The following is a 225251-nucleotide window of genomic DNA, read 5'->3' as shown; positions in this document are numbered from 1 at the left end:
ACCTGCGCATCCATGATGCGGCTCTGCGTCTGCTGGAGCAGGGCGAGCGACAGGTTCTGCGACGAGAGGTTCGCGACGCGGTTCATGGCTCAGATCCTCAACGCAGGTTGTTCAGGAGATCGAGCATCTCCGAGACGACGCTGATGACGCGGGCGGATGCGGCATAGGCGTTCTGGGCGGCGACGAGGTTCGCCATCTCCTCGTCGACACTCACGCCGCTGACGCTCGCCGCCCGGTTCGAGAGGTCGGCCTGCACCGCCAGCTGATAGTCCATGCGGTTCGAGGCGCCTGCGGCCTGCTGGGCGTTCGCCGAGATGATCTGGGTCGCATACTCCGCGACGGTGCCGGAGAAGGCGGGCAGGCCGCCGATGGATCCGAACGCCACCTTCGTGTCGAGCGCCGCCGCGATCCCGGCCAGCGTGTCGGTGGCTCCCGTCGTGAGGCCGACCGTCACGCCGGCCTGCGGCGCCGGGGTCACGCCGGTCTCGAGCCGGCCGCGGGCGACTGCGGAGGGATTCTCGACGATGTCCTCGCGGACGGCGATCATGCCGGACAGTCCGGTGCGCGGGTCGCTGGGCGACCGGCCGGGCGTCACGAACATGTCGTTCAGCCCGAGGAAGTTCGACAGGCCGCGATACTCGCGCGTCGCGCCGTCGACGGTGTGCGTCACCGTCGCGTCGGTCGCGGTGCCGGCGAGATCGACCACCGATACGCCGAGGCCGCTGGCGGCCGTCAGCGAGAAGCCACCGCCATCGACGGCGGTCGCGGTGACCGAGCCCCCGAACTGGCCGTTCACCGCGTCGCGCAGCTGGGCGATCGTGTAGCTGCCTGCGGGCAGGTCGGTATAGGCCTGGATCACGCCCGCTTCGTCGACGGCGGCGATGCGCACCGGCGAGGAGATCGTGATCTGCTCGGCATCCACGTCGGCGAAAGTGCGGGTGCCCTCGAGTTCGGCGGGCGCGGGGATGGCGGTGCCGCGGTTGTGGGCGAGGTTGACCTGGTCGCGGACCTTCTCGGCCAGCGCATCCATCTGCGACTGCAGCCCGGGCAGCGTCTTGTCGCGCAGTTCGACCAGCGCGGTCAGCTTACCAGACTGCAGCGAGGCGCCGACCGGCTTGCCGTCGAGCATGATGGCGTCGAAGGTCGTGTCGACCCCCACGGCGCTCGCCGGGGCGTAGGAGAGCAGGTGAGCGGAGCCGTCGACCAGAGGCTTGCCGCTCTTGGTGTAGAGGACGACTTCGCCGCTCTCGCGGGTGAAGGATTGCACGTCGACATATTCGGCGGCGGCGGCAAGGGCCGCATCGCGCTTGTCGAGAAGTTCGTTCGGGCTCTCGCCGAGCGCCTGGCGATGGACGATCTGCTTGTTGAGGTCGGCGATCATCTGCAGCTGCTCGTTGACCGCCTTTACGCCCTGGTCGATGTCGCGTTCGACATCCTGGCGCATCGACTGGATCGAACCGCTGGCGTCGGTCATGGCCAGGGCGAAGCTCTGTGCCGCCTGGACCAGGTTCAGCCGCTGCGCCGCACTCTCGGGTTCGTTGGCCAGCGCCCCGATGCTGGTCGCGAGTTCGGTCAGGCGCGACGTCAGCGAGGTGTCGTTCGCCAGCGACCCGAACATGTCCTGGGTGCGTGACAGATAGTCGCTGCGCACCGTCTCGGCGCCGACCGCCGCGTTCTGGGTCCGAATCTCACGAACGAGGAAATCGTCGACCGTCCGGCTGATCGCCGCCGTCCCGACGCCGCTGCCGACGCCGCCGGTCGTCAGGGCCTCGCGCTGCACGACCTGACGCGAATACCCCACCGTGCTCGCGTTCGCGACGTTCTGCGACGCGACCTCGATCGCCTTCTGATTGACGCGAAGGCCGGTCAGTGCGGTACCGAGCGTGACGTTGAGGGACATGGGAGCGTTTCCGCGGTCGGTCGGCGGTCAGGACGGGATCAGAGACGCTGATCGACGGCGATCGACACCGCCTCGCGGCGCGCCAGCGTCGCCGGGCGGAGCGTCTCGGCATAGCCGCGGGTGCGCGCCTTCTCGGCGGTCGCGGCCCTCACGACCGTCTCCATCAGGCGGTTGTTGACGTCGCGCGCGGCGGCGATGGCTATGGCGTTCTGGCCGGCTGCCCGCTGCAGACGCTTCGTCGCCTCGACCAGTTCCTCGCGCAGTGCCGGGACGACGCTGGCATAGAGGGCCGGCTGGCGCCGGAGGTCGGCCATGGTGGACGCATAGGCGTCGACCAGTTGACCCTTCTCGGTCTGCAGTGCCGCCACACCCAGGATGCGGCCCTGCTTCAGCATCTCCGCCTCGCGACCCATCAGGTCGACCAGACGGCTGGTCACGACGATCAGTTCGCCGACGATGCCCTTGTTGCTCATGTGCTGCTTCCTTCCTGCATCTTGAGGATCTGCTGCATGACCTGACTGGCCACGCCGATGCCGCCGCTCTTGGCGATGGCGCGGCCGTATTCTTCGTTGAGCATCGAGCGGTACATGTCGCCCGCCTGCCCGCCGCCGAACATCGCGTCTTCCTTGATGCCGGCGAACATGTGCGAAACCATCTGGCTGACGAAGACGGCCTCGAAGTCTTCCGCCGACTTGCGGGCCGCCTCGGGGCCCGCGTTGGCGGCGGTCCCGGGCATCTTCGGCTGCGAGAGGCGGAGCGAGGCGATGTCGCCGGCGAAGGTCGCGTCCATCAGATCACCTCGATCTCGGCCTGCAGCGCGCCGGCGGCCTTGATGGTCTGGAGGATCGTGATCATGTCGCGCGGCCCGATGCCGAGGGCGTTGAGGCCGTCCACCAGTTCCTGCAGGCTGACGCCCTCGTTCAGGACGGTGAGCTTGCGGTCCGCGTCCTCGTCGACCTGGACGTCTGTGCGCGGCACGATGGCCGTCTGACCCTGCCCGAAGGGCTGAGGCTGCGAAACCTGCGGCGTCTCTGTGATGCGGATCGTCAGGTTGCCCTGGGCGATGGCGACGGTGCTGATCCGCACGTTTTCGCCCATGACGATGATTCCCGAGCGCTCGTCGATCACCACCTTGGCCACCTGGTCCGGCGTCACGCGGAGCTGCTCGACCATCGTCAGCATCTCGACGTTGCGACCGCGGTACTGGGGCGGAATGGTGAGCTGCACCGTGCCCGGGTCGAGCGGCAGGGCGATGTCGCCGCCGAAGGCCGCGTTGATCGCCTGGCCGATGCGCTGGGCCGTGGTGAAGTCGGGGTTGCGCAGCGCCAGCTTCAGCGATGTCAGTTCTTGGAGGTCGAAGTCGAGCTCACGCTCGATGATCGCGCCGTTTGAGATGCGTCCGCTGGTCGGAACGCCCTTGCTGACCGAGCCCGCGGCGCCCTTGGCCTCGAAGCCGCTCACGGCCACCTGGCCCTGGGCGACGGCATAGACCTCGCTGTCCGCGCCGAGCAGGGGTGTGACCAGAAGCGTGCCGCCGAGGAGGCTGGACGCGTCGCCGAGGGCGCTGACGTTGACGTCGATGCGGCTGCCCTGGCGGGAGAAGGGGGGCAGCACGGCGGTGACCATCACCGCGGCGATGTTCTTGGCGTCGAGCGAGTTGTCGCGGGTATTGACGCCGAGACGCGCCAGCATGCCGATCAGCGTCTCCTTGGTGAACACCGCATTCTTCAGACGGTCCCCCGACCCCTTGAGGCCGACCACCAGGCCGTAGCCGACGAGCATGTTGTCCCGCACGCCCTCGACATCGGCGATGTCCTTGATGCGCGACTGCGCCGTCGCTGGGGACAGCGGGGCCACCAGCACGGCGAACGCCAGCGCCAGCCGCAGCACCGCACCGAGGACGGTGCGGGTGGAGGATGGGTGGGTCATGTTCGACGAGGGGGCCATTCGGCAATCCTGGACGCATCGGGTCATGTGACGACGACCCGAGTGCGATTGCCGTGCCAGCGGAAAAACGGCTGAATTCCGCCACTCCTAGCGGCGGCGAACATGCCGCCCGGCAGAAACTACCTGCCCACTCGGAACATGCTGCCGTGCTTAACCCGAGATTAACCGCGGGGGCGCAACTTGACGGCATGGCGAACCCGATCCACGCTCAGCGCTCATGAAGATCGAGTCCAGCGCTCCGACGACCGCGGTCCACAACAGGGCCGGCCGCCCCGGCGAGCAACGTTCGTCGGGCAGCTTCGCGACGCATCTCGGCACCTCTGCGCCACGCAGTGCGGCCGGTGCGTCGCCGGTCAGCCCGCTGGGAGCGCTGCTCGCGCTTCAGGAAGTCGACGACCCGCTCACGGGGAAGCGCCGCGCCCGCGAGCGCGGCCGTCGCCTGCTCGACACCCTCGACGAGGTTCGCGTCGGGCTTCTGACGGGAACCCTGCCGAAGGCGGTGCTGGGTGAACTCGCCCGCCTGGTGGCCGAGGCACGCGAGTCGATCGACGATCCCGGCCTGCAGAGCGTCCTCGACGACATCGACCTTCGGGCACAGGTGGAACTCGCGAAGCTGCAGATGCAGGCATAAAGGCTTAATCGGGCAGCGTTTTTCTGCTTCTTTATCGTCGTTGACCGGACCACCGCCGTCCCTATACTCCCGGCCGAAAAAGCCACTGCCGGATCGGTAGGGAGTCGGAGATGCGGGTAACCCTTCCCCACGACTACAAACCTTCGGATGCGGAGCCGTTCATGAACGCGCTCCAGCAGGAATATTTCAGGCAGAAGCTACTGCGTTGGCGCGATCAGCTCGTTCGCGAATCGACCGAGACCCTCAGCCATCTGCAGCAGGAGAGCCTGAACGAGCCCGATATAACCGACCGCGCTTCCCTGGAGACGGACAGGGCGCTGGAACTCAGGACGAGAGACCGGGCGCGCAAGCTGATCTCCAAGATCGACGAGGCACTGAAGCGAATCGAGGACGGTTCCTACGGCTTCTGCGAGGAGACCGCCCAGCCGATCGGGCTGAAGCGGCTCGAAGCGCGGCCGATCGCCACGCTCAGCATCGAGGCGCAGGAACGCCACGAGCGCCAGGAGCGGCAGTACCGCGACGATTGAGGACGGAGAGGGTCGGCAGCGCCGGCCCTTTTTTCGTCAGCCTTGGATCGAGAAGCCGCCGTCGACCGGAATCGCCGTGCCGGTGACGAAGTCCGATGCCGGCGACGCCAGGAACACCGCGATGCCGGCATGGTCCTCCGGCAGGCCCCAGCGGCCGGCCGGCGTGCGGTCGAGCACCCGCTGGTGCAGGCCGTCGACGTCTTCGCGCGCCCGGCGCGTGAGGGCGGTGTCGATCCACCCGGGCAGGACCGAGTTCACCTGGATGTTGTCCTTGGCCCATGCGGCGGCCAGCGCCTTGGTGAGTTGGACGATGCCGCCCTTGCTGGATGCGTAGGGCGCGGCGAAGGATGCGCCGAAGATCGACATCATCGACCCGATGTTGATGATCTTGCCGCCGCCGGCCGCGAGCATGGCCGGGTAGGCCGCCTGGGCGCAGACGAAGGCGCTGGTGAGGTTCGTCTGCAGGACGGTGTGCCACTCCTCCAGCGAATATTCCTGCGGCTGCTTGCGGATGTTGGTGCCGGCATTGTTCACGAGGATATCGAGGCGGCCGAAGCGCTCGGTCGCGGCGTCGATCATCGCCCGGCAGGATTCAGGCTTCAGCACGTCGACCTCGACGGCGACGGCCTTGCCGCCAGCCTGCTCGATCTCGCGCACCGCCCCGGCGCTCTTCTCGCGATCGCGGCCGGCGACGAGGATGATGGCCCCGGCGTCGGCCATGCCGCGCGCCATCCCGAGGCCGATGCCGCCGTTTCCGCCCGTGACGATCGCCACGCGCCCGGTGAGGTCGAAGAGTTTCATGTGGGCGTCTCCCGGTTGATCGACCGCCGCGGCCGTTGCAGGCTCGACTGTGCCGGCATCGCAGCCGGCAGGCAACGCCCCTGCTCGGCAGGCGGGCGTGCAGGAGAGGAAGGGCATCTTGGACAGACCGCCGCCACCCGCACCGCCGGCAGAGTTCCGCGCCGCGTTCGACGCGTTCCGGGCCGGCCGGTTCGAACAAGCCGAACGGCTCTGCCGCGCAATGCTCCCGACATGGCCGCGCGAGGCCGCCGTCCGGCGTCTGCTGGCGATGGCGTGTCAGGCGGGCGGTAATGCGAAGGATGCGCTTCGCGAATTCGCCACTGCGACAGAACTGGCGCCGGGGGACGCCGACGCCTGGGCCGACTTCGGACAGTGCCTGTTGCAGGGCGGTGAGATCGATGCGGCCGTGACGAGCCTGCGCCGCGCACTCGACCTGATGCCGCAGCACGTGGTGGCACGGCACAGTCTGGGCTTGGCACTGGCGTCTCGCGGCGACCTCGCAGAGGCGGAGGTATCGTTTCGGCAGGCGGTCGACGCGGAGCCCGGGCTCGGCGGAGCGTGGCATCATCTGGCGCAGATCGTCTTCGAGACCGATCCGGCCGCCGCGGAGAAGTTGATGGACCGGGCCGTGCGGCTGATGCCCGGCTACGGGCCCTCGGGCATGCATCATGCGGCCCTTTTGACGGAACTGGGCCGGGTGGACGAGGCGCGGCGCGTGTCGGCGGCGACGCTGGCGCGGGATCCGCGGCAGGCCGGCACGGTCGAGAGCCACGCCTACCTCCGAGAGAAGGCCGCGGACGCGCCGCGCTTCGGCAGCAGGTTCTCGCTGCTGGACCATGCCCTGGCACAGGCGCCGGCGGGCGGCGCGTTTCTGGAGTTCGGCATCCGCTGGGGGGTGTCCGCGCGTTATCTGGCGCATCGGGTCGATCATCTGCACGGCTTCGATTCCTTGCAGGGGCTTCCCGAGGAATGGGTCGCCGGCGAAGGGGCCGGCGCCTACAGCACCGCCGGGACCACACCGCCTTTGCCGGCCAACGTCACGCTGCATCCAGGCTGGTTCGAGGAGACGCTGCCGCGGTTCCTGGCGGAGGTCACCGGACCCGTCTCCTTCATTCACGTCGACTGCGACATCTACAGTTCGACGCGCACCGTCCTGGAAGGACTCGCGGGCCGGCTGCTGCCCGGCGCCGTGATCGTCTTCGACGAGTATCACTCCTATCCGGGATGGCGCGACCACGAGTACCGCGCCTTTCAGGAGTTCGTGGCCGACCGGGCCGTGACCTATCGATATCTCGGCTGGACGCTGTTCGGCCGGCAGGCGGCGGTCCGACTGGACGGGTAGATTCCGAGGGCGCATTGCAGTTTGCAACGCACTTCGCGGGGCCGGGCGGGCCGGAGGCCGTGCGGGATTGGCTAAATTTCTTCGGAAATGGCGGATTTCTGCGGCTTACGCTGCCGGCGGCCGCCCGAGCGCTTTGGTATTAAGGCATGGCACGCCGGTTGCGTTCTGGGGGTACGAGCCCACCGAACGCAAGTAGCGAGGGATATCATGCCTGCAGCCGTCCATCAGACCATCCGCCCGGTGGCCCACATGCCCGTTCCGATGCGGGCGCAGGCGGAAGAGCGCGTGGCGATCGCCCTGGTCGGCGGCGACATGCTGTTCCGCGAGGGCCTGAAGCGGCTGTTCGCCGACACCAGCGTCGAGGTGGTCGCCGACGCGGCGGCACCGGTCGAGACCCTGGGTCGGATGGGGCGGGCGCCGCAGGTCATCGTTCTGCTCGACGCGCCGGGTACCGGCATGCGCGCCTGGGCATGGATGGAAGAAGTGGCCCGCCGCTGGCCGGACGTCTCCGCCGTCGTCCTGTCGAGCCGCGCCGAACCAGGCGACATGATCCAGGCGCTGGAGAGCGGCATCGGTGGCTACCTGCTGACCGACATGTCGCCGGCGGCGCTGGCCCAGGCCATCGGCCTGGTCGCGCTCGGCGAGAACGTATTTCCGACGCGCCTCTCCGCCAGCCTGTCGATCGGCGGCCGCATGGGGGCGTCGACACCGCGCAAGGCGACCCTGACGCCGCGCGAGGTCGACATCCTGCACGGCCTGCTCGAAGGCAAGTCGAACAAGCTGATCGCGCGCTCGCTCGGCACGACCGACGCGACGGTCAAGGCACAGCTCCGCCACCTGCTGCGCAAGATCGGCGTCGAGAACAGGACCCAGGCGGCACTCTGGGCACGCGAGCACGGACTGGTCGAGCAGGCCCACTGAAACGACCCACTGAAACGCGGCGTCCGCAGAAGCTAACCGGCCGGGGCTCGCCCCGGCCGGCCGCCGATGTTGAAACACCGTCCGCCCGGCACTATGACTCCGTCGAGAGGCGTGGTTCAGCGCCGTACCCGACGGGAAGGCAGGCCGACATGAAGGGCGACGCCCAGGTCATCAAGCACCTGAATACGATCCTCACCAACGAACTGACCGCGATCAACCAGTATTTCCTGCATGCGCGCATGCTGAAGAACTGGGGCTTCGAGAAGCTCGGCGAGAAGACTTACGAAGAGTCGATCGACGAGATGAAGCACGCCGACAAGCTGATCGAGCGTATCCTTTTCCTCGAAGGGCTGCCGAACCTGCAGGAGCTGAACAAGCTCATGATCGGCGAGGATGTCCGCGAGGTCCTGGAGTGCGACCTGAAGGTCGAGCAGAAGGCCATTCCGGACCTTCGCGCGGCGATCGCCCACTGCGAGACGGTGGCCGACTACGTGACGCGGGACCTGTTCAAGGAAATCCTCGCGGACGAGGAGCATCACGTCGACTTCCTCGAGACCCAGCTCGATCTGATCAAGCGGATCGGCTACGAGAACTACCAGCAGTTGCAGGTCTGATGGGCTTCGGCGGCCGTCGATCCGGTCGCCGGCGCAGGCGTGCGACCGGATCGCATCTTGCGGCGGGCGCCCGGGCGGCCTAGACCGACGCCATGAGCGACGGACGGCGCATACGCATCCAGTGGCGGCGTGACGGATTTGGCCTGCGAGCGGCCGTGTTCGGTCTTGCCGCGCTGTTTTCGATTCCCATCGTCGCGGTGTTGGCGAACCTGTTCCTCCCGGGGAAGGGGACATGGGCGCATCTCGCCGACACGGTCCTGGCCGAGTATGTGCGCAACACCGCCATCCTGGCCGTCGGCGCCGGCACCGGCGTCGCCGTCGTCGGCACGGGGGCGGCCTGGCTGGTGACGATGTACCGGTTCCCGGGACGCCGCGTCCTCGAATGGGCGCTGATCCTGCCGCTCGCGGTGCCCGCCTACGTCCTCGCCTATGTCTACACCGACTTCCTCCAGGCGGCGGGACCGCTGCAGTCGCTGATCCGCGACGTGACCGGCTTGCGAACCCGCGACTACTGGTTCCCGGAGGTGCGGTCGCTGGGCGGCGCCGTCACGATGCTCGTGCTGGTCTACTATCCCTATGTCTACCTGATCGCGCGTGCGGCCTTCCTTGAGCAGTGCGTCTGCGTGCTGGAGGTCAGCCGGACGCTGGGCTGCACCGGCTGGGAGAGCCTGCGCCGGGTGGCGCTGCCGCTGGCGCGGCCGGCCATCGCCGCCGGCTCGGCATTGGCGCTCATGGAGACGCTCGCCGATTTCGGCACCGTCTCCTATTTCGGCGTGAACACCTTTACCACCGGCATCTACCGGACTTGGTACTCGCTCGGCGACCCGGTCGCCGCGGCGCAGTTGTCGGCGGCGCTGCTGGGGTTCGTCGCGCTGGTGTTGCTGTTCGAGCGGGTGAACCGCGGCCAGGCGCGTTTCCACCAGACGAGCATCCGCTATCGGCCGCTGCCGGCGAACGTGCTCACCGGCGCCCGTGCCTGGACCGCGACTCTGGTCTGCGCACTGCCCGTGCTGCTCGGTTTCGTGGTGCCGGGCATCCTGCTGCTGCACCTGTCGCTCATCGACGGCGATGCGCAGTTCGGTCCGCGCTACCTGGCGCTGGTGGGCAACAGCGTGACGCTGGCCACCGTTACGGCCTGTCTCGCCGTGCCGCTGTCGCTGCTGCTGGCCTACGGCGTGCGGCGCTACCGTTCCGCCTCGGTGACGACGGCGGTGCGGGTGGCGGGCCTGGGCTATGCCGTGCCGGGCTCGGTCATCGCCGTCGGCACGCTCATTCCGTTCGCGATGTTCGACAACACGGTCGACGCCTGGATGCGATCCACGTTCGGCATTTCCACGGGGCTGCTGCTTACCGGGACGATCGCCGGCGTCGTCTTCGCCTGTCTGGTGCGGTTCCTGGCGGTGTCGCTCCAGACCGTGGAGGCGAGCCTGACCAAGATCTCGCCGTCGATCGACGCCGCCGCCCGGTCGCTCGGCTCCGGCACGCTGCGCACCGCCCTGACGGTCCACGCGCCGATCATGGGCGGCAGCCTTCTCACGGCGTGGCTGATCGTCTTCGTCGACACGATGAAGGAACTGCCGGCGACGCTGCTGCTGCGGCCCTTCAACTTCGACACGCTCGCCGTGCAGGCCTATCACCTCGCCAAGGACGAGCGGCTCGCCGAGGCGTCGACGGCCGCCCTGGCCATCGTCGCGGTCGGCCTGATTCCCGTTCTCCTGCTGTCCCGCTCCGTCGCCCGCGCCCGCCCTGGCCTGGGCAGCGAGGGGGCGGAGGACGACGCGGTCGAGATCATCGAGGGCGTCGCCAGCCAGCGGCCCTGATCCGGCCGTTCTGAGACGAGCCTGTCTTCCGATCGTCACGCGCCTGTCAGGCGGCACGGCTAACGTGCCCGCGCCGTCGGGCTGCGCCCGGCTCATCCTTCCGACGATGGGAGCCGCGAATGTCGATCACACTGACCCACACCGGACGCTACGCCACCGGGATATTCGACGAGAGCGCAGCCGAGATCGTGGCGCACGACCCGGTCACGCAACGCCTCTTCGTCGTCAACGGTTCGGCACGGACGATCGACGTCCTGCAGATGAACGGCGCCGGCGACCCCGTCCTGCTGACGCAGATCGAGGTCGGTCACGTGAACAGCGTGGCCGTCTCCAACGGCGTGGTCGCCGCGGCGGTGCAGAGCGAGGAGGACGACGGCCGCGGGCGGGTGGTGCTGATGGACACCGACGGCGCGCTGCTGGGCGAGGTCGAGGTGGGCGTCCTGCCGGATGCGCTGACCTTCTCGCCGGACGGCATGAAGATCGTGGTCTCCAACGAAGGCGAATTCACGGACGAGGTCGACCCGCAGGGCTCGATCAGCATCGTCGACCTGTCGGCCGGCCCCGACAGCGCCACCGTCGTCGAGGTGGACTTCTCCGTCTTCGACGGCCAGGAGGACGCCCTGCGCGAGAAGGGCGTGCGCCTGTTCCCCGGCAAGACGGCCTCGCAGAGCCTCGAGCCCGAATATGCGGCGATCAGCGCCGACGGCACGCGGGCCATGGTGACGCTGCAGGAGAACAACGCGGTCGCGATCATCGACCTGGAGACGGCGGAGATCGTCGACATCGTCGGCCTTGGCCTCAAGGACCACAGCCTGGAGGGGCAGGGACTCGACCCGAGCGACCGCGACGGCGGCGTGAACATCGCCCAGGTCCCCGTCTTCGGCATGTATATGCCGGACGGCATCGCCTCGTTCGAGAGCGGCGGGCAGACCTACTTCGTCATCGCCAACGAGGGCGATGCGCGCGGCGAGGAGGTCCGGATCGAGGACTTGGATCTCGATCCGACCGTGTATCCGAATGCCGAGGCGCTGCAGCAGGACGAGACGCTGGGCCGGCTCGAAGCCTCGTCGACCGACGGCGATATCGACGATGACGGCGACATCGACCAGATCCACGTCTATGGCGGCCGGTCCTTCTCGATCCTGAACGGCGACGGCATGGTCGTCTTCGACTCCGGCGACGATTTCGAGCAGATCCTGGCGGCGCAACTGCCGGAGGCGTTCAACGCCAACAACGACGACAACGACTCGATCGACAGCCGCAGCGATGCCAAGGGGCCGGAGCCCGAGGGCGTCACCATCGGCGTGATCGGTCCGGAGACCTACGCCTTCATCGGGCTCGAGCGCGCCGGCGGCGTGATGGTCTACAGGATCTCCGATCCCACGGCCCCCGAATTCGTCCAGTACATCAACAACCGCGACTTCACCGTCGACGCCGAGAGTGCGGCGGCGGGCGACCTCGGTCCCGAGGGACTGGCGTTCATTTCGGCCGACGACAGTCCGACCGGAAAGCCGATGCTGGTGACCGGCAACGAGGTGAGCGGCACGACGTCGGTCTTCGAGATCGACGTCACGCCGACGATCTCCGAGATCCAGGGGGCCGGCCATCAGTCCGGCTATGCCGGTATGACGGTCACGACCGGCGGCATCGTGACGGCGCTGGAGAGCAACGGCTTCTATCTGCAGGATCCGACCGGCGACGGCGACGTCGCCACCTCCGACGCGGTCTTCGTCTTCACCGGCAGCGGCAATGTGACCACCGCGGTCGGCGATGCGGTGACCCTGACCGGAACCGTGCAGGAGTATTTCCCGGGGGGTGCCGCGACGGGCAACCTGTCGACCACCCAGATCGGGGCGTTGACGGACCTTTCCATCGATTCGCGCGGCAACGCCCTGCCGGAGGCCGCCATCATCGGCGACGGCGGACGGGTGCCGCCGACGGAGGTCATCGACGACGACGGGCTGGCCGTCTTCGACCCCGGGAACGACGGCATCGACTTCTACGAGTCGCTGGAGGGGATGCGCGTCACGGTGAATGACGCGGTCGCCGTCTCGGCGACCAACCGCTTCGGCGAGATCTTCGCCTTGGCCGACGAGGGTGAGGGTGCCACCGGGCGGAACGACCGCGGCGGGATCACCCTGGCGCCCGACGACGCGAACCCCGAGCGGATCCAGATCCAGTTCGACGACGACGTGCTGCGCAACTTCGACCAGACCGTCGATGTCGGCGCGCGCCTCGGCGACGTCACCGGCGTCGTCGACTACAACTTCGGCAACTTTGAAGTGAAAGTCACCCAGGCCTTCCCGATCCTGGCGCCCAGCGCGCTGGAGCGCGAGACGACGGCGCTCACGCCGACCGAGAACGGCCTGACGATCGCCACCTACAACGTCCTGAACCTGTCGCCGCAGGACACGGCGCAGCTCGCGGCGCTGGGCGCGCAGATCGCGACGAACCTCGGTGGCCCCGACATCATCGGCCTGCAGGAGATCCAGGACGCCAGCGGCGAAGTCGACGACGGCACGGTCTCAGGCGCGGCGACGCTGCAGGCGCTCGCCGACGCGATCGCCGCGGCCGGCGGCCCGACCTACGCCTTCGCCGAGGTGGCGCCCGCCGACGGCGCGAGCGGCGGCGTTCCCGGCGGCAACATCCGCAACGCGTTCCTCTACAACGCCGACCGCGTCGATCTGGTCGAGGGGTCGGTGACTGCGCTGGGCACGGGCGAAGCCGCCTTCGCGGACACCCGGCAGCCGTTGCAGGCGCAGTTCCTGTTCAACGGCGAGACGGTCACGGTCATCAACAACCACTTCCCGTCCAAGTCCGGCAGCACGCCGCTGTTCGGCACGGAGCAGCCGCCGGTCGACGCCGGAGCCGACCAGCGGCTCGCCCAGGCGGAGTTCCTCAAGGCGCACGTTTCCGCCCTGGAAGCCGCCGACACGGACGCCAAGGTCGTGTTACTCGGCGACCTGAACGACTTCCAGTTCTCCCAGGCCGTCCAGACCCTGCAGGGCGAAGGCGCGGATCAGGTCCTGTTCGACCGGCTCGACACGCTCGAAGGCGACGCGACCTACACCTACAACTTCGAGGGCAATTCCCAGGTCCTCGACCACATGCTGTTCAACGAGGCGCTGCGCGACCGGGCGGAAGTCGACATCGTTCACGCCAACGTGGACTTCGCCGACCAGGCCAGCGACCACGAGGCGATCGTGGCGCGCGTCGAAATCGAGCCTGCCGCGTCGACCGAATACCAGCTGCAGATCCTGCACGCTTCGGACCTGGAGGGTGGGGTCGACGCGATCGGCCGCGCGGCCAACTTCGCCGCGCTCGCCGACCTGTTCGAGGACGAGTACGCCAACTCGGTGACGATCTCCGCCGGGGACAACTACATACCGGGTCCGTTCTTCGTCGCTGCCGCCGATCCGAGCGTCCAGAGCGTTCTGAACGAGGTCTACAACGACCTCTACGACACCGACATCTTCACCGGCCTGGGCGTCGGCAGCGGCCGCGTCGACGTCTCGATCATGAACGTGATCGGTTTCGACGCCTCGGCCTTCGGCAACCATGAGTTCGACGCGGGCACGGGTGCTGTCGCCGACATCATCGGCGCGTCCGGCAGCCCGGATGCGATCTCCTGGCTCGGCGCCCAATTCCCGTATCTCTCGGCGAACCTGGACTTCTCGGGCAGCAACCTCGCCGGGCTTCTGACCGACGACATCCTCTCCTCGGAGGCCTTCAGGGCGGACCCGACCGACATCCCGGGCAGTTTCGTCACGCCGAAGATCGCGCCGGCGACGATCATCGAGGAGAACGGCGAGATGATCGGCGTCGTCGGCGCGACGACGCCGCTGCTGGAGAGCATCTCGTCGCCGGGCGCCGTCACGGTGCGCGAGCCGGGTGCGGGGACGAACGACATGGCGGCACTCGCCGCCATCCTGCAGCCGACGATCGACGCGCTCCGCGACCAGGGCGTCGACAAGATCGTCCTGACCAGCCACCTGCAGCAGATCGCGCTGGAGCAGGAACTGGCCGGGCTGCTGCACGGCGTCGACATCATCCTGGCCGGCGGCTCCGACACGCTGCTGGCCGACGAGACGGACGTGCTGCGCGAGGGCGATACGGCGGACGGCGACTATCCGCTGGTCACGACCGACGCGGACGGCAACACGACGCTGATCGTCTCTACCGACGGCGAATACTCCTATCTCGGCCGCCTCGTCGTGACCTTCGACGCCGAGGGCAACGTCCTGGCGGACAGCCTGGACGAGACGGTCAACGGTGCCTATGCCAGCACCGAAGCGGTGGTCGCCGCGGCTTGGGGCGAGGCCGATCCGTTCGCCGAGAACTCCAAGGGAGAACTGGTGCAGCGGCTGGTCGATGCCGTCGACGAGGTCGTGACGGTGAAGGACGGCAACGTCCTCGGGTTGACCGACGTCTATCTCGACGGCCGACGTGAATCGGTCCGTACCGAGGAAACGAACCTCGGCAACCTCTCGGCCGATGCGAACCTCGCCGAGGCGCGCAAGGTCGACGCCGAGGTCATGGTGTCGATCAAGAACGGCGGCGGCATCCGCGCCGGAATCGGCGAAGTCGACAGCGAAACGGGTGAACTGGTCGCGCCGGCCGACGGCGAGGTCTCGCAACTCGACATCGAGAACGCGCTGCGGTTCAACAACAGCCTCTCGATCGTCACCATAACGGCCGCGACCCTGCTTGCGGTCATGGAGCATGCCTTTGCCGGCGTCGCACCGGGTTCCACTCCCGGTGCCTTCCCGCAGATCGGCGGCATGGAGGTGAGCTTCGATCCTTCGGCTGCGGTGGGCGATCGTATCCGGTCGCTGGCCGTCGTCGACGAGGACGGTTTGCCGGTCGACGTCATCGTCGAGAATGGCGAGGTGGTCGGCGACGCGTCGCGGGAGATCAAGGTTGTCACCCTCGGCTTCCTCGCCGACGGCGGCGACGGCTATCCGTTCCCCGACGGGACGCTGGACCGGATCGACCTGGGCGCGGACAACCTCGCGGAGGGCGAGGCCGACTTCGCGACGGCGGGGACGGAGCAGGACGCACTCGCGGAGTATATGCTGGCCAATCATGCCGAAGTGCCCTACGCCGCCGAAGAGACATCGCCCGAGCAGGACGAGCGGATCCAGAATCTCGCCGTGCGCGAGGATACGGTGCTGGAGGGCGGCGATTCCGATCCGGATCCCGACATGGTCCTGGTCGGCGGCTGGGCGGACGACACGTTGGTCGGCGGCTCCGGCAACGACCGCATCTCCGGCGGCTTCGGTGACGACAATCTCGACGGGGGCGCCGGTGACGACGTGGTCGATGGCGGCTTCGGCGACGATGTCATGCTGGGCGGTCTCGGCAACGACCGGATGAAGGGCAGCTTCGGCAACGACGATGTCGACGGCGGCGGCGGCGACGACGTGATCCACGGCGAGTTCGGCGACGACGTCCTTTCGGGCGGTGCCGGTCGTGACATGATCGACGGCGGCTTCGGCGACGACCGGATCGTGGGTGGCGGGGGGCGCGACACGCTGCTCGGCGACTTCGGGCGCGATGTCGTCTCCGGTGGTGGCGGCGATGATAGGATCCAGGGCGGTTTCGGCGACGACCGTCTTGCGGGCAATGCCGGCGACGACGAGATCGATGGCGGCTTCGGCAACGACCGGCTGGCCGGCGGCGAAGGCGACGACGTCCTCGAAGGCGGTTTCGGCAACGACACCTTCGTTTTCGAAACGAGCTTCGGCCTCGACCGGGTCATGGATTTCGGCCGCGGCCGCGACACGATCCGGTTCGAGGACGGCTTATTCGGCGACTTCGCCGCGGTGACCGCGTCGGGCAGTCAGGTCGGCAGCGACGTTCTGCTGTCGTTCGATGCGGACAACGTCATTACGCTGGTCGGTGTCGATCTCGCCAGCCTGCGCAGCGACGATTTCAGCTTCGCCTGATCGGAGAGGGGCGCCGTTCGTCGCGGCGCCCCGTTCCGCAAAGGCGTTGCGGATCCACGTGTCGCTTGCGAGTGATAACGATTCTCATTAATGTGGGCTCGTTCGTACCGGAGATGCCCGCATGATCGAACAGTGCCGCTTTGTCGAGTCCCCCGGCGACCCCGCAAGGCGGCGGATCGCCGAATTGACCGATGCCGAACAGCTGATGGTCTGGGCATTCCGAAGCTGGGCCTTCGCGCACCATGCTTCGCGCAGCGTGGAACGCGACATCCAGCGCGGCTGCGGCCGCGAGGAGGGCGAGCGCGTGACGGTTGCCATCCGCTCGATCCTGGTGCTGATCGCGCTCTACGGCCGCCGGCCCCTGCGGCTTGGGCCGCCCGGCTGGCCCGGCGTGACCACCGACGAAATCCGTCTGCTGCAGCTCTATGCGGCCGGTCAGCGCGGTTCGGCCGATGCGGTTCGGGCGCACCTCGCCTGGATGCTACGCCCGGTCCACACCGCGCACCCGGAGATCGCCGTCGCCCACGCGGCGGCCATCCTGGGACGCTCCGGCTTCCACCTGCCGTGGCGCTGCGAAGAGGCGGAGCCGATCGCGCGGCGCGCCGCGTCCCGGCAGCCTGCCACTTACGGCGAGCGACTGCGCCTCTGCGACTGAGGGCCGTAGCGCGCGCGGAGCAGGGCGCGGAAGGCGGCCGCTGCCGGGGAATCGGAGCGGCCGCGCAGGGACACGATGCCAATCTCGCGCGTCACGGCATTGCCGGCGATCGGCAGGACGGCGCAGCCCGAGGTGTCGAGCTTCCCTTCGAGCACACGTGGCACGAAGGTGACGCCGAATCCCGCTTCCGCCATCGCGACGAGGGTGGAGAAGGTGTTGGCCTCGTGGCCCACCGACAGCGTCAGCCCCTGCGCGTCGAAGGCTGCCTCCACCGTGTCGCGCAGGCCGGCGCCGCGCGGCGAGCAGACGACGGACCATTGCGCGAGGTCCTCCAGTAAGACCGCGGAGCGCCCGGCCAGCGGATGGTTCCGCGCCACGACGGCCACGCAGGGATCCTCGAACAGCGGTTCGAAGTCGAAGGGATCCCGCGGCATCGGCCCCGACATCAGGCCGATCGCGGCGCTGCCCTGTTCCACCGCCTCGAAGGTTCGGCGGGTCAGCACCTCGACCATTTCGACGGCGACGCCGGGGTAGGCATCGCGGAAGGCGGCCATCGTCGACGGCAGGATCGTCCCGGCGATCGACGGAATGGCGGCGACGGCGATCCGGCCCCGCGCCAGTCCCGCTTCCTCGCGCAGCTCGTCCGCCAGATGTTCCAGCTCTCCCAGGGCGCGCGCCGCCGCATGGAGCAGGCGCTCACCGGCGGGCGTCAGCGACACCGACCGCGTGGTACGGTTGAACAGGTCGACGCGCAGATGCTCCTCCAGCTGGCGAACGCGCGCGCTGACCGCCGGCTGCGACAGATTCAGGCGTTCCGCCGCGGCCCGGAAGCTGCGGGATTCGGCGACCGCGATGAAGGCGGCGACCTGGGGCAGGCTGAAATTGATCACCGTACTCGATCAATCGTTTCGATATTTCGAATTGTGTTACGGATGCCGTCCTGGTGCAATTGTCCGCACATCCGCCGGGGTCTAGAGTGACCGGCCAGCGGTATCGGACAACTGCACAGGCGACGCCCCATGAAGTTCGGCATCTTCTATGAGCATCAGCTCCCCCGGCCGTGGGAGGCGCGTAGCGAATATCAGCTGTTCCAGGATTCGCTCGCCCAGATCGAACTCGCCGACAAGCTCGGCTATGACTATGCTTGGGAGGTCGAGCATCACTTCCTCGAGGAGTATTCGCACTCCTCGGCGCCGGAAGTGTTCCTGGGCGCCGCCAGCCAGCGGACCAAGAACATCCGGCTCGGCCACGGCATCATCCAGCTGACGACGAACCAGCCGCATCGGGTGGCGGAGCGCGTTTCGACGCTCGACCTGCTGTCGGGCGGGCGTGTCGAGTTCGGCATGGGCGAGGGCGCCGGGCCGGCCGAGCTCCACCCCTTCAACATCCGCGTGCGCGACAAGCGCGATCGCTGGGAGGAGGCGGTGAAGGCCATCATCCCGATGTTCACGAAGGACAGCTGGGAGTTCCACGGCCAGTATTACGATTTCCCGGCCCGCAACGTCGTGCCGAAGCCGTTCCAGAAGCCGCACCCGCCGCTGTGGGTCGCCTGCTCGAACATCCAGACCATCACGCAGGCCGGCGCCTGGGGCATGGGCGCGCTGGGCTTCAGCTTCGTCTCGCCGGACGCGGCCAAGGCCTGGGTGCACCGCTACTACAACACGCTCCTGCACCGCCAGAACCGGCTGGCCGACTACCAGGCCAATCCGAACATCGCCATCGTCAACGGGTTCATGTGCGCCGAGACGGACCAGGAGGCGCTGGAGAAGGCGTCGGGCTGGACCTTCTTCATCTTCGCGCTGTCGCGTTACGGCCGGAAGGGCATCGACGCACCGGGCGAGAGCGACCTGTGGGCCGAGTACCAGGAGTGGCGCCACACCGAGAAGGCGCAGCAGGCGCTGCGCAACGGCCTGATCGGATCGCCGGAGACGATCCGCAAGCGGCTGCGGATGTTCGCCGACGCGCATGTGGACCAGGTCATCCTGCTGAACCAGGCGGGGAAGACCAGCCACAAGGACATCTGCGACAGCCTGACGATGTTCGCCGAGGAGGTGATGCCCGAGTTCCACGCCATGGAGCCGGCGCATCAGGCCTGGAAGCAGGAGGTCCTGGCGGAGCGGCTCAAGCTCGAGGAACTCTCGACCGAGGGCTACGACCTCTATGCGCACCAGAACGAGGACATCGTCCGCATGACGCCGGAGCAGCTGAAGGCGATGATGGCGGAGAAGGAGCGGGCGAAGGTCGCCGCCGGCGGGGACTGACCCCGGGGACGAAGGTCGCCGGGACGGCCGCGTGGCCGTCCCGGCCTGTCGTTACCAGTTACTTCCAGCCGGCCTGGTCGAGCAGCTTCTGCGCCTGGGCCTGGTTGCGGCCATAGGCGCTGACGTTCACCGGGTCCTGCTTGAAGTCGTGGCCCAGGTCGGCGACCACCTCGGCCGGCTTCACCGTTTCGACCACCGGATACTCGTAGTTGCCGACGGCGAAGTATTGCTGGGCCTTGTCACTGGCCAGATACTCCAGGAACTTGACGGCATTCTCCTTGTTCGGCGCGTGCTTCAGCACGCCGGCGCCGGAGATGTTGACGTGGGTGCCGCGGTCGTCCTGGTTCGGGAAGACGACGCCCATGGCCTTGACCACGTCCTGGTCGGCCGACTTGTCCGACGTCATCAGCCGGATGAAATAATAGTGGTTGGCGACCGCGATGCCGCACTCGCCCGCGGCGGCGGCCCTGATCTGGTCGGTGTCGCCGCCCTTCGGTGCGCGCGCCATGTTGGCGACGACCCCCTTGGCCCACTCCAGCGCCTTCTCCTCGCCGTGCGCCTCGATCATCGAGGCCATCAGCGACAGGTTGTACATGTTGGAGCTGGAGCGGATGCAGATCTCGCCCTTGTACTTCGGATCGGCGAGCGCCTCGTAGGTCTTCGGCGGATCCTTCATCTCCGCCTTGTTGAAGAAGATCAGCCGGGCGCGCTTCGAGAAGCCGAAATATTCGCCGTCGGGATGGCGCAGCGACGACGGGATCCGCTTCGTCAGCGTTTCCGAGGAGGTGTCGGCGAAGATGCCCTTCTCCTCGGCACGCCAGAGCCGTCCGGCGTCGACGGTGACGAGGATGTCGGCCGGGCTGTTGCGCCCCTCGGCCTCGATCCGCGAGATCAGCTTGTCGCTGTCGTCCTCGATCCGGTTGATCTTGATGCCGGTGGCTTCGGTGAAGCCGTTATAGAGCTGCTCGTCGGTCTGGTAATGCCGTGCCGAGTAGATGTTGACCTCGGCGGCGGAAGCGATGGCCGTCGTACCGGCGAGCAGCGTCGCGGCGAGCGTGATCGTCGTGGAGCGTTTCAGGGTCTTCATGGCCCATCCTCTGCGGCGGTAGTGCGAATGAGAAAGCGTCGCAGTGGCAACATAACGGACCCGGGCTCCTACGCAAGACCACGGTTTTCTGATCACCGGATCCGGTGCCGGTCGACCGCATCCATGTCGAACGTGAAGCCGAGGCCCGGCCGGTCCGGCACGGCGATGTGGCCGTCCTCGACCGCGATCCGCTCGCGATAGAGACGCGCCGTCCAGGGCATGAACTCCAGCCACGTGGCGTTGCCGAACGCACCCATCAGGCAAAGGCTCTGCTCGGTGAACAGATGGTTGGAAATCGCGATGTCGTGCGCGGCGGCGAGGTGGGCCACCTTCACGAACTCGGTGACCCCGCCGACGCGGCCGAGGTCGGCCATCCAGATGTCGGCGGCGCCGGCCTCCAGCATGCTGCGGAAGCCGTAGCGCGTCGCCTCTGTCTCGCCGCTGGCGATGGGGGTGTCGAGCGCGGCCGCCACGCGGGCGGAGCCGTGATAGTCGTACGGCGCCACCGGCTCCTCGAACCAGGTGAGGTCGAAGTCTTCCAGCCTGCGGCCGAGGCGAATCGCATGGTCGGCGGTGAAGCCGCGGCTGGCGTCGCACATCAGCGAGACGTCCGGGCCGATCGCCCGTCGCACGGCGGCGACCCGCTCGACATCCTCCTCGACGTGCGTCTTGCCGACGCGCATTTTCACGCCCCGGAAACCCTCGGCGACGTAGCCGGCCGCCTCGGCGGCGAGTTCGTCCGGCGTGGCGGAGAGCCAAAGGCCGGCGCTGCAATAGACCGGCACGCGGTCGCGGGCGGCGCCGAGCAGGTGGGCGACGGACTGGCCGAGGGCCTTGCCCTTGGCGTCCCAGAGGGCGGTGTCGATCGCGGCGAGGCCGAAGACGGTCACGCCCTTGTGGCCGAGGAAGTAGAGTTCCTTCCACAGCCGCTCCCAGATCCGCTCGGCGTAGCGCACGTCCTCGCCGACGATCGCCGGCTTCAGGCTCCGCACCATCGTCTCCAGCACCTCGATCCGCCGGCCGCCGAGGGTGAAGAGGAAGCTCTCGCCGGTCACGCCGGCATCGGTGTCGACGAACACCAGGACGCAGCCGACGCGGTCGTTGCTGACCCCGCTGGAATTGCGCGTCGGCCGGGGCAGGGGGACCTCGACGACGATCGTGCGCAGGTCGGTGACGCGCATCTTCTTCTTCCTCTCACGCGGATGGGTAACGCGATGCTAGCCGGCAGCGCGGTGCGGCGAAACGGGAGGGCCTTGCCTGATACGGGCGGCTGCCGCCATGTTGCGGCAAAGAGGACGCCGCCCGGCAGGAGAGACGCATGGCCGAAGACCACGCCAAGGATTGCGACTGGAACGCGATGAGCGACGAGGACTTCCGCATGGAGGTCCGGCGCTGGATCGAGGCCGAGTATCCGCAGGCGAAGCGGTTCCCGAAGCACCGCATGACCTATCCGGAGATCAAGGACTGGTTCGACAAGCTGTCGGCCAAGGGCTGGATCGCGCCCGGCTGGCCGCGCGAATACGGCGGCATGGGCCTCGATCCGTCGAAGCTGATCATCTATGTCGAGGAGTACGAGCGCCACGGCTGCGCCCGTATCCCGGACCATGCGCTGCAGATGTGCGGGCCGCTGCTGATCCGCTACGGCACCGAGGAGCAGAAGCGCTACTTCCTGCCGAAGATCCTGAGCGGCGAACACATCTGGTGCCAGGGCTACTCCGAGCCGAATGCCGGGTCGGACCTCGCCAGCCTGCGGACCGAAGCGGTCGCCGACGGCGACGACTATGTCGTCAACGGCCAGAAGATCTGGACGACGCTGGCGCATTCGGCGAACTGGACCTTCTGCCTCGTGCGGACCGACAAGACGGCGCGCAAGCCGCAGGAGGGCATCAGCTTCCTGCTGATCGACATGTCGACGCCGGGCGTCACGGTCCGGCCGATCCCGAACATCAAGGGCGACGTCGAATTCTGCGAGATGTTCTTCGACGACGTGCGGGTGCCGAAGAAGAACCTGGTCGGCGAGCCGAACAAGGGCTGGACCATGGCCAAGGCGCTGCTCGGGTTCGAGCGGCTGTTCCTGGGCAACCCGCGCATGCCGGAATATGCGCTGAACCGCCTGCGCGACCTGGGCGAAAAGACGGGACGGTTCGAGGATGCCGCCTTCGTCGACCGCTTCACGCAGTTCCGGCTGGACGTCTACGACCTGAACTCGGCGTTCGAGCGTTTCGCGGGCATCCTGCGCGCGGGCGGCGAACTGGGGGCCGACGTATCGGTGCTGAAGCTCTGGGCCACCGAGACCTACCAGCGCATCACCGAATACATGGTGGAAGTCGCCGGGGACCACGGCATCCAGCGCGAGGACGTGGTGATCGGCAACACCAGCGTCGACGTGATGGCGCAGTTCATCGAGTCGCGCCCGGCGACGATCTATGGCGGATCGAATGAGATCCAGCGCAACATCATCGCCAAGCAGGTGCTCCGGCTTCCCGGCTGAGCCGGGCTTACGCCCGTCTTTACCGGCCGTAGAGGGCGCCGGCCTACTGTCGCGCGATAAAAACCAACAGGGGTGGACGGTGCGATCCGAGGTGGAAGCGCAGTCGGTGGCGGCGGCCCGGTCGCCGGACTGGCTGGATCCGGACCTTCGTTGGGCGGAGACGCTCTGGCACGCCCGCAAGGGCGTTGCGGATTTGCCGACGAAGTCGCAGATCGATCCGCTCGACGTTCCGCCGCGCTGCCTCGACCTGGCGTTCCTGTTCGAACTGCGCGACGACGCGTGGTACGCGAGGCTGATCGGCACCGGCTATTTCGCGCTCTACGGCTATGACGTGACTGGCATGCGGGTGTCGGACTTCATCCGCGCCACGGGCACAGGCCCGCGCGTGCTGGCCGACTATGAACGGGCCCGCTCCAGCAGGCTGCCCGTGTTCTCGCAGTCGGTCCTGAACTGGCGGCCCACAGGGGCGCAACTGCCCTATCACCGGGTCGTGCTGCCCTTCACCGGAAACCCTCCCGACGATGGGACGGTGCGGTATCTCTTCGGGTTCACCAAGCTGCTCGGCAACCGTTTCTGAGGCGGCCGAGGCCGCTCAGCGGACGCCGCCCGCCGCGCGCAGGGCAGCGATGCGGGCGTCGTCGCAGCCGAGCACCTCGCGCAGGACCTCGTCCGTATGCTCGCCGAGCAGCGGCGCGGGCCCCGCACGCCGCACCGGCGTCCCGGACAGCTTCATCGGCGAGGCGACCGTGCGGAAGCTGCCGGCCGGATGCTCGACCTCCTGAATCATGTCGCGCGCCGCCGGCTCCGGAGCGGCGAGCGCCTCCGTCAGGGTGCGGACGCTGCCGGCGGGGACGCCCGATGCGCGGCAGCGCTCGATCCAGTGGTCGCGCGGCCGGCGCGAGAACAGATCCTTCAGCACCTCGTCCAGCTCCGCCTTGTGCGCCCGGCGGTCCTTGTTGGTGCGGAAGCGTGCATCCTCGGCCATGTCGGGCCGTTCCAGCACGTCGGTGCAGAGGCGCCGGAACTGCCGGTCGTTGCCGACCAGCAGGTTCAGCAGGCCGTCGGCACAGGGATAGACGCCGGTCGGGATGACCAGGAAAGAGCTGTTGCCGCTGCGCGGCGGGTTCTCGCCCGTCAGGAGGGCGCCCTGCGAGAGGAAGCCGCTGACGGCGACGACGGTGTCGAGCAGCGCCATGTCCACATGCTGGCCGCGGCCGGTCACCTCCCGGGCGCGCAGCGCGGCCAGGACGGCCATCCCGGCGTGAAGGCCCGTCAGCGTGTCGGCCAGCGAGGCGCCGGTGCGGACGGGGTCGGCCTCGGGCTGCCCGGTCAGGTACATGAGGCCGCCTTCGCCCTGGGCGATCTGGTCGTAGCCGACGTTCATGCGATAGGGCGTGTCGTGGCCGTAGCCGGAGATCGAGCAGTAGATCAGGCGCGGATTGGCCCCCGACAGGGCGGCGTAGTCCAGGCCGTGCCGCTCCATGACGTCGACGCGGAAATTCTGGACCAGGATGTCGCACTTTGCCGCGAGTTCGCGGCAGAGGTCGCGCCCGGCCTCGGTGCCGAGGTCGACCGTGACGCTCTTCTTGTGGCGGTTGATCGCGAGGAAGTAGGCGCTCTCGCTGCCAAGGCCGGGCGGGTTCCAGGCGCGGCTGTCGTCGCCGCCGTCGGGGTTCTCGACCTTGATCACCTCTGCGCCCAGGTCGGCCAGCATCATGGTGAGGTAGGGGCCGGCGAGCACGCGGGTGAAGTCGAGCACGCGGATGCCCGTCAGCGGATGCGGCAGGGTCGCCGCGGCCTCGTCGGTCATTTCACGATTCCCTGTGCCTTGAGGCCGTCGACCCGTGCCGCGTCGTAGCCGAGCCAGTCGCCGAGCGCCGCGGCGGTATGCTGGCCGAGCGTCGGCGCCGCCATCGGATCGCGTACCGGCGTTCCGTCCATGCGGATCGGGCTGCGCAGGCAGGGCACCGTCCCGGCGGTCGGATGCGGGATCGAGACGTAACGCTCGCGCTCCTTGACCTCGGGCGACTCGCAGGCTTCCGCGATGGTGCGGATCGGGCCCGCGGGGGCGCCGGCGGCGCGCATCCGCGCCACCCAGTTGTCGCGGGTGTCGGTGGCGAAGATCTCGTTCAAGGTGCGGTCGACCAGATCGCGGTTGGCGACGCGCGCGCTGTTGGTGAGGAAGTGCGGGTCGGCGGCGATGTCGGGCCGGTTCACCACGTCGACGATGAACTTCTTCCAGACCCGTTCGCCTGCGAGCGTCATCTGGAACGGCCCGTCGGAGGCTTCGTAGACCCCGACGGGGTTGGCGGCGGGGCTGCCGTTGCCCCAGCGCATCGGCGTCTTGCCGTCGATGAGGTACGCCATGCCGAAGTGGAAGCTCATGGCGCAGGCCGTGTCGAACAGCGCCACGTCGACATACTGGCCCTCGCCGGTGCGGCTGCGGTGGAAGAGGGCCGCCAGGGTCGCCTGGGCGGCGCCGAGGCCGGTGGTGACGTCGATCATCGGGATGCCGGTGCGGGTGGGCTCGCCGTCGGGGCGGCCGGTGATCGACATGAAGCCGCTCTCGGCCTGCGCGACAGGGTCGTAGCCGGCGCGCTTGGCGAAGTCGCCGTCGCGGCCGTAGCCCGACATGGCGCAGTAGACCAGCGACGGGTTGACCGACTTGAGGCTCTCATAGTCGAGGCCGAACTTCTTCATGACGCCGGCGGAGAAATTCTCCAGCACGACATCCGCCTCCGCGGCGAGGTCGCGTGCGAGCGCCTGACCCTCGGGCTTCGACAGGTCGAGCGCGAGGCTACGCTTGTTGCGGTTGTAGGCGAGATAGAAGGCGCCCTCGCCGCCGACGCGCGGACCGGCATAGCCGCGGGCGTCGTCGCCGGTCTCCGGATGCTCGATCTTCAGCACGTCGGCGCCCAGGTCGCCCAGCGTCATGGCGCAGTGCGGGCCGGCGATGACGCGGGTGAAGTCGAGGACCTTGAGGCCGGAGAGCGGGTGCGGGATGTCGCGAACGGATGTCGCCGCAGGTGCCGCAGGGACGGGCGAGGCCAGCCATTCCTTCTCGATCGCCGCGCCGTGCTGGTTCAGCTCGGGTGCGCCGACGGCGTCACGCAGCGGCGTGCCGTAGAGGCGCAGCGGGCTGCGCACGTCGGGCACGTCGCCCAGCGTCTCGTGCGGGATTCGGCCGACGATGCCACGCGTCTCCGCCTCGGCGGAGGTGTAGGCCTCGGGGATGGTGCGGATAGCACCGACCGGCACGCCGGCGGCGCGCATCTGCTCGATCCAGTGCTGGCGCGGCTGCGTCGCGAAGATCGCGTTGAGAAGAGCGCAGAGTTCGGTGTTGTTGGCGACGCGCGCCGCGTTCGTGGCGAAGCGCGGATCGTTGAGCAGATCGGGACGGTTCAGCAGTTCGCCCGCCAGCCGGCGCCAGGGCCGCTCGCCGCCGATCGTCAGGAAGAAGGGCCCGTCGGCGCCTTGGAACACGCCGATCGGCGAGGCGAGGATGCTGCCGTTGCCGGCGCGCTGCGGACATTCGCCGTCGAGCAGGTAGCTCTGCGATGCGTGCAGCGTCATGGCGAAGCCGGTGTCGAACAGCGGCACCTCGACATACTGGCCGCGGCCGGTGGTCTCGCGCGCGATCAGGGCGGCGATGGCCGCCTGGACGGCAGTCATGCCGGTGGTCACGTCGATCATCGGCACGCCAGTGCGCAGCGGCGGCAGGTCGGGGTCGCCCGTCATCGACATGAAGCCGCTCTCGGCCTGGACGACGGGATCGTAGCCGGCGCGCGCCTTGAACGGCCCGGTCCGGCCGTAGGCGGAGACCGAGAGATAGACGAGGCGCGGGTTGGACGGCGCGAGATCGGCGTAGCCCAGGCCGTACTTCTCCATCAGGCCGGTGCGGAAATTCTCGATCACCAGGTCGGCGCGCTCGGTCAGCGCCTTCGCCTTGGCGAGGTCCTCGGCCTTGTTGAGGTCGAGGGCGATGCTGCGCTTGTTCCGGTTGTAGCAGAGGAAGGCCGGCGACAGGCCCTTATACTCCGGCGGCCGGTAGCCGCGGGTGTCGTCGCCGCCGTCCGGATTCTCGATCTTCACCACGTCGGCGCCCAGGTCGGCGAGGGTCATCGCGCAGAGCGGGCCGGCGATGACGCGCGAGAAGTCGGCGACGCGGATGCCGTGGAGAGGGGGGAGGGGACGGTCCTGGGGCATGGGGCTGGCTCTACTTCTTGTCGCCGATATAGCGGAAGTGGGGATGGCGGGCCGCAGCCCGGTCGAAGGTCGCCGTTTCCGAGCAGCCGAAATCGATGTTCGTTTCGGCAATCAGGCGGTCGGCGAAGTCGGCGCGATCATTTCGATAGGCGTTGAGCGCTGCCCATACGGCGTCCTCATGTTCGACGAGAAGTCCGTCGGAGCGCAGCAGCAGTTCCAGTGCGGATGCGATTTCATGGCGACCGTATTTGTAGGTCCGGCCGAGGACCCACACGATCTCGGTGAGGACGATCCGATTGACGAGGCAGGGGGTTTCCTGCCGGCATTCGGCATCGAGAAACGCGTCGGCGATCGCCGTCTGCGCCTCGTCGTCCCTGACCAGGTAGCGAAGCAGAACGTTCGTATCGAGACCCTTCAACGCAGCCCGCGCTCCACCCGCTCGACTGCAGCCTCCACAACGGCTTCGTTCATCTCCTCCACCGTGACGGTGCGCTCCGGCCGGGGCAGGCACCCCTTCAGGGCGGACAGCGGCACGTTCTTCGGCACGACCACCAGCGTCCCGTTTCTCTGAAGCAGGAACTCCAGTCGATCGCCGGGCTTCAGCCGCAGCTTGTCGCGAACGGCCTTTGGGATCGTCGTCTGGCCCTTGCTCGTCATGACCGCGCTGACCATCGTCCTTACCTCCGGGAGGATTCCTTACGAACTGAAATAGTCCTTACCGATCGAGTGGGCAACGCCGTTACCCGACGATGCCCGTCTCCCGGAGTGCCGCGATCTCCCCGGCGTCGTACCCTGCCGCGGAGAGCACCTCGTCCGTGTGCTGGCCGAGAAGGGGCGGGGCCTGGAGGTCGGCGGTGGGGGTGCCGGAGAGCTTGAGCGGGGAGGCGAGCATCGAGATCGTGCCGGCGGTCGGATGCTCGACCTCGCGGACCATGCCGCGATAGCGGATCTCCGGCGCCTCCAGCGCCTCGCCGACGGCGCGCACCGAACCGGCCGGCACGCCGGCGGCGCGCATCCTGGCGATCCAGTTCTCGCGCGTGTCGGTCAGGAACGTCACCGTCAGCAGGTCGCGCACCGCCTGACGGTTCTGCAGGCGGCCGGGGTTGGTGGCGAAGCGCGGATCCTCGAGCAGGTCGGGCCGGTCGAGCACGTCCTTGCAGAAGCGTTCCCACTGGCGGGCGTTGCCGATGACGATGTTGATCAGGCCGTCGGCACACTGGAAGGTTCCGAAGGGCTCGAGGAAGGGATGGCGGTTGCCGAGGCGCTGCGGCTGCTGGCCGGTGACCAGGTAGTTCTGCGCGAGGTTGGCCGTGACCGCGACGGCACTGTCGACGAGGGCGAGATCGATATGCTGGCCCAGACCGTCACGCTCGCGCGCGAACAGGGCGCCCATGATCGCCTGGGTCGCGAACATGCCGGTGAAGATGTCCGCATAGGAGGCGCCGCTGCGCATCGGCTCGCCGTCGGGCTCGCCGGTGATCGACATCATGCCGCTCTCGGCCTGGGCGACGGGGTCGTAGCCGGCGACCATCTTCAGCGGGCTGTCGTGGCCGTAGCCGGAGATCGAGCAGTAGATCAGGCGCGGGTTTACCTTTGACAGCGACGCGTAGTCGATGCCCTGCCGCTCCATCACGTCGGGACGATAGTTCTCGATGACCACGTCCACCTGTGCCGCGAGCCGCCGGACGATCGCCTGCCCCTCGGGCTTGGTGATGTCGAGGGCCAGGCTCTTCTTGTTGCGGTTGACGAAGAGGAAGTAGGAGGCCTCGCCGCCGACCTCCGGCGGCTTGTACTGCCGGGTGTCGTCGCCGCCCTTCGGGTTCTCGACCTTGATGACCTCGGCGCCTAGGTCGGCGAGGTTCAGCGTCGACCACGGACCCGCCAGGACGCGGGTGAAGTCGAGCACGCGGACGCCGGCGAGCGGCGGCGGCCGGCGGCCGGAAGAGGTCTGATCGGTCATGTCGCTGCTGCTGCCGGGGATGGGGCGGGGCGAAGGGCGGTGCCGGAAATGTCCGGATAATGACCGCTGCCGCCGCCCTTGGAAAGATCCCCGCTATTCGCCGGGGGCCACGGCCGGCCGCCGTGCGCGGGCGGCGCTCCAACGGTCGCCGACTAGCGCCATGACCACGGTGACCGTCATGAAACAGACCGCGGCGCCGAACAGCCAGCGCGGCTCGCCCTGGTCGAGGATCCAGCCGAACAGCATCGGCCCGATGGCGCCGCCGACGTTGAAGCCGGTCGACACGATGCCGAAGGTCCGGCCGGCCGCACCGGGCGGTGCGGCGGCGCGCACCAGCATGTCGCGCGACGGCGCGATCAGGCCGGAGAAGAAGCCGGCGAGGCCCATGACGGGGATCAGCACGAAGGCCGGCAGGTCCAGGGTCGCGACCATCAGAATCAGCAGCGCGGCGACGCTGAAGCTGCCGGCGGCGACATCGCCGTGCCGGCGCGTGCGGTCGGCCAGCCAGCCGCCGGCGAGAACGCCGAAGGCGCTCGACGCGAGAAAGGCGGTGAGCGCGACGTTGGCGGTGGTGAAGGCGATGCCGTAGCCGTCGACCAGGGCGGAGACGGAAAAGTTGTTGATGCCGCCGTTCGACAGGCTGAGCAGCATGAAGAAGCCGGTCAGCATCAGCACGGTGGGCGTGAACACCGAGACGCCGGCGCCCTTCGTGCCATCGGCAGCCGCGTTCTTCGCCGGGGCGGCCGCGGGCGCGGCCTTCGGCGGCGAGGCCAGGGCCAGCGCACCCGCCGCGGCCAGTCCGACGGCGCCGGCGAAGATCAGCGCGGCCGACAGGCCGGCGGTCGCGGCGATCACGAGCAGGACGGGCGGTGCGATTGCGCCGCCGACGAAACCCGAGAAGGTGTGGATCGAGAAGGCACGGCCGACCCGCGACGAACCGATTCCGGCCGACAGGATGGCGTAGTCGCAGGGGTGATAGACGCTGTTCGCCAGCCCCGCGATGGCCGCCGCCACCAGCAGCCAAGCATAGACCGGAAACAGGCCGAGCGAGACGAAGGCGAGGCTGCCGAGGCAGAGACCGGCGATCAGCACCCGGCGCGGGCCGATCCTGTCGACCAGGAACCCCATCGGCGCCTGCGTCAGCCCAGAGATCACGTTGAAGATCGTCAGCGCCAGCCCGAGTTCGACGAAGCCGACGCCCATCGTGTCGCGCAGCAGGGGGAAGAGCGGCGGCAGGACCAAAATATGGAAATGGCTGATCAGATGGGCCGTCGAGATCAGGCCGAGCGTGCGGCGCTCGGCGGATCGCACGGCCGCGTCTGTCCTTCCATCGGCGGAGGCCGCGATTGTCATGCTCGCGCTCGTCCTCTTCGGGCGTTCCCGGGAAGCTAGCCCATTACCCGAGCATCCGCCACGCTGTGGCTGAAACCTTCCAACCTCGTCAGGAACCTGGATTGCCTTTGCGGTCCTAGCTGAATAGCGTCGGGGGGCTACCACCTTCTACGCGAGGCACCAGCAATGATCGGGAGAGAGCCGCCTGCCGCCGAATCGGAACGGCCCGGCGACGCCTCGTTGAAAACCTGGACGACCCCGGAAATCACCTGCCTTGCCGCTCAAGACGCGGACGTTGCGCCCGCGTCCAGTGAAGACGGCGGCGCTTTAGTCAGCTAGCGCCGTCGTTGCACCTCCCTGTCTCGCTTACGGGTTCCGCCGGCGCCCCTTTGACAGCGGCGCGCCGGTCCCGGACAGTATGTCCGTACCAACGAACCAAGTGAGGACTCGAGACATGGGCATGCTGGACGGTCGCGTGGCGATCTGCACGGGCGCCGGGCGCGGCGTCGGCGCCGAGGTCGCCAAGATGATGGCGGCGAACGGCGCCAAGGTGCTGGTCAACGATCCCGGTGTCAGCGGCGAAGGCGAGGGCGCCGACAACACGCCGGCGCAGCAGATCGTCGATCAGATCAAGGCGGCCGGCGGCGAGGCGGTGGCGAACTTCGGATCGGTCACCAGCTACGAGGACTGCCTCGGCATGGTCGAGCAGGCCCGCGACGAACTCGGCGGTGCCCACATCCTGTTCAATCCGGCCGGCATCCTGCGCGACCGCATGTTCCACAAGATGTCGCCCGACGACTGGCAGGCCGTCATCGACGTCCATCTGACCGGACACTTCAACGTGTGCCGCGCGGCGATCAACCTGTTCCGCGATCAGGAATACGGCCGCATCGTCATGGTGTCGTCGACGTCCGGCCTGCTCGGCAACATCGGCCAGGCGAACTACGGCGCCGCGAAGATGGGCATCGTGGCGCTCGCGCGGATCCTGGCGATGGAGAACGGCTCGAAGAACATCACGGCCAACGTCATCGCGCCGTCCGCCGACACGCGCATGACCCGCTCGGTACCGACGCCGAAGGATCCGCAGGCCGCCGCGATCCGCGAGGAGCGTCTGCGCCGCAGCCGCGCCGACGCTATCGCCCCGCTGTGCACGTTCCTGGCGTCGGAGCAGGCCGGCTACGTCAACGGCCAAGTCTTCCACCAGCGGGCGGCCGAACTGTCGCTCTACAGCCTGCCGCGGCCGATCCGCATGGTCCACCACAACGGCGGCTGGACTCCGGAATTGATCGCCGAGGTGGCGATGCCGTCGCTCTCGACCTCCTTCATGGATGTCGGCGACTCGCGGAAGATGCACCCCGGGATGCCGATGGACTGATCGACGACGGCAACAGAGAGGGGGTGCCGTGGGGTGCTCCCCATCCTTGGGAGGAAGGCCGATGATCTACGAATTGCGGGTCTACGAGTGCGTCCCCGGCCGGCTGCCGGCCCTGCTGAAGCGTTTCGAGACGATCACGCTGAAGATCTGGGAGCGGCACGGCATCAGACAGGCCGGCTTCTGGACGGTGCTGGTCGGCGAATCGAACCAGACCCTCTATTATCTGCTGGCGTGGGATTCGCTGGCGGATCGCGAGACGAAGTGGAACGCCTTCGCGGCCGATCCGGAGTGGCTGAAGAAGCGGGCCGAGACTGAAGCCGACGGCGCCATCGTCGCCAAGGTCAGCAACCAGTTCCTGCAGCCGACCGCTTTCTCGTCGGTGAAGTAGACCGAGAGGCCATCCGGCCGCAGCGACGCGGCCGGAGGTTTCAGCCCAGTAGCCAGACCGCGACGGTGATGCCCACGACGATGGCGAGGACGAAGGCCGCGGTCATGAACCGGCGTTCCGGCGGCTGCAGTTCCTCTTCCCGCTCGATGGCGGCCTCGGCGCTGTCGGCGTCGACATGGCGCTCCGTCATTCGGGCCCGCTTACGGTCCTCGATCTGGTCGTGCATCGGTTACCCCGCCGGCGCAGCGGCGCCGTCCATCGCGACACCGTCAGACAAACGCCCCAGCGGGCTCCGGGTTCGCGTCGCCCGCGCAGGGCGTCAGTCGACCCAGGTCACGACCTCGTCGACGGCGGCGCGCGTGGTGCGGTAGCCGTTGACCGGATGGCTGGTGTCGGGAAAGCCGAAGGAGATGCCGCAAACCATCAGCCGGTCGTCGGGAATGCCGAAATGGGCGCGCACGAACGGCGAGAAGCGGGCGAGCGAACCCTGTGCGATCGTCCCAACGCCCATGGCCTGCGCGGCCAGCATGAAGCTCGCGACATAGCCGCCGCAGTCGACGGCGCCGTAGACGTCCAGCAACGCATCCGTGGTGACGATGGCGACGTGCGGCGCGCCGAACAGCCGGAAATTCTCCATCGCCTGCCGATCGGAGCCCTCGCGGTCGCCCTTCATGATACCGAGCTGGCGGTAGAGGGCGAGGCCGCTCTCCTTGCGCCGCGTCGCATAGACGCCGCGATACTCGCGCGGGCGCGGCAGGTCGGACTGGTCTGGCGCATCGCTGGCGGCGTGCGCGTACATCGCCTCGCGAAAGCGCTCGGTCCCCTCGCCGCTGGTGATCACCACCTGCCACGGCTGACCGTTCCGCCACGAGGCGGTGCGCTGGGCGATTTCCATGATGCGCGTGATCGTCTCGCGCGGCACCGGCTGGGGCAGGAACGCGCGGCAGCTGTGGCGCGCGGTCATCAGGCGTTCGAGGGCCACGACATCGGCCTCGGTCGCCGCGAACGGCTCGACGGTTCGGGGATCGGTCATCGCATCCTGCTGATCGTTGGTGCCGTCGCCGGCATCCGCCGCCGCGACTGGGTCCGCGATGCGGACGCGCGACCATCTCCGATGCGCAGGCGATGCGAAATGCTTGGTGACCCCGACGGGACTCGAACCCGTGTTACCGACGTGAGAGGCCGGTGTCCTGGACCGCTAGACGACGGGGCCATAAGCGGCGCGCACATTGGCAGAAACGTCCGTGACGATCAAGCTTTCGCCGACGGCCGGACGATTTTGCTGCTGCTTGCCGGCTGCTTTGTGGGCAGCGGTCGCCTATCTGGGGGCTGCAGGGGCAATTGCAATCGCACCCGCAGATTTTCCCGAGGATAAGTCGAAGAGTTCGATTCGCGTGGTTCCGTCGGGCATTTCGACGGTGACCGCGAGCATGCCGTCGCCCGGGGTCGCGCCGATTATGCGTCCGCCGGCGGGCAGCGTCAGGGTTCGCTCGCTGATGCGGGCGGTCGTCGCGCCGCCCAGCCTCTGCGCGATAACCATCGCGAGCGTGATGACGCCGACCACGATCAGCAAACCCATCACCACCACGAGAACCTTCAGTGCACGCACGCCGTCATCCTATGGCTGGCGATCCGCATCCGGACGATCAATCGAGACGATCAACTACCATGTATCCTCACCGCATGGGACCGGGGACGGAGACGAGACGATGACGACGGCGGAGGTGACGGTGGGCTCCGCGGCCGAACGACTGGACCGGGCGCTGGTCGAGGCGATGCCCGGACTGTCGCGAAGTCGCCTCCAGGTCCTCCTGCGGAGCGGTTCGGTCCAGGGCGAAGCCGGTATCGAGACGGATCCCAGCCGCCGTGTCCGGGCGGGCGAGCGGTTCGTGGTGACGATCCCGCCGCCCGAGCCCGCCGATCCGCAGGGACAGGACATTCCCCTCGATGTCGTCTTCGAGGACGACGACCTGATCGTCATCGACAAGCCTGCGGGCATGGTGGTCCACCCCGCGCCCGGGAGCCGCGATGAAACGCTGGTGAACGCCCTCATCGCGCGGTGCGGCGAGAGCCTCTCCGGTATCGGCGGCGTGCGCCGCCCGGGCATCGTCCATCGCCTCGACAAGGACACGAGCGGCCTGCTTGTGGTGGCGAAGAACGACCTGGCGCATGCGGCGCTGTCGGCGCAGTTCGCTGCGCGGACCGTCCGGCGCGTCTATCGGGCGGCGGTCTGGGGCCTGCCCGAGCCAGCGAACGGCCGGATCGAAGGAAACATCGGTCGCAGCACGCGCGACCGCAAGAAGATGGCGGTCCTGCGCACCGGCGGCCGCCCCGCAGCCACCCGCTACAGGGTGTTGCGCAGCTTCGGGCGGCTGGCGGCCGAGATCGAATGCCGGCTCGAGACGGGGCGGACGCACCAGATCCGCGTACACCTCACGAGCCGTGGACACCCACTGATCGGCGATCCCGTCTACGGGGGCGGCGGGCGGGGCGGCCAGGATCCGCGGGCCGTCGCGGCCCGTGCTTTCCCGCGTCAGGCGCTGCATGCTGCGACCCTCGGATTCGCCCATCCGCGCACGGGGGAACCGCTCGACTTCCGGTCGCCCGTGCCGGCCGATCTGGCGGGGTTGCTGGCGGTGCTGGCGGCGGATGACGCCGAGGATTGAGCCGGCGCGAGGAAACAAAGTAACGTTCCGTGGGTTTCTTTCGGGCACACGCCATCTATGCGGAGGCGTGCCCGGAGCCGCCGCCCGTCCGTCGATCGGAATCGTGCCATGGCCAACACTTCGCCCGTTCCCGCCAACCTTCCCGCCGTCGGAAGCGAAGGCAACCTCTCGCGCTACCTCCAGGAAATCCGGAAGTTTCCGATGCTGGAGCCGGAGGAGGAGTACATGCTGGCCAAGCGCTGGCGCGAGCACGGCGACAGCGAGGCCGCCCATCGGCTCGTGACCAGCCATCTGCGACTCGTCGCGAAGATCGCGATGGGCTACCGCGGTTACGGCCTGCCGCTCTCGGAACTGATCTCCGAGGGCAATGTCGGGATGATGCAGGCGGTGAAGCGCTTCGAACCCGAGCGCGGCTTCCGTCTCGCCACCTATGCGATGTGGTGGATCCGCGCCGCCATCCAGGAATACATCCTGCATTCGTGGTCGCTGGTGAAGATGGGTACCACCGCGGCGCAGAAGAAGCTCTTCTTCAACCTGCGGAAGCTCAAGGGACAGCTCAAGGCGGTGGAGGAAGGCGACCTCACGCCGGAGAACGTCCGCAAGATCTCCGAGACACTGAGCGTGCCGGAGGACGACGTCGTCCAGATGAACCGACGCATGTCGAGTCCGGACCATTCGCTGAACGCACCGTTGCGCGCCGACAGCGAGGGCGAGTGGCAGGACTGGCTCGTCGACGAGAGCGAGAGCCAGGAGACGCGGCTGGGGGAGAGCCAGGAACTGTCGCGCCGGCGCGAGATGCTGAAAGGTGCGATGGAGCAGCTCAACGAGCGCGAGCGCTTCATCCTGAACGAGCGCAGGCTGAAGGATTCGCCGTCGACGCTGGAGGATCTGAGCCAGCATTACGGCATCTCCCGCGAACGCGTCCGCCAGATCGAGGTCCGGGCCTTCGAGAAGCTGCAGAAGGCGATCAAGAACGCGGCATTGCGGGAGAAGATGGACGCCGTCGCCGCGCGGCCGGGGAAGACCGCTTAGAGTACCGTGTCGGAAGTCTCGGGCGACACATGGCGCGGGCCGGAAATCTCGTGTCCCCACTCGTCCGTCAGCTTGCGACGGAAGCGCCGCAATTCCGCCACGCGTTGGCGGCGCCGAAACCGGTCGGCGGCCTGGATGACGGGCGGGATCGTCAGGAACAGTCCCCAGCCGATGGCCGCCGAGCCATACATCCCCACCCATACCGACGGCTGGGACAGATAGCGGGGCAGGCGCGCGGTTTCGGCGCCGCCAAGGGTGAAGAAGTAGACGGCAAGTCCGACCCCCGCGAGGTTGAGCGCCCCAACCGCCGTCGCAATGCCGCGGCGCTCGGGTGCTTCGGCGATCCACGCGAGGATCGTCGGCATGACGCCGATGAAGATGAGAAGCGCCGCCGGCGGCATGAGAACGGTGAGAAGCAGGAAGCCCCCCGCCAGCACCGTCATGCCCGCGGTCTTCAGGCGACCGCGGTAGCCTCCCGCCGGGGGGCGTGAAGCCGCCCCACGCGGTAGGGCCGCGCGCTGCACGGCCGGTCGTTGGGCCGGTGTGCGCCGGGACGCCGGCGAGGTCCTGGGAGCTGAAGCGGCCATGCCTAAAGCGCCTGGAGTGCGAGTACGAGCACGACGACGGAGAAGCCGGCGAAGCTCGATACTGCGACGGCGATCTCGCGGCCCCGGTTGGCGGCCCGGCGTTCCATCACGTCGGCCTCGGCGCGGAGCCGCGCCATCTCGGCGCCTGCAGCGGCGAACAGATGCCGCGCGCGGTCGAAGCCCTGCCTGTCTTCGTCCCAGGTGCTCTGGGCGTCGAGCGGGGCTAAGAGCTCGATCAACTGTCCAGACTCGCGCGCGGCTGCCAGGCGTCCCGCGATCTGCTTGCGAAGCGCGCGATTGTGCAGACGGGCCGGCAGGGGCGCGATGCGGGCCGCCATCCAGTTCGAGAGCAGAGGAAGCGGCTCCCGGCCGGCCATGATCTGTGCGGCGGCGAGCAGGCGCAGTTCGAGAACGGCGCGTTCCCCGGCGAGAGGCTGCCGGCTGCCGAGATTGGCGATCCGCTGCCGGCCGAGCGACATGCGGTGCGCGATGAATGCGGCGCCGTGCGCATCGAGCGGCGAGTTTCGGAAATCGGCTGTTCGCGCGAGATGCTCCAGCTGACGCAGGAACATCGGTAGGTCGAGGACGTAGGCCGACCGCATCGCTGGCGAGAGACAGGGAAGGTCGGGAACCAGTTCGTAGGCGCAGCGCTCCAGCCCCGCACCGAAGCCGGCCTGTGTCGCGAATTGAAGGGCGTCGCCCCGGCTGCTGCCGGCGGATGCCCATGCCACACCGTAGGCGTCGGAGAGCAGGCCGGACCGAATGATCCCGATCAGATCCGTGCGGTTCCGGTCGTCGATGAGGATCGACGCCAGGAACGTGCCGAACCCGTCCGGCATGACCGTGACACTGCCATAGCGCAGAGGGCCGTCTGGATCGATCACCTTGGCGACGCGCGCCGCCATGATCGCATCACTGTCGGGGCCCGTCGCGGCGAAGCGCTGCGCGGATCGCACGAGGGTATCGACGGCTTGGGCAGCGCCGGCGTCGCGCAGGCCGTTGCGCAGCCAGTCGGCAAGCGCGCCGGAGCGTACGATGGCCAAGCCGGCGCGGGGGTTCCCGACGATCGCCGCCGCCGCCGACGGTCGGGTGCGATAATGCTCCTGCCCGACGCGCAGGCTTTTTCCCTGTGTGCCGGCACCGGCGGCGGCATGATGCGGTATGCGCTCCTGGCGCAACCAGGTTTCTATCTCGTCCAGGCCCCAACGCTGCTCCTCGTCGTCGTTGAGGAGGCCGCGCAGCATCGGCATCAGCTCCGGCGGCGGGGCCTCGGCACTCAGCACCGCGCTCGCCGATCCGAAATCCAGCCTCCGCTGCGTCAGCACCTTGCCCGGAACGTCCTTCCAGGCGGATCCGCGGCAGGTCAGCTCCAGGACCGTGATGCCCAACGCATAGAGGTCTTCGCTCGCGGAGCCCTCGGCGCGCCCCATCGGATCGGCGGCACCGTTCGGCCGAGTCTCGTGCGCGACCGACTGGTCGGATCCCGGCGGAGCCGAGAAGCACTCGCCCAGGATCACCGAACTGCGACGCGCGTCCGCCCAGAACAGATTGTCCGCGCGGATCGAACGGTGCGCGATTCCCAGCGATGCGAGGTGGCGGAGGGCGCGAGTAACCGGCCAGATGACGCGTTGCACCGTCTCCTGGACGGAAAGGCGCTCGTCGCCGAGGGCAACCCGACCACCTTCGGGCACCTCACAGACAGCCACGATCGCCCGTCGACCGAGCGGCGGCCAATCGACCACGCTGCAATCGAGGACACGCAGGACCCCATGCGGCTGGTTCACCGCCAGCGAACGGAGCACCCTGATTCGGGGCAACAGGGATTCGAAGACCAAGGCGAACAGCTGTCCCTCGGATGCGCCATCCTGACGGACCGCGAACGCCTGGGCCGTCGGCGACGCCAGCGCGGGCAGCAGTTCGCCGGGAAGCAGCGCATAGCCGGAGCGTGTGACGACGGGCGCCGCCGTCTTGTCCGGCTTCGCGTCGTTCTCGGCCGCCGTGTGTTCGCGGGACTCACCCGCCATCTCCGCCTCGCTGGGCATCGCCGTGCACCCGACAGGATCGGCATGTTTGCGTAAGATCCTGTTAACGGGGCGGAACTTGTTCGCACTGGCCGTGTGCTCCATAGTGCGGGAGCCGCCAAACGAGACTTGCCAGCCCTTGCCTGCCGCCCCCCAATGTCAGTGCCGGATCGGCGGATGAGGTTCGCAGCCTGCAGTCCGGCCGCGGTGATGTTCTTCGGCATTGCGCTGGGGCTGGCCCCGGTGCCCGCGGCTACGGCAGCGCCGTGGATCGATCCGGGGGACCGAAACCTGCGCAGCGACATCGAGCTGCTGGAGGCGTGGCGGGTGGTTCCCGGGCCGGTTACGACGTGGCCCATTCCGTGGGCGCAGTTCGCCGGCGCCATGACTCGTCCAGTTCGTAGCGGCCTGCCACCCCACGTCGCCGCGGCGCTCGAGCGGGTGCGCGAGCGCTATCTCGCCGAGACCGAAACCGAACGGTGGCGCGCGACGGTCAGCGTCTCCGCCTCGAACGCGCCGGCGCTGGTGCGCGGCTTCGAACAGCGGGCGCGCGACGAATGGGATGCGACGGCGCAGGCCGAATATATGTGGCCGTCGACGGCGGTGCGGCTCAGCATCGGCGGACAGTCGGAGGCGGATTTCAGCGACGATGAACTGCGTCTGGACGGAAGCTATGTCGCACACGAGACCCACGACTGGCTGCTCTATGGCGGGCTGACGGATCAGTGGTGGGGGCCGGGCTGGAACAGCAGCCTGATCCTGTCGAACAGCGCCCGGCCGTTTCCGCGCGTAGGCGTCATGCGAAACGACCCGAAAGGCTCCGAGCTACCGGTGCTGCGCTGGCTCGGGCCGTGGCAGGCCAACGTCTTCGTCGGCGTCCTTGAGGAGCGGGATCGAGCGGTGAAGGATCCGCTGATCGCGGGGATGCGGCTTTCCGTCAATCCGCTGCCCGGACTCGAACTCGCGGCGTCGCGAACCTTCCAGATCTGCGGCGAAGACCGATCCTGCAGTGCCGGCACCTGGTTCGATGCCGTCACCGGACGGGACAACACCGGCGACGCGAGCGACCCGTCGAACCAACTCGCGGGCTTCGACGCCCGCTATGCCGGCCATATCGGAAGCTTGGCATATGCCGGCTATGCGCAGTATATCGGAGACGACGAAGCCGGGGGTTTCCCTAGCCGCGCCACCGGATTGGTCGGGATGTCGCTCGCCGGTGCGGCCGGCGCGGGCGGGGCTCACTGGCGCTTCGTCACGGAATATTCCGATACGGCCGCCAGCGTGCTCAATTCGGACAAGAGATACGACCTGACCTACAACCACTTCATCTACAGGACCGGCTATCGCTATCGCGGGCGGCCGATCGCCCATGCGTTGGACAACGACACGCGTCTGCTTTCGGCGATCGGAATTCTCACCGACGATCGCGGCTGGATCTATCGCGGCGCCTACCATCATGCAGACGTGAATCGCGATGGCAGCCCCGGCGGCAACGCGGTGAGTGCCACCTCCGAGGACATCGACGTGTTCGAACTCGGCCTTGAGGTGCCGCTCGACCGGTCGTCGCTGGCGTTCGGCCTTCGCTACCAGACGGATCAACCCGATACTCCGGGCGACCGTGACCCGCTCTTCGCCGTCGACGCCCGATGGCTCTACCGACCCTGACGCAAAAGCCGGGACCCAGCATGCGCATCATCAGAAATCTCGCCGCGCTCGCCGCCATCGCATCCCTCGGCGGCTGCGCGACGGGTCAGGGCCTCATGACGGACCTCGGCTTCGGCGGCGCCGCCGCGGAAAGCCGCGGTTCCAGCAACGTGCAGGCGGTATGGCGGGACGAAGTGAGGGTGACAGTGGAGGGGCAAGTCACTCTGGTGGCGGCGGATCCCAACCAATGCCATCTGCTCACCGTGCCCGGCGAGGACCCTTATGCCCTGGTGGGGACTTTGGGCGGGGTGATGGAAGGTGAGCGCGTCGAGGTTACCGGCCAACTCGCCGCATGGTCGACCTGCGACACCTATCGCACGCTCCGGATCAACCGCATCCGTCGCCTGCAACCGGTATCCTGATATCGCAGTTGTGTACGCGAAGGGGCCGTTGAGCGCGTAACTTCAGCGGCCGCATCGGTCGGACCCACACCGGCACCGGCGCTGGCGGCGACAGCGGGATTCTGAATACGATACAAAGCACTGGGGGCAAGTAGACAGCGCGGTTACGGTGCAGTGCTCGGAGCAGGGTTGTGCCGCTCGCGGTGATGTCGAACCGCCGACGTCTTCGCTCCAGAAACACCGATGCCCGGCGCGGTAGCCCGCGTCGGGCGTCGTGCATGCCAGTCTCCTAGTTGCGGCTGATGACCGCGATCGAGGCGGCGCTCACCGCCAGCTGGCTGAATATCTGTGTTACGGTGGTCGCGAACTCGCGCATCCGGAACGGCGCAATGTCGCGCGGCACCACGATCCACGACCCAGGCAGGATCTCGTCGTTCGACGAGCCCCAGACCGAAAAGTTGATGCGCATGGCGGACCCGTTGGGACGGATGATGAAGGCGTTCGAGAGGTCAGCGTCGTCCGTCACACCGCCCGCCGCCTCCAGGTATTCGCTGATGCTGGTCGTCGTGGAGAACTGCTGTGCACCCGGATTGAAAACTTCTCCCGAGATGAACACGGACAGAGGCCGCCGCGGGATCGTGATCTGATCGCCCCCCTCAAGGGTGACATCGAATTCCGGTCGCTGCTGAAGCACGATCGGATTCAACTCGACGACCATTCGGCCAAGAGCGTCGGTGCTTTGAAGCTTGCCGAGCAGATCGGTAATCACGTCGATCTGCTGAGGCGTCAGCTGCTCGTTGGTCTTGCTGGCTGGTTCCGACATGCGTCCGATCAGTGCGCGGTGAAACTCGCTTACGGCTCGGCTGCGAGCCTGCGCCTCGGACTGCCGGACGGCTGCGCGCGTAAATACCGCGCCGGTAGGGTAGGCCAGCGGCTGCAGACCTCCGGCACGCTGAATCAATGAGCTGAGCTTTTCACCGCGCACAATTCCGTAGCGCCCTGGACGCTTCACCTCGCCACGGATCTCTACTAGCCCAATTTCCTGTTGCGAGATGAGCGGGTTGATGAGAACGACCGTGCCCGCGCTCACGCTGATCGCAGTCGGTGCGATCAGGCGAAGGTCATGAAGCTGCCGCTCCACTTCCATTTCGTTCCGATCAGGGGCGAGGACGAAGCGGGTAATCTCGACGGCACCCATGTCGGCGCGTGCGGCGACGCCGCCGGCTGCCGAAAGGACTTTGTCGAGGGACAGTTCGCCGACGATCGGATAGCGGCCGGGCACGACGACCTGTCCCAGCAGTTCGACCGATGCGTCGGCGAGCAGGCGCCCCAAAGTCTCGGGCGCCAACGTGCCGGGTTCGCTCGGCTGCTCCGCCGCCTGATCACCGGAGGGTACGGCCCCCGCCGATGACGTGTCGATCGTTCCTAAGCGGCTGAGTGCCGCGCCGGACGGGCCTGTCATCACGGCTGATTGGCCGGATTGTCCAGAAGACTGGCCAAATTGGCCCGGTACCGAGCCGGGGCCCTGACCGGGGCCGCCTGGCGAGCCGATTGCGCCTCCGGCCTGCTGCTGTGCCTGCGACGGCGCCGGGCCGCCCTGACCGAGGGGGCCCGTCTGCCCGCCTGGCACGATTGGCCCGGCGGTACCCGCTGGTCCAGTCGGGCTGCCGGCTCCGGTCCCCGCCTGTCCCTGAGCCGGGGATGCATCTCCTGCCGACGCAGGCGGCGCCTGACCGCCGCCCTGGACGAGCCGCTGTATTTCCTGGAAGCCGAAAATCCGGACCACGTCACGGCTCGCGAGTGGGATGGGATCGCCGCCCGACATGGCGCTCGCAGGCGAGAAGGGGATGACTTCCCGCATGAAAGTGTCAGGGTTCCGCCGCAGGATGAGGCCGTAGAGGAGATACGGGTCCAGCTTGAACTGAGTCTGATCGCCGATCAGGTCTTTAACGGTGGGAGCGGAAGCCAGACTTCTGGTTCCCGGAAACCGCACGTGTCCAACCAACTGGACGCGGTCCTCGTCAATCTCGACCACGTCGGCCACGGCGGCACTCCGCCTCACCGTGGGACGCTCGGCTGGCCGCCTCACGCCAGACGCCCTCTCCGCCGCCAACCGGTTCAGTTCAGCCGTGGCGCCGACCGCCTGGACGGAACTTTGGCGTCCGCCGGAAAGGGCTCTCGCCAAGGCCATCACTTGGTCGATGCCATCAGGTGCCGCGACCGGATAGGCCCCAGGGTTAAGGACGTTTCCAAGTACGACAATGGAGTTCTGCAGGGCGAATGTCAGCAGCCGCGGGTTCTGGTCGAAGACCGCGGGGCACGTCTTGCCCGTCTTGTTCTGGTCGACGGCAGCGAGCCGAGGTCCCACCAGTCTCTGCAAGGCGGTCGAGAATTGACCGGAAGCCAGATCTGAATTGGGGTTCGCCAGGACCCAGCGGGTCAGGAAGTCAATTCCCGCGCAACTACCTTGAGAGGGCTGCCCTGCCAATGCCGCCGCAACCTCTGTCGACGCTAAGAACCTGATCTCCTCCAAGCCGAACAGGAAGACTTTGTCGCCGCTGGAGAGCGGAATGTCACGTCGGCCGGAAAGAGCGGCACCGAGGTCGAATTTGTCGAAGCGGCTGGCGCGTGTCTGCGGGTCGGCCGTCTCTACGACTGCGAACGGCAGATAAGGATCCGGCAGCAGACCCTCATAACCGCGGACCAGCGCCCTTACCGATCGTGCGCTGGACAGCGGGTACGGACCGGGGAGCCTCGCATGACCGGCGAGCGACACCGTCCCGACCGTGACGTCGGTCGCCGTCTCCACAAAGAGGATTTCGCCGCTGCCGATTGGCTGACCTGACGGTCGGTCGAGGCTGACCAAGCGTTCGGTGCCATCCGGCAAGACACGCAGCACTGCATACCGGTAACGTCCACGGACTCCAACGCCACCGCCCATTTCGACGAGCCCGCTGGTCGTGATGGACTCTGAGCCAGGCGCCAACTCGTAGATTCCCGGCCGCTTCGCCTGTCCTGACAATCCGACCGTGGTGCCGATCACCGGCACATAGATGCGGTCGCCGTTCGTCAGGGAGAGGGTGCCTGTGTCGGAGCGGCCGAATACGAAGTCGTAGAGATCGACAGGAATGTTCGTGCCTTCCCGGATGATCCTCACGCCGCGCAGGCTGCCGGTCTTCTTCATGCCCCCCGCTAGGCGCAGCGCGTCGATCAATGAAGCCTGGCTACTGAGCGTGAGAACGCCCGGATTGGTGACCTCGCCGGTCATCGTAACGCTGATTTCGCGCACCTGGCCCAGCGACACGAAGACTTCTGTGCCGAGCATGCGTTGGGCGGCTTCACGTTTGAGCACCGCCTTGAATTCACCGAACGAGATGCCCGCGACCGGTATCGGCGGAAACTCGGGGAGCACAACCGCCCCTTCCCGGTCGACCTGTACCATGTCGGTCCGGTTGGTCCGGCCCCGCATATGCACCACGATCTGGTCGCCGACGCCGAGAATGTAACCGTCCTGTACGGCTCCGACCTCTCGGAACGTCACGCCGGCGTTGGGTCCGAAGACCTCGTAGCCGATCTGCTCCATGGGGCGGCCGGCACGCCGACTATACTGCTCCTCAAGAAGCGAAGGTTGGGCGGCGGCTGCCGGACTGGCGCCGACCGAGCGCGGCTCCCGCTCCTCTGGCGCCAGCGTCGGCGGCGGCGCCGTGCCGGAGCCCGACCGAAGCTGTTGCTGGATGTCGGGGGGAAGGTCGTTGATGCTGAAGCCACCGGGAAGCGACGGAATGTCGCTCTGAGTCTGAGCCAGGGCGGGCGCCGCGGCCCCCATCATCAGGATGAAGGCGACGCTGCGCGCGAAAGTGACGGGGCGCTTGGCCAGCTGCATAAAGGGTTCCTGTCGCTCGCGATGTGTCTTCGAGGCCGGGGCCAGCGACGGTTTTACGCGAACGCCGCCATGTTCGCCACCGCCGCGAGCGCAGGAGCATGGCCATTGCCGCGGGATGTGACACGTGCAACGCACGGCCTTCCCACCGGGCGGCAAACCGCCGAATATCTGGAGAAGCTATCGAGGAGGGGAACGTCAGTGCTGATCGACGCCAAGAGACTGGAACGGCTGGTCGCGGACATTTTCGCGCGCGCGGGCTGTTCCGCCGCCGAGGCCGAACGGATCGGCCGTTACCTCGTCTCCGCGAACCTGGTCGGGCACGACAGTCACGGTGTGGTGCGGGTCCCGCGCTACGTGCAGCAATTGCGCGCCGGTGCCGTGGTCGCCGACCGCACCGTGAAGGTCGTGAAGGATTCGCCGGTGATGGCGGTGCTCGACGGCCAATACGGCTTCGGCCAGACGGTGGCGCCCCAGGCGGTGCGGATCGGCATCGAGAAGGCGGCGGCCAGCGGGCTGTCGATCGTCTCGCTGCGCCATGCCGGGCATGTCGGCCGGGTCGGCGACTGGGCCGAGATGGCGGCCGAGGCGGGGCAGGTCTCGGTGCATTTCGTCAATGCCGCGGGAAGCGTGCTGGTGGCGCCCTTCGGGGGCGTCGACAAGCGCTTCTCGACCGCGCCCTTCTGCGTCGGCGTGCCGCGCAAGGGGGACACGCCGCTGATCCTCGACTTCGCGACCTCGGTGGTGGCCGAGGGCAAGGTGCTGGTGGCTGCGAAGGGAGGCAAGCCGGTGCCGCCGGGCGCGCTGATCGAGCCGGACGGGCGGCTCACGAACGACCCGGCGACGCTCTACGGCGACGCCGGGCCGGACGCGCCACCCGACAAGCGCGAGAACCGCGGCGCCATCCGCGCGATGGGCGAGCACAAGGGGTCCGGGCTGGCGCTGATGTGCGAGCTGCTGGGCGGGGCGTTCACCGGCAACGGCACGGCCGGCCCATCGCCGCGGCAGTTCTCGAACGGCATGCTGTCGATCTACATGACGGTCGAGTTCTTTGACACCGACGGCTTCTTTGGGGAGGAGATGCGGACCTATCTCGAATTCGTGCAGGGCGCCCGGCCGGCGGAGCCGGGCGGCGAGGTGCTGCTGCCGGGCGAGACGGAGGACCGCTACCGCCGCACGCGGCTGGCGGAAGGCGTGCCGCTTCCGGACGATGCATGGCGCGGCATCGCCGCGACGGCGCGCGAACTCGGCGTGCCGCAGGCGGACATCGACGGCGCCGCCGTCTGACCGGACCCGCGACCGGGCTGGCGGATCCGGCCGGCATGCGTTTCACTGTGCGGCAGGTCCCGTGGGAGGCGTCTCGTGCCGCTCCTTTGCCGCCTCGTCGTCGTCTCGCTGCTCGCGACCTTCCTCGCGGCCGCCGCCGGCCCGGCGTCTGCGAGCGACCTGCCGGTCGACATCGAGCTCGTCCTCGCGGTGGACGTGTCGGGCAGCATCGATCCGGAGGAGGCTGCGCTGCAGCGGCGCGGCTATGTCGAGGCGCTGACGCATGCCGATGTCGTGAAGGCCGTCCGTGGCGGCCCCTTCGGCCGGATCGCGGTGACCTACATGGAATGGGCCGGCGAGCATCATCAGCGGATCGTCGTCGCGTGGCGGCTGATCGAAGACGGCGGCTCGGCGGCCGACTTCGCGGTGGAACTCCAGGCACAGCCGCAACACGCCGAGCGGTGGACGTCCATTTCGGCGGCGATCGACCTATCCTCCGACCTGTTTGAGGGCAACGGCTTCGAAGGCCTGCGACGGGTGATCGACGTGTCCGGCGACGGCTACAACAACAGTGGCCGCCCCGTCGGCGCGGCCCGCGACGAGGCGGTGGCGCGCGGCATAACGATCAACGGGCTGCCGATCCTGAACGGCCGCCCGGGTCCCGGGGGCTGGCCCGGCGCTACCGACCGCGACGCCTATTACGAGGCGAACGTCATCGGTGGCGCCGGCGCCTTCATCGTACCGGCCGCGGATTTCGACGCCTTCGCCACGGCCATTCGCACCAAGCTGGTGCGTGAGATCGCAGACCTGCCCGGTGCGGGCGCGGCCGAGGGCGAGATGCTCCGCTAGGCGCGCGAGCGCGCGGCGCGGAGGAAGGTGCGCAGCGCGCGGTGGAAGGGCTCGGGCGTCTCCAGCTGCGGCATGTGGCCCGCCTGCTCGACGATCTCCGTGACCGTGCCGCGGACGATCATGTCGAGCAAAGTCCCGGCCTCGGGCGGCGCGATCGGGTCGAGATCGCCGTAGAGCAGCAGCAGTGGCGCATGGACGGACTTGAGCTGTTCGGCCAGGTTTGCGCCGGCCAGCATCTGGCATGCGCGCCCGAAGCCGATCGGCGCCATACTGGCGGCCATGGCCGCGACATGCGCTCGTACCGGCGGTTCGCAACCGCGTGGCAGCGCCGTGTCGGCGTAGGTGAGGCCGAAGGCGGCGGGATCGCGTACAAGATCCTGGAGCCAACCCAGCATGCGCGCCGCCTCGGCGCCGCCGATCTTCGCCTGCGCGCCGACCAGCGCCAGCGCACCCACGGCGGTCCCGCGCTTCGCGGCGAAACTCGTGGCGACCACCGCCCCGAGACCGGCGCCGACCACGGCCGCCCGATCGATCTTGAGGTGGGCCAGCAGCGCGCCGAGGGCGTCGGCATAGTCGGCTGCGGCCGGTTCGCGCTGAGGCAGCAGCGCCGATCCGCCGAAGCCGGGGCAGTCCCAGGCGACGACGCGATAATCCTTGGCCAAGCCGCCGAACTGCGGTGCCCAAGCCGTCGAGTCTGCGCAGATGTCGTGCAGCAGGACGATCGCCGGCCCGCGGCCCGCCTCGCGCCAAGCGAGCGAACGTCCGTCGACGACCGTGGTCGATAGCTCAGGTGACGTCATGACCACACGTTCAGCGCCGCGACAGGAAATCCGATACCGCGTCGTTATAGGATGCAACCGCCTCTGCATAGGGGGCGTGGCCGGCGCCTGCGATCGTCACGCGACGGGCACCCGGAATCAGCGCCGCCAGCCGATCGGCCTCGGCGACGGGAGCGATCCTGTCCTCTGCACCAGCTATGACCAGTACCGGCAGGGAGAGGTCCCGCAGCAGGTGGCGATTGTCCGATCGGCCCAGCATCCGCGCCGCCGCCGCGAACCCCGGCAGGCGCGCGGTGGCCGCGACGGCGGCAAGGCGGTCGCGCACGGGCTGCGGCGTGCCCGCCGCGGCCATGCCGCCCGCCCGCAGCCGACCGAACTCGGCGGCGGGCATCGTTTGCAGGTCTTCGACCCGTGCAGCGAAGCCGGGGCCGGAGGGGCTGAAATCGGCGGAGGTGCAGGAAAGGACGAGACTGTGGACCCGCGCGGGTCGTGACGCCGCGAAGCGGGCCGCGACGATGCCGCCCATGGAGTGACCGACCAGGTCGCAGGCTTCGATCCGCAGGGCGTCCATGAAGGCGCAGAGCGATTCCGCATAGTCGTCGGGCGAGGGGTCGTCCGTGGGGAGATCGTTCGACGCGCCGTAGCCCGGCGCATCCCAGGCCACGACGGTCCTTCCGTCGGCCAGTCCCGCCAGTTGCGCTTCCCACGACAGGGAATTGCCGCCGAGGCCGTGCAGCAGCAGGAGGGTGTCGGGGCCGCTCCCGGCCTTGCGATAGCCGATTCGGCCGCGGGTCGTTTCGACGGTCCGCAGAGAAGTCGTCATGTGCCGTGTCACCGCTCCGCTTGGGGCCTGCGCCGCGCCATGGTCTCGCGGTGCAGGGTGTAGAGGCCGCTGGCGGCGATCAGCACCGAGCCGCCGATCGCCCAGGCATCGGGTAGGTCGCCCCATAATAGTGCGCCCAGCACCGCGGCATAGACCAGAGCCAGATAGCGCAGGGGGGCCACCGTCGCGGCCTCCGCGAGGAGAAAGGCCTGGATGATGAAGGAATGGGCGATGCCGACGAGGATGCCGGCGACGGCGAACAGTGCCCAGTCCGCTGCGGACGGCCAGCCGCTGAAGGCGATCAGGAGCGTCGGTGCCGTCCCCGCCACGGCGACCAGCTGCGTATAGAAGATGATGGTCGTCGCGGAATCGTGGCCGCCCAGTTTTCGGGTGGCGATGTCGCGCAGGGCGGAGCAGAGGGCCGCGCCCAGCGGGATCAGCACCACGAGTTCGACCCCCGCGGTCGAGGGGCGGGTCAGCAGCATCACGCCGAGAAAGCCGACCGCGACGCTGGCCCAGCGGCGCCAGCCGACCCGCTCGCCCAGCATCGGCCCGGAGAGGGCGGCGAGGATGAGCGGACTGGCGAAGACGATCGCCAGGGCTTCCGCCAGCGGCAGCACGCTGAAGGCCCAGACGATCAGGGCCGAGGTCGCCAGCGCGAAGAGCCCGCGCACGAGGTTGGCCCCCAGGCGGTTCGCCCGCAGTGCCGTAAAGCCGTCCGTGCGCGCCGCCAGGATCGCGATGGGTATGAAGGAGAAGATGCCGCGATAGAAGGTGATCTCGCCCGGGTGATACCCGTCCGTCAGCCACTTGGTGATGGCGTCCTGGGTGGTCAGGACGAAGACGCCGGCGATCATGCAGAGGATGCCGCGCGCCGATTGCGACATCGGCACGATGGTGGCGGGGGCGTTTCCGGGAGGCATGTTCTTCCTGTTCTCGTTGCCGGCTACACTAGCGGCACACCGACCGGAGGCACAGGCATGAGCGCAACGGACATGAGCGCGGCGAAAGATGCGGGAGAACGCGGCTATGCGCGCCCGGATCTGCTGATCGGGACGGCGGAACTGGAGGCGGCGCTCGGCGATCCGCGGCTTCGCGTGCTGGACTGCACCGTTTTCCTGCGTCCACTGCCCGACTGGAGCGAGTATCGTGCCGAGAGCGGCCGTACCCAGTATCAGCAGGGCCATATTCCGGGGGCGGCCTTCGCCGATCTGATCGGCGATCTGTCGGATCCCGACAGCTGGCTGCGGTTCACCGTGCCGCCGGCGGATCGCTTCGCCGCGGCGATGGGGCGATTCGGCGTGGGCGAGGGAACCCGCGCCGTCCTCTATTCGACCGACTCGCCGCAATGGGCGACCCGGCTCTGGTGGATGCTGCGGTCCTTCGGCTTCGACGACGCACGCGTCCTCGACGGCGGCTTCGCCAAGTGGCGGCGCGAGGGGCGGCCGATCTCGACGGCACCGGCGGCCTATCCGGCCGCCGAATTCGTGGCGGTGCCGCGGCCGGGGCTGTTCGTCGGCAAGGACGAGGTCGCCGCCGCGACCGGCGACGCGGGGACCTGCATCGTCAACGCCCTGAGCCCCGAACAGCATCGCGGCGAGGGCGGGATCACCTACGGCCGGGCCGGGCGGATCCCGAACAGCGTCAATGTCCCGGCGCGCAGCCTGTTCGACCCGGCGGGGACGTTCCTGCCCGCCGACAGGCTTCGCGCGGCGTTCGATGCGGCCGGCGTGGCGCCGGATCGGAAGGTCATCGCCTATTGCGGCGGCGGCATCGCGGCGACCGGCGACGCTTTCGCCCTGACGCTGCTGGGTCGCGACGACGTCGCGGTCTACGACGCCTCGATGCAGGAGTGGGCGAAGGATCCGGCGGCGCCAGTGGAAAAGGGCTGACCGGATCGCTCCGGCCAGCCCTTCTCGTGTCGTTCGGCAGAGCCTCGGCTCAGCCCACCAGCTTCCTGACGAAGTTGGGAAGTGCGAAGGCGCCCCGGTGCAGTTCGGGCGAATAGTAGCGGGTCTCGATGCCCGACGCCTCGTAGCGGCGGCGCAGGGTCGCCTCGTCGACGGTCCGCTTGGCGGGATCGAGCGAGGCCCAGCCCATCGCCATGAAGCCGCCGACATAGGTGGGCACCACGGCGAGATAGCAGTTGCCGTCCGGGAAGAGCGCCCGGAAATGGCCGACCGAACTCACCAGCTCGTCGGCCTGCAGGGCAGGCACGCCGTTCTGGGTGACCAGGATGCCGCCGGGGTTCATGCACCGCTTGCAGTCGGCGTAGAATTCCCGGCTGAACAGCACGGCGCCCGGGCCGATCGGATCGGTCGAATCGACGATGATCACGTCGAATTTCTCGTCCGTCTCGGCCATGAACTTGGCGCCGTCGCCGACGATCAGGCGCGTGCGCGGATCGTCGTAGGCACCGTCGCTGATCGAGGGCAGCCACTGGATCGAGGCGTCGACGACGCCCTTGTCCAGTTCCACCTCGACGGCCGCCTCGACGGGATGCTTCAGCACCTCGCGCAGGACGCCGCCGTCGCCGCCCCCGATCACGAGGACGCGCTTGGCGTCCCCGTGGGCGAACAGCGGCACGTGCGACATCATCTCGTGATAGACGAACTCGTCGCCCTCGGTCGTCTGCGTGACGCCGTCGAGCGCCATGATCCGGCCGAAGGTCGGGTTCGTGTAGATCACGAGATCCTGGAAGTCGGTTCGGCCCCTGTGCAGGACCTCACCGACCTCGTAGGTCATGGCGATGTGCTTGTGGAGTTCCTCGCGGAACCACGAGCCGCCGCTCAAAGCACCAGGCCTCGCTTGTGCTCGATCACGTTGATGTTGTCCGGGCCGAACGCCTCTCGCAGGACCGGGATGCCCTTGTAGGGATTGCAGTCGCCGCACATGAACACGTCGAGCGCCGCGAAATTGCGCTCCGGCCACGTGTGGATGCTGATGTGCGACTCTGCCAGCACGACGACGCCGGAGATGCCGCCGTTCGGCTCGAAATGATGCAGATCGACATTCAGGATCGTAGCGCCCGACACGATCGCCGCATCACGCAGTGCCTGTTCGACAACCTCCAGGTTGTCGAGACGGCTCGCGCCCCATAGATCGATGATCAGATGCGTACCCGCGAACTTCAAACCGTCGCGTTCAACGAAATAATCCTTCTGCTCCGGTTCGACGGGAGTGGAAGGGACGACGGTGAGCGTGGTGTGGGTTGCGCTGAACGGCTTCTTTGCGGACGCCGGATCCTTCGATCCATTGTACCCCGCGACAAACGCCAGCTCCCCAAGAGGGTTGGTCATTAGGCAACTCCCAGAGGCCAGTGGTGGGGGTGGAAAACGAGGCGCGTGTTTTGTGCGAATTACCTCGTCGATGCAAGGCCCCAAAAGCTGGGGGACCCCCCCTGCGAATCAAGAGATAATTCCAGGCCGGGCCTAGGGTTTTTCGCTTGTGTGGAGCGAAGTGGCGGAACCCCGCGCTATACGGGCCTGTCGGCGCGGGCGAGCCTGCTTTCGCGATAGGCGATGTAGGTGGCGCTGGAGAAGATGACGGTACCGCCGATCCACGCCCATACGTCCGGCAGTTCGGAAAAGACGACCCAGCCGGCGAGCGTCGCCCAGAGCAGGCGCAGGAAGTCGAGCGGCAGAACCGCCGTCGCGTCGGCCAGCCGGAACGCCTGGGCGAAGCAGAGGTGACCGAGGGTCCCGGCGGCGCCGATCAGGACGAACCAGCCATAGTGCTCCAGGGTGGGCCACTCCCAGACGAACAGGGCGGGGACGAGCGTGATCGGCGTCATGAAGAGGCCCATGTAGGCGGTCTGGGTGGCGCTGGAATCCGTCCGCGACAGGATCTTGATCAGGACCATCGTGCTGCCCCAGCTGATCGTCGAGGCCAGGATCAGCAGGGCGCCGGGGCTGATCTCGGTCAGGCCGGGCCGCAGGACCACGAGCACGCCGGCGAAGCCGACGATCATCGCGGTGATGCGGCGCGCCCGGACCATCTCACCCAGGACGAGGACGGCGAGCAGGCTCCCGACCAGCGGCGCGGTGAAGCTCAGCGCCGTCACGGTGCTGAGCGGGATCAGCGTCACGCCGGTGAAGAAGCACAGCATGCCGACGCTCTGGAGGGCGCCGCGAAAGGCGTGGAGACCGATGCGGTCGGTGCGCAGGGGTTCGAGACCGTGGCGGAGGAACAGCGGCGTGAGCGCGACGAGGCCGAACAGGTTGCGGAAGAAGGCGACCTCGAACGGCGGCAGTTCCTTGCCCACATGCTTCGCCATGCTCTGCATGACGACGAAGCAGAGCGTGGCCACCGCCATCAGCATCATCCCCTGGGCCGTTCGGGAACTTCCTCGAATGCGGCCCGTTAGGCCCGTTCCAGTGTCCGGCAATGCGGCTCGCCTGTTGGTTTCGGTGGGGTGGCTCGACGGGACCGTGTGACGGTTGATCCCGGGACGGTGTGGTCTACTGTTCCGTCCGGACGCGGCATACGCAAGAAACAAAGGGAGCATCTCATGGCTGCCGTCGTCGATCCGATCCGGTCCGTCGGGGCTGGAGACCAGTGGAACGACCTATCCGCACGCTTCACGGCGGTTCGTGATCTGACCGAGCGACTGTCGGCGCCGCTGTCGCCGGAGGACCAGACCGTCCAGTCGATGCCCGATACCAGCCCAACGAAGTGGCACCGGGCGCACACGACCTGGTTCTTCGAGACCTTCGTGCTGATGCCGCACCTGGAAGGCTACCGGCCGCTCGATTCCGCCTATGCCTACCTCTTCAATTCCTATTACGAGCAGGCGGGAGCCCGTTATCCGCGCCCGCAGCGTGGGCTCGTGACGCGGCCGGGCGTGGCGGAGGTCGGCGACTACCGGCGGCATGTCGACGAGGCGATGCGTCGGCTCCTGGCGCAGGAACCGGGGCGCGAGGTCGCGGAACTCGTGGACCTGGGCCTGCATCATGAGCAGCAGCACCAGGAACTGCTGCTCATGGACATCAAGCACGTGCTGTCCTTCAACCCGCTGCGGCCGGCTTATGCCCCGCCCCCGACGCGGCAGCCGGGAAGCATCCCCGCCGAGTCGTGGGTCTCGTTCGAGGGCGGCCTCGTCGAGATCGGCCATCGGGGCGAGGGCTTTGCGTACGACAACGAGACGCCGCGACACAGGACCTACGTGCCGCCGTTCCGGTTGGCGGGGCGGCCGGTGACCTGCGGCGCCTGGCTGGATTTCATCCGCGACGGCGGCTACCGAACGCCGACCCTGTGGCTGTCCGACGGGTGGGCGGCGGTGAAGTCGGAAGCTTGGGAGGCCCCGCTCTACTGGAACCGCGACGGCGAGGACTGGTCGCTGTTCACGCTGGGCGGGCAGCGCGAGATCGACCCGCGCGAACCGGTCTGCCACGTCAGCTACTACGAGGCGGACGCCTTCGCCCGGTGGGCGGGCGCCCGGCTGCCGACCGAGGCGGAGTGGGAAGTGGCGGCCGGCTCGGTGCCGGTCGCCGGCAACTTCGTCGCCAACGGCGCCCATCACCCGCTGCCGGTGCGCGATGCGCCGGGCCTGCAGCAGATGTTCGGCGACGTCTGGGAATGGACCATGAGTGCATATGCGCCATATCCCGGCTATCGCCCTCCGCCGGGCGCCGTCGGCGAATACAACGGGAAATTCATGATCAATCAGATGGTGCTTCGCGGAGGTTGCTGCGTGACCTCCGAGGATCATGTCCGGCCCACCTACCGGAACTTCTTCTATCCGCACCAGCGCTGGCCGTTTTCGGGCGTCCGCTTGGCCACGGAGGCCGCGTGAACGCCGGGGCGGCGGCCCTGCAGACGCTCGACCTTGCGCCCGGACGGGGGCCATTCCTCAGCGACGTGCTGGATGGGCTGTCCCATCCGCAGAAGCGCTTGGCGGCCAAGTATTTCTACGACACCCGCGGCTCCGAGATATTCGAGGAGATCACGGAGCTCGAAGAATATTATCCGACCCGCACCGAGATCGGCATCCTGGAAGCCCGGGCGACGTCGATCGCGGCACTGGCGGGGCCGGGCGTCGTGCTGATCGAGCCGGGGGCGGGGGCGACGCGCAAGGTGCGTATCCTGCTCGACGCCCTCGAAGCACCGGCGGCCTTCATGCCCGCCGACATTTCCGGGGAGCATCTGGTGGCGGCCGCCGGGCAGCTGGCCCTCGACTATCCGCACATCCCGATCATCCCGGTGATCGCCGACTACACGCGCGGCTTCGACCTGCCGCTACCGGCGGGGGCAGAGACCGCGAAGCGCGTGGTGTTCTTCCCGGGGTCGACGATCGGCAACTTCGACCGCAGCGAAGCGGCGGTGTTCCTGCGGCGGATGGCCGATCTGGTCGGATCGGGCGGCGGCGTCATCGTCGGTGCCGACCTGAAGAAGGATCCCGCCGTGCTCGTCGCCGCCTACGACGACGCGAAGGGCGTGACAGCCGCGTTCAACAAGAACCTGCTGGTGCGGATGAACGCCGAACTGGCGGCGGACTTCGACCTCGATGCCTTCCGCCACCGGGCGATCTGGAACGAGGCGAAGGGCCGGATCGAAATGCACCTGGAGAGCCTGCGGGCGCAGGACGTGACGATCGACGGCCGGCGCTTCGCCTTCGACGTGGGCGAAACGATCCATACCGAGAACTCCCACAAGTTCACGATTGCCGAGTTCCAGGCGATGGCGAAGACCAGCGGCCTGTCGCCGCGGGCGGCCTGGACCGATCCCCGGGAGCGGTTCAGCGTGCACTATCTGGAAGCGATCTAAACGCGCACAGCCGCGCATGCGGGCAGGCCGTCCTTGCCAAGACGGCCCTCGCTGCACTATCTAGCGCCAACTTCGCACGCGGGAACGCGGGCGGCGCCGTGCGTCGCTCGCTCCGGTGCCCGTGTCCGGCTCGTCCGGACGGGTCACATCCCGCGGAGGCACAACCGGAAAAGAGAACGACACATGGCTATTCCGACATTCACGATGCGCCAGCTGCTGGAAGCCGGCGTCCATTTCGGCCATCACACCCGGCGCTGGAACCCGAAGATGAAGCCGTTCATCTTCGGCGAGCGTAACGGTATCCACGTCATCGACCTGCAGCAGAGCGTGCCGATGCTCTATCGCGCGCTCGAGGTCGTTCGCGACGTCGCCGCCGGCGGCGGGCGCATCCTATTCGTCGGCACCAAGCGCCAGGCGCAGGACGCCATCGCCGCCGAGGCGCAGCGCTGCGGCCAGTACTATGTCAACCACCGCTGGCTCGGCGGCATGCTGACGAACTGGAAGACGATGTCGCACTCCATCCGCAGGCTGAAGGAGCTCGAGGCGATGCTCCAGCAGGGCACGACCGGCCTGACGAAGAAGGAGACGCTGAACCTGACGCGCGAGCGCGACAAGCTCGAGCAGACGCTCGGCGGCATTAAGGACATGGCGGACCTGCCCGACCTGATCTTCATCGTCGACACGAACAAGGAGCACATCGCCGTCGAGGAGGCGAACACGCTGCGCATCCCGGTGGTGGCGATCCTCGACAGCAACTCGGATCCGCGCGGAATCACCTATCCGGTGCCGGGCAACGACGACGCGATCCGCGCCGTCAGCCTGTATCTGGAACTCGCCGCGGGCGCCGTGCTGGACGGCCTCGAGCGCGAGATGGTGACCTCCGGCGTCGACATCGGCGAGCAGGATCAGCCGATGACCGAGGTTCCCGCCGAGGCGACCGAAGAGGAGAGCGCGCCGGCCGCGACGGCCTGAGCGCGACATCCGCTAACTGCGGCCGGCGGTAGCCGGCCGAAACCGAGGACGGAAGAGCAATGGCTGCAATCTCCGCCGCGCAGGTCAAGGAACTGCGCGAGACGACCGGCGCCGGCATGATGGACTGCAAACAGGCGCTGAATCAGACCGACGGCGACATGGAAGCGGCGGTCGATTGGCTGCGCAAGAAGGGCCTCGCCGCTGCGGCGAAGAAGGCGGGTCGCGTCGCCGCCGAGGGTCTCGTCGGCGTTGCCGTGAAGGGCACGACGGGCGCCGTCGTCGAGGTCAACGCCGAGACCGACTTCGTCGCGCGCAACCCCGACTTCCAGACTTTCGTCAGCACCGTCGCCGAGGTGGCGCTGGGCGTCGAGGGCGATGTCGAGGCACTCAAGGCCGCCGCTTATCCGGGTGGTGGAACGGTTGCCGAGGAACTCACAAACCTGATCGCGCGGATCGGCGAGAACATGACGCTGCGCCGGTTCGCCCGCCTGTCGACCTCGCAGGGTCTCATCGGCAGCTACGTGCATGCCGCGACGGCCCCGGGTCTCGGGAAGATCGGCGTGCTGGTCGCGCTCGAGACCAGCGGCGACGTCGGCAAGATCGAGGAACTCGGCCGGCAGATCTCGATGCACGTCGCTGCGGCCAACCCGCAGTGGGCGAGCACCGACGAGGTCGACACGACGGCGCTCGACCGCGAGCGCGCGGTGCTGAGCGAACAGGCCCGGGCATCCGGCAAACCCGAGAACATCGTCGAGAAGATGGTCGAGGGCCGCCTGCGCAAGTATTACGAGGAAGTCGTCCTCGTGGAGCAGGTCTGGGTGCTCGACCCCGACCAGAAGGTGAAGGCGGTTCTGGCGGAGGCGGGCAAGACGGCTGGTGCGCCGGTCAGCGTGCCCGGCTATGTTCGCATGGCCCTCGGCGAGGGTGTCGAGAAGGCCGAGCAGGACTTCGCAGCCGAAGTCGCAGCGACGCTCAATCGCTGACCAGCCGGTGCGGCGGGATCCCGGTCCCGCCGCCAGCCATCGGAGGATCCGCCGCACATGACCGTCCAGCCGCGCTATCGTCGCGTACTCCTCAAGATTTCGGGCGAGGCGCTGCTGGGGGATCAGGAGTTCGGCATCGACGCGAAAACCGTGAACCGAATCGCGGCCGACGTGGCCGAGGTCCGCGCCATGGGGGTCGAGGTTTGCCTGGTCGTCGGCGGCGGCAACATCTTCCGCGGGATCTCCGGCGCCGGCTGGGGCATCGACCGCGGAACGGCCGACCATATGGGCATGCTCGCGACCGTGATTAACGCCCTGGCGATGCAGAGCGCGCTGGAGCGCATCGATGTCCCGACCCGTGTCCAGTCGGCGATCCCGATGTCGTCGGTGTGCGAGCCGTACATTCGCCGGCGGGCTCAGCGGCACATGGAAAAGCAGCGCGTCGTGATCTTCGCGGCGGGGACCGGCAATCCCTTCTTTACGACCGACACCGCGGCGGCGTTGCGCGCGTCCGAAATGGCGTGCGACGCCCTTCTCAAGGGAACGCAGGTCGACGGCGTCTACAGTGCCGATCCGAAGAAGGATCCGAAGGCCGTCCGCTACGACCGCCTGACCTACATGGAAGTGCTGACGCGGCAGCTCGGTGTGATGGACGCCTCCGCAATTGCCTTGTCGCGGGACAACGGCATTCCGATTCTTGTATTCTCGATCCACAATGATGGCGCGTTTGCCGAGGTCGTTTCGGGCCGCGGCAAGTCGACCATCGTTTGCGATGCGAACGGGTGATCTCGTGGCCGATCCCGACATAGACGACGTTCAGAAGCGGATGGATGGGGCGCTCGAGGCGCTCCGCCGGGAATTCCAGGGCCTGCGTACCGGGCGTGCCTCGGTCAGCCTGCTGGAGCCGATCACGGTCGAGGCCTATGGCGCGAAGATGCCGATCGCCCAGGTGGGCACGCTCGGCGTGCCGGAGCCGCGGATGATCACGGTCCAGGTCTGGGACAAAGCGGTCGTGGCGGCCACCGAGCGGGCGATCCGCGAGGCCAATCTCGGCCTCAACCCCATGCGCGACGGGCAGCTGCTGCGGATACCTATTCCCGAACTGAGCGAGGATCGCCGGCGCGAACTGTCGAAGATCGCGGCGCGCTACGGCGAGCAGGCGCGCGTGGCCATCCGCAACGTCCGGCGCGACGGCATGGACATGCTGAAGCGGATGGAAAGGGAAGGCGAACTGTCCCAGGACGAGCAGAAGGTCTGGGCGGAGGAGATCCAGGAACTGACCGACCAGCACATCAAGGCGGTCGACGATGCCCTGGCGGCCAAAGAAAAGGAAATTATGCAGGTCTGAGGCATGGTTAGCGCCGTCCAGAGTAGCGAGGGGTCGTCGCCGCCCGCGCACGTGGCCATCATCATGGACGGCAACGGCCGCTGGGCGAAGAGCCGCGGGCTGCCGCGCATTTTCGGTCACAGACGCGGCGCCGAGGTGGCGCGCCAGGTTCTGCGCCGCGCCGACGAACTCGGCGTGTCGTACCTGACGCTCTACAGCTTTTCGTCGGAGAACTGGCGCCGGCCGCCGCCGGAAGTCGAAGACCTGATGGGCCTGCTGCGCGTCTATCTGCGCAGCGAGGTCGCCGACCTCCACCGCACCGGCGTGCGGGTGCGCATGATCGGCGATCGAACGCGGATGCCCGGCGACATCATCGACCTCGTCGAGCACGCCGAAGAACTGACGGCCGCGAATACCGGCATCACCATGGTGCTCGCGCTGAGCTATGGCAGCCGCGACGAGCTGGCGAAGGCGGTCAGGCAGATCGCCAGGGAAGCGGCGGACGGCGGCATTCGGCCGGACGAGATCGACGAGGACACCATCGCCCAACGGCTCTACACCCGGGACATTCCCGATCCAGACCTCGTGATCCGCACCGGGCGCGAGAAGCGCCTGAGCAACTTCCTGTTGTGGCAGGCGGCATATGCCGAACTGATCTTCACCGACGTTCTCTGGCCGGACTTCACGGCACGAGATCTGGAGGATGCCATCGGCGAGTTTCACAAGCGGGAGCGTCGCTTTGGCGCGACCAGCGCCTGATGGCCGCGGCGGGGAGTTGCAGCGGCGCATCCTCTCAGCCGCCATCCTCGCGCCGGTCGCTCTCCTCGCCGTCCATCTCGGCGGCATCGCCCTTGCCGTGCTGATGGTCGCGGCCGCCGGCGCACTCGGTTGGGAATGGTCGCGGCTGTGCGGTTTCGCCCCGCCACGTCCCCTTGGGGTGAGCCTGATCGTGCTGCTCGTCGCAATGGTGATCGCGGCGCAGGTGGGCGAGGCGTACGACGCGTCGGCAGCGGTGCTTGCGATCGTAGCCGCCGGCATGGCCACCGCTTCGATGGTAGGGGCGACGGCGTCCTTGCGCTGGAGCGCCGTCGGTCTCCTCTATCTGGGGCTGCCCTGCGTGGCGCTCCTTTGGCTGCGTGCGGCCGGTGCAGATCACGTGTTCTGGGTCCTGTGCGTGACATGGGCAGCAGATATCGGCGCCTACTTCACCGGCCGTGCGATCGGCGGTCCGCGCCTGGCACCCGCGATCAGCCCGAACAAGACATGGTCGGGCTTCTTCGGCGGCATGGCTGCGGCTGCGGCGGTCGGCGGGATGTTCGGGTTCTCGCTCGGGTCGAAGGGCTGGGCCGCTGCGGCCGCGGCGGCTTTGATGGTGGCACTGGCCGCCGTCGTCGGCGACCTGGCCGAGTCTGGACTCAAGCGGCGCTTCGGGGCGAAGGACGCGGGCAACCTGATTCCCGGGCATGGCGGCGTGCTCGATCGCCTCGACAGTCTTCTGCTCGCCGCGCCGATGGCGGCGTTGCTGCTCGCTGCCGGCTGGCGGTGGCTGTGACGACCGACCCGCGCAGCATCACCATCCTGGGGTCGACGGGGTCCGTCGGCTGCAGCACCCTGTCGCTGGTGGCAGAGGCCCCGGAACGGTTCGTGGTCGAGGCGCTGACGGCCAAGGGCAGCAGGATCGACCGGCTCGCCGAGCAGGCACGCCGGTTCCGTCCCCGCTTCGTCGCCGTATCGGATCCGCACGCGTGGCGGCCTCTGAAGGCGGCCCTCGGCGGGACGGGCATCGAGATCGCGGCCGGCGCCGAGGCGGTCGTCGAGGCCGCCGGCAGACCGGCGGAACTGGTCATGGCTGCGGTGGTCGGGGCCGCGGGCCTGCGACCGACGCTCGCGGCGATCGACCGCGGCGCCACGGTGGCGCTGGCGAACAAGGAGTGCCTCGTCTGCGCCGGCGATATCGTCATGGAGCGGGCGCGGCGCAGCGGCGCGATCATCCTGCCGGTCGATTCCGAGCACAGCGCGATCTTCCAGGTGTTCGACGGCGCCCGCCCGGAGGGCGTCGAGCGGATCATCCTCACCGCCTCCGGCGGCCCATTCCGGGCGATGCCTTTCGAGCAGATGCGCCGGGTTTCGCCGGCCCAGGCGCTCGCCCATCCGAACTGGGAGATGGGGGACAAGATCACGATCGACTCGGCCACCATGATGAACAAGGGCCTGGAACTGATCGAGGCTGCCCACCTGTTCCCCGTGCCCGCCGTGCGGATCGAGATCCTGGTCCACCCGGAATCGGTCGTGCACAGCATGGTTGCCTACCGCGACGGCTCCGTCCTAGCCCAACTCGGGCTTCCCGACATGCGCACGCCGATCGCGGTGGCGCTCGCCTGGCCGGAACGCATGCCCGTATCCGGGGCGCGCCTGGACTTCGCGTCGCTTGGCCGGCTGACGTTCGAGGCCCCGGATCCCGTCCGCTTTCCCGCCCTGCGGCTCGCCCGGGAGGCGCTGGTCGCCGGGCGCTGCAGGCCGGCCGTCCTCAATGCCGCCAACGAGGTGGCGGTGGCCGCCTTCCTGGCCGAACGGATCGGTTTCCTCGACATCATAGCGGTGGTCGAATCGACCCTCGCGGCGGCTCCGGTGCGATCCCTGACGGGGCTGGCGGACGTCGTAGAGGCGGACATGGCCGCGCGGGAGATCGCTCGCGGCTTAATCGGACGGATCGCGGTTGCCCCGACCGGCACCGCTCACTAACGTGACCCCATGTCGCTCATCCTAGGCTACATTCTCCCATTCCTGGCGATCCTGACCGTGCTCGTGTTCGTGCACGAAATGGGGCATTTCTGGGTGGCGCGACGCTGCGGTGTGAAGGTGGAGGTCTTCTCCATCGGCTTTGGACCGGAGCTGTTCGGCTGGAACGACCGGCACGGTACGCGCTGGCGCTTCAGCGCAATCCCGCTGGGTGGCTATGTCCGCATGTTCGGCGATGCCGGCGCGGCCAGCAACCCCGGCCGCGACCTGGATGCGATGTCGCCCGAGGACCGGGCGCGCTCTTTCCATCACAAGGGCCTGGCGCAACGGGCAGCGGTGGTCGCTGCCGGGCCGGCCGCCAACTTCCTCCTGGCGATCATTCTCGGTGCCGGGCTGTTCATGACCGCGGGGCGGCCGTTCACGCCGCCCGAGGTCGGCATGGTGATGCCCGACAGTCCGGCCGAGGCCGCCGGTCTTCGTCCGGGAGACGTGATCGTCAAGCTCGACGGTGCTTCGATCGACCGGTTCGAGGACATCCAGCGCATCGTCCAGTTGAACCCGCAGGTGCCCCTCCAGATCCTCGTCGACCGCGACGGCAGCCCCGTGTCGATGACGGTGACGCCGGCCATGCAGGAGCAGGTCGACCGGTTCGGCAACACGCATCGTTTCGGACAGCTCGGCATCGCGCGCGGCGGCCTCGAAGTCGTCCGTCTCGGTCCGTTGGAGGCGGTCGGCGCAGCCGTCGAGAACACGATCACGATGTCCGCCACGATCCTGAAGGTCGTGTGGCAGATGATCGTCGGGGCGCGATCCGCGGACGAGTTGGGAGGAGTGGCACGGATTGCTCACCTCTCCGGCGAAGTGACGCAGGTCGGTATCGTCGCCGTGGTCAACTTCATGATGCTGCTGTCGATCAATCTCGGCCTGATCAACCTCTTTCCGGTACCGATGCTCGACGGCGGCCATCTTATGTTCTATGCGGTGGAGGCAATTCGTGGCCGGCCCATGGGCGAGCGTGCACAGGAATACGGCTTTCGGATCGGCTTCGGCCTCGTTCTCGCGTTGATGCTGTTCGCAACGTGGAACGATCTCGTCTATTTTCGCGTCGTCGATTTCGTCAGGCAGATCGCCAGCTAACTGATGCAAAATTCCGTCCGACGCGGTCTCCGCGTAACTCTCGCCGCGTGCCTCGCGCTGCTGCCCCTGCTTGGGCCGTCGCCGGGTACGGCGGAGGCCCGATCGTGGACCCAGCTGGCGCAGCTGGCACCTGGAGGGGGGACTGCGGCCCCCGCACAGGGATCGGGGATCGTGCGCAGCATCCGGATCGAGGGCACGCAGCGCGTCGATCCGCAGACCGTGCGCTCCTACCTCACGATTCGCGAAGGCGACCGGCTGAGCCCGGCGCAGCTCGACGACTCGCTGAAGGCGCTGTTCGCCACCGGATACTTTGCGGATGTGGCGCTGAACTCCGAGGGTGACGTGCTGGTCGTGCGGGTCACCGAGAATCCGGTGATCAACCGGGTGGCGTTCGAAGGCAACAGCAAGATCGAAGACGAGGCACTGAGCAGCGAGGTGCAGTCCCGCGCGCGCATCGTCTACACCCGCACGCGGGTGCAGAACGACGTGAAGCGAATCCTCGAGCTGTACCGACGCAGCGGCCGTTTCGCTGCGCGCGTCGAGCCGAAGATCATCCAGCTCGAGCAGAACCGGGTCGACCTCGTGTTCGAGATCGAGGAGGGTGACCGGACAACGGTCGAGCGCATCAACTTCGTCGGCAACCAGAAGTTCGACAATGGCGATCTCCGGTCGGTGATCCGCACCGAGGAAAGCCGGTGGTGGAAGTTCCTGACGTCCGACGACGTCTATGACCCCGATCGCCTGGCCTTCGACCGTGAGCTGCTTCGGAAATTCTACCTCTCCGAGGGCTATGCCGACTTCCGCGTCGTGTCGGCCGTCGCCGAACTGACCCCCGATCGCAGCGCCTTCGTGATCACCTTCACGATCGAGGAGGGCGAGCGCTACCGTTTCGGCGATCTCGACGTCACCAGCCGGCTGCCCGACCTGAGTGCAGAGAAGGTGAGGCCGCTCGTCACGATCAAGGAGGGCAGCTGGTACAACGCGACGCAGGTCGAGCAGACCGTCGAGAAGCTGAACCAGGAGATCGGGAAGTTCGGCTACGCCTTCGTCGACGTCCGGCCGCGGGTTCAGCGGCGGCGGGACGAGCGGCTGATCGACGTCGTCTTCGAAATCGGCGAAGGGCCGCGCGTCTATGTCGACCGCATCGAGATCGAGGGCAACGTCCGCACCCTCGACAAGGTGATCCGACGGGAATTCCGCCTTCTCGAGGGAGACGCGTTCAACACGCAGAAGATGCGGCTTTCGCGGCAGCGGATCGCGAATCTCGGGTTCTTCGAGAAGGTCGACGTGACCAACGTGCCGAGCAGCCAGCCCGATCGCACGACCGTAAAGGTCAACATCACCGAGCGGTCGACCGGCGAGATCTCGCTTGGTGCGGGCTTCTCCTCGACCCAGGGCGCGCTCGCTGACATCGCGCTGCGTGAGCGCAATCTCCTCGGCCGAGGCCAGGACCTGCGCCTCGGTTTCCAGGTCTCCCAGGAACAGCAGCAGATCGACCTCAGCTTCACCGAGCCCTACTTCCTCGACCGGCCCCTGCTGGCCGGCGTGGATGTGTTCCGGATCATCCGGGACAACACCGACGAGAGCTCGTTCGATCTCGACACGGCGGGCGTCAGCCTGCGGATGGGCTACCGCATCACCGAGCCCCTGTCGCAGCGCTGGAAGTACACGTTCCGGCGAGACGACATCGACCCGGAGAGCGACGCCTCGCGCTTCATCCGCAAGGAGGAGGGCGTCAGCTACACCTCGTCGATCGGCCAGGATCTGATCTACGATACGCGCGACAACCGCTTCGAACCGACGGAGGGATATACCCTCAGCCTCAGCAACGAGATCGCGGGCCTCGGCGGTTCGGTGCACTATCTCCGGACCGAGGTCGGCGCGTCCTGGTACTATTCCCTGCTCGACGAGGTCGTTCTGGGTCTGGGCGGCAAGGCGGGCTACGTCGTCGGCCTCGGAGAGGATGTCGGGCTGAATGACCGCTTCTTCAAAGGCGGCGAGTCGCTGCGCGGCTTCGCGGTCAGCGGCATCGGTCCCCGCGACAGCCTTACCGACGACGCGCTCGGCGGCAACCGCTACACCACCGCCTCCGCAGAGGTGACGTTCCCCCTCGGTCTGCCCCAGGAACTCGGCCTCAGGGGGCGGGTCTTCACGGATGTGGGCACGCTCGGCGGAATCGACGACAACGACTCGCTCATTCAGGAGAGCGAGTCGCTGAGGGCCTCCGTCGGCGTCGGCCTGACCTGGCGGTCGCCCTTCGGCCCGATCCGGCTCGACTTCGCGGAGCCGATCCTCAAGGAGGACTTCGACGAGGTCGACCGCTTCCTGTTCAGCTTCGGCACGAGGTTCTGATGATCCGGTTCGCCCTCCCGATGGTCGCCGCGCTGATGGCGGCCGTCTGGGCCGTGCCGGCGTCGGCTCAGGCGAACGCCATTCCCACGCCCACGGTCATGGTGATCGACACGAACCGGATCATGAGCGAAGCCAAGTCGATGCAGTCGATCCGGGACCAGATCGAACGTGTGCGCACCAACTTCCAAAATGAGATCAAGAAGGAAGAGGATGAACTGCGCCGCGCCGATCAGGCAATGGCCGAGCAGCGGAAACTGCAGACGGCTGAGGCCTTCGATCAGGCAAGGCGTGACCTCCAGGAGCGGGCTGCCGCGCTGCAGGTGACGGCACGCACGCGTCGAACGCAGCTCGATCAGGCGCTGCGCAATGCGATCCAGATCGTCCGGACGACGCTGATCGAACTGGTGCAGGCGACCGCACAGAAGTACGGTGCCAACGTTGTGATCCAGAAATCCGACCTGGTATGGGCGGATAAGCGTATGGAATTCACGGATGAGGTGCTGCGGCAGCTTGACGCGAAGCTTTCGACGGTGAAAGTCGAACTGCCGCGGGGCTGATGCCGCTGCAGGCAGCGAACGGTTTGCCAGGGAGCGAGACGTGCAGGCGAGCGAGAACCAAGCCGGAACCGGCAAGACGATCGATATCTCGCGCATCCTGGAGATGATACCGCATCGCTATCCGTTCCTGATGATCGACCGGGTGGTCGATGTGATCGCCGGTCAGAGTGCCGTCGGCATCAAGAACGTCTCGATAAACGAGGGCCACTTTCAGGGCCACTTCCCGAAGCGGCCGGTGATGCCCGGCGTGCTGATCATCGAAGCGATGGCCCAGACTTCGGCGGTTCTGGTGGTCGAGACCCTGGGACCAGAGTCCGAGGGCAAGCTCGTCTATTTCATGACCGTCGACAATGCGCGCTTCCGCAAGCCGGTCTTCCCTGGCGATCAGGTCCATATCCATGTCGAGAAGCTGCGGGCCCGCTCCAACGTCTGGAAGTTCCAGGGCCGCGCCAAGGTCGACGGGGTGACGGTGGCCGAGGCGGAATACAGCGCGATGATCCTCGACCAGTAGTCCGGGCGGCGCATGGCCGGCATCCACCACACCGCGATCATCGAGGACGGCGCCAGTCTCGCGGAGGGGGTATCGGTCGGTCCCTGGTGCGTCGTGGGGCGGGAGGTCGAACTCGACGCGGGTGTGACCCTGCTGTCCCACGTCGTCGTTGCCGGCCGGACCCGGATCGGCCGCGACAGCGTGATCCATCCCTTCGCATCGGTCGGCGGACCACCGCAGGACCTGAAATATGCCGGCGAACCCTCGACGCTGGTTATCGGAGAGCGCACGGTCGTGCGCGAACACGTCACCATGAATCCGGGCACGGCCGGCGGCGGCATGGAGACGATCGTCGGCAACGACTGCCTGTTCATGGTCGGATCGCACGTGGCGCACGACTGCCGGATCGGCAACCGCGTCGTGCTGGCAAACAACGCAACCCTGGCCGGGCACGTGACCATCGACGACCATGCCATCCTCGGGGGGCTGACGGGCGTGCACCAGCATGTGCGCATCGGGGGGCATGCGATGGTCGGCGGCATGGCTGGGGTCGAGCACGACGTGCCGCCGTTCGCCCTCGTCTCCGGCAATCGTGCGCGGATCGACGGGCTGAACATCGTCGGGCTGCGCCGGCACGGGTTCGTACGTAGCGAGATAGATGCCCTGCGCGCGGCCTTTGAGACGCTGTTCGCTGGCGAGGGTGGTATCTACGAGAAGGCTGAGCGGGTGCGGCGCGAACATCCCGGCAGCGAGGCCGTGGCCCGTCTCCTGGCATTCGTCCGGATCGAGGCGGCCCGTCCGCTGTGCCGGCTCGCCCGAGCCGATGCATCCTAGGCTCGCGCTCGTCGCCGGCGGCGGCGACCTGCCCGCACTGATTCTCGAGGCCTGCCGTTCGGCCGGGCGACCCTGCTTCGTCATGGCCCTGGAAGGGCACGCCGATCCGGCGCTCGTCGTCGGCGCACCGCACGCCTGGATCAGGCTCGGCGCCGCGGCGAGTGCGGTCGACAGGCTGAAGGCTGAGGGCGTCGAGGAGGTGGTGCTGGCGGGCGCGGTGCGCCGCCCCTCGGTGGCGGAACTCCGGCCGGACCTGCGCACGCTCCGTTTCCTCACCGGGGTCGCGCGTCACGCAGCGGGTGACGACGCGCTGCTCGGGGCTGTCGTCCGGGCCATCGAGGCGGAAGGATTCCGCGTGGTGGCGGCGGAGAGCATCGTTCGCGACGTTGCACTGCCGGTCGGCCTGGCGGGGCGGCATCCCGTGCCGGACGGCGCGCACGACGACATCGCCCGCGGCATGGCGGTGGTCAGGGCACTCGGTACGGTGGATGTCGGTCAGGCGGCGGTGGTGCAGCAGGGGATCGTGCTCGCGGTCGAGGCTGCCGAGGGCACAGATGGGGTGCTGGCGCGTTCAGGGTCATTGCGCCGCGCCGGCCGCGGCGGGGTGCTCGTCAAGATGGCGAAGCCCGGCCAGGACAGGCGGGTCGACCGGCCGACCATCGGGCGCGGCACGATCGAGGCCGCAGCGGCGGCAGGCCTCTGCGGCATTGCCGCCGAGGCTGGCGCGACCTTCGTGATCGAGCGGGCGGCGACGGTCGCCGATGCAGACGCGGCGGGCCTGTTCCTGCTGGGTGTCCGCCCCGACAGGGAGGGCTGAACGGTCGAGGCCGGCGATACCAAAGCCCATCCCAAGGTCATGCTGGTGGCGGGCGAGCCTTCCGGCGACGTCATTGGTGCCCTTCTGATCAAGGCTCTGTCGGAGGCGACCGCCGGCCGGCTTACCTGCTTCGGCGTCGGCGGTCCCGGGATGGTCGCGGCCGGGCTGGAGCCGCTCTTCGACCAGTCGGACCTCGCCGTCATGGGGCTGGTCGAGGTGGTGCCGCGCCTGCCGCTGTTGGCGCGGCGGCTGCGGGAATGCGTGTCGGCGGGACTGGCCCGCGCGCCCGACATCGTCGTGACGATCGATTCGTCGAGTTTCGGGCGGCGGCTCGCGCGCCGCCTCCGGCGAAACGGCCTCCACGCGCCGCTCGTGCATTATGTGGCGCCGATGGTCTGGGCGTGGCGGCCCGGGCGGGCGGCGCGGCTCGCGCGCGAATACGACCACCTCCTCACGCTCTTTCCGTTTGAGCCCGAGCTCTTCAGGCGGCATGGCCTGAACGCGGAGTGCGTGGGGCATCCGGTACTGGAGGTCCCGGTGGGGGACGGGGCCGGGTTCCGTCGGCGGCATCTTATCGATCCGGCTGCACCGCTCCTACTGGTCATGCCCGGCAGCCGCCGGTCCGAGGTCGAGCGGCTTGCCGCTCCGTTCGCTGAGGCTGCCCGGCGCCTGACAGTCGCGGTGCCTGGGTTGCGTGTGGCCCTCCCGACGCTGCCGCACCTCGCCCCGAGGCTGGTCAGGCTCCTTCCGGAGGCCGCCGTTGCCGCGACGGAATCCGAGCGCCGCGACGCCATAGCGGCGGCGGACGCGGCGCTGGTGGCGTCCGGGACGGCGACGCTGGAACTGGCGGCGGCGGGCGTGCCGATGGTGGTCGGCTATCGTGCGGCACCGCTGACGGTCTGGGCGGCGCGGCGGCTGCTGCGGCTGAGGCACATCGCTCTGCCGAACATCCTGACGGAAGAAGTCGTCGTGCCGGAACTGATTCAGGGCGACTGTACCGCGGGGGGATTGGCCACGGCGGTGGCGCCGCTCCTCGCCGGTGGGGAGGCCGCTGCAGCACAGAGGCGAGGGCTGGCGGAGGCTGTCGGGCGCCTCGGTCCCGCCGGGTCGCGGCCCAGCCGCCGGGCAGCCGCGGTCATCCTGTCCCTTGCGAGGCCGGCATCACCGCCGCAGATTGATCGGGGAGCCACATGAGGAGGAGGCATACATGAACGACGACAGCCCAGCAGGAGCCTCGACGGCCGCCGTCCCGGGCGCGGACAAGTTCCGCTACCTGCATACGATGCTGCGGGTGTTCGACCTGGACAAGTCGATCGATTTCTACACCCGGCTGCTCGGGATGAAGCTGCTGCGCCGGAAGGATTTCCCGACCGGCGAGTTCACCCTCGCGTTCGTCGGTTATGGCGACGAGGCGGACAATACGGTGATCGAACTGACCCACAATTGGGGCCAGAAGACGCCCTACGACAAGGGCGACGCTTTCGGCCATCTGGCGCTCTCCACCCCGGACATCTATGCAACGTGCGCGGTCCTGGAGAAGGAGGGCGTGAAGATTCCGCGTCCGCCGGGGCCGATGAAGCACGGCACGACCGTGATCGCGTTTATCGAGGATCCGGACGGCTACAAGATCGAGTTGATCGAGCGGAAATAGCCGCCGCCCGAAACGAAACGGGGCGCGGACAATTGTCCGCGCCCCGTGCCGCAACAAGTTTCGTCGAAGCTCAGCGCTTGTCGACCGGAATGTAATCGCGCGACGTCGGGCCGGTATAGAGCTGGCGCGGGCGGTTGATCTTCTGGGACGGATCCTCGATCAGCTCGTTCCACTGCGCGATCCAGCCGACCGTGCGGCCGACGGCGAACAGTGCGGTGAACATGCTGGTCGGGAAGCCCATCGCCTTCAGCATGATGCCCGAATAGAAGTCGACGTTCGGGTACAGGCGGCGCTTGACGAAATACTCGTCCTCGAGCGCGATCTTCTCCAGCTCGATCGCCACCTCGAGCAGCGGATCGTTCACGCCGAGTTCGTTCAGGACCTGGTGGGCCGCCTTGCGGATGACGTTGGCCCGCGGATCGTGGTTCTTGTAGACGCGGTGGCCGAAGCCGAACAGGCGGAACGGATCGTCCGGATCCTTCGCCTTCTTCACCCAGTCGCCGACCTTGTTCTTGTCGCCGATCTGGTTGAGCATCTTCAGCACTTCCTCGTTGGCCCCGCCGTGCGAGGGACCCCAGAGGGCGGCGCAGCCGGCCGCGATGCAGGCGAACGGATTGGCGCCGGTCGAACCGGCGAGACGCACCGTCGAGGCCGAGGCGTTCTGTTCGTGGTCGGCGTGCAGGATGAAGATCAGGTCGAGCGCCTTGGCGACGATCGGGTTGACCTCATACTCCTCGGCCGGAACCGCGAAGCACATCCGCAGGAAGTTCGCCGCATAGTCGAGCGTGTTGCTCGGGTACACGAACGGCTGGCCGACCGAGTATTTGTAGGCCATGGCCGCGATTGTCGGCATCTTGGCGATCAGGCGATACGAGGCGACCTTGCGGTGCCAGGGATCGTTAATGTCCGTGCTGTCGTGATAGAAGGCCGAAAGCGCCCCGACCACGCCGCAGACCACCGCCATCGGGTGCGCGTCGCGGCGGAAGCCACGGAAGAAGTTGCTGATCTGGTCGTGCACCATCGTGTGGTGCGTGATGTCCCAGACGAACTGGTCCTTCTGCTTCTTGTCCGGCAGCTCGCCGAACAGCAGCAGATGGCAGACTTCCATGAAGTCGCTCTTCTCTGCGAGCTGCTCGATCGGATAGCCGCGGTACAGAAGAATGCCTTCGTCGCCGTCGATATAGGTGATCGCCGACTGGCAGCTGCCCGTGGCGGTATAGCCCGGGTCGAAGGTGAAGTAACCGAGATCCTTGTACAGATTTCGGATGTCGATGACTTTCGCCCCCGCCGTACCACTAAGCAACGGGAACGTCGTCTGTTTCCCCGTCGTATTGTCGACGACGGTAACGTTCTCGTTCGACTTCGGCTCCGTCATACGTCCATCCCTTCGCTGGAAGGGGCCGTGTAAGGCCCTACTCTGGGGGTGAGAATAGACCTCACACCGGCGTTTATCAATTCGCGCCCTGGCCGGCCGCTTCGTTTCCGCTCGCGTCGGCAAGGCGGCCCAGCGCCTCGTCGCGCCCGAGGATCTCCATCACCTCGAAGATCGGCGGCGAGGTGCCCGCGCCGGTCAGCGCAGCGCGCAGCGGCTGCGCCACCTTGCCGAGCTTCATGTCCCTGGCCTCAGCGAACGCGCGGATCCGTTCCTCGAGCGCGACGGCCGTCCATTCGTTCGATGCCGCGAGGTCGGCGGCCGCGGCGGCGACCGTTTCCCGACCGGCCGTGTCGAGCAGCTTCAATGCGCCGGCATCCATCGGAAGCGGGCGGCGACGGATGTAGAAGGCGGCATTGTCGGCCAACTCGTTGAGCGTCTTGGCGCGCGCTTTCAGGCCGGGCATCGCCGCGGTGAGGCGGGCCCCGTCGGCGTCGTCGAGCTCGCGTCCGACGATGGCGGCGACGCGCGGCCCGATCAGACCGGCGAGGCGGGCGTCGTCGGCCTCCCGGATGTAGTGCCCGTTCAGCGACGTCAGCTTCGCCATGTCGAACCGCGACGGCGACCGGCCGGCACCGTCGAGGTCGAACCAAGCGATCGCCTGCTCGGTCGAGATGATCTCGTCGTCGCCGTGGCCCCAACCGAGGCGCAGCAGGTAGTTGCGCATCGCTTCGGGCAGGAAGCCCATGTCGCGGTAGGCATCCACCCCCAGCGCACCGTGCCGCTTCGACAGCTTTGCGCCGTCGGGACCGTGGATCAGCGGAATGTGCGCGAAGCGCGGCAAGTCCCAGCCCATGGCGATGAATATCTGTGCCTGGCGGAAGGCGTTGTTCAGGTGGTCGTCGCCCCGGATGACATGGGTGATGCCCATGTCATGATCGTCGACCACCACCGACAGCATGTAGGTCGGCGTGCCGTCGGCGCGGAGCAGGACCATGTCGTCCAGCACCTCGTTGGCGACCCGCACCTCGCCCTGGACGAGGTCATCGATCACCGTCTCGCCCGTCTGGGGCGCCTTGAGACGCACGACGGGCGGGACTCCGGGGGGAGCCTCGGCCGGGTCGCGGTCGCGCCAGTAGCCGTTGTAGCGCATCGGCCGCCCCTCGCGCTTGGCGCTCTCGCGCATCTGGGCGAGTTCTTCCTGAGAGCACCAGCAGTGATAGGCGTGGCCCATCTCGATCATCCGGCTGGCAACTTCGGCGTGCCGCTTCATCCGCGCGAACTGGTAGACGACCTCGTCGTCCCAATCGAGCCCCAGCCAGGACAGGCCGTCGAGGATGGCGGCGATCGCCGGTTCGGTCGAGCGGGCGCGGTCGGTATCCTCAATGCGCAGCCGGAAGGTCCCGCCGTGATGGCGGGTGAAGAGCCAGTTGAACAGCGCGGTCCGCGCCCCGCCGATGTGCAGGAAGCCGGTCGGGGAGGGGGCGAATCGGGTGACGACGCTCATCTTTCTCCGGCGGCCGGTGGCCTCTAAAGTCGAGTCGGGCGGCGCGACGCTTTATCGACGGGGCGGGCATGAGCGTCAATAGCGCGGCGGCCGACGCGGCGGGGGATGTCGAGCGCCGGGCTGCGAGACTATTGGCCCGGATGCGCGACCGAGCCGTCGTCACGCTGGCTGCGGAGAGAGACAGGCTTTTCCTGTGGCTGCCCGTCTTTCTCGGCGCCGGCATCATCGGCTATTTCAGTCTCCCCTACGAGCCGCCGTCGGTATTAGGCTGGTGCTTCGCGGCGCTCTGCACCGCGCTGTGCGTCGCCATGCGGCGCCAGCCTGCCTGGACGCTGGTGTGCGTCGCATGCCTCGCGACGACCCTCGGCTTCCTCGCCGGGCAGGTGCGCACGGCATGGGTGGCGGCACCGCGACTGGCGGCCCCGCTCGGGCCGGTGACGGTGACGGGGATGGTCACTTCCGTCGAGCCGTCCGGGAGCGCTTGGCGCGTGCTGCTTTCCGATCCTTCGATCGTCGGTCTCACGTCCGACCGCACGCCGCATCGACTCCGGGTCAGCGTGCGGAGCATTCCGCCCGAGCCTGGCGACCGCGTGCGGTTGCGCGCCCGCCTCCTGCCGCCGCCGACACCCGCGGTGCCGGGCGGGTTCGATTTCCAGCGGCAGTCGTGGTTCGTGGGACTCGGGGCGGTCGGATACGCGCTCGGCCGCGTCGAGATCCTCGCGCCGCGCGCTGAGGGCGGGTTCGCCGAGGCGGTGGCATCGGTGCGGCATGGAATCGACAGGCGGATCCTGGCCGTACTCGACGGCGACCGGGGCGCTCTGGCGAACGCGCTCGTCACGGGACTGCGCGGCGGGGTCTCGGAAGAGACGATCGCGGCCATGCGAGATTCCGGGCTGGCGCATCTCCTCGCCATATCCGGGCTGCACATGAGCCTGGTCGCGGGGTTCGTGTTCTTCGTCGTCCGGGCCGGGCTGGCGGCGATTCCCAGCCTCGCGCTGCGATGGCAGACGCGCAAACTTGCCGCCCTCGTGGCGCTGCTGTTCGCCGGGGGCTATCTGCTGCTGTCGGGCGCGACTGTACCGACACAGCGGGCCTTCGTGATGTTGACGCTCGCGCTGGCGGCGATCCTCGCCGATCGGCTCGAGATGTCGATGCGGCCGATCGCGTTCGCCGCGCTGATCGTTCTCGTGCTGACACCGGAGGCCGTCCTCGGGCCGAGTTTCCAGCTTTCCTTCGCCGCCGTCGTCACGCTGGTGGCGGCATACGAGGCGCTGAAGCGGCGCCGCGAGCGGCGGGCGGCGGCAGGCCTGCCGCCGGCTTCGAGATGGCTGTCCTATCCGGGGGGCCTCATCTTCACGTCGGTGGTGGCGGCCGTGGCGACGGCGCCATTTGCGGCCTATCACTTTAATCAGGCGGCACTCTATTCGGTCGCGGCGAACCTCGTCGCTGTGCCTGTCACCGGCCTCTGGGTGATGCCGTGCGGGATCGTCGCGCTCCTCGCGATGCCGATCGGCCTAGAGGCCTTGCCGTTGCGGGCGATGGCGGTCGGGCTCGACGTGATCACCTGGGTGGCCAGGGAGACGGCCTCCTGGCCCGGATCGGCCCTGCGCGGCGTCATCATGCCACCGTCGGGGATGGCGGCGGTTGCGGTGGGCGGGCTCTGGCTGTGCCTCTGGCGCACGGGGTGGCGCCTCGCAGGTTTGCCGGCCGTGGTCGCCGGGCTCGCGATGGCGTCTTTGGCCGCGCCGCCCGATATCCTGCTATCCCAGGATGGGCGCCTCGTCGCGGTCCGCGATGCCGACACGCTGTTGCTCACGTCGCTTCGCGCCGCCGGCTTTGAGCGAGAGAATTGGATGCGGCAGACCGGAGCGGACGTTGCGGAGGCTTGGCCCGAACATGCGTCGGAGAGCGGGGCGATGCGTTGCGACATCACGGCCTGCCTCTACAGGCGGTCAGGCCGGACGGTCGCCTTCATCCGTCACGAGGATGCGATGGATACCGACTGTGTGAACGCGGATCTGGTCGTGCTTCTGGCACCGATCTCTTCACGCCTCGCGAAGCGACGGTGCAATGGCCCGCGGCTTCTGCGGCACCGCGACCTGCGTAGCGAAGGGGCCCACGCGATCTGGCTGAGCCCGGCGGGCGTCACGGTCGAAACCGTCCGGGGACGGCGCGGCGACCGGCCCTGGACGAAGACGGGTCAGGCGGGCGATCCGGACGCCAGCGCGGACGATCAGTAGCGGCGGAGCAGGGCGACCAGCCGTCCCTGCACCTGGACGCGATCGGGCGGGAAGATGCGGGTCTCGTACCGCGGATTCGCCGCCTCGAGCGCGATCGACCCTTTATGCCGCCGCAGGCGCTTCAGCGTGACCTCCTCCTGGTCGATCAGCGCAACGATGATCGTTCCGGGATCGGCAGTGTCGCATTCCTCGACGATGACGGTGTCGCCGTCGAAGATGCCGGCGTCGATCATCGAGTCGCCGGCGACCTCAAGCGCATAGTGCTTGCCGCGGCCAAGCATGCCGTGCGGGACGCCGACATAGCTCGTCGGGTCGCGGAGCGCCTCGATCGGCGTACCGGCGGCGATCCGCCCGTAGAGCGGAATCTCGCCCTCGTCGATCGACTTGGATGGCGTCCGCCGCTCACGGAACGGTCCCTGGATCAGCGTACCGCCGTCGGCGGGCGCCGGCACCGCCGTCGGCCCGGCACCCTTGCGCGCCGCAGAATCGGGCAGGCGCAACACTTCCAGCGCGCGGGCCCGGTGGGGAAGGCGTCGAATGAAGCCACGCTCTTCGAGGCCGGTGATCAGCCTGTGGATGCCCGACTTGGATTTCAGCGAGAGAGCTTCTTTCATCTCTTCGAAGGAGGGTGACACGCCGTCACGGGTCAGCCGGGCGTTGATGAAGAGAAGCAGCTCGGTCTGTTTCCTGGTCAGCATGCCTGCGGCTCCGGTCGTTCAGCAAAGAGCCCGAGGCGGAGAACTCGGACGGTCAGCCTAACGTCGTCGGTCTGATCGAGTTGCACCCTCGGCGGGAGAGGGCGCAACGCCTTACATTGCGCGGCAAGAACAAAACGACAACGATGTATGTTCTATTTTAGTTCCCCTTCTCCGTCAATACGAAACACCCGCGGGCGTGGGCTCGCTCACACGACCTGCAGAGGCGACGCATCGGTGGCGCCGCCCGCCCGCGCGGCGGGCGGTACGGAGCGCCTGCCGAGGCTCGGTTGAAACCTCCCGCAATTCGGGATACTTAGGATCTCAAAATAAGCTCATTCTGGAAGGCTACGCAGGCCGACATGCGCTTGCGGGGAGAGGCCATGGCACGAGCTACCACCGCCTCCGCCAGTCGCAAGACCCGCGCGGACAAGGACAGCGAAGACAAAGGTTCCGGCCGGAAGGGGGGGGCGGCCAAGACGGCGGCAGCCTCTTCGCCGACTGCGACGAAGGGCGCCGCGCCGAAGAAGCCTGCGGCGAACGCCTCCGCCGATACCCTGCTGAAATACTACCGCGACATGCTGCTGATCCGACGCTTCGAGGAGCGAGCGGGCCAGATGTACGGCATGGGGCTGATCGGCGGCTTCTGCCATCTGTACATCGGGCAGGAGGCGGTGGTCGTCGGAGTCCAGGCCGCCCTCAAGGAGGGCGACACCGTTATCACCGGCTACCGCGATCATGGCCACATGCTGGCCTGCGGGATGGATTCGCGCGGCGTCATGGCGGAGTTGACCGGGCGTCGCGGCGGCTACTCCAAGGGCAAGGGCGGCTCGATGCACATGTTCAGCCGCGAGAAGAATTTCTTCGGCGGCCACGGCATCGTCGCGGCGCAGGTGCCGCTCGGCAACGGCCTCGCCTTTTCCCATCGCTATCGCGAGAACGGCCTAGTCAGCGTCACCTATTTCGGAGACGGCGCGGCCAACCAGGGGCAGGTCTACGAGTCGTTCAACATGGCGACGCTCTGGAAGCTGCCCACCGTGTTCGTCATCGAGAACAACAAGTACGGCATGGGGACCTCGGTCGCCCGCGCGGCTGCCGGCGGCGACCTGTCGCAGCGGGGAGTCGCGTTCGGCATTCCGGGCCGCAAGGTCGACGGAATGGACGTGCTCGCCGTGCGCGAGGCGGCGGACGAGGCGATCGCCCACGCGCGCAACGAAGGACCGGTCATCCTGGAGATGGAGACCTACCGCTATCGCGGTCACTCCATGTCCGATCCGGCGAAGTACCGGACGCGCGAAGAGGTCAACAAATTCCGCACAGAGCGCGACCCGATCGAGCATCTTCGCGAGCTGCTGCTCGCGGATAAGCACGCCGACGAGAACCGACTGAAGCAGATCGACCGGGAGATCCGGGATATCGTCGCCGATGCGGCCGAGTACGCGCAGAACAGTCCGGAGCCCGATCCGTCGGAGCTCTATACCGACGTACTCGCCTAGCCTGACCCGGAACGGCAAGAGACCGGAAACCGCCCATGCCGATCGAAGTACTGATGCCGGCCCTGTCGCCGACGATGACCGAGGGCAAACTCGCCAAATGGCTCATCAAAGAAGGCGACGAGGTCCAGGCGGGTGACGTCCTGGCCGAAATCGAGACCGACAAGGCGACCATGGAGGTCGAGGCGGTCGACGAGGGCAGGGTCGGCCGACTGCTGGTCGAAGAGGGTGCCGAGGGCGTGGCGGTGAACACCCCGATCGCCCTGCTGGTCGGCGGCGACGAGGAAGCACCCGCCGCCGATCAGAAGGCCGAGCCGAAGCAGTCCGGCGAGCCCAAAGCGGCAGCGCAGGCGCCGGCTGCCGACGACGAGGAGGAGACGGCCGAACCGGAGGCCGTCGACGAGGCGGGCGGCGAGGAAGGAGTCCGCCACGACGCCAAGTCGCGCATGCCGACGGCACCTGCGGCGCCGACGACGGAGCGGCCGGCGGCGGAGGACGAGGCCGCCTTCGCCGATGCGCCGACCATGACCGTGCGGGAGGCTCTGCGCGACGCGATGGCCGAGGAGATGCGCCGCGACGACACCGTCTTCGTCATGGGCGAGGAGGTCGCGGAGTATCAGGGCGCCTACAAGATCACCCAGGGCCTGCTCGACGAGTTCGGCGCCAAGCGCGTGGTCGATACGCCGATCACCGAGCACGGCTTCGCCGGGCTCGGCGTCGGCGCCGCCTTCGGCGGCCTCAAGCCGATCGTCGAGTTCATGACGTTCAACTTCGCCATGCAGGCGATGGATCAGATCGTCAATTCCGCCGCCAAGACGCTCTACATGTCGGGTGGCCAGATGGGCTGCCCCATCGTCTTCCGCGGTCCGAACGGGGCCGCGGCCCGCGTCGCCGCCCAGCATTCCCAGTGCTATGCCAGCTGGTATGCGCACATCCCGGGCCTGATCGTCGTGGCACCCTATTCGGCAGCCGACGCCAAGGGGCTTCTAAAGTCGGCCATCCGCAGCCCGAACCCCGTCGTCTTTCTCGAGAACGAGATCCTCTACGGCTACAGCTTTCCGGTACCGAAGGACCCCGACTTCACGGTGCCGATCGGTCGCGCGAAGGTGCTGCGCAAGGGCAAGGACGTGACGATCACGGCCTTCTCGCTGATGTGCCACCATGCGCTCGAAGCGGCGGAGAAGCTCGCCGAGGAAGGGATCGACGCGGAGGTGATCGACCTGCGCACGCTGCGCCCGCTCGACACGGAGACGATCGTCGAGTCGGTGAAGAAGACCAATCGGCTGGTCTCGGTCGAGGAGGGCTGGCCCTTCGCCGGCATCGGCTCCGAACTCGCCGCGGTGATGATGGAGCAGGCGTTCGACTGGCTCGACGCACCGGTGAAGCGGGTCACCGGCGTCGACGTGCCGATGCCCTATGCCGCCAACCTCGAGAAGCTCGCCCTGCCGCAGGTCGAGACGATCGTCGAGGCGGCCAAGGCCGTCTGCTACCGCTGAGCTTCCTGCGTCCGAACGACCCCGATCCGCGCCAGAGCGAGACCCGGCCATGCCCACCAACATCCTGATGCCGGCGCTGTCCCCGACGATGACCGAGGGCACGCTGGTCAAGTGGAACGTCGGCGAAGGCGACGCGGTGAAGGCGGGCGACGTCATCGCCGAGATCGAGACCGACAAGGCGACGATGGAGGTCGAGGCGGTCGATGAGGGCAAGGTCGGTAAGATCCTCGTCGCCGAGGGCACCGAGGGCGTCCGGGTCAATTCGGTGATCGCCGTCCTGGTCGAGGAGGGGGAGGACGCCGGCGCGATCGAGGCGGATGGCGGATCGTCGAAGGCGGAAGCGCCAGAGAAGGCCGAAGCGCCGAAGCCGGAAGCCGAAATGGCCGAGCGCGCCTCCGAGGAGCCGGCGAAGGCGCCCGCTCCCGAAAAGACGGCAGCGCCGAAGTCGTCGTCCGCCGGTGCCGTCAACGCGTCGCCGCTGGCCGCTCGCATGGCGGACATCGCCGGCATCGACCTGTCCGGCATCGCCGGCAGCGGTCCGGGCGGCAAGATCGTCAAAGCGGACCTCGATGCGGCGGCGGACCGCGGCGGCAAGAAGCCCGGCGGCGCGTCGGCTGCCGTCGCGAACGGCCACGATCGCGTCTTCGCGTCGCCCCTGGCGCGCCGGATGGCGGAGGAGGCCGGGCTCGACCTCGCGGCCGTCGCGGGCAGCGGGCCGGGCGGCCGGATCGTCAAGAGCGACATCGAGAGCGCGAAGGCGGCCGGCACGGCGAAGCCGACCGCGGCTAAGGCGGACGCGGCTAAGGCCGACGGGCCGCCGGCCAAGGCGCCGCCGGCTGCGGCGAAGCCGGCCGACATGCCCGGCATGCCCGAGTTCGAACTCCTGCCGCTGTCCGGGATGCGCAAGGTCATCGCCCGGCGCCTCGTCGAGTCGAAGCAGACGGTGCCGCACTTCTATCTCACCATCGACTGTGCGGTGGACGAGATGATGAAGGTGCGCGCGGCGCTCAACGAGCGGGCGCCCGAGGGCGTCAAGATCTCGGTCAACGACCTGATCATCAAGGCGCTGGCGCTGGCGCTGCGCAAGGTGCCGGACGCCAACGCCTCCTGGGCGGAAGACGGCATCCGGCGTTGGAAATCCGTGGACATCTCCGTCGCCGTGGCCATCCCGCAGGGCCTGATCACGCCGATCATCCACCGGGCCGACGAGAAGGGCCTGGCGCAGATCTCCGGCGAGATGAAGGATCTCGCCAAGCGTGCGCGGGACGGCAAGCTGAAGCCCGAGGAGTTCCAGGGCGGCACCTGCAGCATCTCCAACATGGGCATGTACGGCATCAAACAGTTCGACGCCGTCATCAACCCGCCGCAGGCATGCATCCTCGCCATCGGCTCCAGCGAGCAGCGGCCCGTCGTGAAGGACGGTGCGGTCTCGGTGGCGACGATGATGACCTGCACGCTCTCCTGCGATCATCGCGTCGTCGACGGTGCGCTCGGCGCCCAGCTGCTGGCGGCGTTCAAGAGCCTGATCGAGTTCCCGGCGGCAATGCTGCTGTAGGGACGGCTCGACGGCCGCACCGGAAGAGGAGCCATCCGTGGCAGAGACCAGCTTCGACCTGATCGTCGTTGGCGGCGGGCCGGGCGGCTACGTCGCCGCCATCCGCGCCGCGCAGCTCGGCATGAAGACCGCCGTGGTGGAGCGCGAGCATCTGGGCGGCATCTGCCTGAACTGGGGCTGCATCCCGACGAAGGCGCTGCTGCGCTCGTCGGAGATCAACCACATCCTGCACAATCTCGACGCCTACGGCTTCACCGCCAAGGACATCAGTTTTGACCTCGCAAAGGTGGTGAAGCGCTCGCGCGGGGTGGCCAAGCAGCTGTCCAGCGGCGTCGGCTATCTGCTCAAGAAGAACAAGGTCACCGTCATCGACGGGCATGCCCGTTTGAACGGCGCCGGCAAGCTGAAGGTGGAGAAGGACGGCAAGGCCGTCGGCGATCTTACGGCGAAGCACATCATCCTGGCGACCGGCGCCCGTGCCCGCACCCTTCCGGGGCTGGAGCCGGACGGCAAGCTGATCTGGACCTATCGCGAGGCGATGGTTCCGGACGTCATGCCGAAGTCGCTGCTGGTGATCGGCTCGGGCGCCATCGGCATGGAGTTCGCCAGCTTCTACGCGGACATGGGCGCCGAGGTGACGGTCGCGGAGGTACTCGACCGCATCCTGCCGCAGGAGGACGAGGAGATATCGGCCTTCGCGAAGAAGGCGTTCGAGAAGCAGGGCCTCAAGATCCATACCGGCGCGAAGGTCTCCGACCTGAAGGCGGGCAAGGACAGCGTCAGCGCGACGATCGAGGCCGGTGGCAAGAGCCAGTCGATCACCGTCGACCGCGTCGTGCTGGCGGTCGGGATCACCGGAAACGTCGAGGACATCGGCCTGGACGGCACGAAGGTGAAGGTCGAGCGCGGCCACGTCGTCGTCGACGAATGGCTGCAGACCGGCGAGAAGGGTGTCTATGCGATCGGCGACCTGGTCGGCGCGCCGTGGCTGGCGCACAAGGCCAGCCACGAGGGGGTCATCTGCGTCGAGAAGATCGCAGGGGTGAAGGACGTGCATCCGCTCGACACGAGCACGATCCCCGCCTGCACCTATTGCCGGCCGCAGGTCGCCAGCGTCGGCATGACGGAGGCGAAGGCCACGGAAGCCGGGCGCGAGGTGAAGGTCGGGCGCTTCCCGTTCATCGGCAACGGCAAGGCGATCGCCCTCGGCGAGCCGGAGGGACTGGTGAAGACGGTGTTCGATGCCAAGACCGGCGAACTGCTCGGCGCGCACATGATCGGCGCCGAGGTCACCGAGATGATCCAGGGCTACGGCATCGCCCGAACCCTGGAGACCACCGAGGTCGAGCTGATGCGCGCGGTCTTCCCGCACCCGACCATCTCGGAGTCGATGCACGAGGCCGTGCTTGACGCTTATGGCCGGGTTATCCATGTCTAGTCCTCGGCGGCCTTTCGCGGCGCACCGCGCTCCTCCCCGCGAGCAGAGAGACGCATGACGACGGCAACCAGAGATTCGGCAATCGACGGTCCGGCGACGATCGACCCGCTCGCGCGGACGGTCCGGCATCCCGAGAAGGCGCATCGGCCCGACAACCCGATCCAGCGCAAACCGTCCTGGATCCGCGTCAAGGCGCCGACGTCCAGGGGCTATGCCGAGACGCGTCAGATCATCCGCGACCATGGTCTCGCCACGGTCTGCGAAGAAGCCGCTTGCCCGAACGTCGGCGAGTGCTGGGCGAAGAAGCACGCGACGATGATGATCCTGGGGTCGATCTGCACCCGGGCCTGCTCCTTCTGCAACATCGCCACGGGCCGTCCCGGCGCGGTCAATCCGCACGAGCCGCAGAACGTCGCCGACGCCGTGGCGAAGCTGGGGCTGCAGCACGTCGTCATCACGTCGGTCGACCGCGACGACCTCGCCGACGGGGGCGCTGCGCATTTCGCCGCGACTATAGCCAAGATCCGCCTGTTCTCGCCGGATACGACGATCGAGATCCTGACGCCGGACTTCCTGCGCAAGGACGGCGCGCTGGAGGTCGTGGTCGAGGCGCGGCCCGACGTGTTCAACCACAATCTGGAAACCGTGCCGCGGCTCTATCCGGACGTGCGGCCGGGCGCGCGCTACTTCCACAGCCTGCGCCTGCTCGACCGGGTGAAGGAACTCGATCCCTCGATCTTCACCAAGTCCGGCATCATGGTCGGCCTGGGAGAGGGGCGGCAGGAGGTCATGCAGGTCATGGACGACCTGCGCAGCGCCGACGTCGACTTCCTGACGATCGGCCAGTATCTGCAGCCGACGCCGAAGCACCACGCGCTCGACCGGTTCGTCACGCCAGAGGAGTTCGAAGCCTATGCCCACATGGCGTACGGCAAGGGCTTCCTGATGGTGTCGTCGTCGCCGCTGACCCGGTCGTCCTATCACGCGGCCGAGGACTTCGCGCAGCTGCGCAATGCCCGCGCCGCCCGGCTCGCTGCCGCCGAATAGTCCACCGGGTCATCCGTCATGCCGACGCACGCCGAACGGCGTTTCCTTCCCTATTCCCAGGAGCAGCTCTTCGCCCTCGTTGCCGACGTGGAGCGGTATCCCGAGTTCCTGCCCTGGTGTGTGGCGGCGCGCATCCGCAGCCGAGACGGCGACGTGCTGATCGCCGACTTGGTGATCGGCTTCAAGATGGTGCGGGAACGCTTCACGTCGCGCGTGACGCTTCGCCGGCCGGACCGCATCGATGTGGAATATACCGAGGGGCCGCTGCGCTACCTCAACAACCACTGGAGTTTCGAGCCGAAAGACGGCGGCTGTGTTATCGACTTCTTCGTCGACTTCGAGTTCAAGTCGATGATCCTGCAGAAGCTGATCGGCGCGTTGTTCAACGAGGCCGTCAGGCGGATGGTCGGGGCGTTCGAAAGCCGCGCCCATGCTCTTTACGGCAACGGCGAGGCGGCTGCGGCAGACGCCGCACGCGCCGCCCGGGACTGAGGTTCAGCGGATCCCGGTCAGCGTGAAGGTGACCACGCCATCCTTCTCCGGCGCCGTGAAGCGCGCCAGACGATCCTCGCCGTCGAACCAGACGTCATAGTCTTTCCCGTCTGCGGTGACCCTGTAGCGGCGGGCGGAGACCGTGCGGCCCGCACTGGTCACGTTCTCGACACCCGCCTCCACGACCGTCGCCGGATAGATCTTGCCCGAAGCCGAGGCGAGGACCGTATCGGCTCTGGCGATGTCGGGCGACCAGGGGTTCATCGGCCAGATATCGGCTGGCGCGCGCTCCAGGGTTCCTTCGCCGCGCTTCACGACGAACGAATCTCCGTCCGCATATCCTTCGACCACGCGATCTTCGCCGTTCTTGACGGTCCTGCTGCGGTAGCCGACCAAGCGGCCGTCCCGCCATGTCTCCTGCCGCTCCGCCTCCTCGCGATAGACGGTCAGCGGGCCGAGTCCGACGCTGACTTCCAGGCGCGTGTCGACGGTCGTGCCGCCGTCGCTCGGGCGAATGGTGTTGGTGTAGGTGCCAACATCGCCATGATCGGGATGCCGTACCGAATACGTGTAGGTCCCTGCCGGCGGCATGGCCGCCGCAGCGGTTGGGAGGGCGATGGCGATTGCCAGGATAAGCGTACGGATCATGCCGATGAGGTCCTCTGCGCCGCGGTGAGGCTCCCCCTGAACTCTACACCGACACCGCCGGTTCCAGCAGAACATCCCATTCGCCGCGGGGGGCGCTTCAGACGCCTGAACGTCGCAAAATAGCCAAAATAAGGAATATGATCTGTTTTTTCGTTGCTTATCGTTTACCGAATCACACTTAGGATCTGCGACATAGCGTCCCTTCCTGTCCGAGGAAGGGCCGCCTAGCTCTTCTCGGGGTTGCCATCTCGGTCGAGTTACCGATAAGTAGCGTCCAGTCGTCGCTTCACACAGGAATGAACGGTTCGGGGGGCATTCCGAACAAACTGAGGTCTTTCGGTCGTACGCCGAAATCCGCTCGGAGCGAGCAAGCATTTCGATTGAGACAGTCGGCCGCGAAAAGTCGCGGAGACTGCGGTCGAAGTTGTGGAGCGCCCGGGCGAATCGCGCGACAGCCGGTCGAGCCGGAGTAAAAATTGTAGATGGGACGGAAAAACTTCAGACTGTTTCTCCTGCTTTTTGTGGGGGCAATAGGAATAACCGCCGCGGCACTCGACGCTCCGGCGCAGGCGGCCCCCATCCATCCGGCGATCGACGTCGACCGCGACGACCTGGAATGTCTGGCGCTGACGATCTATTGGGAATCACGCGGTCAGGGGCCTGCGGCCCAGAACGCCGTGGCCTTCGTCGTTCTCAATCGCGTCGCCGATCCGGCGTTTCCGGACACGATCTGCGGCGTCGCCAAGCAGGGTGGTACCCAGCGCTACAAGTGCCAGTTCACCTGGTACTGCGACGGCCGCAGCGACGTGCCCACGGAAAAGTCCTCGTGGCGCGAGGCTCAGGCCAGGGCCCGTGGGGCCCTTCAGGGCCGGCTCAAGGATCCCACCTTCGGCGCCACCTATTTCCATCATGTCAGGGTAAGCCCATCCTGGCGCGGCTCCTTCGAGCAGACCGCGCAATTGGGCCCGCACCTCTTCTATCGCTGAGCATCTTATTCCGCCGCTTGGAGCGCCGGCCGGGCAGCGGGGCGGACGCCCACTGCGGCGCCGACCCCGAGCAGCAGCACCGCCGCCACGAACCAGATGACCAGCGAGGGTTTGCCGCCGTCGAGCATGAGGCCGATCAGCAGGGGCGCCAGGGCAGATCCGGCATCCAGGCCGGAATAGACAAAGCCGAAGACCCGCCCGCTCGCGCCCTTCGGCGTCGCTCCCCGGACCAGCATGTCCCGTGACGGGGTAGTGGCGCCGGTCAGGAAGCCCGCCGTGGCGACGATCGGCATCAGGGCGGCGCCCGCGGCCGCTGGTGACCCCACGAGGGCGAGCAGGGCGGCAGCGCCGACCAGACCGACCGACACGACCAGAGAATGGCGCGAGGAGCGGTCCGCCAGAATTCCGCCCACGATCACGCCGGCCGAAGCGCCGAGAAGAAACCCGGTCAAGGCGGCGTTCGCCGTCACGAGTTCGATTCCGTGCAGTGCGAGAAGTGTCGCGGGAAGGAAGTTCTGCACGCCGATCAACGCCAGGCTGAGCAGGAAGAAATAGAGGAAGCACAGGAGGATCGGGCGCGCGAAGAGCGGTGCCAGCCCGAGTGCGGGCTGCTGGTCGGAAGCCTTCGCCGAGGGGCGGTCTTCGTTCAGATGGTGGCGTTGGAAGAACAGGGCGGCGACGATCGGAAGCCCGGCGCACCCGACGGCGATGAGCGCGCCGCGCCAGCCGAGGAAGGTCGCCAGGGTGAGCACGGTCACCGGTGCGACGGCCCAGCCGAGGTTTCCGCCCAGCGTATGGATGCCGTAGGCGCGGCCGAGCCGCTGTTCACGGATCGAGGACGACAGGATCGAGAAATCCGCCGGATGAAAGACGCTGTTGCCAAGGCCCGCGAGCATCACGAGCGGCACGAGCACCCCGTAGCTGCCGGCGAAGCCGTAGCCGATGGTCGCCAGCGTGAGGAGCCCGAGGCCGAGCAGAAGGACGACCCGCGCACCGAACCGGTCGACGAGGAATCCGGCGACGGGCTGTGCGACCCCGGAGGTCCCGTAGAACAGCGCCATCAGGAGGCCAAGTTCGGCATAGCCGACGCCGAAATCGGTCCGCAGCAGCGGAAAGAGCGGCGGCAGCACGAGCTGGTAGAAGTGGCTGCCGGCATGACCGATCCCGATCAGGGCCATCACGCGGCCGTCCCGGCGGATCGCGCCGCGCGTGTCTGCTTTTGTCCTCACGCGCATGGTCCTTTGGGTCGCGTGGCGGGGTCGAAGCGACTATAGACCGGTGGGTGGCATCGGGCGACGGCCCGACCGGCTTGCACCCCGGCTCGCCACCGCGGGGGTGGCGGACGCGTCGAAGGATTTGGGTGAGCGCATGCGACAGGTACCGGCGGCAGTGGTCTGCCTGATGATGATAGGGGCCAGCATCGGCAGTCTTCCGGCAGTCGCCCAGCAGCAGGCGACCTGGAACGACCGCGATGTGGCGGTACTCCAGGGCCTGGACAAGATCACCGCACGCGTCTGGACCTTCGAGGCCCGCGTCGGTCAGCAGGTGCGCTTCGGCACGCTCGAGCTGAAGGTGGAAGCCTGCCGCAAGCGCCCCCCGGAGGAGCCGCAAGACAGCGCCGCCTTCGTGGACATTCGCGAACTGCCCGTGGCGCCGGAGAGCCTTCCGCTGTTTCGCGGCTGGATGTTCGCGTCGAGCCCGGCGCTCTCGGCACTGGAGCATCCCGTCTACGACGTCTGGGTGCTCGAGTGCAAATAGAGACGGCGCTACCCGTCTTCGCTCCCGAAGGTGCTGCCCTTCAGGACGCGGTCTAGCCCCTCGTCGCTCAGGTCGAGGGGGAAGGCCGCGTCGGTGGAGACGGCTTCGGCCAGCATGCGCCGGTATTGCGAGCGCGGGATCTCCACCGCACCGAACGTCGCCAGATGCTCGGTGACGAACTGGGCGTCGAGCAGCCGGAAGCCCCCGGTTATGAGCCGGGCGACCAAGTGGACCAGGGCGACCTTGCTGGCGTCGCGCACGCGGCTGAACATGCTCTCGCCGAAGAAGGCGCCGCCCAGGGCGACGCCATAGAGGCCGCCGACCAGGCGCCCGTCCTGCCAGCATTCCACCGTATGGCAGTTGCCCATCTCAAACAGGCCGCCGTAGAGGCGCACGATCTCAGGGTTGATCCAGGTATCGCTGCGGTCCGGGCCGGGATCGGCACAACCGGCGATCACCGCGTCGAAGTCGCTGTCGCAGCGGATTTCGAACGCGCCGTTGCGGACCGTCCGGCGCAGGCGGCGCGGAACGTGGAAGCTCTCCAAGGGCATGATGCCGCGGCGCTCCGGATCGATCCAATAGACCGTCTGAGCGTTGCGTCCCTCGGCCATGGGAAAGATACCCGCGGCATAGGCCCTGAGCAGAAGTTCCGGCGTGACCTCGATCACGATTGGCGTGCCCGTGTCATACCGCCCATCATGACCTGCCCGGACGGCGCCGCCGCGGCACAGGCGTCAATCCTGCTCCGCCATCCATCGTTCGAGCCAATGGATGTCGTAGTCTCCGGCGGCGAAATCCGGGGCTGTCACGATCCGGCGATGAAGGTCCAGATTGGTCTCGATCCCCGCTATCACATACTCGCCGAGCGCCCGTTGCAACCTCTGCCTGCACATGTCGCGGTCGCGACCGTGGACGATCAGCTTTGAGACCATGCTGTCGTAGTGGGGCGGCACCATGCAGCCGTCGTAGAGGTGGGAATCGATGCGGACACCGATGCCACCGGGCGGATGATAGCCCGTGACGCGGCCCGGCGAGGGGACGAAGGTGCGGGCGTGCTCGGCATTCACGCGGCACTCGATGGCGTGGCCGGAAAACCGGATGTCCGACTGCGAATAGCCCAGCGGCTCTCCGGCGGCGACCCGGATCTGTTCGCGCACGAGGTCGATGCCGGTGATCGCCTCGGTGATCGGATGCTCGACCTGGATGCGGGTGTTCATCTCGATGAAGAAGAACTCGCCGCCCGTGTAGAGGAATTCCATGGTCCCGACGCCGCGATAGCCGATGCGGCGGACCGCGTTCGCGGCGATCTCGCCGATCGAGGCGCGCTGCTCCGGGGTCAGCGCTGGCGACGGCGCCTCCTCCACGACCTTCTGGTAGCGCCGCTGCAGCGAGCAGTCGCGCTCGCCGAGATGGACGACGTTGCCGTGATTGTCGGCGAGGATCTGCACCTCGATGTGCCGCGGCCGGTAGAGATAGCGCTCGAGATAGACCGCGTCGTTGCCGAAGTTCGCCTGCGCCTCGCGCTTGGCCATCGACAGTGCGCGTTCCAACTCTTCGGGCCGCTGGGCGAGCTGCATGCCCTTGCCGCCGCCGCCGCCGGCCGCCTTGATCAGGACGGGAAAGCCGATCTCGTGCGCCAGGCGGATCGCCTCGCCGTCGCTCTGCACCGGGCCGTCGGTACCCGGGACCACCGGCACGCCGGCTTCCTTCGCCGCGCGCTTCGCGGTGATCTTGTCGCCCATCATCGCGATGTGCTCGGGCGTCGGCCCGATGAAGGTGAAGCCGTGCTCCTCGACCATCGCCGCGAACCCGGCATTTTCCGACAGGAAGCCGAGGCCGGGATGGATCGCGTCGACGTCGGCGATGCTGGCGGCGGTGAGCAGAGCCGCCTTGTTGAGATAGCTATCGCGCGACGCGGGCGGGCCGATGCAGACGCTCTCGTCGGCGAGGCGGACATGCATCGAATCCGTATCGGCGGTCGAGTGGACGGCCACCGTGGCGACGCCGAGGTCGCGGCAGGCGCGCTGGATGCGGAGCGCGATCTCTCCGCGGTTGGCGATCAGGACCTTGCGGAACACGGGCGCCCCCGTTCGACGGTCACTCGACGATCATCAGCAGTTCGCCGAACTCGACGGGCGAGCCGTTGGCGACGACGATCTGCTTGACGGTGCCGCCGCGCGGCGCCGGTATCTGGTTCATCACCTTCATCGCTTCGACGATGAGCAGCGTGTCGCCCTTCGCGATCCGGTCGCCGACCTTCACGAAGGAGGGCGAGCCGGGCTCCGGCCCCAGATAGGCGGTTCCGACCATCGGCGACGTCACGGCGCCCGGATGCGTGCGGTCCAGCGCCGGGGCGGCGGGCTCCGCCGCCTGCTCGACCGGCGCGGGAGCCGGCGCCGCCGCCGTTTGCGGCATCACTGTCGTCGTCTGCACCGCGGTCCGGGCCACGCGGATGCGCTTGCGGCCGTCGTCGAACTCGATTTCGGTCAAGCCGGTCTCGTCGATCAGTCCGGCGAGCCGCCGGATCATATCGGCGTCGATGTCGAAGGCTGGCATCGTCGATTGCGTTCCCGTCACAAGTTTCGGCCCGTCATGCGCGATGGCATGCCGATCAATTCTCCGGCGCGATCCCGAGGATGGAAGCGACCGCATCGATCGCGAGTATGTAGCTTTGCCCGCCGAAGCCGCAGATCACCCCCTGCGCGGCCTGTGACACATAGGAGTGCCGCCGGAATGCCTCGCGACGGTGAACATTGGACAGATGAACCTCGATCACCGGAACGTCAAGCAGGAGCAGGGCATCGAGCAGCGCGATGGAGGTGTGGGTAAACGCCGCCGGATTGATGACCACGGCCGACGCCTGCCCGCGCGACGCGTGCACCCAACCCAGCAGTTCCGCCTCGCTGTTGGTCTGGCGGAAGTCGATCTCCAGCCCCAGCGCTCCCGCCCGGGCGCGGCAGTCGGCCTCGATGTCGGCGAGGGTCTGGCGCCCGTACACCTCGGGCTGCCGGACGCCCAGCATGTTCAGGTTCGGGCCGTTGAGCACCAATACCGGCAGCGGCATCGCAGCCTCATTCGCAGTCTAAACGACGTTCGGGGCAGGCGTTACCCCACCCCGAACCGCACTGCAAGCCTGCCGATGGGTCAGAACCAGGTCTCGGGCGGCCCGGACAGGTCCGGGAGCGGCACCGCTTCGCGCCATGCGCCGCCGACGACCATGCCGCGGCAGGCCAGCCGCTTGCTGCCGTCGAGTCGCTCGCCGATCGCGTCGCGATAGACGAAGTCGCCGTCTTCGATGTCGATCACCGTCGCATCGCCGGGGCCGCCCGGTGCCAATACGCCGAGTTCCGGCCGGTTGATCGCCTGGGCCGGTGCCACCGTGGCACAGCGAATTACGTCGCCCAGGTCCATGCCCAGGCAGACGAACTTCGACATCGTGTCGAGCACGTGCGGCGCCAGCCCCACGATGCTGAGGACGTGCACGTCGCTGCTGATCGTGTCGGGCAGGAAGCCGGCATCGAGCATCGCGCGCGCGGAGGCGAAGCCGAAGGACCCGCCGCCGTGGCCGACGTCGAAGATCACGCCGCGGGCGCGTGCCTCGAGCACCTCCGGGCGCACGCCGCCGCGGGGCAGGGCGGGACCGCCCGGGAAGGGACGGAAGCAGTGCGTGAGCACGTCACCGGTGCGCAGGCGCGGCAGGACGTCGTGCCGGGTCGGCGGCGGATGGTCGAGATGCGCCATCAGCGGCAGGCCCACCTGCTCCGCGACCTCCAGGGCCAGCTCGAAGGGAGCCGCGCCCATGCTGCCGCTCGCCACGCGGCCGACGCGAACCTTGATGCCGACGACGAGGTCGCGGTTGGCTTCCGCCACGCGGACGCACTCGTTGAGGTCGAAGAGGCGCAGATCCTGGGCCTCGCCGACCATGACGGTGCGGCTGAACGCATAGATGCCGGCATAGGAAAGGTTCAGGTAGGCGACCACGCGGACCGGCGCCGGCTCGATGATGAAGCGGCGGAAGCCGTGGAAGTTGCCGGGGCCGGCGCTGCCGGCGTCGACCAGCGTCGTCGTGCCGCTCGCGGCCGCGACCGCACCGGGGTCGACGCCGAGCGAGGTGCCGCCCCAGTAGACGTGAGCGTGCAGGTCGATCAGGCCCGGAGTGACGATCTTTCCCGACACGTCCTGGACGACGGTGCTCGGCTTGACGGAGAGGCCCGGACCGATGGCCTCGACCTTGCCGTCGCTGAACGAGACATCGGCTATCATGTCGACACCCCGGCCGGGATCGATCACCCGTCCGCCGCGCAGGATCAGGTCCGTCATGCTCACCTCGCCGTGCGATCCGATTCGTATCGCTCAGAGTAGAGGTACGGCCGGTGCCCGCAAACCAATTCCGAAGTTCCGACCGCGCCGCGCCGGAAGCAGTGGGCGATGCGACAACTGACGCGCGGCGAGGCGCGCGCGTAGCATGCGATTTCGATGCATTGGGAGGTGCAGGTCGTGCCGTCCGTATTGACCGAATACTGGCCAGCCGTAGCGGCGATCCTGGATGGCGCGAACCCTAGGCATCGTTCCGTTTGCATGCGCGTGAGCGGACTGAGACCGAAAGATTTCGACGGACGCGCCGCGGTGCGTTCACTCCTCGCCTCTGTGAAGCGCCACTGGCCGGAAAGGCCGGTAACCCGAACGACAAACAATTGGAACCTTCGGCGTGAAGTGCCGCCATTCGTGACGCGCAGCCCTGAAGTGGCGCTGGAGCGGACCATCGCGGCGCGCGCGTCTGGAGCTTGGTTCTGCCAGATGTCGACGGCCAGCGGCATCCATGGATCAGCAAGCGACAAACGTCGCGCCATCGATCTCGTCCATCATCCGAAAGACGGGCACTATCGTTTCATCGAACTGAAGATCGGAAGCGACAACCCGCTGTATGCGCTGTTCGAAGCACTGGGATATGGCTTGATCTACCTGATGTCCCGGCGCTCTCGGTGCGGCTTCGGATATTCGGATCGCGATGTCATGTCGGCGCACGCGATAGAGATGACCGTCCTAGCCCCGCACGCGTTCTTCGATTACCGCCGAACGGGAGACAATGCCGCCTGCACGTACGATCTGAACTGGCTGGAGGAGGAACTGTCCGAGGGGCTGCAGGAAGTCGCAGGCGACGATGTCTCCATGGTCCTGAATTCAGTGGGCTTCGAGCCCGGCAGCAGGCTCGAGGATTCCGCTGCCTCGGTGATTGATCTTTTTGAGCGCCGTGCGTTTCACCTTCCGACACGGTCTATCCGCGAGATGCCGCGGCCCGTCGGGCCTGATGGGCCGTGACGAAGGCGGCATGGCTCCAGCCGAGATCCTTGGCCGAGGACGGTTCGCCGGTGCGCTGGTCGAACTGCTCGGCCAGCGCGCCGTCTTCGCGGGCAAACCGCCGGACGGTCGACATGTAGGCGTCCCCGGCGGCGCACTCGGATCGGGCATCCTCGGCCGACCGGGCGGCCCGGCTGCGGCGGTAGTGGAATTCCGCCGCGGCCAGCGTGGCGAAATGGTAGGCGCCGCCGCTGTAGTAACGGTCGCCGCGGAAGCGGCCGAGTGCCGGCGCGTGACCCTCCGGCCGGTCGGCGTTGATGGCATAGTCGGCGGCGAATCGCCGCGCGAGCTCGGCGAGGGTCGCGGTTACGCGCTCGTCCAGCACGCTGTGCCGGCCGCCCTCCAGGGCCGCGTGGAGCACGCCGAGAACGACCGCGATGTCGGGCTGGGACGGGCCCGCCGGATCGGCCGCCTCGCGGCTCAGATAGCATCGGGCCGTCTCGCTCCAGCACGCCTCCAGCGAGGGGGGAATTACTGCGGCGGCCGAGCGCCGCCGCATGGCCGCCGCCGGATCCGAGGCCGCGATCCGGGTGGCACCGCGCCGAAGTGCCGCGAACTGGACGATCTGCGTGTGGTAGTGCCGGCCGGTCACGTCCTCCCACAGGTCGATGCAGGCGGCGCCGGCATTGTCGGCGGTATAGTCCAGGTCGGCGCGCAGCAGCGCCTCGAGCCCGTCGCAGCCGAACCCGGCCGCGTCGGCGCGCATCAGGGTCAGGGCGCGCAGGGCCGGGCCATCGTGCTGCGGCCGGCCCCAGCGGATGGTGTCGAGGGTGCCGTCCGGAGCGAAACGGACCTCGCCGGGAATGCGGTCGCCTTCGACGCGTACCAATTCCTCGTCGGGACGGACGAACTGCAGGAAGTCGGGCCTCGCCCTGGCGCGCGGGCCGCCGTGCTCCAAGACATCGCGTCCGCGCAGACCCGCGAGGCCGAGGCTGAACCGGACATGGTCGCGGATGTGACCAGCCCAATCGGCCGTTTCGTCCCCGGCCGCGGCGAGCCGGACGGCCGCATCCATGACCAGGGCCGAGTCCCTGATCCAGTGGAAGAAATAGTCGGGGTCCGGGTCGTAGTCGGCGAGCACCGGCGAGGCGACGACCGAGCCCGGCGCCGGCACCACCGTCATGCCGAAGCCGGGACGATGCTTGACCAGGCCGGTGGCCGAAACGCACGCCGCCATCCGTCGTGCGGACAGCGCGAACTGCCGGTCCATCCAGGTCTGCAGCGGTTCCGCCGCGAGCATTGTCGCACCCCTTCCTAGACCGGTGCACCGTAGGCGCGCGATCTGCTAAGTGGTACCGAAAATGCACGGACGACGGATCGCGAGGCGATGAACGCCTGCGCCGTCACATGGGGGTTATCGAGTATGTTCAAGGGTTTGGCTGCCGGCATCGCCGTCGCGCTCGTTTCCGGTGCCGCATCGGCCCATACCGGCGACGGCGCACACACGCATTCGCTCGCGGCGGGCTTCGCACATCCTTTCACCGGGATCGACCATCTGCTGGTCATGCTGGCGGTGGGTGTCTATGCGATCAGGGCCACCGCGCGCGCCTGGCTGCTGCCGGCGCTCTTCGTCGCCTTCATGCTGGTCGGCGGGATGCTGGGCGCCTACGGCGTGCCCGTCGCCTATGCCGAAGAGGGCATCCTGGCGTCCGTCGCGATCATGTCGGTGCTGGCACTCGCCGCCCCGCGCATCCCGCTGCCGGCGGTGGCGCCGATCGTCGCGGCCTTCGCCGTCCTGCACGGCTTCGCCCATGGTGCCGAGATGACGGCGGGCGGCAGCTTCCTCGAATATGCGACCGGCTTCGCCCTCGCCACCGCGCTGCTGCATGCGGCCGGCGTCGGTCTGGGCGCCCTGGCCCGCGGGCGCTTCGCCGCATTGCGGCGCGCCTGAGCGTTCCGCACCCTTGCGAGGCCGGCGGCTAGCTGTCGCCGGCCAGTACGACGTTGCCGGCTTCGACGCTGACCGGCAGCGCTTCCAGGCTGTCGCCGGCGCAGGGCCCTTCGACGCAGAAGCCGTCCTCGATTTCGAAATAGGCGCTGTGCGCGTGGCAGATGAGGTGGCGGCAGCCGCGGTCGACCAGGCGCGACACCGTTCCCCAGTCGAGCGGGATGCCCTCGTGCGGGCAGCGGTTCAGGTAGCCGAAGACGGCGTCGTCGCGGCGCACGATCACCGCCTTGCGCGGGCCGCCCGGCCCGTCGAGCAGGAAGGTGCGCGCATCGCGGTCCGGGATGTCCGCCAGCGCGCAGACGATCCTGCCGCTCACGTCCGTCTCTTTTGAGACTGCGTCCTCACGGTTTCACGCCGGCCATTTTGCAGATCTTCTTCCACGCCTCCGGCGGCACCGGCGACACCGACAGGCGCGACTGCCGGACGAGCGGCAGGTCGGCGAAGTCGGGGTCGGCCTTGATGTCGGCGAGGGTGACCGGGGTCTTCACCGGATGGAGGGCGCGGACCTTCACCATGCCCCATTTGCCGCTGTCGTCGGTCGGGTCGGGCTGGTGCGTCTCCGCCACCTCGACGACCCCGACGATCGCCTTCTCGCCGACCGAGTGGTAAAAGAAGCCGCGGTCGCCGACCTTCATGGCCTTCATGTTGTTCTGGGCCTGATGGTTGCGCACGCCGTCCCATCCGCCGACGCCTTCGCGCACCATGTCGTCCCACGAATAGGTCTCGGGCTCGCTCTTGAAGAGCCAGTAGGCCATGATCCCCGCTCCCGCCGAATTCCGCGCCCGCCTTCATGCAGGGTCGGCGCCGGGGAGGCAAGGGGCAGCGACAGAGGGGCGTCGCCCGACGCCCATCCGATGGAGGCTAGACAGTGACGATCCAGCGTTTCGACATCACCACCGGTCCCGGCCCGCGCATGAGCCGCGCCGTCGTCAACGGCGACATGGTCTATCTCTGCGGCCTGACGGCCAAGGACACCACCCAGGACGTGAAGGGCCAGACTCAGCAGATCCTCGACGCCATCGACGGCTACCTGGAGCGCTGCGGCACTTCGAAGTCGAAGCTCCTGACCGCGCAGCTCTGGCTGACCGACATGTCGAAGTTCGCCGACATGAATTCGGTCTGGAACGCCTGGGTCGATCCCGAGAACCCGCCGGTGCGCGCCTGCGTCAACGCGCAGCTGGCACGGCCGGAGATCCTGGTCGAGATCATGGTGACGGCGGCGAAGTAGCTCGCGTACGGCTGTAGGAGCGGGTCCGCTCCTACAGCACCTTCTGTCGGGCGTTGATCCGTTCGATCTCGGGGATCACCTCGGCGATCAGGCGTTTCGTCTGCTCGATCATTTCGGCGTCGCCCGTGCCTGTCGGGCGGAGCACGAACTTCGATATTCCGGCGGCGACATACTCTTCGATGCGCGTGAGGATGGCGCCGGCGTCGCCCACGGCGAAGTGCCTGCGGGGATCGCGCTTCGTGCGTTTGGCGAAGGCGCCCATGCGTTTCGGCAGATCTCCATCGTCCCAGCCGCCGAAGCGGAAGTGGAAGCCGGTGCCGTAATGGTCGTCGTCGATGCGCCGGCCGCGTGCGGCGGCCTCCTCGCGGATTGCGGCGACGACGGGGGCCACTTCTTCGGGAAGTTCGGATCCGGCCTGCCAGCCGGTGCCGATTCGGGCCGTGCGCCGGATCGCGACCTTGCTGGAGCCGCCGATCCACATCGGCAGGTCCTTCTGCCGCGGGCGCGGCGCGATGCTCGCGTCCTTGATCGTGAAATGCTTGCCCGCGTAGCTGAAGCTCTGCTCGCGCCAGAGGCCGGCGATGATGTCGAGCGCTTCGTCGGCGACGGCGCCCGAGCCCTGGGACGTCAGGCCCATCGCACCCCAATCGGGTGCGATCGGGCTGCCGACGCCGAATGCCGGCAGCAGCCGTCCGCCGCTGAGATAGTCGATGGTGGCGCACTGCTTGGCGAGCAGGACGGGCTCGCGCAGCCCGGCGGAGGCGACGTTCATGCCGAACTTGATGCGGCGCGTACGGCCCGCCAGCGCCGCCATGACGCTCATGCATTCCAGGTGCGGGACCGTCGAGACGAGGCGGTCCGTCTGCCACAGCGAATCGACGCCGCCCTCCTCGCAGAGGTCGACCCAGCGCCAGAAGGCCCTCTCGTCCGAGAAGGGAAAATCGGCGAGGCCGAGCCCGACACCGACGGCCATGCGCGTCTCCCTCAGCCGGTGAACGTGTCGAAGGATTCCTGGATCGCCTTCATCTGGTTTCCCGCGGCCGAGGAGGGGACGATGATCGGCGTGCGGATGCCGGCGTCGTACCACTTCGCCAGTTCGTCGCGCACCTTGGCGGCCGGTCCGAACATGGTGACGTCGGCCAGCCAGCGGTCGCTGAGATGCTTGGCCACGTCGTCGGTGCGTCCTTCCGCGATGGCCTTCTCCACGCCCTCCATCTCCTCGACATAGCCCGCCTCCTTCCAGTAGGCGCGATAGTTCGGCAGGTGGGCGTAGCTGGTGAGCGTCCGGCGGTTCACGGCCTTGGCCGCCTCGACGTCGTCCGAGATGCAGGTCGGGATCATGCAGCCGATGAAGAAGTCGGGGTCGCTGCGCTTCGCCTCCGGCAACGCTGCGAGCGATTCCGCCATGTGCGAGCGCGCGCCGTTGGCGAACACCATGCCGTCGCCGACCTCGCCGGCCAGCGCGATCATCTTCTTGCGCATGGCGGCGAGGATCACCGGCGGCAGCTTGCCGATGCGCTCCACCTTGCGCAGCCGCTCGACGAAGGCGCGCGTGTCGGCGAGCGGCTTGCCGGCCTGCAGGCCCATGCGCGCCAGGCTCGGTGCATGGCTGATGCCGATGCCGAAGCGGAAGCGTCCGTCGGAGACTTCGTGGGTGAAGGCCACCGTCTGGGCGTAGTCTTCGGGCGGCCGGGTATAGATCGGCGCGATGGCCGTACCGAAAGGGATCGTCTTCGTCGCGAAGGCGAGCGCCTCGGTCAGCGCCATGCCGCCGAAGCCGCTCGGGCAGTAGATGCCGGCGAAGCCGCGGCGCTCCATCTCGCCGGCCGTTTCCAGGGTGGCCTTGCGGCGTCCGGGCACGGCGGCGAGGCTGATGGCGGGCATGGTCAGGGGCATTCGGGGTTTCCTTGTCGAAAGTCTTCATTGTAGTGCGCGGCGCGATTTTGCGCCGTGGGGCAGGTCAGCTCGTGATCCGCTTCCAGTAGGTGTCCTTGGTCGGGATCTTGCGGAACTCGTAGCGGTCGTAGCCGCGGTGGTTGAGCACCTCGCCGGCGTCGCCCTTGCCATCTACCCGCCGCTCGTCGCGCTCCGGGCCGCGCGCCGTGCGGAAGGTGCAGTCGCCGATGAAGAAACTCATGATCCTGTCGACGTCGCGGCTGTTGAACGGGTCGTTGATCTGCTGGAGCAGATCATCCGTGACCTTTCCGCTCATGTCGTCAACTCCTCGGACAGCTCGACCGCGACAAAGCTTAGTCGTGCCCGCCGAAGGCGTCCATGCAGGGGCCCAACAATGGTCGTCCGCGCGCTTGGGGGAGAGAGCACGATCCTTCGCCGATCGACGCGACCGGATTCTCTTGCGGAATCACGCATCGGGTGTGACCCTGACTGCAGGCGCATGCCTTCGGGCATGAGAGTGTCGATCCGTCCGTCAATATGAAGCGGAGGTTCCACCATGCGTCCTGCAACAATCGGTACTGCCGTTGCCCTGTGCACGATTGCGCTTTCCGGGACAAGCGCGTCGTGGAACACGGCGGGAGATCCTGCATCCTTCGCGGTTCCGCCGCCGCCATTGGGGGCGAAAGCGATCTGTCTGGCTGCTGCGCCGACCGAGACGAAGCCTTTCGCGGTCGAACCCGCCCGCGCGGCCGAGCGGCTCTGGTTCCTGCGACCGGACCTGTCGCCCCCGTCGCTCATGGACGGCCTCGGCGATCACGGCTACCCCGTCACTACGTCGAGCGAAGAGGCCCAGCGCTTCTTCGACCAGGGCCTGAACCTTGCTTACGGGTTCAACCACGCGGAGGCCGCACGGGCCTTCAGGCACGCCCAGAAACTGGATCCGGCGTGCGCGATGTGCTTCTGGGGCGAGGCGTACGTGCTCGGCCCCAACATCAATGCACCCATGGCACCGGAGGCGATCGCGCCCGCCTACGCCGCTGCGCAGCGCGCGCTCGCGCTGGCGGACAAGGCCACACCGCACGAGCAGGCACTGATCGCCGCGATGGCGAAGCGTTATGCGCCCGCCGCCGCCGATCGGCGCCCGCTGGATCGCGCTTATGCCGACGCCCTGGCGGCGGCGGCGGCCCGCTTCCCGGCGGATGCCGAGATCGCCGTCCTCTACGCCGAAGCGTTGATGGATCTCCAGCCCTGGGACTACTGGGAGAAGGATGGGGTTGCGGCGAAGGGCCGGATCGCGGACGCGGTGGCGAGCGTCGAGCGGGTGCTTCGCGACAATCCGCGGCATCCGGCGGCCATTCACTTCTACATCCATCTGGTGGAGGCGTCAGATCGGCCGGAGCGGGCGGAGCGTTTCGCCGACGCCCTGCGTACGCTGGTGCCGGCTGCGGGACACCTGGTCCACATGCCGTCGCACATCTACTATCGGATCGGCAGGTTTGCGGACTCTCTCGATGCGAACCGCAAGGCGGTCGCGGCGGATGAGGCCTACATCGCCGGATCGTCGCCGCAAGGCCTCTATCCGGGCGCCTACTACCCGCACAACATTCATTTCCTCATGACGTCCGCGCAGATGGGCGGCGACGGCGCCACCGCGGTGGCCGCGGCGGAAAAGCTCGCAGGCACGCTCGACGATGCGATCGTGCGGGCGGTGCCGTGGATGCAGGCAGTCAAGCAGGCGCCGTACTTCGCGCATGCGCAATATAGTCCGCCAGAGGTGATCATGGCGGTGCCCGATCCCGGCGACGGGTTTCCGTTCGTCCAGGCGGCTTGGTACTATGCGCAGGGGATCGCGCTGTCGTCGTCAGGAGACGTGGCCGGCGCCCTGCGACAGGCTGACGCGATCGCAGCGATCGAGAGCCGCCACAAGGGTCCTCTGGCGGAACTCGAGGCCGGCGGGCTTCCGACAGGCGCGGTCCTTGGGATTGCGCGCTTGGTCGTGACCGCACGAGCGGCCCGCGCGCAGGGGGACTTGGCCACGGCCCGAGATGCGCTCGCCCAGGCGGTCGCCCTCCAGGACGGCATCGCCTACATGGAGCCGCCCTTCTGGTACTACCCGGTCCGCCAGTCGCTCGGCGCGGTTCTGCTGGAGTCCGGCGACGCGAAGGCGGCGGAAGCGGCGTTTCGTGGGGCGCTGGTGCAGTCCCCGAACAACAGCTGGGTGCTCTACGGCCTCCGCGAAGCCTTGCGGCAGCAGGGACAGGCGGCGGGAACTGCGGAACTCGACAGGCGTTTGGGGCAGGTCTGGATCGGGCCGGACCGATCGCTCGATCTGAAGCGACTGTAGGTCCGTCGGACGTCGTCGGGGCGACCCGGCAAGAGCCTTGCGCCGGTCACGGGCCATCGGCACACTCCGGCGCGCCGAAGTCGTCGCGCGGAGCGACACAACTTGAAGGACGGATCGAATCTGATGATCGCCAATCGCCGAATTGTTACGCGAGTCATGGGGCCAATGGCCGCGATCGCACTCCTCGCCGGTTGTGCCGGCCTGGGGGACGAGGACAAGAAGATGGTGTCCGACACCCGCGCCGCCGCGCAGTCGGCCCAGGCCGAAGCCGCCGCCGCACGGCGTGAGGCGTCCGAGGCGCGGGCCATCGCACAGCGTGCCGCGCAATCCGCGGAGCAGTCGGCCCAGGCGGCCGCCCAGGCCGCGGCGCGGGCGGACGAGGCCAACGAGCGCGCCAACCGCATGTTCTCGCGTTCGCTCCGCAAGTAGTTCGGGCCGCGCGTGATCAGGACGCTCCTTCTCGGCCTCGTCCTGATCGCCGCGGGGTGCGCGCCGGCCATCGACCCCGGGCCGGCGCCCCTATCGCCGCCGCCCGCTCCCGTGGCCGCGCCGGTGCTCGTGCCGCCGTCGCCGCCGAAGGCGACGCCGCGCAAGGCGGAGAGCGTGCTCGTGGTCAAGTCGAAGCGCGAGTTGCATCTCATCCACGACGGCGAGCCGTTCCGGACGTACAAGGTGGCTCTCGGCGCGCAGCCGACCGGCCACAAGGAGCGTCAGGGCGACAACAGGACCCCGGAGGGGCAGTATGTCCTCGACCGCCGGAACCCGGGCAGCCGCTTCTACAAGTCGATCCACGTCTCCTACCCGAACGCGGACGACCGCGCCTTGGCGCGTGGTCGCGGGGTCGATCCGGGTGGACTGATCATGATCCACGGGCTGGCGCCGGAAATCCGTGACCTGGGGCCGGATCACCGGCTCTGGGACTGGACAAACGGCTGCATCGCGGTGACCAACCGCGAGATGGACGAGATCTGGGCCTTTGTCGACATGGGGACGCCCATCGAGATCCGCCCCTAACCGGCGGCTCCGTCAGCCTGGGCTGACCAGAAAGTCCTCATTGGCCGGCGCATCGGCCACCAGAGCCCTTGCGCCGCTGATCCTTACGCGTCCCTCGGCGATCCAGCGAACCGCCTGCGGATAACAGCGGTGCTCAGCCTGGAGCACGCGCGCGGCGAGCGTCTCGGCCGTGTCGTCCTGAAGGACCGGGACCGCCGCCTGCACGATGATCGGGCCATCGTCCATCTCGGCACGGACGAAGTGCACCGTGCAGCCGGTGAAGCGCACGCCCGCTTCCAACGCCTGTTCATGTGCATGCAGGCCCCGGAAGGACGGCAGCAGCGAGGGGTGGATGTTGATGAGCCGGTCGTGCCAAGCCTCGACGAACTCGGGGCTCAGCAGGCGCATGAAGCCGGCGAGGCAGACCAGATCGACGCCGGCCGCGACGAGCGCCGCCGTCATCGTCGCGTCGAACGACGCGCGGTCGGGGTGGCCGCGGTGACTGAGGACGCAGGTCGGGATGCCCGCCGCCTCGGCACGCGCGAGACCGGCGGCGTCGGCTTTGTTCGAGACGACCAGCGCGATCTCCGCCGGCCAGTCACCCGCCGCAGCGGCGTCGATCAATGCCTGGAGGTTGGAGCCGCGCCCCGAGATCAGAACGCCGAGCTTCAGCCGTCGCGCCAACGGTCCAGCCCCTCGATCCGGACGACCGGTGCGGCGTCGCCGGCACCCGCGCCGACACGGCCGACGCGATGCGCCGTTTCGCCGGCCTGCGCGAAGGCGGCGATGACGTCGTCGACCCGATCTGGTGCCACGACGGCGAGCATGCCAAGCCCGCAGTTGAAGGCGCGCGCCATCTCCTCCGGCGCCACCTCGCCCGACTGCATCAGCCAACGGAACACCGGCGGGAGATCCCAACTGCCGGCATCGAGTTCGCCGACAAGGCCCTTGGGCAGGACACGCGGCAGATTCTCGACGAGCCCGCCGCCGGTGATATGCGCGAAGGCGCGCACGCCACCGGCCGCGAATGCGGCGCGAGCCGCGGCGACGTAGATTTTCGTCGGCGTCAGAAGGACCTCGCCGAGGGAGCGGTCGTTCGCGAAGGGAGCCGGGGCCGAATAGTCCAGCCCCAGATCGGAAACCACCCGACGCACCAGGGAGAAGCCGTTCGAATGGACGCCGCTGGAAGCCAGTCCCAGAACGACGTCGCCGGCTTGTGCCGCGGTGCCCGTCAGCGCGCGCTCGCGCTCCACGGCGCCGACGGCAAAACCGGCCAAGTCGTATTCGCCGTCGGTGTACATCCCCGGCATTTCAGCGGTCTCGCCGCCGACCAGGGCGCATCCGGCAATGCGGCAGCCTTCCGCTATGCCCTTCACCACGTCGGCGGCCACGTCCACGTCCAGCTTGCCGCAGGCGAAATAGTCGAGGAAGAGCAGCGGCTCCGCCCCTTGGACCACCAGGTCGTTGACGCACATCGCCACGAGGTCGATGCCGACCGTGTCGTGTTTGCCGGTAGCGAAGGCGAGGCGCAGTTTCGTGCCGACGCCGTCGGTGGTGGACACCAGTACGGGGTCTTTGAAGCCGGCGGCCTTGAGGTCGAAGAAAGCGCCGAAGCCGCCCAGGGCGGCGTTGGCGCCGGGGCGGGCGGTGGCGGCGGCGAGCGGCTTGATGCGCTCGACCAAGGCGTTGCCCGCGTCGATGTCGACGCCCGCTGCTCTGTAGGTCCGGAGTGTGATGCTTTCCTCCCCCGACCGACTATCGTATGTAGAGTGCAGTTTCCGGCGACGGCCGGCGGAACATACCGAATCCGAGGCGCATTGCAATGACCGAGGCAGGCCGCAGAGGCGGCCTCGCGCAGGCTATCCGGGGCGCCATCGCCCTGATCGCCATGTGCATCCTGGCCACGAACACCGCCTCCGCGGAGGATCCGTATCTCGTCGAGCGTGTCCCGGTCGAGGTGACGGCGGCCAATGCGGTCGAGGCACGCGAGAAGGCGCTCGACGAGGCGTACAGCAAGGCGTTCGACCTGTTGGTCGAGCGGATGGGGGCCACGCGTCCGCGCGGCATCAACCCCGCCGACCTGTCGCAGTCGATCGAGATCGCCAACGAACGCGTCACCTCGGTCCGCTATGCCGCTCAGGTGACCGTGCAGTTCGATCCGCGCCGCGTGAACGCGGCCCTGGGGCGCCAGTCCGATCCGGCCTATGTCGGCGCCGGCGGCTATGGTGCCCAGTCGAGCGGTCCTGGCGGGACGTCGGGAGAGTCGATGCCCGTGGGGACGCGCATCCTTGTCCTCCCCGTCTATGAATGGTCCGGCTCGCGCATCCTGTGGGAGACGTCGAATCCTTGGTATCAAGCCTGGAGCCGGTCCGAGCCCAACATCCTGACCGGCCAGGCGTCTCTCCCGCCGGGCAGCGGGGACGACCGGAACCTGACGGCGGACCAGGCGCTCGCCGGCGACCGGACGGCGCTGATGCGGATCGCCCGCGACCGTGGGGCAGAGAATCTGATCGTCGTCCTCGGACGATATCAGGTCGATTTTGCCGCGGGTCAGCCCTCGTTCGACGTGACTGCAGCCGGCTACGGGCCGCAGCTCGACGGACGACGGCTGAGCGTGCGGGTACCGGGTGACCCGAACGACTTCGTCGACGATCTCGCGAAGAAGGCGGTGGCGGCCACGGTCGCCAAGATCGGCGAGGAATGGCGGCCGGGCACGGCGCCGGCGGCGAGCTCGCCGGGCGATAAGCCCTTCCGGCCCTCCGGCCCGGAGCGGGACATCCTCGTGACCGCGGCGCTCGCGGGACCGGCCGATCTCTCCAGGGTGCGCTCCACCATCGGCGGACTGCCCATGGTGACGCGCGACCAGCTGGTGTCGCTGTCGCGCAGCCAAGCCGTGCTTCGCGTCCACTATGCCGGCGACACGGACCTGCTGCGCACGGCCATCAGCGATGCCGGCTTCGCCGTGTCGACTGCGGCGGAAGGCTGGCTCGTCAGCCCGAGCGGGGCGGCGGCGAGTCTGCCAGTGAATCAATCGCCCCGGCTTCCGCCCGGTCGTTGAACCTCCCCAATCTGATCAGCCTGAGCAGGCTGCTGAGCGTACCGCTCCTGGTCTGGCTCATCGTCTCCGGCTACATGGCGTGGGCATTCTGGCTCTTCGTGCTGGCCGGCGTGTCCGATGCGATCGACGGCTGGATCGCCAAGCGTTTCGACCTGCGCTCCACGCTCGGCGTCTTTCTCGACCCGATCGCCGACAAGGTCATGCTGGTCAGCGTCTACCTGGCGCTGGGTTTCCAAGGCTACCTACCGTCCTGGCTCGTCATTCTGGTAGTGTCGCGCGACATGCTGATCGTGGGCGGCGTGCTCCTGACTTATGCGCTGTCCGACAGCCGGCCGCATGTCGCGCCCCTGTGGATCAGCAAGCTGAACACTTTCATGCAGATCCTGCTGGCGGCGCAGCTGCTCGCCATGGTCGGCCACGGCATACCCGACCGCGAGGTCACGTTGGTGATGTGCTGGATCGTGGCGGCCACGACGTTCGCCTCGGGTGCCGCCTATCTGTGGCGCTGGACACGCGGTGCCACTGCCATCGAGGACGAGCAGTGATGAAGCGCGACATCAGCGCCGGTACCCAGGTGAAGATCTGGCTCGGCGTGGCTGCGGCGCTCATCATCTTTCTGGTCGTCTTCCAGAGCATCCTGCTGCCGTTCGTCGCGGGACTGGCGCTCGGCTACTTCCTCGATCCGCTGGCCGACAGGCTGGAGAAGTGGGGGGTTCCGAGGGCGGTTGCCGCGATCACCCTCCTGATCGCCTTCCTGCTGGTCATGGTGGGAATGCTGCTGCTGCTGCTGCCGCTGCTGCAGGCCCAGGTCGCGGAACTGGTCGCCAAGCTGCCAGACTACGCGGCCCGCATTCAGCAGGGGGTTGCCAATCTCGCCCATATGGTCGAGGCGAGCCTCTCGCCAGACGACATGGCGAAGCTGCGCGAGGGCGTCACGGCCTATGCCGGCACGGCCCTCGGCTGGCTCGCCGGGATGCTCCAGAGTCTCGTCGGCGGCAGCCTCGCCTTCTTCAACTTGATGGCGCTGCTGTTCGTCACCCCTGTCGTGGCTTTCTACATGCTGCGCGACTGGGACACGTTCGTCGGCGCGATCGACCGGCTGCTGCCGCGCCAGCATGCGGACACCGTCCGGGAGCAGGCTCGCAGGGTCGACAACACTCTCGCCGGGTTCCTGCGCGGGCAGGCGACCGTGTGCATTCTGCTCGGCCTGTTCTACGCCATCGGCCTGACGCTGGCGGGGCTGGACTTCGGCTTCACCGTGGGGCTCATTTCGGGCCTGATCTCGTTCATTCCGTATGTGGGAAGCCTCTTCGGGCTCGTCGCCAGCCTGGGGCTGGCGCTGATCCAGTTCGATTCGTGGCTCCACATCGGAATCGTCGGCGCGATCTTCGTCGCGGGGCAGGCGATCGAGGGGAATGTCCTGACCCCGATCCTAGTCGGCGACCGTGTCGGGCTTCACCCGGTCTGGGTAATCTTCGCGCTGTTCGCCGGCGCGTCGCTCCTCGGCTTCCTGGGCATGCTGATCGCCCTGCCGGTCGCGGCGGTGATCGGGGTCATGGTGCGCTTCGCGATCGACCGTTATCTGCACAGCCCGCTCTACGGCGACACGCCCGGCGCCGATCCGAACGATCCGATGCCGCTCCGCGCAGCGCGGGAAGACGGAGAATGAGCCCGCAACTGACACTTCACCTCGGGCATCGTATCGCGATGTCGGCCGAGGACTTCCTGGTCGCCGACAGCAACGCCGCGGCCGTGGCGTGGATCGACCGCTGGCCGAACTGGCCGGGGCCGGCGCTGGTCCTGACCGGACCGCCGGGCTGCGGCAAGACCCACCTGGCGCAGGTCTGGCAGGCGCGGTCGTCGGCGGCACTGGTTCCGGCGACGGCGCTCGGCCGCGCCGACCCGGTTCAGATGCTCGGAGGCCGCATCCATTGCGTCATCGAGCGGCCCGACCTGGGCGTGCACGAACTGGCGCTGCTGCATCTCTACAACATCATGCGCGAGCGGGGCGGGAGCCTGCTGCTGACGGCCGAGCAGCCGGTGGCGCGCTGGAACATCGCGCTGCCGGACCTGCGGTCGCGGCTGCTTGCCGCCGCGTCGGTGGCCGTGCTGCCGCCCGACGACCTGCTGATGGCCGCGATCATCGCCAAGCTGTTCGACGACAGGCAGGTGCGCGTCGGCCAGGACGTGTTCGACTATCTGATCGCCCGCATCGAGCGCTCCTTCGCGGCGGCGCAGAGGGCAGTGGAAGCACTCGACGCGGCATCGCTGGCGGGGCAGCGGCCGGTAACCGTGGCCCTGGCGCGCGCCGTGCTGAACATGCAGGCTGGCATCACGGACGAAGACTAGGAGAGCAGGATGGATCTCGGACTGAAGGGCAAGAAGGCGATCGTCGAGGCGGCCAGCAAGGGGTTGGGCAAGGGCTGCGCCCTGGCGTTGGCCGAGGAGGGCGTCGACCTCGTCATCAACGCGCGCACCGAGAGCGAACTGATTGCGACCGCCGAGGAGATCGCCAAGGCGACGGGCGTCACCGTTACCCCGGTCGTGGCCGACGTCACCACCCCCGAGGGGCGCAAGGCGATCCTCGCCGCCTGTCCGAATCCGGACATCCTGGTGACGAACGCGGGCGGCCCACCGCCCGGCAACTTCCGGACCGACACGCGCGAGCGCTGGCTCGCGGCGCTCGAGGCGCAGTTGCTGTCCCATGTCGAGGTGATCACGGCCGTCGTCGACGGCATGGCGGAGCGAAAGTTCGGCCGCATCGTCAACATCACCTCCGGCACGGTGAAGATCCCCTATGCCGGCCTGGGGCTGTCGACAGCGGCCCGGCTGGCGCTCACCGGTTTCACGGCGACCATCTGCCGCGAGTTCGTCGACCGGAACGTGACGATGAACGGCATCCTGCCCGGCCCGTTCGAGACGGACCGTCTGCGCGGCAATTTCGAGTTCGCGTCCAAGCAGACCGGCAAGAGCTACGACGAACTCTACGAGCAGCGGCGGCTGGCGAACCCGGCGAAGCGCTTCGGCACGACCGAGGAGTTCGGCAAGACCTGCGCCTTCATCTGCAGCGTGCATGCCGGCTTCATGACCGGGCAGAATATCCTGCTCGACGGCGGAGCCTACCCCGGCAACTTCTAGCGTCCGGTCGCGCCGGTCCGGCGGCGTCAGCGGCTCCGGACCCGGCCGACCGCCGCGTGCCAGCCGGCGAGATGCCCGTCGCGCCGAATCGCGGACATAGCGGGCTCGAAGCCCCGGTCGCGGCGCCAGCGCGACGCGATGTCGTCCAGAGAGCCGTAGACGCCGGCATGCAGTCCGGCGAGGCAGGCGGCACCGAGGGCGGTCGTCTCGGTTACCATCGGGCGCTCGACCCGCGCCTCCAGCATGTCGGCCAGGAACTGCAGCAGCCATCCGTTGCCCGCCATGCCGCCGTCGACGCGGATCAAGGCCGGATGTGAGACGCCGTCGGCGACCATTGCGTCGATCAGGTCGCGGGTCTGGTAGGCCACCGCCTCCAGGCTGGCGCGCGCGATCGCGGCGGCGCCCGCATCGCGGGTCAGCCCCAGGATCGCGCCGCGAGCGTCGGCGTCCCAGTGGGGCGCGCCGAGCCCGGTGAACGCCGGGACGACATAGACGCCGCCGGTATCGGCCACGCTGGCGGCCATCGCCTCCGTCTCGGCGGCATCGCGGATCAGGCGCAACTCGTCACGCAGCCATTTCACGGTCGTGCCGGCGTTGAAGATGCTGCCTTCGAGCGCGTAGGTCGTGCGCCCGCCCAGCCGGTACGCGGGTGTCGTCAGCAGGCGATGGCTGGACCGGATCAGCTTGTCGCCCGTGTTGAGGACGAGGAAGCAGCCGGTGCCATAGGTGCTCTTGATGCTGCCCAGGGTGAAACAGGCCTGCCCGACGGTGGCCGCCTGCTGATCGCCCGCGACCCCGCAGATCGGCAGCGGACGGCCGAGCAGCGCAGTGGCTGTGCTGCCGAAGTCAGCGGCACTGTCGAGCACTTCAGGAAGCATGGCACGGGGGATGCCGAAAATGCGCAGCAGGTCCTCGTCCCAACCGTGCACCTCGATATCGTAGAGCAGGGTGCGGGCGGCGTTGGTTTCGTCGGTGACGTGCCGCCCGCCGGTCAGGCGCCAGAGGAGGAAGCTGTCGACGGTTCCGAACGCGAGGTCGCCGCGGCCGGCGCGTTCGGCCGCGCCGGGAACGTTGCGCAGGATCCATTCGACCTTGGTCGCTGAGAAATAGGAATCGAGGACGAGGCCGCTCCTGGCCTGCACCAGCGGCTCGATTCCCTCCGCCACCAGTTCGCGGCAGCGGTCGGCGCCGCGGCGGTCCTGCCAGACGATGGCGGGGTGGACGGCCTCGCCCGTATCGCGGTCCCAGACCACGGCGGTCTCGCGCTGGTTGGTCAGGCCGATGGCGACGATTCTGTCGGCGCCAGCCTTTTCGGCCGCGGCACGGGCGGTGCGTTCCACAGTCCGCCAGATCTCCTCCGGATCGTGTTCGACCCAGCCCGGGTGGGGGTAGTGCTGCGTCAGTTCTTCCTGGGCCGTTGCGAGAGCGTGTCCGTCCGCGTCGAAGACGATCGACCGCGTGCTGGTCGTACCCTGGTCGATCGCGAGAAGAAGTGGTCCGGCCATCTGTGGTTTCCGTTTTTTCCGCCGACGGGCGAGACTATCTCATCATGCTTGGCGTGGGGCACCCGCATGTGGATCCGGGAGCGGCGGTGACGGACGAACTCTACGACCTGCTGGTCATCGGCGGGGGTATCAACGGTGCCGGTATCGCACGCGATGCGGCCGGGCGTGGCCTCAAGGTCCTGCTTTGCGAGAAGGGCGACCTGGGTGGCGCTACCTCTTCGGCGAGTTCGAAGCTGATCCACGGTGGTCTGCGCTATCTCGAGTACTACGAGTTCCGTCTTGTGCGCGAGGCGCTCCAGGAACGCGAGGTGCTGCTGCGGCTCGCGCCGCACATCGTCTGGCCGATGCGCTTCGTGCTGCCGCACGCGGCGCATCTGCGACCGGCCTGGATGATCCGCACCGGCCTGTTCCTCTACGATCACCTCGGTGGGCTGAAGCGGCTTCCCGGTAGCAGAGGCCTGGACCTCCGTACGGCGCCGCAGGGTCGGCCGCTGCGGCCGGAATTCGGTCGGGGCTTCGAGTATTCGGACTGCTGGGTCGAGGATTCGCGCCTCGTCGTCCTCAATGCCCGCGATGCCGAGGAGCGTGGCGCGGTGGTACTGACGCGGACGGCGGCCACCGCGGCGCGTCGGGTGGACGGGCTATGGGAGGTCGATCTGGCCGGGGCGGTTCCGCGAACCGTACGTGGCCACGCGCTGGTCAACGCCGCGGGGCCATGGGTTACCGAGGTCCTGGGCAAGGTTGCCGGCTCGAACCGCGCCGTCGGCCTGCGCATGGTCAAGGGCAGCCATATCGTCGTGCCGCGCCTCTATGACGGCACGCAGGCTTACATCCTGCAGAACGCCGACCGGCGCATCGTCTTCGTGATCCCCTATGAGCGCGACTTCACGCTGATCGGGACGACCGACGTGCCGTTCGAGGGCGATCCGGCGTCGGTCGCGATCGCCGACGACGAGACCGATTATCTGCTCGGGGTCGTCAATGCGCATTTCGCACGGCCGGTCGGCCGCGAGAATATCGTCTGGACCTATTCCGGGGTCCGGCCGCTCTACGACGACCGCAGCAGCAACGTCTCTGCGGTGACGCGCGACTATGTCTTCGATATCGAGGGCGGAGAAGGGCAGGCGCCGCTCCTGTCGATCTTCGGCGGGAAGATCACGACCTACCGGCGTCTGGCCGAGCACGCGCTGGACAAGCTGTTGCCGCTTCGGGGGATCGCCGCGACCGCATGGACGGGTACGGCACCGCTGCCTGGCGGCGACATGCCCGGGGCGGATTTCGAAGCCTACCTGGCCGACTTCTCCCGGGAGCATGCCTGGCTGCCCGCCGCCCTGGCGCGGCGCTACGTGCGCGCCTACGGCACGCGCACGTCCAAGTTGCTGGGCGGCGCAACGAACATGAACGGGCTGGGTGCCGATCTCGGCGGCGGCCTCCATGAGGCCGAAGTGGACTATCTTCGCCGTGCCGAGTGGGCGGTGTCGGCCGAGGATATTCTGTGGCGCCGCTCCAAGCTCGGCCTGCACGTGCCGCCGGAGACCGTGGCGCGCCTCGCCGGATGGCTCGACGGACGGCGCTTCGACAGGACGCCGGTTCGGAGCGCCTGAACTTGGAAGCCTGAGTTCAAGACCTCAGTTCAGGGCGCCCGGCCGGCGGGGGTGACGACGACGTCGCGGAGGTCGGCGGTGCCGGGCGCCCAGTCCTCCGACGAAAAGTCGAAGACGGCGATAGTCGCCGTGGCGAACGATCGGATGGCCGGCTGGCCGCGACTCCTCGCCAGTGCCATGGCCAGCGAACCGATGCCCGGGTTGTGTGCGACCACCAAGACGGTCGCCGTGTCCGATGCTTCTGCACGAAGCAGGGCGAGAATCGTTTCCGCATCGGCATTGTAGAGGTCGGGTTCGGGCCGCATGTCCGGCGCCTCCGGCAGTTCCGCGGCCAGAGCGGCGAATGTCTGCTGCGTGCGTCGGGCGGTCGAGACGAGTGCGACGTCCGGGACGATGCCGCGCCGTGCCAGGGCCCGTCCGGCCGCCGTCGCCTGAACCAAGCCGCCCGGCGTCAGCACTCGATCGTGGTCGCCGCCCGACGAAGCAGGTGCCGCTTCGGCATGTCTCATCAGAAGCAAGGTTCGCATGGACCGGTTCGTCTCGTCGTCACATCCACCATGGTATAGCATGGGAAACAGCGTGCTTCATGCCGGAGGAACCGTGACTACGGCGCCCAAGACGAAGGCCAAGCCGGCCGAGGCCCGGCCGTCCGACAAGCTGATCAACCGGGAACTCTCCTGGCTCGCCTTCAACGAACGGGTTTTGGGCGAAGCGCGGAATCCGCGTCAGCCCCTGTTCGAGCGGCTGCGCTTCCTGTCGATCTCGGCGAGCAATCTCGACGAGTTCTACATGGTGCGCGTCGCCGGTCTGCGTGCCCAGGTCGAGGCGGGTGTCACGCTGCCCAGTGACGACGGCATGACGCCGGTGCAACAGCTCGCTGCGATCAAGGAGCGGACGAGCCGGCTGATGCAGGACCAGCAGGACTGCTGGAAGGACCTGACGCGCGAACTGCGCGCCGCGGGCGTCGCCGTTCTCGATCCCGAGGAATTGTCCTCCGAAGAGCGCGAGTGGCTGCGCTCGCGCTTCATGGAGGAGATATTCCCGGTTCTCACGCCGCTGGCGGTGGATCCGGCGCATCCCTTCCCGTTCATTCCGAACCGAGGCTTCTGCCTCGCACTGCAGCTTCGCCGTGCCGAAGACGGCAAGACGATGGACGCGCTGTTGCCGTTGCCGCTGCGCATCGAGCGCTTCGTGCGCCTGCCCGGCAACACCATCCGCTTTATCGCGCTCGAAGAACTGATCGGCATGTTCCTGGACCGGTTCTTCCCAGGCTTCGACGTGCTGGGAAAGGGCTATTTCCGGGTCATCCGCGACAGCGAGATGGAGATCGACGAAGAGGCGGAGGACTTGGTCCGCACCTTCGAGACCGCGCTGAAGCGGCGCAAGCGCGGCCATGTGGTGCGGCTGGCCGTCAACGGCTCGATGCCGGAGAGCCTGTTCCGCTATGTCGGGCGCGAACTCGATGCGATCGACGCCGACACGCTCGTGCTGAAGGGGCTGGTGGGGCTGGCCGACACTTCGCAGATCATCGTCAGCGAGCGCGCCGACCTGCTGTTCCCACCGTACAAGGCGCGGTTTCCGGAACGCATCCGCGATCACGGCGGCGACTGCTTCGCGGCGATCCGGGCGAAGGATTTCGTCGTCCATCACCCGTATGAGAGTTTCGACGCCGTCGTACGCTTCCTGCAGCAGGCGGCGCAGGATCCGAGCGTCATCGCCATCAAGCAGACGCTGTACCGCACCAGCAACGATTCGCCGATCGTCAAGGCGCTCATGGAAGCGGCCGAGGTGGGCAAGTCCGTGACGGCGCTTGTAGAACTGCGGGCGCGGTTCGACGAGGAGGCCAACATCCGCTGGGCGCGGGACCTGGAGCGCGCCGGCGTCCAGGTCGTCTATGGCTTCCTTGACCTGAAGACGCACGCCAAGGTGTCGCTGGTCGTGCGGCGCGAGGCCACCGGAATCCGCTCCTACGCGCATTACGGGACCGGCAACTATCATCCAGTGACCGCCAAGATTTACACCGACCTGTCCTTCTTCACCTGCGACCCGGCGCTCTGCCGGGATGCCGCGCGCATCTTCAACTACATGACCGGGTATGCGAAGCCGGAGACGCTGGAGCGGATCGCCGTCGCGCCGCTGACGCTGAAGTCGACGCTGCTGCGGCTGATCGGCGAAGAGATCGAGCATGCGAAGGCCGGCCGGCCCGCCGCCATCTGGGCGAAGCTGAACTCGCTGGTGGACGTCGAGATTATCGAATCATTGTATAGGGCCAGCCAAGCCGGCGTTCACGTCGAACTGATCATCCGCGGGATCTGCTGCCTTCGCCCGGGGATTCCAGGTGTTTCCGACAATATCCGGGTCAAGAGCATCGTCGGGCGGTTCCTCGAGCACGCCCGGATCGTGTGTTTCGGGGCGGGCCACGGCTTGCCTTCGCCGGACGCGAAAGTCTATCTCTCCTCTGCGGACTGGATGCCGCGCAACCTGCATCGGCGGGTGGAATCGCTGGTCCCGATCGAGAATGCGACCGTCCATCGTCAGGTTCTCGACCAGATCATGATCGCCAACCTGAAGGACGAGGCGCAGAGCTGGATACTCAACGCGGACGGCAGCTACGATCGGGTGAAGGCGGGGCCGGACGGCTTTTCCGCGCACCATTATTTCATGACCAATCCCAGCCTCTCCGGCCGTGGCAGCGCCCTGGAACGGGAGGGGCCTGCCCCGAGGCTCGTCCTGACCGAGAGCTGACGGGGGGCGGATGAGGGGAACACGCCGAGCCCCCGGCAAGGGCGAGCGCATCGCCGTCATCGACATCGGGTCGAACTCGATCCGTCTCGTCATCTTCGACAAGGCCGCGCGCGTCCTGCAGCAGGTCTTCAACGAGAAGGTCATGTGCGGCCTCGGCCGCGGCTTTGATGAAACGGGCCGGCTCAACGCCGATGGGGTTGTTCAGGCGCTGGAGAACCTGCCGCGTTTCGCGGCCGTCGCCCGTGCGATGGGCGCGCACCGCATCGAGGGTTTCGCCACGGCCGCCGCGCGCGAGGCATCCGACGGGCCGGCCTTTCTCGCCGAAGTCGAAGCACGCTGCGGCTTTTCCGTCCGGCTGCTCAGCGGCAACGAGGAGGCGCGCCTGTCGGCGCTAGGGGTCGTGTCCGGCATCATCGAGGCCGACGGCTTGGTCGGGGATCTGGGAGGCGGCAGTCTCGAACTGGTCGACGTGCGTGCCGGTGTCGTCGGTGCTGGCGAGACCGGACGTCAGACGACGCTGCCGCTCGGGCCCTTCCGCCTCATGCGCGAAGGCAAGCCGGAGGCGATGATCCAGTCTATCGACCGTCACCTCGATTCCGTGCCCTGGATCGACGAGGCGCGGGGCCGTGCGCTCTATCCGGTCGGCGGGACCTGGCGCACCTTCGCGCGCATTCACATGAACCACGTCAACTACCCGCTGCACGTCATTCACAACTATGCGCTGGATGCGCGTCAAACCGCCGATCTGGCCGGGATCCTCGCCCGGCTGGGCCGCAAGTCGCTGCAGCGGCTGAAGGGAGCGTCGAAGCGCCGGCTGGAGACGCTGCCGTACGGCGCGCTGGTGCTCGAGCGCCTGCTGCGGCGGGTGGAACCGAAAACGGTGGTCTTCTCGGCGTACGGCGTACGCGAGGGGGTGGTCTTCGACGGCCTCACCGGGCGCGAACGCGAATCGGACCCACTCCTGCTCGCCTGTGCCGATCCGGCACAGCATGGCGGCCGTTTTACCGCCGACGGAGATGTCCTGTTCGGGTGGATGGCGCCGCTGTTCGAGGGGCGGCCGGACGTCGTGTCACCGAGGCTTCGTCTGGCGGCATCGTGGCTGGCGGACACGGCCGGTCTCGATCACCCCGACTATCGCGGCGAACATGCCTTCTTCAAGGCGCTGCGCATGCCGGTTGTCGGCATCGACCATCCCGGCCGCGCCTTCCTGGCGCTGGCGCTGCTCGCCCGTTACGAGGGCAATGCGGATGCGCCGTTCGCCGGAACCGCCAAGGCCCTGGTGAGCCCAGAGGAACTGCGCGCGGCGGTGGTTACGGGGCTGGCGCTGCGCGTCGCCATGGCGGTCGCGGTCGGTGCGACGGAACTGCTCTTGCGAACGAAGCTGGTCACGGGGGCCGACAGCCTAGTACTCCTGGTTCCCGACGATCCGGGTTTCGGCGGCGAGGCGCTCCGGCGGCGGCTGCAGGCACTAGGCGAAGCGCTCGGTCTTCCCCGCACGGGTCTGGTTACTACCTGAGATTGTAGCGGACCGCTCAGGCTGGCGACGATGCAGGAAGCAACCGCCTGACGGCGACGGCACAGATGACGCCGATGCCGACGCCGATCACGTCCGCCACCGCATCGCCGACGCTCGCCGAGCGGCCGGGTACGAGGGACTGTAGCAGTTCGATCGCCGGACCGGCGATCACCACGCTCGCCAGGGGCCAGCCGAGGAAGCCCGGCGGGCGCCATGCGATCTTCGCGAGAAAGGCCAGGCCGGCGTAGGCGGCGAAATGCTGGATCTTGTCGGAGACCTCGATCTCCGGCATCTCCGCCGCGGGTGTCAGGGAGCCCACCACAACCACCAGGGCCGCGACCACGAAGGCGGCGCGCGCCAGGGTACGCAGCAGATCCCGCGACATCGCGTCAGGCCGTCTCGCCGCCGCCGTCCGCACCCGGCACCGGAACGACCTCCAGCCCACGCCCCTTGATCGCGAGGGCGACGCGGCCATGCTTCACCGCGAGCGCCGTCTCGCCGAAGACCTCGCGCCGCCAGCCGTGCAGTGCCGGCACGTCGGCATTGTCGTCCATGGCGATCGCTTCGAGATCGGCGGTGTTGGCCACGAGCTTGGGCGCGACCCCGTGCTGGTCGCAGCTCATCTTCAGGAGGACCTTCAGCAGCTCGACGACCGGCGTCAGACTGGACGGCAGGTCCACGCGGACGGCCGGCTTCGGCCGGTCGGCGGGTGCCACCGCAACGCCTTCGGCGATGGCGTCCAGAAGAGCCTTGCCGTGCCGGCCCTCGGCGAAGCCCTTCGGCAGGCCGCGGCTGCGTGCGAGCGCCTCGGGCGTCTTCGGCGCCTGGGCCGCGATGTCCAGAAGGGTATCGTCGCGTAGCACCCAGTTGCGCGGGCTGTTGCGCTGCTGTGCCTCGCGCTCGCGCCAGGCTGCGACCGCCTGAAGCACCGCGAGGAACCGTGGATTGTCGGTGCGCGGCCGAAGCCTTCGCCACGCGTTCTGCGGGTCGAGGTCGTAGGTGCCGTCGGCCACGAGCACGGCGTCCTCCTCCTCGACCCAAGCCGTCCTGCCTTCCCGGTCCAGCCGTTCCCGCAGCTTGATGTAGACGTCGCGCAGATGCGTGACGTCCGCCAGTGCGTAGGCCAGCTGTGGTGGCGTGAGCGGGCGGTTGGCCCAGTTGGTGAAGCGCGACATCTTATCGACGCGGCGGCCCGTCAGCGAGACGACCAAGGTTTCGTAGCCGACCGATTCGCCATAGCCGCACACCATGGCTGCGATCTGCGTGTCGAACACCGGCCGGGGCATGACCTTGCCCTGGTGCAGGAAGATCTCGATGTCCTGCCGCGCGGCGTGGAACACCTTGAGGACGGACTGGTTCGCCATCAGGTCGTAGACGGGCTGGAGGTCCAGCTCCGGCGCGAGAGGATCCACGGCCGCATGGCTGTCCGGTCCGGCGAGCTGCACCAGACAGAGCTTCGGCCAGTACGTGCTCTCGCGCATGAACTCGGTATCGACCGTGACGAAATCTGCGCCGGCGAGTTTCCCGCAGAAGTCTTCGAGTTCGGACTGTTCGGTTATGAGTGTCATCGCGCGCGGCTATACACGATGACGGCGTTGCGGCAAAGCACCCCGCACGTGAAGCGATGCAATTCGCTTCGATTTCCCGGCGGTTGCGGGTAATTTCGCGTCATGTCGTCCAGATTCAGCCGTCGCTGGGCCTCCGCGCTCGGCCTGATCGCCATCCTGTCCTTCTCCGCGGCGCCACCGGCGTTCGCGGCCGGTTCGGGGGCGGCACCCCCAGAAGACACTGCCGCAAGTCAGGTCGCCCGGTTCGGCTTCGCGGACGCGGAAGTCGGCTACGTCCTGCGCGACCTCAAGACGGGTGCGACGCTCGCGGCACATCTTCCCGACGAGGCATTCATCCCCGCGTCGGTCACGAAGGTCGGCACGGCCGTGGCCGCGTTGGAGATCCTCGGCGCCGAGTACCGCTTCGCGACGCGCCTGCTGATCGACGGAGCCGTCGAAGGCGAAACGCTGCGCGGGAACGTCTATCTCCAGGGCGGCGGCGACCCGCTGCTCGACAACGGCGCGCTTCGGCATCTGGCGCAATCCCTGCTCTCGGCGGGGATCAGGCGGGTCACGGGCCGGCTCGTCTATGACGAAACGGGACTGCCGGCCTACAATCGGATCGATGCGCTGCAGCCGGATGCGGCCTCTTACAATCCCGGCATCAGTGCGCTGTCGCTGAACTTCAATCGCGTCGAGTTGCAGTGGCATCGCCAAAAGGACGACAGCTTCAGCGCGGTGACGAACGCGATTTCGGACGGCCTCGTCATCCCCGTGGAGAGCTTCGCCTACGGTGCAGCCGATGCCACCCTCCCGGGTGGCGCACCGTTCATGCGGAGCAATGGGTCGATCGGCAGCGACAGCGAGGAGGCGGATTGGGTCTTCGACCCGTCGCTCGCCGACAAGGGCTATGCATGGCTGCCGGTGCATGAGGCCGGCGTCACCACCGCACGCGTATTCCGCAGCATCGCCCAAGGCGTGGGCGTGACCTTGCCCGAGCCCGAGGCGGGCATCACCCCCGCGACCGCACGCCTCGCGGACGTGAACGAGAGCCGGCCGGTCCCGGAGATCCTCCGCCTTCTGCTCAAGCACAGCAACAACCTGACGGCGGAGCTGATCGGCCTCAGTACCGCGCGGGCCATGGCGGGCCATCCCCTGCCGCTGGATCAGGCGAGCGCCGAAGTCGGACGCTGGTATGCGGGCCTGCTGCCGGGTGCCGGATGGGTGAGCTACGCGCCGCTGAACTTCTCCGGACTGACGTCGGCCGGTCGCGTGACGCCGAACCATATCGCCGCCATCCTGGGGAGAGGGGCTCAGGCCACCTATGGCGGGGTTAGCCTCGTGGACCTCATGCCGGCGCGGTCGGTCGAGGTAGTCGAAGAGGTGCAGGTCCGCACGAAGGCGACCAAGAAGAAGAAGTCGCGCCTGACCACGGTGAGCCGTTCGAAGAAGATCGGCACGAGCTACGCTAAGACCGGCACGATGGCGTATGTCCGCGGCCTCGCAGGGTATCTGGACACGGCGTCGGGCCGGCGTCTGGTTTTCGCCGTCTTCGTGAACGACCCTGCGGAGCGCGCCGCTCTGGACGCCTCGCCGGCGGTGCGGTCGCCTGTGCCGCCGCCGGGCAGCCGCCGCTGGCTCGGCCGCGCACGTGGCCTGGAGCAGGCGCTGTTGCGGGATTGGGCGAAGCGGTACTGATAGCCGTGGTGGGCCGGACGACGATCCCGCGGGCTTAAGATGCTCTAACTCTCGACCGCCAGACAGTCGCGCTTGCGTTGTTCGAGGGCGGCGCAGGCCGCCTTCGCCGCGTCGCGGGTGACGCCGACGACCCGAGCCCGATAGAGGGTGCGGCCGTCCTGGCCCACCATCGAGAAGGCACCCGGCTTCGCATCCCCGGGCAGGCGCGGCAACAGCTTCGCCGCTTCCTTCGCGATCCGCTGCGCATTCCCCCGGTCGGAGAACACACCGACCTGGATGGCCCAGCGCCCGCCGCCCGTTTCGAGGTCGCCCGCGCCGTCGTCGGAGTGGGCCGGTTGTATCGCGGCGGCACTCGACAGGGCCGCTGTCGACGAACGCGCCGCGGTGGCGATCGAAGCGACAGGAATCGCCGCCGGCGAAGACGGCGCGGGGCCGCCGGCGACCGCCCAGTCGAATCCCCGGTCCAGCAGGTCGGCGGTGTGGCGGTCGCGTGATCCTGCGCTCTCGCCGCCCAGGACGACCGCAATCAGACGACGCCCGTTGCGTTCCGCCGATGCCGCCAGGTTGAAACCGGAGGCGCGGATGTAGCCGGTCTTGATGCCATCGGCACCCGGATAGAATTGCAGCAGCCGGTTGTGCGACTGGTACACCTTGCCGCCGTGCTCGAAGCTGCCGGTCGAGAAGTAGTGGTAGTGCTTCCGATGGCCGTAGATCAGCGCTCGCGAGAGGATCGCCATGTCCAGCGCCGTCGTCACCTGGAGATCGTCCGGCAGCCCGGAGGCATTCCGGAAAACGGTGTCCTTCATGCCCAGTTCGCGAGCCTTCGCGGTCATCATCGCCGCGAAGGAGTATTCCGTCCCCCCGAGGGCCTCGGCGAGAACGACCGCGACATCGTTAGCGGACTTGGTCGTGAGCGCGCGGATCGCGTCGACGACGCGGATCATTTCCCCCGGGCGCAACCCGAGCTTGGATGGAGGCTGTGCCGCGGCGCGCGAAGACACCGGCAGGAGGCGGTCGGTCCTCAACGACTTGGCGTCCAGCGCGTCGAACGTGAGATAGAGGGTCATCATCTTCGTCAGCGACGCGGGGTAGGTCACCACGTCGGCGTTCGTGCTGTCGATGATGCTGCCGCTTTCCGCGTCCATAACCACGGATGCGTATTGTGCGGCCCCGGCCGCCCCGACGGTGATCAGCATGAGCCCGACCGCGGCTGTCATTGCCGCCGCTGCCGTGCGGAACCTGGAGATTGCGCGGCCGATCAGAGCGGGCCGCGGACCGATCGGCGTCTCCGTCACAGAGTCGGCAGTCACGATCCCTCCGTCGTCCATCTTCTGGCGCTGCGCCGATCACGGAAGACGTCCGCAATCGGACATCTCGCGCTTAGATCATGAGGTTCTGTGGCAAGCAATGCCCCTTATCCGTTGAAAAGAGGTAAATCTTGAATGTGTGTCATGACGGACTCACCATCATGGACGCGCCGGTCTCCCGGGATTGACGGCCCGGCCGGCGTGGCGGCGCAGATTGGGGCCGGAGGCGCCCTTTTCTCCGGGCATGCACAGGCCCACTATCTCTGTGGTAACATCACGTCCGATGTCGGGGCGGCGAACGGTGCGGTGGCCGAGGCGATGAGCGACGACGACAGACAGAATGGCGGTCGGAAGGGCGATGGCCCGGCCACAGGTGTCGTCGTCAAGGCGAAGCCGAAGACCAAGAAGCCGTCGATGTACAAGGTGTTGATGCTGAACGACGACTACACTCCCATGGAGTTCGTCGTTCATGTTCTCGAAGCTTTCTTCCATAAGAATCGAGAGGAAGCGACGCGCATCATGCTTCATGTCCACAGACGCGGTCTGGGCGTCTGCGGCGTCTATACCTACGAAGTGGCGGAAACGAAAGTGGCGCAGGTGGTCGATTTCGCCCGGCGCCATGAACATCCGCTGCAGCTGACCCTTGAGAAAGAGTAGCCCCGGATGCTGTCTCGGAATCTCGAACAGACTCTGCATCGCGCCCTCGCTTTCGCGTCGGCTCGGCGACACGAGTATGCGACGCTGGAGCATCTGCTGCTGGCGCTCACCGAGGATCAGGAGTGCGTCGCGGTCCTTCGCGCTTGCGGGCTCGACCTCGAAAAGCTCCGCGCGGAGCTCGTGGAATACCTGGACACCGAACTCGAGACGCTTGCGGTCAATCGCGGGGAAGATCCGAAGCCGACCGCCGGCTTTCAGCGCGTCCTTCAGCGGGCCGCCATCCACGTCCAGTCGTCGGGCCGGCAGGAAGTTACCGGCGCAAATGTTCTCGTAGCCCTGTTCTCGGAACGTGAGAGCCACGCGGTCTTCTTCTTGCAAGAGCAGGAGATGACCCGCCTGGATGCGGTCAACTATATCTCGCACGGCATCGCCAAGGTGCCGGGCCGGTCGGAGGAGCGTCGCGTGCGTGGCAGCGGTCCCGATGAGGCGCCGGGTTCCGGCGAGAGTCAGCCCTCCGCGAAGAAGGGTAACGACGCGCTCGAGGCGTATTGCGTCGACCTGAACGCGAAGGCGAAGAAGGGAATGATCGATCCGTTGATCGGCCGCGACGCGGAGGTCGAGCGGACGATCCAGATCCTGTGTCGCCGTACGAAGAACAACCCGCTCTACGTGGGTGACCCCGGCGTCGGCAAGACAGCGATCGCCGAAGGGCTGGCACGCAAGATCGTGGCGGGCGAGGTGCCGGACGTCCTTTCGGGCGCCACCATCTTCTCGCTCGACATGGGCGCGCTGCTGGCGGGGACGCGGTACCGCGGCGACTTCGAGGAACGGCTGAAGGCGGTCCTGCACGAACTGGACGCGCACAAGGATGCCGTTCTGTTCATCGACGAGATCCACACGGTCATCGGCGCGGGTGCGACGAGCGGCGGATCAATGGACGCGTCGAACCTGCTGAAGCCTGCCCTGGCCAGCGGCAACCTGCGCTGCATCGGATCGACGACCTATAAGGAATACCGGAACTATTTCGAGAAGGATCGGGCCCTCGTTCGGCGCTTCCAGAAGATCGACGTGCACGAGCCGTCGATGGAGGACGCGACCAAGATCCTGATGGGCCTGAAGCCTTATTACGAGAAGCACCACAACGTCCGGTACACGAACGACGCGATCCGGACGGCGGTCGAGCTGTCGGCACGCTACATCGGCGACCGCAAGCTGCCGGACAAGGCGATCGACGTGATCGACGAGGTCGGTGCGGCGCAGTTGCTGCTGCCGGCGTCGCGGCGGAAGAAGACGATCAACGTCCGCGACGTCGAGGCGATCGTGGCGAAGATCGCGCGCATTCCCCCGAAGAGCGTGTCGCGGGACGACCGGACCGTGCTGCAGAACCTCGAGCGTGACCTGCTGAACGTCGTGTTCGGCCAGGATCAGGCGGTCACCGCGCTGGCGAGCGCCATCAAGCTGTCGCGTGCCGGTCTCCGCGAGCCGGAGAAGCCGATCGGGTGCTACCTGTTCTCCGGCCCGACGGGCGTCGGCAAGACCGAGGCGGCACGCCAGCTGGCGCATTGCCTGGGGGTCGAACTGGTCCGTTTCGACATGTCGGAATACATGGAGCGGCACTCGGTCTCCCGTCTGATCGGTGCGCCGCCGGGCTATGTCGGCTTCGACCAAGGCGGCCTGTTGACCGATGCCGTCGACAAGAACCCGCACGTCGTCCTTCTGTTGGACGAGATCGAGAAGGCGCACCCGGACGTTTTCAACATCCTCCTGCAGATCATGGACTACGGGAAGCTGACGGATCACAACGGCAAGAATGTCGATTTCCGCAACATCGTCCTGATCATGACGACGAATGCCGGTGCGGCTGACATGGCGAAAGCGGCGATCGGGTTCGGTCGAGAGGCGCGTGTCGGCGAGGACGAGGAGGCGGTCAACCGCCTGTTCACGCCCGAGTTCCGCAATCGACTCGACGCCGTGATCCCGTTCCGACACCTGCCGCAGGAGGTCGTGCACCGGGTCGTCGACAAGTTCGTCATGCAGCTGGAGGCTCAACTCGCCGACCGGAGCGTCATGATCGAACTCACCGACGAGGCGCGCCAGTGGCTGTCCCGTAAGGGCTACACGCCCGCATACGGTGCGCGCCCGCTCGGCCGGATCATCCAGGAGCACGTCAAGAAGCCGCTGGCCGAAGAGCTGCTTTTCGGGCGGCTGACGAAGGGCGGCACGGTGCGCGTCGCGGTCGCCGCCGACGAGGACAAGCTGACGTTCGAGTATGTCGACGGATCCGCCGCCCCGCGTCCGCCACGGGCGACCAAGGGAAAAGAACCGGCGCTCGTCGAGTAGCGCCGGGTCAGGGTGCCGGGCGATCTCGCCCGGTTGGTTGGCAAGGCTCTCCGGGCTGGCAGCCTGCCTGCTCGGAGCCGCACCAGTGGCCGCAGCCGACCTGCCGGCCGTCGTGGCGGATGCGGCGACTGGCAACGTCCTTTATGCGGCGCGACCGCTCGACCCCTGGCGTCCCGCGTCGCTCACCAAACTGATGACGCTTTACCTCGTTTTCGAGGCGCTCGATGCGGGCGATCTCGGCGGCGAGGAGAGTTTGCCTGTCTCCGGCCGCGCTGCCGCGCAGCCGCCGACGAAACTCGGACTGGCCGCCGGCTCCGAGATTGCCGTGGACGACGCCGTCAGTGCGCTGATCGTGAGATCTGCGAACGACGTTGCCGTGGTGCTCGCCGAGGCAATTGCCGGCGATGAGGCGACCTTCGCCGCGTTGATGACGTTCCGGGCACGTGATCTCGGGATGGGCCGGACGAGCTTCGCCAATGCCAGCGGACTTCCCCACGCCGGCAATGTCACCGACGCCCGGGACATGGCAATCCTGGCGCGCGCCCTCCTGCAGCACTTTCCCGAGCAGGCGGACCGGTTCGCCATGCTCGGTATGTCCCACGGTGGGCGGATGCTGCCCAGCTACAACGGATTGCTGACCGCCTACGCCGGTGCTGACGGTATGAAGACCGGCTTCACCTGTGCCTCGGGCTACAACCTCGTGGGAACGGCGACGCGCGACGGGCGGCGCCTGATCGGCGTCGTGCTCGGAGCGACGAGCCGCGGCGCGCGGCTCGCCGCGATGCGCAATCTCCTCGACCGCGCGTTCGTCGACGGGCGCGCGGATGGGCCGCTCGCCGATCTGACGGGCCCCGCGCCTGCGACGGAACCGCCGGTGGTCATACCCCCCGCGGCATGCGGCCCCGCCGCGGAAGAGGAGATCCTGTTGACGGGCAGGTCAGCCCCCGCCGCACGCGCCGGCATCGGCGGCTGGGGCCTCACCTTGGGCATCCTGTCCGACAAGGCTGCTGCGCAAGGTCTGGTTGCCAGCGCCAGGAAGCGGATTGAACCGGCGATCACCGGCGGCAAGCCCGTCCTGATCGAACGCCGCGCCGCAGGGATCACGCGGTATTCGGCACTTCTCACCAACCTGTCGCAACAGCAGGCCGTCAGCGCGTGCCGGACCCTACGAGCGGCCAACGCCTATTGCGTCACACTCGGCCCCGAAGCGCTGAAGAACGCGCGGGCGATGTGGTGGTGAAGGAACCCGCCACTGCACCCGCCGCCGGGCAGATCAGCCGGGCAGGTTCGCGGCGATGCTGTAGATGTCCTCGGGCCGCGCGACGAGGTCGTAGAAGATCTTCCCGCACACCGCGAGCACCATGACGGCCAGCAGGAAGCGGAACTGTTCGGCCGGAAGGCGACCGCCCATCCGCGCGCCGATCTGCACGCCGAGCACCGAGCCGACCAGCAGGATGAGGGCGAGCAGGACGTCGACCGTCTGCGTGGCCATCGCCTGGAGGAAGGTGACGTTCGCCGTGACGAACAGGATCTGGAAGAGGGAGGTTCCGGCCACCACGGAGGTGGGCATTCCGATCAGGTAGATCATGGCCGGCACCATGATGAAGCCGCCGCCGACACCCATGATCGCCGCCAGCAGGCCGACCACGAAGCCTACTCCGAGCGGCATGAAGACGCTGATGTAAAGGCGCGAGCGCGGAAAGCGCATCTTCAGCGGCAGGCCGTGCAGCCAGATGTGCGTGTGTAGCTTGCGCCGCCGCCCGCCCGGCCGCCGCCGCTTGAGGATGGCGTTCAGGCTCTCGACGAACATGATGGCGCCGATCGAGCCTAGCATGATGATGTAGCAGAGCTGCACGACCAGATCGACTTGGCCCGCCTGCCGCAGAAGGTCGAACACCACCACGCCCAGGCCGGATCCGGCGATGCCCCCCGCAAGCAGTACCCCTCCCATGCGGAAGTCGATCGTCTTGCGTCGCCAGTGCGCCAGGACGCCGGCGATGGACGTGCCTACCAGCTGGTTGGCGGAACTGGCCACCGCCACCGGTGGCGGCACCCCCAGGAAGATGAGTATCGGCGTGAGCAGGAATCCCCCGCCGACCCCGAACAGGCCGGAAAGGAAGCCGATCGCCCAGCCGAGGCCCAGGAGAACGATCACGTTCTCCGAGATCTCCGCGATGGGTAGATAGATCTGCATGCGCCCCCGGCCTTCGGTCCGCCTCCGCCGTCAGGGCCGGAGTAGGCCGATCATATCGTGCACCTCGCGCAGGTGTCGCTCCGCAATGGCGTTCGCGGCCTCGGCCCCGCGTCGAAGAATGCCGTCGACATAGGCGGGATCGGCAACCAGCCGCTTCATCTCGCTGCCGATCGGACCGAGCGTGTCGACGGCGACCTCGGCGAGCGACTGCTTGAACTCGGCGAAGCCGCGGCCGCCATGCTCGGCCAGGACCGCCGCGCGATCCCGTCCGGTCAGGGCGCCGTAGATGCCGACGAGGTTGGCTGCCTCCGGGCGGCCTTCGAGACCCGACGTGTCGCTCGGCAGCGGCTCCGGGTCCGTCTTGGCACGGCGGATCTTCAGCGCGACGGTGTCGGCGTCGTCGGTCATGTTGATGCGCGAATATTCGGATGGATCCGACTTGCTCATCTTCGCGGTGCCGTCGCGCAGGCTCATGACGCGCGCCGCGGTGCCCATGATCTGTGGCTCGGGCAGGGGGAAATACTCCTGGCCGTACATGCGGTTGAAGGCGCCCGCGATGTCGCGCGCCAGTTCGAGATGCTGTTTCTGGTCCTCGCCGACCGGAACGTGGGTGGCCTTGTAGAGCAGGATGTCGGCCGCCATGAGCACGGGGTAGCCGAAGAGACCGAGCGAAGCGTTGTCGCGCTGCTTGCCGGCCTTCTCCTTGAACTGGGTCATCCGGTTCAGCCAGCCGATCGGCGTGATGCAGCCGAGCAGCCAGGAGAGCTGGCTGTGCCCGGCGACCGCCGACTGGTTGAAGATCACGCAGCGTTCGGGATCGATCCCGGCAGCGATGTAGGCCGCCGTGACTTCGCGCGTCGATCGGCGGAGTTCCTCGGGGTTCTGCGGAACCGTGATCGCGTGCAGATCGACGATGCAGAAGATGCAGTCATAGTCCTTCTGCAGCTGTACCCAGTTGCGGATCGCGCCGAGATAATTGCCCAGATGCAGGTTCCCGGTCGGTTGGACGCCCGAGAAGATGCGATTCATGACGCGCTCCGGATGGGGGTACACAGCTCGTGCGGTGTTATCCCCGCCATGCCCCATCAAATCAAGCGCGCCGCCCGGTTCCGGCAAGCCCGGGGCGCAGAAATCAGGATGGACGACGTCGCCGGAGATGGTCCCGAAGCTCCCGAAAATCCACCGCGCCCAGCACGTGCGCAGCGGCGAAGAAGAAGACGGCACCGCCCGCACATACCGCGGCAAGGATGCCGGCGCCGAGCGCGCTGCCGCCATGCATTGTCGAAGTCATCGGCCAGGCGACCGCCGCGAGTGCCGCCGACATCGCCAGCGAGGCGGCCGCGAGCCGCGGCACCGCGCGGAGCAGGCGCCGGTCGGCCGTCAGAAAACCGCGCCGGTTCAGTCCGACTGCGAGCCAGCCGGCGTTGATCCACGATGCGAGGGAGGTCGCCATCGCGAGACCGACATGCTCGAATGGAAAGACGAGCATGATCGAGAGGAGGATGTTCGCCGCCATGGTCCAGGCCGCGACGATGACTGGGGTGCGCGTGTCTTCGCGGGCGAAGAACGCCGGTGCGAGGACCTTCACGAGAACGAAGGCGGGCAACCCGACGGCGTAGGCGGCGAGGGTCCAAGCCGTCTCGGCGGTGTCGGCCAGCGTGAAGGCGCCCCGCTCGAACAGGACGCTGACGATCGGGCCCGCCAGGATGAGGAGTGCCGCACTTGCGGGCAGGGTCAGCAGCAGGGCGACCTCGATCGCGCGATTCGTCGTATGCCCCGCCGCATCGAGGTCGCTGCCGCGAAGCTCGCGGGCGAGGCGGGGCAGCAGCGCGGTTCCGATCGCGATGCCGATGACCCCGAGCGGCAACTGATACAGGCGGTCGGCATAGTAGAGATAAGCCACGGCGCCGGTCGGCAGCAGCGACGCGATCATGGTGCCGACCAGGAGGTTCACCTGCATCACGCCGGCACCGAGGGCTCCGGGGGCGATCAGGACGAGCAGCCGTTTGATCTGCGGCGTGATCCGGGGCAGGGTCGGCCGCAGCGACATGCCGGCATTGCGCATGGCGACGGCCAGGAGAAGGCACTGTCCGATCCCCGCTACCGCGACGCCCCACGAAAGGGCATGTCCGGGGCTGCCGGTCAGATCGGTGAGGAAGAGCAGCGCCGCGATCATGCAGATGTTCAGCACGATCGGCGCCGCCGCCGCCGCACCGAAGCGGTAGAGCCCGTTCAGGACGCCCGCCATCAGGGCCATCGCGGCCGTGAAAAGCAGATAGGGGAACGTGATGCGCGAGAACTCGACGGCCTGGGCGAGCTTGCCCGGATCGTCCGCGAAGCCCGGGGCCAGCGTCAGGACCAGCCATGGCATCGCCAGCTCGGCGACCACCGTGAGGACGAGGAGAATCGTGACCAGTACCGCCAGCGCCTGTTCGGCAAAACGCCTGGCGGCATCGGTGCCCTCCGCTTCGAGCGTCCGCGCGAACAGCGGTACGAAGGCGGCGGAGAAGGCTCCCTCGGCGAACAGCCGCCGGAAGAGGTTCGGCAGCCGGAACGCGACGAAGAAGGCGTCGGCCATGGGACCAGCGCCGAGCAACGCTGCAGTGATGAGGTCGCGGACGAGGCCTAGGACCCGGCTGGCGAGCGTGTAGCCGCCGACGGTGAAAATGGAACGGACGAGAGACACGCCGATTCAGGCGTCGGAGAAGCGAAGGCAGGCAGGTCTTCCTGCCATCATCGAACGCCCGGTCATGCGCGGCCCTTGCGCCGCGACGCAGGGGGAGGTGCACCTCGTATCCGGCGTTTGACCGAAGAGCGGTGCCGTGTCGGCTTTATCGGCCCCTGCTTCTCCTTCGCAGCGGCCGGATCGGCCATCGCCTGAAGCAAGGCTTCGCGCAGCTGGCGCAGCTTTCCTTCGTGCTCGATCTTCAGGCCGAACACGTCCTTAACATAGAAGACGTCGATCGCCGTTTCGCCGAAGGTGGCGATGCGGGCGGTGGCGATCTGCGCGCCGGCGCCGCTCAGGGCGCGGGTGACGTCGTAGAGGAAGCCGGAGCGGTCTCTGCCGTTCAGTTCGATAAGCGTGTGCGTGGCGCTTGCGCGGTTGTCGATCAGCACCCTCGGCTGCACCGTGAACACACTCGTCCGACTAGGCCAGGACGGCTGTCTGCGCAGTTCCTTGCGCAGATCGATCCTGCCGGCCAATGCGTCGCGGATCCTGTGCTCCAGCCGCTCCAGCCGCTCGGGCCGGTCATAGGCCTGCCCGTCGTCCGACTGGATCCAGAAGGTATCGACCGCGAGGCCGCTGCCCAGGGTGAAGATCCGGGCGTCGACGATGTTGCCGCCGGTCAGGGCTATGGCCCCGGCGATGCGCGAGAAGAGACCGGGATGGTCGGGCGTGCAGATGCTGATCTCGGTCGCGTCGCGGTCGCTGGCGACACGCGCTTCGACGACCAGCGGAGGGGTCGCCTTCTGGGTGCTCTCGACCAGACGCGCCTGGCGCGCCAGGGTCTCCGGATCGGCACTCAACCAGTAATAGGGCGGAGCCTCGGCCGCGTAGCGCTCGAAGGTGGCGTCGTCCCATTCGGGAAGCAGTTTGCGCACCGCAGCGAGCACCGGCGCCACGCGCGCCTGTCGGGGTTCGGCGTCGACGCCGCCGGACAGCTGCTCTTCGGCACGGAAGTACAGGCTGCGCAGCAGCGTCGCCTTCCAGTTGTTCCAGATGTCGGGCCCGACAGCACGGATGTCCGCGACGGTCAGAACCAGCAGGAGCCTCAGCCGTTCCGGCGAGCGGACTGCGGCGACGAAATCGCGAATCGTCTGCGGATCGTTCAAGTCCCGCTTGAAGGCGGTGTTACTCATCAGCAGGTGGTGGCGGACCAGCCAGGCGACCGTCTCGGTCTCCTCGGGCGTGAGGCCGAGCCGCGGGCAGAGATCTTGCGCCACCTTCGCACCGAGCACCGAGTGGTCGCCGCCGCGCCCTTTGGCGATGTCGTGCAGGAAGGTCGCCACGTAGAGAGCACGGCGCGAGACGATCTTGCCGACGACGTCGCTGGCGGCGGGGGCGCTGTCGCGGAGTTCGCCCTTCTCGATGCGGTTGAGGATGCCGATCGCCCGGATCGTGTGCTCGTCGACCGTGTAGGTGTGGTACATGTCGTACTGCATCTGCGCGACGACCCGCCCGAACGCCGGGATGAAGCGGGCCAGCACACCCGCCTCGCTGAGCCGCCGCAGCGCCGTCTCGGGATCGTCCGACGAGGTCAGCATCTCCACGAAGAGACGGTTCGCCTCCTCGTTTTCCCGCAACGTTCCATCGACTAGGCGCAGGTTCCGCGTGACCAGCCGCAGCGCGTGGGGATGGATGTCGTAGTTCCGCGCCTGGGCCGTATGGAAGAGCCGCAGCAGGTTGACCGGATCGGCCTTGAAACCGTCCGGATCGCGGATGTTGAGGCGCCCGGCTTCCGCCTGGAAGGCGCCGATGTTGCGCCCCCGAGGCAGGATCCGGGAAAGATCGAACCGTGGCTTGCGCTTGTGCTCGGCTTCGAGGGCGGCGCAGAAGATGCGCGTCAGGTCGCCCACGTCCTTGGCGGTCAGATAATAGTGCTTCATGAACCGCTCGACGCCGCGCGTTCCGGCACGGTCCGTGTAGCCCATGCGCGCGCCGATCTCGATCTGCATGTCGAAGGTCAGCCGATCCTCCGGCCTGTCGGTGAGATAGTGCAGATGACAGCGCACGGTCGAAAGGAACTCTTCCGCCTTCTCGAAGCGTCGCAGTTCCGCGCGGGTCAGGACGCAACGTCCTGCGAGGTCGGCGACATCCTCGACCTGATAGAGGTACTTGGCAATCCAGTAGAGGGTGTGCAGATCGCGCAGTCCTCCCTTGCCATCCTTGACGTTGGGCTCCAGCACGTAACGCGAATCGCCGAGGCGGCGGTGCCGCTGGTCGCGTTCGGCGAGCTTCGCCTCGAGGAATGCCGGGCCCGTTCCCTGGACCAACTCCGACAGGAACCGCCGCCGCAGATCCTCGTAGAGCACAGGCTCGCCCCAGATCCAGCGCGACTCCAGCAGGCTGGTGGCGATCGTCGTATCGTCGCGGGCGAGGCGGAGACATTCCTCCACGGTGCGCGTGGCGTGCCCCACCTTCAGGCCCGTGTCCCAGAGCATGTAGAGGACGTACTCGACCACCTGCTCGCTACGAGGCGTCTTCTTGTAGGGCAGCAGGAAAAGCAGGTCGATGTCGGACCATGGCGCGAGTTCGCCTCGGCCATAACCGCCGACCGCCGCGACGCAAATGCGGTCCCCCGTCGTCGGATTCGGTGCCGGGAAGACATAGGTCATCGCATAATCGAGCAGGTCGCGCAGCAACTGGTCGATCAGGTCGGCATTGGCGGCCATCGTGTGATGGACGGGAGCACCCGCCTCGAACGCAGCGCGGATCTGGCGGCGTCCGTCCGCCAACGTCTGCTTGACCTCTTCGAGCACGCGCGCCCGGGTCTGGGGCGTCGACGGGTCGTCGCCGGTGGCACTGCCGGCAATCGCCGACAGGAGGCTTATGGGCGCGAGACCCAACTCGCGGACCGCTGTGTCCATAACGCGTTCCTCATGGCGGGACGTCGATCGTCCGCGCCCGCTCTTGTTCGGGATAACATGGGATCGTTAACGGGACACGACGAGAGCGGACCGATCGAAATGGGAGGAAGGCGTGGCGATCCGGCGAGCCCTAGGCGGCGCGCAACCGACGCCCGGGCGGTGTTTCTATCGTGATAGGCTCCTTCGACGGCGGGGCCCGGAAGGGTTCGATGATGGATCTGAAGGACGATGACCCACTTGTCGGCAAAGAGCTTATTCGGGTCCAGATTGAGCGCTATGAAGTCCACCTCATGTTTGAGCGGCAATCAGTTCAGTTATGGGGTGCGTTTCGGCTGAGAGATGGTTCGGGAGTGATTTCAGAAATTGACCCGTCGAACCGAACCGGTGATCTGCGCGCGCTGTGGGAAATAATTGGTGACAAGGTGCGTGAGCTATTTTTCGCGAACTATGTACGGATGTGTACAGGGATAGTAATGATTGAGATAGATCATGGATATATAGGGGGGCGTATTTTGAATTTCGAGGAGTTGTTGGGCGCGTGTATCTTGGATGAATTTTAAATTATTCATGTAATGCGCGATTCGGATGCGGGTGTGTTTTATTTTGCGGAAGAGAAGTCATCGCGGGCGAGGGCGAGGCGCGAAGATCCGGATCCTAAGACGTTGAAGATCGAACACCTGCTTCTCCTACCAGAAAAGCCCCGACGGCCCGCCGAAGTGCCCGCCGCTCTAGGCTTACGGCTTGATCCTTGCTACGCCGCGCGTTCCAATGCGCCTCCGCCAGCAGGGATACACAGACATGCCGGACAGTGGCCTGACCAACTCGAAGATCGTCGCCGCCTATCGCGAGCGCACGCCGCGTTCCGCGGAACTCGCGGCCCGTGCGCAGGAGCTTTTCCCTAGCGGCATCACGCATGACGGGCGTTATCAGCTGCCCTACGGCATCTATGTCGATCATGCCGCCGGGGCGCGGAAGTGGGACGTCGACGGCAACGAGTATGTCGACTATTTCGGCGGCCACGGCGCCCTGCTGCTCGGCCACAATCACCCCGAGGTGATGGCCGCCGTCCATGCGACCATCGACAAGGGTACCCATTTCGGTGCGAATCACGAAGGCGAGGTCCTCTGGGGCGAGGCCGTGCGACGCATGGTGCCGTCCGCCGAACGCGTGCGCTTCACCTCGTCGGGAACCGAAGCGACGCATATGGCGCTGCGCTTGGCCCGCGCCTTCACCGGCCGACGCAAGGTGATCCGCCTGCGCACGCATTTCCACGGCTGGCACGACCACATGACGTCGGGGATGAGCAATCACTTCGACGGCTCCGCCACCGTCGGTGTGCTGGCCGGGGTGGCCGAGGGGGTCGTGCTGGTCGATCCGGGCGACACGGCTCAGGTCGAAGCGGCGATGGCGGCCGGCGATGCCGCCGCGATGATCTTCGAGCCGACGGGAGCCTCCTTCGGCATGGTGCCGCTGGCGCCGGACTATCTGCATGCGGTGCGTGAGATGGCGACCCGGCATGGCGTCGTCCTGATTTTCGACGAGGTGGTCACCGGCTTCCGGGTCTCGCCGGGCGGCGCACAGCAGGAATATGGCGTCACCCCGGATCTCACGACCCTCGCGAAGATCCTGGCCGGCGGCCTGCCCGGCGGCGCGCTGGTCGGGCGGCACGACATTCTCGACTTCCTCGACTTCGCGGTGTCGAAGGCGGCCGGACGAGAGAAGGTGCAGCATCAGGGCACGTTCAATGCGAACCCGGCATCCGCGGCCGCCGGTATCGCGACCCTGAAACTGATCGAGACAACGGACGCCTGCGCGCGCGCCAATGCCTATGGTGCGGCATTGCGGGACGGGCTCAACGCCGTGTTCGCCGCCGAGCGGGTGGGTTGGGCTGCCTACGGCACCTTCTCCGGCTTCCACGTCTTCACCAACCCGAAGCGCCGCGAAATCGTCCCTGGCTCCTTCGATCCCGCGGACTTCTCATTCGACGAACTGAAGAATTTCGACGCCGACATGGTGCGCAAGCTGCGCCTGGCGTTGATGGTCGGCGGCGTCGACATCCAGGGACGGCCCGGCGGCGTTATCTCCGCCGCGCACGGCGAGGCGGAACTTGCACGCACCGTCGAGGCGTTCCGCGGTGCGATCCGCATGCTGAAGGAGGACGGAGACCTCTGATGGATGCCGACTTTCTCATCGTCGGCGGCGGCATGGCGGGCGCGTCTGCCGCCTTCTTCCTCTCGGAAGGTGCCAAGGTTCTCCTGCTCGAACGGGAATCTCAGCCGGGATATCACTCCACGGGGCGGTCGGCAGCACTCTATTCCCAGGCCTATGGCAACGCCGCGATCCGGGCGTTGACGGTTGCGGGCAAGCCATTCTTCGACGCGCCGCCGGCCGGTTTCGCCGACCACCCGCTGCTGACGCCGCGCGGCGCCCTGTTCATCGCCCGGGCTGATCAGGCGGATAAGGTGGCGCGCGAGGTCGCCGAGGTGCGGCGGCTCGTGCCGGCCGTGCGGGAACTGGCGGCCGCCGAAGCGCGCGCGCTGGTTCCGGTCCTGCGTCCGGACTATGTCGCCGCGGCGAGCATGGAGCCGGACGCGATGGACATGGACGTCCATGCGATCCACCAGGGCTTCCTGCGCGGGTTGCGGTCGCGCGGTGGCCGGGTGGTCGGGGATGCCGAGGTCACGGGGCTGACCCGCACCAGTGCCGGCTGGACCATCGAGACTTCGGCCGGCAGCTTCTCCGCACCGGTCGTTATCAATGCGGCTGGCGCGTGGTGCGACGTGGTCGCGTCGCTCGCCGGTTTGGAGCCCCTGGGCCTCGTGCCGAAGCGCCGTACCGGTTTCATCTTTCCTGTGCCGGAAGGCGCCGACGCCGCGGCTTGGCCGATGGTTTGCGACATTGACGAGACGTTCTACTTCAAGCCGGAAGCGGGAAAGCTTCTCGGATCGCCGGCGGACGAGACGCCGATGGCGCCGTGCGACGTCCAGCCGGAAGAACTCGACATCGCGATCGCCGCGGATCGTATCCAGACCGCCTGCGATTTCGAGATCCGCCGCATCGAGCGAAGCTGGGCGGGACTGCGCTCCTTTTTCCCGGACAAGACCCCCGCCGTCGGCTTCGATCGACGTACGGACGGCTTCTTCTGGCTAGCCGGGCAGGGCGGCTATGGCATTCAGACGGCCCCGGGTATGGGGAGGCTGACCGCGGCGCTGGCGACAGGCAGGCGGGTGCCGTCGGACCTTGTCGACCTGGGCCTGGAGGAGGCCGCCGTTGCGCCCGGAAGGTTCGCCGGACGATCCGAGGAAACAGCATGAGTGACAAGCCCGTCCGCGCCGTCCTCTGGGACTTCGGCGGCGTGATCACCGAAAGCCCCTTCGTCGCCTTTGCTCGCCATGAGCGCGAAACGGGGCTGCCGGACGGCTTCATCCGCATGCTGAACACACGGAACCCCGATACCAACGCCTGGGCGAGGTTCGAGCGTAGCGAAATCGACCTCGACGCCTTCTGCCCGCTGTTCGAGGCTGAAGCGTTGGAGGCCGGGCACAGGCTGGACGGCAGGGCCGTGGTGGCGCTGCTCGCTGGTCCGGTGCGACCGGAGATGGTCGGGGCGCTGAGGCGCCTGCGGGATCGCTATCGGATCGCGTGCCTTACCAACAACGTTCGGTCCGCGGCACGGCCGCCGGAGCAGGCCAGGGCGGTTGCAGAGGCGATGTCGCTGTTCCATGCAGTGATCGAGTCCAGCAAGGTCGGGGTTCGCAAGCCGGAGCCGCGCTTCTACGAGATTGCTTGCGAAGCGCTCGGCGTGGCACCGGACGAGGCGGTCTTCCTGGACGATCTCGGCGTGAACCTGAAGACGGCGCGCGCGATGGGGATGCGCACGATCAAGGTGGAGAGGGCCTCGCAGGCTCTAGGCGAACTGGAAAGCGTGCTGGGCCACCCGGTGTAGGACAGGGTGCTCCGTCTTCTCGGTCAGCCGCGGCCACGATAGGGCGGGACTCCCTGGTCGGGGACCCAGACGCCGTCGGGCACCGCCCCTGTCTGGTAAAACACGTCGATCGGAATGCCGCCGCGCGGATACCAATAGCCGCCGATGCGCAGCCAGCGCGGCGCCGTCGCATCGATCAGGCGGCGCGCGATCGACACAGTGCAAGCCTCGTGGAAGCCGCCGTGGTTGCGGAAGGCGGCGAGGAACAGCTTCAGCGACTTGCTCTCGACCAGCAGCCGGTCGGGAACGTAGTCGATAACGAGATGCGCGAAGTCCGGCTGTCCGGTGATCGGACAGAGCGCTGTGAATTCCGGGCAGGTGAAGCGAACAAGGTACGCCTCGCCCTCGTGCGGATTCTCTACGGTTTCGAGGACGGCGACATCCGGCGAAGCTGGCGGCGCTGTCGTGGCCCCGAGGAGCGTAAGTCCGGTTTCTTCAGTCGCCATCGATCAAACCCCTTCCCATCCGGCGCAAGATGGCGAGAGGGGGCGCCGAAAACCAGAGGCGCGGTGTAGCGGCGGCCGGTTGGTCAGACGGTACTGCGCACGCCGCCACGCGGACCCGCGATAAGCCAGACTATGAAGCCGAGGACCGGCGCGATCAGGATGAACAGGACCCACAGAACCTTCGCCAGTGTGCTGGCCGTGCTCTGCACGACATTCACGATCGCCCAGATGTTCAAGGCGAGCAGGACGATGCCGAGAATGAATTCCATTGTTGGTCTCCCGTGACTCGATGCGCGCCGCGGGCGACGCGATGATTATCTGATCAACTCTCGAGCCGCCGCGGGGTTCCGCGGATCGCGTCCGCGGGCACGTGCGCAAAGAAAAACCCCGGAGCAGAGCCCCGGGGTTTTGCGTGGACAGCGCCGGTTCAGCCTATTTCAGGCGCCCGGCGACCGCTTCCCAGTTCACCAAGTGGTCCAGGAAAGCCTTGATGTAGTCGGGGCGCCGGTTCTGGTAGTCGAGATAGTAGGAGTGCTCCCACACGTCGCAGCCGAGCAGCGTCGTCTGGTCGAAGCAAAGCGGGTCGACGCCGTTCGGCGTGTTCGTGCACTTCAGCTTGCCGCCCTCTTCGACGAGCCAGCACCAGCCGCTGCCGAACTGGCCGACGCCTTTGGCGACGAACTCTTCCTTGAACTTGTCGACCGAACCGAAGTCGGAAACGATGCGCTTCTCGAGCTCGCTCGGGATCGCTCCACCGCCGCCCTTCTTCATGCTGGGCCAGAACAGGTTGTGGTTCCAGGCCTGGGAGGCGTTGTTGAAGATGCCGGCCTTGGAGGAATCGTTGTAGGTCTTCTTGATGATCTCCTCGAGGGACATCGACGCGAACGGCGTGTCTTTGACGAGGTTGTTGAGGGCGGTGTAGTAGGCCTGATGGTGCTTCCCGTGATGGAACTCGAGCGTCCGAGCCGACATGTAGGGCTCGAGGGCGCTGCGGTCGTAGGGAAGATCTGGCAGTTCGAAAGCCATGAGAGCTCCGTTGGTTAATCGGTGGAAGGACGGCCCCGATCTGGTTTGCTCGGGCGGCGGCTTTCTGGCCTCGCGTCCCCGTTGGGCGAGTAACGCCAACATACCCGAAAAGTGCCGCCCTTCAATCGGCCCTTCACCGGGTACCGTGGAGCCGTGACAGGATGAACGCGGAAATGCCGTCCCGGGCCTCGCCTGATGCATTGGCCTACTGCGCCGACAGCGTGCGCGTCGCCGATTCCGACCGCTTCGCCACGCTCGCCTTCGCACCGGCGGAGCGGCGACCAGGGCTGCTGGCCCTCTACGCCTTCAACGTGGAGGTCGCCAAGAGCCGCGAGATGGTCTCGCAGCAGCTCATCGGCAGCATCCGACTGCAGTGGTGGCGCGACGCGATCACCGAGATCTACGAGGGCACGCCGCGCCGTCACCAAGTCGTGGAGCCCCTGGCGGAGACCGTGCATCGCTTCGATCTGGGCAAGGACACGTTCGATGCGCTGCTGGAGGCGCGCGAGGCCGACATGGCGGACGACCCGCCGGCCGATCTCGATGCGCTCACGGCCTATGCGCGCGACACCGCCGGTGGGCTCGTCCGGCTCGCCCTGCAGGTCCTGGGCGCGCGCGATGCCCCTGCAATGGCCGCGGGCGAGGCGGTCGGCACCGCCTGGGGGCTTGTCGGGCTGATCCGTGCGGTGCCGTTCCATGCGCGCATGCGCCGTTGCGCCATGCCGGCCGACCTGCTGGCGGAGGCGGGGCTCACGGCTCACGACGTCGTCGAGCGTGGCGGCTCGTCCGCGCTTTCCGGCGTTGTGCGGCGTGTCGCCGAGGCGGCCGAGGCGCGGCTGGCGGCGGGCAGGGTCCTGCGGCGGCAGGTGCCGCGCCGCGCGTTGCCGGCACTCCTCTGCGGCGCCCTGGCCAACGGCCATCTGGCCCAACTGCGCCGGGCCGGCTGGAACCCGTTCGACCCACGCGTCGCGTCGCCGCTGCCGTCGCGCGCGTGGCGGCTGCTCGCCGCCTCGGTAAGCGGGCGCTACTGAACCGGGCGCTGCCGAAGCCCGTCAGCGTCAGGCGGCGGGCGCCGCCTCCAGCCAGCCGCCGAGGTCGGTGACGGCCCGGGCGGCCAGGGCGCGCTTGCGGTCCTTGCCCTTGGGCGGCTTCTTGCCCTCGAATTCCAGCGGCGGGAACAGGCCGAAATTGACGTTCATCGGCTGGAAACTCGTACCTTCCGCCAGATGGCCGCCGGTGACGTGCGCCAGCATCGCGCCCAGCGCCGTCGTCACCGGCGGCGAGTCGATCGCCACGCCCAGCCGTTCCGCCGCCGCGAAGCGGCCGGCGAGCAGGCCGCAGGCCGCACTCTCGACATAGCCCTCGACGCCGGTGATCTGGCCGGCGAAGCGCAGGCGCGGATCGGCGCGCAGGCGCAGTCGGTCGTCGAGCAGCTTCGGGCTGTTCAGGAAGGTGTTGCGGTGGATGCCGCCGAAGCGGGCGAAGCGGGCGTTCTCGAGTCCGGGGATCATGTGCAGCACGCGGCTCTGCTCGCCCCACTTCAGCTTGGTCTGGAAGCCGACCAGGTTGAACAGGGTGCCCAGCGCGTTGTCCTGGCGCAGCTGCACCACCGCCCAGGGCCGCCGGCCGGTGCGCGGATCGGTGAGGCCGACCGGCTTCATCGGCCCGAAGCGCAGCGTGTCGGCGCCGCGCTGCGCCATCACCTCGATCGGCAGGCAGCCCTCGAAGTAGGGGGTGTTCTTCTCCCACTCGCGGAAGTCGATGCGGTCGGCCTCCAGCAATGCCGCGATGAAGGCCTCGTACTGGTCGCGCTCGAAGGCGCAGTTGATGTAGTCGGCGCCGGTGCCGCCGGGGCCAGGCTTGTCGTAGCGCGACTGGAACCAGGCCTTCTCCATGTCGATCGACTCGCGATAGACGATCGGCGCTATGGCGTCGAAGAAGGCGAGGGAGTCTTCGCCCGTCAGCCCCTGGATCGCTTCGGCGAGTGCCGCCGAGGTGAGCGGGCCGGTCGCGACGATGACCGAGTCCCACGCTTCCGGCGGCAGGCCCTCGATCTCGCCGCGCTCGATGGTGACCAGCGGCTCGGCGGCGAGGGCGGCCGTCACCGCCGCCGAGAAGCCCTCCCGGTCGACCGCCAGCGCACCGCCCGCCGGCACCTGGTGCGCGTCGGCCGCCGCCAGGATGACCGAGTCGCAGCGCCGCATCTCGGCATGCAAAAGCCCGACGGCGTTGTTCTCCGGATCGTCCGACCGGAACGAGTTCGAACACACCAGCTCGGCCAGCCCGTCCGTCTGGTGCGCGTCGGTCTTCCGCAGCGGCCGCATCTCGTGCAGCACGACCGGGACCCCCGCCCGCGCGATCTGCCAGGCCGCCTCGCTTCCCGCGAGACCGCCGCCGACGACATGGATGGGTTTCATCAAAAGACCCGTGCACCTTCGGTGATCGTTGCCGCAGGTTCTAGGTCAGGCGGTGCGGCGGCGCAAATCACGTCTCCCGGCCGGCCTTGCCCCTGGTCGCGGCGGCCGGGCGACGTAGTGTTTGCATCTCAGGCCTGCTGGTCGCTGGAGGCGGGAGGTATCGATGCGTCGCATCTGGGTGCTGCTCCTCGGGTTGATGGCTTTCGGCGCCGGCGCGCCGGGCGCGGCGGCGCAGCTGACGCCGGAGCGCATCCTGCCTGCGGTCGTCGGGGTGGAGGCGGAGACGGTGGCCGACGCCCGCTCCGCCGCGACCCTCGGCACGACACGCCAGGCGAGCGGTGTCGTCATCGACGGTGCCGGCCTGGTGCTCACCATCGGCTTCGCCGTGATGGAGGCCGAGCGGGTGAGCGTCCTCGCCGAGGGCGGCAAGCGGCTGCCGGCGCGGGTGATCGCCTATCACAGCGAGAGCGGCCTCGGCCTGCTGCGCGTGCCCACCGGCCTCGACGCCAGCCCGCTGCGGCTGGGCGACTCCACCAAGCTCGCGACCCGGGACCCCGTGCTGATCGTGGCCTATGGCGGCGCCGATTCTGCGCAGCCGGCGCTCGTGGTCTCCAAGCGGCCGTTCGCCGGCTCGTGGGAGTATCTGCTCGACAGCGCGATCTACACCAGCCCGCCGCACCCGCTGTGGACCGGCGCCGCGCTGATCGACGGCGACGGCCGCCTCGTCGGCATCGGCTATCTCCAGGTCGCCGACGCGGTGCCGGACACTGTGCTGCCCGGCAACATGTTCGTGCCCGTCGACCTGCTGAAGCCGATCCTCGCCGACCTCCTGGCGGAGGGGCGGGAGAGCGGGCCGCGCCGGCCGTGGCTCGGCCTCTACACCGACGAGACCAAGGGCCGGCTGATCGTCGAGCGCGTCGCGGCCGACGGCCCGGCCGCCGCCGCCGGACTGAAGCCCGGCGACATCGTGCTCGGCGTCGCGGGACAGCCGGTGCGCAGCCTCGAGGCCTTCTACCGCGCCCTCTGGAGCAGCGGGAGCGCCGGCACGGAGGTCGAACTGACGGTCCTCAAGGACCTGACGCCCGAGACGGTGCGCGTCCGCAGCGCCGACCGCTACGGCTGGCTGCGCAAGCCGCAGAGCTTCTGAGGGACGCGGCGGCTTTCACGTATGTGAGAGTGGGATGGGGTTTCCTTCCCTTTCATGGGTTGGCGGCCCCGGGCGCGTCGCGTGGCGATGCTTCGTTCCTTTTCATTCCCTTTCCATCCATTCCCTTTCCTTCCTTTTCATTCCCGTTCGTCCCTGGTCGCCGTCGCCGCCCTCGCCGGCCGGCGTGGCGACCCGGATTTAGGCATATGATCCTGTGATCCGGACGGTGCAATGCGGTGCGGGCGGGGCGGATTGCGCTCGTCGGCGCGGCGGCCCGGCTTTATACAGCCGGGCATGACGCCTCCCGCCGGTCCCGCCAGCCCCCATTCCGCCCGCCCCGATCCTGGCCGCGCGCCGCTGCTGCCGCCCTCGGCCTTCTCGGCGGCGGCGATCGCAGCCCTGGTCGGGTTCGGCAGCACGGTGGCGCTGGTCGTGCAGGCGGGGCTGTCGGTCGGGGGCACGCCCGACCAGATCGCCTCGATGGTCACCGCGCTCTGCATCGGCATGGCGGTCGCCGGCGGCGGCCTGAGCCTCGCCTTCCGCATGCCGATCGTGCTCGCCTGGTCGACCTCCGGTGCCGCCCTGATCGCCGCCAGCACCCTCGGCATCGGCTATCCGACGGCGGTCGGCACCTTCGTCGCCGCCGGCGCCCTCACGGTGCTGCTCGGCCTGCTGCCGGCGCTGTCGCGGCTCGCCGAGAGGATTCCGGGGGCTGTCGCGGCGGCGATGCTGGCGGGCGTGCTGCTGCCCTTCTGCATCGGCCTGTTCCGCACCTTCGAGACCGACTGGACGTTGGCCGGCCTGCTGCTGGTCGTCTATCTGGCGGCGCGCCAGCGCTTTCCCGCCTATGCGCTGCTGGTCGTGCTGGTCGCCGCGATCGGCATGGTGCTGGCGCGCGGACAGGTGAGCGTCGGGGGGGCGGCTGCCTTCGGCACGCTGGCGCCGGTGGTGCCGGTCTTCGACTGGCGCGCCGTGGTCAGCCTGGGCGTGCCGCTGTTCCTGGTGACGCTGGTCTCGCAGAACCTGCCCGGCTTCGTCGTGCTGCGCACCTCGGGCTACGAGCCGCCGCCGCGGCCGGTGCTGATGGCGACGGGCGCCGCGACGATGATCCTGGCGCCGTTCGGCGCCTTCAGCGTGAACCTCGCCGCCATCACCGCGGCGATCTGCACGGGTCCCGACGCGCACCCCGACCCGTGGCGGCGCTGGCTCGTCGGGATGCTCTACGCCGGCTGCTACGCGGTGCTGGCGCTGTTTTCGGCACCGCTGGTCGGACTGTTCACGGCCATGCCGGCGCAGACCGTGGCGGCGATCGCTGGCGTGGCGCTGATCGGGCCGCTGACCAACGCGATGGGCGCAATGCTCGCCGACCCGGACGAGCGCGAGGCGGCAATCCTGACCTTCGTCGCGACGGCGTCGGGGATGACGCTGCTCGGCATCGGCGCGGCGTTCTGGGGACTCGTCGTCGGCTTTGCCGCCCTCGCCGCCAAACGGATCATGGCGCGGGGCGCCTGACGGTCCGCCATCAGAGCATCAGACGGCCGCCGGTCACGGGTATGACGGCGCCGGTGATGTAACTGCCCTCGTCGGACGCCAGCAGGACGTAGGCCGGCGCCAGTTCCGCCGGCTGGCCGACGCGCCCGATGGGCGTATCGCCGCCGAAGCTCTCGACCTTCTCCGGCGGCAGGGTCGAGGGAATGAGCGGCGTCCAGATCGGCCCGGGCGCCACGGCGTTCACCCGGATTCCCTTTGGCGCGACCAGATTCGACAGACCCGCGGTGAAGTTCGCGATGGCGCCCTTCGTCGTGGCGTAGGCCAGGAGCGTCGGCGTGGGGCTCTTCGCGTTGATCGAGGTGGTGTTCACGATGGCGCTGCCCGGCTTCATGTGCCGGATCGCTGCCTTGGCCAGGAAGAACTGGCTATAGACGTTGGTGCGGAACGTGATGTCCCACTCCTCCGCGGTGATGTCCTCGATCTCTTCGATCGTCGCCTGATGCGCCGCGTTGTTCACGAGAATGTCCAGACGGCCGAACTCCGCGACCGTGCGCTCCACCAGCGAGCGGCAGAAGCTCTCGTCCTTCACGTCGCCCGGCACCAGCAGGGCCCGCCGGCCCGCCTCGCGCACCCAACGCGCCGTCTCCTCGGCATCCTCGTGCTCGTCGAGATAGCCGACGACCACATCCGCGCCCTCGCGGGCGAAGGCGATCGCGACCGCGCGGCCTATCCCGGAATCGGCCCCGGTGATGATCGCCACCCGCCCCGACAGCCGGTCGTTGCCGCGGTAGCTCGCCTCGCCATGGTCGGGCGCCGGGCGCATGGGCTCGGTCTTGCCGGGCATCTCCTGTTGCTGCTTCGGCTGAGGCGGGGTCGGCCCCGCGGTTCGCGGATCGTTCATCTCGATGCTCCTCGCTGCACGCGGCCACATCCCGCGCCGTCGATGCAGAATCGTGTGGTCGGAAGCCCGTCCCACGCGGAAGCCCGCGGGACGGGCCTCTCTCACCGGCGTGCTTCGAGCCGCTGGACATGCTCGTAATGCTGCCGGAGGGTCGGCAGGGTGGCGCGCGCGAAGGACTGCAGGGCGGGTACGTCGCCGCCGTCGGCATAGGCGGAGAACAGGGTGATCGCCTCCTCGTGCGCCGCGGTCTGCATCTCGATGTATCGGCCGTCGAACGCGGCGTCGCTGCTCGCGCGCAGCTCGTCCAGCATCTCCCGGTGGCGCGGCATCAGCGGCTCGGCCGGCGGCGTGATGCCGGCTGCCGAGGCGGCGGCGGCCATCTGCCGGCCCGCTTCCGTATGGTCCTCGATCATCTGGGTCGCGAACCGTCGGACAGGCGGAGACTGGGTGCGGTCCAGGGCGAGGCGGCTGCTGCGGATCTCGAAGCTGTTCGAGGATGCGGCAGCCGGCACGAAGGACGCCGCCTCGTCGGCATTGCCGTGCATCCCGAGCTGCGCGCACCCGACGGCGCCGAAGGCCACCACTGCCGCGAAGGCGAACGTGATGCGTTGCATGTCACTCTCTCTTTCCGTGCAGGGGACGAGTGTCGCATCGCGGCCAGTGGTGCGATCAGCACCCGCGGGTCACGATGCATTCACAACAGGTCCCCGCGGGAAAGGTTCGCGTGCCGGTCGAATATCGGCTGCGGGTGCAACCCCGCATCGTGCGGCGGTGGTGACCGACGGGCATGCCACCGTCAGCGCACCAAGGTGCCGCCCATCAGCGGCTGCCGGAGAGGGTCGGCCGGACCTCGACGCGCCAGGGACCGTCGGCGCGCACCTCGAAGCTGTAGGTACCGGGGTTGACGTAGTTCCGGGTCCCGCTACCGGCCTGTACCTGATCGGCGACGATGCTGGGGATCTGGCTTTCGGTGCTCTCCAGGACGAGCTGGAAGCGGCGGCCCGTCGTGTCCCACGCGACCTCCCAGGCACTTTCGACCTCGAACGACGCCGTCGTGCGGTTGCCGGTCCCGGCGAAGACGGCGACGGGCTCGGCGGTGCCCTCTGACGCAGTTCCACCCGATGCCGCGGCGTCGGATGGTGCACCGGTGCCGGCAGGCGCGGCAGCCGCGGCCGTGGAAGCGAGCAGGGCGGCGACGAAGCCGCCGGCAGCGATCGCAGAGCGATTCATCAATGGCTCCCTCTTCGAGAGGAGGTGGCGGTGCGCCGGCCGGGCGGTGCAGGGTCGCCGGAAACGTCGACGGCGGTCGGCGCCCCTGAGCAGGCCGAGCACCGAGCCTGGGAAACCGGTGCGCCTTGTCGAACGCTTCCAACCGACAGCGACGCCGGGAGTTCCCATCGGGGCGGCGCGCCGACAGGTTGCGCGGACACGGGCACCGATGCGGGCGCAGCGTCCGGCGACCGGATCCCGGGGTGGTGCAGGTCGGCAGCGGCCCGGCGGCGGCCGTCTGCGGGCGGATGCTCGCCGACCTCGGCGCCACGGTAGCGACGACGGCCGCCGCTCCGCCGGATGGGCCGCTCACCGCGTGGCTGGACCACGGCAGGACACGCCTGGACGGCGCAGCCGAGGTGGCGGCCGCCCTCGCCGCGGCCGACGTCGTCGTCTGCGAAGGCGGGCCGGCCGCGCTGCGGCGCGCCGGGCACGATCCCGACGCGCTGCGCGCCGCCGCGCCCAGCGCGGCTATCGTCGCGATCTCGCCTTACGGTCAGACCGGCCCTAGGGCGGACGATCCCGCAACGGACCTCACGCTCTTCTGCGCCAGCGGCATCGCGCGCCTACTGACCGGACAGGTCGATGACCTCGCGGAGGCGCCGATCCGGCCGGTCGGCGAGCAGTCGGCCTTCATCGCCGGTCTCGCCGCCGCCTGCGCCGGCCTCAACGCCGCCCTGCTGGGCGACGGCGCGTTCGTCGACGTGTCGGGCCAGGAGGCGCTGGCGACGCTCGCCATGACCGAACTCGCCCGTGCCGGCAGCAGCGGCGAGGGCTGGTCGCGCCGCCGCCTGACCGACGGCAACGGCGCCACCGTCACCGTGCTTCCCGCCGCCGACGGCTGGGTCGCCGTCTCGCCGCGCGAGGACCATCAGTGGACGTCCTGGCTGAAGGTGATGGGGGATCCCGCCTGGGGCGCCGATCCGCGTTTCGCCCGCAAGCCCGACCGCATCGCCAACTTCGATGCCCTGCACGCGCTGATGTCGGCCTGGAGCCGCGGCCATCCGAAGCAATGGATCGCCGACGCTGCCCAGGCGGCGCACGTGCCCAGCCTGCCGCTCTGCGAGCCGGCCGAGCAGTTCGACGCGCCGCAGCTCGCGCACCGGCGCTACTGGCGCGGCGCCGATCTCACCGGCCGGCGGGTCCGGGTACCGGGCCCGCCCTTCGGCCTGTCGCTGGCAGACGGCGTTCCCGCGCCGGCCGCCGGACCGTCGCGCCTGCCGCTCGCCGGTGTCCGCGTCCTCGACTTCAGCTGGGTGATCGCCGGCCCGACCGCAACGCGCCACCTCGCCGCGATGGGCGCCGAGGTCGTGAAGGTCGAGGCGCCGGGCCGCGGCGATCCCGGCCGCGGCTCCGGCCTGCACGGCGTGCTCGGGCAGGCGAAGCGCGGCATCGTGCTCGACCTGAAGAAGCCCGAGGCGGTCGCGGTCGCCCGCGCGCTCGCCGCGCAGTCCGACGTGCTGATCGAGAACTACGCGACCGGCGTGATGGACCGGCTCGGCCTCGGCGCCGAGGCGATCCGCGCCGTCAATCCGAACCTCGTCTACGTCTCCGCGTCGGGCTTCGGCCGCACCGGGCCGCAGGCGCGCGCCGTCGCCTACGGCACGCTGCTCCAGGGCTATACCGGTTTCGCCGGCCTGAACCGCCATCCCGACCGGGCGCCGCGCGTCGGCATGGCCTGGCTCGACCCGATGTGCGGGCTGATGCTGGCCGGCGCGGTCGCCGCGGCCCTGTGGCGCCGGCGGCGCGACGGCATGGTCGCGCGCATCGATTTCTCGATGGTCGAGGCGATGCTCTGGACCATGGCGGGTCCGCTGATCGAGGCGCAGTCCGGCGCACCGCCGCAGCCGCGCGGCAACGCGTCGGAGCGCTTCGCGCCGCACGGCGTCTGGCGCTGTGCCGGCGACGACGCCTGGCTGGGTCTCGCCGTCAGCGACGACGCGCAGTGGGATGCGCTCTGTGCGATGGTTCCGGGCCTCGGGCCGAAACGGCGCCTCGACCGCGCGGCGCGCATCGCGGCGTCAGCGGAGATCGACGCCGTGCTCGCCGGCTGGCTCGCGCCGCAGCGGGCGGAGGAGGCGGCGTCCGCCCTGCTGCGTGCCGGCATCCCGGCCGCCCCGGTCGCCGCCCAGACCGACCTCGTATCCGACCCGCACCTGCGCGCCCGCGGCTTCTGGGAGGATCAGCCGGACGGCGGCGTGCTGCCCGGCCTGCCGTGGCGTGCCGGCTTCGGACGGCGTTCCGGCCCCGCGCCCGGTCTCGGTGCGGACACGGACGCCGTGCTGCGCGAGGTGCTCGGCATGGACGATCCGGCGATCGAGGCGCGGCGGCGCGGCGGCGCGCTGGGATAGCGGTCAGGCGTCGAGCGACCCGGTCAGCGACGCGCGCTGGGAGATCTCGATCCAGTTGCCGTCGGGGTCGCGCACGAAGGAGATGCGCGCCGTGCTGCCCAGCGTCACCGGTGCACGGCCTTCCGTGCCGCCGCGGGCGAGGATGCCGGCATGTTCGGCATCCGTCTTCAGCACCTGGATGGTGATGTAGCGGAAGCCGGTCGCCTCGTAGAGCGCGTCCTGCGGCGCGTCCGGGTCGTGGGCGAACCGGATCAGGCTGTCGCCGCAGCGGAACGCGTCCGGTCCCGCCGCCGGCAGCTGCAGCACCTCGCCGTAGAACCGCCGGTGCGCTTCGGGATCGCGCACGCCCAGCCGGATGCCGATCCGCTCCACGCCGTCGGTGCCCGGCGGAACCAGCCGTATCGCATTCCCGTCGAGGTCGGTCAGATCGATCGGTGCCGGCAGGCCGGGCCGCGCGATGGTCAGTTCGCGATAGCCGCTGCGCGGACCCTCGGGTACCCCGTAGCGGGCATGGTTGATCTTCATCACCGAGCCCGCCAGCTCGTGCCGGTGCTGACGCCGTCCGCCGCCGAGCGGCAGCATGTGGTCGAACGGCAGGCCGACCTCCTGCTGCCAGAAGGCCAGCATCTCCTCGATGCGGTTGGTGAACAGGCCGACGTCGATCCTGGGCTTGGCGAGTTGCATGCTGGTCCGTCGGCCAAAGGGGGCTTCGCAGGAAGGGGAGGGAGCCGGCGGCGAGGCTGCCGACTCCCTTCGACTCTACCGGTCTACTTCACCAGCGGGCAGCCGGAATCGGCAACCTTGCCGTAGGCCTTCTCGGCCGGGATCGTTGCCAGGACCTTGTAATAGTCCCACGGCCCCTTCGACTCCTCCGGCGACTTCACCTGGACGAGGTGCATGTCGCGCATGACGCGGCCGTTCTCCGCGATCTTGTAGCCCTTGCCCATGAAGTCGTTGACGGGCATTTCCTTGAACTTCGCCGCGACGGCCGAGGCCTCGTCCGTTCCGGCCGCCTTCACCGCGGCCAGATAGTGCATGGTCGAGGTATAGTCGCCCGCCTGCAGCATCGTCGCCGGCTTGCCGTGCCGTTCCTGGAAGCGCTTGTTCCAGGCGCGCGTCTCCTCGTTCATGTCCCAGTAGAAGGCGGTGGTGATCACCAGCCCCTGGGCCGTCTTCAGCCCGAGCGAGTGGATGTCCGTCAGGAAGACGAGCAGGCCCGCCAGCTTCTGGCCCGCCTGGACGATGCCGAACTCCGACGCCTGCTTGATCGAGTTGATCGTGTCGGTGCCGGCGTTGGCGAGGCCGATGACCTGTGCGCCCGACCCCTGCGCCTGCAGCAGGAAGGAGGAGAAATCGGCATTGTTCAGCGGATGGCGCACCGCGCCGACCACCGTACCGCCCGCCGCCTTCACCGCCGCGCTGGTGTCGCGCTCCAGGGCGTGGCCGAAGGCATAGTCGGACGTCAGGAAGAACCAGCTCTTGCCGCCCTGTTCGACGAGCGCATTGCCGGTGCCGCTCGCCAGCGCCTGGGTGTTGTAGGTCCAGGAGAAGCCGTTGGGCGAGCAGGCCTTGCCGGTCATGTCCGACGTCGCCGCCGCCGTGTTGATCGACAGCCGCTTCTTGTCGGTCGCCAGGCGCTGCACCGCGAGCGCTACCGCGGAGTTCGCCATGTTGGTCACGACGTCGACGCCGTCCTGGTCGTACCAGGAGCGGGCGACGTTGGCGCCGACATCCGCCTTGTTCTGGTGGTCGGCCGAGACGATCTCGATCGGCTTGCCGAGCACGGTCCCGCCGAAATCCTCGACGGCCATCTTCACCGCCTCGACGCTGCCCGGCCCGTTGATGTCGACATAGGGCCCCGACATGTCGGTCAGCACGCCGATCTTGACCACGTCGCCCGAGACCTGCGCCGCCGCCGGCACCGCCGTCAGCCCGCTCGTCGCGAGATAGCCGGCCGCCAGCATCGCGGCGCTCATCGCGCCACCCAGAGTCTTCCGCCCCAGAGTCTTCCGCATACTGTCTCCTCCCGTCCTTATGTTTATCCGGCGATGTTCGCTTTCCCGCGCCGGGTGCGCAAGCGCGCTGTGGTTACGGCCACGCGGTGCATTTGGTATGGTCCGGCCAACGGAATTCAGCGTGAAAGGACACGGCATGGCGCAGGACAAGTTCAGGGCGGTGCTGCTCGAGGAGGTCGAGGGCAAGGTGAAGGCCTCGGTCCAGGACCTCGACGACGCCCGCCTGCCCGCCGGGGACGTGACCATCCGGGTCGCGTACTCGACGCTGAACTACAAGGACGGCATGGTCCTGGCCGGCATCGGTCGTCTGGTGCGCGAGTATCCGCACGTGCCCGGCATCGACCTCGCCGGCACGGTCGAGGCCTCCGACTCACCCGACTTCAAGCCGGGCGACGAGGTGCTGTGCACCGGCTACCGGCTCGGTGAGATCCACTGGGGCGGCTATGCCCAGCGGGCGCGGCTGCCGGGCAAGTGGCTGGTGAAGCTGCCGCAGGGGCTCTCGGCGAAGCATGCGATGGCGGTCGGCACCGCCGGCTTCACGGCGATGCAGTCGATCCTCGCACTGGAGAAGCACGGCCTGACGCCCGCCGGCGATGCGGAGGTGCTGGTCACCGGCGCCACCGGCGGCGTCGGCAGCGTGGCCGTCGCGGTCCTGGCGAAGCTCGGCTACAAGGTCGCCGGCTCGACGGGCAAGGAGGCCGAGCACGACTATCTGAAGTCGCTCGGCGCCACGACGATCATCGACCGCAAGGAACTCTCCGAGCCGTCGAAGCGGCCGCTCGCGTCGGAGCGCTGGGCCGGTGCCGTCGACTCCGTCGGCAGCCATACCCTGGCCAACGTCCTCGCGGCGACGAAGTACGGTTGCAGCGTGGCAAGCTGCGGCCTCGCCCAGGGCAACGACCTGCCGACGACCGTGCTGCCCTTCATCCTGCGCGGCGTCAATCTGCTCGGCATCGACTCCGTCATGTGCCCGATGCCGCTGCGCAAGGAGATCTGGTCGCGACTGGTCACGGACCTGCCGATGGACAAGCTCGACGCGGCGACGAAGGTCGTGCCGCTGGCCCAGGTCATCGAGGAGGGTGCCAACATCCTGAAGGGCGGCGTGCGCGGCCGCATCGTCGTCGACGTTAACGCCTGAGGCGGTAACGCCGACACGTTAACCGCTGATTCGCTTTATCCGTTCATCCTCGCCCGTGGCTTCCCTGCGGCGAGGATGAACGAAGCGATGCGGACGACCCTGACGTTTGCTGCACTCCTGGGTGTCGCGGCGGGCTGCACGCCGCTCCAGGACAGGCTGCACCCCGGCGAGGCCGCGACCCTGTCCAACCCCTGGATGGCCGCCGACATGCGCCCGGCACCGCCGCCGCTCTACTGCTACAAGACGCTGGGCCGGGAGGATTGCTACCGCACGCCGCAGCGCGACGAGCGCGGCCGCTTGACCGGCAATTACGGCCCGCCGCCGGAGGCCCTCGGCTACTGAGGCTTCGCCCGGCGCGGATTGGCTCGGCGCGAATTGGCACCCGGCCGTCGCGCGGAAGCGGCTATCCACAGCGGGCCGCTTTGCAGGCATTCTCCGGAGGCCAAGGAGAACCGCCGATGTATACCCCCGCCGCCTTCCGCCTGGACGATCTTCCCGCGCTCCACGAGACGATCCGCGCGGCGCGTCTTGCCAACCTGGTGACCGCCACCGCCGACGGTCCGATGGCCACACCCCTGCCGCTGTTCCTCGAGCCGGAGGAGGGGCCGTACGGCACCCTCTACGGCCATCTCGCGCGCGCCAACCCGCACTGGAGGGCCGATCCGGTCGGCGAGGCGCTGGCCATCTTCATGGGTCCCGACGCCTACGTCACGCCCTCCTGGTATGCGGGCAAGCGCGAGCACGGCAAGGTCGTGCCGACCTGGAACTACGAGACCGTCCAGGCCTTCGGCCCGGTAGAGTTCTTCGACGACGCCGACCGGCTGCTGGAGGTCGTCACCCGGCTGACCCGTTTGCACGAGGCCGAGCGCGCCGAACCGTGGGCGGTTTCCGACGCGCCGGAGCCGTATGTCAGGGCGCAGCTCCGCGCCATCATCGGCCTGCGCCTGCCCATCGCGCGCCTGGAGGGCAAGCGCAAGATGAGCCAGAACCGCACCCCCGAAGACCGCGCCGGCGTCGCCGCCGGCCTCGCCACCAGCGACCGCCCGTCCGACCGGGAGGCGGCGAAGCTGGTGCCGGGGTGATGCGGGGTAGCATGACGGCGGAAGTGTTCGGGGCGCCGCGCGGAAGAGAAGGGTATAGGAAGAGTCTCAATTTGGATTTCGGCCCGGTTAATGCTGACTTCGCAACGGTAAATTTGCGGCTCATCAAAGATAGAGGCGAGTGGAAATAACGGCCAAGCGTGGGTCGCGATCCTTCGGAGCGAAGGGCGCAGGATAGTTGGGCGAACCGATAAAAAAGGACAATTATCATTAAAATGCCGCCGCGAACGAGCGATCATGTGCAGTATGTAGATCGCAAGAGCGTTAAACAAGCAATTTATCTCATGCAGGTGATGCGGGTGAAAATAAATCCCCCAGTGTTATCCTCCGTCCAACGATTAATCCATCGGCCGCCCACTGTCTCCTGTACAAACTTCCAAGAAGATTGAAACCGGACAGTGTCGGCTGACGTAAAATCATCATTTGCATGCTTGTAGTGTCCTATTTTGCAAAACGCATCTGCTATAAGCTTTTGTGCGGAGGGAATGCACTGCAGTCTGGCCGCCTCGGGAAACTGAGGGGATCTAATGCACGCATCAATCATTCTACCGTCCATTCTAGGCGGTTCAAAGACAGGGCCGTCACCTTCAACCTGATGGGGCCCCGGAAAGTCCTGCGGAGTAGCTCCGATAAATTGAGCCCAGGCCGAAGGCCACTGGAACGCAAATGCCGTTACTGTAAAAAATAGAAAGGTGCAGAAGAAAAAAATCACTGCGTACAGGAGAATTATGCCGGGCATAGTTGTTGATGTTTTGCGGGAAGCAATCAAGCCAGAAAATGCATACAATAGTATCATGGCGATGAAGATGACGCCGATTATAATAATACTTGCTTTGTCGTAGCCGAGAAGGCGGGTGATTATTGCTCCTGCGGCGGCAATGCCAGCTATGCCAAGAGCGTATTTTACAGCTGGAACTTGGCGTATTGCTGCCCGCAGAACAGCAATCGGTTGAGGATCCATATCTGCTCCACCCTATATCAGAAGGGTCTTTGCGAGAGAGGGAAGCGGCTCTTAGGAGAATCACTGCCTCTCAGCGCTGAATAGTTGCCGAAACAGGAGGGCAGTCGCAAGCATCATGGCGGGTGATAAAGCGATAGTGCAGAAATGGCTGGGGCATGCCCAGCTCACCACGACAGCGATCTGCGCGAACGCCGTGGGCGAGGAGGAGCAGAGCATCGCCGCCCGCATGTGGTGACTGCTCGAAAGGTCCCTTTTTGATCGGTCGGGCGGCGACCTGTAAGCCTTGATCCTAAAAGGGCTGGAACTGTTCAAAGAGGTTCAGGCAGGAGTTTTATCGGGCCTGCGTGCGAGAGCTTCTGCACGAGCGCGCACTGCTTCATGATGCGCTTCGCATGTGAGCTTTCCCGCCACTAAAACGTAGGATGGGGCGCCGAGGCTGGCGAAAAGACGGATGCAAACAATTAGGTAGGCCTCCAATCCGTTCTGCCAGACACCCCATCCCAGCGTATGAAGCGCCTCAGACGGGGCATACGACTTGGGGTCGCCGCCAACGAGGTGGTAGCAATCGGTGTACTGCTCGCGCAGGGGGAAACTACGGACGGCAAAATCGGCGAGCAGTGGTTGAAAATTGCCTAGGCCGATTTCAGCAACGGCGAATGAGTGGGCAATCTTCGCAAGAAGCTGGCAGAATTTAACGGTGTCGATTGCTGGGCTCGCAAAGTTGGCGAGTCCATCGCTTGCCAAGCGGTCAATGTCCGCCATTTGGTGAATCCAAACGCCACTTATTCCGGAGTCACCTAATGGGCGACCCGTGATGAGTCCGGGTATGCCCAATTCAATAAGAACCAAGAGAGTGGGGTGGCGCTCCAGGGGAAGGTGAAGCAGGATTTCTTTTTCTCCAACAAAAGACACGACCGGAAAGGAATCGTCTCGTTTGCGTCGTTTGCCGCGTATGCGTAGGCGCCGCCGCGGCGCCCACAAAAGTGTTCGCAGCACGCTCCCCTCAATCCTGCAGGTTAGACTGGCACATGCCGCGCAGCTCGCTGCCGGCAGAACAAGTGTCCCCCCGAGGCCTTCGCTCACGACGTGTTCTTCGCTAAGCGGGCGGCTGGTGCCGCGTTGAAACTCCGTACTGCCGCAGTAGATGCACTTCTGGACAGGCGGGTAGCGCTTTGTCGGGCCGCGGTCCGCTATGTCGGTTTGATTCGGGACGGCCAACACCTCATGGGCAAACGGAAGGTTTGGCAGATAATCACGGCCGGCATTGCTGTCGTGGGGGAATAGATCAAAGCGGACCCGCAGCAGCCTGGCTCTGAGGTCGGATTCTGCGACGGTGGTAGGCTGATATCTTCTCTGCATCCGGATCTCCGGTGGAGCCTTATGAGCAAAGACAGCGCGGACACATATACCGACGAGGAAGCGCAGCGCCGTTTCGAGGCCGCGCTGAAGGCGGCATTGAAGACGCCGCCGAAGAAAGCCCCAGTGTCGCCAAAACCGAGGAAGGAGGGCGAACAATGAGTTTGTAGAGCGTGGCTGGACCGCATAAGGTTCGCCCTAGGCGATCCAGCCCACTAACACTACCGAGACCTATGGGTGGCACAGCAGGCCATTTCATGGGCCAGTGACCCTGAGGCCTATGCGCCCCCCTTCGGCCTCATCACTGGCAGGTCGGAAGGCTCAGGAGGTTGTTCGGCTCTGCGCCGTCAGCCTCCGTCTTCAGGTACTTCCGTCCATTGTGAGTAGCGACGATCACCTCGACGGGCTTCCCGCCGCCTCTGGTCCAGAACTCCCAGGTGTTGTTCTCGATGCCGGCGATTGCCTCATCGAGGCTGAGTCGCCATCCGCCCCCGCCGGTGCCGCCGCTTGCGCCGCCGATCCGATCGATGCGACGATCGCGGTCGGCACCATCGGGAACGATGCACGTGATTTCGTGTCGAGCTGCCATAGTAGCTGTTGTCCTTTCCTGACAACGGTTGCCGAAGCCGCCACCCCTCTGTCAGCCAGACCTCGGGGGTGGCGGCTCACCATACCACAACGGGTTGTGCAGGGTCGTTAACCGGTCAGAAAGGTTGGATTCCGGCCGTTCCCGTCCTGTTCGCGGCGGTCTACTCGCCGCGACTCGGGGTAGACTTGGCCTTTCGCTTCGCCCGCTTTCGTTTCCAGCGGGAGAACGTCTCAGCTTCAAGCCGGAAGTTGGGAGAGACCAGATTGCATATAGGTGAGCCGCTTGCCGCTGGCGCCGCGGATCGCTTCTGCGGTGCGCTTCGGGTCGTCAAAGCCGAGCTTGACGCGGTGGTTGTAGCGGAAATCGTACTCGGCTAAGCAGCGGTGCAGGTGCTTTTCCGAGCAGTGCTGATAGATGCCCTTCATGCCGCGCTTGAAGATCGAGAAGAAGCCTTCCGCGGAGTTGGTGTGCACGTCGCCGCGGACGTTCTCCTTGACGGAGTGCTTCACGGTCCCATGGGTAGAGAAGATGCTGGGCGCGTCACCGTAGAGGCGGCTTTCGTCGGTGTGCAGCCGGCTTTCGCGGTCGATGGTGGCGCGAACGATCTTGTTCACGGTGAACTTGTCGGCCACCGCGACACGGAAGGAGTGGACCCGTCCGCCGCTCTCGACAAGAGAGATAACCGCCCGCTTGTTGGCTGCGACGTTCTTCTTGAGGTAGGGCGCGCCGCGACGGTGTGCTGAGGGCTTCGGGTCAGTCTGCTTACCGTAATAGGTTTCGTCGGCTTCCACGATCTTGCCGTTGCCGCCGAGCGGAGCATCAGCCCGCCGTCGCGCATGGCCTCGCGGATGCGGTGCGCCCGGCTTGTGGCGTCAAGTATATAGCTGGGATTTCATACTTGTAATTGGGTCAAAAATCCTATAGGATCATGGTCCCCTCATCCGCATCGGAGATGCACCATGACCCCCGCCGTCCATCCCCCGTCACGGCAGCCGCGGCGCGTGCCGCTCCTGCCCGACGACGACCTCGACGACGACCTCCCCAACCTGGACCCGATCGGCGCCGGCAGCCGGGTCGCCTGCGAGCGTGCCTGGAACGACGCGGCCTTCATGATCGCGCGGGGCGAGACCATGACCGCCGTGGCCGAACATCTGCGCTGCTCGCGCAGCACGCTCTGGCGGACGCTGCAGCGGTCGGAGCGGCTGCGGACCCGGATCGCCGAGGAGCGGCGCTATCTGGCGGTCGAGGCGGCCTCGCGCTTCAAGGGCCTGCACGGCGCGGCGCTGGAAGCGATCGAGGCGGCGGTCCGGCGCGGCGACCTCCGGGCCGCGATCTGGGTGGCGGAGAAGCTGGGCCTGGCGCGGCGGGACATCGCCGACGCCCGGCGCGGCATCGAGGACACCAAGCTCGACGCAATCTGCGGCACGCCGCCACGCGGGCCGGAGCTCTTCGTGCTCGATACGCCGCTCGCCCTGGAGGAGGAGGTCCGGGCCCATCTCGCCGAAGTCGCCGATGCCGACCTCGCCGCATGGCGCGAGCACAGCGAGGAGGCGAGGCTGCTGCCCCGCGGGACCGGCTCGCCGGTCGACACGCCGCCCAACACGCCGCACGAGGAACCGCACGCCGCCCCCCGCGCAACGTTTCCCGAAAACCGTTCCACATTGTTGCACGGGATGCCCAACGCGGATCAGCCGGGGCTTCCGCCTCCCGACCTCGCGGACCTGCTGAAGGCGCTTCCCGCCACCGACGCGGCATGGCCGGACATCCGCCGCGGCATCCGCCTCGCGCACGCCGCCTGCGACGCGCCCCCGCGGCAGCCGCTGCGACAGCCGCCGAACCCGCGGTCCGGCTCCCGGAGCGGCAAGCGGCGGCGCTGAGGCGACGAGCGAGCCGCGGCCGCGCGTCAGCGGCTGACGACGAGGGTGCTCCAGTCGCCGAAGCGGAAGCGCTCGACGAGGCGCAGGCCCTGGGTCCGGTGGGCGGAGAGCACGCGGGCCTCCTGCCAGGTCAGCAGGCCGGAGAGCACCGCCACGCCGCCCGGTGCGAGGCCGTGGGCGAGGTCGGGCGCCATACGGACCAGCGGCCGGGCCAGGATGTTGGCGAAGACCAGGTCGTAGGGTCCGCCGCTCCGCACGGCGGGGGCGCGCCAGCCGGGACTGCGGATCGCCTCGACCAGCGGCAGCAGGCCGTTGACGCGGGCATTGCGCCGCGTCTCGCGCACCGACACGGGGTCGATGTCGCTCGCGACGACCGGCACGTGCCAGGTCCGCGCGGCGGCCAGCGCGAGGATCCCGCTGCCGCAGCCGAGGTCGAGGACGCGGTGCGGCCGGATCCGCCGGGCGAGCCGGTCGAGCGCCGTCAGGCAGCCGCGCGTGGTCTCGTGCTCGCCGGTGCCGAAGGCGACGGCGGCGTCGATGGTGAGCGTGATCGCGTTCGGCGGGACCGGCGTGTCGATGTGCGAGCCGCGGATGCGATAGCGCCCGATCGTCAGCTCGGGGAAGCCGCGATAGGTCTCCGCGACCCAGTCGCGGTCGGCCAGTTCCTCGAAGGTGATCTCCGGGCGTGGGATGCCGCGCTCGGCGGCGCTGACCGCGATGGCGGCGACGATGCCCGGCCGGTCGGGTTCGTCCTCGCTGACGATCTCGACGACGCAGCGGTCGGCGAGCCAGAGGTCCGTCTCCCAGGTCGGCGGGTCGGGGCTGCGGCGGTCGTCCTCGATGCCGAAGATGCCGACCGTGTCGGCGAACGGCTCCAGCGCCCAGGCGAAGGTCTCGGCGGCCCCGGCCGGCACGGTGACGGCGACGCGCCACATCAGACGGCCTCCGCCGGCTGGACGAAGCTGGCGATGACGGTCTTCCGGCCGGAGGTCTCGAAGGCGATGCCCAGCTTGTCGGCATCGACGTCCTCGACGACGCCGTAGCCGAACTTCTGGTGGAAGACCCGGGCGCCGACCGCATAGGCGGCCTTCGCCTCGCGCGGCTTGATCTCCCAGGCCGTGCCGTCGATGGTGGCGCCGCGGCCGCTGCCGCGGCTGGCCTTCCAGCGCTGGAAGCCGGGACCGCCGCCGGCCCAGCTCGCCTCGGTCTCCACCGCCTGGGTGGCCTGACCGGCGAACAGGCCGGCGTCGGCGGCGCGTTCCACATGCGCCTCCGGCAGTTCGGAGATGAAGCGCGACGGCAGGCCGCTCTGCCACATGTTGTGGACGCGGCGGTTGGCGGCGCAGCTGATCGTCACGCGCTTGCGGGCGCGGGTGATGCCGACATAGGCGAGGCGGCGCTCCTCCTCCAGCCCGGCCATGCCGCTCTCGTCCATGGCGCGCTGGTGCGGGAACAGGCCCTCCTCCCAGCCGGGCAGGAAGACCGTGTCGAACTCCAGGCCCTTCGCCGCATGCAGGGTCATCAGGCTGATCTGCTCCACCGTGTTGTCGCCCTCCAGTTCGGTGACCAGGGCGACGTGTTCGAGGAAGCCCTGGAGCGTGTCGAACTCGCCGATGGCGCGCACGAACTCCTTCAGGTTCTCCAGCCGTCCCGGCGCCTCGGCCGAGCGGTCCTGCTTCCACATCAGCGTATAGCCGGACTCGTCCAGCACCGTCTCGGCCAGTTCGACCGGCGGCAGCCCCTGCGCCACGGCGCGCCAGCGGTCGAGATCGACCAGGAAGCCCGACAGCGCCTTGCGCGCCTGGGGGCGCAGCTCGTCCGTCTCCACGACGCGCCGGGCGGCCTCGCAGAACGAGATCCGCTGGGCGCGGGCCAGCATGTGCACCGACTGCAGCGTGGCGTTGCCGATGCCGCGGCGCGGCAGGTTGATGATGCGCTCGATCGCCAGGTCGTCGTCGGGCTGCTGGATGGCGCGCAGATAGGCCAGCGCGTCGCGCACCTCCTGCCGCTCGTAGAAGCGCAGGCCGCCGACGACGCGATAGGGGACGCCGAGGGTGACGAAGCGCTCCTCGAAGGCGCGGGTCTGGAAGCCGGCGCGCACCAGGATGGCCATGCTGCCCAGGCTGTCGCCCTGGCGCTGCCGGGCTTCCACCTCGTCGCCGACGAAGCGGGCCTCCTCGTCGCCGTCCCACAGGCTGCGCACGCTGACGGGGGCACCGCCCTCGGCCGACGTCCACAGCGTCTTGCCGAGCCGGCCCTTGTTGTTGGCGATCAGGCCGGAGGCGGCGGCCAGGATCGGCGCGGTCGAGCGGTAGTTCTGCTCCAGGCGGATGACCTTCGCGCCCGGGAAGTCCTGCTCGAAGCGCAGGATGTTGCCCACCTCGGCGCCGCGCCAGCCGTAGATCGACTGGTCGTCGTCGCCGACGCAGCAGATGTTGCGGTGCCCCTGCGCCAGCAGGCGCAGCCAGAGATACTGCGCGACGTTGGTGTCCTGGTACTCGTCGACGAGGATGTATTTGAAGCGCCGCTGCCAGTCGGCCAGCACCTCGGGCTTCTCGCGGAAGACGGTCAGGTTGTGCAGCAGCAGGTCGCCGAAGTCGGTGGCGTTGAGCGTCGCCAGCCGCTCCTGGTAGACGGCGTAGAGCTTTTTCGCGCGGCCGTCGGCGAAGTCGGTGTCCTCGGCGGCCGTAACCTTGTCCGGCGTGATGCCGCGGTCCTTCCAGCGCTGGATGACGCCCAGCAATGCGCGCGCCGGCCAGCGGCCGGAGTCCACACCCTCGGCCTGCATGACCTGCTTGAGCAGGCGCAGCTGGTCGTCGGTATCGAGGATGGTGAAGTTCGACTGCAGCCCGACCACCTCGGCGTGGCGCCGCAGGATGCGCACGCCGAGGGCATGGAAGGTGCCGAGCCACATGCCTTCGGTCAGGCCGCCGATCATCGCCGCGACCCGCTCGCGCATCTCGCGCGCGGCCTTGTTGGTGAAGGTCACGGCCAGGATCTGACGCGGCCAGCAGCGGTTGGTCGCCAGCAGGTGGACGAGCCGCGTGGTCAGCACCCGGGTCTTGCCGGTGCCGGCGCCCGACAGGACCAGAACGGGTCCGTCGGCCGCCTCGACCGCTTCGCGCTGCGCCGGGTTCAGGCCAGCCAGATAGGGCGGCTCCGCGGCGGGAAGATGCACCGGTCCGGCGGGTGGATCGTCTGTCAGGTCGAAAGGATCGTTCATGCCGCTTGGATATATAGCATCCGAAGCGCCGCCATCAGCCCCGCGATCCGACATCGTCGGCCGGCATTAACGGCATATTCAATGCAATCCCGCATACCCCGGTGCTCGTTTCTGAACGTCGGACGGTGGAATGGCCGGCAGTTGGTTTCTCGCACCGGGTATGGATCTGAGCCTGTGCATAGCGCACGCGCACAGCATGCCCCTCGTTCTGCTCTCCTACCTGGTCGCCGTCTTCGCCTCCTACACAGCGTTTCACGTGATGGAGCGCGTGGGATCGGTTGCGGCGGGCGCGGGGCGTGCCATCTGGCTCGCGACCGCAGGCGTCTCGATGGGGGCAGGCATCTGGGCGATGCACTTCATCGGGATGCTCGCAGTCACCATGCCAGTCGAGGTCCGCTATGACCTCCCGACGACGGCGCTATCCCTCGTCTTCGCGGTCGTCGCAAGCGGATTAGCGTTCGGGATATTCACTGGTCGTGGCGGGTTGGCCCATCGCCTCGGCTTCGGCGGGCTCGTCCTCGGTCTCGGCGTCGGCGCGATGCACTACACGGGCATGGCCGGGCTCAGGCTTGCGGCCCGCACCGTCTATGATCCGGTCGTGTTCGGACTTTCGATCGCGGTGGTGGTCGCACTCTCCATCCTCGCACTGGCGGTGCTCAGCTCCGACGGCTGGATCCGGCATGGCCGTCGCGCTCGATGGCGGATCGGTGGGGCAGTCCTGATGGGCCTGTCCGTCACCGCGATGCACTATACGGCGATGTCGGCGACGTACTTCTTTCCTGAAGTCGGCAGTGAGCCTCTCGCCGGGTTCGCCGACAGCAAGATGCTGGTGGCCGGTATCACCGTCGTTGCCGTGGGCCTGGGGCTCATCGCCGCGGTCGCCGCGGTGGTGGACCGCCGCCTCCAGCATTCCGAGACCCGGCGTCGTCAGAGCGAAGAATTTCTTCGAACCGTCTTCGATACGTCGGCCGACGGGATTCTGATCGTCGACGGCGACGGGTGCATCGGGATGGCCAACCCTGCAGCCCAGGCCATCTTCGGCTGCACCTTGGATGGGCTTGCCCTCGAGGATGTCGTCGATCGGGAAGGTGGGGTGCTGGACGGTGCTGGCGGCCCGAGAGAGCCGTTGGAAGCGGTCGCCAGACGGCCCGACGGCGCCACGTTCCCCGTCGAGATTACCGTCGGGGTGGCCGAGCAGACCGGTGCGGCGATAAGCGTCGTTGTGCTTCGGGACATCACCCAGCGCAAGGAAGTGGAGCGCAGCCTGCTCGCCGCCAAGGAGGACGCCGAAGCCGCGAGCCGGGCGAAGTCCGATTTTCTGGCGACGATGAGCCATGAAATACGTACGCCGATGAATGGCGTCATCGGCATGGCCGGTCTCTTGATGAACAGCGACCTGGACGAGCAGCAGCGCCAGTTCACGGGGACGATCATCGAAAGCGGCGAGACGCTGCTGACGATCCTCAACGACATTCTGGACTTCTCTAAGATCGAAGCGGAGATGATCGATCTGGAAATCGGGCCCTTCGACCTGTCGCAGGTGGTCGAGAGCGTGCTTGATCTCTCCGCCGCGCGGGCCCACGCGAAGGGGATCGAACTGGCGTCGCTGATCGAGCCGGGTGTGCCGCGGGTCCTGTGCGGCGACGTTGGGCGGGTTCGTCAGATCATCCACAACCTCGTCGGCAACGCCATAAAGTTCACCGAGGAAGGCGGCGTTTCCGTCAGAGTCGGGCTGCGCGACATCGTCGACGGCGTGGCAGAGATCGAGATTCGCGTCCGCGACACCGGGATCGGAATCGCGGCGGAGCATCACGCACGAGTGTTCGAACGTTTCAGCCAAGCCGATACATCCACCACCCGCCGCTATGGCGGCACCGGCCTCGGCCTCGCGATCTGCAAGAGCCTCGCGGGGTTGATGGGCGGCGAGGTGGGCGTGGAGAGCACCGAGGGGACCGGATCGACATTCTGGTTCACGATGCGGCTGGGACTGGGAGCCGAGATGGTGTCGGCCGAGCCGGCGGATATGACGGCTCTGCGTGGCCGCACCGCGCTGGTGGTCGACGACAACCCCGTCAATCGCTGTGTCATCGCCCGACAGTTGGAGATTTTCGGAATTGGGGCGACCGTCGTCGACGGCGCTGGCGCGGCGATGGAGCAGATGCGCGATGCGCGTGCACGAGGCGCGGACTTCGACGTGGCGATCATTGACCACATGATGCCGGACACCGACGGGGTCGGACTTGCGGCGATGGCACGAGCGGCAGGCTTTACAGAGGCTACCAAGCTCCTCCTCTGTTCCTCGTCCGGCATGGTGGGAAGCAAGGCGAAGGCGCGCGAGCTCGGTTTCGACGATCAACTGGCGAAGCCGATCCATCAGGGACTACTGGCGCACCGCCTGACCGAGCTCTGTGCGCCGCCTCCCGTCAGCCGGCCGGCGACGGTGATGCCGAGGCAACAGATTGCCGGTATGTCCGGCGCGACGGCGCGCGTCCGGCTGCGCGTCCTCGTCGTCGAAGACAACAAAGTCAATCAGATGCTCGCCGTCGCGCTGGTCAACGCGGCTGGGCATCAGGCCGACGTGGCCGCGAACGGCTTCGAAGCAGTGGAGGCCGTCAATAACCGGCCGTACGACATCGTGCTGATGGACATCCAGATGCCGGACATGGACGGCTTTGAGGCCACGAGGCGGATCCGGTCCCTGAACCGGCAGGTCGCCTCGATACCGGTCATCGCGATGACCGCCAACGCGATGAAGGGCGACCGCGAGCGCTGCCTGGAGGCTGGCATGGACGACTATGTATCGAAGCCGGTCGACGCGGCGGTGTTGCTGGAGAAGCTGACGCTCTGGGGACGCGGCGGTGACGGTGTGACCGCTTCCGTCGCCTGACCCGGATCAGTAGGCGGCGCCCGCGTCGCGGTGAAGCTGCACCAGCGCCTTGTTGTAGGCCAGCATCACGTCGCGCTCGTGGACGAAGCCGACGAGACGCCTGCTGCCTGCACTGTCGATGACGGGGATGTGCTCCTCGTGGGTGGTGTCCATAAGCTCGATCGCCGTTTCCAGAGTATCGTGAGCTTCCAGGATCGGCGGGTTGAGTCGGGCTACGTCTCCGGCGTTCACGAGGCCGTCGAGCTGGTGGTCGAACGCCGCTTCGGCCAAGTCCGCCAGGGTGATCGTGCCGTAGAGCCGGCCGTCTTCTGTGATGACGAAGAGTTCTCCGTACGGTGCGCTCTGCAGTAGAATCCGTAGCTGCGCGAGTTCCGCCGAGCGGGGCACGGATGCATAGTTGCGGCTCATGATGCCGCCGACCTTTAGCGTGCGGAGGATGTCGATCTCGAGCCGGCTTTCCAGGTTGACGCCCGCGCGCTCGAGCTGCCAGCGGAAATATGATCGACCGTGCAACTGCCGGGTAAGCACGCTCGCCGTGACCGTCGCCACCATGACCGCGGTGGTCAATTCATAGTCCGCAGTGAGTTCGAATATGATCAGGATGGTCGATATCGGCGCGCCCATCACCGCCCCGGCGACCGCACCCATGCCGATCATCGCGTAGGCCCCGATCCCCGAGAACAGCGCCGGTGAAAGCTCCCCTGCGACGCTGCCGAAGGCGCCACCAACCATGGCACCGACGAACAGTGAGGGACTGAACATTCCGCCACCGAAGCCGCTGCCGAGCGTAATCGCCGTCGCGAGGATCTTGGCGGCGATCAGGATGAACAACAGCTGCTCGTCCGTCTGCCCTCGCAGCGTATCGTCGGTTGGACCATACCCGACGCCGAGAACCTCCGGGAAGGCGAGTGCGATGAGGCCGAGAAGGAGGCCGCCGATCATCGGCCGTGACCAGCGCGGCAGCTTGGTCCGATCGAACGCCACCTGGACGACGGCGATACTGCGCATCAGGACGATGGCTGCGAGGGCGGCGCACACCCCGATCAGCGCGAAGGCCGGGAATTCGAGGAACGACCCCAGCTGGTGCTCGGGAACGATGAAGGCCGGAAAGGCGCCGTACTTCAGCCTCGATATGATCGTCGCGACCACCGAGGCGACGACGATCGGCGCGAACGCCGACAAGGCGTAGTGCCCGATCACCACCTCAAGCGCGAAGAACACGCCGGCCAGCGGCGCATTGAACGATGCGGCGACCGCGGCGGCGACTCCGCACGCGAGAAGCGTCCGTGTCAGAGAGCGCGAGAGTGACAATTTCTCCGCCACGAAGGCGCCGACCGCGGCACCAAGGTGGACGACGGGCCCCTCTCTGCCGGCAGAGCCGCCCACGCCCAGCGAGATCGCGTTGATCGCAGCGCCGTGCAGGCTTCGGACAAGCGACATGCGGCCGCCATATAGGGCACTCGCCTCCATGACCTGCCCAACACCGTTCGGGTGACGGCCCTTGGCAATGAATTGGATGTAGAGGCCGACCAAGAGACCGCCGATGGTGGTGGCCAGCAGGATGCGCCACCACGGCAGACTCACCACGAGGACGTGAAGTCGCTCGTGGGCCGTCTCGAATGCCACGTCCTGGATCAGCAGGATCAGGTCGCGGAAGAGGACACTGCCCGCGCCGGCGGCAACGCCTATGACCAGCGACAGCAGTATCAGGATCAGATCGTTGTTGCGCCCGAGCCGCCTCAGGCGGACGAGGAGATAGCGTTTTCTAAGACGGGGGCGCATGGCTCTGGGCTGGTGTCGGCGGAGCCCGGAAGCCTAGCCTCCAAGACCCGCCGACGATACCCGCAGTCAATAGAGCCTCAGCCCAGTGCCGGTCTGCACGATGTCCAATCCGTCGCCGCTTCGTACGCGGCGGCGACAGAGAACAGCAGCGCCTCCCCGAATGGGCGCCCGGCGAGTTGGAAGCCGGCCGGGAGACCGTTGGCAGTGAAGCCGGCCGGGACGGCGAGGCTGGGCACCGTCAGATAGTTCAGCGGCCGCGTGCAGTGGGTCATCCGCGCCACCATGCGCGCAAAGTCGGGCCCGTCCCCCAGATCGGTTTCCTCGACGGTCGGCACCGGCACGTTCAGCGTCGGCAGGTGAAGCACGTCGCACCGGCTGAAGACGTTCTCGACGAAGCGCCGCACCATCTGCGGCCGGATCTGCTGTGCGCGCAGGTACCAAGTGCCGGGGGTCGACAGCCCCGGCTCGAGGCGGGCACGCACTTGAGGTCCATAGTCCTCGGGCCGGTCACGCAGCCAAGCATGATGCAGCGTGCCCGATTCCGGGCCCATCGTGGCGGCGGCGAGATCGCCGATATGCTCCTGGTCGGGAATCTCGATCTCGACGATCTCCGCGCCGAGATCCGCGAAGGCCTTCAGGCTCTGCTGCATCAGCGCCCGGACCTCGTCGGCGGCGCCGTCGTAATAGTAGTTGGTCGGAACGCCGATCCGCAGGCCCTTCACCTCGGGCCGGCATGCGGCCGCTTCGTAGTCGTCGACCGGTTCCTGGCTGCTCGTCGGATCCTTCGGGTCGTGGCCCGCGACGATGCCGAAGACCCGTGCACAGTCGCGCACCGTGCGCGCCAGCGGCCCGACCGAGTCGAGCGAGAAAGAGAGTCCCATGACCCCGTTCCGGCTGACGCGGGTCTGTGTCGGCTTGATACCGACCAGACCGCATATCCCGGCCGGCAGTCGGATCGACCCTCCCGTGTCGGAGCCCAGCGCTGCAAACGCCAGGCGGCCACCGACGGCCGAGCCTGAACCACTCGACGAGCCACCGGTTACGTGCGCCGGGTTCCAGGGATTGCGGCAGTGGCCCCAATGCGCGTTGTGGCCGGTGGGGCCGACAGCGAACTCAGACATGTTGAGGCCGCCGAGATGGACGGCGCCCGCCACCGATAGACGCTCCATCACGGTACCGGATTCCTCGGGACGGAAGTCCTTACGGATCTTCGAGCCGCAGGTCGAGAGCCGGCCCGCGGCGTAATACATGTCCTTGTGCGCCAGCGGAACGCCGTGGAGCGGGCCGAGCGGTTCGCCGCGCGCGCGTCGGGAGTCGGCAGCGTCAGCTTCCGCGAGCGCCTCTTCCGCATCGACGTGAATGAAGCAGTTGAGGATCGGCTGCAACGTCTCGATGCGCCGGAGACAGGCCTCGGTGAGTTCCCGCGAGGAGATGCGGCCGCTGTCGACGGCGTCCGCGGCCTCGACCAGCGTCCAGTGCACGGGATCGCTCATCGGCTCTTACTCCCGTTGCGCAGACTGCCCAGCGTCGTGGAGAGCAGGGCGGGTTCGGTGTCGAACAGGGAATCGCCCGCGTAGCGGTCGAGCGTTGCACTCACGGCGGTCAGCATGCGCGCCGTTCGTGCAGACGATGCTTCGGACAGAACGGCGCCGGTCGTTCGTTGGACCTGGTCGCGGACCTGCTTCGCTTCGAAACGCTTCATCGATGTCTCCGGAGGCGGAATGTCGGGCAGCAGGCCGCTGCCAGGGGAAGCGGCAGCAATCCGCATGCCATCATTGTGGACGTTCGCCGGTCACGTCCCGAGCAGTTCGCAGATCGAGGCGGCAACGACCTCGGTCGCTTTCCATAGGTCGTCCAGCAGCACGTGTTCGTCCGCCCCGTGGGCCCCTGCGTCGACGAAGCTGCGTGGGCCCGTCCCATAGAGGACGATCGGAATACCGCGGGCGGCATAGTGCCTTGCGTCGGTATAGAGCGGGACCCCCGCCGTCTCGACCGGCTCGCCAAAGATCCGCGTGGCGTGGCGGCAGACTACCGATGCCAGCGCCTCGCTCGCCGGCGTCGGCGCGAGCGGTGCGGCAGCCATGACCCGCCTGATGCCACAGGTCACGCCCGCAGTGCCGGCGGCTTCGACAACTTGCCGAAGCTCAGCCTCGACGGCGTCCGGCGTCTCCTCCGGGATGATGCGCCGGTCGAGGCGGAGCGTGACCTGGTCCGGCACGACGTTGGTGTTGATGCCGCCGCGGATGAGGCCGACGACAAGATTCGGTGAGCCGATTCCATCGACCCTCGATCGGATGGCCCGGTAGCTCTTGCGGTGCGCGTAGAGGGCTTGCAGCACCGCGGTGGCAGCCTCTAGAGCGTCGGCACCGGTTTCCGGCTTCGCGGCATGGGCGGACCGGCCCCGCAGCTCGATCTCCAGGTGCAGGACCCCATTGTGCGCCGTCACGACGCCGTAGGAGAGGCCGGCCGCGATCGCTATGTCCGGCCGCGATATCCCCTGATCGAGGAGCCATTTCGGGCCGATCTCGCCGCCCGCCTCCTCATCGTACGTCAGGTGAAGTTCAACCGTCCCGCGCAACGCGGTGCCTGCGTCGCGCAAGGCCCGGAGGGCGAAGGCATAGGTGGCGAAGTCCGATTTCGACACGGCCGCACCGCGACCGTACAGGCGGCCGTCGACGATCCGGCCGCCATAGGGGGCGACCGTCCAGCCCTCGCCGGGCGGAACCACGTCGCCATGGGCATTGAGCGCCAGGGTCGGTCCGTCGCCGAACCGGTGGCGGACGACGAGGTTGGTGACGCTGCGCATGCCTACTGCAGCCACTTCGGCCGCCGGCACGACGTGGCGCTCGACGACGAAGCCCATCGCCTCCAGAAGGGTGGCGGCAGCATCGGCGTGGGCGGCGCAATCGCCCGGGGGATTGTCGGACGGGATGCTCACCAGCTGGGCCAGGAACGACGCCTGGTCGTCGCGTTCCGCATCCAGAATCCGCTTGACCTCTTCCAGCATCGCTCGATCCACCGGGCTTCGTTTCGTCGGTCGCTGCCCGATTTGGTACGGGAGATATCGCGATGCGGCTAGAGGCTTGCGCTCATGCTTCGTCAATGTCGTGAGCTGCCCCGTAGAGACAGGCACGATACAGCTTCAGCGCGAGATAGCGGAGTTGCATGGGAAACAGCTCATGCGTATCGATCGCGATGACCTCCAGGACCGGAAGCATCAGCGAGAGCATCGGTACGAGACCGAAAATCCTGCTGGCGCGGAAGATGGGGAACTTCTCGACCTCGGCCGGGTGCAGGCGCCGCAGGAGGGCGAAATTGCCGACAGACTCGCTGAATTTCCGGAGCAGCGATCGGGCCGAGCCATCGGCCGGATTCAGGACAGGATTGTCGACATGTCGGATCGTGCAGCGCTGCGCCGCGCGCAGCGCCCACTCGACGTCCTCCCAGCCCCAGCCCTTGAACCGCTCGTCGAAGGGTTCGGCCAGGGCCACCTGCCGCCTGACGAGAAGGTTGTTAGTGTAGGTGTATTTCGCCGGTTCGCGCTGCCGTTCTTCGGCGGGCAGACAGTCCGAGCGGGCCGAATAGTAGGCGTGAAGCGGATCTGCTCCAGCGTCGCATGGTTGCATCCGGAACCCGCCATAGCCGACATCGGTGCAGCCCTTGCGGACGAGCTCGAGCCAGCGGTTCAGGTACTCCGGGCTTCCCGGCTGCAGGTCGCAGTCGACGAACAGGACATAGGTGCCGCGGGCGGCGCGGGTCAGCGCGTTGCGGATCGCCGCGCGGCCGACATTGCGCCGCGCGGTGAGCAGCGCCGCCGGCACCGCGGAACGCGATATCGCTTCGCCGACGGCCCGACCGTACCTCGCATCGTCGGAGCCGTCGTCGGCGAAGACGAGCTCGACGTCCGGTTTCCCTGCAGCCTGCCGTGTCAGAGCCTCGAGCAACGCCGTCGGGCTCGTTTCATAGAAGGGGACCAGCACCGAGAGGAGAGGGGTGGGGCAGTCGCTCCGGGCCGGGTTCGACTCCAGCAGGAGCGAATCGTCGCTGACACTGGGCCGCTGCATCGTAGCCATGGTGATGAGCCGATCGAGCCGAGGGTGCGCGGCCAAGATCCCATTCGCCGGGAACAGGATGCCGCTGCATATTGTTGTTCTAGCGTCATGGTGACCGCCAGATCCATCGCGGCCGGTGGCGCGCGCCGCGGTGCAGAGGGCCTAAGCCGGCCCGGCCCTTCGACCTATTGGCACTGGCCGATGGAACCCTCGGCGCAGCGCCGGGTGCCGTCGACCCAGGTCGCGCCCGACAGATCGGCGTTCAGGAAGTCCGTGCCGCGCATCTGCGCGCCGGTGAAGTCGGCGTCGCGCAGGGTCGCACGGAAGAAGCGCGTCCGCAGAAGTTGGGCGCCGCGGAACGTGGCGCGGGTGAGGTCCGCCCGTGTGAAGTCCGCCTCGCGCAGGACGGCGCCATTCAGGTTGGCATCGGTCATATCCGACGAGAAGAATTTTGCGCGCGACGCGTCGGCACCCGCCAGCGTCGCCTCGCGGAGGTCGGCGCGCTGGAAGGTGGCGTCGTGAAGCCGCGCCTGGGTGAGATCGATCTTGCGCAGGTCACGGCCGTCGAAATAGCAGCGGCGCCACTCCACCCCCGGTGCGGGCGGATCGTTGCAGTCGGCCGCCGCCGGTGCTGCCGCCGCGGCGAGGGCGACGACGACCGCGATCGCTGTGAGGAGCGTCCTTCCGGTCTCAGCCAGCACGGCGTATGCCGATGATCCGCCCGGCCTGCGGCGGCTTCGGCAGGGCGGCATGCGCATCGCGCATCGCGGCCAATCGTTCGAGCAACGGATCGGGCATCGGGGCCGAGCGCCGTATGCGCATGTCGATATGGATCGAGATCAGTTCATTGGTCGAGGCGATGTAGCCGGCTTCCGCATGATACATCTGGTGGAAATAGTGAATGCGCTTGGCGTCGAAATCGAGAAGCTGCGTGGTGATCCGCAATGGATCGCCCTGCATCACCTCGCGGTCGTAGGTGATGTGCGCCTCCAGCGTGAAGGTCGAGAAGTGGCCGCCCTCCTTGTAGTCCGCTCCGACACCCAGCGCATTGTAGAAGGTGTCGGTCGCGTTGTCGAAGGCGAGCATGTAGTACGCGACGTTCATATGGCCGTTGTAGTCGATCCACTCGGGCCGGACGATGTCGCGATGCTGGTCGAAGGGTGCTTCTATCTTCATGGCGCGCGGAGTTTAGGGGAACCGGCCCCTCGCGCAAAGACCATAAGGGCGTGTCGCGCATGCGGCGCCATGCCATGACCGTTCTGCGCTGGATCGGCTGGCTTCTCGCCGCCGGCGCCGCGGCGGCGCTCGGCAGCGAGGCCGTCGCGTGGCTGCTGACCGGCAGCTATGAGGTCCAGACGCTCGGCCGGGTCTGGCGCGCCCTCGACCCGGGCGGCCCGGCGGCCCTGGCCGTCGCGGCGGAGACCGGCCCGCCGTGGGCGTACCCCCTGGCGGCCACGGTCCTGCGGCTGCCGGCCTGGGCCGTCCTCGGCGTGCCGGCGGTGGCGCTGGTGTGGGCTGCCGGCGCCCGCCGGCTGCGCGCTGCCCCCGAAGCTGCCTCCTCGGTTTCGGCGCCGCCGGATCCGTGACATGCTCCCGGCGCGTCAAAGCGACTGACAACCAGGGGGCTGTCCAATGGAATATCGCAATCTCGGCCGGTCCGGACTGCGCGTCTCGCTCGTCGGCCTCGGCTGCAACAATTTCGGCGGCCGGCTCGGGCTCGAGGATACCCGCACCGTCGTCCACAAGGCGATGGACCTCGGCATCACCCTGCTCGACACCGCCGACATGTACGGCAATCGCGGCGGCTCGGAAGAGCTGATGGGCCAGGTGCTGGGCGCCCGCCGCAAGGACATCGTCCTCGCCAGCAAGTTCGGCATGGCCATGGACGACGTCGGCGTGAAGAAGGGTGCCGCCCGCCGCTACATCATGTCGGCGGTCGAGGACAGCCTGCGCCGCCTGCGCACCGACTGGATCGACCTCTACCAGCTGCACCAGCCCGACCCGCTGACGCCGATCGAGGAGACGCTGCGCGCCCTCGACGATCTGGTCCGGCAGGGCAAAGTCCGCTACATCGGCTGCTCCAACCTGCCGGCCTGGGAGGTCGTGGAGTCGATCTGGACCTCGCGCAGCGGCGGGCTCGAACAGTTCGTCTCCTGCCAGGACGAATACAGCCTGGTCTTCCGCGGTCCCGACAAGGAACTGCTGCCGGCGATGCAGGCCTATGGCCTCGGCCTGCTGCCCTATTTCCCGCTGGCGAGCGGCCTTCTGACCGGCAAGTACGACCGGTCGGCGCCGATGCCGGAAGGCGCGCGGCTGACCAACACCCAGCGCCTCGCCGACAAGTACATGACCGAGGCGAACTGGAAGATCGTCGACGGCCTGTCGGCCCTCTGCAAGGCGCGCGGCTGGTCGATGCTCGACCTTGCCTTCTCCTGGCTCGCCGCACGCCCCACCGTCGCCAGCGTCATCGCCGGCGCCACCAAGCCGGAGCAGCTCGAGCAGAACGTGAAGGCGGTCTCGCTGAAGCTGACGGCCGACGACATGGCCGAGATCGACCGGATCACCGCGGGCTGAACCGTGGCGGGCGGTGCGCCGTCTCGCTGTGGGGAGGGGGCGGCCGGGTGCTCGGGGGGCACCCCGCCGCATTGTGGGCGGCACCCCCTTCCGCATCTTCCCGGCCGCAGCGCGCAGCGCGGAGCGCCGGGATCCAGGGCGGGCGCTCGGGCGGTGCGAGCGGTGAGGTTTTCCAGGTGGCCCCTGGGTCCCTGTGTGTCAGCTGTTGTGAGAGGATGGGTGCGGGCGGGAGGCGACTCACCCCGGGCGCTCCCATGCGGGGTCCCAGCCGTGGAGGTCGGACTGGCCGCCGCGGACGAGCGGGTCGGGGTGGCGAGCCCAGGACGGGGCGGCGGGGTTGATCGCGACGGGCGGGGCGATGCTGCGGAGGTAGGCGAGTTCGGCTTCGAGCGCCGCCTCGGCGCGGGCCTCGCGGGAGGCGATGGGGTCGGGGTCTTCGGCTTCGACCTCGTCGATGGAAGGTTCCCTTTCCTTCCCTTCCATTCCTTTTTGTTGGTTGGCCCTCATCCGCTCGAGATCCGTGTAGGGCGTGAACTCGTCCAGCGGCCGTCCCTCGAAACCCTCATACACATGCGGCACGATGATCGGCTCCGGCTTCTCCTCCGGCTCGGGTGCCAGTCCCCGCCGCCACTCTGCGAGCCAGCCCTCGGCCTCTGCCGCGGCGTGGCCGGGCCAGCGGGGGTCGATGCCGTCGAGCAGCGGGTCGGACCCGGCGAAGCCGCCGCAGGGGCTGGCGGCGTGTTTGTCCGGGATGAGGCCGGTGGCCTTTGCCTCGATCTCGATGCAGCGGACGGCGGTGCGGTAGTCGCACTTGGCGGTGGCGAGCTTCGCCAGCGCCCTGAGGCGGTCGACCATCTCGGCGATTCCGGTCTGGCGGGCGATCTCGCGGCGGACGCGGAGGTCCTCGACGCGGCGGCGGATGTGCGGGCGGCCCAGCATGACGCTCGCCTGCTTGGCGGCACTGTCGGGGGCATAGCCGGCCCAGCGCGCGGCGGCGGCGCCGCTGGCACCGCGAGCGACGTGGCGGCAGAAGATTTCCTGGCGGTCGGTGAGGGGCGGGGGCGAGGCTTCGGGCATGGCGGTCCTCCCAGGAAGGGAGGCACCATGCTGCGCTTATTATCCTAGGAATACAAGTTCTCTCTGTGACGGGAGAGAGAGAGCGCTCCGTCCGAGGATGACAGTGAGGGGGACGCCGAGAGGGCGGTGCGCCGGCTCGGGGTCGCTTCGTCGCCACGCGCCTCGCGTGGGCGGGAGTTGTGCCCGTTTCACGACGATTCCCCGTCATCCAGCGGTGTGAAGACGACCACCGGATCCACCTTCGGTTCGCCCGGCTCCGGCGAGGCGGGCGACCAGTCGAAGGCCGTGGCGCCGAGGATCGCATCGACGGTGTCGCCGTCTTCCGACAGGGGCAGGACGATCCGTTCGCCGGTGAAGATCCGGCCGCTGCTGAGATAGAGGCGGCCGGCGGCATGGGATATCCCCCGTTCGAGGACCACCCTGTGATACCGGGCCAGCACCGATTGGCGCCTATTTTCGGGGATCACCTCTTCCATGAACCGCTTGGCGAGGGACACGCCGTAGACCGCGTTGACGCGCTCGCCGGCGAGCCGATAGCGATAGCGGGGGCCAGGCAGAACCACGTCACACAGCCACACGATCTCCAGTTCGCGTCCGAGGGCCGCCGCGTCGATCGCGGTCCGCTGCGGCATGCGGCCGTGGGCGAATGACCTCAGCCAAACGTCGAGGACGTTGAGGATCCGCGGGTTGCGGACATGGGAGAGGCGAGCACGGAGGTGCATGGGGGCTAGTATCTTTTGATATTCATCATGGATATAGGGCCGCCGCACGTCCAAAGACAGCGGGCGGCCGGAACGGCGAATGGTCCGGCCGTCAGACCGGGGTGAAGGTCAGGCGGAGCAGTTCGCCGCGTGCCTCGCTGACCGGGATGCCGGTGGGCCAGCGAAACGAGGTGGCGCCGAGAACGCCGTCGGGCGTGCGGCCGTCCGCGGCGAGCGGCAGGAGGATGCGTTCGCCGACGAGGCGTCGGTCCTTGTGCAGGTAGATGCGTCCCGCCGCATGGCCGATCGCCGGTTCTTCCACCACGCGCTTGTAGCGGTTCACGACTTCGCTGACCCGGCCCGACCCGATGATGTCCTCGACATAGCGGCCGACCATGGGGCCATCATAGAGCGCCAAGATCTTATCGCCTGCGAGGCGGCAGCGGAAGCGGCCCGTGTCCACCTCGTAGTCGCAGAGCCACAGGATCGGCAGCGCACTGTCGAGCGCCACGGGATCGATGTCGGTACGGGCCGGCATGCGCCGGTCGCCGCGCCACCCGAGCCACAGCGCGATCACGTGCCGGATCACCTCATCCTGCACATGCGGAAACTCGTCTGCGGGCAGCTTCGCCAACACGCTGCGTCTCCCCGCGTCGCCAGTGGAAAACCCGCTTCCAGGCTCCTCCGCCCGGCGGCCCGGCATCAAGTGACAAAGGTCACCGGAGCCGCCGGGCGCCGATCACGTCATCGGCATCGCGGCGCCGACAGGCCCCCCATGTCAGTCGAACTCGATGATCACTTGGTCGGCGGCGAGGCTGTCGCCGGGGTTGGCGGAGATCGCCTTTACGGTCCCGTCGCGTTCGGCGCGGAGGATGTTCTCCATCTTCATCGCCTCGACGACGCAGAGTTCCTGGCCGGCCTTGACCTCCCAGCCCTCCTCGACCTCGACGCTGAGCAGCAGGCCGGGCATGGGGGAGAGCAGGAACTTCGAGAGGTCGGGGGCCTGCTTCACCGGCATCAGGGCGGCCAGTTCCGCCTGACGCGGCGTCAGGACGCGCACCCCGACGGTGGCGCCGGCATGGGTCATCCGGCACACCGCGCCGTCCCATTCGACCTGCATGAACAGCGGCCGGCCGTCGACCTCGATCCGGAGAACCGGCTCGCGCGGTTCCCAGGCGCTGCGGACGGCGACCGTGCGGCCGTCGACCGCGACATCGATGCCACCCTCAGCCGGCGTCACCGTGACCGGGTGCGGCTCACGTCCGAGCATCACAACCCAGTTGCCGGCCGGCGCGGCCACCGCGACCTGCAGGCGGCCGCTGATCGTCGCCTCGCGGCCGACGCGCACATAGTTCAGGAAGGCGGCGGCGGCGGCGAAGTCCGTCGCGTGCCGGGCGACGCCGGCGGTGGGGTCGAAGCCCTCAGCATACTCGTCCTCGATGAAGCGCGTGCTGAGACGGCCCTCGCGGAAGCGGTCCGAGGCGACGATGTCGTTCAGGAAGCCGATGTTGTGCGAGATGCCCCGGACGCAGAAGGCGTCGAGGGCGGCACGCATCCGGTCGATCGCCTCGTTCCGGTCGCGGCCCGACGTCACCAGCTTGGCGATCATCGGGTCGTAGAACATGCTGATCTCGCTGCCCTCGACCACGCCGCTGTCGACACGCACGCCCTCGACGCCTTCGGGCTCGCGGTAGGTGGCGAGGCGGCCGATCGACGGCACGAAATTACGCGTCGGATCCTCAGCGTAGAGCCGGGATTCCAGGGCCCAGCCGTTCAGCTTCACGTCGTCCTGGCCGATGCGCAGCCTCTCGCCGGCGGCGACGCGGATCATCTCCTCGACCAGATCGAGGCCGGTCACCAGCTCGGTCACCGGATGCTCGACCTGGAGCCGCGTATTCATCTCCAGGAAGTAGAAGTTACGGTTCTTGTCGACGATGAACTCGACGGTGCCGGCCGATCGGTAGTCGACCGCCTTCGCCAGGGCGACGGCCTGGGCGCCCATCGCGGCGCGCGTCTCCGGGTCGAGGAAGGGGCTCGGCGCCTCCTCGATGACCTTCTGGTGGCGACGCTGGATCGAGCATTCGCGCTCGCCGAGATGGATCACGTTGCCGTGCGCGTCGGCCAGCACCTGGATCTCGATGTGGCGCGGCTCCTCGACGAACTTCTCGATGAAGACGCGCTCGTCGCCGAAGCTGGAGCGGGCCTCGCTGGCCGCCGAGCGCAGGCCCTCGATCAGCTCCTTCTCGTTCCAGGCGACGCGCATGCCCTTGCCGCCGCCGCCGGCCGAGGCCTTGATCATCACCGGGAACCCGATGTCGGCGACCACCTTGGCGGCGGCTTCGGGATCGGCGATCTCGCCGAGATAGCCGGGGACGGTGGAGACGCCGGCCTTCTGGGCGAGCTTCTTCGACTCGATCTTGTCGCCCATGGCGGCGATCGCCTCGGGCGTCGGGCCGATGAAGACGATGCCCTCGTCGGCGAGGCGCCGGGCGAACCTGGTGTTCTCGGACAGGAAGCCGAAGCCCGGATGCACCGCCTGGGCGCCGGTCTTCTTCGCCGCCTCGACGATGCGGTCCATGACGAGATAGCTCTGGGCGGCCGGCGCCGGGCCGATCGCCACCGCCTCGTCCGCCATCTCGACGTGCAGGCCGGTCGCGTCGGCGTCGGAATAGACCGCCACCGTCTTGATGCCGAGCCGCTTCGCGGTCCGCATGATACGCACGGCAATCTCGCCGCGGTTGGCAATGAGGATCTTGTCGAACATGCGCAGGCTCAACGCCTCCCGATCAGGCCCATGACATAGGCAACGTGTATTGCGAGGACCGATCCCCACCCGACCATCGGCCAGACGAACCAGACGGTGTCGGGCGTCAGCCAGAGGTTGAGGGGGACCAGGACGATCATCACGGCGAAGTAGCCGATCAGATGATTGAGGAAACCGTTCAGACGGCGGCGGGCGGGATCCACGGGCGCGCTCAGTCCCGCACGCCGTGGCGGTTCGTCGGATACCAGTCGTCGTCGAGCAGCTGGTCGAGCGTGTAGGGGCAGTCGGCGGGCAGCGCCGCGGCGGCGTCGGCTTCGCCCTTACCGATCAGGGCTTGCCGCGCGAGCCGCCGTGCCTGCTCGTGCAGGCGCGGCAACTCGTCTGCAACGTCGCGGCGCAGCGTCGCCGTCAGGTGGTCGGATATCTCGATACGCGCCTCGATGATGCTCAACCGCCATGAGCGTCGTGGCTCCTGCGCCCGCGACCATTCGAGCTTCAGACAGTGCTCGATGATCCGGCGGAGGTGGCTGCGCAGCAGATTGCGTTCCGCCTTACCCAAGTCCTCGACCTCCTCGGCGAGATGGGGGAGGTCGAGATCGAGGTTGGCCCGCTCGGCCTGGAGACGACGCAGCCGGTCGGCCTGGACCTGCGTCCAGGCGTAGAAGTCCGCTTCGTAGAGTTCCGCGTCCGTCATCGCAAGGGCCATCGGCTCACGACCCTCCCGCGCGACGGCGCGGATACCAGCCCCGCGTCAGCAGATCGTCCAGCGAATACGGATTAGCAGCCGGGGGCGCCGCCGCGGCTTCGATCTCCCCGTGCTCCGTCAGCGCGTCGTGTGCGAGTTCGCGCGCGCCGTCGTACAGTCGAGGAAGATCGTTGATCATGTCGTGCCGCAGCGTCGCCGTCATCCGGCCTTCGATTTCGAGCCGCGCCTCTGAGATGCTGCGCCGCCATGACCCGTGCGGATCGGTCGCCGGCGACCATTCCAGCTTCAGGCAGTGCTCGATGATCCGGCGGAGGTGGCTGCGTAGCGCGTTCCGTTCGGACTTGCCCAAATCCTCGACCTCCTCGGCGAGATGGGGGAGGTCGAGATCGAGGTTCGGGCGTTCCGCCTGGAGACGGCGCAGCCGGTCGGCTTGGATTTTCGTCCAGGCGTAGAAGTCCGCTTCGTACAGTTCCGGGTCGGTCATCGCGCGGGGCACGGCCGGCTCCTCCTGCGGATCCGCAGTCCAGCTTGCACAGTCTACAGTGGGATGTTGTCGTGCTTCTTCCAGGGATTCTCCAGCTTCTTGTTGCGCAGCATGGCCAGCGACTTGGCGATCCGGCGCCGCGTGCTGTGCGGGCGGATCACGTCGTCGATATAACCGCGGCTCGCCGCGACGAACGGATTGGCGAACAGTTCGGCATATTCCTTGGTGCGCGCCTCGATCTTGCCGGCGTCGCCGATGTCCTCGCGGAAGATGATCTCGACGGCACCCTTGGCGCCCATCACGGCGATCTCGGCCTGGGGCCAGGCGTAGTTCACGTCGCCGCGCAGATGCTTCGAACTCATGACGTCGTAGGCGCCGCCATAGGCCTTGCGCGTGATGACGGTGATCTTCGGCACGGTCGCCTCGGCATAGGCGAAGAGCAGCTTGGCGCCGTGCTTGATGATGCCGCCATATTCTTGCGCGGTGCCGGGCAGGAAGCCGGGGACGTCGACGAAGGTGACGATCGGGATGTTGAAGCAGTCGCAGAAGCGCACGAACCGCCCGGCCTTGCGCGCGGAATCGATGTCGAGGCAGCCGGCGAGCACCATCGGCTGGTTGGCGACGATGCCCACGGTCGAGCCGCCGACGCGGCCGAAGCCGGTCAGGATGTTGCCGGCGTAGTTCGGCTGGAGCTCGAAGAAATCGCCGTCGTCGACGACCTTCGCGATCAGCTCCTTCATGTCGTAGGGCTTGTTCGGGTTCGGCGGCACCAGTGTGTCGAGCGACATCTCGACCCGGTCGAGCGGATCGGTGCAGACGCGCGTCGGCGGCTGCTCGCGGTTAGAGGCGGGCAGGAAGTCGACGAAGCGGCGCGTCTGCAGCAGCGCCTCGACGTCGTCCTCGAAGGCGCGGTCGGCGACGCCGGACCGGGACGTGTGGGTGAGGGCGCCGCCCAGCTGCTCGTGGGTGACAGTCTCGTGGGTGACCGTCTTCACCACGTCGGGGCCGGTCACGAACATGTAGGACGTGTCCTTCACCATGAAGATGAAGTCCGTCATGGCCGGCGAGTACACGGCACCGCCGGCGCAGGGACCCATGATCGCCGAGATCTGCGGCACGACGCCGGATGCCATCACGTTGCGCTGGAACACCTCGGCATAGCCGCCGAGCGAGGCGACGCCCTCCTGGATGCGCGCGCCGCCGGAATCGTTCAGGCCGATCACGGGAGCGCCGACCTTCATCGCCTGGTCCATGACCTTGCAGATCTTCTCGGCGTGCGCCTCGGACAGGCTGCCGCCGAAGACCGTGAAGTCCTGGCTGAAGACAAAGACGAGGCGGCCGCTGATCGTGCCGTGGCCGGTGACGACGCCGTCGCCGGGCACCTTCTGGTCGGCCATGCCGAAGTCCGTCGAGCGGTGCTCGACGAACATGTCCCATTCCTCAAAGCTGCCGGGGTCGAGCAGAACGTCGATGCGCTCGCGCGCCGTCAGCTTGCCGCGCTTGTGCTGCGCCTCGATCCGGCGCTCTCCGCCGCCGAGCCGTGCCCGCTCGCGCTTCTCCTCGAGCCTGAGCAGCATTTCCTGCATTCGCCCGTCCTATCCGCCTGCCGTCAAGAAAGTGCAGGGTGATAGCATCGGTTCTGCGGCGGCGCCAGCCTGCGGGCGGCGATTTGTCCGTAACGCTGGGGGATGACCGAACCCGCGGCGGCGGATCAGCCGCCTTCGGCCCGGTCGGCGATCTCGGCCACGGCGAACTCCAAGGCGTGCAGCCAGTCGGACAGCTCTTCGACGACGTGGTGCACGAAGTCGTCGCCCTCGGCCATCTGGCCGTGCGGCCGGTCGGTCTTGATCCAGACGGTGGTCATGCCGAGGGCGGCGGCCGGGGCGAGGTTGCGCGCGGTGTCCTCGAAGAAGACCGAGGTCGCGGGGTCGATGGCGTGCCGTTTCACGAAGGCCTCGTAGGCCTCGACCTGCGGCTTGGGCACGTAGCCGGCGGCGGCGACGTCGAAGATGCCCTCGAAATGATGCGCGATGCCGAGCCGGTCCAGGACGTTGCAGGCGTGCCGCTCGGTGGCGTTGGTGAAGATCAGCTTCCGGCCCGGCAGACGGGCGATGGCGCGGTCGAGTGCCGGATCGTGCGCCATCTCCGACAGGTCGAGCTCGTGGACGTAGTCCAGGAAGACGCCGGGCGGGACGTCGTAGACCTCCATCAGGCCGCGCAGCGTGGTGCCGTAGGATTTGAAGTAGGTCTGGCGGACATGCGCCGCTTGGGCCTCGTCGAGCTTCAGATACTCGGCGATGAACTGGTTCATCCGCCGGTCCATGTGGACGAACAGGTCGCAGGCGGCCGGGCTGTAGAGCGTGTTGTCGAGGTCGAAGACCCAGGTGTCGACGTGGGAGAGGTCGGGCTTCCGCCCGTCCGGGGTGCCGACGACGATACTGGGCTCTGTCATGCGGCCGTCTCCAGTCAGCCAGGCCGGGTCAGCTGCGCCGGATCAGGGTGCCGACGCCGTGCTCGGTGAATATCTCCAGCAAGACCGCGTGCGGCACGCGGCCGTCCAGGATGACCGCGGCCTCGACGCCGCGGGCCACCGCGTCCAGGCATGTCTCGACCTTGGGGATCATGCCGCCGCTGATGGTGCCGTCGGCGATCATCGCCTCGGCCTCGGCGCGCGACATGGAGGCGATCAGGTCCCCGTCCTTGCCCTTCACGCCGGCGACGTCGGTCAGGAGCAGCAGCCGGTCGGCCGACACGGCGCCGGCGATGGCGCCGGCCACGGTGTCGGCGTTGATGTTGTAAGTCTCGCCGTCCGCGCCGATGCCGATCGGCGCCACGACCGGGATGACCGAGGACTGCTTGAAGACGTCGAGGATGGTCGTGTCGACCCGGTCGGGATCGCCGACGAAGCCCAGGTCGAGGACCTTCTCGATGTTGGAATCGGGATCCCGCTTGGTGCGGGTGAGCTTGCGCGCCTGGATCAGGTTGGCGTCCTTACCGGAAATACCCACGGCCTTGCCGCCCGCCTGGTTGATCATGGCGACGATCTGTTTGTTGATCGACCCCGCCAGGACCATCTCGACGATCTCGACCGTCGCCGTGTCGGTGACGCGCAGGCCATCGACGAACTCGCTCTGGATCTTAAGCCGGTCGAGCATGCGGCCGATCTGCGGCCCGCCGCCGTGCACGACGATCGGGTTCAGGCCGACCTGCTTGAGCAGGACGATGTCGCGGGCGAAGTCGCGGCCGAGCGATTCGTCGCCCATGGCGTGGCCGCCATACTTCACGACGAGGGTCGCGCCTGCATAGCGCTGCATGAAGGGCAACGCTTCTGCGAGCATGCGTGCGTTCCGAATGTTTTCTTCGGGAGTGGACATCGCGGGATCCGCGGCGGGAGTGGACATCGCGGCGACCTTAGCCAAAGGGTCAGGGAAGCGCCAGCGCCGCAAGGTGCGCACGCAGGATCTCGATGCCTTCGCCCTTGACCGAGCTGGTCGGCACGACGTCGGGGTGGGCGGCGACGTGGCGGGCCGCCTCGGCGGCGATCTCGGCGACGCGTTTCGCCCGCTCGGTCGGGCCGAGCTTGTCGGTCTTGGTCACGACGACCTGGTAGGCGACGGCGGCGGCGTCGAGCATCTTCATCATCTCCCGGTCGCCCGCCTTGATGCCGTGGCGCGCGTCGACCAGCAGGCAGACGCGGCGCAGGGCGGGTCGGCCGCGCAGATAGGCGCGCACCAGCGATGTCCACTTCTCGACCATCTGCTTCGGCGCCTCGGCGAAGCCGTAGCCGGGGAGGTCGGCGATCATCAGCCGGCCGCCCAGGTCGAAGAAGTTGATCTGCTGGGTGCGGCCGGGCGTGTTGGAGGTCCGGGCGAGCGTCTTGCGGCCGGTCAGGGCGTTGACGAGGCTCGACTTGCCGACATTGGAGCGGCCGGCGAAGGCAATCTCGACCATGCCGCCCTCGGGCAGCTGGTCGAGGCCGGCGGCGCCGAGGAGGAAGGTGCACTCCTTGGCGAAGAGCAGGCGTCCGTCCTCGATCGCGGCCGCATCGGGGAAGGGCGCCTCCGCCTCCGTCACTTGCCGCCCTTCGTCTTGCCCTTGCCGCCGTTCGGCGTCTTGGCTTCTGCCTTGGCTGGGGTCACGACCTGCTGCTTGGCGGCGCGCCGTTCGGCGAAGGCGCCGTTCTGGTGCATGATCAGCGCCTGCTGGGCGATCGACAGCGTGTTGTTCCAGGCCCAGTAGATCACGAGCCCCGCCGGGAAGCCGGCCAGCAGGATCGTGAAGAAGATCGGCATCAGCATGAATACCTTCGCCTGGATCGGGTCCGCCGGCTGCGGGTTCAGCTTCATCTGCAGGAACATCGTCACGCCCATGATCAGCGGCCACAGGCCGAGATGCAGCATGTCGGGCGGGGCCCAGGGGATCAGGCCGAAGAGCGTGAAGAGGTTCGTCGGGTCGGGCGCCGAGAGGTCGTGGATCCAGCCGTAGAAGGGCGCATGGCGGAGCTCGATGGTGACGAACAGCACCTTGTAGAGCGAGAAGAAGACCGGGATCTGGATCAGGATCGGCAGGCAGCCGGCCGCCGGGTTGATCTTCTCCTTCTTGTAGAGCGCCATCAGCTCCTGGTTCATCTTCTGCTTGTCGTCGCCGTAGCGCTCGCGAAGCTTCACCATCTCGGGCTGCAGCTTCTTCATCTGGCTCATCGCCTTGTAGGACTTGCTGGCCAGCGGGAAGAAGACGAGCTTGATGCCGAGGGTCAGGGCGATGATGGCGAGGCCGTAATTGCCGAGCACGCCGTGCAGCCAGTGCAGGGCGTAGAAGATCGGCCGCGTCAGGAAGTAGAACCAGCCCCAGTCGACCGCACGGTCGAAGCGCTCGACGCCGAGCTGCTCCTCGTAGCGGTCGATAAGGGTGACCTCCTTGGCGCCGGCGAACATGTGGTCGGTCACCTGCTGGCTCTCGCCGGGGGCGACGGTGACCGGGCTGCGCAGATAGTCGGCCTGATACTTGTCGGCGCCGTTGACCATGGCGTGGCTGAAGCGGGTCTTCAGCGGCGCCTGCTGGTCGGGGATGAGAGAGACCAGCCAGTATTTGTCGGTGAAGCCGAGCCAGCCGCCGGTGGCGTTCGCCTCGATACGCGTCTCGTCGCGCAGATCCTCGTAGCTGTGCTCGCGCAGGACGCCGTCGACGACGCCGATCGGCCCCTCGTGCAGGATGAAGAAGCCCGAGGTGGGCGGATTTCCGCCGCGCGAGACGAGGCCGTAGGGATGCAGCGTCGCCGGCGCGGTCCCGGTGTTCTCGACGCCCTGGGTGACCGTGAACATGTAGTCGCGGTCGAGGGCGAAGGTCCGCGTGAAGCGCAGGCCGGCGCCGTTGTCCCAGGAGAGGGTCACAGGCTGGCCGGGTGTCAGCGTATCGCGGTCAGCCTCCCAGACGGTGTCGCCGTCCGGCACGGCAACGCCGCCGGTCGCGACCCAGCCGAACTCGCCGTACCAGGAATTGGCGCTTCCCGGGGGCGACAGGATGACGATCTCGGGGCTGTCGGGTTCGACCGTCACCCGATAGTCGGGCAGCGTCACGTCGTCGAGGCGCGCGCCCTTCAGGGAGATCGAGCCGTGCACACGGTCCGAGCGGATCGGGATGCGCGGTGTCTGGGCCAGGGCCGCGGCACGGTCGACCACGGTCGGTGCCGCGGGCAGGGCGGGGGCGGCCGGCGCACCGGGTGCCGAGGCGATGCCGCCCTCCGGCACCGGCGGCGCACCCGGCTGGGTAACCGGCGACGTGTCGGGCGGCGGTGCCACGGGACCGTACACGTACTGGAACCCGAGCAAGATCGCGATCGACAATGCGATGGCGATCAGGAGATTGCGCTGCTCCATGGAACGGTCCTCGGTCGGCCGCTAGCGCTGGCCGCAATGATCGTGCGTATGCGGCGGCACCGGATCGAGGCCTTGGCCTCCCCATGGGTGGCAGCGCGCGAGGCGACGGATGGTCAGTGCCATCCCACGAACCGGCCCGTGCTGCGACAGCGCGTCGAGCGCATAGTCGGAACAGGTTGGGACGAACCGGCAAGACATCGGCATCAGGGGCGAGAGGGCGTAGCGGTAGACGCGGATCGGGATTGCCAGGAGGGTCGTTGCGGCACGCCCGACGGCGCCCGTCACGGGGCGCCGTCCTTCGCAGGCTCTAACGCCTGTGCCGGTGACCCAGGCTGACCGTAAGCGCCGAGACGGCGCATGGCTTTCTCCAGATCCGCAACGAGATCGGGAAATGTCCGCCCGAGTGCCTGGCGGCGCCCGATCACGACATAGTCGATTCCAGGCTGGGCATGGCCCTCGAACACGCGCTCGACCGCGGAACGCAGCCGTCGGCGGACGCGGTTTCGCTCGACGGCCCCGCCGACCTTGCGGCTGACGGTGAACCCGACCCGCGGCGCGCCGCCCGCCGTCGCCGGGGCGGTACCGTCGGTGCGCCGCATCACCTGCAGCACGAGACCCGGGGCGGCCCACTTACGGCGCCCCGCGGCGACCCGCAGGAACTCTTCGCGACGCTTCAGCCTGGTGATCGACACGGCCGCTCCGCCATGTCGGTGGTTACGCAGAGAGGCGCTTGCGCCCCTGCGCCCGGCGCCGCTTGATGATCAGACGGCCGCCGACGGTGGCCATGCGGGCACGAAACCCATGCCGCCGCTTGCGCACGAGAACGCTCGGCTGGTAGGTGCGCTTCACGTTGAACTCCCCGGAATCATCCTGAATTTCGAGCGCAGGTGTATAGGAGTTCACCTGCCGCACGTCAATCTGTGCCGCCCCCGAACGAAGACGCCCGGATGCGACGCGGGCGACATATGGGAGTGGTGCGTCCCCCGCGCATCGGCCCTAGAGTAATTCGATCACGAATCTCGCGGGCGGGGTCACGGCACTATGATCGAGCGTGCGCCTGTTCCGGGCATTCCGGCGAAGCGATCCACGCCGCACGTCGCCATGTATGGAGGCCGACCGCGCCGACCCCTTTGAACAGTCCGACGGAATATCGCCATGTGCCCTCCGGCAAGCGCCGACCGCCGCTTCGGCGAAGACGGCAAGCCGTCTGCGGCGGCGACCGGCGGAAGGGCGCAGACGATCCGCCGCACTGCGCTCGCCGCCGGGCTGCTGATCCTGGCCGGCCTGTTCTTCCTGTGGGGCGGCGACGACCTGCTCAGTTTCGAGGCCCTGGCCCGCAACCGGCAGAGCCTCGGTCGTTGGGTGGAAGACAGCGCCGTGCTCGCCTCGCTGTCGTTTCTGGCCGTCTATGCGGCGATCACCGCCCTCTCGCTGCCGCTCGGCGCCGTCATGACGGTCGCCTCGGGTCTGCTGTTCGGCCCTGTCTGGGGCACCCTGCTCTCGGTCATCGGTGCGACGGCGGGCGCCACGGTGGTCTTCCTCGCGGCGGGCCGCGTGGCCGGCCCGCGTCTGCGGGCGCGCGTGGCGAGCGCGTTGCGGCGCATGGACGCGGGCTTCCGGGAGAACGCCTTCAACTATCTCCTGGTGCTGCGGCTCATTCCGCTCTTTCCGTTCTGGCTGGTGAACCTGGCGCCGGCATTCGCCGAGGTGCGGCTGAGGACGTTCGTCGCCGCGACGGCGCTCGGCATCGTGCCGGGGACGTTCGTCTTCGCTCTGGTGGGGAACGGCTTCGGTGCGCTGGCCGCGGCTGGCAAGGAGCCGGGCCTGGACGTGATCCTGCGGCCGGCGGTCCTGGCGCCGGTTCTCGGCCTCGCCGTGCTGGCGCTCGTCCCGGTGATCTATCGCAAGATGCGGCAGCGGCAGCGTTGACCGGAGCATGGCCATGAGCCTCACCACCCTTACACCGGACCTGTGCGTCATCGGCGGCGGCACGGGCGGGCTGGTCGTGGCGGCCGGCGCCGTCCAGATGGGCGCCTCGGTCGTGCTGATCGAGAGGCACCGGATGGGTGGCGACTGCCTCAACACCGGCTGCGTGCCTTCCAAGGCGCTGATCGCCGCGGCCGGCGTGGCCGCGACGATGCGCGGGGCCGGCGCTTTCGGCATCGCGCCCGTCGAGCCCGACGTCGATTTCGCGGCTGTACAAGACCATGTCCGCCGCATCATCGAGGGCATCGCGCCGCACGATTCGATCGAGCGCTTCGAGCGACTGGGCGTCCAGGTCCTGACGGCGCACGCGGCGTTCACGGGACCCGACGAGGTGCTGGCCGGGCACTTCCGCATCCGGGCGCGCCGCTTCGTCGTCGCGACCGGATCGGCGCCCGCGATGCCGCCGGTACCGGGTTTGGCCGCCACGCCTCATTTCACCAACGAGACGATCTTCGAGAACCGCGTCCGTCCGGAACATCTGATCGTGCTGGGCGGCGGTCCGATCGGCGTCGAACTCGCACAGGCGCATCGGCGGCTCGGGTCGGCGGTGACGATCCTGCAGAAGGGCAGCATCCTGCCGAAGGACGATCCGGAACTGGTGGCGGTCGTCCGCGAGCGCCTGCGCGCTGAAGGCATCGAGATCCGCGAGAACGTCGCGGTGGCTGAGGTGGCACGGTCGTCGGCCACGGGACCCGCCGGCGACATGCAGGCGGGGGTGCGCGTCGTGCTGGGCGGCGCGGAGGTCGTCACCGGCAGCCATCTACTGGTCGCCGCCGGCCGGCGCGCGGTCGTCGCCGGCCTGGGGCTGGACCGGGCGGGGGTGCGCGTCTCGACCAAGGGCATCGAGACGGACCGGCGGCTGCGCACCAGCAACCGGCGGATCTTCGCGGTCGGCGACGTCACCGGGCGCCAGCAGTTCACCCACGTCGCGGCGCATCACGCCGGTATCGTGCTGCGCAACGCGCTCTTCCGCCTGCCTGCGAAGATCGAGGAGCGGGCGGTGCCGTGGGTGACCTACACCGATCCCGAACTCGCCCATGTGGGGACGACCGAGGCGGCGATCCACGCGGCCGGGCGGACGCCGACCGTCCTGCGCTTCGCCTTCGGCGAGAACGATCGGGCCCGCACCGCCCGCGCAGGCGAGGGCCTGATCAAGGTGGTGACCGATCGTCGGGGACGCGTGCTCGGCGCATCCATCGTGGGCGAGGGTGCCGGCGAACTGCTGCTGCCCTGGGTGCTGGCGGTTCGCGACCGGGCTAGGCTGGGCAGTATCGCAAGTGCGATCGTGCCCTATCCCACCCTGTCGGAAGCCAGCAAGAGCGTCGCCGCTGCCTACTACGCCCCTAAGTTGTTTTCATGCGCGACGCGGAAGCTCGTTCGATTGCTCGCCCGCTTCGGCTAGCATAAGCGCGCCCCGTCCATCCGGGCGGGCGAGGGGATGAGTTTCAGCATCGAGATGAGGCATCCGGGCTTCGGATCCAGCCTGTCGGCACGTCTGCTCCTTCTGACGGTGATCTTCGTCATGGTCGCCGAGGTGCTGATCTACGTGCCGTCGATCGCGCGCTACCGCCTGGACTGGCTCCAGGGCCGCCTGCAGGACGCGCACCTCGCGGCATTGGCCGTGGATGCCGCGCCGTCGGGTGCCATCGGCACCGACCTCGAGCAAAGGCTGCTGACCTATACGGACAGTTTCTCGATCGAGGTGACGAGCGGCGACACGCGTACCTGGATGCTCGGTCCGCTGATGGCTCCGGAGCCGGAGGCTTGGTTCGACCTGAAGCAGAGCACCGTGCCGGAGCTGATCCACGACGCGTTGGCGACGCTCCTGCACCGGCACGACCGGGTGATCCAGGTCTGGGGAGAGTCGCTCTACCAGGGGGACGTCACGGTTTCGGTGACGATCGACGAGGCGCCGCTTCGCCGGGACATGCTCGCCTATTCCGCCCGCATCCTGCAGCTCTCGCTGGTCATCTCGCTGATCACCGCCGTGCTGGTCTTCTTCAGCCTGCGCTGGCTGCTGGTGCGGCCGATGGCGCGCCTGACCAGGGCCATGACGCTGTTCCGCGAAAAGCCGGAGGAGGCGGGGCGAGTGATCCGACCGAGCGGCCGTCGGGACGAGGTGGGGGTCGCGGAAACCGAACTGGCGGCGATGCAGACGGCCCTGCGCAGCGCCCTGCACCAGCGGGCGCGGCTGGCGGCCCTGGGCGAGGCGGTCGCGAAGATCAACCACGACCTGCGCAACATCCTGGCGACGGCGCAGCTGCTGTCCGATCGGCTGAGCCAGAGCGACGACCCGGAGGTGCGCCACGTGACGCCGACGCTGTTCGTCGCGATCGACCGCGCGGTCGGGCTCGCCAGCCGGGTCGTCGAGTTCGCGAGGACGGGCGCGCCGTCGCTGCGCCGCTCTTCCATCGCCCTGGCGGAGCTGGTCGCGGATGCCGGCACCGCGCTGCCGAACGGCCGCGGCATCGGCTCCTGGATCAACCGGGTTCCCGCCGGCCTGACGGTGATGGGCGACCGCGAGGAACTGCTGCGCGTCCTCAACAATCTCGCGCGCAACGCGTTCGACAGCGGTGCCCGGCGGGTCGAGGTGGGTGCCAGGGCGCGGGACGGCTGGACCTCGCTGACGGTGACCGACGACGGTCCCGGCATTCCCGAGGACGTGCGGCAGTCGCTCTTCCAGCCCTTCGCGACATCGTCCAAGGCCGGCAGCAGCGGCCTGGGGCTGGCGATCGCCCGCGAGGTGATGCACGCCCACGGCGGCGAGATCCAGCTGGTGCAGACCGGGCCGCGCGGCACGACCTTCCGGCTGGATCTTCCGTCGCGCGACCTGCGCTGACCGGGGCCTGCGCTAGCCGCGGACCTGCGCCGGCCCTGGACCAGCGCAGGCCTGCGCTGGCTCAGGCCCTGGCCGTTTCGGCGGGGGTAGCCTTCGGATCGGTCCGGTCGGCGGCCTTGCGGCGCCGCGCCGACCAGGCGGCGAGCTCGCCGACGATGCCGCGGCGGAAGGCCAGCACGACGACGACGAACACGATGCCCTGGATGACCAGGACCCACTCGCCGGTCTGGGCGAGGTAGTTCTGCATCGAGACGACCACCGCGGCACCGACCAGCGGGCCGAAGATCGTGCCGACGCCGCCGATCAGCGTCATCAGGACGGCCTCGCCCGACATCTGCCACTGGATGTCGGTCAGCGACGCGAGCTGGAAGACGAGGGTCTTGGTGCCGCCGGCGAGCCCGACCAGGGCCGCCGAGATGACGAAGGCGAGCAGCTTGTAGCGGTCGACGTCGTAGCCGAGCGAAACGGCGCGCGGCTCGTTCTCGCGGATCGCCTTCAGGATCTGGCCGAACGGGGAATGGACCGTGCGGTAGATCAGCAGCAGCCCGGCGACCACGATGGCCAGAACGACATAGTAGAAGGTCATGTCGTCGGTGATGTCGATGATGCCGAAGAAGGGCCGCCGCGGCACGCCCTGGATGCCGTCCTCACCGCCGGTGAACGGCGCCTGCAGCGCGAAGAAATAGACCATCTGCGCCAGCGCCAGGGTGATCATCGCAAAGTAGATGCCCTGGCGGCGGATGGCGAGGGAGCCGACGACGGCGCCCAGCGCCGCGGCGACCGCCACGCCGGCGAGGATGCCGATCTCCGGGCTCCACCCCCAGACCTTCACCGTATGCGCCGTGATGTAGGCGGCAGAGCCGAAGAAGGCGGCGTGGCCGAAGGACAGCAGCCCGACGAAGCCGAGGAGCAGGTTGAAGGCGCTCGCGAACAGGGCGAAGCAAAGGACCTTCATCAGGAACACGGGGTAGATGAAGGCGGGGGCGATCAGCGCCAGGACGAGAAGGGCCGCGACGCCGAGGCGTTTGATGGTCACTGCAATCCTCCGATCAACGGGCGGTGCCGAACAGCCCGGCGGGCCGGATCAGCAGGACGATGGCCATCACGACGAAGATCACCGTGTTCGAGGCTTCGGGGTAGAAGACCTTGGTCAGGCCCTCGACGACGCCGAGTCCGAAACCGGTCACGATCGCGCCCATGATCGACCCCATGCCGCCGATCACGACGACGGCGAAGACGACGATGATCAGGTTCGTGCCCATCAGCGGGCTGACCTGGTAGATCGGCGCGGCGAGAACGCCGGCGAACGCGGCGAGGGCGACGCCGAAGCCGTAGGTCAGCGTGACCATGCGCGGCACGTTGATCCCGAACGCCTGGACGAGGCCGGGATTCTCGGTCGCGGCGCGTAGATAGGAACCGAGCCGCGTGCGTTCGATCACGAACCAGGTGCCGAGGCAGACGACCAGCGACGCCACAACCACCCAGCCGCGATAGTTCGGCAGGAACATGAAGCCCAGGTTCTGGCCGCCGGAGAGGGCGGGCGGAATGGCGTAGGGCAGGCCGGAGGCGCCGTACTGCTTGCGGAAGATGCCCTCGATGACGAGCGCCAGGCCGAAGGTGAGCAGCAGGCCGTACAGATGGTCGAGATCGTACAGGCGCCGCAGCAGCAGCCGCTCGATGACCATGCCGAAGGCGCCGACCACGAGGGGGGCCAGGATCAGCGCCCACCAGTAGTTCAGGCCGAGATAGTTGAGCGCCATCCACGCTGCGAACGCGCCCATCATGTACTGGGCGCCGTGGGTGAAGTTGATGACGTTCAGCAGGCCGAAGATGACGGCGAGCCCCAGGCTGAGCATGGCGTAGAAGGCGCCGTTGATCAGCCCGAGCATGACCTGCCCGTAGAAGGCGAAGGAGTTGATTCCGAAGATCTCAGTCATGCCGAGGCTCTACCGATGAAAACAAGGGGACGTCGGACCCGTGCCGGATTCCGGCGGGCGGGCCGTGCTGCTTCCGCCGTCATTTCTTCAGATGCGGGCATTCGGTGATGTCCAGCGACCGGAAGGCCTCTTCGGCCGGAATGCTGCGCAGGATCTTGTAGTAGTCGAACGGGCCGGTGGATTCGGCCGGGCTCTTCACCTGGGCCAGGTACATCGTGCGCATGACGCGGCCGTCCTCGCGGATCCACCCGTCCTTGGTCATGAAGTCGTTGATCTTCGTGGCGCGCATCTGCGCCATGACCTTCGAGGCGTCGTCGGTGCCCGCCGCCTTCACGGCGCGCAGATAGTGCAGGGCGGCGCTGCCGGAGCCCGCCTGGACCATCGTCGGCGCCTTGCCGTTCATGCGCTCCATGAACGACTTGGCCCAGGCCCGCGTCTCGTCGTTCTGATCCCAGTAGAAGGCGGTGGTGATCACCAGCCCCTGCGCCGTCTTCAGCCCCAGGGAATGGACGTCGGTGATGAAGACCAGCAGGCCGGCGAGGCGCTGGCCCGCCTGGACGATGCCGAATTCCGAGGCCTGCTTGATGGAATTGATCGTGTCGCCGCCGGCATTGGCGAGGCCGATGATCTTGGCCCCGGACCCCTGGGCCTGGAGGAGAAACGAGGAGAAGTCGGGCGTGTTGAGCGGATGCCGGACCGAGCCCAGCACCTTGCCGCCGCCCGCCCGGACGGCCTCCCCGGTCTCCCGCTCCAGCGCATGGCCGAAGGCGTAGTCGGCGGTCAGGAAGAACCAGCTGTCGCCGCCCTCCTGGACCAGCGCCTTGCCGGTGCCGTTGGCGAGCGCCGTTGTGTCGTAGGTCCAGTGCGCCGCGGTCGGCGAGCAGGCCTTGTTGGTGTGGTCGGAGGCCGCCGCCGCGGAGACGATGTTGATGCGGCCCTTCTCGCGGGCGACGGCCTGCACCGCCAGCGTCACCGACGACGCGCCGCCGACGATGATCAGGTCGACCTTCTCCTGGTCGTACCACTGGCGGGCGATGTTCGAGCCGATGTCCGGCTTGTTCTGATTGTCGGCGAAGATCACCTCGATCTTCCTGCCGTCGATGGCGCCGCCCATCGCCTCGGCCGCCATCCGGACCGCCGTCACCTCGCCCTGGCCGGTGATGTCGGCGTAGAGACCGGACTGGTCGTTCATCACGCCGATGCGGATCACGTCGTCCGAGATCTGCGCGTGCGCCGCCGGTACTCCCGCGGTCAGTGTACCGGCCGCCAGCGCGGCGGCGAGCAGCCCCCCCGCCAGCGCCGTCGAAGCCTTCCTCATGGAACGTCTCCCCGGTCTTCGTTGCCGATCCGGTCTGCGCCGGCTTCGGTTACTTCTTCACGAGCGGGCAGTCGCCCTTGTCGAGCGGCCGGTAGGCCTGCTCGCCCGGAATGGTGCGCAGGATCTTGTAGTAGTCGTAGGGGCCCTTCGACTCCTCCGGCTTCTTCACCTGGACCAGATACATGTCCCGGATGATGCGGCCGTCCTCGCGGATCTTGCCGTCCTTGGTCATAAAGTCGTTGATCGGCATCGACCGCATCTGGTCGGCGACCTTCTTGGCGTCGTCGGTGCCGGCGGCCTTCACCGCCTTGAGATAGTGGGCCACCTCGCTGTAGACGCCCGCCTGGGTCATGCTCGGCACGCGGCCGCCCATCTTCTCGGCGAAGCGCTTGGAGAAGGCGCGCGTCTCGTCGTTCTGGTCCCAGTAGAAGGCCGTGGTGATCACCAGGCCCTGCGACGTCTTCAGGCCGAGCGAGTGCACGTCGGAGATGAAGACCAGCAGGCCGGCGAGGCTCTGGCCGGATTGGGTGATGCCGAACTCGGACGCCTGCTTGATCGAGTTGATCGTGTCGCCGCCGGCGTTGGCGAGGCCGATCACCTTGGCGCCGGAGCCCTGCGCCTGGAGCAGGAAGGACGAGAAGTCGGAGTTGTTCAGCGGATGCCGGACCGCGCCGAGCACCTTGCCGCCCGCTTCCTTGACCGCGTTCGAGGTGTCGCGCTCTAGGGCGTGGCCGAAGGCGTAGTCCGAGGTCAGGAAGAACCAGCTGTCGCCGCCCTGCTTGACCATGGCGCCGCCGGTGCCGTTGGCGAGCGCGTAGGTGTCGTAGGTCCACTGGAAGCCGAAGGGCGAGCAGGCCTTGCCGGTCAGGTCCGAGGAGGCCGGACCCGACATCAGGAAGATCCGCTCCTTCTCCTTGGTGATCGCCTGGACGGCGAGCGCCACGGACGAGGTCGGCACGTCGACGATGACGTCGACGCCGTCCTGGTCGATCCACTGGCGCGTGATGTTGGAGCCGACGTCGGGCTTGTTCTGGTGATCGGCGAAGATGATCTCGATCGGCTTGCCGAGTACGGTGCCGCCGAAATCCTCGACCGCCATGCGGGCCGCCGTCACGGAGCCCTGGCCGCCGATGTCGGCGTAGAGCCCGGACTGGTCGTTCAGGACGCCGAGGCGGACCACGTCGCCCGAGAGTTGTGCATTCGCCGTACCGGCGAGCAGCCCGAAGGCGGCCAGGCCGGTCATAAGACCCATCGTACGCATACCCGTTCCCCTGATTTACAGTGCTTCAGCCAGCCGGTTGGCCCGGCTCGTGCTCTTGTACCGGGCGCCCTCAGACGCCCAGGTAATCGTGCAGTTTCTCGATGTTGGCTTCGAGTTCGTCGGCGCGGAAGCTGTCGATGACGCGGCCGTCCTCCATGACGTAGTGCCGGTCGGCGACCGTCGCGGCGAAGCGGAAATTCTGCTCGACCAGCAGGACCGTGAAGCCGCGCGCCTTCAGCGTGCGGATCGCCTCGCCGATCTTCTGGACGATGACCGGGGCGAGCCCCTCGGTCGGCTCGTCGAGCAGCAGCAGCGTGGCGCCGGTGCGCAGGATCCGCCCGATCGCCAGCATCTGCTGCTCGCCGCCGGAGAGCTTGGTCCCCTGGCTGCGCAGACGTTCCTTGAGGTTGGGGAAGAGCTCGAAGATCTCCGCCAGCGACATGCCGCCAGGGCGCACCACCGGCGGGAGGATCAGGTTCTCCTCGACGTTCAGGCTGGCGAAGATGCCGCGCTCCTCGGGGCAGTAGGCGACGCCCAGCTTGGCGATGTCGTTGGAGCGGAGCTTGATCAGCTCCTGCCCTTCGAAGCGGACCGAGCCGGTGCGCTTCGACACCATCGCCATGATGGCGCGCAGCGTCGTCGTTTTGCCGACGCCGTTGCGCCCCAGCAGGGTGACAACCTCGCCGCGGCCGATCTCGAAGTTCACGCCGTGGAGGATGTGCGATTCGCCGTAGAAGGCGTGCAGGTCCTCGACCTTGAGGATCTCGTTTCCGGCATCGTCACGCATGGCCGGTTCCGACATAGGCTTCGACGACGCGCGGGTCGCGCGAGACTTCGGCATAGGGGCCTTCAGCCAGGATCTGGCCGCGCTGGAGCACGGTGATCCGGTCCGTGAGGTCGGCGACGACGCTCATATTGTGTTCGACCATCAGTACGGTGCGGTTCTGGGCGACGCGCTTGATGAGGGCGGCGATGCGCCCGATATCCTCGTGCGCGAGGCCGGCCATGGGCTCGTCGAGGAGCAGCATTTGCGGCTCCAGCGCGATGGTGGTGGCGATCTCCAGGGCGCGCTTGCGGCCGTAGGGCAGTTCGACCGCGGCGGTGTCGCCGTAGCCGGTCAGTCCGACGGCCTCGATGATCTCGTCGGCCTTGCCGTTCAGTCCGTCCAGGCTCCGCTCGGAGCGCCAGAAGTGAAAGGACGTGCCCAGCTTGCGCTGCAGCGCCACCCGGACGTTCTCCCGGACCGTCAGGTGGGGGAAGACCGCCGAGATCTGGAACGAGCGGACGAGGCCGCTGCGCGCGATGGCGCTCGGCCGCGTGCTGGTGATGTCGTGCCCGTCATAGACGATGCGTCCCGCACTGGGCGTGAGGAACTTCGTCAGAAGATTGAAGACGGTCGTCTTGCCGGCCCCGTTCGGGCCGATCAGCGCGTGTATCGTGTGACGCCGGACCTGCAGGGAGACGTCGCGCACCGCGATGAAGCCGCGGAACTCCTTCGTCAGACCCTGCGTCTCGAGGATGTAGTCCCCGGACATGCATGCTCCCGTTTCCACCCTGGAGGTATCGGCGCGCCTCTTGTTCCGACGAGCGCTGCCGACAAGCGATGAAGATTATTGTAGAGACTCCACGCTCGCGCGCTACAGGATTTATGTCGTACGCGAGACGGCCCCACGGGCCGTTTTCCACCGCCGCAGCCGAGTTCGCCAGACGATGAGAATCATCGCCCATCTGTCCGATCTGCATTTCGGCAGGATCGACCCGCGGGTCGTCGACGGGCTGCTGCACGACCTCTCCGCGGCACCGCCGAACCTGATCGTCATCTCCGGCGACCTGACCCAGCGCGCCAAGCACAGCCAGTTCGCGGCGGCGCGGCAGTTCCTGGACCTCCTGCCGTCGCCCTTCCTGGTGATCCCGGGCAACCACGACCTGCCGCCCGTGTGGCGGCCGGTGTCGCGCATGACCCGGCCGTGGGAGCGTTACAGCCGCTACGTCACCTCGGACCTGGGGCCGGTCTATGCCGATCCGCACATGATCGTCCTGGGGGTCAACACGGCGCGCGCCCTGCGCTGGAAGGAGGGCAGCATCTCGCCGCGCCAGATCGATCGGGTGGCCGAGCTGCTGGGCCCCTACGAGCCGAGCATGTTCAAGGTGGTGTGCACGCACCATCCGTTCCTGCCGCCGCCCGACGCGCCGGAGACCGGACTGGTGCGGCGGGCGCGCCGGGCGCTGCGCACCTTCGAGCAGGTCGGCGTCGACCTGCTGCTCGCCGGCCACCTGCACCGCGCCTATACCGGCGACGTCGTCACCCACCATGCGGTGATCAAGCGGTCCATCCTGGTCGCCCAGGCCTCGACGGCGACGAGCACGCGGCTGCGCGCGGAACCGAACGCCTACAACTGGATTGCGCTCGACGGCGACACGCTGCACCTGCAGAGCCGCGTGTGGGACGGAACGCGCTTCGTCAGCGGCGAGGGCGAGGGCTTCCGCAAGACGGACGGGCAATGGGTCCAGCTGCGCGGCGAGCCCGTCCCGGTCGAGTGAGGTCTGAGAGGGCCCGCCGAATAGCGTCTGAGAGGGCCCGCCGAATGGCGTCTGAGAGGGCATGAGCATGTGGTTCTGGATCGGATTGCTGATGGTGCTGGCCTGGGGCGGCTGGGGCTATGTCCGCCGCCGCTGGTGGCTGCGCGAGATCGAGCGGTCGGCGGATCGTGCCGCGGCGAAGGGCGCGGGCCACAGCCGATACGAGGAGCCGCACTGGATCGTGCTGCCGGACAGGATCGTCACGGCCATTGCCGGTGCGTCCGGGGTGATCGGCATCTTCCTGATCGTCGCGAGCCGCTGGGGCTGGCTCGACGGCCAGTGAGCCGGTCGCCGCCCGGCTCTGGACCACCGAGCGGCGGGTCGCCGCTCAGCCTTGGATCATAGAGCGGCGGGTCGCCGCTCAGCCCTCGAACGGCCAGAAGAACGGAATGATCGCGACGGCGACGCCCCACATCAGCACGTTCAGCGGCAGGCCGACCTTGAGGAAGTCCGAGAAGCGGTAGCCGCCGGCGCTGTAGACGAAGGTGTTGGTCTGGTAGCCGATCGGCGTCGCGAAGCTGGCGCTGGCGGCGAACAGCACGGCCATCACGAAGGGCCGCGGATCGACGCCCAACTCGTTCGCCACGGCGATCGAGATCGGCGTCAGCAGGATGGCGGTCGCGTTGTTGGAAACCATCTCGGTCAAGGTCGAGGTGATCAGGTAGATGCCCGCCAGCACGATGAGCGGGCCGAGCGGCTTGAGATAGGGCAGGGTGGCCGCCACGATCATGCCGGCGGCGCCCGTCTTCTCCATCGCCAGGCCGACGGCGATCATGCCGAAGATCAGGAACAGGATGTTCCAGTGGATCGAGGCGTAGGCCTCGTCCGCGGTGAGGCAGCCGGTGATGACGACCACGACGGCGGCGACGATCGCCGCGGCCTCGATCGGCATGATCTCCAGCGCCGACACGGTCATCACCGCGGCGACGGCGGCGAGGGCGATCGGCGCCTTCGAGCGGCGCAGCGGCCGCTCCGCCGGCTCGCTGAGGTTGACCAGCACCCGCCGTTCGAAGAGCCGGCGCAGGCCTTCCGCCGGTCCCTCCAGCAGCAGCGTATCGCCGAACTCCAGCCTGACCTGATCGAAGTTCGACCGCAGGTCGGCGCCGCGGCGGTGGACGGCGATGATGTAGACGCCGTACAGGCGGCGGAAGTTCAGGTCGCCGATACGGTAGCCGGCGAGCCGCGAGCGCGGCCCGACGATGCCTTCCATCAGCAGGGTCTGGCGCGTGGTGACGGGTTCCGACTCGGTCGCCTTGGCTTCGGGCGCCTTGGTGTCGGGCGCCAGCGCGCCGGATTCGCGCAGCCCCATCACGTCACCGGCGTTCGAGCGGACGACGAGGCGATCGCCCGCCTCGAGCACGACGCTGTCGAGGGCGTAGCGGTAGGAGACCTCGCCGCGCAGCAGGTCGATCACCTCGCTGCCGCGTTCGGAGGTGAGGCCGGCCTCAGTCAGGCGCTTGCCGATGAAAGGGGACGTCTCCGGGACGCGCAGCTCGGCGAGGAAGCTGCGGCCCGATGGATCGCCCATGACGTCGCCCAGCGTGCGGCGGTCCGGCAGCAGCCAGCGCCCGGCCAGGGCGAGATAGACGATGCCGACGGCGGCCATGATCGCGCCGGCCGCCGTGATCTCGAACATGCCGATCGGCGCCAGGCCGTTCGCCTGCGCCGACCCGCTGACCAGGAGGTTGGTCGAGGTGCCGACCAGCGTCGTGGTGCCGCCGAAGATGCTGGAGAAGGACAGCGGCATCAGCAGGCGCGACGGCGCGATGCCCATCTCGCGCGCCAGCATGATCGCCACCGGCGTCAGGGCGACGACGACAGGCGTATTGTTGATGAAGGCCGACAGCGTCATGACGCAGAGCATCAGCGCCACGATCGCCTGCGTGTGGGAGCGTCCCGCGAGCCGCTTCACCAGCCCGCCCGTCAGGTCGACGCAGCCGGTGCGCTCCAGCGCCGTGCTGAGGACGAACATCGCGCCGACAGCGAGCGGGCCACTGTTGCTGAAGACGGACGTCGCCTCCTCGGCGCTGAGGATGCCGACCGCCAGGAGCGCGGCGACGGCGCCCATGGCGACGATGTCGGGGCGGGGCCGCTCGCGCACGAACGACATGAACACCAGCGCGACGAGGCCCATCACCAGATAGGCCTGGGTCGTCTGCGAGAGATCGAGGATCATGAGCGCCTCCACGGCGCGCGCACGGACGTCGGGCCTTCGTCTTCGACCAAGCCGCTCAGGAGCATCGGGTGTTTCCGGAAGGGACCCGCCGAGAAATTCGGCGGTGCCGGACTAGAACAGTCCGACCACGTTTCCGGTTTCGTCCAATCCGATCGATTCCGCGGCCGGCACGCGCGGCAGGCCCGGCATGGTCATCAGGTCGCCGCAGACCGCCACGACGAAGCCGGCACCCGCGGCGAGCCGGACTTCGCGAACCTCGACGATGTGACCCGTCGGCGCGCCCTTCAGCGCGGGGTTCGTCGAGAAGCTGTACTGGGTCTTGGCCATGCAGACCGGCACGTGGCCGTGGCCGTCGGCCTCGAAGCGGCGCAGCTGGTCGAGGACGCGCGGCGGCGCGTCGACATCGGCCGCACCGTAGATCTCGCGGGCGACGGTGCGGATCTTCTCGATGAGCGGCATCGCGTCGGGATAGATGGGGGCGAAGCGGGCACGGCCAGACTCCGCCGCCTCCGCCACCAGCCCAGCGAGGTGGGTAGTGCCGGCACCGCCCTCGGCCCAATGGGTACAGATCGAGACCGGCACGCCGCGCGCCTTGCAGAAGGTTTCGATCGCCTCGAACTCGGCCGGCGCGTCGCTGGTGAAGGCGTTGATCGCGACGACGGCGGGTACGCCGAAGCGCGCGACGTTGTCGAGATGCCGGCCCAGGTTGGCGAGACCGGCCTCGACCGCGCCGCGATCCGGCAGCGACAGCGCTTCGCGCGCCACGCCGCCGTGGAACTTCAGCGCGCGCACGGTGGCGACGACGACGGCCGCGGCCGGCGAGAGACCCGCCTTGCGGCACTTGATGTCGAAGAACTTCTCGGCGCCCAGGTCGGCGCCGAAGCCCGCCTCGGTCACCACATAGTCGGCGAGCTTGAGGGCGGCGCGCGTCGCCGAGACGGAGTTGCAGCCGTGCGCGATGTTGGCGAAGGGCCCGCCGTGCACGAAGGCAGGATTGTTCTCCAGCGTCTGCACCAGGTTGGGCAGGACCGCGTCGCGCAGCAGCACCGCCATGGCGCCGTCGGCCTTGAGGTCGCGGGCCGTCACCGGGGCGCCGTCGCGGGTGCGTGCCACGACGATCTCGGCCAGGCGCCGGCGCAGGTCGTCCAGGTCGGTCGCGAGGCAGAGGATCGCCATGACCTCGGATGCGACCGTGATGTCGAAGCCGTCCTCGCGCGCGAAGCCGTTGGCGGGGCCGCCCAGCCCGGCGACGATGCTGCGCAGGGCGCGGTCGTTCATGTCCACGACCCGCTTCCAGGAGACGCGGCGCGTGTCGATGCCGAGCGCGTTGCCCCAGTGGACGTGGTTGTCGAGCATCGCCGCCAGCAGGTTGTGCGCCGAGGTGATGGCGTGGAAGTCGCCGGTAAAGTGGAGGTTGATGTCCTCCATCGGCACGACCTGGGCGTAGCCGCCGCCGGCGGCACCGCCCTTCATGCCGAAGCAGGGGCCCAGGCTGGGCTCGCGCAGGCAGATCATCGTCTTGCGGCCGATGCGGTTCAGCCCGTCGCCCAGGCCGACGGTGGTCGTCGTCTTGCCCTCGCCGGCGGGCGTCGGCGTCATCGCCGTCACCAGGATCAGCCGGCCGTCCGGCCGGTCGGTAAGGCCGGTGAGGAAATCGCCCGAGATCTTCGCCTTGGTATGGCCGTAGGGCAGGATCCCGTCCGCCGGTATCCCCAGGCGCCGCCCGATCTCCGAGACGGGCAGGAGCTTCGCGGCTCGGGCGATCTCGATGTCGGTCATGGCGGTCCCTTCGTTGGCCAACGCGGGATTCTAACCCGACAGGCCGCGCCGCGCACGGAGGGATTGGAGGGTGGTCAGCCTCCCTGCTTCAGGGCGGTGGCGCTCGGGCGGCTCTTGAAGGGGGTGGTGGCCTTGAAGCCGAAGGTGGCGAAGGCGCCGGGTTCGAGTTCCTTGTTGTACGCCTCGGGAACCGCGACCCAGCGGCCGGCGCCGGCGGGCTTCACCACTGCGCCCCAGGCCTGGTCGATCTTGCCGTCCAGGGCGAACTCGAAGCGCCAGGGCCGCAGGGTCTTGTCGGAGCCGTTGACGACGGCGACCTCGCCGACGAAGCCGTCGGGCCACGAGTCCTTCAGCTTGAACCCCAGCGTGTGCGCGACGGCGGTGCCGTCGGCGGGCGTCGGGGCGGCGGTCTTCCCCGGCTGCGCGGCCGGGCCGGCCGCCTTCTCCGGCTGCGCCGGGGCGGCGGCGCCCGCCGCAGACGGGGCGGGAGCGGGCGAGGGGGCGGGACCCTGCGCGGGGGCGGGAGCGGGCGGGGGCGCAGATGGCGCGGGCGTCTGGGCGACCGGCGTGTCGGCGACGTAGGTCACGTCGAGCTTCATGTCCGGCTGGGCCGTGCCGAGGCCGCCGGGGCGGCCGATGAAGGTGAAGCGGACTTCGCCCTTCGCCGGGATCTCCTTCGTCCAGTCGACCGGCCGGAAGCGCCACAGGCCCTTCTCGACCTGCTCGGCCTCGGCGCCGAACGCCTGGACGACGGTGCGGTCGAGCCGCATCTCCAGCGTCCAGTCGCCGACCTTCCGATCCTCGGGATTCCCGAGGGTCACCGCGGCGCGGAAATTCTCCTGCCGGTCGCCGGTCACCTCGAAGGCGGCGTCGGCGGCCCGGGCAGGTCCGCCGAGCGGGGGGACGAAGGCCGCGAGGGCCACGAGGGAAAAGAGCCAGCCTGCCTTCATCACGCCTCTGCTGAATGCGTCGGACGGCTACCCGGCCGTGGGCAGCACGTAGTCGTGGAAATCGTCGCGCAGCTTCGTCTTGAGCAGCTTGCCCGTCGCCGTGTGCGGCAGTTCGTCGACGAACACGACGTCGTCGGGCAGCCACCAACTGGCGATCTTACCGTCGTAGAAGCGCAGCATTTCGTCTTTTCTGAGGCTGCTGCCCGGGCGGCGCACGATCAGGAGCAGGGGCCGCTCGTCCCATTTGGGGTGGTGTACGCCGATGACCGCGGCCTCGGCGACCTCGGGATGGCCGACGGCGATGTTCTCCAGGTCGATGGAGCTGATCCACTCGCCGCCCGACTTGATCACGTCCTTGGAGCGGTCGGTGATCCGCATGAAGCCGTTCTGGTCGAGCGTGCAGACGTCGCCGGTGGCGAACCAGCCCGGCTCGCGTTCGTGCGCCGGCGAATGATCCACCTCGAAATAGGCGCTGGAGACCCAGGGACCGCGCACGAGGAGTTCGCCGAACGCCTTGCCGTCGCGCGGCAGTTCCTTGCCCGCGTCGTCGACGATCTTCATCTCGACGCCGTAGAGCGGCCGGCCCTGGCCCTCCGCGAGGTCGTACATCTCCTTCTTCGACAGGCCGGCATGCTTGCCGAGCGGCGTGTTGATCGTGCCCAGCGGCGACATCTCGGTCATGCCCCAGGCGTGGCGGACCGTGGCGCCGTATTCCTCGCCGAACGCCTCCATCATCGAGCGCGGGCAGGCGGAGCCGCCGATGATGACGCTCTTCAGCGTCGACAGGCCCTTTTTCTGCTCGCGCATGAAGGCGAGCAGAAGCAGCCAGATCGTGGGGACGGCGGCGGTGAAGGTGACGCCCTCGCCCTCAAGCAGTTCGTGGATGCTGGCGCCGTCCATCTTCGGGCCGGGCAGCACCTGCTTCGCGCCGGTCATCGTCGTCACATAGGGAATACCCCAGGCGTTGACGTGGAACATCGGCACGATCGGCATGACGACGTCGCGCGCCGAGATGTTCATCGCGTCCGGCATCGACGCGGCGAAGGAGTGGATGACGTTGGCGCGGTGCGAGAACAGCACGCCCTTCGGATTGCCGGTGGTACCCGAGGTGTAGCAGAGGGACGAGGCGTTGTGCTCGTCGAACACGGGCCATTCGTAGATGTCGGAATGGCCGTCGATCAGGTCCTCGTAGCAGATGAGGTTCCCGATCACGTCGCTCTTCGGCATGTGGGCGCGGTCGGTCATCACCACGACGCCCTCGAGCTTCGGCGCGGCGGGGGCGAACTTCTCGGCGATCGGCAGCAGGTTGAGGTCGACGAACAGGAAGCGGTCGGAGGCGTGGTTGACGATGTATTCCAGCTGATCCGGGAAGAGGCGGGGATTGATCGTGTGACAGACGGCGCCCATGCCGGGCACGGCGAAATAGATCTCGTAGTGACGGTAGGTGTTCCATGCGAGCGTGCCGACCCGGTCGCCGGACTTGACGCCGAGCGCGGTGAGCGCGTTGGCCAGCTGCTTCACGCGCCGGTGCGCATCGGTATAGGTGTATCGGTGGATCGGACCTTCGACGGTGCGGCTGACGATCTCGGTATCGCCATGATTCCGCGCCGCATGCTCGATCAGCGACGAGATCAGCAGCGGCACGTCCATGATCAACCCACGCATGTTCACTCCTCCCGTTGCGCCGTTCCGCATGCGCCCGCATGCCGTCGGCCGCCCTGTATTGGCGCGAGAATGGAGCGTTCCACAGAGGGTCGCAAGCGTTCGATGCCTTGGAAACGCTGGCCCCGCGGGGCGCCGGCCGTTACAGTATGGCGACGTGTAGACAGGGGTGGCCGGTCGGGTACGCGACCCGTGCCAGCCGGGTGGAGGAGCGAGACATGAAGCTGACATCGCTGCTTGGCGGGGCCGCCGTCGCATTGGCGCTGGCCGTCAGTCCCGCCTATGCGAAGAACACCCTGCGCTGGGCCAGCCAGGGGGATGCGCTGACGCTGGACCCGCATGCGCAGAACGAGAGCCCGACCATCGCCATGAACCTGAACATCATGGAGCCGCTCGTCCGGAGCGACAGGGAGCTGAAGCCCGAGCCGGCCCTGGCGACCAGCTGGAAGGTGCTCGAGCCGACGGTCTGGGAATTCAAGCTGCGCGAGGGCGTGAAGTTTCACGACGGCGACACGTTCGACGCCGACGACGTGATCTTCAGCATCAAGCGGGCGCAGTCGAAGAATTCCGACTTCAAGGACCAGATCGGCAGCATCAAGGAAGTCAAGAAGATCGACGACCACACGGTCCACCTGATCACGACCGGGCCGAACCCGATCCTGCCGAACCAGCTCCTGACCATCGCGATGATGTCGAAGGAGTGGTCGGAGAAGCACGACGTCGTCGAGGTCCAGGACTACAAGAACAAGCAGGAGACCTACGCGATCCGCAACACGAACGGCACCGGGCCGTTCAAGCTGCAGTTGCGCGAGCCGGACGTCCGCACCATCCTGGTGAAGAACGAGGACTGGTGGGGCGTCAAGAATCACGGCAACGTCGACGAGGTCGTCTACACGCCGATCGCCAACGCGGCGACGCGCGTCGCGGCCCTGCTGTCGGGCGAACTGGAGTTCGTGCTCGACCCGCCGCTCCAGGACCTGGAGCGCGTCAAGCGCACCGCCGGCCTCAAGGTGCTGAAGACGCCGCAGAACCGGTCGATCTTCTTCGGCCTGAACGTCGGCGCGGCCGAGCTCGGCTCGTCGGACGTGAAGGGCAAGAACCCGCTGGCCGATCCGAAGGTGCGCCGGGCGATGTACCAGGCGATCGACATCAAGGCCATCGGCCAGAAGGTCATGCGCGGCGACGCGGAGCCGGCCGGCATCATCGCCGCACCCTTCGTGCGCGGCTGGACCAAGGAACTCGACCAGCGCCTGCCCTACGACGTCGACGGGGCGAAGAAGCTGCTGGCGGAGGCCGGCTATCCGAACGGCTTCACGGTCAAGCTCGACTGCCCGAACGACCGCTACATCAACGACGAGGCTATCTGCCAGGCCGCGGTCGGCATGCTGGCCCGCATCGGCGTGAAGGTGAACCTGGACGCGCAGCCGAAGAGCCTGCACTTCCCGAAGCTCGCCAAGCGCGAGACCGACATGTACATGCTCGGCTGGGGCGTCACGACGCTCGACTCGCATTATGTGTTCAGCTTCCTGGCGCACACGAAGGGCACCTGGAACGCGACGGGCTATTCCAACCCGCGGGTGGACGAGCTGACCGAGGCGATGGAGATCGAGATCGACCCGGAGAAGCGTGACGCGATGATCGCCGAGGTCTGGAAGATCCTGAAGGAAGACAATGTCTACCTGCCCCTGCATCACCAGGTGATCTCGTGGGCGATGCGGGAGAATCTCGACCTGCCGATCATCGCGAACGACCAGCCGCAGTTCCGCTATGCGGTGATGAAGTAGGACGGATGGCGGCGAGCGGGTTCGTGCATCTCCGTGGAGACGGGCGACACGGGCGGGCTTCGGCCCGCCCGTACGGCTGCCGCTAGGCGAAAGCGATGCTGGCATTCGTCATCAGGCGGCTCATCCAGGCGGTCGTCGTCGTCCTGGTCGTGGCGTTCCTCTCGTTCCTGCTGTTCAACTTCGTCGGCGACCCGGTCAACAACATGGTCGGGCAGGACGCTTCGATCGCCGACCGGGAGGAGATGCGCGAGGCGCTCGGGCTCAACGATCCGCTGATCGTCCGCTTCGCCCATTACGTCCTGAATGCGGTCCAGGGCGATTTCGGCATGTCGCTCAGGCTGCAGCGCCGGGTCGGGACGCTGATCGTCGAGCGGATGCCGGCCACCCTCGAACTGGTGGCGGCGTCGGCCGTCCTGGCGCTGAGCATCGGCATAGGCCTGGGCGTCTTCACAGGCATCAAGCGGTCGCACTGGCTGAGCCGCGTGATCCTGACGGTGTCGCTGATCGGCGTGTCGCTGCCGACCTTCGTCATCGGCATCTGCCTGATCTACGTCTTTTCCGTGTTGCTGGGCTGGCTGCCATCCTTCGGGCGGGGCGAGACCGTGAACATCGGCGGCTGGTCGACCGGCTTCCTGACCGCAAGCGGCTGGCAGGCGATCATCATGCCCGCCATTACGCTCAGCCTGTTCCAGATGACGCTGATCCTGCGCCTCGTGCGCACCGAGATGCTGGAGGTCATGCGCACCGACTTCATCAAGTTCGCGCGCGCCCGCGGCCTCTCCAACCGGGCGATCAATTTCGGCCATGCGCTGCGCAACACGCTGGTGCCGGTGATCACCATCGCCGGCCTGAACATCGGCTCGCTGATCGCCTTCTCGATCATCACCGAGACGGTGTTCCAGTGGCCGGGGATGGGCTTCCTGTTCATCCAGGCGGTCCAGTTCGCCGACATTCCCGTCATGGCGGCCTATCTGTCGCTGGTCGCCGTCGTGTTCGTCTCGATCAACATGATCGTCGACCTCGCCTACTACGCGATCGACCCGCGCCTGCGCGCCACCGTCGGGCGGGGGCGCTGAGATGGCGGCTTCCGGCTCCGACCCCGGCGATGGCGGCGCACCCGTGACCGCTGGTCGTCCCGGCCGCCTGGCGCGCCTCTTCGGCAGCGACCTGTTCTACAGCTTCCGGCGCTCGCCGCTGGTGGTGATCGCCGCGCTGATCACGGTGACCTATTTCCTCGGCGCCGGGCTGGCGCAGTGGGTGGCGCCGCACGACCCGTTCAATCCGGCGACACTCAACCTGATGGACGCCTTCACGCCGCCGGCCTGGACGGCGGAAGGGCAGGCGACGTTCGCGCTCGGCACCGACGACCAGGGCAGGGACCTGCTGTCGGCCATCATGTACGGCACGCGCATCTCGCTGGTCGTGGGCTTCGCCGCCATCCTGTTCGCGGTGGTGCTGGGGGTCGGGCTCGGCGTGATCGCCGGCTATGTCGGCGGCTTCTTCGAGACGATGGTGATGCGTGCCGCCGACGTGCAGCTGACGATTCCGGGTATCCTGGTGGCGCTGATGGTCAACGGCGCGGCGCGTGCCGCACTGCCGTCCTATGCGGTGGACGACCTGGCGATCTACGTCCTGATCTTCGCCATCGGCATCTCCGACTGGCCGCAGTTCGCGCGCGTCACGCGCAGCGCCACGATGGTCGAGAAGAACCGCGAATATGTGGCGGCGGCACAGGTGATCGGCGTCCACCCGATGGTCATCATGTTTCGCCACGTCCTGCCGAACGTGATGGGGCCGGTGCTGGTGCTGGCGACGATCGGGCTGGCGCTCGCGATCATCGCCGAGGCGACACTCTCCTTCCTGGGCGTCGGCGTGCCGCCGACAACGCCATCGCTCGGCACGCTGATCCGCGTCGGCAACGACTTTCTCTTCTCCGGCGAGTGGTGGATCACGCTGTTCCCGGCGCTCGCCCTGGTCCTGCTCGTGCTGTCGGTCAACCTGCTGGGCGACTGGCTGCGCGACGCCCTCAACCCGAAGCTCCGCTGATGCCGCTGCTCGACGTCTCCCACCTGCGGATCGAGTTCCCGACGCGGCGCGGCCTGCTGACGGCGGTCGACGACGTCTCCTTTTCGATCGACGAAGGCGAGGTGCTGGGCGTCGTCGGCGAATCGGGCGCGGGCAAGTCGCTGACCGGCATGTCGATCATCGGCCTGCTGGAGCCGCCGGGCCGCATCGCCGGCGGGGAGATCCGCTTCGAGGGCCGGCGGATCGACAACCTGCCCTACGAGGAACTGCGCCGGATCCGCGGCAAGCAGATCGGCGCCATCTTCCAGGACCCGCTGACCAGCCTCAACCCGCTCTACTCGATCGGCGAGCAGCTGATCGAGACGATCCAGACCCACACCGACCTGTCGGCGGCGGCGGCGCGCAAGCGCGCCATCGAGATGCTTGGCGAGGTCGGCATCCCGTCGCCGCAGAGCCGCATCGACAACTATCCGCACCAGTTCTCCGGCGGCATGCGCCAGCGCGTCGTGATCGCGCTGGCACTCTGCGTCAATCCGCGGCTGGTCATCGCCGACGAGCCGACGACGGCGCTCGACGTGTCGATCCAGGCGCAGATCATCGCCCTGCTGAAGCGGCTCTGCCGCGACCACGGCACGGCGGTCATGCTGGTGACCCACGACATGGGCGTGATCGCCGAGACGGCGGATCGGGTGGCGGTGATGTATGCCGGCCGGGTCGCCGAGATCGGGCCGGTGCGCGACGTCATCAAGGCGCCGAAGCACCCCTATACGGTCGGCCTTATGGCCTCGATCCCGACGCTGACGCACGATGTCGAGCGGCTGGCGCAGATCGAGGGGTCGATGCCGCGCCTCAACGCGATCCCGCCGGGCTGCGCCTTCAACCCGCGCTGCCCGCATGCCTTCGACCGGTGCCGGGTCAAGCGGCCGGACCTGATGGCGACGGGCGGTGCCAGCGTCGCCTCCTGCTGGCTCTACGATCGGCAGCCGGCTTCGGCAGAGGCGCCCTGACCCCTCACGCGTAGGCGGCGAGGCAGGCGCGCAGCCGCTGTTCGGCATCGGCATCCGGCGGCAGGCCGAAGCGGAGCCAGTGCGGCCGCTCGTCGAAGCGGCGGACCATGATGCCGTGCTGCATGAGGCGTTCGTGCAGTCCAGCCGCGTCTTCGGTCGCGGCGAGGACGAAGAGCGGCGTACCGCCCACGACGCGCAGGCCCGTTGCCGACAGCAGGCCGGCGAGCCGGTCGGCCGCGGCACGCAGCCGAAGGCGCGTGCCGGTGGCCCAGGGGCGGTCGGCGAGGGCGATCCGGCCCAGTTCCAGCGCCGGGCCGGAGACGGCCCACGGGCCGAGGGCGTCGCGCAAGCCTGCCTGCGTGTCTGCATCCGCCAGGACGAATCCGAGGCGGATGCCGGCGTGGCCGAAGAACTTGCCGAAGGAGCGGAGGACGATCAGCCCTGGCGCGCCGCAGGCGCCGGCCACGCCGAGTTCGGGCCGGGTCTCGCCGAACGCCTCGTCGACCACCAGCCAGCCGCCGCGGGCGGCGAGCGCGGCGCGGGCCCGCAGCAGGTCGGACGGATCCAGACCGGTGCCGTCGGGATTGTTCGGATTGACCGCCACGACGACGTCCGCCGCGGCGACGGCTTCCGCCAGCGACGGCGTCTCCGTTACGGCATGGCCGGCGCGCCGCCAGCAGCGGGCGTGTTCCTGATAGGTGAAGCCGACCACCGCCATGCGGCTGGGCGGCCGCAGCGCCGGCAGCAGCTGCAGGGCGGCCTGGGTGCCGGGCACGGCGAGGGCGCTGCCGGGCGGCGCGCCGTAGAAGGCGTCGGCGGCCTGCTCGGTGTCGGCTGTCCGTCCGGCGTCCGGCAGGCGTGTCCACGCGGCGGCGTCCAGCCGGGGCAGGGGGTAGGGCCATGGATTGATGCCGGTCGACAGGTCCAGCCAGTCGCTCCGGCCGGGGAAGCGGGCGCGGGCGGCGGTGAGGTCGCCGCCGTGCGGGATGGGTCCGTTCATGCGGGCTCGTGGTCGGGGGCCGGCCCGTCCTGCCGGGCGGGCCTCGCTCGGCACGCTAGCACGGGAGGCATGGTCGGATCGGCGAACCGATCGGCAGCGAGCGCGTTCCCAGGAGAGGCGCCGTCCGGCGCCGGTTCCCTTCACGCGGGTACGGCCTGGAATGGCGGCGCTGATACCATGGCTCAAGACCGTTCACATCGCCGCGCTGATCGTCTGGTGCGCATGTCTGTTCGCGCTGCCGGCGCTCTATGCGGGCTTTCCGGACCTGCGCGACCCGCGCGGCATGCTGCGCCACCGGGCGATGGCGCGCTTCACCTTCATCGCCATCGCATCGCCGGCGGCGGTGATCGCGATCATCGCGGGAACGCTGCTCATCCATCCGACGGGCTCCTATGCCGGCTGGCTGGTGCTGAAGCTGGGCGTCGTGGCGATGATGGTGTTCTTCCACGTCGTCTGCGGGCGCATCGTGGTGATGCTGCACGATCATCCGCGCGCGTGGGCGGCAGGGACGCATCGGTCGCTGCTCGCGGTGCCGCTGATCCTCATTCCGACGGTGCTGTTCCTCGTCCTGGCGAAGCCGCTGTGAGCGGCTCGAACCTATGCCTCTTCCTCCTCGAGCACGCCGACCCGGTGCTCGAAGACCAGAACGCCGCCCAGCCACCCCGCCATCCCGACGAGCATGAAGCACATCGCCGACAGCACGATGCCCCATGGCAGGATCGCCTCCTCGGGCGCACCGATCCGCCAGCCCCAGTTGGCGGCGGAGGCGGAGAGCAGCATGACCGCCGAGACGAAGTGGCTCCAGCTTGCCGTCCTGCGTCGGATGCGCTTCACCGACAGGAGTTCCACCGTGCCTGCCACGCCGGCGGCGACGCCCATGACCGTCCCGGCGCCTACCAGCCAGAGGGACAGGCGCGCCCAGAACGGATCGCCGAAATACAGGAAGGCGAGATCGCTCGCGATGACCGTCAGCAGGAACGCGATCGGGAAATTCGCCATCATCGGGTGCAGCGGGTGACGGATCACCGCAACGTTCGTCGGGGCGCCGAGCGCCTCCGCGTCGGCAAATCGCTCCATCGTCCGCTCCCGTTCCGCGCGCGATCGGCCGCCTGCAGCGGCGGGCCGGACCGATCATGACCATTCCTACGACCATTCGGAACAGGGTTCTAGGCGCCGCCGCGCCGGCGACCAGCCCCCGTCGCGCGTTGGCGGCGCTTTCGCCGGTCGCCGCGATGGCCGCCGGCTGCACCTCCGGCCCGATGTCGGCGCTCGATCCGGCGGGTCCCGCGGCGGCGGCGGTGGCGGACGTCTGGTGGGCGATGTTCTGGGGCAGCGCCGTCATCCTGCTGGCCGTCACGGCGCTGGCGCTCTATGCGGCGTGCCGCAGACCGGAAGCGCGGATGAAGGTTTCGCCGCGCCTGCTGGTGATCGGGGGCGGCATCGTCTTTCCCGGGACGGTCCTGGTGGCGCTGCTCGGCTACGGCCTGCACGCCGGCCACGCACAGCTGCCGCTGCCGACGACCGAGCCGGTCTTCAGGGTGGACGTGACGGCGAACCGCTGGACCTGGGACATCGTGTATCGGGATGCGGAAGGGGGGCCCGTGCGGTCCGAGAACCTGCTCTACCTGCCGGTCGACCGCCCGGTCGACGTCTACCTGACGACGACCGACGTCATCCACGCCTTCTGGGTGCCGCGGCTCGCCGGCAAGATCGACGCCATTCCGGGAGTCACCAACGTGCTGCGGCTGCGAGCGTCGCGCCCCGGCACGTTCCGCGGCCAGTGCGCCGAGTTCTGCGGCTGGGGCCACCCGGACATGGTGCTCCTGGTCGAGGCGCACGAGGCGGCGGACCTGATGCAGCGCCTGGCCGCGCTGCCGCCGGCGGAGGTGCGCCGATGAGCGACACGACCGCCCCGGTCGAGACGAGGGAACGGATGGGGCCGACGGCGCGCCACCGCCGGCTCGCCCGCGTCTGGTCGAATCCACCCTGGCCGGCGAGCGCTTCGGCGGTCAGCCACACCATCCTGGGCAAGCGATTCATCGCCACGTCGCTGGTGTTCTTCCTGATCGGCGGCATCCTGGCGATGCTCATCCGCGCGCAGCTCGCCACGTCGGGCAGCGGCTTCCTCGATCGCGACCTCTACAACCAGATCTTCACGATGCACGGCACCGTGATGATGTTCCTGTTCGCCATCCCGCTGATCGAGGGCGTGGCGGTCTACCTGCTGCCGAAGATGCTGGGTGCCCGTGACCTCGCCTTCCCGCGGCTGACCGCCTTCGGCTACTGGTGCTACCTGTTCGGCGGCTCGATCCTGATCGGCGCGCTCGCCCTCGGCCTCGCGCCCGACAGCGGCTGGTTCATGTACACGCCGTTGTCGAGCCGGCCGTTCACGCCGGGCGTCAACGCCGACGTCTGGCTGCTGGGCGTGACCTTCGTCGAGATCTCGGCGATCTGTGCGGCGGTCGAGATCGCCGTCTCCATCCTCAGCCTGCGCACCGCCGGCATGTCGCTCGATCGCATGCCGCTGTTCGCCTGGTACATGCTGGTCACGGTCATGATGATGCTGGTCGGCTTCCCGCCGCTCATCTTCGGCAGCCTGATCCTAGAGCTGGAGCGGGCGTTCGACTGGCCGTTCTTCGACGCGGCGCGCGGCGGCGATCCACTGCTCTGGCAGCATCTGTTCTGGCTGTTCGGCCACCCGGAGGTCTACATCATCTTCCTGCCGGCGGCGGGTGTGGTCTCGACGTTGATCCCGGTCTTCGCCGGCCGGCCGATCGTAGGCTACACGGCCATCGTCGCCAGCGCCGTCACCATCGGCTTCATCAGCTTCGGCCTGTGGGTCCACCACATGTTCACGGTGGGCATTCCGCATCTGGCGCAGGCCCTCTTCTCCGCCGCCAGCATGCTGATCGCGATCCCGACGGCGGTACAGTTCTTCGCCTGGATCGCCACCCTGTGGCTGGGCCGGCCGCGGCTCGAGCTGCCCATGCTCTACCTCTTCGGCTTCCTCACGGTCTTCGTCGCCGGCGGCCTCACCGGGGTGATGCTGGCGCTGGTGCCGTTCAACTGGCAGGTGCACGACACGCAGTTCGTCGTGGCGCACCTGCACTACGTGCTGGTCGGCGGGTTCCTCTTCCCGATGATGGCGGGCTTCTACTACTGGTTCCCGAACGCAACCGGCCGCACCACCTTCGGCGGCCTCGGCAAGATCGCCTTCTGGCTGATCTTCGTCGGCTTCAATCTGACCTTCCTCGTCATGCACCTGACCGGCCTGCTCGGCATGCCGCGCCGCGTTTCCGACTATCCGGCGGGGATGGGCTGGGACGTGCCCAACCTCGTCTCCTCCTTCGGTGGCTTCGTCATGGCGATCGGCTTCGCGACCCTGCTGCTCGACCTGGTGCTGAGCTGGTTCCTGGGGCCGCGGACGGTGCGCAATCCGTGGCGGGCGGGCACGCTGGAATGGGCCACGGCGCGGCCGCCGCCGCTCTACAATTTCGCCAGCCAGCCGCGCGTCGCCGATCGGGAACCGCTCTGGACGGACCCGGCGCTGCCCGGCGCGGTGGCGGCCGGCCGACACCTGCTGCCGGGCGACGACGCCGAACAGCAGGAGTCGCTGGGCGTCGACATGATCTCCGGCGCGCCGCGCCACGTGGTCGTCCTGCCGCGGCCGAGCTGGTTGCCGCTCTATGCCGGCCTCGCCATGTCGGTCTTCTTCCTCTGCTTCCTGACCGGCCTCTACTGGGCGGCGCCCGCGGGCCTGCTGCTGGCGCTCGGCGTCTTCCTGCGCTGGGCATGGGTGAACGGCGAGCGCCGCGACCCGCCGCTGCGCTGCCTGGGCGACGGCGCGGCGCTGCCGTTGCACCATGTGGCGAAGGATGCGCCGGGCTGGCTCGGGCTGATCTTCTCGCTGGTCGCCGACGGGACGTTCCTCGCCTCGCTGCTGTTCGGCTATGTCTATCTGCTGTTCATCGCGCCGGGCCCGCCGGCGGTGCTGGCGGAGCCGGCCCTGCTGCTGCCGGCCGCGGCGGCGGCCGCCCTGCTGCTGCTGGCCGTCCTGCCGCATCTGGCGCTGTCGGCCAACAGGCGGGGCGCCGGGCGGACGCAGGCCGCGCTGCTTGCCGCCGCGGCGCTGGCGGCGCTGGCGGCGACCGGTCTGGCGGCGGCCGCCGCGGCGATGCACCTGCCGCCGCCGACCGTGCACGCCGCCGCGGCGATCGCGGCCGTCGGCATGGGCTATCTGTGCTTCCATAGCGGCCTCGCCCTCGTCCTCGCCGGCTTCGCCGTCGCGCGCGCCCGTGCCGGCTTCGTGTCGCCGCTGCGCAACCTCGACCTGCGCATTCTGGCACTCTGGGCCGACTACACGGCGGTCGCCGGCCTCGTCCTGCTGGGCGCCGTCTTCGGCGTGCCCGCCCTGGAGGCCCGATGAGCGGCGTGGCGGCACTGCTGCGGCTGACCCTGGCGAGTTGGGGGCTGCTGGTCTGGTCCGTCGCCTTCGTCGTGCTCTATGGCGGCCTGTCGCTGGGATGCGCCGCCGGGGCGGGGCAGGTCACCCTGTGGGAGGCCGACCGCCTCGCGATCGTCCTCGCCGCGGTCTGGATCGCGCATCTGCTGCTGGTCGTGCTGCCGGGCGTTGTAGGCCGGCGAAAGTGGGTCGGGAGCGGCGGCGAGGCGCCGGCCGACCACGCCCGCGCCACGGGGTTCCTGTGGCGCCTCATGCGCATGCTCCTGCTCGTGGGGGCGGTGGCGACGCTCTGGATCGGCCTGCCCGTCCTGGTGCTACCGCCCTGCTGGTGAGCGGCGGGGAGCGGGGGACCTTGCTGCCGCCGGGGAGCGCCGCTAGCTTCCGCCCCGTACCGGACGGCGCCGCCAGCGCGGCGGGCGACGCGTGCCGGCATCGGAAACAGCTCGTCAGTAGGGAACGTACGGAATGGTTTTGTTCAACGGTGTTCGCCTGGCCGCCTTCGGGCTGGCCGGCGGCATGGCCTTCGCCGCGTCGACGGCGACGGCGCAGGACGTCCAGTGGGAACTGTCGGTGTGGGGACCGCCCCGCGCCTATACGAAGAGCGTCGAGACGCTCGCCTCGGAGGTCGAGGAGAAGAGCGGCGGCAAGTTCAAGATCCGCGTCCACTATGCCGAGGCGATCTCGCCGGCCAAGGAGAACCTCGACGGCGTCAAGCTCGGCGCGTTCGAGGCGGCGTCCTTCTGCGCCTCCTACCACCCCGGCAAGAACCCGGCGATGACCGGCCTCGACCTGCCGTTCCTGCCGGTCGCGAAGGGCCTGGACAACGTCTACAAGCTCCAGGACACCTATTACCAGCATCCCATCGTCCAGAAGGAGATGCAGCGCTGGAACGCCATCGCGTTCATGCCGACGCCGCTGCCGCAGTACGAGTTCATGGGCACCGGCAAGGCGCCCGAGACGCTCGAAGACTGGAAGAGCATGCGCGTGCGTGCGCTGGGCGGCCTCGGCGAGGCGATGCGCGAACTGGGCGCCGTGCCGACCTCGGTGCCGGCACCGGAGATCTACACCTCGCTCGAACGCGGCATGATCAATGCCGCGGCCGCCGCCTACACCTACATGCACGGCTCGTACCGCCTGTACGAGGTCAGCAAGTGGTACACGGACGGCCTGTCGCCGGGCACGATCAACTGCGGCCTGATCTTCAACCGCGACGCCTGGCAGGCGCTGCCCGAGAACTACCGCCAGATGCTGACCGAGGCGAAGCCGAAGGCCTATGAGGCGATGAAGGCGGCCTATCTGGAGGCCGACGCGAAGAACGAGCCGCTGTTCGAGGAGAAGGGCCTGAAGCGCCTGACCTACACCGCCGAGCAGCGTGCCGAGTTCGAGAAGCTGGCGGCCAAGCCGGTCTGGGAACGCTGGGCGGCCGAGATGAAGAGCAAGAACCTGCCGGGGCAGGAACTGCTGGACTTCATCCTCGCCGAGGCCCGTAAGACCGGGTCGTAAGCGGAACGGCGGGCGGCTCTTCGGGGCCGCCCGTTCTGCTTCCGGACCGCGACAGATCATCCGACGGACGCCGGAGTAGGAAAAGTTGTGGCCGTGCAAACGGCGCCCCGACTATCCCGTATCGATCGATACCCGCGTGGCCGGCCGATGCCATCCAAAGTGTCGATGATGTGGCTGCTGACGATCGCCTTGATCGTAACCACGACCAGCTCCGGCAGCATCTCGCCGACTTTGTCGCCGCCTACAACCTCGCCCGCCGCTTGAAGACCCTACGCGGCCTCACGCCTTACGAAGCGATCTGCAATGCCTGGACAGACGACCCCTCCAGGTTCATCCATGATCCGCACCATCAAATTCCGGGACCAAACATCCAAGGGCCCGCCGACGAAATGCCGCTGCACGAGGATGGGGTGCCGCTCCCCGTTCTCACCATCTATTGCCTGCCGGTCGTCGCGACGCCACGCATCGGTGTTTGGATCCTGCGCACTCCAGTACTGCTCGCCCTGCGCGTATCCTGTGTCCTGTGGAAAGTATGTCTTTCCTGATCCGTCTTCGAATCACTCACAGCAGCGCCGCCACGCGCCGCCGCAGTTCCGGCACCACCTCGGCGTCGAACCAGGGGTGCTTCGTCAGCCACATGTTCACGCGCCAGCTGGGGTGCGGGGCGGCGAGGATGTCGGGGAGGTAGTCGCGCCAGTGTTCGACGGTTTCCGTGAGGGTCCTATGGCGGCGGTCGCCGAGATAGATGGCGTGGGCGTACATGCCGACCAGGATGGTCAGTTGCACATCGGGCATCAGCGGGCGCAGGCGGGGATGCCAGAGGGGCGCGCATTCGCGCCGCGGCGGCAGGTCGCCGCCCTTGGCGTCGCGGCCCGGATAGCACAGGCCCGACGGCAGGAAGGCGATGCGCGAGACGTCGTAGAAGGTGTCGCGGTCGACGCCCATCCAGGAGCGCAGCCGGTCGCCGCTGGGGTCGTCGAACGGCAGGCCGCTGGCGTGCACCTTCGTCCCCGGCGCCTGGCCGACGACCAGGATGCGCGCGGTCGCCGAAATGCGGGCGACCGGCCGCGGACCGAGCGGCAGGTGCGCGGCGCAGACGCGGCAGCCGCGCAGTTCCTCCAGGACCGACGCGAAGGCGTCGTCCGGTGCCGCTTCGGTCCCGGGTCGCGGGCTCAGTGGCCGCCTTGCGCCTTCTGGAACTTCGCCGCCTGCTCGGGCGAGGCCTCGCTCTGGTGCTGCTTCTTCCACTGCTCGTAGGGCATCCCGTAGACGTGTTCGCGCGCCTGCTCGTAGTCGACGGCGACGCCGCGCTCCTCGGCGGCGGCCTTGTACCATTTCGACAGGCAGTTCCGGCAGAAGCCGGCGAGGTTCATCAGGTCGATGTTCTGGACCTCGGGATGGTCGCGCAGATGCTGCACCAGGGTGCGGAAGGCCTGGGCCTCCAGCTCGGTGCGCATGCTCTCTTCGCTCTTGCTGCTGGCGTCTGTGGTCATGCTTTGCCTCCGGCGGCGATACGCCCGATCTCAGGTTGGCCGGATGGCGGGCGTAGTCAATGGCCAGCGCCAGCGGGCGTACCGCCCTTCCGGTCGGCGGCGAAGCGTGGAAAGCTCCGGCGACCAACGAGAAGGACGGGAAGCGGACATGCCTGCCACCACACGGGTCGCCACGCCGGACGGCGTATCGGTCGCAGCCTACGATTTCGGCGGAAGCGGCCGCGCCGTGCTGCTGATCCACGGCTATTCGCAAAGTTACCTGTGCTGGGGCAAGCAATTCGAGGGCGCGCTGCCCGGCCGGTTCCGGCTGGCGGCGATGGACCTGCGCGGCCACGGCGCCTCGGACAAGCCGACGGACGCCGACGCCTATCAGAACGGCGAGCGCTGGGCCGACGACGTGGCGGCGGTGATCGACCGGCTGGGGCTGGAGCGGCCGGTGCTGGTCGGCTGGTCGTTCGGCGGGCGCGTGCTGTGCGACTACGTCCGCCACCGCGGCCAGGACGGCATTTCCGGCCTCGTCTACGTCGGGGCGGCGACGAACATGAACCGTGCCCACGCCGGACCGGGGCGGGCCTCGATCCCGGACATGTTCTCCGACGAACTGGCGACCAACATCGAGGGGACGCGCGGCTTCCTGCGCGCCTGCACGGCCCAGCCCATGCCTACCGACGATTACGAGGTGGCGCTCGCCTACAACATGGTGGTGCCGGCGGCGGTGCGGCGCGTGATGATGGCGCGCAAGGTCGACAATGACGACGTGCTCGCCGCGATCCGCCTGCCGACGCTGGTGATCCACGGCGAAGCCGACACGATCCGCCTGCCCGAGAGCGGCCGGCACATCGCGGCGACGGTGCCGAATGCGCGGAGCGCCTTCTATCCCGGGGTCGGCCACTCGCCGTTCTACGAGGCGCCGGAGCGTTTCGACGCTGACCTCGCGGCCTTCGTCGACGGGCTGAAGTAGCCCTGCGGCCTGCCAAAGGCGGCCGCAAAGGTGGACAGGGCGGGATTTCCGCTTAGGTAGCTTCTCGAGCAACTCACCCGCCCGAGCCGTCCCCTGGGAGAGATTGCCTCGTCCGCAAACGAGGTCGCGCCACCCGCATGTCGACGCTGAAGCAGATCGCGGCGGTCGCCGCCCTTTTCCTGGCGGCCGTCGCGGCTTGGTATGTCGTCCAGGGACGGCTGCCGTTCACGGCCGCGGACACCGTCGGTCCGACGGAGCGGTCCGCCGGTGCCGATGCACCGGCGGTACCGGTGCTCGTCGCGCCGGTCAGGATGGCGGAGAACCGCACCCTGGTCCGCGCGGTCGGGACGGGCGAGGCTGCGCAGACGGTGTCCATCTATCCGCGCACGGCCGGGAACATCGTCGAGGTCGGCTTCGCGCCCGGCGACCGTGTCGAGGGCGGGCAGATGCTGATCCGCCTGGACGACGACGAGGAGAAGCTCGCGGTCCGGCTCGCCGAGGTCCGCATCCGCGACGCGCAGCAGCTGCTGCGGCGCTACGAGCGGGCGGTGCGCGGCGGCGGCGTGTCGGCGAGCGAGGTCGATACCGCCAGGACCACCCTGGAGGAGGCGCGCATCCAGCTCGCCCAGGCCGAGGTGGCACTGGAACGCCGCACGGTGGAGGCGCCGTTCGACGGCGTCGTGGGCTTCTCCGACGTGGAGCGCGGCGACCGGGCGACCGAGACGACGCTGATCACCACCCTGGACGACCCGTCTGCGATCCTGATCGATTTCGACGTTCCGGAGGCCGTCGCGGGCCGGGTCGAGCCGGGCGATGCCGTCACGGCGACGACCTGGTCCTTTCCGGGCGAGCCGTTCACCGGCACGGTGACGGCGGTGGGCAGCCGCATCGATCCCGAAACGCGCAGTCTTCGGACCCGGGCGCGGATCAGCAATCCCGACGACCGGCTGCGCACGGGGATGTCCTTCGAGGTGCAGCTCGACCTGCCGGGGGAGATCCTGCCCAGCATGCCGGAGATCGCCCTGCAGTGGGGCCGCGAAGGCTCCTACGTGTGGACCGTGCGCGACGGAAAGGTGGAGCGCGAGCCGGTCGTGGTCCGTCGGCGGACCGGTGGGCGCGTGCTGGCGGAAGCGGAACTCACCGACGATGACGTGGTCGTCATCGAAGGCACGATGAGGCTGCGCGACGGGCTCGCGGTCGACGCCGCGGCGCTCGACGCAACCGGAGGTGCCGCCCCGCGCCCCGCAGACTCCAGTCCCGACGATTCCCGTCCGGCCGTGCGCGAAGGCAGCTGAGATGGCGGCCGTCGAGTCTCCCGCCGCTTCGCCGGCCCGCGACGACATCGCCAGCATAAGCGTTCGCCGCCCGATCCTCACCATCGTGGCCAACCTGCTGATCGTCATCGCCGGCCTCGCCGCCATTCTCGGCGTCGAGGTTCGGGAACTCCCGGACGTGGATCGGCCCATCGTGATGGTCCGGGCGACGTTCCCCGGCGCCTCGCCGGAGACGATGGACGCCGAGGTCACGCGCATCCTCGAAGGCGCGGCGGCGCGGGTGTCGGGCGTGCGCGCGATCAGCGCGGCGAGCGAAGAGACGTCGGCGCGCGTGCGCGTCGAGTTCTATCCCTCGATCGACCTCATCGACGCGGCCAACGACCTGCGCGAGGCGGTCGCACGCGTCGAGCGGGAACTGCCCGAGGACGTGGAGGACGTCGTCGTCATCAAGGCCGACGACGACGCTTCCCCGGTCGTGCGTCTCGCCATCAGCAGCACCGCCTATACGCGCGACGAACTGACGACAATCGTCGAAGACCAGATCGTCCCCGAACTGGCGGGCGTGCCGGGCGTGGCGGACGTGCCGATGTACGGCGATCAGGAGCGTGTGCTGCGCGTCGTGGTGGATCCCCTGCGGCTGGCCAGCTACGGCCTGGCGTTCGGCGACGTCGCGGCCGCGCTGGAGAACGCCCCGTTCGACGTTCCGGCGGGCAGCCTGGAATCCGGCGACCAGAGCCTCGTCGTCCGGGCCGACGCCTCGGTTTTCGAGACGGTGCAGATCGAAAGACTGATCATCCGGAACGGCACCCGCATCGGCGATGTGGCCGACGTCTCGTTCGGACCGGCCGAGGCGACCTCCTTCACCAGGTTCGACGGATCCTTCGTGTTGGGCGTCGGCGTCCTGCGGCAGGCGCAGTCGAACACCATCACCATCGCGGAAGGCGTGGACCGCGCGATCGAGCGGCTGAACGGGCGGCTCGAGGGCGTGAGCATCGTGAAGACGTCGGACGACGCCGTCTTCATCCGCGGCTCGGTGCGCGAGGTGGTGATCAGCCTGTTCCTGGCCGTGACGATCGTCATAGGCGTCATCTGGCTGTTCATCGGCTCCCTGCGCGCGACCCTGATCCCGGCGGTGGCGATCCCCGTATCGCTGATTGGAACGCTCGCAGCGATCTGGCTGCTCGGTTTCTCCGTCAATCTCCTCACGCTCCTGGCGCTGGTGCTGGCGACGGGCCTCGTGGTGGACGATTCGATCGTCGTCCTGGAGAACATCCAGCGCATGCGGCAGCAGGGGGCGGCGGCGCGGGCGGCGGCGGTGCTGGGCACGCGGCAGGTGTTCTTCGCCGTCATCGCCACCACGGCGACGCTGGCCTCGGTGTTCGTGCCGATATCCTTCATGCCCGGGGACGCGGGGCGGCTGTTCGGCGAGTTCGGCTTCGTCATGGCTATCGCCGTGTCGATCTCGTCCTTCGTGGCACTTACCCTCGGCACCATGCTCGCCTCCCGCCTTCCGGACGGGACGGACGCGGCTGGTGGGCTGCAGCGGCGTGTCGCCGGCAGCTTCGCCCGTTTCTATGCCAACGTACTCGACCGGGCGTTGCGGGCGCCGATCGTGCTGGCGGGGCTCGCCCTGCTGTTCGCGGCCGTCGCCGCAGCGATGTTCGGCTCGCTCGACGAGGAACTGCTGCCGGCCGAGGATCGCGGCGCGATCCAGATCACCCTGTCCGGGCCCGAGGGTGTCGCGCTCTCCTATACCGACCGCCAGGTGGCGCAGGTCGAGGCGCTGCTCCAGCCCTATGTGGAGTCCGGCGAGATCGAGGGCGTCTTCGCCATCGTCGGGCGGTGGGATCTCAACCGCGCCCTTATTCTCGGCACTCTCGCGCCGTGGGATAGGCGGTCGCGCAGCCAGCAGGAGATCGCGGACGAACTGCGCGGGCCGCTGGAGGCGGTCCCCGGTGCGCGCATCAACATCGCCAATCCGAACAGCCTGGGCCTCCGCGACGCCGGTCTGGACCTGGAGTTCGCGATCACGGGCACGAGCTACGAGCGCCTGGCCGACGTGGGGACGGCGCTGGAGGCGGCGCTGCGCGATGTGCCGGAACTGTCCGATCCGCGGTTGGATTTCGCCACGACGCAGCCGGAACTCTCGCTGCGCATCGACCGGGAGCGGGTCGCCGACCTGGGCATCGACATGCAGGCCGTTTCGATGGCCGTCCGGTCCATGGTCGACGGCTACGACGTGACCGACCTGAACGTCGACGATCGGGCCGTGCCGATCATGCTGCACGCCTCGACCGGTACGCTCGACGATCCGGAGGACCTGCGGTCGCTGTTCGTCGCGGGCAACGACGGGCGGCTCGTGCCGCTCTCCGCCATCGCGACGCTGGAGGAGGCGGGCATCTCGCCCGAACTGGACCGCGAGGAACAGCGCCGGGCGATCACCATCGACGCCGGCCTGGGGACGGGCTATTCGCTGCGCGAAGCCATGGAGGCGGTCGAGCGGGTGGCGGCCGACATTCTCCCGCCCGACGTTCAACTGATCTTTCTGAACCAGGCGGCGACGTTGGAGGAGACCTCCTACGGCGTCTACCTGACCTTCGCGATCGCGATCGTGGTCGTCCTGCTCGTCCTGGCGGCGCAGTTCGAGAGTTTCGCCAGTGCTTTGGTCGTCATGGTCACCGTGCCGTTCGGCATCGCGGCGGCCATCGTGGCGCTCTGGCTGACCGGGATGTCGCTGAACATCTACAGCCAGATCGGCCTCGTCATGCTGGTCGGCCTGATGGCGAAGAACGGCATCCTGATCGTCGAGTTCGCCAACCAGCTGCGGGACGAAGGACAGAGCGTGGCGGAGGCGGCGCGCAATGCGGCGACCATCCGGCTGCGCCCGGTGATGATGACGATGATCTCTACCGTCCTGGGCGGCCTGCCGCTCGTGATCGGCAGCGGACCGGGGGCCGAGGCGCGGGCCGCGATCGGATGGGTCGCCTTCGGCGGCCTGGGCCTCGCCACCCTGTTCACCCTGTTCCTGACGCCCGTCGCCTATGTGGCGCTGGCGCGGCTGTCGAAGCCGCGCGGCGATACCGACCGGCGGCTGGCGGAAGAACTCCGGGCGGCGGAGGCCGTACAGTGAACCGCAGGATCGCCGCTCTGCTGTGCGCCGGCGCGCTGCTGTCGGGCTGTGCGCGCTTCGGCCTGGTGTCCGAGGCGCCGGAGCCGCCGCTGCAGGCGGCCTACAGGGCGCCCGTTCCGCCGATCGAGGTGGCGGGGGATCCGGACACCCGCTGGTGGGAAGGCTTCGAGGATCCGGTCCTGACCGAGCTGGTCGAGACCGCGCTCGCCCGGAATCTCGACATAGAGACGGCGCGGCTGCGGGTGCGCGAGGCGCGGGCCGAGGCCCGCGTGGCAGGGTCGCGTCTCTACCCGACGCTGGACGGCAGTGCCTCGGTCGGCGGCGACCTCCGCTCGGACGACGACGGCACGGAGGCCGAGGGCGCCGCCGATGCGCTGCTCGGCTTCAACTGGGACGCCGACCTGTTCGGGGGTCTGCGCGCGCAACGCGCGGCACTGCGGGCGGAGGCGTTCCGGCAGGAGGCGTTGCGCGCGGCCGCGGCGCTGACGGTCGCGGCGGACATGGCGAACCTCTACGTCTCGCTGCGGGGCGCACAGCTGCGCTTCGCGCTGGCGGAAGACTCGCTGGACCTGCAGCAGCGCACGCTGCAACTGGTCGGGGAACGGGTCGATGCGGGGCTCGCCACCGGCCTCGACCGCGTCCGGGCCGAGGCGGCCGTGGCGCAGCTCGCGAGCGAACTGCCGCCGATCCGGGTCGAGATCGAACGGACGAAGAACGCGATCGCGGTCCTCGCTGGCACGCTGCCCGGCACCGTCTCCGCCCGTCTCGAGCCGCCGCGCCCGGTGCCGGTGCTCGAACGCGGACCCGGCGTCGGGGTGCCGGCCGATCTGCTGCGGCGGCGGCCCGACATGCGGGCGGCGGAATATGCCATTGCCGTGACGGCGGCCGAGGTCGGCGTCGCCCAGGCGGCGCTCTACCCGAGGCTGACGATCCCCGGGTCGATCGGCATCGACGTCGGGGGACTGGGGGCCGGCGGGATCGTGACGGCGGTGGTCGGATCGCTGAGCGCCGTGCTGGACGTCCCGCTGTTCGACGCGGGCGCCCGCCGGGCCGACATCGACGCGGCCGAAGCGCGCGCCCGGCAGGCGCTGGTGGCCTACCGCCAGACGCTGCTCGACGCGGTGGAGGCGGTGGAGGCCGCCCTGATCGGTCATGCCGGCGCACGCGACAGGGCCGCCGCCCTGCGCGACGCTGTCGCGGCCAACGACGAGGCGGCGGAACGGGCACGTTCGCTCTATACGCAGGGTCTCGCCGGATTCATCGACGTGCTGGACGCGCAGCGCGAACTGACCGACTCGCGTCTCGCCCTCGCCGAGGCGGAGACGGTGCTGGCGCAGGAGGCGATCGCGCTCTATCGGGCCCTCGGCGGCCCGGTGCTGCCCGAGCCCGGCGCGGACGTGTAAGCCGCAGCATTTCAACCGTCATGGCAATCGGTTAACCTCTGCCGATGGCCGAACCCGCCGACATTCTCCGCCGCCTCTTCGACGCCGCCGTGGCGCGGGCGGATCCGTTGCGCGTGGTGCCGCCCAACCTGCCGGAGCCGCCGCGCGGGCGCACCGTGGTGGTCGGCGCGGGCAAGGCGGCGGCGGCCATGGCCAAGGCGGTCGAGGACAGTTGGCCGGGGCCGATCGAGGGCGTCGTCGTCACCCGCTACGGCCACGGCCTGCCGTGCAGCCGCATCGATGTGGTCGAGGCGGGGCATCCGATGCCGGACGCCGCCGGCCGCGAGGCCGCGGCGCACGTGATGGCGCAGGTCGACGGCCTCGGCGCCGACGACCTGGTGCTGTGCCTGATCTCGGGCGGCGGCTCGGCCCTGCTGGTGCAGCCGGCGGCTGGGATCAGCCTGGAGGACAAGCAGGCGGTCACGCGGGCGTTGCTGCGTTCGGGCGCCGCGATCGACGAGATGAACGCGGTGCGCAAGCACCTGTCGGCGATCAAGGGCGGACGGCTGGCGCAGCGAGCGGCGCCGGCGCGGGTGGTGACCCTGGCGATCTCCGACGTGCCGGGCGACGACCCTTCGGTGATCGCCTCCGGGCCCACCGTGCCGGACCCGACGACGCGCGCCGACGCGCTGGCGGTCCTGCGCCGCTACCACATCGCCGTGCCCGAGGCGGTGCGGCGCCACCTGGACGATCCGGCGGCCGAGACGCCGAAGCCGGGCGACGCGGTCTTCGAGCGGACCGAACTGCGGATGATCGCGACGCCGCAGGAGGCACTGGACGCCGCGGCCGCCGCGGCGCGCGCGATGGGGCTGGCGCCGCTGGTGCTGTCCGACAGCATCGAAGGCGAGGCGCGCGAGGTGGCCCGGGTGCTGGCGGCCATCGCACGGCAGGTCGCCGACCGCGGCCAGCCGGTTCCGGCGCCGTGCGTGGTTCTGTCCGGCGGCGAGACGACGGTGACGGTGCGCGGCAACGGCCGCGGCGGGCGCAACGCCGAGTTCCTGCTGGGACTCGCCATCGCGCTGCAGGGCCATGGCCGCATCCATGCCATCGCCTGCGATACGGACGGCATCGACGGCAGCGAGGACAATGCCGGTGCGCTGATCGGACCGGAAACGCTGGCTCGGGCGCGGGCGCTGGGACTTGATCCGGCCGGGATGCTGGCCGACAACGATGCCTATTCGCTCTTCGAAAAGCTCGGCGCACTCCTTGTCACCGGGCCGACGCGCACGAACGTCAACGACTTCCGCGCCATTTTCGTCGGCTCGCCGGCCTGAAGGGCGTCCGCCGGTTCCGCCGGCACAGACTGAAACGCGAATCGGGACAGGCCAGGCATGCGACGTAGACGCAGCGCGAAGATCGTAGCGACGCTGGGACCGGCAAGCTCCAGCCCGGAGATGATCGCCGCGCTCTTCGAGCAGGGCGTCGACATCTTCCGCCTGAATTTCAGCCACGGTAGCCACGACGAGCACGCGGCCCGCCTGGACGCGATCCGCAAGCTGGAGCGCAGGCTGGGACGGCCGATCGGCGTCATGGCGGACCTGCAGGGGCCTAAGCTGCGCGTCGGGACGTTCGCCGGCGGGCCCGTCGAACTGAAGGCGGGACACCGGTTCCGGCTGGAGCTGAAGCGCAAGACCGGCGACGTCCACGGCGCCCGCCTGCCGCACCCGGAGATCTTCAAGGCGCTGGAGGTCGGCACCGACCTGCTGCTGAACGACGGGCGGATCAGGCTGCGCATCCTGGAGTGCGGACCGACCTTCGCGGACACCGAAGTCATCGCCGGGGGCGAGCTTTCGGACCGCAAGGGCGTCAACGTGCCGGGGGTGATGCTGCCGATATCGGCGCTGACCGACAAGGACCGTGACGACATGCGCTTCGCGCTGGACGCGGGCGTCGACTGGATCGCGCTGTCCTTCGTGCAGCGGCCGGAGGACGTGGCCGAGGCGCGCAAGTTGATCGCCGGGCGGGCGTCGGTCCTGATCAAGCTGGAGAAGCCGGCCGCGATCCAGCGGCTCGACGAACTGATCGACATGTCCGACGCGGTGATGGTGGCGCGCGGCGACCTGGGCGTGGAGATGCCGCCCGAGGACGTGCCGAGCCTGCAGAAGCAGATCGTCCGCGCCTGCCGCGACGCCGGCAAGCCGGTGATCGTCGCGACGCAGATGCTGGAGTCGATGGTCGGCTCGCCGTCGCCGACGCGGGCCGAGGCTTCGGACGTGGCGACGGCCGTCTACGACGGCGCCGACGCAGTGATGCTGTCGGCCGAGACGGCCGCCGGCCAGTATCCGCGCGAGGCGGTCGGCATCATGAACCGGATCATCCGCCGGACCGAGAGCGACCCGCACTATCGCGGCATCATGGATGCGGAGCACTGGCAGCCGCAGGCGAACGCCGCCGATGCGATTTCCGCGGCCGCGCGCCAGGTGGCGCATACCGTCGGAGCCTCGGCCATCGTCACCTACACGACCTCGGGCGCCACGACGCAGCGTGCGGCGCGCGAGCGGCCGGACGTGCCGATCCTCGGCCTGACCTCCGACATGCGCACGGCGCGGCGGCTGTCGCTGGTCTGGGGCGTGCACAGCGTCCACACCAGCGACGTCACCAGCTTCGCCAGCATGGTGCAGAAGGCGCGGGCGATCGCGCACCGCGAGGAGTATGCCGGGCCGGGCGACAAGGTGGTGATCACCGCCGGCGTTCCCTTCGGCACCCCGGGCGCGACGAACACGCTGCGGATCGCCTGGATCGAGCGCGAATAGGGGACCGGAACGCCTGCGGCATCGGGGCCATTGACCCTATAGGCGGTAGAGGGGCGAGCTAGAGGGAAGTTCGAACGCTTCGCAGGTGTGCCCATGGGCGCCGGTCACGGACATCACCACCACCAGCACGTCCACGCGGGCGACGAGCGGCGGGTGCTGCTCGCGCTGGCACTGACGGGCGGATTCATGGTCGCCGAGGCCGTGGGCGGGATCCTGTCGGGGTCGCTGGCGCTGCTGGCAGACGCCGGGCACATGCTGGCCGACACGGCGGCGCTGGGTCTCGCTTGGTATGCCTTCCGCATCGGCCGGCGGCGCGCGACGCCGGAGCGATCCTACGGCCACCACCGGTTTCAGATCCTGGCGGCGCTGATCAATGGCGGGACCCTTCTCGCCATCGCGGCATGGATCGCCGTCGAGGCCGTGCGCCGGCTGTTCGCGCCGGTCGAGGTGCTGGGCGGGACGATGCTGGTCATCGCCGTCCTCGGCCTCCTGGTGAATCTCGCCGCCTTCGCCATCCTGCACGGCGGCAGCCGCGAGAACCTGAACATTCGAGGTGCGGTGCTGCACGTGATGGGCGACCTACTGGGGTCGATCGCGGCCATCGTTGCGGCCGGTGTCATCATGTGGACCGGCTGGATGCCGATCGACCCGATCCTCTCCGTGCTCGTCGCGCTGCTGATCCTGCGCAGCGCCTGGGTGCTGGTGCGGCAGTCGTGGAACGTGCTGATGGAGAGCGCGCCGGAGGGTCTGGACGTCCCCGCGCTGCGCGAGGCCCTGACGAAAGCCGTGCCGGGGGTGCTCGACGTGCATCACGTGCACGCCTGGTCGCTGACGCCCGAGCGGCCGCTGCTGACGATGCACGCGACCATCGCCGAGGACGCCGACCACGACGCCGTGCTGCACCGGCTGCAGCGCGAAGTGGCCGAGCGCTACGGTATCGAGCATGCGACGATCCAGCTCGAGCGCGGCCGGTGCACCGATGCGCATGATCATGCCCATGAGCATGCTCACGAACACGAGCGGGCGCGGGCCGCGCCCGCCTGAGCCTATTCCGCGAGGGTCGCCGTCAGCCGCTCGACCGCCTCGGCATAGTCCTCCATGAAGGAAGCGACCACCTGTCGCGTCGTCTGCGGCGTCTCCATCAGGCCGACGCCCTGGCCGACATAGTAGGTGGCGAGCTGCTTCGCGCCGGCATGGCCGCCTTCGGCCAGCTTGTCGATCTTGGCCATGGCGGGGCGGCTGAGCAGGCCCTGGAAGGGCATGTGCAGCGGACTGGGTGCGTCTGGCGCGTGCCAGGCGTCGGTCCAGGCGGAGCGGAGCTGGCGCGTATATTTGCCGGTACGGCCGCGCGAACGGACGGTGTCGCGCGACGTCGCGGCCAGCATCTTCTCCTTCACCGTCGGGATCGTCTCCGCCTCGGCGGTGGTCAGCCAGACCGAGCCGGTCCAGACGCCCGCGGCTCCCATCGCCATGCAGGCCGCCATCTGGCGGCCGGTGACGATGCCGCCGGCGGCGAGGACCTTGACGCGGTCGCCCCACGGCTCCAGCGCGCGCAGCACCTCCGGCACCAGCACCATGGTCGAGACCTCGCCGCAATGGCCGCCGGCCTCGGTGCCCGAGACGATCAGAATGTCGACGCCGGCCTCGGCGTGGCGCAGGGCGTGCTCGCGCGCGCCGGTGAGGGCGCCGACCGGAATGCCGCGCGCTCGGGCGCGCTCGATCATCGAGGCGGGCGGCACGCCGAGCGCATTCACCACCAGTGCGATCGGGTGGTCGAAGGCGACGTCGAGCAGCTTCGAGGCGCCGGCCTCGCGCAGGTTGTCGCCATAGTCGGCGCCGACCTTGTCGGCCCACAGGTCGCTGGTGTCGATGCCGTGCTCGGCGAGCAGGTCCTCGACATAACGCCGATGCTCGGGCGGCACGCGCGCCTCGATGTCGGCGGCGGTGAGGCCGCCTTCCTTCGCCTCCAGCTTGTTCGGGATCAGCAGGTCGATGCCGTAGGGCCGGCCCTTCACCTTCTCGTCGATCCAGGAGAGCTCGATCTCCAGGCTCTCCGGCGTGTGGCCGACGGCACCGAGGACGCCGACGCCGCCGGCATTGGTCACCTCCGCCACGACGTCGCGGCAGTGGCTAAAGGCGAAGAGCGGAAAGTCGATGCCGAACTGCTCGCAGAGTTTGTTTTTCATGTTTTCTCCTGCTGCCGACGGCGCGTAGGGGCCGGGCTTGCCCGGCCCTCGCGACACGACCGTGATGCTGATGATCTCGATCGGGGCAGGGCAAGCCCCGCCCCTACGGTGATGCCGCCATCATTCCGCCGCGGCCGCCGCGGCGACCTTCGGCATCAGGTGCTTCACCCGTGGCACGACCTCGCTCTGGATCAGGCCCATGGAGGTCCGCCAGGCTTCGGGATTCTCGGCATAGTCGAAGCCGAAGACGAGCAGGCTGCCGAAGCCGCCGACCTCGTCGTAGACCTTCTCCAGCTTCTCGGCGACCGTCGCGGGGGAGCCCACGAGCCAGTTGTGCCGGGCGCAGTATTCGACCGTGACGTCGCTGTCGGGCACGTCGGGGGCGTGCTTCAGATACTCCTTGAAGCCGAAATTCTCGAGCAGCGGCAGGAAATACTCGCCCATCATCCGGCCCATCATGCCGCCGACCGAGAGGCGCCACGCCTCCTCGTCGGTCTCGGCGACGAAGATTTCGCGGACCAGCCGCCACTCGCTGCGCTGCGGCGTGCGGCCGGTGCGCCGCGCACCCTCCTCGACCGAATCCCAGTGGCTGGAGACGTAGGCGGGGTTCAGGTTGAGGCTCATCGGGATGAAGCCGCGCTCGCCGGCGAGCTTCAGCGTGTCGGAGTTCTTGCTGAGGCCGGCGACGCCGATCGGCGGGTGCGGCTGCTGCAGCGGCTTTATGTGCGGCTTGAGGAAGCCGAACATCGTGCCGGGCTTGTCGACCGACCAGTATTTGCCGCGATGCTCGAAAGTCTCCTCGGGCCCCCACATGCGCAGGATGATCTCCAGCGCCTCGCGGGTCATGTCGCGGTTCTGGCCGGACATGCCATCGACCTGGAACATCGCCCAGTCGCTCGGCAGACCGCTGGCCGCCACGCCGAAATTCAGCCGGCCGCCGGAGATGTGGTCGAGCATGGCGACGCGGTTGGCCAGTTCGGCCGGGTGGTGGTAGGGCAGCAGGAAGCCGCCCGGTCCGAGACGGATGTTCTTGGTCTGCATCAGCGCCTGGGCGACGAGCAGGTCGGGGGAGGGATGCGGTTCCCAGGGGGCGGTGTGATGCTCGCCGATCCAGGCCTCGGTGAAGCCCATCTCGTCGGCCCAGCGCAGGACCTGGAGGTCCCATTCGTGCCCGTCGCGCAACGACCGCTCCGGCGGGTGCGAGGGCATGGTGAAAAGCCCGAAATCCATGGCGTCCTCCTGCAGTCTTGTCCGTGCCGGCTTGGTGCCGGCTGCGGCGAGGTGCAGGCGAGACCTGCGCCTCGACGGGCACAGTCTTCCACCGAATCGATTTCACGGAAAGATGGGACGGCGCCGCCGGGCGCGCGACCGTCAGTTGCGGCTCTCGCCGGCCTCGATCGCGTCCATGTCCTCGTCGGACAGGCCGAAATGATGGCCGATCTCGTGAATCAGCACGTGCCGGACGACATGTTCCAGGTCCTCGCCGGTGTCGCACCAATAGTCGAGGATCGGCCGGCGATAGAGGTAGATCATGTCGAGGTCGGTGGTCGGCGCCAGGACGCTCTTCTCGGCGAGCGAGACACCGCGATACAGGCCGAGCAGGTCGAACGGCGATTCCAACTCCATCTCGCGCTCGGTCTCCGCGTCGGGAAACTCGTCCACATGGATGACGACGCCGCGCACGTGGCGGCTGAGTTCGGGGGGGATGGTCTCGAACGCACGCTCGGCCATCTCCTCCATCTCCTCGATGGACGGGGCGGAGCCGAAGGGGCCGCGGGGGTTCGGTTTCGACATGGCCGGCCCATATTCCTGCAGAGCGTGGACCGCAGAAATAGGGAGTTCCCGATGGCGGACAAGAGCAGGCCGAAGCGCCTCGAAGGCAGCGACCGGGCGCATGCGCTGGCGGGGCTTTCCGGCTGGCACCCGGTCGAGGATCGCGACGCGATCGCCAAGACCTTCAAGTTCGCCGACTTCAACGAGGCGTTCGGCTTCATGAGCCGCGTGGCGATGATGGCCGAGCGGATGGACCATCATCCGGAATGGTTCAACGTGTACAGCCGGGTCGAGGTGACCCTCTCGACGCACGACGCCCAGGGCCTGACAGCGCTCGACGTGCGGCTCGCCAAGTTCATGGACGGCGTCGCCGGCGGCTCGAGCGCCTGACCCCGGTCAGTACAGCGACGCCTCGACCCGCTCCGGCAACGCCGCGTCGTAGGCGTCGGCGTCGAAACTGTCGCGGCAGGCCTTCAGCATCGCGCCGGCGGTCGGAACGGCCGCGCGCTCGACTCGGGCGGCGGAGTCCCAGAGCGACGAGCGGACCAGGGCGCGCGAGCACTGGAAGTAGACGGTGTCGATGGTGATGCGGATGCAGAGCCGCGGCAGCTTTCCGTCCACGGCGAAGCTTTTCGCCAAGTCTGGATCGGCATCGAGTTCGGCGGTGCCGTTGATGCGCAGCGTCTCGCCGACGCCGGGGATCAGGAACAGCAGCCCGACGCGCGGGTCGGCGACGATGTTGCGCAGGCTGTCGATGCGGTTGTTGCCGCGCCGGTCGGGCACGACGAGGGTGCGATCGTCGACCACGCGCACGAAGCCGGGCGCGTCGCCGCGCGGCGAACAGTCGAGGCCGCCGGGGCCGACGGTCGCGAGGGCGAAGAAGGGTGCCGTCTCGACGAAGGCGCGGTAGGGTGCCGTAAGACGGTCGACCTCCTTCACGAGCGAGCGCTCGTCGGGCTCGCCGTAGAGCGCTTCCAGCGCTGCGGCCGTATCGATCCTCGTCCCGCTCATGCCGCCCTGCTCGTCTCCACGGGAGTCATCTCGAAGATGCGCGTCGCGACGGCCTCGCGGACGGCCTCGTCGTGGAAGATGCCGAGGATCGCCGCCCCCGCCTCGCGCACCTCGCGGATCATGTCGACCACGGTGTCGCGGTTCCGTGCGTCGAGCGACGCGGTGGGTTCGTCCAGCAGCAGCACGGGATAGGGATGGGCGAAGCCGCGGGCGATGTTCACGCGCTGCTGTTCGCCGCCGGAGAAGGTGGCGGGCGGCAGGTTCCAGAGCCGCTCCGGGATGCGCAGCCGCGCCAGCAGTTCGCCGGCGCGCTCGCGCGCCTTCTCGCGGCCGACGCCGACGGCACGTACCGGCTCTGCCACCACGTCGATGGTCGGCACGCGGGGGATGACGCGCAGGAACTGGCTGACGAAGCCCATGGTGCGGCGGCGAACCTCCAGCACCTCGCGCGGCTCCGCAGTCAGCATGTCGACCAGCTGCCCGTCGTGCCGTACCAGCACGCTGCCCGTCTGCGGCCGATAGTTGGCGTAGACGCAGCGCATGAAGCTGCTCTTGCCGGCACCGGACGGCCCGCTGAGCACCACGGCCTCGCCC

Annotated in this window: 211 protein-coding genes, 1 tRNA gene and 2 pseudogenes (2 of these 214 cut by a window edge); 103 read left to right on the top strand and 111 right to left on the bottom strand. The window is 68.2% G+C overall.

Translation table 11 applies throughout. The features are described 5' to 3' along the window. The 5 genes in view from ABIE65_RS12170 to ABIE65_RS12150 are tightly spaced (at most 38 nt apart) and all read right to left on the bottom strand, a layout consistent with a single transcriptional unit that may run on beyond the window. On the bottom strand, window positions 1–86 hold the start of the coding sequence (locus tag ABIE65_RS12170) for a flagellin (RefSeq protein WP_354077981.1). The gene continues 832 nt to the left of window position 1, outside the view; the window shows 86 of its 918 coding nt (coding positions 1–86); its start codon is at window positions 84–86; its stop codon lies beyond the left edge, outside the window. 11 nt (window positions 87–97) lie between these two features. Continuing rightward, on the bottom strand, window positions 98–1900 hold the full coding sequence (gene flgK, locus ABIE65_RS12165; RefSeq protein ID WP_354077980.1) for a flagellar hook-associated protein FlgK: 1803 nt from the start codon (window positions 1898–1900) through the stop codon (window positions 98–100). Window positions 1901–1938: 38 nt separating this feature from the next. Continuing rightward, a complete protein-coding gene (locus ABIE65_RS12160) occupies window positions 1939–2373 on the bottom strand; it encodes a hypothetical protein (RefSeq protein WP_354077979.1) in 435 nt (144 codons plus the stop codon). Next, window positions 2370–2690 carry a rod-binding protein gene (locus ABIE65_RS12155; RefSeq protein ID WP_354077978.1) on the bottom strand — a complete coding sequence of 107 codons (321 nt, stop codon included), beginning with the start codon at window positions 2688–2690 and terminating at the stop codon, window positions 2370–2372. The genes ABIE65_RS12160 and ABIE65_RS12155 overlap by 4 nt, the downstream gene beginning before the upstream one ends. Continuing rightward, window positions 2690–3847 (bottom strand): flagellar basal body P-ring protein FlgI, encoded by a 1158-nt coding sequence (locus tag ABIE65_RS12150; RefSeq protein ID WP_354077977.1) that lies wholly within the window; start codon window positions 3845–3847, stop codon window positions 2690–2692. The genes ABIE65_RS12155 and ABIE65_RS12150 overlap by 1 nt, the downstream gene beginning before the upstream one ends. Before the next feature lie 217 nt (window positions 3848–4064). Between ABIE65_RS12150 and ABIE65_RS12145 the strand changes: the two genes are divergently transcribed. After that, entirely contained in the window at window positions 4065–4478 is a 414-nt protein-coding gene (locus ABIE65_RS12145; RefSeq protein ID WP_354077975.1) for a flagellar assembly protein FliX, read from the top strand. A gap of 110 nt (window positions 4479–4588) precedes the next feature. Beyond that, entirely contained in the window at window positions 4589–5005 is a 417-nt protein-coding gene (dksA, locus tag ABIE65_RS12140) for an RNA polymerase-binding protein DksA (RefSeq protein ID WP_354077974.1), read from the top strand. A gap of 36 nt (window positions 5006–5041) precedes the next feature. Here the strand turns inward: dksA and ABIE65_RS12135 are convergent, their stop codons facing one another. Then, the gene (locus ABIE65_RS12135) at window positions 5042–5806 is read right to left on the bottom strand and encodes an SDR family NAD(P)-dependent oxidoreductase (RefSeq protein WP_354077973.1); all 765 of its coding nucleotides are present in this window, start codon (window positions 5804–5806) and stop codon (window positions 5042–5044) included. Between the two features lie 118 nt (window positions 5807–5924). Between ABIE65_RS12135 and ABIE65_RS12130 the strand changes: the two genes are divergently transcribed. The 6 genes from ABIE65_RS12130 (at window position 5925) to ABIE65_RS12105 (ending at window position 17106) form a co-directional block, all read left to right on the top strand. Next, window positions 5925–7148: a tetratricopeptide repeat protein gene (locus ABIE65_RS12130; RefSeq protein WP_354077972.1), complete on the top strand. Its 1224-nt coding sequence runs from the start codon at window positions 5925–5927 to the stop codon at window positions 7146–7148. A gap of 207 nt (window positions 7149–7355) precedes the next feature. Further along, on the top strand, window positions 7356–8069 hold the full coding sequence (locus ABIE65_RS12125; protein WP_354077970.1) for a LuxR C-terminal-related transcriptional regulator: 714 nt from the start codon (window positions 7356–7358) through the stop codon (window positions 8067–8069). Between the two features lie 149 nt (window positions 8070–8218). After that, window positions 8219–8683: a bacterioferritin gene (gene bfr, locus ABIE65_RS12120; RefSeq protein ID WP_354077969.1), complete on the top strand. Its 465-nt coding sequence runs from the start codon at window positions 8219–8221 to the stop codon at window positions 8681–8683. Between the two features lie 92 nt (window positions 8684–8775). Beyond that, window positions 8776–10503: an ABC transporter permease gene (locus ABIE65_RS12115; RefSeq protein WP_354077968.1), complete on the top strand. Its 1728-nt coding sequence runs from the start codon at window positions 8776–8778 to the stop codon at window positions 10501–10503. Window positions 10504–10622: 119 nt separating this feature from the next. Next, window positions 10623–16451, top strand: a complete 5829-nt coding sequence (locus tag ABIE65_RS12110; RefSeq protein ID WP_354077967.1) for a choice-of-anchor I family protein — start codon at window positions 10623–10625, stop codon at window positions 16449–16451. A 121-nt stretch (window positions 16452–16572) separates the two neighbouring features. After that, a complete protein-coding gene (locus tag ABIE65_RS12105) occupies window positions 16573–17106 on the top strand; it encodes a hypothetical protein (protein ID WP_354077966.1) in 534 nt (177 codons plus the stop codon). Here ABIE65_RS12105 and ABIE65_RS12100 read toward each other — a convergent pair. Further along, the gene (locus tag ABIE65_RS12100) at window positions 17076–17996 is read right to left on the bottom strand and encodes a LysR family transcriptional regulator (RefSeq protein WP_354077965.1); all 921 of its coding nucleotides are present in this window, start codon (window positions 17994–17996) and stop codon (window positions 17076–17078) included. The two genes, ABIE65_RS12105 and ABIE65_RS12100, sit on opposite strands and share 31 nt — an antisense overlap. Before the next feature lie 129 nt (window positions 17997–18125). Between ABIE65_RS12100 and ABIE65_RS12095 the strand changes: the two genes are divergently transcribed. Next, entirely contained in the window at window positions 18126–19367 is a 1242-nt protein-coding gene (locus ABIE65_RS12095) for an LLM class flavin-dependent oxidoreductase (RefSeq protein ID WP_354077964.1), read from the top strand. Between the two features lie 58 nt (window positions 19368–19425). On the opposite strand, the gene ABIE65_RS12090 is transcribed toward ABIE65_RS12095, so the two are convergent. After that, complete coding sequence (locus ABIE65_RS12090) at window positions 19426–20454, bottom strand: Fe(3+) ABC transporter substrate-binding protein (RefSeq protein WP_354077963.1); 1029 nt, start codon at window positions 20452–20454, stop codon at window positions 19426–19428. A 92-nt stretch (window positions 20455–20546) separates the two neighbouring features. Further along, window positions 20547–21635 (bottom strand): mandelate racemase/muconate lactonizing enzyme family protein, encoded by a 1089-nt coding sequence (locus tag ABIE65_RS12085; RefSeq protein WP_354077962.1) that lies wholly within the window; start codon window positions 21633–21635, stop codon window positions 20547–20549. 137 nt (window positions 21636–21772) lie between these two features. On the opposite strand from ABIE65_RS12085, the gene ABIE65_RS12080 reads away from it, so the two are divergent. Both ABIE65_RS12080 and ABIE65_RS12075 read left to right on the top strand, forming a co-directional pair. After that, window positions 21773–22945: an acyl-CoA dehydrogenase family protein gene (locus tag ABIE65_RS12080; RefSeq protein ID WP_354077961.1), complete on the top strand. Its 1173-nt coding sequence runs from the start codon at window positions 21773–21775 to the stop codon at window positions 22943–22945. A 91-nt stretch (window positions 22946–23036) separates the two neighbouring features. Beyond that, the gene (locus ABIE65_RS12075) at window positions 23037–23522 is read left to right on the top strand and encodes a PAS domain-containing protein (RefSeq protein WP_354077960.1); all 486 of its coding nucleotides are present in this window, start codon (window positions 23037–23039) and stop codon (window positions 23520–23522) included. A 15-nt stretch (window positions 23523–23537) separates the two neighbouring features. Here ABIE65_RS12075 and ABIE65_RS12070 read toward each other — a convergent pair whose 3' ends face one another. From ABIE65_RS12070 to ABIE65_RS12045, 6 genes are all read right to left on the bottom strand, one after another. Beyond that, the gene (locus ABIE65_RS12070) at window positions 23538–24755 is read right to left on the bottom strand and encodes a CaiB/BaiF CoA transferase family protein (protein ID WP_354077959.1); all 1218 of its coding nucleotides are present in this window, start codon (window positions 24753–24755) and stop codon (window positions 23538–23540) included. Next, window positions 24752–27151 (bottom strand): CaiB/BaiF CoA transferase family protein, encoded by a 2400-nt coding sequence (locus ABIE65_RS12065; protein ID WP_354077958.1) that lies wholly within the window; start codon window positions 27149–27151, stop codon window positions 24752–24754. Before ABIE65_RS12065 ends, ABIE65_RS12070 begins: the two co-directional genes overlap by 4 nt. A 10-nt stretch (window positions 27152–27161) precedes the next feature. Next, window positions 27162–27569: a type II toxin-antitoxin system VapC family toxin gene (locus ABIE65_RS12060; RefSeq protein WP_354077957.1), complete on the bottom strand. Its 408-nt coding sequence runs from the start codon at window positions 27567–27569 to the stop codon at window positions 27162–27164. Continuing rightward, window positions 27566–27823, bottom strand: coding sequence for an AbrB/MazE/SpoVT family DNA-binding domain-containing protein (locus tag ABIE65_RS12055; protein ID WP_354077956.1), 258 nt, complete (start codon window positions 27821–27823; stop codon window positions 27566–27568). The genes ABIE65_RS12060 and ABIE65_RS12055 overlap by 4 nt, the downstream gene beginning before the upstream one ends. A 67-nt stretch (window positions 27824–27890) precedes the next feature. After that, window positions 27891–29111, bottom strand: coding sequence for a CaiB/BaiF CoA transferase family protein (locus tag ABIE65_RS12050; RefSeq protein WP_354077955.1), 1221 nt, complete (start codon window positions 29109–29111; stop codon window positions 27891–27893). Between the two features lie 93 nt (window positions 29112–29204). Continuing rightward, window positions 29205–30422 carry an MFS transporter gene (locus ABIE65_RS12045; protein ID WP_354077954.1) on the bottom strand — a complete coding sequence of 406 codons (1218 nt, stop codon included), beginning with the start codon at window positions 30420–30422 and terminating at the stop codon, window positions 29205–29207. Between the two features lie 481 nt (window positions 30423–30903). On the opposite strand from ABIE65_RS12045, the gene ABIE65_RS12040 reads away from it, so the two are divergent. Both ABIE65_RS12040 and ABIE65_RS12035 read left to right on the top strand, forming a co-directional pair. Next, on the top strand, window positions 30904–31818 hold the full coding sequence (locus ABIE65_RS12040) for an SDR family NAD(P)-dependent oxidoreductase (protein WP_354077953.1): 915 nt from the start codon (window positions 30904–30906) through the stop codon (window positions 31816–31818). A gap of 61 nt (window positions 31819–31879) precedes the next feature. Further along, on the top strand, window positions 31880–32206 hold the full coding sequence (locus ABIE65_RS12035; RefSeq protein ID WP_354077952.1) for an NIPSNAP family protein: 327 nt from the start codon (window positions 31880–31882) through the stop codon (window positions 32204–32206). Between the two features lie 40 nt (window positions 32207–32246). On the opposite strand, the gene ABIE65_RS12030 is transcribed toward ABIE65_RS12035, so the two are convergent. From ABIE65_RS12030 to ABIE65_RS12015, 4 genes are all read right to left on the bottom strand, one after another. Further along, window positions 32247–32432, bottom strand: a complete 186-nt coding sequence (locus tag ABIE65_RS12030; RefSeq protein WP_354077951.1) for a hypothetical protein — start codon at window positions 32430–32432, stop codon at window positions 32247–32249. A gap of 93 nt (window positions 32433–32525) precedes the next feature. Next, complete coding sequence (locus ABIE65_RS12025) at window positions 32526–33239, bottom strand: nitroreductase (protein ID WP_354077950.1); 714 nt, start codon at window positions 33237–33239, stop codon at window positions 32526–32528. A gap of 104 nt (window positions 33240–33343) precedes the next feature. Further along, window positions 33344–33419 (bottom strand) — tRNA-Glu (locus ABIE65_RS12020). A 105-nt stretch (window positions 33420–33524) separates the two neighbouring features. Further along, the gene (locus tag ABIE65_RS12015) at window positions 33525–33815 is read right to left on the bottom strand and encodes a DUF6476 family protein (protein WP_354077949.1); all 291 of its coding nucleotides are present in this window, start codon (window positions 33813–33815) and stop codon (window positions 33525–33527) included. Between the two features lie 100 nt (window positions 33816–33915). Here ABIE65_RS12015 and ABIE65_RS12010 point away from each other — a divergent pair, with 100 nt between their 5' ends. Together ABIE65_RS12010 and rpoH are read left to right on the top strand one after the other, a co-directional pair. After that, entirely contained in the window at window positions 33916–34872 is a 957-nt protein-coding gene (locus tag ABIE65_RS12010; protein WP_354077948.1) for an RluA family pseudouridine synthase, read from the top strand. Between the two features lie 108 nt (window positions 34873–34980). Next, window positions 34981–35904, top strand: a complete 924-nt coding sequence (gene rpoH / locus ABIE65_RS12005; RefSeq protein WP_354077946.1) for an RNA polymerase sigma factor RpoH — start codon at window positions 34981–34983, stop codon at window positions 35902–35904. On the opposite strand, the gene ABIE65_RS12000 is transcribed toward rpoH, so the two are convergent. Next, window positions 35901–36347, bottom strand: coding sequence for a hypothetical protein (locus ABIE65_RS12000; protein ID WP_354077945.1), 447 nt, complete (start codon window positions 36345–36347; stop codon window positions 35901–35903). The two genes, rpoH and ABIE65_RS12000, sit on opposite strands and share 4 nt — an antisense overlap. A gap of 146 nt (window positions 36348–36493) precedes the next feature. Beyond that, window positions 36494–38515, bottom strand: a complete 2022-nt coding sequence (locus tag ABIE65_RS11995) for a protein kinase family protein (protein ID WP_354077943.1) — start codon at window positions 38513–38515, stop codon at window positions 36494–36496. 174 nt (window positions 38516–38689) lie between these two features. On the opposite strand from ABIE65_RS11995, the gene ABIE65_RS11990 reads away from it, so the two are divergent. Further along, complete coding sequence (locus ABIE65_RS11990; protein WP_354077942.1) at window positions 38690–40177, top strand: capsule assembly Wzi family protein; 1488 nt, start codon at window positions 38690–38692, stop codon at window positions 40175–40177. 20 nt (window positions 40178–40197) lie between these two features. Beyond that, window positions 40198–40578, top strand: a complete 381-nt coding sequence (locus tag ABIE65_RS11985) for a hypothetical protein (protein ID WP_354077941.1) — start codon at window positions 40198–40200, stop codon at window positions 40576–40578. A 268-nt stretch (window positions 40579–40846) separates the two neighbouring features. On the opposite strand, the gene ABIE65_RS11980 is transcribed toward ABIE65_RS11985, so the two are convergent. Then, entirely contained in the window at window positions 40847–44440 is a 3594-nt protein-coding gene (locus ABIE65_RS11980) for a polysaccharide biosynthesis/export family protein (RefSeq protein ID WP_354077940.1), read from the bottom strand. A gap of 198 nt (window positions 44441–44638) precedes the next feature. Between ABIE65_RS11980 and ABIE65_RS11975 the strand changes: the two genes are divergently transcribed. After that, window positions 44639–45724, top strand: a complete 1086-nt coding sequence (locus ABIE65_RS11975) for a malate/lactate/ureidoglycolate dehydrogenase (protein WP_354077939.1) — start codon at window positions 44639–44641, stop codon at window positions 45722–45724. Between the two features lie 75 nt (window positions 45725–45799). Beyond that, window positions 45800–46552: a DUF1194 domain-containing protein gene (locus ABIE65_RS11970; RefSeq protein WP_354077938.1), complete on the top strand. Its 753-nt coding sequence runs from the start codon at window positions 45800–45802 to the stop codon at window positions 46550–46552. Here ABIE65_RS11970 and ABIE65_RS11965 read toward each other — a convergent pair. From ABIE65_RS11965 to ABIE65_RS11955, 3 genes are read right to left on the bottom strand one after another with little or no spacing between them, the layout of a single operon-like run. Then, complete coding sequence (locus ABIE65_RS11965) at window positions 46549–47352, bottom strand: alpha/beta fold hydrolase (RefSeq protein ID WP_354077937.1); 804 nt, start codon at window positions 47350–47352, stop codon at window positions 46549–46551. The two genes, ABIE65_RS11970 and ABIE65_RS11965, sit on opposite strands and share 4 nt — an antisense overlap. 10 nt (window positions 47353–47362) lie before the next feature. Then, the gene (locus ABIE65_RS11960) at window positions 47363–48154 is read right to left on the bottom strand and encodes an alpha/beta fold hydrolase (RefSeq protein WP_354077936.1); all 792 of its coding nucleotides are present in this window, start codon (window positions 48152–48154) and stop codon (window positions 47363–47365) included. An 8-nt stretch (window positions 48155–48162) separates the two neighbouring features. Further along, window positions 48163–49077, bottom strand: coding sequence for a DMT family transporter (locus ABIE65_RS11955; RefSeq protein ID WP_354077934.1), 915 nt, complete (start codon window positions 49075–49077; stop codon window positions 48163–48165). A 57-nt stretch (window positions 49078–49134) separates the two neighbouring features. On the opposite strand from ABIE65_RS11955, the gene ABIE65_RS11950 reads away from it, so the two are divergent. Next, complete coding sequence (locus tag ABIE65_RS11950; RefSeq protein WP_354077933.1) at window positions 49135–50046, top strand: sulfurtransferase; 912 nt, start codon at window positions 49135–49137, stop codon at window positions 50044–50046. Window positions 50047–50095: 49 nt separating this feature from the next. Here ABIE65_RS11950 and speE read toward each other — a convergent pair whose 3' ends face one another. The 3 genes from speE to ABIE65_RS11935 form a co-directional block, all read right to left on the bottom strand. Continuing rightward, window positions 50096–50947, bottom strand: coding sequence for a polyamine aminopropyltransferase (speE, locus tag ABIE65_RS11945; RefSeq protein ID WP_354077932.1), 852 nt, complete (start codon window positions 50945–50947; stop codon window positions 50096–50098). Then, the gene (gene speD / locus ABIE65_RS11940) at window positions 50944–51453 is read right to left on the bottom strand and encodes an adenosylmethionine decarboxylase (RefSeq protein ID WP_354077931.1); all 510 of its coding nucleotides are present in this window, start codon (window positions 51451–51453) and stop codon (window positions 50944–50946) included. Before speD ends, speE begins: the two co-directional genes overlap by 4 nt. Window positions 51454–51629: 176 nt before the next feature. Continuing rightward, on the bottom strand, window positions 51630–52469 hold the full coding sequence (locus tag ABIE65_RS11935) for a DMT family transporter (protein ID WP_354077930.1): 840 nt from the start codon (window positions 52467–52469) through the stop codon (window positions 51630–51632). Between the two features lie 195 nt (window positions 52470–52664). Between ABIE65_RS11935 and egtB the strand changes: the two genes are divergently transcribed. The 17 genes from egtB to gloA all read left to right on the top strand — a co-directional run bounded on the left by egtB (window position 52665) and on the right by gloA (window position 68778). Then, window positions 52665–53948 (top strand): ergothioneine biosynthesis protein EgtB, encoded by a 1284-nt coding sequence (egtB, locus tag ABIE65_RS11930; protein WP_354077929.1) that lies wholly within the window; start codon window positions 52665–52667, stop codon window positions 53946–53948. Continuing rightward, window positions 53945–54919 carry an L-histidine N(alpha)-methyltransferase gene (gene egtD, locus ABIE65_RS11925; protein ID WP_354077928.1) on the top strand — a complete coding sequence of 325 codons (975 nt, stop codon included), beginning with the start codon at window positions 53945–53947 and terminating at the stop codon, window positions 54917–54919. Before egtB ends, egtD begins: the two co-directional genes overlap by 4 nt. A 183-nt stretch (window positions 54920–55102) precedes the next feature. Then, entirely contained in the window at window positions 55103–55891 is a 789-nt protein-coding gene (rpsB, locus tag ABIE65_RS11920; protein WP_354077927.1) for a 30S ribosomal protein S2, read from the top strand. A gap of 59 nt (window positions 55892–55950) precedes the next feature. Then, window positions 55951–56874 (top strand): translation elongation factor Ts, encoded by a 924-nt coding sequence (gene tsf, locus ABIE65_RS11915; protein ID WP_354077925.1) that lies wholly within the window; start codon window positions 55951–55953, stop codon window positions 56872–56874. Window positions 56875–56931: 57 nt separating this feature from the next. After that, a complete protein-coding gene (gene pyrH, locus ABIE65_RS11910; RefSeq protein WP_354077924.1) occupies window positions 56932–57660 on the top strand; it encodes a UMP kinase in 729 nt (242 codons plus the stop codon). A gap of 4 nt (window positions 57661–57664) precedes the next feature. Then, window positions 57665–58222, top strand: coding sequence for a ribosome recycling factor (gene frr, locus ABIE65_RS11905; protein ID WP_502918525.1), 558 nt, complete (start codon window positions 57665–57667; stop codon window positions 58220–58222). A 3-nt stretch (window positions 58223–58225) separates the two neighbouring features. Beyond that, entirely contained in the window at window positions 58226–58960 is a 735-nt protein-coding gene (locus ABIE65_RS11900) for an isoprenyl transferase (RefSeq protein ID WP_354077922.1), read from the top strand. Further along, the gene (locus ABIE65_RS11895) at window positions 58941–59753 is read left to right on the top strand and encodes a phosphatidate cytidylyltransferase (RefSeq protein WP_354077921.1); all 813 of its coding nucleotides are present in this window, start codon (window positions 58941–58943) and stop codon (window positions 59751–59753) included. The genes ABIE65_RS11900 and ABIE65_RS11895 overlap by 20 nt, the downstream gene beginning before the upstream one ends. Beyond that, on the top strand, window positions 59744–60943 hold the full coding sequence (locus ABIE65_RS11890) for a 1-deoxy-D-xylulose-5-phosphate reductoisomerase (protein ID WP_354077920.1): 1200 nt from the start codon (window positions 59744–59746) through the stop codon (window positions 60941–60943). Before ABIE65_RS11895 ends, ABIE65_RS11890 begins: the two co-directional genes overlap by 10 nt. 9 nt (window positions 60944–60952) lie before the next feature. Next, window positions 60953–62077: an RIP metalloprotease RseP gene (gene rseP, locus ABIE65_RS11885; protein WP_354077919.1), complete on the top strand. Its 1125-nt coding sequence runs from the start codon at window positions 60953–60955 to the stop codon at window positions 62075–62077. 171 nt (window positions 62078–62248) lie between these two features. Further along, complete coding sequence (gene bamA / locus ABIE65_RS11880; RefSeq protein ID WP_354077918.1) at window positions 62249–64429, top strand: outer membrane protein assembly factor BamA; 2181 nt, start codon at window positions 62249–62251, stop codon at window positions 64427–64429. Next, entirely contained in the window at window positions 64429–64986 is a 558-nt protein-coding gene (locus tag ABIE65_RS11875) for an OmpH/Skp family outer membrane protein (protein ID WP_354077917.1), read from the top strand. The genes bamA and ABIE65_RS11875 overlap by 1 nt, the downstream gene beginning before the upstream one ends. A gap of 40 nt (window positions 64987–65026) precedes the next feature. After that, window positions 65027–65497, top strand: coding sequence for a 3-hydroxyacyl-ACP dehydratase FabZ (gene fabZ / locus ABIE65_RS11870; protein ID WP_354077916.1), 471 nt, complete (start codon window positions 65027–65029; stop codon window positions 65495–65497). A 12-nt stretch (window positions 65498–65509) separates the two neighbouring features. Further along, complete coding sequence (gene lpxA / locus ABIE65_RS11865) at window positions 65510–66310, top strand: acyl-ACP--UDP-N-acetylglucosamine O-acyltransferase (protein ID WP_354077915.1); 801 nt, start codon at window positions 65510–65512, stop codon at window positions 66308–66310. Beyond that, window positions 66300–67127: an LpxI family protein gene (locus ABIE65_RS11860; RefSeq protein WP_354077913.1), complete on the top strand. Its 828-nt coding sequence runs from the start codon at window positions 66300–66302 to the stop codon at window positions 67125–67127. The genes lpxA and ABIE65_RS11860 overlap by 11 nt, the downstream gene beginning before the upstream one ends. A gap of 39 nt (window positions 67128–67166) precedes the next feature. Beyond that, window positions 67167–68321, top strand: a complete 1155-nt coding sequence (lpxB, locus tag ABIE65_RS11855) for a lipid-A-disaccharide synthase (RefSeq protein WP_354077912.1) — start codon at window positions 67167–67169, stop codon at window positions 68319–68321. A 13-nt stretch (window positions 68322–68334) separates the two neighbouring features. After that, window positions 68335–68778, top strand: coding sequence for a lactoylglutathione lyase (gene gloA / locus ABIE65_RS11850; protein WP_354077911.1), 444 nt, complete (start codon window positions 68335–68337; stop codon window positions 68776–68778). A gap of 70 nt (window positions 68779–68848) precedes the next feature. Here gloA and ABIE65_RS11845 read toward each other — a convergent pair whose 3' ends face one another. Both ABIE65_RS11845 and gltX read right to left on the bottom strand, forming a co-directional pair. Then, a complete protein-coding gene (locus ABIE65_RS11845; protein WP_354077910.1) occupies window positions 68849–70153 on the bottom strand; it encodes a citrate synthase in 1305 nt (434 codons plus the stop codon). A gap of 76 nt (window positions 70154–70229) precedes the next feature. Beyond that, entirely contained in the window at window positions 70230–71657 is a 1428-nt protein-coding gene (gene gltX / locus ABIE65_RS11840; protein WP_354077909.1) for a glutamate--tRNA ligase, read from the bottom strand. A gap of 68 nt (window positions 71658–71725) precedes the next feature. On the opposite strand from gltX, the gene ABIE65_RS11835 reads away from it, so the two are divergent. Further along, window positions 71726–73897 (top strand): ComEC/Rec2 family competence protein, encoded by a 2172-nt coding sequence (locus tag ABIE65_RS11835; RefSeq protein WP_354077908.1) that lies wholly within the window; start codon window positions 71726–71728, stop codon window positions 73895–73897. Here ABIE65_RS11835 and lexA read toward each other — a convergent pair. Beyond that, a complete protein-coding gene (gene lexA / locus ABIE65_RS11830; protein WP_354077907.1) occupies window positions 73891–74595 on the bottom strand; it encodes a transcriptional repressor LexA in 705 nt (234 codons plus the stop codon). The two genes, ABIE65_RS11835 and lexA, sit on opposite strands and share 7 nt — an antisense overlap. 380 nt (window positions 74596–74975) lie before the next feature. Here lexA and pdhA point away from each other — a divergent pair, with 380 nt between their 5' ends. The 6 genes from pdhA to ABIE65_RS11800 are packed head-to-tail and all read left to right on the top strand — an operon-like array spanning window position 74976 to window position 82113. Next, a complete protein-coding gene (pdhA, locus tag ABIE65_RS11825; RefSeq protein ID WP_354077906.1) occupies window positions 74976–76088 on the top strand; it encodes a pyruvate dehydrogenase (acetyl-transferring) E1 component subunit alpha in 1113 nt (370 codons plus the stop codon). A gap of 35 nt (window positions 76089–76123) precedes the next feature. Then, the gene (locus tag ABIE65_RS11820) at window positions 76124–77581 is read left to right on the top strand and encodes a pyruvate dehydrogenase complex E1 component subunit beta (RefSeq protein WP_354077905.1); all 1458 of its coding nucleotides are present in this window, start codon (window positions 76124–76126) and stop codon (window positions 77579–77581) included. Window positions 77582–77630: 49 nt separating this feature from the next. Further along, window positions 77631–79136: a 2-oxo acid dehydrogenase subunit E2 gene (locus ABIE65_RS11815; RefSeq protein ID WP_354077904.1), complete on the top strand. Its 1506-nt coding sequence runs from the start codon at window positions 77631–77633 to the stop codon at window positions 79134–79136. 37 nt (window positions 79137–79173) lie between these two features. Next, window positions 79174–80574, top strand: a complete 1401-nt coding sequence (gene lpdA, locus ABIE65_RS11810; RefSeq protein ID WP_354077902.1) for a dihydrolipoyl dehydrogenase — start codon at window positions 79174–79176, stop codon at window positions 80572–80574. A gap of 54 nt (window positions 80575–80628) precedes the next feature. Further along, on the top strand, window positions 80629–81621 hold the full coding sequence (lipA, locus tag ABIE65_RS11805; protein ID WP_354077900.1) for a lipoyl synthase: 993 nt from the start codon (window positions 80629–80631) through the stop codon (window positions 81619–81621). 18 nt (window positions 81622–81639) lie between these two features. Further along, on the top strand, window positions 81640–82113 hold the full coding sequence (locus ABIE65_RS11800; RefSeq protein ID WP_354077899.1) for a type II toxin-antitoxin system RatA family toxin: 474 nt from the start codon (window positions 81640–81642) through the stop codon (window positions 82111–82113). A 3-nt stretch (window positions 82114–82116) separates the two neighbouring features. Here ABIE65_RS11800 and ABIE65_RS11795 read toward each other — a convergent pair whose 3' ends face one another. Next, window positions 82117–82761 (bottom strand): DUF6134 family protein, encoded by a 645-nt coding sequence (locus tag ABIE65_RS11795; protein WP_354077898.1) that lies wholly within the window; start codon window positions 82759–82761, stop codon window positions 82117–82119. Window positions 82762–83243: 482 nt separating this feature from the next. Here ABIE65_RS11795 and ABIE65_RS11790 point away from each other — a divergent pair, with 482 nt between their 5' ends. After that, a complete protein-coding gene (locus tag ABIE65_RS11790) occupies window positions 83244–83747 on the top strand; it encodes a cell wall hydrolase (protein ID WP_354077897.1) in 504 nt (167 codons plus the stop codon). 5 nt (window positions 83748–83752) lie between these two features. Here ABIE65_RS11790 and ABIE65_RS11785 read toward each other — a convergent pair whose 3' ends face one another. Further along, on the bottom strand, window positions 83753–84976 hold the full coding sequence (locus ABIE65_RS11785) for an MFS transporter (RefSeq protein ID WP_354077895.1): 1224 nt from the start codon (window positions 84974–84976) through the stop codon (window positions 83753–83755). A gap of 139 nt (window positions 84977–85115) precedes the next feature. Here ABIE65_RS11785 and ABIE65_RS11780 point away from each other — a divergent pair, with 139 nt between their 5' ends. After that, window positions 85116–85505, top strand: coding sequence for a DUF2155 domain-containing protein (locus ABIE65_RS11780; RefSeq protein ID WP_354077894.1), 390 nt, complete (start codon window positions 85116–85118; stop codon window positions 85503–85505). 8 nt (window positions 85506–85513) lie between these two features. Here ABIE65_RS11780 and aat read toward each other — a convergent pair whose 3' ends face one another. The 5 genes from aat to ABIE65_RS11755 all read right to left on the bottom strand — a co-directional run bounded on the left by aat (window position 85514) and on the right by ABIE65_RS11755 (window position 89825). After that, a complete protein-coding gene (aat, locus tag ABIE65_RS11775; protein WP_354077893.1) occupies window positions 85514–86173 on the bottom strand; it encodes a leucyl/phenylalanyl-tRNA--protein transferase in 660 nt (219 codons plus the stop codon). Window positions 86174–86239: 66 nt separating this feature from the next. Beyond that, window positions 86240–87583: an acetyl-CoA carboxylase biotin carboxylase subunit gene (accC, locus tag ABIE65_RS11770; RefSeq protein ID WP_354077892.1), complete on the bottom strand. Its 1344-nt coding sequence runs from the start codon at window positions 87581–87583 to the stop codon at window positions 86240–86242. A gap of 19 nt (window positions 87584–87602) precedes the next feature. Next, a complete protein-coding gene (accB, locus tag ABIE65_RS11765) occupies window positions 87603–88061 on the bottom strand; it encodes an acetyl-CoA carboxylase biotin carboxyl carrier protein (protein ID WP_354077890.1) in 459 nt (152 codons plus the stop codon). A gap of 55 nt (window positions 88062–88116) precedes the next feature. Then, window positions 88117–88569, bottom strand: coding sequence for a type II 3-dehydroquinate dehydratase (gene aroQ / locus ABIE65_RS11760; protein ID WP_354077889.1), 453 nt, complete (start codon window positions 88567–88569; stop codon window positions 88117–88119). Window positions 88570–88649: 80 nt separating this feature from the next. Continuing rightward, on the bottom strand, window positions 88650–89825 hold the full coding sequence (locus tag ABIE65_RS11755) for an amidohydrolase/deacetylase family metallohydrolase (protein ID WP_354077888.1): 1176 nt from the start codon (window positions 89823–89825) through the stop codon (window positions 88650–88652). A gap of 156 nt (window positions 89826–89981) precedes the next feature. On the opposite strand from ABIE65_RS11755, the gene ABIE65_RS11750 reads away from it, so the two are divergent. After that, window positions 89982–90824 carry a hypothetical protein gene (locus ABIE65_RS11750; protein ID WP_354077886.1) on the top strand — a complete coding sequence of 281 codons (843 nt, stop codon included), beginning with the start codon at window positions 89982–89984 and terminating at the stop codon, window positions 90822–90824. Here the strand turns inward: ABIE65_RS11750 and ABIE65_RS11745 are convergent. Beyond that, a complete protein-coding gene (locus ABIE65_RS11745) occupies window positions 90781–92103 on the bottom strand; it encodes a glycoside hydrolase family 15 protein (RefSeq protein WP_354077885.1) in 1323 nt (440 codons plus the stop codon). The two genes, ABIE65_RS11750 and ABIE65_RS11745, sit on opposite strands and share 44 nt — an antisense overlap. A gap of 123 nt (window positions 92104–92226) precedes the next feature. Here ABIE65_RS11745 and ABIE65_RS11740 point away from each other — a divergent pair, with 123 nt between their 5' ends. Next, window positions 92227–92754 carry a HupE/UreJ family protein gene (locus tag ABIE65_RS11740; RefSeq protein WP_354077884.1) on the top strand — a complete coding sequence of 176 codons (528 nt, stop codon included), beginning with the start codon at window positions 92227–92229 and terminating at the stop codon, window positions 92752–92754. Between the two features lie 28 nt (window positions 92755–92782). Here the strand turns inward: ABIE65_RS11740 and ABIE65_RS11735 are convergent, their stop codons facing one another. After that, window positions 92783–93127 (bottom strand): Rieske (2Fe-2S) protein, encoded by a 345-nt coding sequence (locus tag ABIE65_RS11735; protein WP_354077882.1) that lies wholly within the window; start codon window positions 93125–93127, stop codon window positions 92783–92785. Between the two features lie 25 nt (window positions 93128–93152). After that, complete coding sequence (locus ABIE65_RS11730) at window positions 93153–93566, bottom strand: EVE domain-containing protein (RefSeq protein WP_354077880.1); 414 nt, start codon at window positions 93564–93566, stop codon at window positions 93153–93155. A gap of 113 nt (window positions 93567–93679) precedes the next feature. On the opposite strand from ABIE65_RS11730, the gene ABIE65_RS11725 reads away from it, so the two are divergent. Beyond that, entirely contained in the window at window positions 93680–94039 is a 360-nt protein-coding gene (locus ABIE65_RS11725) for a RidA family protein (RefSeq protein WP_354077879.1), read from the top strand. A 31-nt stretch (window positions 94040–94070) separates the two neighbouring features. Here ABIE65_RS11725 and ABIE65_RS11720 read toward each other — a convergent pair whose 3' ends face one another. From ABIE65_RS11720 to ABIE65_RS11710, 3 genes are all read right to left on the bottom strand, one after another. Next, entirely contained in the window at window positions 94071–95012 is a 942-nt protein-coding gene (locus ABIE65_RS11720; RefSeq protein WP_354077878.1) for an LLM class flavin-dependent oxidoreductase, read from the bottom strand. An 11-nt stretch (window positions 95013–95023) separates the two neighbouring features. Further along, on the bottom strand, window positions 95024–95935 hold the full coding sequence (locus ABIE65_RS11715; protein WP_354077877.1) for an LLM class flavin-dependent oxidoreductase: 912 nt from the start codon (window positions 95933–95935) through the stop codon (window positions 95024–95026). Window positions 95936–95999: 64 nt separating this feature from the next. After that, the gene (locus ABIE65_RS11710; RefSeq protein ID WP_354077876.1) at window positions 96000–96251 is read right to left on the bottom strand and encodes a hypothetical protein; all 252 of its coding nucleotides are present in this window, start codon (window positions 96249–96251) and stop codon (window positions 96000–96002) included. A 240-nt stretch (window positions 96252–96491) separates the two neighbouring features. On the opposite strand from ABIE65_RS11710, the gene ABIE65_RS11705 reads away from it, so the two are divergent. The 3 genes from ABIE65_RS11705 to ABIE65_RS11695 all read left to right on the top strand — a co-directional run bounded on the left by ABIE65_RS11705 (window position 96492) and on the right by ABIE65_RS11695 (window position 99293). Beyond that, window positions 96492–98279 carry a tetratricopeptide repeat protein gene (locus ABIE65_RS11705; protein ID WP_354077875.1) on the top strand — a complete coding sequence of 596 codons (1788 nt, stop codon included), beginning with the start codon at window positions 96492–96494 and terminating at the stop codon, window positions 98277–98279. Window positions 98280–98402: 123 nt separating this feature from the next. Further along, complete coding sequence (locus tag ABIE65_RS11700; protein ID WP_354077874.1) at window positions 98403–98708, top strand: Lpp/OprI family alanine-zipper lipoprotein; 306 nt, start codon at window positions 98403–98405, stop codon at window positions 98706–98708. A 12-nt stretch (window positions 98709–98720) separates the two neighbouring features. After that, window positions 98721–99293, top strand: coding sequence for a L,D-transpeptidase family protein (locus ABIE65_RS11695; protein WP_354077872.1), 573 nt, complete (start codon window positions 98721–98723; stop codon window positions 99291–99293). A 12-nt stretch (window positions 99294–99305) separates the two neighbouring features. Here ABIE65_RS11695 and purN read toward each other — a convergent pair whose 3' ends face one another. Further along, window positions 99306–99956 carry a phosphoribosylglycinamide formyltransferase gene (gene purN, locus ABIE65_RS11690; protein ID WP_354077871.1) on the bottom strand — a complete coding sequence of 217 codons (651 nt, stop codon included), beginning with the start codon at window positions 99954–99956 and terminating at the stop codon, window positions 99306–99308. Next, entirely contained in the window at window positions 99941–101047 is a 1107-nt protein-coding gene (purM, locus tag ABIE65_RS11685) for a phosphoribosylformylglycinamidine cyclo-ligase (protein ID WP_354078009.1), read from the bottom strand. Before purM ends, purN begins: the two co-directional genes overlap by 16 nt. A gap of 47 nt (window positions 101048–101094) precedes the next feature. Between purM and ABIE65_RS11680 the strand changes: the two genes are divergently transcribed. From ABIE65_RS11680 to ABIE65_RS11660, 5 genes are read left to right on the top strand one after another with little or no spacing between them, the layout of a single operon-like run. Further along, complete coding sequence (locus ABIE65_RS11680; protein ID WP_354077870.1) at window positions 101095–102330, top strand: hypothetical protein; 1236 nt, start codon at window positions 101095–101097, stop codon at window positions 102328–102330. Then, a complete protein-coding gene (locus ABIE65_RS11675) occupies window positions 102327–102875 on the top strand; it encodes a CDP-alcohol phosphatidyltransferase family protein (protein ID WP_354077869.1) in 549 nt (182 codons plus the stop codon). The genes ABIE65_RS11680 and ABIE65_RS11675 overlap by 4 nt, the downstream gene beginning before the upstream one ends. After that, window positions 102875–103999, top strand: a complete 1125-nt coding sequence (locus tag ABIE65_RS11670) for an AI-2E family transporter (protein WP_354077868.1) — start codon at window positions 102875–102877, stop codon at window positions 103997–103999. Before ABIE65_RS11675 ends, ABIE65_RS11670 begins: the two co-directional genes overlap by 1 nt. After that, window positions 103996–104679, top strand: coding sequence for an HdaA/DnaA family protein (locus ABIE65_RS11665; protein WP_354077867.1), 684 nt, complete (start codon window positions 103996–103998; stop codon window positions 104677–104679). Before ABIE65_RS11670 ends, ABIE65_RS11665 begins: the two co-directional genes overlap by 4 nt. A gap of 9 nt (window positions 104680–104688) precedes the next feature. Beyond that, window positions 104689–105468, top strand: a complete 780-nt coding sequence (locus tag ABIE65_RS11660) for an SDR family oxidoreductase (protein ID WP_354077866.1) — start codon at window positions 104689–104691, stop codon at window positions 105466–105468. 26 nt (window positions 105469–105494) lie between these two features. Here ABIE65_RS11660 and glpK read toward each other — a convergent pair whose 3' ends face one another. Beyond that, entirely contained in the window at window positions 105495–106973 is a 1479-nt protein-coding gene (glpK, locus tag ABIE65_RS11655) for a glycerol kinase GlpK (protein ID WP_354077865.1), read from the bottom strand. Window positions 106974–107059: 86 nt separating this feature from the next. Here glpK and glpD point away from each other — a divergent pair, with 86 nt between their 5' ends. Beyond that, window positions 107060–108577: a glycerol-3-phosphate dehydrogenase gene (gene glpD, locus ABIE65_RS11650; protein ID WP_502918524.1), complete on the top strand. Its 1518-nt coding sequence runs from the start codon at window positions 107060–107062 to the stop codon at window positions 108575–108577. 29 nt (window positions 108578–108606) lie between these two features. Here glpD and ABIE65_RS11645 read toward each other — a convergent pair whose 3' ends face one another. Further along, window positions 108607–109104, bottom strand: a complete 498-nt coding sequence (locus ABIE65_RS11645) for a SixA phosphatase family protein (RefSeq protein WP_354077863.1) — start codon at window positions 109102–109104, stop codon at window positions 108607–108609. A 40-nt stretch (window positions 109105–109144) separates the two neighbouring features. On the opposite strand from ABIE65_RS11645, the gene ABIE65_RS11640 reads away from it, so the two are divergent. Together ABIE65_RS11640 and ABIE65_RS11635 are read left to right on the top strand one after the other, a co-directional pair. After that, window positions 109145–111322 carry an RNA degradosome polyphosphate kinase gene (locus ABIE65_RS11640; protein WP_502918523.1) on the top strand — a complete coding sequence of 726 codons (2178 nt, stop codon included), beginning with the start codon at window positions 109145–109147 and terminating at the stop codon, window positions 111320–111322. A gap of 10 nt (window positions 111323–111332) precedes the next feature. Further along, window positions 111333–112838, top strand: coding sequence for a Ppx/GppA phosphatase family protein (locus ABIE65_RS11635; protein WP_354077861.1), 1506 nt, complete (start codon window positions 111333–111335; stop codon window positions 112836–112838). A gap of 16 nt (window positions 112839–112854) precedes the next feature. Here the strand turns inward: ABIE65_RS11635 and ABIE65_RS11630 are convergent, their stop codons facing one another. Next, a complete protein-coding gene (locus tag ABIE65_RS11630) occupies window positions 112855–113223 on the bottom strand; it encodes a VanZ family protein (RefSeq protein WP_354077859.1) in 369 nt (122 codons plus the stop codon). A gap of 4 nt (window positions 113224–113227) precedes the next feature. Further along, the gene (gene rnd / locus ABIE65_RS11625; protein ID WP_354077858.1) at window positions 113228–114406 is read right to left on the bottom strand and encodes a ribonuclease D; all 1179 of its coding nucleotides are present in this window, start codon (window positions 114404–114406) and stop codon (window positions 113228–113230) included. A gap of 102 nt (window positions 114407–114508) precedes the next feature. On the opposite strand from rnd, the gene dacB reads away from it, so the two are divergent. Then, window positions 114509–116083, top strand: coding sequence for a D-alanyl-D-alanine carboxypeptidase/D-alanyl-D-alanine endopeptidase (dacB, locus tag ABIE65_RS11620; protein WP_354077856.1), 1575 nt, complete (start codon window positions 114509–114511; stop codon window positions 116081–116083). A gap of 44 nt (window positions 116084–116127) precedes the next feature. On the opposite strand, the gene ABIE65_RS11615 is transcribed toward dacB, so the two are convergent. Then, on the bottom strand, window positions 116128–117393 hold the full coding sequence (locus tag ABIE65_RS11615) for a serine hydrolase (RefSeq protein WP_354077854.1): 1266 nt from the start codon (window positions 117391–117393) through the stop codon (window positions 116128–116130). Window positions 117394–117708: 315 nt separating this feature from the next. On the opposite strand from ABIE65_RS11615, the gene clpS reads away from it, so the two are divergent. The 3 genes from clpS (at window position 117709) to ABIE65_RS11600 (ending at window position 121627) form a co-directional block, all read left to right on the top strand. Beyond that, a complete protein-coding gene (gene clpS / locus ABIE65_RS11610) occupies window positions 117709–118047 on the top strand; it encodes an ATP-dependent Clp protease adapter ClpS (RefSeq protein ID WP_354078008.1) in 339 nt (112 codons plus the stop codon). 6 nt (window positions 118048–118053) lie between these two features. Next, window positions 118054–120387, top strand: a complete 2334-nt coding sequence (gene clpA, locus ABIE65_RS11605) for an ATP-dependent Clp protease ATP-binding subunit ClpA (RefSeq protein ID WP_354077853.1) — start codon at window positions 118054–118056, stop codon at window positions 120385–120387. An 85-nt stretch (window positions 120388–120472) separates the two neighbouring features. Continuing rightward, window positions 120473–121627: a D-alanyl-D-alanine carboxypeptidase family protein gene (locus ABIE65_RS11600; RefSeq protein WP_354077852.1), complete on the top strand. Its 1155-nt coding sequence runs from the start codon at window positions 120473–120475 to the stop codon at window positions 121625–121627. Window positions 121628–121660: 33 nt separating this feature from the next. Here ABIE65_RS11600 and ABIE65_RS11595 read toward each other — a convergent pair whose 3' ends face one another. The 4 genes from ABIE65_RS11595 to ABIE65_RS11580 all read right to left on the bottom strand — a co-directional run bounded on the left by ABIE65_RS11595 (window position 121661) and on the right by ABIE65_RS11580 (window position 128170). Next, window positions 121661–122581 (bottom strand): sulfite exporter TauE/SafE family protein, encoded by a 921-nt coding sequence (locus ABIE65_RS11595; protein WP_354077851.1) that lies wholly within the window; start codon window positions 122579–122581, stop codon window positions 121661–121663. 30 nt (window positions 122582–122611) lie between these two features. After that, on the bottom strand, window positions 122612–123610 hold the full coding sequence (trpS, locus tag ABIE65_RS11590) for a tryptophan--tRNA ligase (protein WP_354077850.1): 999 nt from the start codon (window positions 123608–123610) through the stop codon (window positions 122612–122614). A 103-nt stretch (window positions 123611–123713) separates the two neighbouring features. Beyond that, the gene (murJ, locus tag ABIE65_RS11585; RefSeq protein WP_354077849.1) at window positions 123714–125267 is read right to left on the bottom strand and encodes a murein biosynthesis integral membrane protein MurJ; all 1554 of its coding nucleotides are present in this window, start codon (window positions 125265–125267) and stop codon (window positions 123714–123716) included. Window positions 125268–125329: 62 nt separating this feature from the next. Beyond that, a complete protein-coding gene (locus tag ABIE65_RS11580; RefSeq protein WP_354077847.1) occupies window positions 125330–128170 on the bottom strand; it encodes a [protein-PII] uridylyltransferase in 2841 nt (946 codons plus the stop codon). A gap of 209 nt (window positions 128171–128379) precedes the next feature. Here ABIE65_RS11580 and ABIE65_RS11575 point away from each other — a divergent pair, with 209 nt between their 5' ends. The 4 genes from ABIE65_RS11575 to ABIE65_RS11560 all read left to right on the top strand — a co-directional run bounded on the left by ABIE65_RS11575 (window position 128380) and on the right by ABIE65_RS11560 (window position 132116). Then, a complete protein-coding gene (locus ABIE65_RS11575; RefSeq protein WP_354077846.1) occupies window positions 128380–128730 on the top strand; it encodes a hypothetical protein in 351 nt (116 codons plus the stop codon). A gap of 238 nt (window positions 128731–128968) precedes the next feature. Beyond that, window positions 128969–130342 carry an aspartate aminotransferase family protein gene (locus ABIE65_RS11570; RefSeq protein WP_354077845.1) on the top strand — a complete coding sequence of 458 codons (1374 nt, stop codon included), beginning with the start codon at window positions 128969–128971 and terminating at the stop codon, window positions 130340–130342. Continuing rightward, complete coding sequence (locus tag ABIE65_RS11565; RefSeq protein WP_354077844.1) at window positions 130342–131484, top strand: NAD(P)/FAD-dependent oxidoreductase; 1143 nt, start codon at window positions 130342–130344, stop codon at window positions 131482–131484. Before ABIE65_RS11570 ends, ABIE65_RS11565 begins: the two co-directional genes overlap by 1 nt. Beyond that, window positions 131481–132116 (top strand): HAD-IA family hydrolase, encoded by a 636-nt coding sequence (locus tag ABIE65_RS11560; protein ID WP_354077843.1) that lies wholly within the window; start codon window positions 131481–131483, stop codon window positions 132114–132116. Before ABIE65_RS11565 ends, ABIE65_RS11560 begins: the two co-directional genes overlap by 4 nt. 23 nt (window positions 132117–132139) lie before the next feature. Here the strand turns inward: ABIE65_RS11560 and queF are convergent, their stop codons facing one another. The 3 genes from queF to ABIE65_RS11545 all read right to left on the bottom strand — a co-directional run bounded on the left by queF (window position 132140) and on the right by ABIE65_RS11545 (window position 133627). Then, a complete protein-coding gene (gene queF / locus ABIE65_RS11555) occupies window positions 132140–132601 on the bottom strand; it encodes a preQ(1) synthase (protein WP_354077842.1) in 462 nt (153 codons plus the stop codon). An 83-nt stretch (window positions 132602–132684) separates the two neighbouring features. Beyond that, a complete protein-coding gene (locus ABIE65_RS11550; RefSeq protein WP_354077841.1) occupies window positions 132685–132870 on the bottom strand; it encodes a PLDc N-terminal domain-containing protein in 186 nt (61 codons plus the stop codon). A 163-nt stretch (window positions 132871–133033) separates the two neighbouring features. Further along, entirely contained in the window at window positions 133034–133627 is a 594-nt protein-coding gene (locus tag ABIE65_RS11545) for a superoxide dismutase (protein ID WP_354077840.1), read from the bottom strand. 161 nt (window positions 133628–133788) lie between these two features. Here ABIE65_RS11545 and ABIE65_RS11540 point away from each other — a divergent pair, with 161 nt between their 5' ends. Next, a complete protein-coding gene (locus ABIE65_RS11540; RefSeq protein WP_354077839.1) occupies window positions 133789–134658 on the top strand; it encodes a phytoene/squalene synthase family protein in 870 nt (289 codons plus the stop codon). 27 nt (window positions 134659–134685) lie between these two features. On the opposite strand, the gene trmFO is transcribed toward ABIE65_RS11540, so the two are convergent. Then, the gene (gene trmFO, locus ABIE65_RS11535) at window positions 134686–136044 is read right to left on the bottom strand and encodes a methylenetetrahydrofolate--tRNA-(uracil(54)-C(5))-methyltransferase (FADH(2)-oxidizing) TrmFO (protein ID WP_354077838.1); all 1359 of its coding nucleotides are present in this window, start codon (window positions 136042–136044) and stop codon (window positions 134686–134688) included. A 163-nt stretch (window positions 136045–136207) separates the two neighbouring features. On the opposite strand from trmFO, the gene ABIE65_RS11530 reads away from it, so the two are divergent. After that, window positions 136208–137191 (top strand): S1C family serine protease, encoded by a 984-nt coding sequence (locus tag ABIE65_RS11530; RefSeq protein ID WP_354077837.1) that lies wholly within the window; start codon window positions 136208–136210, stop codon window positions 137189–137191. 294 nt (window positions 137192–137485) lie between these two features. Continuing rightward, window positions 137486–138703 carry a benzoate/H(+) symporter BenE family transporter gene (locus ABIE65_RS11525; RefSeq protein WP_354077836.1) on the top strand — a complete coding sequence of 406 codons (1218 nt, stop codon included), beginning with the start codon at window positions 137486–137488 and terminating at the stop codon, window positions 138701–138703. Window positions 138704–138713: 10 nt separating this feature from the next. On the opposite strand, the gene ABIE65_RS11520 is transcribed toward ABIE65_RS11525, so the two are convergent. The 3 genes from ABIE65_RS11520 to ABIE65_RS11510 all read right to left on the bottom strand — a co-directional run bounded on the left by ABIE65_RS11520 (window position 138714) and on the right by ABIE65_RS11510 (window position 140813). Further along, the gene (locus ABIE65_RS11520) at window positions 138714–139583 is read right to left on the bottom strand and encodes an SDR family oxidoreductase (protein WP_354077835.1); all 870 of its coding nucleotides are present in this window, start codon (window positions 139581–139583) and stop codon (window positions 138714–138716) included. 101 nt (window positions 139584–139684) lie between these two features. Continuing rightward, a complete protein-coding gene (locus ABIE65_RS11515; RefSeq protein WP_354077834.1) occupies window positions 139685–140197 on the bottom strand; it encodes a DUF4142 domain-containing protein in 513 nt (170 codons plus the stop codon). A gap of 205 nt (window positions 140198–140402) precedes the next feature. Continuing rightward, on the bottom strand, window positions 140403–140813 hold the full coding sequence (locus tag ABIE65_RS11510) for a hypothetical protein (RefSeq protein WP_354077832.1): 411 nt from the start codon (window positions 140811–140813) through the stop codon (window positions 140403–140405). A gap of 245 nt (window positions 140814–141058) precedes the next feature. Between ABIE65_RS11510 and ABIE65_RS11505 the strand changes: the two genes are divergently transcribed. Beyond that, window positions 141059–143203 carry a CaiB/BaiF CoA-transferase family protein gene (locus ABIE65_RS11505; protein ID WP_354077831.1) on the top strand — a complete coding sequence of 715 codons (2145 nt, stop codon included), beginning with the start codon at window positions 141059–141061 and terminating at the stop codon, window positions 143201–143203. 3 nt (window positions 143204–143206) lie between these two features. On the opposite strand, the gene ABIE65_RS11500 is transcribed toward ABIE65_RS11505, so the two are convergent. Together ABIE65_RS11500 and ABIE65_RS11495 are read right to left on the bottom strand one after the other, a co-directional pair. Next, a complete protein-coding gene (locus ABIE65_RS11500; protein ID WP_354077830.1) occupies window positions 143207–143887 on the bottom strand; it encodes a VOC family protein in 681 nt (226 codons plus the stop codon). An 83-nt stretch (window positions 143888–143970) separates the two neighbouring features. After that, window positions 143971–145218, bottom strand: a complete 1248-nt coding sequence (locus tag ABIE65_RS11495) for an ABC transporter substrate-binding protein (protein WP_354077829.1) — start codon at window positions 145216–145218, stop codon at window positions 143971–143973. Window positions 145219–145354: 136 nt separating this feature from the next. Between ABIE65_RS11495 and acuI the strand changes: the two genes are divergently transcribed. The 3 genes from acuI to ABIE65_RS11480 all read left to right on the top strand — a co-directional run bounded on the left by acuI (window position 145355) and on the right by ABIE65_RS11480 (window position 147438). Then, window positions 145355–146356, top strand: coding sequence for an acrylyl-CoA reductase (NADPH) (gene acuI, locus ABIE65_RS11490; RefSeq protein ID WP_354077828.1), 1002 nt, complete (start codon window positions 145355–145357; stop codon window positions 146354–146356). A gap of 87 nt (window positions 146357–146443) precedes the next feature. Beyond that, window positions 146444–146698: a hypothetical protein gene (locus tag ABIE65_RS11485; RefSeq protein WP_354077826.1), complete on the top strand. Its 255-nt coding sequence runs from the start codon at window positions 146444–146446 to the stop codon at window positions 146696–146698. Window positions 146699–146814: 116 nt separating this feature from the next. Continuing rightward, entirely contained in the window at window positions 146815–147438 is a 624-nt protein-coding gene (locus ABIE65_RS11480) for an FMN-binding negative transcriptional regulator (RefSeq protein ID WP_354077825.1), read from the top strand. A gap of 295 nt (window positions 147439–147733) precedes the next feature. Here the strand turns inward: ABIE65_RS11480 and ABIE65_RS11475 are convergent, their stop codons facing one another. Beyond that, window positions 147734–148417 (bottom strand): hypothetical protein, encoded by a 684-nt coding sequence (locus ABIE65_RS11475; RefSeq protein ID WP_354077824.1) that lies wholly within the window; start codon window positions 148415–148417, stop codon window positions 147734–147736. A gap of 318 nt (window positions 148418–148735) precedes the next feature. Next, window positions 148736–149179 (bottom strand): hypothetical protein, encoded by a 444-nt coding sequence (locus ABIE65_RS11470; RefSeq protein WP_354077823.1) that lies wholly within the window; start codon window positions 149177–149179, stop codon window positions 148736–148738. A gap of 618 nt (window positions 149180–149797) precedes the next feature. Between ABIE65_RS11470 and ABIE65_RS11465 the strand changes: the two genes are divergently transcribed. Next, window positions 149798–149935 (top strand): hypothetical protein, encoded by a 138-nt coding sequence (locus ABIE65_RS11465; protein ID WP_354077821.1) that lies wholly within the window; start codon window positions 149798–149800, stop codon window positions 149933–149935. A gap of 139 nt (window positions 149936–150074) precedes the next feature. Here ABIE65_RS11465 and ABIE65_RS11460 read toward each other — a convergent pair whose 3' ends face one another. Both ABIE65_RS11460 and ABIE65_RS11455 read right to left on the bottom strand, forming a co-directional pair. Further along, complete coding sequence (locus tag ABIE65_RS11460; RefSeq protein WP_354077820.1) at window positions 150075–150362, bottom strand: DUF3892 domain-containing protein; 288 nt, start codon at window positions 150360–150362, stop codon at window positions 150075–150077. Between the two features lie 236 nt (window positions 150363–150598). Continuing rightward, window positions 150599–151221, bottom strand: a pseudogene (locus ABIE65_RS11455) (IS1595 family transposase); the annotation flags it as partial. A gap of 100 nt (window positions 151222–151321) precedes the next feature. Here ABIE65_RS11455 and ABIE65_RS11450 point away from each other — a divergent pair. Then, entirely contained in the window at window positions 151322–152239 is a 918-nt protein-coding gene (locus tag ABIE65_RS11450; protein ID WP_354077819.1) for a helix-turn-helix domain-containing protein, read from the top strand. Window positions 152240–152265: 26 nt separating this feature from the next. Here ABIE65_RS11450 and ABIE65_RS11445 read toward each other — a convergent pair whose 3' ends face one another. Next, the gene (locus tag ABIE65_RS11445) at window positions 152266–153174 is read right to left on the bottom strand and encodes a 50S ribosomal protein L11 methyltransferase (protein WP_354077818.1); all 909 of its coding nucleotides are present in this window, start codon (window positions 153172–153174) and stop codon (window positions 152266–152268) included. Then, window positions 153174–155462 carry an ATP-dependent helicase gene (locus ABIE65_RS11440; protein ID WP_354077817.1) on the bottom strand — a complete coding sequence of 763 codons (2289 nt, stop codon included), beginning with the start codon at window positions 155460–155462 and terminating at the stop codon, window positions 153174–153176. The genes ABIE65_RS11445 and ABIE65_RS11440 overlap by 1 nt, the downstream gene beginning before the upstream one ends. Before the next feature lie 130 nt (window positions 155463–155592). On the opposite strand from ABIE65_RS11440, the gene ABIE65_RS11435 reads away from it, so the two are divergent. Next, a complete protein-coding gene (locus ABIE65_RS11435; protein ID WP_354077816.1) occupies window positions 155593–158349 on the top strand; it encodes a response regulator in 2757 nt (918 codons plus the stop codon). A 6-nt stretch (window positions 158350–158355) separates the two neighbouring features. Here ABIE65_RS11435 and ABIE65_RS11430 read toward each other — a convergent pair whose 3' ends face one another. From ABIE65_RS11430 to ABIE65_RS11400, 7 genes are all read right to left on the bottom strand, one after another. Continuing rightward, on the bottom strand, window positions 158356–160131 hold the full coding sequence (locus ABIE65_RS11430) for a chloride channel protein (protein ID WP_354077815.1): 1776 nt from the start codon (window positions 160129–160131) through the stop codon (window positions 158356–158358). A 77-nt stretch (window positions 160132–160208) separates the two neighbouring features. Next, window positions 160209–161624, bottom strand: a complete 1416-nt coding sequence (locus ABIE65_RS11425) for an amidase (protein ID WP_354077814.1) — start codon at window positions 161622–161624, stop codon at window positions 160209–160211. Further along, the gene (locus ABIE65_RS11420; protein WP_354077813.1) at window positions 161621–161833 is read right to left on the bottom strand and encodes a hypothetical protein; all 213 of its coding nucleotides are present in this window, start codon (window positions 161831–161833) and stop codon (window positions 161621–161623) included. Before ABIE65_RS11420 ends, ABIE65_RS11425 begins: the two co-directional genes overlap by 4 nt. A 90-nt stretch (window positions 161834–161923) precedes the next feature. After that, window positions 161924–163138: an ArgE/DapE family deacylase gene (locus tag ABIE65_RS11415; protein ID WP_354077811.1), complete on the bottom strand. Its 1215-nt coding sequence runs from the start codon at window positions 163136–163138 to the stop codon at window positions 161924–161926. An 82-nt stretch (window positions 163139–163220) separates the two neighbouring features. Then, the gene (locus ABIE65_RS11410; RefSeq protein ID WP_354077810.1) at window positions 163221–164204 is read right to left on the bottom strand and encodes a glycosyltransferase family 2 protein; all 984 of its coding nucleotides are present in this window, start codon (window positions 164202–164204) and stop codon (window positions 163221–163223) included. Between the two features lie 164 nt (window positions 164205–164368). Further along, the gene (locus ABIE65_RS11405) at window positions 164369–164884 is read right to left on the bottom strand and encodes a pentapeptide repeat-containing protein (RefSeq protein WP_354077809.1); all 516 of its coding nucleotides are present in this window, start codon (window positions 164882–164884) and stop codon (window positions 164369–164371) included. Further along, on the bottom strand, window positions 164874–165359 hold the full coding sequence (locus ABIE65_RS11400; protein ID WP_354077808.1) for a thioesterase family protein: 486 nt from the start codon (window positions 165357–165359) through the stop codon (window positions 164874–164876). The genes ABIE65_RS11405 and ABIE65_RS11400 overlap by 11 nt, the downstream gene beginning before the upstream one ends. A 74-nt stretch (window positions 165360–165433) precedes the next feature. Here ABIE65_RS11400 and ABIE65_RS11395 point away from each other — a divergent pair, with 74 nt between their 5' ends. Together ABIE65_RS11395 and ABIE65_RS11390 are read left to right on the top strand one after the other, a co-directional pair. Continuing rightward, window positions 165434–165769, top strand: a complete 336-nt coding sequence (locus ABIE65_RS11395; RefSeq protein ID WP_354077807.1) for a hypothetical protein — start codon at window positions 165434–165436, stop codon at window positions 165767–165769. 46 nt (window positions 165770–165815) lie between these two features. Beyond that, on the top strand, window positions 165816–166757 hold the full coding sequence (locus ABIE65_RS11390) for an aldo/keto reductase (protein ID WP_354077806.1): 942 nt from the start codon (window positions 165816–165818) through the stop codon (window positions 166755–166757). Between the two features lie 237 nt (window positions 166758–166994). Here the strand turns inward: ABIE65_RS11390 and ABIE65_RS11385 are convergent, their stop codons facing one another. From ABIE65_RS11385 to rpmH, 15 genes are all read right to left on the bottom strand, one after another. Next, window positions 166995–167834, bottom strand: coding sequence for a terminase small subunit (locus ABIE65_RS11385; protein WP_354077805.1), 840 nt, complete (start codon window positions 167832–167834; stop codon window positions 166995–166997). Window positions 167835–168022: 188 nt separating this feature from the next. Further along, window positions 168023–168556, bottom strand: coding sequence for a PAS domain-containing protein (locus ABIE65_RS11380; RefSeq protein WP_354077804.1), 534 nt, complete (start codon window positions 168554–168556; stop codon window positions 168023–168025). A 91-nt stretch (window positions 168557–168647) separates the two neighbouring features. Beyond that, window positions 168648–169169: a PAS domain-containing protein gene (locus ABIE65_RS11375; protein WP_354077803.1), complete on the bottom strand. Its 522-nt coding sequence runs from the start codon at window positions 169167–169169 to the stop codon at window positions 168648–168650. 144 nt (window positions 169170–169313) lie between these two features. Then, entirely contained in the window at window positions 169314–171299 is a 1986-nt protein-coding gene (locus ABIE65_RS11370; protein WP_354077802.1) for an acetyl-CoA carboxylase biotin carboxylase subunit, read from the bottom strand. 8 nt (window positions 171300–171307) lie between these two features. Further along, window positions 171308–171502, bottom strand: coding sequence for a 2TM domain-containing protein (locus ABIE65_RS11365; protein ID WP_354077800.1), 195 nt, complete (start codon window positions 171500–171502; stop codon window positions 171308–171310). An 8-nt stretch (window positions 171503–171510) separates the two neighbouring features. Next, window positions 171511–172005 carry a DUF29 domain-containing protein gene (locus ABIE65_RS11360; protein ID WP_354077799.1) on the bottom strand — a complete coding sequence of 165 codons (495 nt, stop codon included), beginning with the start codon at window positions 172003–172005 and terminating at the stop codon, window positions 171511–171513. A gap of 4 nt (window positions 172006–172009) precedes the next feature. Then, a complete protein-coding gene (locus ABIE65_RS11355; protein WP_354077797.1) occupies window positions 172010–172501 on the bottom strand; it encodes a DUF29 domain-containing protein in 492 nt (163 codons plus the stop codon). Between the two features lie 41 nt (window positions 172502–172542). Continuing rightward, window positions 172543–174075, bottom strand: coding sequence for an acyl-CoA carboxylase subunit beta (locus tag ABIE65_RS11350; protein ID WP_354077795.1), 1533 nt, complete (start codon window positions 174073–174075; stop codon window positions 172543–172545). Between the two features lie 125 nt (window positions 174076–174200). Next, entirely contained in the window at window positions 174201–174941 is a 741-nt protein-coding gene (locus ABIE65_RS11345; RefSeq protein ID WP_354077794.1) for a pyrimidine 5'-nucleotidase, read from the bottom strand. Window positions 174942–174969: 28 nt separating this feature from the next. Then, window positions 174970–175890 carry an acetylglutamate kinase gene (gene argB / locus ABIE65_RS11340; RefSeq protein WP_354077792.1) on the bottom strand — a complete coding sequence of 307 codons (921 nt, stop codon included), beginning with the start codon at window positions 175888–175890 and terminating at the stop codon, window positions 174970–174972. Window positions 175891–175912: 22 nt separating this feature from the next. Continuing rightward, window positions 175913–176563, bottom strand: a complete 651-nt coding sequence (gene yihA / locus ABIE65_RS11335; RefSeq protein ID WP_354077791.1) for a ribosome biogenesis GTP-binding protein YihA/YsxC — start codon at window positions 176561–176563, stop codon at window positions 175913–175915. After that, on the bottom strand, window positions 176560–178365 hold the full coding sequence (yidC, locus tag ABIE65_RS11330) for a membrane protein insertase YidC (protein ID WP_354077790.1): 1806 nt from the start codon (window positions 178363–178365) through the stop codon (window positions 176560–176562). Before yidC ends, yihA begins: the two co-directional genes overlap by 4 nt. Window positions 178366–178386: 21 nt before the next feature. Beyond that, window positions 178387–178650 (bottom strand): membrane protein insertion efficiency factor YidD, encoded by a 264-nt coding sequence (yidD, locus tag ABIE65_RS11325; RefSeq protein WP_354077788.1) that lies wholly within the window; start codon window positions 178648–178650, stop codon window positions 178387–178389. Further along, window positions 178647–179057 carry a ribonuclease P protein component gene (rnpA, locus tag ABIE65_RS11320; protein WP_354077786.1) on the bottom strand — a complete coding sequence of 137 codons (411 nt, stop codon included), beginning with the start codon at window positions 179055–179057 and terminating at the stop codon, window positions 178647–178649. Before rnpA ends, yidD begins: the two co-directional genes overlap by 4 nt. Before the next feature lie 22 nt (window positions 179058–179079). Further along, window positions 179080–179214 carry a 50S ribosomal protein L34 gene (gene rpmH, locus ABIE65_RS11315; RefSeq protein WP_354078007.1) on the bottom strand — a complete coding sequence of 45 codons (135 nt, stop codon included), beginning with the start codon at window positions 179212–179214 and terminating at the stop codon, window positions 179080–179082. A 306-nt stretch (window positions 179215–179520) separates the two neighbouring features. On the opposite strand from rpmH, the gene ABIE65_RS11310 reads away from it, so the two are divergent. The 3 genes from ABIE65_RS11310 to ABIE65_RS11300 are packed head-to-tail and all read left to right on the top strand — an operon-like array spanning window position 179521 to window position 183190. Further along, window positions 179521–180294: a TVP38/TMEM64 family protein gene (locus tag ABIE65_RS11310; RefSeq protein ID WP_354077785.1), complete on the top strand. Its 774-nt coding sequence runs from the start codon at window positions 179521–179523 to the stop codon at window positions 180292–180294. 13 nt (window positions 180295–180307) lie between these two features. After that, entirely contained in the window at window positions 180308–181753 is a 1446-nt protein-coding gene (locus ABIE65_RS11305) for a dihydrolipoyl dehydrogenase family protein (RefSeq protein WP_354077783.1), read from the top strand. 36 nt (window positions 181754–181789) lie between these two features. After that, window positions 181790–183190 (top strand): sensor histidine kinase, encoded by a 1401-nt coding sequence (locus ABIE65_RS11300; RefSeq protein WP_354077781.1) that lies wholly within the window; start codon window positions 181790–181792, stop codon window positions 183188–183190. A 61-nt stretch (window positions 183191–183251) separates the two neighbouring features. Here the strand turns inward: ABIE65_RS11300 and ABIE65_RS11295 are convergent, their stop codons facing one another. From ABIE65_RS11295 to ABIE65_RS11270, 6 genes are all read right to left on the bottom strand, one after another. Then, window positions 183252–184232, bottom strand: a complete 981-nt coding sequence (locus tag ABIE65_RS11295; protein WP_502918528.1) for a branched-chain amino acid ABC transporter permease — start codon at window positions 184230–184232, stop codon at window positions 183252–183254. 7 nt (window positions 184233–184239) lie between these two features. After that, window positions 184240–185127: a branched-chain amino acid ABC transporter permease gene (locus tag ABIE65_RS11290; protein ID WP_354077779.1), complete on the bottom strand. Its 888-nt coding sequence runs from the start codon at window positions 185125–185127 to the stop codon at window positions 184240–184242. A 79-nt stretch (window positions 185128–185206) separates the two neighbouring features. Further along, entirely contained in the window at window positions 185207–186445 is a 1239-nt protein-coding gene (locus ABIE65_RS11285; RefSeq protein ID WP_354077777.1) for an ABC transporter substrate-binding protein, read from the bottom strand. Window positions 186446–186494: 49 nt separating this feature from the next. Further along, on the bottom strand, window positions 186495–187697 hold the full coding sequence (locus ABIE65_RS11280; RefSeq protein WP_502918527.1) for an ABC transporter substrate-binding protein: 1203 nt from the start codon (window positions 187695–187697) through the stop codon (window positions 186495–186497). A gap of 79 nt (window positions 187698–187776) precedes the next feature. After that, window positions 187777–188508 (bottom strand): ABC transporter ATP-binding protein, encoded by a 732-nt coding sequence (locus ABIE65_RS11275; RefSeq protein WP_502918522.1) that lies wholly within the window; start codon window positions 188506–188508, stop codon window positions 187777–187779. Beyond that, complete coding sequence (locus ABIE65_RS11270) at window positions 188486–189241, bottom strand: ABC transporter ATP-binding protein (RefSeq protein WP_354077774.1); 756 nt, start codon at window positions 189239–189241, stop codon at window positions 188486–188488. Before ABIE65_RS11270 ends, ABIE65_RS11275 begins: the two co-directional genes overlap by 23 nt. Before the next feature lie 175 nt (window positions 189242–189416). On the opposite strand from ABIE65_RS11270, the gene ABIE65_RS11265 reads away from it, so the two are divergent. Both ABIE65_RS11265 and ABIE65_RS11260 read left to right on the top strand, forming a co-directional pair. Further along, a complete protein-coding gene (locus ABIE65_RS11265) occupies window positions 189417–190247 on the top strand; it encodes a metallophosphoesterase family protein (RefSeq protein ID WP_354077772.1) in 831 nt (276 codons plus the stop codon). 61 nt (window positions 190248–190308) lie between these two features. Then, window positions 190309–190569 (top strand): hypothetical protein, encoded by a 261-nt coding sequence (locus ABIE65_RS11260; RefSeq protein ID WP_354077770.1) that lies wholly within the window; start codon window positions 190309–190311, stop codon window positions 190567–190569. 78 nt (window positions 190570–190647) lie between these two features. On the opposite strand, the gene ABIE65_RS11255 is transcribed toward ABIE65_RS11260, so the two are convergent. The 4 genes from ABIE65_RS11255 to ABIE65_RS11240 all read right to left on the bottom strand — a co-directional run bounded on the left by ABIE65_RS11255 (window position 190648) and on the right by ABIE65_RS11240 (window position 196856). Then, a complete protein-coding gene (locus ABIE65_RS11255) occupies window positions 190648–192462 on the bottom strand; it encodes an SLC13 family permease (protein ID WP_354077769.1) in 1815 nt (604 codons plus the stop codon). A gap of 111 nt (window positions 192463–192573) precedes the next feature. Further along, complete coding sequence (locus ABIE65_RS11250; RefSeq protein ID WP_354077768.1) at window positions 192574–194241, bottom strand: formate--tetrahydrofolate ligase; 1668 nt, start codon at window positions 194239–194241, stop codon at window positions 192574–192576. 74 nt (window positions 194242–194315) lie between these two features. Then, complete coding sequence (locus ABIE65_RS11245; protein WP_354077766.1) at window positions 194316–195191, bottom strand: cellulose binding domain-containing protein; 876 nt, start codon at window positions 195189–195191, stop codon at window positions 194316–194318. A gap of 27 nt (window positions 195192–195218) precedes the next feature. After that, window positions 195219–196856, bottom strand: coding sequence for a 3-(methylthio)propionyl-CoA ligase (locus ABIE65_RS11240; protein WP_354077765.1), 1638 nt, complete (start codon window positions 196854–196856; stop codon window positions 195219–195221). 215 nt (window positions 196857–197071) lie between these two features. Here ABIE65_RS11240 and ABIE65_RS11235 point away from each other — a divergent pair, with 215 nt between their 5' ends. The 4 genes from ABIE65_RS11235 to ABIE65_RS11220 all read left to right on the top strand — a co-directional run bounded on the left by ABIE65_RS11235 (window position 197072) and on the right by ABIE65_RS11220 (window position 201669). After that, window positions 197072–198637, top strand: a complete 1566-nt coding sequence (locus ABIE65_RS11235) for an ABC transporter substrate-binding protein (RefSeq protein WP_354077764.1) — start codon at window positions 197072–197074, stop codon at window positions 198635–198637. Window positions 198638–198732: 95 nt separating this feature from the next. Beyond that, on the top strand, window positions 198733–199713 hold the full coding sequence (locus ABIE65_RS11230; RefSeq protein ID WP_354077763.1) for an ABC transporter permease: 981 nt from the start codon (window positions 198733–198735) through the stop codon (window positions 199711–199713). Window position 199714: 1 nt separating this feature from the next. Beyond that, a complete protein-coding gene (locus ABIE65_RS11225) occupies window positions 199715–200683 on the top strand; it encodes an ABC transporter permease (RefSeq protein ID WP_354077761.1) in 969 nt (322 codons plus the stop codon). Continuing rightward, complete coding sequence (locus tag ABIE65_RS11220) at window positions 200683–201669, top strand: ABC transporter ATP-binding protein (RefSeq protein ID WP_354077760.1); 987 nt, start codon at window positions 200683–200685, stop codon at window positions 201667–201669. The genes ABIE65_RS11225 and ABIE65_RS11220 overlap by 1 nt, the downstream gene beginning before the upstream one ends. A gap of 4 nt (window positions 201670–201673) precedes the next feature. Here the strand turns inward: ABIE65_RS11220 and cobD are convergent, their stop codons facing one another. Beyond that, complete coding sequence (cobD, locus tag ABIE65_RS11215) at window positions 201674–202669, bottom strand: threonine-phosphate decarboxylase CobD (protein ID WP_354077759.1); 996 nt, start codon at window positions 202667–202669, stop codon at window positions 201674–201676. 160 nt (window positions 202670–202829) lie between these two features. Here cobD and ABIE65_RS11210 point away from each other — a divergent pair, with 160 nt between their 5' ends. Further along, window positions 202830–203255, top strand: coding sequence for a CopD family protein (locus ABIE65_RS11210; protein WP_354077757.1), 426 nt, complete (start codon window positions 202830–202832; stop codon window positions 203253–203255). An 11-nt stretch (window positions 203256–203266) separates the two neighbouring features. Here ABIE65_RS11210 and ABIE65_RS11205 read toward each other — a convergent pair whose 3' ends face one another. Then, a complete protein-coding gene (locus ABIE65_RS11205) occupies window positions 203267–203746 on the bottom strand; it encodes a DUF2231 domain-containing protein (protein ID WP_354077756.1) in 480 nt (159 codons plus the stop codon). Between the two features lie 56 nt (window positions 203747–203802). On the opposite strand from ABIE65_RS11205, the gene ABIE65_RS11200 reads away from it, so the two are divergent. From ABIE65_RS11200 to ABIE65_RS27875, 5 genes and pseudogenes are all read left to right on the top strand, one after another. Then, window positions 203803–204567 (top strand): cytochrome c oxidase subunit II, encoded by a 765-nt coding sequence (locus tag ABIE65_RS11200; RefSeq protein ID WP_354077755.1) that lies wholly within the window; start codon window positions 203803–203805, stop codon window positions 204565–204567. Beyond that, window positions 204564–207095 carry a cytochrome c oxidase subunit I gene (ctaD, locus tag ABIE65_RS11195; RefSeq protein ID WP_354077754.1) on the top strand — a complete coding sequence of 844 codons (2532 nt, stop codon included), beginning with the start codon at window positions 204564–204566 and terminating at the stop codon, window positions 207093–207095. Before ABIE65_RS11200 ends, ctaD begins: the two co-directional genes overlap by 4 nt. Then, complete coding sequence (locus tag ABIE65_RS11190; protein WP_354077753.1) at window positions 207092–207463, top strand: hypothetical protein; 372 nt, start codon at window positions 207092–207094, stop codon at window positions 207461–207463. The genes ctaD and ABIE65_RS11190 overlap by 4 nt, the downstream gene beginning before the upstream one ends. Before the next feature lie 133 nt (window positions 207464–207596). Continuing rightward, window positions 207597–208634 carry a TRAP transporter substrate-binding protein DctP gene (gene dctP, locus ABIE65_RS11185; RefSeq protein ID WP_354077752.1) on the top strand — a complete coding sequence of 346 codons (1038 nt, stop codon included), beginning with the start codon at window positions 207597–207599 and terminating at the stop codon, window positions 208632–208634. Window positions 208635–208831: 197 nt separating this feature from the next. After that, window positions 208832–209002, top strand: a pseudogene (locus ABIE65_RS27875) (IS481 family transposase); the annotation flags it as partial. A gap of 193 nt (window positions 209003–209195) precedes the next feature. On the opposite strand, the gene ABIE65_RS11175 reads toward ABIE65_RS27875, so the two are convergent. Beyond that, window positions 209196–209756 (bottom strand): uracil-DNA glycosylase family protein, encoded by a 561-nt coding sequence (locus tag ABIE65_RS11175; protein ID WP_502918526.1) that lies wholly within the window; start codon window positions 209754–209756, stop codon window positions 209196–209198. 50 nt (window positions 209757–209806) lie between these two features. Next, window positions 209807–210127 carry a DUF1244 domain-containing protein gene (locus ABIE65_RS11170; RefSeq protein ID WP_354077750.1) on the bottom strand — a complete coding sequence of 107 codons (321 nt, stop codon included), beginning with the start codon at window positions 210125–210127 and terminating at the stop codon, window positions 209807–209809. Window positions 210128–210275: 148 nt separating this feature from the next. Between ABIE65_RS11170 and ABIE65_RS11165 the strand changes: the two genes are divergently transcribed. From ABIE65_RS11165 to ABIE65_RS11135, 7 genes are all read left to right on the top strand, one after another. Continuing rightward, window positions 210276–211088: an alpha/beta fold hydrolase gene (locus ABIE65_RS11165; RefSeq protein ID WP_354077749.1), complete on the top strand. Its 813-nt coding sequence runs from the start codon at window positions 210276–210278 to the stop codon at window positions 211086–211088. A gap of 137 nt (window positions 211089–211225) precedes the next feature. Next, the gene (locus ABIE65_RS11160) at window positions 211226–212383 is read left to right on the top strand and encodes an efflux RND transporter periplasmic adaptor subunit (protein ID WP_354077748.1); all 1158 of its coding nucleotides are present in this window, start codon (window positions 211226–211228) and stop codon (window positions 212381–212383) included. Window position 212384: 1 nt separating this feature from the next. Then, window positions 212385–215492, top strand: a complete 3108-nt coding sequence (locus ABIE65_RS11155; RefSeq protein ID WP_354077747.1) for an efflux RND transporter permease subunit — start codon at window positions 212385–212387, stop codon at window positions 215490–215492. After that, window positions 215489–216895 carry an efflux transporter outer membrane subunit gene (locus ABIE65_RS11150; protein WP_354077745.1) on the top strand — a complete coding sequence of 469 codons (1407 nt, stop codon included), beginning with the start codon at window positions 215489–215491 and terminating at the stop codon, window positions 216893–216895. The genes ABIE65_RS11155 and ABIE65_RS11150 overlap by 4 nt, the downstream gene beginning before the upstream one ends. Before the next feature lie 44 nt (window positions 216896–216939). Continuing rightward, window positions 216940–218208 (top strand): glycerate kinase type-2 family protein, encoded by a 1269-nt coding sequence (locus ABIE65_RS11145; protein WP_354077744.1) that lies wholly within the window; start codon window positions 216940–216942, stop codon window positions 218206–218208. Between the two features lie 57 nt (window positions 218209–218265). Beyond that, window positions 218266–219687, top strand: a complete 1422-nt coding sequence (gene pyk / locus ABIE65_RS11140) for a pyruvate kinase (RefSeq protein WP_354077743.1) — start codon at window positions 218266–218268, stop codon at window positions 219685–219687. A 93-nt stretch (window positions 219688–219780) separates the two neighbouring features. Then, window positions 219781–220731 (top strand): cation diffusion facilitator family transporter, encoded by a 951-nt coding sequence (locus tag ABIE65_RS11135; protein ID WP_354077741.1) that lies wholly within the window; start codon window positions 219781–219783, stop codon window positions 220729–220731. A 2-nt stretch (window positions 220732–220733) separates the two neighbouring features. Here the strand turns inward: ABIE65_RS11135 and ABIE65_RS11130 are convergent, their stop codons facing one another. The 3 genes from ABIE65_RS11130 to ABIE65_RS11120 all read right to left on the bottom strand — a co-directional run bounded on the left by ABIE65_RS11130 (window position 220734) and on the right by ABIE65_RS11120 (window position 223667). Beyond that, the gene (locus tag ABIE65_RS11130) at window positions 220734–221873 is read right to left on the bottom strand and encodes a nitronate monooxygenase (protein ID WP_354077739.1); all 1140 of its coding nucleotides are present in this window, start codon (window positions 221871–221873) and stop codon (window positions 220734–220736) included. 120 nt (window positions 221874–221993) lie between these two features. Beyond that, complete coding sequence (locus ABIE65_RS11125; protein ID WP_354077737.1) at window positions 221994–223103, bottom strand: LLM class flavin-dependent oxidoreductase; 1110 nt, start codon at window positions 223101–223103, stop codon at window positions 221994–221996. Window positions 223104–223244: 141 nt separating this feature from the next. After that, complete coding sequence (locus ABIE65_RS11120) at window positions 223245–223667, bottom strand: metallopeptidase family protein (RefSeq protein ID WP_354077736.1); 423 nt, start codon at window positions 223665–223667, stop codon at window positions 223245–223247. A 51-nt stretch (window positions 223668–223718) separates the two neighbouring features. On the opposite strand from ABIE65_RS11120, the gene ABIE65_RS11115 reads away from it, so the two are divergent. Then, window positions 223719–224036: a 4a-hydroxytetrahydrobiopterin dehydratase gene (locus ABIE65_RS11115; RefSeq protein WP_354077735.1), complete on the top strand. Its 318-nt coding sequence runs from the start codon at window positions 223719–223721 to the stop codon at window positions 224034–224036. A 6-nt stretch (window positions 224037–224042) separates the two neighbouring features. Here the strand turns inward: ABIE65_RS11115 and ABIE65_RS11110 are convergent, their stop codons facing one another. Together ABIE65_RS11110 and phnL are read right to left on the bottom strand one after the other, a co-directional pair. Further along, complete coding sequence (locus ABIE65_RS11110) at window positions 224043–224657, bottom strand: pyridoxamine 5'-phosphate oxidase family protein (RefSeq protein ID WP_354077734.1); 615 nt, start codon at window positions 224655–224657, stop codon at window positions 224043–224045. Next, window positions 224654–225251, bottom strand: partial view of a phosphonate C-P lyase system protein PhnL gene (phnL, locus tag ABIE65_RS11105; protein ID WP_354077732.1) — the 3' portion only. The gene runs 110 nt beyond the window's last position; only the last 598 of its 708 coding nucleotides appear in the window; its start codon lies off the right edge, out of view — the gene reads right to left on this strand; the stop codon is at window positions 224654–224656. Before phnL ends, ABIE65_RS11110 begins: the two co-directional genes overlap by 4 nt.

Origin of the sequence: Constrictibacter sp. MBR-5, assembly GCF_040549485.1 — a bacterium.
Taxonomy (GTDB): domain Bacteria; phylum Pseudomonadota; class Alphaproteobacteria; order JAJUGE01; family JAJUGE01; genus Constrictibacter.
Note: the sequence above shows the minus strand (reverse complement) of the source record. Positions and strands in the feature narration are given on the sequence as shown.

Bases quoted from the DNA above. Each gene is read 5' to 3' on its own strand.
- argB (WP_354077792.1), bottom strand. From the start codon at position 175,890: ATGTCCACTCCCGCCGCGGATCCCGCGATGTCCACTCCCGAAGAAAAC.
- clpA (WP_354077853.1), top strand. From the start codon at position 118,054: ATGCTGTCTCGGAATCTCGAACAGACTCTGCATCGCGCCCTCGCTTTC.
- gloA (WP_354077911.1), top strand. From the start codon at position 68,335: ATGAACGACGACAGCCCAGCAGGAGCCTCGACGGCCGCCGTCCCGGGC.
- ABIE65_RS11470 (WP_354077823.1), bottom strand. From the start codon at position 149,179: ATGGCGGACATTGACCGCTTGGCAAGCGATGGACTCGCCAACTTTGCG.
- ABIE65_RS11210 (WP_354077757.1), top strand. From the start codon at position 202,830: ATGGCGGCGCTGATACCATGGCTCAAGACCGTTCACATCGCCGCGCTG.
- ABIE65_RS11135 (WP_354077741.1), top strand. From the start codon at position 219,781: ATGGGCGCCGGTCACGGACATCACCACCACCAGCACGTCCACGCGGGC.
- rseP (WP_354077919.1), top strand. From the start codon at position 60,953: ATGTCGCTCATCCTAGGCTACATTCTCCCATTCCTGGCGATCCTGACC.
- ABIE65_RS11480 (WP_354077825.1), top strand. From the start codon at position 146,815: ATGTATACCCCCGCCGCCTTCCGCCTGGACGATCTTCCCGCGCTCCAC.
- rpoH (WP_354077946.1), top strand. From the start codon at position 34,981: ATGGCCAACACTTCGCCCGTTCCCGCCAACCTTCCCGCCGTCGGAAGC.
- ABIE65_RS11990 (WP_354077942.1), top strand. From the start codon at position 38,690: ATGAGGTTCGCAGCCTGCAGTCCGGCCGCGGTGATGTTCTTCGGCATT.
- ABIE65_RS12085 (WP_354077962.1), bottom strand. From the start codon at position 21,635: ATGCGCGTCACCGACCTGCGCACGATCGTCGTCGAGGTCCCCCTGCCC.
- ABIE65_RS11255 (WP_354077769.1), bottom strand. From the start codon at position 192,462: ATGATCCTCGATCTCTCGCAGACGACCCAGGCCTATCTGGTGATGGGC.
- ABIE65_RS11270 (WP_354077774.1), bottom strand. From the start codon at position 189,241: ATGTCCGGGGACTACATCCTCGAGACGCAGGGTCTGACGAAGGAGTTC.
- ABIE65_RS11550 (WP_354077841.1), bottom strand. From the start codon at position 132,870: ATGGAATTCATTCTCGGCATCGTCCTGCTCGCCTTGAACATCTGGGCG.
- ABIE65_RS11450 (WP_354077819.1), top strand. From the start codon at position 151,322: ATGACCCCCGCCGTCCATCCCCCGTCACGGCAGCCGCGGCGCGTGCCG.
- ABIE65_RS11290 (WP_354077779.1), bottom strand. From the start codon at position 185,127: ATGACTGAGATCTTCGGAATCAACTCCTTCGCCTTCTACGGGCAGGTC.
- pyk (WP_354077743.1), top strand. From the start codon at position 218,266: ATGCGACGTAGACGCAGCGCGAAGATCGTAGCGACGCTGGGACCGGCA.
- pdhA (WP_354077906.1), top strand. From the start codon at position 74,976: ATGGCACGAGCTACCACCGCCTCCGCCAGTCGCAAGACCCGCGCGGAC.
- ABIE65_RS12115 (WP_354077968.1), top strand. From the start codon at position 8,776: ATGAGCGACGGACGGCGCATACGCATCCAGTGGCGGCGTGACGGATTT.
- acuI (WP_354077828.1), top strand. From the start codon at position 145,355: ATGGCGCAGGACAAGTTCAGGGCGGTGCTGCTCGAGGAGGTCGAGGGC.
- ABIE65_RS11430 (WP_354077815.1), bottom strand. From the start codon at position 160,131: ATGCGCCCCCGTCTTAGAAAACGCTATCTCCTCGTCCGCCTGAGGCGG.
- ABIE65_RS11845 (WP_354077910.1), bottom strand. From the start codon at position 70,153: ATGACGGAGCCGAAGTCGAACGAGAACGTTACCGTCGTCGACAATACG.
- glpK (WP_354077865.1), bottom strand. From the start codon at position 106,973: ATGGCCGGACCACTTCTTCTCGCGATCGACCAGGGTACGACCAGCACG.
- ABIE65_RS12150 (WP_354077977.1), bottom strand. From the start codon at position 3,847: ATGGCCCCCTCGTCGAACATGACCCACCCATCCTCCACCCGCACCGTC.
- ABIE65_RS11790 (WP_354077897.1), top strand. From the start codon at position 83,244: ATGGGACGGAAAAACTTCAGACTGTTTCTCCTGCTTTTTGTGGGGGCA.
- ABIE65_RS11300 (WP_354077781.1), top strand. From the start codon at position 181,790: ATGAGTTTCAGCATCGAGATGAGGCATCCGGGCTTCGGATCCAGCCTG.
- ABIE65_RS11950 (WP_354077933.1), top strand. From the start codon at position 49,135: ATGAGCGCAACGGACATGAGCGCGGCGAAAGATGCGGGAGAACGCGGC.
- ABIE65_RS11130 (WP_354077739.1), bottom strand. From the start codon at position 221,873: ATGAAAAACAAACTCTGCGAGCAGTTCGGCATCGACTTTCCGCTCTTC.
- ABIE65_RS11190 (WP_354077753.1), top strand. From the start codon at position 207,092: ATGAGCGGCGTGGCGGCACTGCTGCGGCTGACCCTGGCGAGTTGGGGG.
- ABIE65_RS11155 (WP_354077747.1), top strand. From the start codon at position 212,385: ATGGCGGCCGTCGAGTCTCCCGCCGCTTCGCCGGCCCGCGACGACATC.
- trmFO (WP_354077838.1), bottom strand. From the start codon at position 136,044: ATGAAACCCATCCATGTCGTCGGCGGCGGTCTCGCGGGAAGCGAGGCG.
- ABIE65_RS11385 (WP_354077805.1), bottom strand. From the start codon at position 167,834: ATGCCCGAAGCCTCGCCCCCGCCCCTCACCGACCGCCAGGAAATCTTC.
- ABIE65_RS11560 (WP_354077843.1), top strand. From the start codon at position 131,481: ATGAGTGACAAGCCCGTCCGCGCCGTCCTCTGGGACTTCGGCGGCGTG.
- ABIE65_RS12000 (WP_354077945.1), bottom strand. From the start codon at position 36,347: ATGACGGTGCTGGCGGGGGGCTTCCTGCTTCTCACCGTTCTCATGCCG.
- ABIE65_RS11965 (WP_354077937.1), bottom strand. From the start codon at position 47,352: ATGACGTCACCTGAGCTATCGACCACGGTCGTCGACGGACGTTCGCTC.
- ABIE65_RS11205 (WP_354077756.1), bottom strand. From the start codon at position 203,746: ATGGAGCGATTTGCCGACGCGGAGGCGCTCGGCGCCCCGACGAACGTT.
- ABIE65_RS12080 (WP_354077961.1), top strand. From the start codon at position 21,773: ATGGCCGAAGACCACGCCAAGGATTGCGACTGGAACGCGATGAGCGAC.
- ABIE65_RS11390 (WP_354077806.1), top strand. From the start codon at position 165,816: ATGGAATATCGCAATCTCGGCCGGTCCGGACTGCGCGTCTCGCTCGTC.
- ABIE65_RS11280 (WP_502918527.1), bottom strand. From the start codon at position 187,697: ATGGGTCTTATGACCGGCCTGGCCGCCTTCGGGCTGCTCGCCGGTACG.
- ABIE65_RS11240 (WP_354077765.1), bottom strand. From the start codon at position 196,856: ATGCGTGGGTTGATCATGGACGTGCCGCTGCTGATCTCGTCGCTGATC.
- ABIE65_RS11400 (WP_354077808.1), bottom strand. From the start codon at position 165,359: ATGAAGATAGAAGCACCCTTCGACCAGCATCGCGACATCGTCCGGCCC.
- ABIE65_RS11710 (WP_354077876.1), bottom strand. From the start codon at position 96,251: ATGAGCGGAAAGGTCACGGATGATCTGCTCCAGCAGATCAACGACCCG.
- rnd (WP_354077858.1), bottom strand. From the start codon at position 114,406: ATGACACTCATAACCGAACAGTCCGAACTCGAAGACTTCTGCGGGAAA.
- ABIE65_RS11510 (WP_354077832.1), bottom strand. From the start codon at position 140,813: ATGAATCGCTCTGCGATCGCTGCCGGCGGCTTCGTCGCCGCCCTGCTC.
- ABIE65_RS11900 (WP_354077922.1), top strand. From the start codon at position 58,226: ATGGTTAGCGCCGTCCAGAGTAGCGAGGGGTCGTCGCCGCCCGCGCAC.
- ABIE65_RS12070 (WP_354077959.1), bottom strand. From the start codon at position 24,755: ATGACCGACGAGGCCGCGGCGACCCTGCCGCATCCGCTGACGGGCATC.
- ABIE65_RS11145 (WP_354077744.1), top strand. From the start codon at position 216,940: ATGGCCGAACCCGCCGACATTCTCCGCCGCCTCTTCGACGCCGCCGTG.
- ABIE65_RS12010 (WP_354077948.1), top strand. From the start codon at position 33,916: ATGACGACGGCGGAGGTGACGGTGGGCTCCGCGGCCGAACGACTGGAC.
- ABIE65_RS11630 (WP_354077859.1), bottom strand. From the start codon at position 113,223: ATGTCGCGGGATCTGCTGCGTACCCTGGCGCGCGCCGCCTTCGTGGTC.
- ABIE65_RS11310 (WP_354077785.1), top strand. From the start codon at position 179,521: ATGTGCCCTCCGGCAAGCGCCGACCGCCGCTTCGGCGAAGACGGCAAG.
- ABIE65_RS11635 (WP_354077861.1), top strand. From the start codon at position 111,333: ATGAGGGGAACACGCCGAGCCCCCGGCAAGGGCGAGCGCATCGCCGTC.
- ABIE65_RS11645 (WP_354077863.1), bottom strand. From the start codon at position 109,104: ATGCGAACCTTGCTTCTGATGAGACATGCCGAAGCGGCACCTGCTTCG.
- ABIE65_RS11670 (WP_354077868.1), top strand. From the start codon at position 102,875: ATGAAGCGCGACATCAGCGCCGGTACCCAGGTGAAGATCTGGCTCGGC.
- rpsB (WP_354077927.1), top strand. From the start codon at position 55,103: ATGGCTATTCCGACATTCACGATGCGCCAGCTGCTGGAAGCCGGCGTC.
- ABIE65_RS11820 (WP_354077905.1), top strand. From the start codon at position 76,124: ATGCCGATCGAAGTACTGATGCCGGCCCTGTCGCCGACGATGACCGAG.
- ABIE65_RS12030 (WP_354077951.1), bottom strand. From the start codon at position 32,432: ATGCACGACCAGATCGAGGACCGTAAGCGGGCCCGAATGACGGAGCGC.
- ABIE65_RS12065 (WP_354077958.1), bottom strand. From the start codon at position 27,151: ATGCCCCAGGACCGTCCCCTCCCCCCTCTCCACGGCATCCGCGTCGCC.
- ABIE65_RS11660 (WP_354077866.1), top strand. From the start codon at position 104,689: ATGGATCTCGGACTGAAGGGCAAGAAGGCGATCGTCGAGGCGGCCAGC.
- ABIE65_RS11220 (WP_354077760.1), top strand. From the start codon at position 200,683: ATGCCGCTGCTCGACGTCTCCCACCTGCGGATCGAGTTCCCGACGCGG.
- ABIE65_RS11465 (WP_354077821.1), top strand. From the start codon at position 149,798: ATGAGCAAAGACAGCGCGGACACATATACCGACGAGGAAGCGCAGCGC.
- ABIE65_RS11935 (WP_354077930.1), bottom strand. From the start codon at position 52,469: ATGGCGGTGGCCACGCTCTGCTTCGTCGTCATGCAGAGCATGGCGAAG.
- ABIE65_RS11395 (WP_354077807.1), top strand. From the start codon at position 165,434: ATGACCGTTCTGCGCTGGATCGGCTGGCTTCTCGCCGCCGGCGCCGCG.
- ABIE65_RS11700 (WP_354077874.1), top strand. From the start codon at position 98,403: ATGATCGCCAATCGCCGAATTGTTACGCGAGTCATGGGGCCAATGGCC.
- lpxB (WP_354077912.1), top strand. From the start codon at position 67,167: ATGCTGGTGGCGGGCGAGCCTTCCGGCGACGTCATTGGTGCCCTTCTG.
- ABIE65_RS11575 (WP_354077846.1), top strand. From the start codon at position 128,380: ATGATGGATCTGAAGGACGATGACCCACTTGTCGGCAAAGAGCTTATT.
- ABIE65_RS11440 (WP_354077817.1), bottom strand. From the start codon at position 155,462: ATGAACGATCCTTTCGACCTGACAGACGATCCACCCGCCGGACCGGTG.
- ABIE65_RS11275 (WP_502918522.1), bottom strand. From the start codon at position 188,508: ATGTCGGAACCGGCCATGCGTGACGATGCCGGAAACGAGATCCTCAAG.
- ABIE65_RS11860 (WP_354077913.1), top strand. From the start codon at position 66,300: ATGCATCCTAGGCTCGCGCTCGTCGCCGGCGGCGGCGACCTGCCCGCA.
- ABIE65_RS11285 (WP_354077777.1), bottom strand. From the start codon at position 186,445: ATGAGGAAGGCTTCGACGGCGCTGGCGGGGGGGCTGCTCGCCGCCGCG.
- ABIE65_RS12040 (WP_354077953.1), top strand. From the start codon at position 30,904: ATGCTGGACGGTCGCGTGGCGATCTGCACGGGCGCCGGGCGCGGCGTC.
- cobD (WP_354077759.1), bottom strand. From the start codon at position 202,669: ATGAACGGACCCATCCCGCACGGCGGCGACCTCACCGCCGCCCGCGCC.
- ABIE65_RS11750 (WP_354077886.1), top strand. From the start codon at position 89,982: ATGCATTGGGAGGTGCAGGTCGTGCCGTCCGTATTGACCGAATACTGG.
- dctP (WP_354077752.1), top strand. From the start codon at position 207,597: ATGGTTTTGTTCAACGGTGTTCGCCTGGCCGCCTTCGGGCTGGCCGGC.
- ABIE65_RS11235 (WP_354077764.1), top strand. From the start codon at position 197,072: ATGAAGCTGACATCGCTGCTTGGCGGGGCCGCCGTCGCATTGGCGCTG.
- ABIE65_RS11995 (WP_354077943.1), bottom strand. From the start codon at position 38,515: ATGGCGGGTGAGTCCCGCGAACACACGGCGGCCGAGAACGACGCGAAG.
- accB (WP_354077890.1), bottom strand. From the start codon at position 88,061: ATGCCAGCCTTCGACATCGACGCCGATATGATCCGGCGGCTCGCCGGA.
- pyrH (WP_354077924.1), top strand. From the start codon at position 56,932: ATGACCGTCCAGCCGCGCTATCGTCGCGTACTCCTCAAGATTTCGGGC.
- ABIE65_RS11530 (WP_354077837.1), top strand. From the start codon at position 136,208: ATGCGTCGCATCTGGGTGCTGCTCCTCGGGTTGATGGCTTTCGGCGCC.
- ABIE65_RS11525 (WP_354077836.1), top strand. From the start codon at position 137,486: ATGACGCCTCCCGCCGGTCCCGCCAGCCCCCATTCCGCCCGCCCCGAT.
- ABIE65_RS11170 (WP_354077750.1), bottom strand. From the start codon at position 210,127: ATGACCACAGACGCCAGCAGCAAGAGCGAAGAGAGCATGCGCACCGAG.
- ABIE65_RS12160 (WP_354077979.1), bottom strand. From the start codon at position 2,373: ATGAGCAACAAGGGCATCGTCGGCGAACTGATCGTCGTGACCAGCCGT.
- ABIE65_RS11415 (WP_354077811.1), bottom strand. From the start codon at position 163,138: ATGCTGGAAGAGGTCAAGCGGATTCTGGATGCGGAACGCGACGACCAG.
- ABIE65_RS11345 (WP_354077794.1), bottom strand. From the start codon at position 174,941: ATGACAGAGCCCAGTATCGTCGTCGGCACCCCGGACGGGCGGAAGCCC.
- ABIE65_RS11515 (WP_354077834.1), bottom strand. From the start codon at position 140,197: ATGCAACGCATCACGTTCGCCTTCGCGGCAGTGGTGGCCTTCGGCGCC.
- aroQ (WP_354077889.1), bottom strand. From the start codon at position 88,569: ATGCCGCTGCCGGTATTGGTGCTCAACGGCCCGAACCTGAACATGCTG.
- ABIE65_RS11780 (WP_354077894.1), top strand. From the start codon at position 85,116: ATGCGACAGGTACCGGCGGCAGTGGTCTGCCTGATGATGATAGGGGCC.
- ABIE65_RS11800 (WP_354077899.1), top strand. From the start codon at position 81,640: ATGCCGACGCACGCCGAACGGCGTTTCCTTCCCTATTCCCAGGAGCAG.
- clpS (WP_354078008.1), top strand. From the start codon at position 117,709: ATGAGCGACGACGACAGACAGAATGGCGGTCGGAAGGGCGATGGCCCG.
- ABIE65_RS11835 (WP_354077908.1), top strand. From the start codon at position 71,726: ATGAGCGTCAATAGCGCGGCGGCCGACGCGGCGGGGGATGTCGAGCGC.
- dacB (WP_354077856.1), top strand. From the start codon at position 114,509: ATGTCGTCCAGATTCAGCCGTCGCTGGGCCTCCGCGCTCGGCCTGATC.
- ABIE65_RS12090 (WP_354077963.1), bottom strand. From the start codon at position 20,454: ATGAAGACCCTGAAACGCTCCACGACGATCACGCTCGCCGCGACGCTG.
- ABIE65_RS12025 (WP_354077950.1), bottom strand. From the start codon at position 33,239: ATGACCGATCCCCGAACCGTCGAGCCGTTCGCGGCGACCGAGGCCGAT.
- ABIE65_RS11500 (WP_354077830.1), bottom strand. From the start codon at position 143,887: ATGCAACTCGCCAAGCCCAGGATCGACGTCGGCCTGTTCACCAACCGC.
- ABIE65_RS11120 (WP_354077736.1), bottom strand. From the start codon at position 223,667: ATGTCGAAACCGAACCCCCGCGGCCCCTTCGGCTCCGCCCCGTCCATC.
- ABIE65_RS11720 (WP_354077878.1), bottom strand. From the start codon at position 95,012: ATGGCCGTCGGTGTCGGGCTCGGCCTCGCCGATTTTCCCTTCTCGGAC.
- ABIE65_RS11570 (WP_354077845.1), top strand. From the start codon at position 128,969: ATGCCGGACAGTGGCCTGACCAACTCGAAGATCGTCGCCGCCTATCGC.
- ABIE65_RS11665 (WP_354077867.1), top strand. From the start codon at position 103,996: ATGAGCCCGCAACTGACACTTCACCTCGGGCATCGTATCGCGATGTCG.
- ABIE65_RS11115 (WP_354077735.1), top strand. From the start codon at position 223,719: ATGGCGGACAAGAGCAGGCCGAAGCGCCTCGAAGGCAGCGACCGGGCG.
- ABIE65_RS11370 (WP_354077802.1), bottom strand. From the start codon at position 171,299: ATGTTCGACAAGATCCTCATTGCCAACCGCGGCGAGATTGCCGTGCGT.
- flgK (WP_354077980.1), bottom strand. From the start codon at position 1,900: ATGTCCCTCAACGTCACGCTCGGTACCGCACTGACCGGCCTTCGCGTC.
- ABIE65_RS12095 (WP_354077964.1), top strand. From the start codon at position 18,126: ATGAAGTTCGGCATCTTCTATGAGCATCAGCTCCCCCGGCCGTGGGAG.
- ABIE65_RS11350 (WP_354077795.1), bottom strand. From the start codon at position 174,075: ATGCAGGAAATGCTGCTCAGGCTCGAGGAGAAGCGCGAGCGGGCACGG.
- ABIE65_RS12105 (WP_354077966.1), top strand. From the start codon at position 16,573: ATGATCGAACAGTGCCGCTTTGTCGAGTCCCCCGGCGACCCCGCAAGG.
- ABIE65_RS11245 (WP_354077766.1), bottom strand. From the start codon at position 195,191: ATGAAGGCAGGCTGGCTCTTTTCCCTCGTGGCCCTCGCGGCCTTCGTC.
- ABIE65_RS11580 (WP_354077847.1), bottom strand. From the start codon at position 128,170: ATGGACACAGCGGTCCGCGAGTTGGGTCTCGCGCCCATAAGCCTCCTG.
- ABIE65_RS11545 (WP_354077840.1), bottom strand. From the start codon at position 133,627: ATGGCTTTCGAACTGCCAGATCTTCCCTACGACCGCAGCGCCCTCGAG.
- ABIE65_RS11160 (WP_354077748.1), top strand. From the start codon at position 211,226: ATGTCGACGCTGAAGCAGATCGCGGCGGTCGCCGCCCTTTTCCTGGCG.
- yidC (WP_354077790.1), bottom strand. From the start codon at position 178,365: ATGGAGCAGCGCAATCTCCTGATCGCCATCGCATTGTCGATCGCGATC.
- ABIE65_RS11705 (WP_354077875.1), top strand. From the start codon at position 96,492: ATGCGTCCTGCAACAATCGGTACTGCCGTTGCCCTGTGCACGATTGCG.
- ABIE65_RS11265 (WP_354077772.1), top strand. From the start codon at position 189,417: ATGAGAATCATCGCCCATCTGTCCGATCTGCATTTCGGCAGGATCGAC.
- lexA (WP_354077907.1), bottom strand. From the start codon at position 74,595: ATGCTGACCAGGAAACAGACCGAGCTGCTTCTCTTCATCAACGCCCGG.
- egtB (WP_354077929.1), top strand. From the start codon at position 52,665: ATGGCTGCCGTCGTCGATCCGATCCGGTCCGTCGGGGCTGGAGACCAG.
- ABIE65_RS11540 (WP_354077839.1), top strand. From the start codon at position 133,789: ATGAACGCGGAAATGCCGTCCCGGGCCTCGCCTGATGCATTGGCCTAC.
- ABIE65_RS12055 (WP_354077956.1), bottom strand. From the start codon at position 27,823: ATGGTCAGCGCGGTCATGACGAGCAAGGGCCAGACGACGATCCCAAAG.
- ABIE65_RS11165 (WP_354077749.1), top strand. From the start codon at position 210,276: ATGCCTGCCACCACACGGGTCGCCACGCCGGACGGCGTATCGGTCGCA.
- ABIE65_RS11260 (WP_354077770.1), top strand. From the start codon at position 190,309: ATGAGCATGTGGTTCTGGATCGGATTGCTGATGGTGCTGGCCTGGGGC.
- tsf (WP_354077925.1), top strand. From the start codon at position 55,951: ATGGCTGCAATCTCCGCCGCGCAGGTCAAGGAACTGCGCGAGACGACC.
- trpS (WP_354077850.1), bottom strand. From the start codon at position 123,610: ATGAATCGCATCTTCTCGGGCGTCCAACCGACCGGGAACCTGCATCTG.
- ABIE65_RS11305 (WP_354077783.1), top strand. From the start codon at position 180,308: ATGAGCCTCACCACCCTTACACCGGACCTGTGCGTCATCGGCGGCGGC.
- ABIE65_RS11640 (WP_502918523.1), top strand. From the start codon at position 109,145: ATGGGAAACAGCGTGCTTCATGCCGGAGGAACCGTGACTACGGCGCCC.
- lipA (WP_354077900.1), top strand. From the start codon at position 80,629: ATGACGACGGCAACCAGAGATTCGGCAATCGACGGTCCGGCGACGATC.
- ABIE65_RS11955 (WP_354077934.1), bottom strand. From the start codon at position 49,077: ATGCCTCCCGGAAACGCCCCCGCCACCATCGTGCCGATGTCGCAATCG.
- queF (WP_354077842.1), bottom strand. From the start codon at position 132,601: ATGGCGACTGAAGAAACCGGACTTACGCTCCTCGGGGCCACGACAGCG.
- ABIE65_RS11755 (WP_354077888.1), bottom strand. From the start codon at position 89,825: ATGACGGACCTGATCCTGCGCGGCGGACGGGTGATCGATCCCGGCCGG.
- ABIE65_RS12145 (WP_354077975.1), top strand. From the start codon at position 4,065: ATGAAGATCGAGTCCAGCGCTCCGACGACCGCGGTCCACAACAGGGCC.
- ABIE65_RS12035 (WP_354077952.1), top strand. From the start codon at position 31,880: ATGATCTACGAATTGCGGGTCTACGAGTGCGTCCCCGGCCGGCTGCCG.
- ABIE65_RS11745 (WP_354077885.1), bottom strand. From the start codon at position 92,103: ATGCTCGCGGCGGAACCGCTGCAGACCTGGATGGACCGGCAGTTCGCG.
- ABIE65_RS11495 (WP_354077829.1), bottom strand. From the start codon at position 145,218: ATGCGGAAGACTCTGGGGCGGAAGACTCTGGGTGGCGCGATGAGCGCC.
- ABIE65_RS11960 (WP_354077936.1), bottom strand. From the start codon at position 48,154: ATGACGACTTCTCTGCGGACCGTCGAAACGACCCGCGGCCGAATCGGC.
- ABIE65_RS11125 (WP_354077737.1), bottom strand. From the start codon at position 223,103: ATGGATTTCGGGCTTTTCACCATGCCCTCGCACCCGCCGGAGCGGTCG.
- ABIE65_RS11740 (WP_354077884.1), top strand. From the start codon at position 92,227: ATGTTCAAGGGTTTGGCTGCCGGCATCGCCGTCGCGCTCGTTTCCGGT.
- ABIE65_RS11230 (WP_354077763.1), top strand. From the start codon at position 198,733: ATGCTGGCATTCGTCATCAGGCGGCTCATCCAGGCGGTCGTCGTCGTC.
- ABIE65_RS11795 (WP_354077898.1), bottom strand. From the start codon at position 82,761: ATGATCCGTACGCTTATCCTGGCAATCGCCATCGCCCTCCCAACCGCT.
- ABIE65_RS11715 (WP_354077877.1), bottom strand. From the start codon at position 95,935: ATGCCCCTGACCATGCCCGCCATCAGCCTCGCCGCCGTGCCCGGACGC.
- ctaD (WP_354077754.1), top strand. From the start codon at position 204,564: ATGAGCGACACGACCGCCCCGGTCGAGACGAGGGAACGGATGGGGCCG.
- ABIE65_RS11680 (WP_354077870.1), top strand. From the start codon at position 101,095: ATGACCGAGGCAGGCCGCAGAGGCGGCCTCGCGCAGGCTATCCGGGGC.
- ABIE65_RS11980 (WP_354077940.1), bottom strand. From the start codon at position 44,440: ATGCAGCTGGCCAAGCGCCCCGTCACTTTCGCGCGCAGCGTCGCCTTC.
- ABIE65_RS12125 (WP_354077970.1), top strand. From the start codon at position 7,356: ATGCCTGCAGCCGTCCATCAGACCATCCGCCCGGTGGCCCACATGCCC.
- ABIE65_RS11595 (WP_354077851.1), bottom strand. From the start codon at position 122,581: ATGCAGATCTATCTACCCATCGCGGAGATCTCGGAGAACGTGATCGTT.
- ABIE65_RS11410 (WP_354077810.1), bottom strand. From the start codon at position 164,204: ATGGCTACGATGCAGCGGCCCAGTGTCAGCGACGATTCGCTCCTGCTG.
- gltX (WP_354077909.1), bottom strand. From the start codon at position 71,657: ATGAGCGTCGTCACCCGATTCGCCCCCTCCCCGACCGGCTTCCTGCAC.
- ABIE65_RS11565 (WP_354077844.1), top strand. From the start codon at position 130,342: ATGGATGCCGACTTTCTCATCGTCGGCGGCGGCATGGCGGGCGCGTCT.
- ABIE65_RS11380 (WP_354077804.1), bottom strand. From the start codon at position 168,556: ATGCACCTCCGTGCTCGCCTCTCCCATGTCCGCAACCCGCGGATCCTC.
- ABIE65_RS11250 (WP_354077768.1), bottom strand. From the start codon at position 194,241: ATGACCGACATCGAGATCGCCCGAGCCGCGAAGCTCCTGCCCGTCTCG.
- ABIE65_RS12110 (WP_354077967.1), top strand. From the start codon at position 10,623: ATGTCGATCACACTGACCCACACCGGACGCTACGCCACCGGGATATTC.
- ABIE65_RS11360 (WP_354077799.1), bottom strand. From the start codon at position 172,005: ATGGCCCTTGCGATGACGGACGCGGAACTCTACGAAGCGGACTTCTAC.
- ABIE65_RS11110 (WP_354077734.1), bottom strand. From the start codon at position 224,657: ATGAGCGGGACGAGGATCGATACGGCCGCAGCGCTGGAAGCGCTCTAC.
- ABIE65_RS12155 (WP_354077978.1), bottom strand. From the start codon at position 2,690: ATGGACGCGACCTTCGCCGGCGACATCGCCTCGCTCCGCCTCTCGCAG.
- ABIE65_RS11875 (WP_354077917.1), top strand. From the start codon at position 64,429: ATGATCCGGTTCGCCCTCCCGATGGTCGCCGCGCTGATGGCGGCCGTC.
- dksA (WP_354077974.1), top strand. From the start codon at position 4,589: ATGCGGGTAACCCTTCCCCACGACTACAAACCTTCGGATGCGGAGCCG.
- ABIE65_RS11425 (WP_354077814.1), bottom strand. From the start codon at position 161,624: ATGAGCGATCCCGTGCACTGGACGCTGGTCGAGGCCGCGGACGCCGTC.
- ABIE65_RS11730 (WP_354077880.1), bottom strand. From the start codon at position 93,566: ATGGCCTACTGGCTCTTCAAGAGCGAGCCCGAGACCTATTCGTGGGAC.
- ABIE65_RS11460 (WP_354077820.1), bottom strand. From the start codon at position 150,362: ATGGCAGCTCGACACGAAATCACGTGCATCGTTCCCGATGGTGCCGAC.
- ABIE65_RS11520 (WP_354077835.1), bottom strand. From the start codon at position 139,583: ATGAACGATCCGCGAACCGCGGGGCCGACCCCGCCTCAGCCGAAGCAG.
- ABIE65_RS11475 (WP_354077824.1), bottom strand. From the start codon at position 148,417: ATGGATCCTCAACCGATTGCTGTTCTGCGGGCAGCAATACGCCAAGTT.
- ABIE65_RS11420 (WP_354077813.1), bottom strand. From the start codon at position 161,833: ATGAAGCGTTTCGAAGCGAAGCAGGTCCGCGACCAGGTCCAACGAACG.
- ABIE65_RS11985 (WP_354077941.1), top strand. From the start codon at position 40,198: ATGCGCATCATCAGAAATCTCGCCGCGCTCGCCGCCATCGCATCCCTC.
- ABIE65_RS12050 (WP_354077955.1), bottom strand. From the start codon at position 29,111: ATGACCGATCAGACCTCTTCCGGCCGCCGGCCGCCGCCGCTCGCCGGC.
- speD (WP_354077931.1), bottom strand. From the start codon at position 51,453: ATGACCAACCCTCTTGGGGAGCTGGCGTTTGTCGCGGGGTACAATGGA.
- ABIE65_RS11445 (WP_354077818.1), bottom strand. From the start codon at position 153,174: ATGTGGCGCGTCGCCGTCACCGTGCCGGCCGGGGCCGCCGAGACCTTC.
- ABIE65_RS12135 (WP_354077973.1), bottom strand. From the start codon at position 5,806: ATGAAACTCTTCGACCTCACCGGGCGCGTGGCGATCGTCACGGGCGGA.
- ABIE65_RS11485 (WP_354077826.1), top strand. From the start codon at position 146,444: ATGCGGACGACCCTGACGTTTGCTGCACTCCTGGGTGTCGCGGCGGGC.
- ABIE65_RS11200 (WP_354077755.1), top strand. From the start codon at position 203,803: ATGACCATTCCTACGACCATTCGGAACAGGGTTCTAGGCGCCGCCGCG.
- ABIE65_RS11225 (WP_354077761.1), top strand. From the start codon at position 199,715: ATGGCGGCTTCCGGCTCCGACCCCGGCGATGGCGGCGCACCCGTGACC.
- ABIE65_RS11815 (WP_354077904.1), top strand. From the start codon at position 77,631: ATGCCCACCAACATCCTGATGCCGGCGCTGTCCCCGACGATGACCGAG.
- lpxA (WP_354077915.1), top strand. From the start codon at position 65,510: ATGGCCGGCATCCACCACACCGCGATCATCGAGGACGGCGCCAGTCTC.
- ABIE65_RS11435 (WP_354077816.1), top strand. From the start codon at position 155,593: ATGGCCGGCAGTTGGTTTCTCGCACCGGGTATGGATCTGAGCCTGTGC.
- bfr (WP_354077969.1), top strand. From the start codon at position 8,219: ATGAAGGGCGACGCCCAGGTCATCAAGCACCTGAATACGATCCTCACC.